This is a genomic window from Streptomyces sp. NPDC059224 (assembly GCF_042754285.1).
Taxonomy (GTDB): Bacteria; Actinomycetota; Actinomycetes; order Streptomycetales; family Streptomycetaceae; genus Streptomyces.
Map to the genome: position 1 here is coordinate 1 of NZ_JBHZAN010000008.1, position 224,949 is coordinate 224,949.

Consider the following 224,949-nt stretch of genomic DNA (forward strand, 5'->3'; position numbering starts at 1 on the left):
CACCGGATGACTCCGGTGCGCCCCGACGGCGTTGCCGACCGGCTGGGGAGAGGTCAGCCGATCGGAATCCCGTTCACCGGCAGGCCGTGCGTGGGCAGGCCCTGGACCGGCAGTCCGCCGAGGAGGCCGGCGACGGGCTTGGCCGGGCCGCCGCCGAGCAGCTGCTCGGCGGCCGGCTGGGCGGCGGCAAGACCGGCGGCGAGGCCGGTCCGCCCCTGCGTCAGGGCCTCACCGGCCCCCGGCAGGGTCTTGGAGACGTTCTCGGCCGGCAGCGTCCTGTTGACGGAGTCCAGGGCCTGCGAGGAGCCCGGGACGGCCGGGGCCGCATGGGCCGCGCCCGCGCCGACGGCGGCGAAGGCGGCACCGAGGGCGGCGACACCGAGGGTCTTGGCAGCAGACTGCTTCATGGTTGATGCGTCCTTGGAATACGGGTACGGGGATTTTTAAAAATGCGCTGAGCGGTCCACGACCGTAAACATGCCGGACCGCCAGCCGCAAACACCGGAATGCGGACGGACCGTGAGAGACCGTCCGCATTCCGTACCCCGCCGCGACCCCTGATCAGCCCTGCGGATCGACAGAACCGCTGGTGGAGGCGGTCTGCCGGAACAGCCACTCGGACTTCAGTTCCGCATAACCCGGCTTCACGACGTCATTGATCATGGCGAGTCGTTCATCGAAAGGAATGAACGCTGATTTCATCGCATTGACGGAGAACCACTGCATGTCGTCGAGCGTGTAACCGAATGCCTCGACAAGGTGCTCGAATTCCCGGGTCATGCTGGTCCCGGACATCAGCCGGTTGTCCGTGTTCACGGTGGCCCGGAAGTGCAGCCGCCGCAGCAGTCCGATCGGGTGCTGGGCGTAGGAGTCGGCGGCCCCGGTCTGGAGGTTGGAGCTCGGGCACAGCTCCAGCGGGATCCGCTTGTCGCGGACGTACGAAGCGAGGCGGCCGAGCTTGACCGTGCCGTCCTCGTGGACCTGGATGTCGTCGATGATCCGCACACCGTGCCCGAGCCGGTCGGCACCGCACCACTGGAGGGCCTGCCAGATCGACGGCAGCCCGAAGGCCTCGCCGGCATGGATGGTGAAGTGGTTGTTCTCGCGCTTGAGGTACTCGAAGGCGTCGAGGTGCCGGGTGGGCGGGAAGCCGGCCTCGGCACCGGCGATGTCGAAGCCGACGACGCCCAGGTCCCGGTAGCGGTTGGCGAGTTCGGCGATCTCCAGGGAGCGGGCCGCGTGCCGCATGGCGGTGAGCAGGGCACCGACCCGGATCCGCCGGCCGTTCTCCCGGGCGAGCGCCTCGCCCTGCCTGAAGCCCTCGTTGACGGCCTCGACGACGCCTTCCAGGGACAGGCCCCCTTCGAGGTGCTGCTCGGGCGCGTACCGCACCTCGGCGTAGACGACACCGTCCTCGGCGAGGTCCTCCGCGCACTCCCGCGCGACCCGCACCAGCGCGTCCCGGGTCTGCATGACCCCGACGGTGTGCGAGAACGTCTCCAGGTACCGCTCCAGCGAGCCGGAGTCGGCGGCCTCCCGGAACCAGACGCCGAGCTTGTCCGGGTCGGACTCGGGGAGTTGGGCGTACCCCGTCTCCCGCGCGAGGTCGGCGACCGTACCGGGGCGCAGGCCGCCGTCGAGATGGTCGTGCAGCAGAACCTTCGGTGCCCGGCGGATCTGCTCCGGCGTCGGGGTGTTCGCGATGCTCTGGCTCGTCATTTCCGCACTGTAACTCCTACGCGCGTAGATCGCCCGGTACTCTGCGCATTCCGTGGTCCGTCGATACGCAACGGTGACCGCACCGACGGGTCGCGTACACCGCTTCTTCTGACACTGTTCTGTCATGGCACAGCAAGCGACGCCGGTCCGAACGGCCAGGCTGGGCAGAGCAGTCGGTCAGGAGCCGACGACGGTGAGCGGAGCGGTCCTGCTGCTCCCGGACGGTGAGGAGGTCTCCGCCCGCAGACCGTCCCCCGTATGGGCGACGCCCTTCGTCCGCGCGCTCGGACGCCGGCTCGCCCGGGACGGCCGCGACGAGGGGCTGGCCGCACACCTCGTGCACTACCGCTACCGCGGCTGGAACGGCACCGAGGCGCATCTCGCGGGCGACGCGAGCTGGGCCGCCGACGAGGTGGTACGGCGGTACGGCGACGTCCCGGTGTGTCTGCTGGGGCTGGGCATGGGCGGCCGGGCCGCGTTGCGGGCGGGCGGCCACGAAGCCGTCAACTGCGTGGTCTCCATAGCCCCTTGGCTGCCGGAGACGGACGTGGCGGCACCCGAGGAACCGGTTCGGCAGCTGGTGGGGCGCCGGGTGCTGCTCGTGCACGGCACGAACGACGAACGGACCGACCCCGAGCTGTCGTTCCAACTGGCGGCGCGGGCGAAGAAGGCGAACCGGGAGGTGTGCCGGTTCGAGGTGCACTCGGACGGGCACGGGCTGCATCAGCACCGTGACGAAGTCCTCGCGCTCGCCTCGGACTTCGTCATGGGGGCGCTGTACGGGCACGCGGTCTCGCGGCCGGTGGAGGACGCGCTGGCGGCGCCGCCGCCGATCGGGTTGCGGATGCCCCTTGCCGCGGGGTTCGGCCGGTCGCTCCGGAAGGGGTGACGGCCGGCCTCGGGGTGCGGGCGGCGGGCGTTTGCTGCGCGGTTCCTAGGTCGGGAGCAGGTTTCCCCTCCTCGACAGCAGGAACTTCTTGAACGCGGCCACCGGCGGCGTGTCCGGGTGGCCCTGGAGCCATGCCACACCGATCTCCCTCGCCGCTCTCGGGGCCGTGACCGTCAGTTCCACGACTCCCGGGCGGGGAAACGCGGGTGGGGGGAGCAGCGCGACCCCCAGCCCCGCCGCCACCAGGCCCCGCAGGGTCTCCGCCTCCTCGCCCTCGAAGGCGATCCGGGGGCGGAAGCCGGCCTCCTGGCACAGGTCGTCGGTGATGCGGCGCAGACCGTAGCCCGGTTCCAGGGTCACGAACGTCTCGTCGGCCGCTTCGGCGAGGCGGATGCGCCTGCGGGCGGCCAGCGGGTGGTCCGCGGGAACCACCAGACGGAGTTTCTGTTCGTCCAGCCGTCTGGCCACCAGGTCCGGGGCGTCCGGCACCGGCGAGGTGAGGCACAGGTCCAGCTCGCCCGCCCGGAGCTTCTCGATCATCGCCTCGCCGTAGTTCTGGACGAGGCTGAAGCGGACCCGGGGATGGTCGACGCGGAAGGCCTGGAGGAGGCCGGGGACGGTCTCCGCTCCCATCGTGTGCAGGAAGCCGAAGGCGACCTTGCCCGTCGCGGGGTCGGCGTCGGCCCGTACCTCGTCGGCGGCGCGCCGGACCTCGGCGAGGGCACGTTCGACCGAGGTGAGGAACGTGCGGCCGGCCGGGGTGAGGGAGACGGTGCGGCCATGGCGGGTGAAGAGGTCGACGCCGAGGTCCTGCTCCAGGCGCGCCATCGCACGCGAGAGCGTGGACTGGGGGACGTCGATCTCCTGCGCGGCCCTGGTGACATGCTCCGTACGGGCCACGCCGGCGAAGTACGCGAGACGCGGAGCCAGCAACATCGTCATGTCTTCCGTGTCACTGTCCGGTGACAGGCGCTTCGCCGACCTGCGTTGATGCTCCATGGGAACGATTATGACGATTCCGTGCATTGGACGGATCAGCGCGGGGGTCCGTACGTTCGTGCCATGTCTCCCGCCAGTACCGGGGCGTCCGCCACCGTGGACGCCGTCCCGTCCCTCCCCGCCGCCGACTCCCGTCTGACCCCGGGCGGTCCCGGCTACCGCCGGATGAGCTTCGCGCTCTTCCTCGCCGGTGTCGCGACCTTCGCCCTCCTCTACTCCACGCAGGCCCTGCTCCCGCTGATCTCGGACGGCTACGGCGTCTCCGCGAGCGACGCGAGCTGGACGGTGGCGGCGGCGACCGGCGGCCTGGCGCTGTTCGTCATCCCGATGAGCGCCCTCTCCGAGCGCTTCGGACGGCGTACGGTCATGACGGCGTCGCTGGCGGTCGCGGTGACCGTAGGACTGCTGGTGCCCTTCGCGCCCTCCCTGGGCGTGCTGATCGTGCTCCGTGGCGTCCAGGGCGCCGCGCTGGCCGGGCTGCCGGCGTCGGCGCAGGCCTACCTGGCCGAGGAGGTCCGGCCGAGGGCCCTGGTCACGGCGATCGGCCTGTTCGTCGCGGGCAACAGCGTCGGCGGGATGAGCGGCCGGGTCATCACCGGCTGGGTGGCTCAGGAGTGGGGCTGGCGGGTCGCGGTGGGCGTCATCGGCGTGATCGCGGTCGGCTGTGCGGTGGCCTTCCGGCTGCTCCTCCCCGCCCCGCGGCACTTCCAGGCGGGCTCGCTGCACCCGCGCCGGCTGCTCGGCACGGTCCGTGACCATCTGGCCAACCCGCTGCTGCGCCGCCTGTACGCGATCGGCGCGCTGTTCATGACCGTCTTCGGCGGCGTGTACACGGTGATCGGCTACCGCCTGACCGAGGAACCGTTCTCACTCCCCCAGGGCATCGTCGGCTCGATCTTCCTCGTCTACCTGGTCGGTACGGTGTCGGCGTCCACGGCGGGCCGTCTGGTGGGCCGGCTCGGCCGCCGGGGCGCCCTCTACCTGGGCGGCGGCACCACGGCCGCCGGCCTGCTGCTCTCCCTGGCCGACTCGCTCCCCCTGGTCCTGCTGGGCCTGGTCCTGATCACCGCGGGATTCTTCGCGGGCCACGCGGTGGCGTCCTCGGCGGTCAGCAAGACGGCCACCCACGGCCGGGCCCAGGCCTCCGCCCTTTACCAGTCCGCCTACTACATCGGCTCCAGCGCGGGCAGCACGGTGGGCGCGCTCGCCTTCCACGCGAGCGGCTGGTCGGGGACGGTGGGGGTGGCCCTGCTGGCGATCGCGGGCGTGGTGACCATCACCCTGCTGGGCACGGTGGCGGCCCGCCGCCACGTCGTGGCAGCCGCTCACTGAAGCGTCCCTGAGGGGCGCGAGGAACTGCGCGATCGACCACGGCGTTGCCGCGCCCGCCGTACGGACCGCACCCTCGCCCCCTGGGCGCCCGCCACTCCTCACCTGCACGTTTCCGCACTCCGAGGGCCATTGTCAGTCCCCTGCGGTAGCTTCCAGGTGCTGGAGCGCAACGGCGCGCGGACAGGAACGGCCACAGGGGTGGGTGGACGGCAATGAGTGACAGCACGGCGACGGCGGAGCTGGACGTCGCACTGGAGAAGCACCGGACCGAACTGACCGGGTACTGCTACCGGATGCTCGGCTCGTCGTTCGAGGCCGAGGACGCCGTGCAGGACACCCTGGTGCGGGCCTGGCGGAGCTACGAGAAGTTCGAGGGCCGTTCCAGTCTGCGGTCGTGGCTGTACCGGATCGCGACGAACGTCTGCCTGGACATGCTCTCCGCCGGGAACAAGCGGGCCCGCCCGATGGACCTCTCCGAGTCGACCCCGCTGGCCCAGGCGGCGCTGGCGCCCCGGCCCGACAACACCTGGCTGGAGCCGGTGCCGGACGCGCGGGTGCTGCCGACCGTGGCCGACCCGGCGGAGGCGGCCGTGGCCAAGGAGTCCGTCCGCCTCGCCTTCATGGCCGCGCTGCAGCAACTGCCGCCCAAGCAGCGGGTGGTGCTGATCCTGCGCGAGGTGCTGGCCTGGAGGGCCAACGAGGTGGCCGAACTGCTCGGCACCAGCGTCGCGTCGGTCAACAGCGCCCTGCAGCGGGCCCGGGCCACCCTCGCCGAGCAGCAGCAGTCGGGCGCCGCCGCCGACGTCTCCGACCCGCTGGACGAGGAGCAGCAAAAGCTCCTTGAGCGCTATGTCGCGGCCTTCGAGGGCTACGACATGACGGCGCTGACGGCGCTCCTCCACGAGGACGCCGTCATGACGATGCCGCCGTTCGACCTGTGGCTCGTCGGCCACGAGGACATCGCCGGCTTCATGACCACCATCGGCTCCGCCTGCGAGGGCTCCCGGCTGTTCCCGGTCCAGGTCAACGGCCTGCCCGGGTTCGCCCAGTACAAGCCCGACCCCGACACCGGCGGCTGGAGCCCCTGGTCGATCCAGGTCCTGGAGATCTCAGACGGCCGGCTGACCGGGTTCCACTTCTTCCTCGACACCAAGCGCTGGTTCCCGCTCTTCGGCCTCCCCCTCCATCTGGAGGCGAAGGCCGACGAAGCGGAGCAGGGCAAGTAGCGCGGGGTCGGGGTCCCGCAGCCGTATCCGCCCGCCGGCCCGCCGGGCGGTCACCTCCAGCCGGGCCAGCAGATCGACGGCCGCCAGTCCGGGCGGCCCGATCCCGGCCACGTCGCAGACGACGGTGCCGGCCGTGCCACCCGCCAGCATCGCCCGCACCTCGGCACACAGCCCGGCCACCGCGTCCTTGGCGACGGGGCCGGGCAGTACGAGTACGGCGGGGGTCTTGGCATCCACGATCAGTAGACCGCGGCGGGCTCGACAACTCATCGGCAGGGTGCCTGTCTCCGCGGGGGCGTCGCGCAGATCACAAGGATCACACCGTTGACCTGCACCTGACCGACCCGGAGGGTTGGGTGTATGCCCCACAGATCAGCACCGCCTCCCTGCCCGCCCGACGCTCTCCTCCGCCGCGAGGGGGTCCCGTGCAGGGGGTGCTGAGCGGCTTCGCGGTCATCGCGATCGTCATCGGGGTGGGGTACGTCCTCGGCCGCGGCGGCCACCTGGGGGTCAACGGCCGCGAGGTGCTGACCAAGCTGGCCTTCCACGTCGCCTCGCCCGCCCTGCTCTTCACCACGCTCGCGAGGGCCGACCTGGCGGTGATCTTCTCCAGCCGGCTCCTGGTGACGGCCCTGTCCACGGCAGCGGCGGCGGGCGCGTTCGTGGCGGCGGGGGCGGTACGGCACTGGGGTGCGGGCCGTACCACGATCGGCGCGCTCTGCTCCAGCTACGTCAACTCGGGCAACCTGGGCATCCCCATCGCCGTGTACGTGCTGGGCGACGCGTCCCTGGTGGCCCCGGTCCTGCTCTTCCAGGTGGTGATCCTCACCCCGGTCGCCCTGACGATCCTGGACCTGTCCGGCATGGGCGAGAAGGGCCCCTGGTGGCGCCGGCTCCTCACCCCGCTCCGCAACCCGATAGCCGTCGGCTCGCTCACCGGAGTCCTGGTCTCGGCGCTCGGCATCACTCTCCCCGGCCCGGTGATGGACCCCCTGACCCTGATCGGGAACATGTCGGTCCCGGCGGTGCTGCTCGCCTTCGGCATCTCCCTGCACGGCAGCACCCCGCCGGGCCGGGGCCGCGACCGCCACCCCGTGTTCCTCTCGGTGGCCCTGAAGTCGGTGGGCCAGCCGCTCATCGCCTGGGCCCTGGCATCGGCGGTCTTCGGCCTGCACGGAGCCCCGCTCCTGGACGTGACGGTGACCTCGGCCCTCCCGGCCGCGCAGAACCTCTACACCTACGCCAGCACCTACCGCGTGGGCGAGGAACTGGCCCGCGACTCGATCCTGCTCTCCACGGTGCTGGCGGTACCGGTACTGGTGCTCGTGGCGGCGCTGCTGGGGTGAGGGGCCGTCAGTCGACGGGGAACTCCGCGGTGTCGATGGTGAGGCCGAACGGCTCCGGCAGCTTGACGGGGTCACCGAACTTGACCGCGCTGGGCACCCGGTAGACATCGCCCTTGGGCTCGCCGTAGAGCGTCGCGGTGGGACCGCCGGGAGCCCACCGGTCGACGAGGAGGTACAGCGGGATGCCGGCGGAGGCGTACGCGGCGGGTTTGCTGACGCGGTCGTGCCGGGCGTTGGACTTGGAGGTGACCTCGACGACGAGTTCGGCCAAGGCGGCCGGGATGTGGGAGTCCGCCTCCGCGCACTCCCGCACGGGTGCCACCACCAGGTCCGGGATGAGCATGCCCAGCCGCGACGGCACGGCGATGGCGAGGGTCTGGAAGATCCCCAAGTCGTCGGGGACCACGCTGTAGAGGCGGCGCTGGATGCGTTCCGCGATCACGTTGTGGCGGGAGCAGGTGACACGGTGATGATCCCCTCGATGATCTCCACCTTGCTGCCCTCGGGCCATTCCATCTCCTCCCAGTACCGGACGAGGTCGTCCCAGTTCTGGTCGGGGTCCTGGCTGACGGTGAGTGCGCTCAGTCGGGTAGCCGGAGGGCGTTGCCGCCCTCCGGCCCCCTCAGAACCGGACGTGCGGCTGTTCACCGCATCCGGCTCAAGCGGGCCCCTGGAGTCACGCGGGTCGGTCATCTTGCTTGGCCCTTCTCTGGTCGCCGGCGTGGTGCTGGCGATGGCAGTCAGCGTGTACGAGGCGAAGATTCGTCCGCTCGTCCGGACCTCCGTCGCGCCGGTAGATGAAGTGGTGCTTGTGCAGCGGCCTCATCGACGCCGAGAACCAAGCGGCCCACTCACGTGGGTTGTCCGGTGTGTACTCGGCATCGGGAATCAGCGGCTGTTCACACAGCGGGCAGATCCCCTTCTGGCGGGATGCGAGGGTGATGGTCCACCTACCGGCGGTCCCGGGCATCCTTTTGCGTCGGCGGTTCGCCCAGTAATCAGCCAGCGATGGATCGTCAGGCGAGTTGCCTTCCTTGACGATCACGTGCCGGACGATTCTGGTCCAGTTGAACTTGTAGAGATAGGTGCCGGTATCCCGGTCACCGAATACCCACTGGTCCTTCCGGGTCGAGTTGAAAACGCCATAGTGCTTGGCCAGGCGCCAGCTCTTCGGCTTGTTCGGGTGGGAGTGCTTGACCCACTTCTGCGTGAGCGTCCACACATAGAAGTCCAGGGACTTGAAGGTCTCCTTGGACACCACCGTCCGGTAGTAGGTCGCCCATCCCTTGATGATCGGGTTGAGCTTTCTCACCACAGCTGCGGCGTTCGCCCCGCGCGGCCAGCCGCCCTCGCGCACTCGGAGTGAGCGCGCGTTCCTGGTCAATCCCGGCCGTCCGACGGCCTGTGCTCTGCTGCGTCACCCGCTTCACGCTCACAAGCGCGTTCGCATGGGACCGCAGCATCAGCTTCTGCAAGTTCCGGACCTTCTTCAGGTCCCCTTCCTGCGCGGCTGTGAAGATGCGCTGCCTCAGTCGCCGTACCGACGCCTCCGCCTTGGCCCAGTCGATGCTGTGCCAGGTCCGGGCGTAGTCCTCCGGTCCGTTCGCCGTCGTGGGAGGCATCGCCGCCGTAGCGGTTCCTGCCACACCTACCTTCGGCATCCAACTTGCCCTTCGGTTCGGGGTCCTTCGCAGTTCTACTTCACGGGCCTACCTGATCCGCGTGGGCTCCCTTTCGGGCCGGGGTATAGCCCCGTATCCGACGAGTTATGTGACGCGGCTGAGGAATCCGCGCCCCTTTCCTCTGGGCTTTCGCCCCACCGGCGTTCGCTTCTCGGATCATCCTGTCCCGCTGGAGGCTTGGGCCTTCGTTACCTCCGGCTTACCGAGATCACTCCCGGACTCCAACGGGGTTTCCACGTTCCGCTCCCACAAGATGCGGCCGGGGTGGGCTCCCTCTTAATCCCGGGCCCGACGGTGTCCTCCCCCCATCGGCGTCGATCGTCAGGGGTCGTCGTGCGCTCTTCCGCGCCAGGGCCTATTGCCACCGCCAGCTCACCATCGACGTGGCACAGGAGTTACGAGACTTCATCAAGGGTTCATTCGCATTAGCCCGTCCGGCCTTCCCCTCGCCTGTTGCGGCCTGATGGCCATGCCGCTCTTGGGCTTGCGCTTCCGGCTTCACACCCCGCCGTTGCCAGCGACGCATGCGGAAGTGGGGACGGGCCTTGGACACTGGTCCGAGATGACCTGCTCATGCCCTTCTTGCCTCCTGCGGGTCATCCACTTGGGTGGAGCGACTTCGTGTCGCACCGGCGGTCTCCTATCGGTGTGTCACCGATCCCAGCATGCCGAACGGGACCGGTGCAGGTCCACCGGTCCCGTTCACCCGATCGAGCAATCCCCTGGTCAGGCGATACGTTCCCGCACTACGGGGGACGCCGTGAACTCCGTGCCGGGCGCCGCGATGTCGTAGGAACCCTCGACCGACTCGAGCGCGTACTCGAAGCGGTCCGGGGTGTCCGTGTGCAGGGTCAGCAGGGGCTGGCCCGCCGTGACCGTGTCGCCGGGCTTGGCGTGCAGTTCGACGCCCGCGCCCGCCTGCACCGGGTCCTCCTTGCGGGCGCGGCCCGCGCCCAGGCGCCAGGCGGCGACACCGATGCCGTAGGCGTCCAGTCGGGTCAGGACGCCGGACGACGGCGCCTTGATCACGTGCTGTTCCTTCGCCACCGGGAGCACCGCGTCCGGGTCGCCGCCCTGGGCCGCGATCATCCGGCGCCAGACGTCCATCGCCGAGCCGTCGGCCAGTGCCTTCGCCGGGTCGGCGTCCTTGAGGCCGGCCGCGTCGAGCATCTCGCGGGCCAGGGCGAGGGTCAGCTCCACGACGTCACAGGGGCCGCCGCCGGCCAGGACCTCGACGGACTCGCGGACCTCCAGGGCGTTGCCCGCGGTGAGGCCGAGGGGCGTGGACATGTCGGTGAGGAGCGCGACCGTCCTCACGCCGTGGTCGGTGCCGAGGCCGACCATGGTCGAGGCCAGCTCGCGGGCGTCCTCGATGGTCTTCATGAAGGCGCCGGTGCCGACCTTCACGTCCAGGACCAGGGAGCCGGTGCCCTCGGCGATCTTCTTGGACATGATCGAGGAGGCGATCAGCGGGATCGCCTCGACCGTGCCGGTCACGTCACGGAGCGCGTAGAGCTTCTTGTCGGCCGGGGCCAGGCCGTCGCCCGCCGCGCAGATCACCGCGCCGGTGGTGTCGAGGACGTTCAGCATCTCCTCGTTGGAGAGCAGGGCGCGCCAGCCGGGGATGGACTCCAGCTTGTCCAGGGTGCCGCCGGTGTGGCCGAGGCCCCGGCCGGACAGCTGCGGGACGGCCGCGCCGCAGGCCGCGACGAGGGGGGCCAGCGGGAGGGTGATCTTGTCGCCGACACCTCCGGTGGAGTGCTTGTCGGCGGTCGGGCGGGACAGGGAGGAGAACTCCATGCGCTCGCCGGAGGCGATCATCGCCGCCGTCCAGCGGGCGATCTCGCGGCGGTTCATGCCGTTGAGGAGGATGGCCATCGCGAGCGACGACATCTGCTCGTCGGCGACCTCGCCGCGTGTGTACGCGTCGATGACCCAGTCGATCTGCTCGTCGCCGAGTTCACCGCGGTCGCGCTTGGTGCGGATGACGGAGATGGCGTCCATGGCCATGACGTTCCCTTCGAAGCATTGCGAAGCCGTACGGCCCCTCCCACGAGGAGGGGCCGTACGGGAGTTACTTGGTGAGATGGTCCGGGCCGAAGGCCTGGGGCAGCATCTCGGAGAGGGGCAGGACGCCCGCCGGGGTGTCCAGCAGGAGGTCCGGGCCGCCGAACTCGTAGAGCAGCTGGCGGCAGCGGCCGCACGGGACGAGCAGCCCGCCCGTGCCGTCCACGCAGGTGAAGTGGGTGAGGCGGCCACCACCGGTGCGCTGGAGCTCGGAGACCAGACCGCACTCGGCGCACAGGCCGAGGCCGTAGGAGGCGTTCTCCACGTTGCAGCCGGAGACCGTACGGCCGTCGTCGACCAGGGCGGCGGCCCCGACCGGGAACCCGGAGTACGGCGCGTAGGCGTGGGACATGGCCGCCCGCGCCCCCTCCCGCAGGGTCTCCCAGTCGAAGCCGGCCGCCGCGGCCGTCACTTGCCCTGTCCCTTCCGGTACGGCAGGCCGTCCGCCTTCGGCATCCGCAGGGACTGCGCGGACAGCGAGAGCACCAGCAGGGTGACGAGGTACGGGGTCGCGGTCACGAGCTGACGCGGGACCTCGTTGGTGGTGGCGTACCAGATGAACATCAGGACCGAGATGACGATCGTGATGACGGCAGGGACGTACTTCTTGCGCCAGGCGAGGTAGACCGCGCCGAACACCAGCAGGATCGCGAGCAGCAGGATCAGCGCGTGCACGTTGACCGTGCCGCCGCGCAGGTTGAGGCTGTCGGTGTAGCCGAACAGGCCCGCGCCGAGGGCCAGGCCGCCCGGCATCCAGTTGCCGAAGATCATCGCCGCGAGGCCGATGTAACCGCGGCCGGCCGTCTGGCCGTCCAGGTAGACGTTCGAGGCGACGATCGACAGGAACGCGCCGCCGAGGCCGGCGAAGCCACCGCTGATGATCACGGCGATGTACTTGTACTTGTAGACGTTGACGCCCAGGGACTCGGCCGCGACCGGGTTCTCGCCGCAGGAGCGCAGACGCAGGCCGAAGGCGGTGCGCCACAGCACCCACCAGGTGATCGGGACGAGGGCCACGGCGACGACCGTCAGCGGGGAGAGGTCGGTGAGCAGACCGCCGGCCAGGCCGCCGATGTCCGAGATCAGGAACCAGTGCTTCTCGTTGAGCGTGTTCAGCCAGTCGGACAGCCCCGGCACGCTGAAGGTGCCCAGTGAGTCGATCGGCGGGGACTGCTTGGAGGAGCCGCCCGGGGCGTCCTCGAAGGTGAACTTCGAGAGGTAGCGGGTGGCTCCCAGGGCGAGGATGTTCAGGGCCACACCGGAGACGATGTGGTTGACGTTGAAGGTGACGGTCGCGACCGCGTGCAGCAGGGCGCCGAGCGCGCCGCCGATGATGCCGAAGACCACACCTGCCCAGGGGCCCCACTGGTAGCCGGCCCAGGCACCGAACCAGGTGCCGAGGATCATCATGCCTTCGAGGCCGATGTTGACGACGCCCGCCCGCTCGGCCCACAGACCGCCGAGACCGGCGAGGCCGATCGGCACGGCCAGGCGCAGCGCGGTGGACATCTGCCCGGTCGAGGTGATGCCGTCGGCGCCGGTGATCAGGCGGACGGCCGAGGTCAGGATCAGGACACCCGCGATGACCAGCAGGAGTACCGGGAGCGACATTCGGCGGCCGCCCTTGCCGGGCTGCTTCGCCTGCGGCTTGGCGATGGTCGCGGTGGACATCAGGCCGCCACCTCCTTCTTGGTGTTCTGGGCGGCGGCCGCGGCGAGCTCCGCGCCGACCTGGCGCTGCTGGCGGCGCAGGCCCCACTGGCGTACGGCTTCGTAGGAGATGACCACGGAGAAGACGATCAGGCCCTGCATGATCGTGGCGATCTCCTTCTCGTACGCCACCGGGGTCGCGTAGTCGAGGGCGGGCGAGGCCTTGTCGAGGAAGGCCCAGAGCAGGGCGGCGAAGGCGATGCCGCCGGGGTTGTTGCGGCCGAGCAGGGCGATGCCGATGGCGGTGAAGCCGAGGCCGGCCGGGAAGCTCAGGCTGTAGGTGTGGGTGTCGCCGAGCAGCAGCGGCAGGCCCGCGAGGCCGGAGACCGCGCCGGAGATCAGCATGGAGATCAGGACCATGCGCTTGGCGTCGACGCCGGAGGCGGCCGCGGCGGAATCGGAGGCACCGGTGGCGCGCAGGTCGAAGCCGAAGCGGGTGCGGTTGAGGACCACCCAGTAGGCGATGCCGAGGGCGATGGCGACGAACACCATGCCGTAGATCTCGCCGACGTCCGAGCCCAGGTTGATGCCGGGGAACCAGCCGGACTTCTTCATGTCGCCGGTCGTCATGTTGTTGCCGACCTGCACGCCCCAGACGTTGGCGAGGGTGACGTAGCCGATGACGCTGGTGGCGATGGCGTTCAGCATGATCGTGGCGACGACCTCGCTGACCCCTCGGGTGACCTTGAGGACGCCCGCGATGCCGGCCCAGAACGCGCCGGTGAACATGGCGACCAGCAGCAGCATCGGGATCTGCAGGAAGGCCGGCAGGCCCACGTTGGCGCCGACCACGGCCGTCATCACGGCGGCGAGGCGGTACTGGCCGTCGACGCCGATGTTGAACAGGTTCATCCGGAAGCCGAGGGCGACCGCGATGGCCGCGATGTAGTACATCGCCGCCTGGTTGACGATCAGCACCTGGATGTCCGAGTACGGCAGCTGCTGGAGCATCAGGGAGTACGGCTCGAACGGGTTGCGGTTCGAGGCGAGCAGCACGATCGACGTCAGTGCGATCGCGAGAACGAGCGCGATGACCGGGCCGGCCAGCGCGAGGAGCACCCGCTCCTTGTCGAACTTCTTCATCGGGCCTCGTCCTCCGGACCAGCGGCGCCTTCGTGTGCTTCTGGGGCGGTGTCTACGTGTTCCAGGTGACCGGACGCGGCGCCGGTCATGGCGGAGCCCAGCTCCTCCGGGGTGATGGTGGCCGGGTCGGCGTCCGCGACCAGCTTTCCGTCGAAGATCACCCGCAGGGTGTCCGACAGGCCGATCAGTTCGTCGAGGTCGGCGGAGATCAGGAGCACGGCCAGGCCCTCCCGCCGGGCCTCCCGGATGCGGTCCCAGATCTGCGCCTGGGCGCCGACGTCCACGCCACGGGTGGGGTGGGCGGCGATCAGGAACTTCGGGCTGTGGCTCATCTCACGGCCGACGATCAGCTTCTGCTGGTTGCCGCCGGACAGCGAGGCGGCGGTGACGTCGATGCCGGGGGTGCGGACGTCGTACTCCTCGACGATCCGGCGGGTGTCGGCCTGGGCGCCCTTGATGTCCAGCCAGAAGCCCTTGGCGTTGGGCTTCTCGGTGACATGGCCGAGGATGCGGTTCTCCCAGAGCGGGGACTCCAGGAGCAGGCCCTGGCGATGCCGGTCCTCGGGGATGTATCCGACGCCCCGTTCCCGGCGCCTGCGGGTCGTCCAGGGGGTGATGTCCTCGCCGAGGAACTCGACGGTGCCGGAGTCGGCGTTGCGGGTGCCGATCAGCGCGTCGATCAGTTCGGTCTGGCCGTTGCCCTCGACACCGGCGATGCCCATGACCTCACCGGCGTGGATGGTGAAGGTGACGTCGTCGAGGACGCGCTTGGCCGCGCCGGGCGTGGTGGCCTCGGTGAGCACGTCGGCGCCCGCCACGGCACCGGCGGAGCCGGGGGTCGCGGTCTCGGGCTGCGCGCCGAGCTCGCCGAGGGAGGCGCCGCCGGCGTAGACGGTGAGGTTGCGGACGGTGATGACCGGCTTGTCGGTGACCGTGGACTCGGCGGTCTCCGGGGTGGGCAGCTCGCTGCCCACCATCAGTTCGGCGAGCTGACGCGGGGTGGTCCGGGAGGGGATCGCGGTCCCGACGGTCGTACCGCGGCGGATGACGGTGATGTCGTCGGCCACCGACAGCACCTCGCCGAGCTTGTGCGAGATGAAGATGACCGACAGGCCCTCGGACTTCAGCTCCCGCAGGTTGTCGAAGAGTGCGTCGACCTCCTGCGGGACGAGGACGGCGGTGGGCTCGTCGAGGATCAGGGTCTTGGCACCGCGGTAGAGGACCTTGAGGATCTCCACGCGCTGCCGGTCGGCGACGCCGAGGTCCTCGACCAGGGCGTCCGGGCGGATGCCGAGGCCGTAGCGGTCGGAGATCTCGCGGATCTTCTTGCGGGCGTTGCCGCCGATGCCGTACAGCTTCTCGCTGCCGAGCACCACGTTCTCGAGGACGGTCAGGTTGTCCGCCAGCATGAAGTGCTGGTGGACCATGCCGATGCCGCGCGCGATGGCGTCGGCGGGGGACGAGAAGGAGACCTGCTCGCCGTCGACCGCGATGGTGCCCTCGTCCGGCTTCTGCATACCGTAGAGGATCTTCATCAGGGTCGACTTGCCGGCGCCGTTCTCACCGACCAGGGCATGGACGGTGCCCTTGCGGACCGACAGGTGGATGTCGTGGTTGGCTACGACACCCGGGAATCGCTTGGTGATCCCCGCCAGCTCGACCGCGGCTGTCGTCTCTGCGGTGAGCGGAGGGCTGCTGGACGCGTCGATGGCGCACTCTCCTCGGGAACGGGGCCATCTACGCGCGTAGCGCCCCTGCTTTAAATAGTGCCCGGATCTGACCGAGCTTTTTGACTCTCGATCCGTTCCGAGCATTCTGCCGCGCGAACGAGGGACTTCCCGCCGTAGTCCGTAGGGATCCGGGTCTACGGCAGGGGCGCGGGAGGAAGATCCTGCCCGCACCCCGTTCCGTGGCCGTAACGCTGCCATTACAGCGTCTTTTTGGCCATGCCTACGGCATGATCATGACCGTCGGGTCAGGAGGTCTTGACCGCGATCGAGCCGTCCTTGATGCCGGCCTCGGCCTTCTTGAGCGCGGCCTGGATGTCGGCGTTGCTCTTGAAGGTCGGGTTGGAGTCGGCGAGGCTCACACCGCCGGTGGCCAGGCTGGCGCGGATCTCACCGGTCTCCGGCTTGCCGTCGTGCACCGACTTGGCCAGGTTGTAGACGGCGCCCGCGACGTCCTTCATGGCCGAGGTGAGGATGTAGTCCTTGTACTTGGCCAGCGCGTCCTGCTTGTACTGGTCCGAGTCGACGCCGATCGCCCACACCTTGTGCTCGGCGGCGGACTGGATGACGCCCTGACCGGAGAGACCGGCGGCGGCGTAGACGACGTCCGCACCGGCGTCGATCTGGCCGTCCGCGGCGGTCTTGCCCTTGTCCGGGCTGGAGAAGCCGCCCTCGGCCGCGGTCTCGGTCAGGTACTGCGACTTGACCTTGACGCCCTTCTTGGTGTCCGCGACGCCCTGCTCGAAGCCGGCCTCGAACTTGTGGATCAGCGGCACGTCCACACCGCCGACGAAGCCCACGGTGTTGGTCTTGGTGGCCTTGGCGGCGGCGACACCGGCCAGGTAGGACGCCTGCTCCTCGTGGAAGACGAGGTCGGCGACGTTGTCGGCCTTGATGGTGTTGTCGTCGATGATGCCGAAGGTGACCTTCGGGAACTTCGCCGCGACCTCCTTGACGGCCGGCGCGTACGAGTAGCCGACGCCGATCACCGGGTTGTAGCCGGCCTTGGCCAGGGTCTCCAGGCGCTGCGCCTTGTCGGCGTCGGACTCGCCGTCCTGCGGCTCGACGGCGGTGGACTTGTAGCTGAACTCCGCGTCGGCCTTGTCCATGCCGGCGGTCGCGGCGTCGTTGAAGGACTGGTCGCCCTTGCCGCCGACGTCGTAGGCGAGAGCCAGACCGAGGTCCTTGCCCTTGCCCGAGGAGGACGAGGTGGAGGAGCTGCCACAGGCGGAGACTGTGACGGCGAGAGCTGCGGTTGCAACGCCTGCAACCGCAATACGGGACACCCGGCGCATGGAACGTGACTCCTTTGTGCAAGCGCCCAAACCAGGCGCTGGTTCCGCGGCAGCGTAACGCGCGTAGACCAGACGGAAAACCCCCAATGTCCGGTCCGTTATCTAGCTGTGGCCACAGTCACGGTTCAACGTTACGTACAGCAGTGCGCCCCTTGCAGGAGGCAAGGGGCGCACGGACTGCAACGACGGCTCCGGCCGGCCGCGCGCCCGTCGCGCGGGGCCGGCTCACCCGGTCCTATATATATGTCGGACCACTCGGCGTTGACGGATCCATATGTCTGATCACTTGGTGTTGACGGTGACCTTGCCGTCGACGATGTCCTGCTTGGCCTTCTCCACGGCCGCGACGACCTTGGTCATGGCCTTGTACTTCGGGTTGGTGTCCGCGAAGCCGACGCCACCGGTCTTGAGGGTGCCGTTGACGACACCGCTCTCCGGCTTGCCCTCGTAGACGGACTTCACCAGGTCGTACACCGCGCCGCCGACGTTCTTCAGCGCGGAGCCGAGGATGTAGTCCTTGTACTTGGCGAGCGCGTCCTGCGCGTACTGGTCGGAGTCGACACCGATCGCCCACACCTTGGCGGTGGCGGCGGCCTCGATCACGCCCTGACCGGACAGGCCTGCCGCGTGGTAGATGACGTCGGCACCGGCGTCGATCTGCCCCTGGGCGGCGGTCTTGCCCTTGTCCGGGCTGGAGAAGCCGCCCTCGGCCGCGGTCTGGGTGAGGTACTGCGACTCGATCTTGATCTTCGGATTGACCGACTTGGCGCCCTGGTCGAACCCGGCCTCGAAGGTGTGGATCAGCGGAATGTCCACGCCGCCGATGAAGCCGACGTGGTCCTTCTTGGTGGCGGAGGCGGCGGCGACACCCGCGAGGTACGACGACTGCTCGGCCGCGAAGACCATGTCGACGACGTTCTTCGCGTTGATCGTCGAGTCGTCGATCATGCCGAAGGTGATGTTCGGGTACTTGGCGGCGACCTCCTTGACGGCGGGCGCGTAGGAGTAACCGACCCCGATGATCGGGTTGTAGCCGGACTTGGCGAGGGTGTCGAGGCGCTGCACCTTGTCGGCGTCGGACTCGCCGTCCTGCGGCTCGATGTCCCGGCCGCCGATGCCGAACTCCTTCTCGGCCTTCTCGAAACCGGCGAAGGCGGCGTCGTTGAAGGACTGGTCGCCCTTGCCGCCGATGTCGTAGGCAAGACCTATGCCCTTGCCGTTGTACTTGCCGGAGGAGTTCGTGGCGGTGTCACCACTGTCCTGGCTGGACTTACCGCATCCCGCGGCGGCGAGGGCGATGACGGCGACGGTCACCGCGGCTTGGGAGACCCTCGTCCTGCGAGAGATTCCCCTAGAGACAAAACGCACAGCAAGCACCCCTTCGTCCCCACGGCACCGTCACCGGCCCGCTTCCCCAATCGGCCACCTGTGGTGGCGATTCCGGCGCACAGTAACGCGCGTAGAAGGCAAGGGGAACGGTGTTTCTCACGGCCGTTATCGAACCGTGCCGACCCCGGGTTACAGGGAGGGACCGCCGGTTACGCCGGGGTGACACAAGGGGACGAAGGAGTACCTGTCGGGTGCCTTCGTCCCCTGCGGCCGGCTGACCGTTCGCGCCGGGTTCCGCCGCACCTACCGGGTCGCGTCGAGGAGGGCGGCGGCCGTGAACAGCTCCACCCCGACCGTGATGGCCCGCTCGTCGGCGTCGAAGTCGCCCTGGTGGAGGTCGCGCACGGTCCGCTCGCCGGGCGTCCGCACCCCGAGCCGCGCCAGCGCGCCCGGCACGTGCTCCAGGTACCAGGAGAAGTCCTCGCCGCCGAGGCTCTGCTCGGTGGTCTCGATGGAGTCGGTGCCGCGCCGGGCGGTCATCGCGTCCCTCAGCAGTTCGGTGACCACCGGGTCGTTGACGACCGGCGGCACCCCGCGCACGTAGTTGATCTCGGACTTGGCCCGGTGCAGGGTCGCGACCTCGTCGATCGCCGCGTGCACCACGTCCGGCGCCTGCCGCCAGGCCTCCAGGTCCAGGCACCGCACGGTCCCGGAGAGCTCGGCGTGCTGGGGGATGACGTTGGGCGCGTGCCCGGACTCGATCCGCCCCCAGGTCACGGCGAGCCCGCTGCGGCTGTCCACGCGCCGCGCGATGAGCGCCGGCACATCGACGGCGACCCGGGCGGCGGCGGTGACCATGTCGGTGGTCAGATGCGGCCGGGCCGTGTGGCCGCCGGGCCCGTCCAGCGCCACCTCGATGCGGTCGCAGGCACTGGTGATGGCGCCGGTCCTGAGTCCGATGCGCCCGGCGTCCACCCGGGGGTCGCAGTGCACGGCGATGATCCGCCCCACGCCGTCCAGCACCCCGGAGGCGATGGCGTCGGCGGCACCGCCGGGCAGCACCTCCTCGGCGGGCTGGAAGAGCAGCCGTACGGGCCGCGGCAGCAGCCCCCGCTCGTGCATCTCGGCGAGGACGAGCCCGGCGCCCAGCACCACGGCCGTGTGCACGTCGTGCCCGCACGCGTGCGCCCGGTCCGGCACGGTGGACCGGTAGGCGCACTCGGTCTTCATGTCCGGGATGGGCAGGGCGTCGATGTCGGCGCGCAGGGCGAGCACGGGCAGCCCGTCCGCCACGGGCCCGATGTCACAGATGAGCCCGGTTCCCATAGAGAGCACCCGCGGCCTCAGACCGGCCTTTTCCAGCCGTTCCTTGATCGCGGCCGTGGTGCGGAACTCCTGGTTGCCTAGCTCGGGGTGCATATGCAGGTCGCGCCGGAAGGCTACGAGTTCGGCGTGCAGCTCCTCGCTGAGCACACCGGGGAGCACATCCCCTGGGAGGTCGGCCTCGGACTCTAGGGACATCAATTGGTTCACCCTCTGAAGGGTAGGACGCCCGGGGGGTCAACTGCCCCGAGATCAACAAAAGTTCAGCCCGTTAGGGGAAGAAAATCTGACCGCGATGGCATGACCTCGGACGTGGCTGGGTAAAACCTATGTTTCCTCTTCCACGGATACCACGCCGGACGGCAATCACGCCGTTTCTGTCCATCTTCCGGAACGGCCCCGGGCCCGGAACGGCTACTTCGTCACCCCCGGCCACGCCTGCCCGGTAGCGTGCGCGACCGTGACGGACCCGGAGACGACCGACTTCATAGAAACCACCCGTACGTCCTACGACACGATCGCCAAGGAGTACTCCGCCGCCTACCCCGGCCGCCCCGAACGGCCGGTGGACATGTCCCTGATCGGAGCGTTCGCCCAACTGGTGAAGGCGAACGGCACCGCCCCCGTGGCCGACCTGGGCAGCGGCCCCGGCCACATCACCGCCCACCTGCACGAACTGGGAGTACCGGCCTTCGGCATCGACCTCTCCCCCGCCATGATCACCCTGGCCCGGGAGGCGTACCCCGCGCTGCGCTTCCACCGGGGCTCGATGACGTCCCTGGACCTGCCCGACGCGACCCTGGGCGGCATCCTCGCCCTCTACTCGATCATCCACATCCCCGACGCCCACCTCCCGGCGACCTTCGCCGGCTTCCACCGCGTCCTGGTTTCCGGCGGCCATGTCCTGCTGGCCTTCCAGAAGGACGAGCGGCCCGGCCTCCACCTCACCGAACGCTTCGGCCACGAGATCGACCTCCGCTACTACTGGCGCCCCGCCTACGCGGTGAGCGACATGCTCGTCAAGGCGGGCCTGGAGGTGGCGGCCACCCTGATCCGTGAGCCGCTCGACGGGGAGAAACGGCCCCGGGCGTTCGTCCTGGCCCGCAAGCCCTGACGGCACCGGGGCGCGGCGGCCGGGGGCATCAGATCTGCGCGATCTGAGTACGGCGCACGGACTCGGTGACGACGTCCCGCAGGCTGTCGGTGTCCGCCAGCAGCCGCCGCTGCTCGTCGGCGCCGTTGCCGTCCCGCAGCAGCCGCTGGACGCCCTCTTCCGCCATCGCCAGGTCGCCGCTGTCCGCGAGGGCGTCCCGGGTGTGCGCCAGCAGGGCGTCCAGTACCTCCTGCGCCGCCCGGGGCCGCAGGGTGACGGGGTCCAGCAGTTCACCGCCGAGGCCCGAGCGGGCGGCCCGCCAGCCGGCCAGGCGGGCCGGCCCCACCCCGTGGTCGACGGGTTCCCGCCCGGCCCGCCACTCCCGCGCGGCGGTCTCCACGAGGGCACGGGCGAAGGTGGCCACGAGCACGGCGGTCCCGGCGCGCAGGCACACGTCGGCGACCCGGATCTCCACGGTCGGATAGCTCCGGGCGAGCCGGGCGTCGAAGTAGACCATGCCCTCGTCCAGGATGACGCCGGTGGCGACCATGTCCGCGACCAGCCGGTGGTACCGGTCCGCGGAGCCGAACAGTTCCGTGGGCCCGGCGGACGGCCAGCGCGCCCACACCCGGCTGCGGTAGCTGGCGTACCCGGAGTCCCGGCCCTGCCAGAAGGGTGAATTGGCGCTGACGGCGACCAGCACCGGCAGCCAGGCCCGCACCCGGTCCAGGACGCCGACCCCCTCCTCGTCCGACTCCACGGACACGTGCACATGGCACCCGCAGACCAGTTGCTCCCGGGTGGCGATCCCGTACTGCTCGGTCATCCACTGGTAGCGCCGGTTGACGCTGACGGAGGGACTGACCGGCAGCGGCGAGCTGGCCAGTGCGGCCACCGCGCACCCGAGCTCCCCGGCGAGCCGGGCGGCCTCCTTGCGGCACCGCACGATCTCCTCGCCGAGCTCCGTCATCCGCGACTGCGGCTGGGTGGCGAACTCCAGCATCTGGCCGTAGAGCTCCTTCTCGAAAACGTCCTGCCCCGGATCCGCCAGCGCGGCCCGGGCCAGCACCGCGGCCGCCGACGCCTTGGGCTCCCCCGAGTCCGGGTCGACGAGCAGAAGCTCCTCCTCCACTCCGACGGTACGCACGCGATCCAGCCCTCCGTCCGCGCCACCACCGAACGCGGCAGCCTCCGCACCCCGACTTCCCACGACGGCCGGGTGGACACCTGCCGGGCCGCTCCGCCGGCGGGTGTCACCGGAAGTACGCCGGCCCCACCGTCTCGCCATCCCCGGCGGAGAGGGGACCTGACGCCGGTCCGGCGGCCCGGCGCGGGCGGTGCCCCCGGTGGACCCGTCCTCGGCGACACGGGCGGACTCCTCTCGTTGCGCGGTGTCGAGGCGCTGCAGGAACGCGGCGACCGCGACGGCCGGGAGCTCGACCGGAAGGGACCGGAAGGGACCGGAAGAGAGAGGAAGCTCTCGATTGGGGCGTCGCGGGGCAGTGGGTCGAGCTCTCCGCCCGGGGCAGCGGCCGGCGGCGAGGACGCCCGGACGGACGAGGAGACCGCGGCCGTGCGCGACCGGCTCCGCGCGGGGCCGGGGCTGTGGGGAGGGCCCCGCGCGTGAGGCGGTCACCGGCCGATCGCTTCCAGGTGCCGTCCACGCACGGCCCGCTCCACGTCCAGGGTCCCGCTGTCCGGCCGAGGGTTATGCCGGGCTCGCCACCGTCGTCAGGCGGTGGACGTCCTTCGCCGTGCCGGTGACCCCGGAGAGGAACCCCTGGGCGCGCGGCGACGCGTTGTCCGTCAGCCACGCCGGGTCGATGTCGCAGACGGCGACCCGGACGCCCGTGCCGGCCAGGGCCAGTGGGAGGGTGTGGACGACCGTCGAGGGGAAGCTCAGGATCGTACGGCCGATCGGGCCGCGGCGGGCGATCAGTTCGAGCGGGAGGTCCGGGCGGACTATCTCCAGCCCCGTCTCGGCCGCGAGGCGGTGCAGCTTGTCCGTGCTCTCCCGGCGGTGGGCGAAGTAGCGGGTCGCGCCGTGGGTCTTCGCCAGGGACCGGACGGCCTCCAGATAGCGGTCGCCGTCCACTACGCCGGTCTCCACCAGCGAGGTGCCGACCATGTCGGCGCCCTTGGTGATGCGCGGCGGGCCGAAGCGGGCGCGGGTCCAGCCGAAGTCGTTCGCGGTGACCGTCACGCCCGCCGGGGTCTCCGTCACCGGCATGGAGGAGAAGACCTCCACGTGGCGGCGGTCGCTGGGCGTGAGGCGGCGGCGCGCGGAGGAGGAGACCGGGGCGAAGAGCAGGTCCCGGGCGCCCGGGCGGCCGCCCTTGCGGTGCCAGCGGACCAGGCGTTCGCCGCGCGCCAGCTGGGCGACGAACTCCATCGTCGCCGTGCCGTCGTCGACGACGACCAGGTCACGGGCGCGGGTGATCGTCAGCAGGAGCTGTACGTAGCGGGAGAAGGGGTCGCCCATCACGATGCGGTCGGCCCGGCGGAGCGAGCCCGCCAGGCCGCCGATCGTCTGGAAGGGGGCGGCGGTGCCGCCCCGTGCTTCCTCCCAGCGGACCCGGTAGCCCTCGTCCCGGGCCAGGTCCGCCATACGGCGCAGCTGGCCCCGGGTCATGGGGTCCGTCGGGGACAGGACGACGATCGTGAGTTCCGCCCCGGGTGCCGCCGCCGATATGGCGACCGATGCGCGGCGGGCCTGCGGGGGCACCGTCGGCAACGGGTCCACCGCCCCGCGCAGGGCGTGGACATGCGCCCACTCCAGCACGTTCAGCAGCTGCACCGGACTCTCGACGAACGCGAGTGTGGGGGGGCCGGGGTTCCCGGCGCGGAGGCTCATCGACGTACGACCGTCCCGTCGTCGTAACACAACAGACGTAACTTCAGGGATTCAGCGGTGTCAGACCTGGACCGGCTCGCCGGCGGCCGCGGCGATCTCCGCCTCGGCGACGACACCGGGGACACGGCGCAGCTTCTTCATCGGGCCGAGCTCGGAGTCGTAGACCTTCTTGACGCCGTCACCGAGGGAGGCCGAGATGGTGCGGATGTCGCGGACCAGGCGGACGAGGCCCTGCGGCTCGACGGAGGCGGCCTGGTCGGAGCCCCACATCGCGCGGTCCAGGGTGATGTGGCGCTCGACGAAGGTGGCGCCGAGGGCGACCGCGGCGAGGGTGGTCTGCAGGCCCGTCTCGTGGCCGGAGTAGCCGATCGGGACGTTCGGGTACTCCTTCTCCAGCGTGTTGATCACGCGGAGGTTGAGCTCCTCGGCCTTCGCCGGGTAGGTGGAGGTGGCGTGGCAGAGCAGGATGTTGTCCGAGCCGAGGACCTCGACCGCGTGGCGGATCTGCTTCGGGGTGGACATGCCGGTGGAGAGGATGACCGAGCGGCCGGTGGCGCGCAGCGCCTTCAGGAGCTCGTCGTCCGTCAGGGAAGCGGAGGCGACCTTGTGGGCCGGGACGTCGAACTTCTCCAGGAAGGCGACGGCCTCGGTGTCCCACGGGGAGGCGAACCAGGCGATGTTCTTGGTCTTGCAGTACTCGTCGATCTGGCGGTACTCGTCCTCACCGAACTCCACGCGGTGGCGGTAGTCGATGTAGGTCATGCGGCCCCAGGGGGTGTCACGCTCGATGTCCCACTGGTCGCGCGGGGTGCAGATCTCCGGGGTGCGCTTCTGGAACTTGACGGCGTCACAGCCGGCCTCGGCGGCGACGTCGATCAGCTTGAAGGCGTTCTCCAGCTCACCGTTGTGGTTGATGCCGATCTCGCCGCAGATGTAGACGGGCTGACCGGGGCCGACCTCACGGGAACCGAACTGGCGCAGACGGGAGTTGCTCATGACTGTGGGGTGTCCTTACTTCGGGAGGGAATCGAGAGAGGGGCCGAGGATCCAGCTGGCGATCTCTCGGATCGCGCCGTCGCCACCCGGGACGGTGGTGACCGCGCGTGCGGCGCCGCGTACGACGTCGTGGGCGCTCGCGACCGCCACGGGCCAGCCCACGAGGGCGAAGCACGGGAGGTCATTGACGTCGTTTCCGACGTAGAGCACGCGCTCGGGAGCGATGCCCTGCTCCTCGCACCACTGCTTGAGGGCGAGGTCCTTGCGGTCGATGCCGTGCAGGACCGGGATCTGCAGCTTCCGGGCCCGGGCGGCGACGACCGGGTTCTGCTCCGTGGAGAGGACCAGCATCCTGAGCCCGCTCTTTCGCAGGGCGGCGATGCCGAGTCCGTCGCCGCGGTGCACGGAGACGAACTCCTTTCCATCGGCGTCGATCAGCACCCGGTCGTCGGTCTGGGTGCCGTCGAAGTCCAGTACGACCGCGTCGATGTCGTCGGCGGTCGGCAGCGAACCGGGGCGGTCCGCGTCGAAGAGGCCGGCCAGCGCGCGGGCGCGGGCCAGGTCGTGCGGGTCGTCGATCTCCAGGACGCGGGCCGGGTCGGTGCGCACCAGCTCGGTCCGGCCGAAGAAGCGGTGCCGGTGCTCGCGGAAACCGTCGGCGCGCATCGCGTAGGCGGCGCCGGTCTCCAGGAAGTCCTGGGGGCGGTCCTGGCGGCGGGGGCGGAACGACTTGTCGTGGTTGACGCCGAAGCCGCCGCCGGCGGCGGCCGCGTCGGCACCGACCGGTACCGGGGCGTCCACCTCGTCACGCCACACGAAGCCGTGGAAGGGCGCCACGGTCAGGGCCGTGTCGGCGCCGTTCTCGACGATCGCGCCGGCCACCCCGTCGACGTCCTCACGGATGATGAACGGGCTGGTGCACTGCACGAGCAGCACCACGTCGACCGGGGCGCCGTGCAGCGCCTCGTGGGCGTCCATGGCGTGCAGGACGGCGGCCTCGGAGGTGGCGGTGTCACCGGCGATGGCGGCGGGGCGCAGCACCACCTCGGCGCCGGCGGACCGGGCGGCCGCGGCGATCGCCTGGTCGTCCGTGGAGACGACGACGTCGGTCACCAGCCGGGAGGCGCGGCACTCGCGCACGGCACGGGCGACCAGCGGGACGCCGCCGACCGGGAGGAGGTTCTTCGCGGGCACGCCCTTGGAGCCGCCGCGCGCGGGGATCACGGCCAGTACCCGGGGTACGACGGCCGTCTCGGGGTGGGGCATCGGCTCTGTTCCTTCAAGTCCGTCAGGCGCCGGTGACGCCTGGTTCGGGATCCGGTCGCTCACAGCTCTCCCATTCGTCGGATCACCGGGGCCACCCGCTGGACGCCGTGGCGGTAGGCGCCGCGTGCGGCCCGGCGCACGATCTGGCGGACGGGACCCGGTGCCTTGTCGGCCGCGGGCGCACCGGGCAGCGGCACGCCGTCCGGGCCGAGGTGGTGGCGGGCCAGGATGCCGGGCAGGTAACCGGGCGCGGTCTCGGGTGTGTAGTACGGGTTCAGGGGCGGCAGGCCGCCGGGCCGGGCGAGCAGCTTGGCGATCCGCTCGCGGCCGGCGTCGAACGCGGTGGCGTAGGAGCCGTCGGCCGCCACGCCCTGCCGTGAGACCCACTCGGCGTCGGGCACCGGGCGGTGTCCGGCGTCGAGCTGGTCCCAGGAGGCGAGGCAGCCGGAGCCGACGAAGTGGTGGTTGCCGAGCGTCTCGCGGACCCCGAGGTCGCTGAGGATCACCGTGGGGATCCGCCGGTGCAGGGCTTCCAGAGCGGCCGTCGAACTGATGGTGACGAGAAGGTCCGTGCGGTCGAGCACCTCGCCCATGTGCCCGTACACCAGGCGGAAGTTGGCGGGCACGTCCTTGCCCTGGACCAGCTTCTGGTACGGCAGTTCCTCGATGTGGGTGGTGTGCTCGCCGGGCTTGGAGCGCAGCTTGAGCAGCACCTCCCGCTCGGGGTGCCGACGGGCGTGCTGGATGAGTCGGTCGAGCAGGTACGTACGGTCCTTGCGGCTCTCCGGGACCGAGGGCTGGGCCGCGAACACCACGGTGCAGGGCTCGTGTTCGCCCTCGTAGGGCTCGCCGCCGAGGAACGGCAGCGCGACCTCGGTCACCGCGGAGGAGTCGGCGCCGACCCCCTCGTACACGGCCCGGAACCGGTCCGCGTCCTGGCGGGAGTTGGCGAGGACCAGGTCCGCGCCGTGCCGCAGCAGCAGGCCGTCGGCGAGCTTCTCGTAGACGACGCCGACGTAGCCGGTGACGACGACGGGCCGCTTCGCGCGGCCGGCGAAGACGCTCCGCAGCCCGTGCAGCATCGCCTGCACCCCGCCGCCGACGAGGGAGAGCACGAGCAGGTCGTACGACTCCGGGCCCTCGGGGCCGGCTTCCGTGCCCGAGGGCCCGGCTTCCATGGCACGCAGGAACTCGACGGCCGTCACTTCGCGGAGCGAGTCCGCGTGGACGCCGACTTCCTGGAGCTGGCGGGCGGTGGGGGTGGCACGGCCCCGCAGGAGGTAACCGTCGAGCCGGACGTCCGGACAGTCGCTTTCGTCGGGGATCAGGCGCTTCGCGGTGAGCGCCCCCCACTTCCACCGAGTATCGGAATCCGCCAGGACGGCCACCCGCAGGGACTTCGTTGCACTTGCTGGCACACCGAAGACGCTAGGAAGCCATTCCGAGGATCTCCCGAACCCGAATCCAACAAAGGGTTAACAACACACCGCCGAATGGCGAATCAGCCCGGGATAAGGATCCAAAAAGCCCTGATTCATAGCTTCGACACATGTCGTTCACCTGATGTCAAGACAGCGGTCAGGACGGATGACGGGCGCCCCTCTAACGTCCACCACGTGGTCAAGCTCTCCGTCATCGTGCCGTTCTACAACGTGCAGCAATACGCGCCCGACACCCTGAGGAGCCTGCGCGCGAACGCGCGTGAGGACTTCGAATTCATTCTCGTCGACGACTGTTCGACCGACGGGACACCAGAGATTCTCGCGCGAGCCGAGCGCGAGCTGCCAGGCGCGGTCCGTGTCAGACACGAGCTGAACGGGGGGCTGGCCACCGCGCGCAACACCGGCATCGACAGAGCGCGCGGCGAGTACGTCACCTTCCTGGACGGCGACGACTGGCTCGCACCGGGCTACTACCCGCAGTTGGTGGATGCCGTCGAGGCCCTGGGCTGCGACTTCGTCCGCACCGACCATGTGCAGTGCACCGCCCGCGCACGCGCCGTGCACAGGGTGCCGGTCGGCCGGCGCGACGTGGTGCTCAACCCGCGGGAGGCGATCCTGCCGACCGACAAGACGACCTCCGTCGACTACGCGTACGCGTGGGCCGGGGTCTACCACCGCCGCCTGGTGGACAAGGGCCTCGTCCACTTCACGGACGGGCTGCGCACGGCCGAGGACCGGCCGTGGATCTGGAAGCTGCACCGGGAGGCCGAGTCCTTCGCGGCGGTGAACCTGCTCGGCGTCTTTTATCGGCGTGGCGTAGCCTCGTCACTCACGCAGATCGGCGACGTCCGTCAGCTCGATTTCATTCGCGCGTTCGACCAGGTGATCGAGGAAACTGCACAGGACGCCGACGCGAAGGAACTCCTGCCGAAGGCCGTCCGGACCTACTGCGCCATCATTTCCCATCACCTGGGATCCATCGAAAGGTTCGAGCCCGCGGTGGCGAAGAAGCTGAAATCCATGAGTGCCGCCGCGCTGCGGCGCATGCCGCAGGACGTACTGGACGAGGCCCTGGACTCCATGGACCTCCAGCGCGCCACCAAGCTGCGCCGGCTGCGCCGCCGTCCCGCTCCCGCGGGGGCCGCCGCGTGACCACCCAGATCTTCCAGGCGTCCACCCTCTACGGCACGGCCACCCTCGCCGCCGCCCTGGACTCCGGCGCCTTCCGCCCGGCCGACCGGCGCATCCTGCTGGTCTGCAACAACGCGGCCACCCCGGAGACCACCCCGGGCCTGGACGAGGCGCCGGGCTTCGAGCGGCTGCGCGACCGCTTCGACGACATGATCTCGTACAACGAGACGATCTTCCCGTTCCACCCGGGCGGCTGGGCCCCGCGCATCGAGGACCTCCCCCTGTGGGAACGCTTCCTGCGCCACGAGTGGCGACTCGGTGACGACGACGTGGAACTCGCCGTCGAGTCCATCCAGGTCAACCCCTCGCTGAGCCTCACCCAGATGTTCACCGGCGCCCCGGTCACGGTCTACGCCGACGGCCTGATGAGCTACGGACCGACCCGCAACAAGATCGATCCGCTGGTCGGCACCCGGGTGGACCGGGTCCTCCACCTCGACCTGGTGCCCGGCCTGAAGCCCATGCTGCTCACCGAGTTCGGTGTCCCGGGCGAGGTCGTACCGACCGCGGCCTTCACCAAGGTGCTGGCCGAACTGGCGCCCAGCGGCGACGAGTTGCCGCAGATCGAGGAACCGGCCATGCTGCTCGGCCAGTACCTCTCCGCCATCGGTGTCCTCTCCCCCGAACAGGAGGAGGACCTGCATGTGCGGATGCTGAAGGGTGCCGTCGAACTCGGCCACACCAAGGTCGTGTTCAAGCCGCACCCCTCCGCCCCGGCCCGCTTCGTGCACACCCTGGAGCAGGAGGCCGAGAAGCTCGAGGTCGACCTCACCGTGCTGGACACCACGGTCCTCGCCGAGGTGCTGTACCAGAGGATGCGCCCCGCGCTGGTCGTCGGCTGCTTCTCCACCGCGCTGCTCACCGCGTCCGCGCTGTACGGCCTGCCGACCGCCCGGATCGGCACCGACACGCTCCTGGACAGGCTCATCCCCTACGAGAACAGCAACCGGGTCCCGGTCACCGTCGTCGACGCGCTGCTGCCCTCGCTCACCGACCGCAAGGCCGTCGAGGAGCAGCGCGCGCTGCTGACCGTCGGGGAACTCACCGAGCTGCTGCGCGCGGTGGGGTTCGCGATGCAGCCGAAGATCCACCCGCAGCTGCGCGGGGAGACCGAGCGCTACCTCACCAAGCACCTCAACGACACGACCATCCGCTACTTCAAGCGCAAGCGCCTGACCTCGCTCGCGCTGCCCGGCGGGCTCCCGGCCCAGCTGGGCTTCCTGCCGCGCAACGCGACGGTGCGGCGGATGGCCCGCAAGGCGCGCAATCTGCGGCGGGTCGTGCGGCGGTAGCTCCGCCGGTGGCGCCGAGTCACTCGTCTGCGGCGCCGTCGTGGCTGGTCGCGGCCGCGCGGCGGCAGCCGCATCTGCAATACAGCCCGCGCCCCCTTGGGGCGCTGCCCTGGGGGCGGGCCCGATACGGGCCCGCCCCTTCGGGCTATCGGCCCAGGATCTTCTTGATCGTGGCCGCGTTCTCCTCGGTGACCTTCCACAGCTGCTGCTGCCGGTCGTGCACGTCGGCGACCGTACGGCTGTGGTTGTCGAGGATGCCGATCGCGCGCTCGGTGAGGATGTCGCCGAGGTCGCGCTCGTGCACCGAGACACCCCACTCGGGCCGCTCGATGTCGTCGAGGAAGTACGCCATCTTCGGGTGCGAGATCAGCGAGACGATGGGCGTGCCGACCCCGAACGGGATCATGCCGGCGTGCCCGCGCATGCCGATGACCAGGCGGGTCTTGGCGTACGTCTCACGGATCTCGTCGTTGGAGAAGTCGTACATCGGGATCACCGGCAGCGAGATGCCGTGCTCGCGGCGCAGGTCGAAGGCGATCTTCTCGTCGTCCAGCGAGTGCGCGACGCACTTGACCTCGGTGTGCGCGCCGATCCTGCGGACGGCCTTGGCCATCTGGGCGAGGAAGTGCCCGTAGTCGTGGCCGAAGCGCAGACCCGCGCGGTCGTAGGCCGCGTTGAGCATCACCGTGTCCTCGCGGTACGACGGGTCGGTCCAGCCGGGCACCAGCTGGCGCATGACCGTGGTGGGGCAGGGCTGGAAGACGACCTTGTCCTGGAGCTCCGGCGGGAGCATGCCGCGGACCTTGGCGATGGAGCCGTGGTTGCGCAGGCCGAAGAAGGACGACTTCTCGACCAGCAGCCGCAGGCTCTCGTTGAACCGGGTGGCCCGGTAGGACTGGCCGTCGAAGGCGTTGAAGCCGACCGCGTAGATCATGATCGGGACGTCGATGGCGCGCAGGTGCTCGTCCGGGACGTTCCACTGCCAGGCGCTGTTGCCGTTGGGCATGGTGTCCGGGATGAACAGGCCGCCGCCGCCGATGACCAGACCCCGGCGGGCGTTGACCCGCTCCAGGGCGGCCTGGTCGAAGTAGCGGTGGGCGTGCACCGAGTGCCAGCGGCGGGAGGTGGTGTCCGGACCGAAGCCGAGCCGGACGGTCTCCGGGAGCAGCTTGTCGCCCGCGTTGCCCTGCCGGTCCATGTAGAACGCGACGTGCGCCAGCTGGTCCTCGGCGCTGCCCTGCTCCTGGGAGGGGACGGCCGCCGCGCGCTGGGCCCACAGGCGGCTGGAGCGGTGCGTGGGGTCGACGGTGAGGCCGGCGGTGGCGTACCGCAGGGCCTCGGTGTTGTCGCCGTGCACCCAGGCCATCTGGGCGAGCCGGGAGAAGGCGGTCGCGGCCCGGTTGGGGGCGGCGGAGGCGAGCAGCAGCTGGGTCTTGGCCTCGTCGTAGCGGGAGACGCTCATCAGGGCGTGCCCGAGCACCTCGTGCGGCCAGGCCTCGTCCAGGGGGATGCGGACGGAGCCGAGGACGTCGACGGCGTCCTGGTAGTCGCCGGCCGCGATGTGCGCGGCGGCCACCTTGCGGGCGATCTCGACGTCACCGGTGCGCTTGACGTGCGGGGCGCCGAAGTGGACGACCAGGTCGTGGTGGAGACCTCCGGAGGAGGCGAAGTACGCCGCGTGGAAGTCGGCGTCGTTCATGTCGAACTCGCGCCAGCGGTCCTCGGCCTGCGCGTAGCCGGACTCACCGCCCTGCCAGGGCTTGTGCCGTCCGGTGAAGTGCAGGATCTTCGTCTCCTCCGGGACCGGGAGGTCGCCGGAGAGCCGCCGCTTGACGAAGTTGTACTTGGCGTCGAGGCGGACGAAGTCGCCGTCCAGGACGGCGTTCAGGATGCCCTGGTCGTGCTTGTCCAGCTCGTACTCGCCGTTGCGGCCGGTCTTGTCGATCTTCGCGCAGAACTCGTCGGAGAGGTACTCCTTCTGGATCACCAGAAGACCGGAGTTCAGCTTGTGCTGCCCGTAGAAGAACTGCGGTACGGCCGCGAGGCCCTCGCGCAGCTCCAGGAGCTCGCCGAGACCGCCGAGGACCACCATGTCGGTGTCCAGGGTGATGATCGTGTCGTACTCGCGCAGCCGGAAGACGTCGAGGATGAAGTACGCCTTGCGGACCAGGTAGTTGTCCTGGTCGCCCTTGACGTACGAGTCGTAGTGCGTGTCGTTGACCCGCTGGAGCACGATGCGCGGGTGCAGGGCGCGGATCTTCGCGACGGAGGCCGGGCGCAGGTCGTCGTAGAGCACGACGAAGTCCTCGCAGACGCCCGGGTTGGACAGCGCGAGGCTGCGCAGCAGCACCAGGAAGCCGGGGAGGTAGTTCTCGTCCACGTAGGACGCGAACGCGATCCGGCGCTTCTTGGTGAGGGCGCTCGCGTTGGTGTTCGGTATCGCCGGGGTGAAGGTCGTCGTCATCGCAGGGAGATCCTCATGTCGCTCACGCCCTGGGCCCGCTGCATGACCCAGTCCTTCTCGCTGGTGTATTCGTGCACGGAGGTGATGGCCAGCTTCATGGCCTCCTGCACGCGGTAGGCGCCGCTCTCGTAGAAGTCGAACCCGATCAGGTCCAGGGTCGGGCTGACGTCGAGGAAGTCCAGCAGCCAGAGCATGTTGAAGCCGGAGGTCGGGATGCCCGACCAGGCGTCGGCGCCGATCTGCCCGATGTTCCGCATCGGCCAGCGCAGCGACTCGTCGCCCAGGTACTTCTGGGCACCGGGCACCAGCTTGTTGCGCAGCGAGTGCTTCCAGTCACCGGAGACGCCGCCGAAGATCAGCCGGGTGGTCACCGGCTTCTCCCAGTTGAAGGCGTGCTTGTGGATGCTGACGTGGATGTCGGTGCGCTCGCCGGTGTGCTTCGGGTCGATCTTGTACGAGTTGAAGCGCACGACCAGGTCGTAGTCGTCGATCTCCCTGCCCATGCCGCTCATGCCCACCCGGCCCGAGTTGGCGATCAGGCAGATCGACTTGCCGGCGATCTGGTTGCGGAACTCCCCGAGGGTGATCCACTGCACACCGTCGAAGGTCGGGTTGCCGACCGGGCCGCGCATCCGGTTGCGGCGCTGCTCGGAGTAGAGCGCGACTGCCTCGGCGAGACCGGGGTCGTTGCCCTCGGCGATCCGCAGGTCCAGGTACTGGCTGAGCAGCTCCTGGCGGTCGTCGACCGGGGCCTCGTCCTCGGCGAGGGCCAGCAGGGCGCCGACCAGGCGGGGCTCGGCGGACTTCCAGTCGCCGGCGGCCTGGAGGGCGAGGCCCTCGGCCCAGACGGCGGTGGCGGGCTCGCGCCGGTACTCGGCGGCGGCCGGCACCTGGCGTCCGAGGAGGGCGAGGAGCTCGTTCTCGCGCTCACCGGCGCGGCGCATGCCGCTGATCCGGTTGGCGACACCAAAGCCGTCGTCCTTGGTGAGTTCGAGGTAGCGCTCGTAGGCCTCCACGGCCTCGCTCTCCTCGCCCAGGCCCTCCAGGATGCGGGCACGCAGCCGCCAGCCGGCCCGGGAGTTCCTGCGCTGGGCGAGCACGGTGTCGCTGATGACCAGGGCCAGGTTCAACTCGTCGCCGTAGCCGCACTCCAGGGCCTTGTTGGCGACGGCGAGCAGGGCGTCCAGCAGGTCGTTGTTGATACCGCCGGACGGGGTCGCGGCGCCCTTGACGGCTCGCTTGAGGAGAGCGGTGGCGCCACCGGCCGGGGCCGGCGCGGGGGTGGTGGTGCCCTCGGTGGCCACCACCACGAGCAGCTTGCGCAGCTGCTCGGCGAGTTCGCCGCGACGACGGTCGAGGCTGCCGACGAGTTTGCCGCTGTGCACGGCGCAGGCGTGCAGGCACTCGTCGAGATCCCCTCCGCGTGCAGGTGCCCGCCTGTTCTGGACCCTCGTCATAGCTCTCCTGATTTTGCCAAGCGAAGCTTGGGTTTAACTGCTGCGTGTGATGGGTTTACCCGCACCTAGGGGGTGGATGGAGAAACTAGGAAGCTAAAACGACCATAGGGTTAACAAGTCGGGACGCCCGAGGGAATCATTGGGCTGTCAACCAAGTCGATCCTGTGATTCGCCCAGGTGCAGGACTTGTACCCCACTCTTACCGGGGTCTTGCGAAACAGATCTGATGATTAACTGCCCAGGTCCGGGTAAGCTCCCCGGACCATGCCCCCCGTGACCTCCACTCTGGCGCCCCCGCCTGCGACAATCCCGGCCGTCACGGCTCCGCCCGCACGGCCCCGCCCCCGACTCCAGGCCCTCGACGGACTGCGGCTCCTGGCCGCCCTGATGGTCTGCCTGTACCACTACACCGGCCGCGGCGGAGTCGTCTCCGCGTCCTGGCACCAGAACCCCGGCCAGATCTTCCCGACCCTCCACAAGGCGGCCGTGTACGGCTGTCTCGGCGTCGAGTTCTTCTTCGTGATCAGCGGCTTCGTGATCTGCATGAGCAGCTGGGGCCGGTCCCTCGGCGACTTCTTCCGCTCCCGTGTCGCCCGCCTCTACCCCGCCTACTGGGTCGCGCTGGCGCTGGTCACCGGCGCGTCCGTGCTGCTGCCCGCCGTCGTGCACCCGGTGCGCGCCGACGAGTTCCTGGTCAACCTCACCATGCTCCAGCAGCCGATGGGCGTGCCGCGCGTGCTGGGCGTCTGCTGGACGCTCTGGGTCGAGGTGCGGTTCTACGCGCTGTTCGCGCTGACCGTCGTCCTGCCGGGCGTCACCTACCGCCGGGTCGTGCTGTTCTGCTCGGTCTGGACCCTGGCGACCGTCCTGTCCACCGCCGCCGGCGGCCCCTGGACCGACCTGGTCGTGATGCCGGAGTACGCCCCGTACTTCATCGGAGGGCTGGCCCTCTACCTGGTCCACCGCTTCGGCAGCCGGCCGCTGTCCTGGTCCATCGTGGCGTGCTCCTGGATCCTCGGGATGCGGCTGACCACCGAGGGCCTGTGGCACCACGGCGCCCCCCGGAACCCGTACGTGGCGATGGCCGTGATCACCTTCGCGTTCGCCGCCGTTGCGGCCGTGGCGGCGGGCTGGACGCGCCGGGCGACCTGGTCCTGGCTGACCACGGCCGGAGCGCTCACGTACCCGTTCTACCTGGTCCACGAGCACCTGGGCTGGTTCGTGATCCGGGTGCTGCACCGGGGCTGGGGGGTGCCGCCGTGGGCCACGCTGGCACTGACGGTCCTCTCCATGCTGGGCCTGGCCTGGCTGATCAACCGGCAGGTCGAGAACCGGTTCGGACCGAGATTGAAAAGGTCCCTGAAAAACTCCTAGTTCCCCTCCCATTCACATCCCGTCAACCATGCGATGTTGGCCCGCCGTTCATTTCTCCTTGGGTTTCGGAGCGGTGCGGCGGGCAGGCACCTTGAGACCTTGCGCCGCACAGGTTTTCCGCAGGTTTCCCACAGACCTCCGTCCCGAGGGAGTGCCTCCTCCGCATGGCCACCACCCAGGAAACGACCCGACCGCCCCGCCGCCTCGACGACGTCCCGGGCTGGTTCCCGGTGCTCGACCAGATGCTGTTCGACTGGTTCCTCGACCGCCAGGAAGACTCCGGCGTCGGCGGCGACCTGCTGGAGGTCGGCGTCTACCTGGGCAAGAGCGCGATCTTCACGGGGCGGCACCGCCGGCCCGGCGAGACCTACACGGTCTGCGACCTGTTCGAGGGCGACGCGCCGGACGCGGCCAACCGGGCCGAGTCGACGAAGTCCTACGCCAAGCTGACCCGGCATCTCTTCGAGGAGAACTACCTCGCCTTCCACGACGAGCTGCCCCGCGTGCTCCAGGGCCCCAGCTCGCTCGTCCGCGGCGAAGTGGAGCCCGGCAGTTGCCGGTTCGTGCACATCGACGCCTCGCACCTGTACGAGCACGTGCACGACGACATAGGGACCGCCCGCGATCTGCTGCTGCCGGACGGGATCGTGGTCCTCGACGACTTCCGCTCCGAGCACACCCCCGGGGTCTCCATAGCGGCGTGGGAGGCGGTACTCAACCGCGGGCTGCGCCCCGTCTGCATCAGCACGCAGAAGCTGTACGGGACGTGGGGCGACCCGCGGCCGGTACGGGAGGAGCTGATCGAGATGGCGCGGGGGCGGAGCGACTGCCGTCTGAGCGTGCAGGAGGCCGCCGGGCACCGGATCATACGGCTGAAGTCGAAGGGGATGCGGGGGCCGGAGTTTCCCGGGTCCCGCTACGCGGACGTGCCGGGGGCGCCGCCGGTGCCCGAGCCGGTTTCCGCGGCGGTGACGGGGGTCCGGCGGCGCAGCCGGGTGCGGCGGGTGGCGGTGGACCTGCTGCCGCCCGTCCTGACGCGGGCGCTCCGCAGGGCGATGCGGTAACCCGCCGGGGCTCGTGCGGGTGCGGGTGAGCGGGGGCCGGTCGCGCAGCCCCTCGCGCCGCTACGGGGGCGCCTGGCGGTACCGTGCCTCCACTCCCCCGATGATGATCTCCAGGCCCGTCTCGAACTGGCTGCCGTAGTCGGTGAAGATCTCCCGGCCCGCGGCCGCCGACAGGGGGAAGTCGGCCAGCAGGCGGGCTCGCTCCTCCACGTCGTAGCCCTCCCGGCGTTCACCCGGGAGCGGCTGGACGCCCTGTTCCTCGGTGACGAAGCCGATGGTGTACGCGTTGACCGTCGCGCCGATCACGGCCGCCTGCGCGAGGGTGAAGCCCGCCTGCGTCATGACACGCAGGTACGCCTCCTGGTCGGGGGCGTGGTCGATGCCCGTGAAGCGTGAGCCGCTGTAGACCTTGGCGCCGTCGCGGTAGCCGAGCAGGGCCGCGCGCAGCCCGCCGCTCATGGTGCGCAGCACGTGCTGCCACGTACCGGCGGGGTCGAGCCGCGCGTCCGCGGCCATCCGGCGGTACATCTCCGTCGCCATCTCGTCGAGCAGCGCCTGTTTGTCCTTGAAGTGCCAGTACAGGGCCGGCGCCTTGACGTCCAGCTCCTTGGCGATGGCCCGCAGGGTCAGCCCGTCCAGACCGACCTCGTTCAGCAGGCGCAGGGCCGTGCCGGCGACCCGGCGGCGGTCGAGGGGTGCGCGTCGTTCCGTACTCACGCTTGACAGCTTAACAGCGTTAAGTGCAGCCTTGCGGGCAACGGAACTTAACGGCGTTAAGGAGAAATGTGATGGACGTTCTGATCGTGGGCGCCGGTCCCACCGGCCTGACCCTCGGTATCGACCTGGCCCGGCGCGGGGTCGACGCGCTGGTGGTGGAGGCGGCCGAGAAGCTGTTCCCCGGCTCGCGCGGCAAGGGGATCCAGCCCCGCACCCAGGAGGTCTTCGACGACCTCGGGGTGCGCGAGGCGCTCCGCGCGGCCGGCGGTCCCTACCCGCCCCAGCTGTTCTGGAAGGACGGCGAGCGGCTCAGGACACAGCCGATGTTCGACACGGTGGCGGCGGACGAGGGCGCGCCGTACACCGACCCGCTGATGGTCGCGCAGTGGCGGACGCAGGAGGTGCTGTACGCACGGCTGCTGGAGCTGGGCGGCCGGGTCGGGTTCGGGCGGGCGCTGACCGGCCTGGAGCAGGACGCGGACGGGGTGAGCGCCCACTTCGCCGACGGCACCACCGCCCGGGCGCGGTACGTGGTGGCGGCGGACGGCGGGCGGTCGGCCGTACGGCGTGCGGTGGGCGTGGGGATGACCGGCGAGTCGGTCGACCCGAGCCCGTTCCTCGTGGCGGACCTGCGGGTGCGGAACCTCGACCGCGACCACTGGCACGTCTTCGTCGGCGCCGACGGCAACGGCGTGGCCCTGTGCCCGCTGGCCGGCACGGACGACTTCCAGCTGGGCGCCAAGCTGCCCGAGGGCACCGAGGCCGACCCGTCCCTGGAGGGCGTACGGCGGCTGGTGTCGGCGTACAGCCACCTGGACGCGGCGGACGTCACCGAGCTGCGCTGGGCCTCCGGCTTCCGCCCGCGTGCCGCCCTGGCCGACCGCTTCCGGGTGGACCGGGTCTTCCTGGCCGGAGACGCCGCCCATGTGCACTCCCCGGCGGGCGGCCAGGGGCTGAACACCAGTGTCCAGGACGCCTACAACCTGGGCTGGAAGCTGGCCGCGGTGCTCGCGGGCGACGCCCCGGACACACTGCTGGACACCTACGAGGAGGAGCGCCGCGCGAACGCCGCCGCCATGCTGGACCTCTCCACGGGCGTGCACCGCGGCGAGGTACGGCGCGGCGCTGCCACGGTCCAGCTGGGGATCGGCTACCGGGAGTCCTCGCTGACGGCGGAGACGCGCGCCGACCCCGGACCGGTGCGGGCGGGCGACCGCGCGCCCGACGGACGGAACGCGGCGGGGGTGCGGATGTTCGACGCCTTCCGGGGGCCGCGCTGGACCCTGCTGGCCCCGGAGCCGGTGGACGGCTTCCGCAGCCTGCCGGCCCCGCAGTCCTACGGCCCCGGCCTCTTCCTCGTCCGCCCGGACGGCTATGTGGGCTGGGCGGGCGAGACGGCCGAGGGGCTGCGGACGTACGCGGCGCGCGCCGGGGCGGGCGCCGCCGCCTAGGTCTCCGGGGCGGGCGGGGCTGGCCCGGCGTACGCAACCGCGCCGCCGCCCCGAGCCGCCGGCAGAGCCGCCTACGCGCTGGCCAGCGTCAGCTTCACCGCGAAGCCCAGGAACAGCGCCCCCGCCGCCGAGGTGGCCGTCGCCGCCAGCCGCTTGCGGCGGCGGAAGGCGGCGGCCAGCCTGGTGCCGCTGAATATCAAGGCGGTCAGGTAGAGGAAGCTGGCCAGCTGGGCGAAGGCGCCGAGGACGACGAAGGACAGCGCGGGGTAGGCGTACCCCGGGTCCACGAACTGCACGAAGAAGGCGACGAAGAACAGGATCGCCTTCGGGTTGAAGAGGCTGATCACCAGGGCACGGCGGTAGGGCCGCTCCTGTGCGACGGCGTCCGGTGCCGGACCGCTCTCCTCGGCCGCGCGCTCCCGCCGGGTCCGCCACATGGACCGGGCCGCCCGCAGCATGCCGATCGCCAGCCAGGTCAGATAGCCGGCGCCCGCGTACTTCACGATCCCGAACAGCACGGCGTTGGCCTGGAGCAGCGACGCCACCCCGGCCGCGGACAGCGTCATCAGCACGGTGTCACCGCACCACACCCCCGCGGCGGCCGTGTAACCGGCCCGTACGCCCTGCCGGGCGGCGACCGAGAGCACGTACAGCGAGTTGGGGCCGGGCAGCAGGACGATCAGGACGAGGCCTGCCAGATAGGTGGGGAGATCGATGACGCCGAACATGCGAAGAAGTCTCGCACGCACGTCCGACAACGGGCCCCTCCGTGCCGGCCGGCAGGCATCCGGCGGCGTCAGGGCGACGCCGGGCGGCGGGGTGCCGGCGTCAGAAGGTGTCCGCCGGGGTGTAGGTGCCCCAGACCAGGCGCAGCGCGTCGCACACCTCGCCGACCGTCGCGCGGGCCCGCAGGGCCGTCCGCATCGGGGGGAGGACGTTGTCCTCGCCCGCGGCGGCCCTCCGCAGGGCGGCCAGCGCCGAACCGACGGCCCGCCGGTCCCGTTCGGCGCGCAGGCGGGCGAGCCGTTCCGCCTGCCGGGCCTCGATGGCCGGGTCCACGCGCAGCGGCTCGTACGGTTCCTCCTCGTCGAGCCGGAAGCGGTTGACGCCGACGACCACCCGCTCCCCCGCGTCCGTCTCCCGTGCGATGCGGTAGGCGTTGCGTTCGATCTCGCCCTTCTGGAAACCGGCCTCGATCGCCGCCACCGCGCCGCCCAGTTCCTCGACCCTGTCCATCAGGCCGACGGCCGCCCCCTCCAGGTCGTCCGTCATCCGCTCCACCGCGTAGGAACCGGCGAACGGGTCCACCGTCGCCGTGACATCGGTCTCGTGGGCCAGCACCTGCTGGGTGCGCAGGGCGAGCCGCGCGCTCCGGTCCGTCGGCAGGGCGATCGCCTCGTCGAAGGAGTTGGTGTGCAGCGACTGGGTGCCACCGAGGACCGCGGCCAGGGCCTGGACGGCCACCCGGACCAGGTTCACCTCCGGCTGCTGGGCGGTCAGCTGGACGCCCGCCGTCTGGGTGTGGAAGCGGAGCATCAGCGACCTGGGATTGCGCGCTCCGAACCGTTCCCGCATCACCCGTGCCCAGATACGGCGCGCCGCCCGGAACTTGGCGACCTCCTCCAGGAGCGTCGTGCGGGCCACGAAGAAGAAGGACAGGCGGGGTGCGAAGTCGTCGACGTCCATGCCGGCCGCGATCGCGGTCCGCACGTACGCGATGCCGTCGGCGAGGGTGAAGGCGATCTCCTGCGCGGGCGAGGCGCCGGCCTCGGCCATGTGGTAGCCGGAGATCGAGATCGTGTTCCACCTCGGGATCTCGGTACGGCAGTACCGGAAGATGTCCGCGGTGAGCCGCAGGGACGGCCCCGGCGGATAGATGTAGGTGCCCCGGGCGATGTACTCCTTGAGGACGTCGTTCTGGATCGTCCCGGTCAGCCGGCCGGCGTCCACCCCCTGTTCCTCGGCGACCAGTTGGTACAGCAGCAACAGCACGGCCGCCGGCGCGTTGATCGTCATCGACGTCGACACCCCGTCCAGGGGGATCCCGCCGAACAGCACCCGCATGTCGTCGACCGAGTCGATCGCCACACCCACCTTGCCGACCTCGCCGTGCGCCGGCGGGGCGTCGGAGTCGTAGCCCATCTGGGTGGGCAGGTCGAAGGCGACGGACAGGCCCGTGGTGCCGTGGGCGATCAGCCGCCGGTAGCGGGCGTTGGACTCGGCCGCCGTACCGAAGCCGGCGTACTGGCGCATGGTCCAGGGCCGGCCGGTGTACATCGTCGGGTGGACGCCCCGGGTGAAGGGGTAGGACCCCGGGTCGCCGAGCCGCTCGGCCGGGTCCCAGCCCGCGAGGGCGGACGGGCCGTAGACCGGCTCGACGGGCAGTCCGGACTCCGACTCACGGACCATGGTGACCGACCTCCGCGGTGCACCGGTTCCGCCGGTGCGTCTCCCCCTCCCACCATGCCCCCTTGTTCGGCGGCGGTCACGCGGGGAAGCATCCTCGGCATGAAGGTCTCGGGGTACTCAGGGATCGTGGGGCGGCGCGGCGGCGCGCCCGCCTCGGCCGCCGTGCTCGCGGCGCTCACCGCGCTCTGCGCCTGCACCGTGCAGCCGCCGGACGGCACGGACGGCAAGGGGAACTCGCCCGTCCATATCGAGCTTCCGCACAGCCGGACGCCCGGCGGTACGGGGGGCTCGGCGCCCGGCGGGGCATCGGGCCGCACGTCCGGCGCGGCCGCCGCCCCGACGCCGTCCGCCGTCGAGACCGTCCCGCCGCACATCGTGTACACCCGCGGCGACACCGGTACCGGCGTGCGCGAACTGCAGGCCCGGCTGCGCCAGGTCGCCTGGCTGTCCGACGGGCCGACGGGGACCTACGACGACCTCACCGCGGCGGCCGTCAAGGGCTTCCAGGGCAAGCGCGGGCTGCCCCGGACGGGCGAGACCGACGCGGTGACCTGGCGGCGGCTGCGGGCCATGACGCACACGCCGGGGAAGTGGGAGCTGTACCTGATGGGCGGTCAGCCGGCCGCCGCGCCCGATCCGCGGTGCCTGACCGGGCGGGTGCTGTGCATCAGCAAGACCAGCCGGACCCTGCGCTGGATGATCGACGGGCGCACGGTGTCGACGATGTCGGTGCGCTTCGGGGCCCAGTACACCCCGACCCGTGAGGGCGTGTTCCACGTCTACTGGAAGTCACGCCACCATGTCTCGACGCTCTACCACTCGCCGATGCCGTACGCGATGTTCTTCAGCGGCGGCCAGGCGGTGCACTACTCGTACGACTTCGCGGCCCGGGGGTACGCGGGCGGCTCGCACGGCTGCGTCAACGTCCGGGACGAGGCGGCGGTCTCGGCGCTCTTCACCGAGGTCCGCAACGGCGACAAGGTCGTCGTCTACTGGTGAGTGCCGGAAGGATTCTGGGGCGCGGGCGGGACCGGGGGAACGTGTCCCGCCCGCGCCGATGCACGAGCCACGGGTACGGGGGGAACCCCGGCTCTGTGCGACGGCCGATGACCAGTCGGCTCACTCTGTACTGCGCCGCCTCCGCCGAAAACGTCACACCCTGCCGGAAAAAAGTTCAGCGGGTTTCAGAAGTGCAGGTCACAGCGGTACGTAAAGGTCAAAGCGCGCTGTACGCGGGGCTCGGCGAGGCGGCCGGGTTCGGCAGCAGGGGTGCGAAGGCCGTCGGGGCGGGCGGGGCCGCGCCGTCCTGGTGATGGTGGTTGCCGCCGCCCCGGCCACCGCCGTGCCGGCCGGGGCGGCCCTCGTCGTCACCGCCCTGACCGTTGCCGCCGCCCGAACCCTGGTTGTGGCCGCCCTGGCCCTCCTGACCGCCGCCGTCGCCCTTGCCGTCGTCGGAGACGCCCCGCTCACCGGCCGCGCCGACGCCGAGGAGGACCTTGCAGAACCTGTCGACCCGTGCGGGGCCGCCCGCCATCCCCTCCAGGGCACGCCTGCGGTCGTTGCCCAGGAACTTGCCGTCCTGGACGTCACGGCAGAACCTCAGGGCACGGTTCCACCTGTTCCCGGGGGTGGCGGACGAACCGGTGCCCCGGTCCTTCGGCCTGCCCGACGAGTCGGGCGAGGGCAGGACCGGGCCGCGGGGCGTGGCGTCGGCGGAGGGCGCGCCGCTCTCGCCGCCGAGCAAGGACTCGGTCGAGGGCGAGTCCTGCGGGTGCACGGGGGTGCCGGCCGCCGTCACGGAGGCTCCCGGCCTGGGACGGACACCGTCGAACGGCGACGGCAGCACCCCGGTGCCGGCGGCCACCGCGACCCCGCCGAGCATGCCGGCGGTCAGAACGGCGGCCAGGGCGAACCGCGCGGGGCGGGCCCAGCCCGGGACCCGGGGCGGCCGGGGACCGGCACCGATACGGATGAGACCCGCGTCGGAGCCCCGGCCCCACCTGCCCGGCTGCCGCGCCACGGAGGTCCACTCGTCCCCGGCGGATTCGCGCGCTTTGCGGAAGGCAGCCAGCGCGGCCTCCTCGCCGGGGAGTTCGGCGGTGGCCGGCACGGTCCGCACGGAGAGCGTGTCCAGCGTCCTGGCAAGGCGTTCTGCCTGGTCACGGGCGGAGTCGTCGACGGCTTCCAGTGACTCACCGCGCAGCAGACGTTCCGCCGTCGCCCGGTTCAGCCACTTGTCCTGCTCGTCGGCCATCACATGTCCTTCTGCGTCCGCGAACGCGTATGCGTCACAGTGGCGGACGTCACCGCACGATCCTTCGGTTCTCTCTGGGGCGGAAGCGCCTCGAGGACGACACCCGCCTGCTCCGGGTCGGCGCCCAGCAGTTCCGCCAGCTTCTTCAGGCCCCGGTGGGCTGCCGTACGGACGGCGCCCGCGCGTTTGCCGAGGGTATCGGCGGCCGTCTTGGCGTCGAGGCCCATCACGACCCTCAGGACGACGGCCTCGGCCTGGTCCTGGGGCAGCCGGGCGATGAGGGAGAGGGTGGAGTCGGTGGTCAGCGCCTCGATGGCCTCGCCGGCGGTGTCCGACTCGGCGGGCCGGCCGGTCAGTTCCGTCTCGTCGCCGCCGATCGCGGGACGGCGGCCGCGCATGCGTATGTGGTCCAGGGCGCGGTTGCGGGCTATCCGGGCGGCCCAGCCGCGGAACCGGTCCGCGTCGCCCTCGAACCGGTCGAGGTCGCGGGCTATCTGCAGCCAGGCCTCGGAGGCGACGTCCTCCGCGTCCGGATCGCCGACCAGTGTGCGGACGTATCCGAGCAGACGCGGCTGCACCGCGCGATAGACGATACGGAAGGCGGTTTCGTCCCCGCCCTGTGCCGCACGTACCGCGGCGGTCAACTCCGCGTCGTCCCCCAGCACCCGTCGTTCCCCAGTAAGTGGTCGGTCGCGGCTACGACGCAGCCGCCGATCGTTGCAGTGATCATGTACTCGCGCTCGACGCGAAAGGCACGTTACGGCCTGAAACCGCTCGCCGTCCACGTCAGTACAAAGTGCAACTAACTCGTGACGCCCCGGGGTGTGACAGAAAACGCACTCATGGCGCTGAACGGAGTACGGACCGCCGCGCGGTCCGTGCCGCGCGACGGCCGGGGCCTCTCCTGTGGGGGGTGGCGGCCTCGGCCGTTGCTTCGGTGCCGACGCCCGGTCAAGGCGGTTGGCCTTCGGTCGCGGGAGCCGGACGCCTGCCGCGCACCCCGCAGCGCGAGGCCCTGCCGGGCTTGGTCCGCACCGCCCGCGGGCACCTGGGGTTTTTCGCCGCCCCATGGGGATCGGGTTACGTCCGGAGATGTCCCGACCACGGAGGCCCTTGTGCGAGAAGCCGTGTAGCGCCCGCTCCATCGTTGTCCCCCGCGCTTGCCGATCAGGCTTCCACGCGTGATCCGGAGCAGCTCGGAGGATGGATTGGCCGCAGTTGCGGGCGGCCGGCCCGGCACCCGCCGGCGACTGCGGCACTCAGGTCCCGCCGCACCGCGCACAGGCGGCTGAATTGCTGGTCAGGGGGCAGAGGTGCTCTGCTCAGGTCGCGGACCCGGCCGGTTCCGGGGTTCTTTCCCCGGTCTCCGGGGCGGTGGGCGCGCGGTCCGCGTTCACGACCACCCCGGCGACGAGCGCGCCCAGCAGCAGCACGGCCATCGCCCACCAGGTGGCCACGTTGAAGCCGTGCACCGCGGCCTTCGCCGCCAGCAGCCCCCGGTCGGGAATCGTGGCCGCGTGGGCGGTGGCGTACCGGGTGGTGACGCTCGCGGCGATGGTGTTGAGCAGTGCCGTGCCGATCGAACCGCCGACCTGCTGGGCGGTGTTGAAGGTGGCCGAGGCCGCGCCCGAGTCGCGCGCGGCGACCCCGCCGGTGGCCAGGGAGACGCAGGTCATCATGGCCGTACCCATGCCGAGGCCGAGCATCAGCATGCCGGGCAGGATGTGCGAGGCGTACGCCGGTTCGATTCCGACCTGGGCTATCAGCGCCAGCGCCCCGGCCGCGACCAGCAGCCCGGGCACCAGGAGCAGGCGGGGCGGCACCCGGTGCAGCAGCCGGGCGGCGATCTGCGTGGAGCCGGTGACCATGCCGACGGTGATGGGGAGGTAGGCGACGCCGGTCTTCACGGGCGAGTAGCCGAGGACGCGCTGCATGTAGTAGGTCAGGAAGAGGAAGACGCCGAACATGCCGATGGTCACCAGCAGCACGGTGACACAGGCGCCGAGGCGCTGCCGGTCGCGCACGACGGTCATCGGGAGCAGCGGGACCGGGGCCCTGGTCTGCCAGAACCCGAAGACGCCGAGCAGGGCGACCCCGCCGAGGAGCAGCGTCAGGACCAGGGAGTCGTGCCAGCCGCGGGACTCCGCCTCGGAGAAGCCGTAGACCAGGGCGAGCATCCCGCCCGAGCCGAGCAGCGCGCCGGGCACGTCGAGGCGGGCGTCGGGGTGGCGGCCGCCGCCGGGCAGCAGTGTCCAGGCTCCGGCGAAGGCGACCAGCGCGATCGGCACGTTGACGTACAGGCACCAGCGCCAGTCCAGGTACTGGGTGAGGAAGCCGCCCGCGAGCAGTCCGACCGCGGCACCGGCGCCGATGATCGCGCCGAAGATGCCGAAGGCCTTGCCGCGGTCCTTCGGGTCGGTGAACGTCGTCGCGATCAGCGACAGCGCGGCCGGGGCGAGCAGCGCGGCGAACACGCCCTGCAGCGCCCGCGCGCCGAACAGCATCCCCTCGTCGACCGCGGCGCCGCCGAGCGCGGAGGCGGCCGCGAAGCCGACGAGCCCGGTCATGAACGCCGGCTTGCGCCCGGCCAGGTCGCCGACCCGGCCGCCGAGCAGCAGCAGCCCGCCGAAGGCGAGGGTGTAGGCGGTGATGACCCACTGCCGGTTGCCGTCGGACATGTGCAGCGCGGCTTGGGCGGAGGGAAGCGCGATGTTGACGATGGTCATGTCGAGTACGACCATCAACTGGGCGAGCGCGATGACGACCAGGGCCCACCAGCGTCGGTTGTCGGCCATGGGCCAATCGTGCTCCCGGCCACGCCACTTGGGAACGCCCGCGTCTCTTATTGCGGGGTTTTTGCCAAGTCCCCCGCCGTCAGCCGCCGTTCCCCGCCGTTTTCGGGGCTTTCTCGCCTACCCCATGGCGTCCCGGCACAGCAGCCGCAGCGAGCCGTGGCCGCCGTAGCACCGCCGGGCCTCCTCGACGGGGTCCCAGAGCCGCCCGTCGGGGGTGCGGATCCAGTGGTCGCCGCCGGACGCCCACCACTCGGCGCCGGTGTGACGGACGATCACCTCACCGGCGTAGCACCCGAGGCCGCGCAGCATCTCCCGTACCGCGTCGTACGGCGCGCCCTCCCGGCGTATCTCCTCGATCATCCGGTCGACCCGCCACAGGCTCTGTGCGGAGTAGTCGAGCCGGACCCGCGCACCCTCGCGCATCATGGCCACCGCGTCCGCGGCCCAGCGGGCCGGTTTGGTGGCGGCGTGCGGCCTGGTCTGCTGCTGTGCTGTCACGTAGTGAACTGTCACATAGGGAAAAGCGAGGTCAGCAAGGGTTTCGTCACACTGTTCCGGGGTGTTCCGGCAACCGGCGCAGGACCCCCGCAAGTCCGCCGCAGCTCCGCCGCACGGCGCTCACAGGAAGCCTCCCGGTCCGGGCCGGTCCGGGACCGGCACGGACCCGCGCGGACGGACCCGGACCGGCCGGGACCGGCCCGCCCGGTTCAGCCGCGCCCGCGGGCCCTTCGCGACACCACCGCGCGCAGCACCCGGCGGCCCTCGGTGGAGACGTCCAGCGCACGGCGCAGCCCGGCCGTGCCGTGCCCGGCGAGCAGTTCGAGGACGGTGACCTGGCGGCGCAGTTCGGCGGCCACCAACGGCGACATGTCCTCGGTGCCGCCCTCGCGGCGGGTGTCGACGGAGGGCGCCGGGTCCTCGGCGGGGTCGAGGAGCCGGTGGATGCGCAACGAGGCGACGGAACAAGCGTCCGCCCACCGCCGCACCTCGTCACAGGCGTGGTCCGCGGGCGCGGCGTCGAGCATGCGACGGGCGAGGAGTTCGGCCTCGGCCTCGCCGGTGTCGAGCGCGTTTCGGGCCTGCTCCAGGCCGGCACTCCATCCCGAGCCGTCGGCGAGGCTCGTCCACAGCGGCCGCAGCACCAGGTCGTCACCGCCGAGCAGCGGCACGCACCGATCCAAACAAGCCAGTCCGCTGGCGGCCAGTCCGCGCTCGTCAGCCTGAGCGATCAGCTCCACCAGGCTCATCCCACGCCTCCCACAACGGTATGTACCAAGGCGCCGACCTGTACGGAGCCCGCACTCCCCCTTACTGCGTGCAAGGACCCAGGAGTGTCACAGCGGTACGGAGCCCAGCAGATCGAGCGGGCAGAGGAAAGGGTTTTCGGCCAACTGCGGTGATCCGCGGCGGTCAGAGCGCGGGCGGGACGGCGCCCGCCAGCGCCTTCTCGTGCTGCATCCGGGTCAGCCGCACCACGACGAGGACCGCGAGGACGGCGGCGGCGATGTCGAGGGCGTCCGAGACCAGCGCCGCCAGCGCGTCGTCACGGGCCTGGGCCGCGCCCCCGGAGTCGCCGGTGGTCACGGCACGGCCCGCGAACAGCGAGGCCAGCCAGAGCGTCCACCAGGCGTTGACCAGCGCATGCGAACGGTTGGTCCCCCACGGGCTGCTGGCGTCCCAGATGTCGAGGGTGATCCGGCGCGGGAACCACAGGTTCACGACCGGCACGAACCACCCGCCGATCGCCCAGCCCGGCGACTTGCGGTGCCCGGCCGGGCTGAAGACCTGGGCGTTGGCCCGCACCCGCTGGAACCAGCACAGGTACACCACCGCACAGCTGACCAGCGACACGGCCTGGGCGCCGGCGGCGAGCCCGGAGAGCGCGTCGGCACGGTCGGCCCGGCGGAACGCGGCGGCGCCGGTCTCCCCGTCGGCCAGGGCGCCCGTGGCGTCGTACTGCAGCAGGTCCGCCCAGACGGCGAACAGGTCGGCGGCGACGACCGCGCCGAGCAGCACGGCGGCGGCCCAGCCGAGGCCGACGGGCGAGCGCAGCCGCAGCCCCGGCGCGCCGACGACCGGGGGGACGGGCTCGGGCGGGGCACCCAGGCACCGGTCGCACAGGGTGGCTCCGGGCGCGGCGGCGAAGTGGTGGCAGCGGGCGCAGATCAAGACGGGTCCCCCGGGGTAGGGCACGCGGCCCTCCCCTGGTCCGCGCGCGGAAGCGGAACATACGGCCCGTCACCGCCGTACGTCCACCTCTGGTCGCGTATCAGCCCAGGTTGGCGGCCAGCGCCTTGAAGTCCGTCCAGGACAGCGCGGGGGTGCCCGGGTCCCAGAGTTTCTGGATCGTGGCCCGCAGCGGCATCCGGATGCCGGCGGCCACCTGGTCCTGCGTCTGCGAGTCGGCGAGGTCGCACCAGACGGCGAAGGATGCGCCGAGGATCTGGGGGTCGTACCGCGTGGCCACGGCGGAGGTGCCGCGCAGCACGCGCGGGGTCCACTGCTGGTAGATCCGCTGCCCGGTCGGATAGACGAAGGTGTTGGGCTCCCCGAGGACGTAGTAGAGGAACTCGTCGTTGTAGTTGAGGACCTGCCGGCCCGCCCTCAGGTACTCCGCCGGCTGCCGGGCGCCGATCTCCTTGCCGGTCCAGTAGGCGACCTGGAGATCCCCGGCGGGCTGCACGGAGGTCCCCCGGAAGAAGCCGTCGTTCCAGACCCGCAGGGTGCGGTCGTGGGCGCGGACGGTGTCGGCGCGGTCGTTGAGCCAGCCGGTGGTGAGGTCGGCGACGGTGCCCGAGTCGCCGTACGCCTGCTGGGCGGCGTCCGCCAGCTGCGGGTAGGAGGCCTGCGGATCGGCCACGGTGAGCGCCTGGTACTCGTCGCCGCCGAGGTTCCAGTAGGAGCCGGGGAACAGGTCGGCGTACTCGTCGAGCAGGTCGTCGACGATCTTCGCGGAGTCGTCCTGGGCGATGTCGACGGCACCCCTGGTGGCGACGCCCTGCGCGTTGCGCAGCTGCAGATCCGGGTGGGCGGCGAGGACGGCGCCGAGGTGTCCGGGCGAGTCGATCTCGGGGACCACCTGGATGTGCCGGCCGGCGGCGAGGGCGACGATCTCCCTGACCTGTGCCTTGGTCAGATGGTCCCGGGAGACGATCTCGGGGTGGGTGTCGGACTCGATCCGGAACCCCTGGTCGTCGGAGAAGTGCAGTCCGAACTGGTTGAACTTCAGGTCGCCCAGTTCCTTTATCCGGCTCTCGATCCAGTCCGCCGTGAACGGCTTGCGCGCGATGTCCAGCATGAACCCGCGCTGCGGCTTGGCCGGCTGGTCCCTGACGACCCCCTCGGGTGCGGCGCCGCCGCCCCGCACCTCCTGCTTGAGCGTCCGGGTGCCGTAGAAGACCCCCGCGTCACCGGGCCCGCTGATCCGCACCGACCCGCCGTGCACGGTCATCGTGTACGACTCCGGGTCGCCCGTCCCGCCGAGGTCGAGCCGCAGATCACCCGGCCTGACGTCCTCGTCCGCCGCCTTCTTCCCGGCGTACGAGAGTCCCAGCTCACTCGCCGTCAGGCGCCCCTCGTCGGCCAGCGCCGCGTCGCTCACCACGACCCGCTCGCCCTTGCGGGGACGCCAGCCGGGTCCGCGGGCGGCGGTGTGGGAGCGCACGGCGGGAATGGTGCGCGGGGCCTGGGACAGGGGGTAGCTGCGGGTCGGCGTGGGAGTGGGGGTGCCGGCCCGGCCGGCGGACGAGCCGGCCGTCCCGGACGGCTGCCGGGCGGCCGATCCGGCCGGGGTCCCGCCGTCGCCCGAGGTGGCGGCCCACACGCCGATGCCGGTGCCGAGCGCGACGGTCGCCACGAAGGCCGCGGCGATCACCGCCCGTCTCCGCGACACCTGGCGTGCCGAGGGCCTGCGCTTGTGCTGGCTCACCGGTCCAACCTACGACGCGTCCACCGCTCAGGCGTCATCCAACCGCTCTGAAACTCTCCCCTTCGGGTGAAACTGAGGCAACCAACCGACACACCGTGAACGTCCTCGATAACGTCTACGACACATCCCTCCCAGCATCCCCTGCCACACCTCACGTGACACGAGGACCCACGCTGCCCGCCCACCGCCTGCCCCACCTCCCCACTCCGCTGGACGCCTTCAACGCCGCCCCGGACGAAGAGGTCGGCGCCCTGCTCCTGCACTGCCTGTGCAGCCCGCGCTGGTCCCGGCGACTCGCCGACCACCGCCCCTACCCGGACGTCGCGTCCCTGCTGGCGGCCGCGGACGAGGCGGCCTACGACCTGGGCCGGGCGGACCTCACCGAGGCCCTGGCGGGCGAGTCGCTCCCCGAGCTGCCCGAGGACACCTACTCGGCGGCGCATACGGCCTTGACCGCGGCCCACGCGGCCTACGAGGCCAAGTTCGGACACGTGTTCGTGATCCACTTGGACGGCACCCCGCCCGAGGAGCGCCTGGACCGCGTACTCGAAGGCATCTACTCACGTTTGAAGAACGATCCGGAGGACGAGCGGGTGATGTCCGCGGAGCAACTGCGGCGCCTTGCGCACGGGCGTCTGAGGGACCTGCTCAGGGGCGCGGGGCCGTGCCCGTCAGCGGCTCCGCCAGGAGGCACGAACAACCCCCACGGCGCCGCACCCGGCAGATGACCGCGCCCCCGCCCCGAACGCCGCCCGGCTAACCCATACGCGTGCCACTTTGATCACACCGGTAGGCCCGGCGTAAGCCCGGCGCCAGCGCATCGCTACGATGCTGGGGGCCGGTGGACCGTACCCGGCCGGGCCCGACCGACACCAAGCCGGCGCGGCCCCAATCCCCGCTCCCGGAGGGACTTCCGTGCCGGCTGGAACGCTGTACCGCGGCCGGGAAGGAATGTGGTCCTGGGTGGCTCACCGAGTCACCGGCGTCCTCATCTTCTTCTTCCTGTTCGTTCACGTGCTGGACACCGCTCTCGTCCGTGTCTCCCCCGAGGACTACGACAAGGTCGTAGCCACGTACAAGACGCCGATCGTCGCGCTGCTGGAGTACGGCCTCGTGGCCGCCATCCTCTTCCACGCGCTCAACGGCCTGCGCGTCATCGCCGTCGACTTCTGGTCGAAGGGCCCGCGCTACCAGAAGCAGATGCTCTGGACGGTCGTCGGTGTCTGGGTCGTCCTGATGGCCGGGGCCGTTTACCCCGTTCTCGGCCACGCCGCTCGTGTCCTGTTCGGGAGCTGACGCAGATGTCGACCACTGAATCCACCGCAGCCGGCGTCGGCCCCGTCGAGGGCGCCCCCCTCTTCAACGTCGACAACCCGGCTCCCCTCATCGAGGCCCCGCGCCTGCGCACCAAGAAGACCCCGCGCTCCACGCGCGGCAACTTCGAGATGGCCGCCTGGCTGTTCATGCGGCTGTCCGGCGTCGTGCTGGTCGTCCTGGTCCTCGGCCACCTGCTGATCCAGCTCGTGCTCGACGGCGGCGTGTCGAAGATCGGCTTCGCGTTCGTGGCCGGCCGCTGGGCGAGCCCCTTCTGGCAGGTCTGGGACCTGCTGATGCTGTGGCTCGCGATGCTGCACGGCGCCAACGGCCTGCGCACGGTCATCAACGACTACGCGGAGCGCGCGAACACCCGGCTGTGGCTGAAGGGCCTGCTCTACACCGCCACGGTGTTCACCATCCTGCTGGGCACGCTGGTGATCTTCACCTTCGACCCGAACATCCGCTAGGCACGGGGCTGCGAGAATCATGAAGATCCACAAGTACGACACCGTCATCGTCGGCGCCGGTGGCGCGGGCATGCGCGCGGCCATCGAGTCGACGAAGCGCAGCCGCACCGCGGTCCTGACCAAGCTCTACCCCACCCGCTCCCACACGGGCGCCGCGCAGGGCGGCATGGCCGCGGCGCTGGCCAACGTGGAGGAGGACAACTGGGAGTGGCACACCTTCGACACGATCAAGGGCGGTGACTACCTGGTCGACCAGGACGCCGCCGAGATCCTGGCGAAGGAGGCCATCGACGCCGTCCTCGACCTGGAGAAGATGGGCCTGCCGTTCAACCGGACGCCCAACGGGACGATCGACCAGCGCCGGTTCGGCGGGCACTCCCGCAACCACGGCGAGGCGCCGGTCCGCCGGTCCTGCTACGCGGCCGACCGCACCGGCCACATGATCCTCCAGACGCTGTACCAGAACTGCGTCAAGGAGGGCGTGGAGTTCTTCAACGAGTTCTACGTGCTGGACCAGCTGATCACCGAGGTCGACGGGGTCAAGAAGTCGGCCGGTGTCGTCGCCTACGAGCTGGCGACCGGCGAGATCCACGTCTTCCAGGCGAAGGCCGTCATCTACGCGTCCGGCGGCACCGGCAAGTTCTTCCGGGTCACCTCCAACGCGCACACGCTCACCGGTGACGGCCAGGCGGCCGTCTACCGCCGCGGCCTGCCGCTGGAGGACATGGAGTTCTTCCAGTTCCACCCGACCGGCATCTGGCGCATGGGCATCCTGCTGACGGAGGGCGCCCGTGGTGAGGGCGGCATCCTCCGCAACAAGGACGGCGAGCGCTTCATGGAGAAGTACGCGCCGGTCATGAAGGACCTGGCCTCCCGTGACGTCGTCTCCCGGTCCATCTACACGGAGATCCGGGAGGGCCGCGGCTGTGGTCCCGAGGGCGACCACGTCTACCTCGACCTCACCCACCTCCCGCCGGAGCAGCTGGACGCCAAGCTGCCGGACATCACCGAGTTCGCGCGCACCTACCTCGGTATCGAGCCCTACACGGACCCGATCCCGATCCAGCCCACCGCGCACTACGCGATGGGCGGCATCCCGACGAACGTCCAGGGCGAGGTCCTGAGCGACAACACGACGGTCGTCCCGGGCCTGTACGCGGCCGGCGAGGTCGCCTGCGTGTCGGTGCACGGTGCCAACCGGCTGGGCACGAACTCCCTGCTGGACATCAACGTGTTCGGCCGCCGGGCGGGCATCGCGGCCGCCGAGTACGCGCACACCGTGGACTTCGTCGACGTCCCGGAGAACCCGGCCGGGTTCGTCGTCTCGCAGATCGAGCAGCTGCGCACCTCGACGGGGAACGAGCGGGTCGCCACGCTCCGCCGGGAGCTGCAGGACACGATGGACGCCAACGTCATGGTGTTCCGCACCGAGCAGACGATCAAGACGGCTGTGGAGAAGATCGCGGAGCTGCGCGAGCGCTACCGGAACGTCTCGATCCAGGACAAGGGCAAGCGGTTCAACACCGACCTGCTGGAGGCCATCGAGCTCGGCAACCTGCTGGACCTGGCCGAGGTCATGGCGGTCTCCGCCCTGGCCCGCAAGGAGTCGCGCGGCGGTCACTACCGCGAGGACTACCCGAACCGCGACGACGTCAACTTCATGCGCCACACCATGGCGTACCGCGAGGTGGGCGACGACGGAGCCGAGTCCATCCGTCTCGATTACAAGCCGGTCGTCCAGACCCGCTACCAGCCGATGGAGCGTAAGTACTGATGGCAACCCCGACCCTGGAGAAGGCGGACGCGGCCGGCCAGCCCGAGCCCGGCTTCGCCGACTCCCCGTACATCACGGTCACCTTCCGGATCCGCCGCTTCAACCCCGAGGTCTCCGCGGACGCCGTCTGGGAGGACTTCCAGCTGGAGATCGACCCGAAGGAGCGCGTCCTCGACGGCCTCCACAAGATCAAGTGGGACGTCGACGGCACGCTGACCTTCCGCCGCTCCTGCGCGCACGGCATCTGCGGCTCGGACGCGATGCGGATCAACGGCAAGAACCGCCTCGCCTGCAAGACGCTGATCAAGGACATCAACCCCGACAAGCCGATCACGGTCGAGCCCATCAAGGGCCTGACGGTCCTGAAGGACCTGGTCGTCGACATGGAGCCGTTCTTCCAGGCGTACCGGGACGTGATGCCGTTCCTCGTCACCAACGACACCAACGAGCCGACACGCGAGCGTCTGCAGTCCGCCGAGGACCGCGAGCGCTTCGACGACACCACGAAGTGCATCCTGTGCGCCGCGTGCACGTCGTCCTGCCCGGTCTTCTGGAACGACGGCCAGTACTTCGGCCCGGCGGCGATCGTCAACGCGCACCGCTTCATCTTCGACTCGCGTGACGAGGCGGGCGAGCAGCGCCTGGAGATCCTGAACGACCGCGACGGCGTGTGGCGCTGCCGCACGACCTTCAACTGCACGGACGCCTGCCCGCGCGGCATCGAGGTCACCAAGGCGATCCAGGAGGTGAAGCGAGCGCTGATCACGCGCCGCTTCTGACCTTCACGACGCCGTCCCAGGGCCCTGTCTCCCCTTCCCGGGGAGCGGGGCCCTGCGGTGTTCAGGCGGGCCTGTGCCACTCCCTGGCGCCGGCGGCGCGCATCAGGGCCAGGGCCTCGTCCGGCGCCCCGGAGACCAGCGGGTGGACGAGTTCGACGTAGCGGATCTGGCCGGTGAGCGATCTGCGCAACTGCCTCAGGCTACGGGCGCCGAAGCAGACGCCGCTCCGGCCGTCCGCGACGCCCGCCGCGCGGGCCAGTCCCGCGATGCCGACCTTGCACACGGTCGACGCGGTCTCCCGGCAGGCGTGGATCTCGATGTCGCCCTGCCACAGGCCGAGCACCACCGTGTAGGTCACTGCGGAGCCGGTGTAGCTGGCCACCGCGAGGTGCCGGTCCGCCTCACCCGCGCCCGGCCCGTCCAGTCCCAGCCGCTGCGCGGCACCGGCGAAGGCGTTCCGCACCTCGCCGTAGAAGGTCTCGGTCCCCGGAGTCATGTCCGCCCCCTCGAGCAGCCGTCGCGCCGACGGCCGCCCAGCGTAGCGAGACGGCGGGCGCGGCCTGAGCCCATTGAGTGACCCCGCGGTCAGCCCGCTCAGCAAGTGACATCGGCGCACCTAATCTGATCGCATGTCAGATGACGAGTCGTACGAACTGCTCGGGTTCGACAACGTGCTGCTCCCCGTCGGGGATCTCACGGATGCCGTCGGCTTCTACGAACGGGCCGGGTTCACGATCGGGTTCCGGTTCGACGAGGGCGGGATCGCCCTGCTGAAGGTCGGGGGCGAGACGCCCGGGATCCTGCTGCGGGCCGAGGCGGGGCTGGGGCAGCGGACGCCGGTGTGGGCCGCGCCGCGGCTGTGGCTGGAGGTGCCGGACGCCCGGGCGGCCGCGCGGCGGCTGGCCGAGGCCGGGATCGCCGTGCTCGACGCGCCGTTCTCCGTCGCCACCGGCTGGACCGTCGAGATCGCCGACCCCTGGGGGAACGTCCTCGGGTTCACCGACTACAGCAAGCGGCCGGAGTTGGCGCGGCGGGCGTGAACGGGGTCACCCCGCAACCGAGTTGAACACGTTCAAAACTGGGTCTACAGTCACCCCTGTCAGCGTTTTGAACGCGTTCAAGAAGGGGTGGGGCATGGACCGCACGGTCATCGCCTACGTCATCTACCTGCTGGTCAGCATCGGTCTGACGGTCTGGGTGGCCCGCACGCTCAGCCGCAACGGACGGATCTTCCTCTCTGACGTGCTGAGCGGCAACGAACAGCTCGCCGACGCCGTCAACCACCTGCTGGTGGTCGGCTTCTACCTGGTCAACCTCGGCTTCGTCGCGCTGTACCTGCACACCAGCGACACCATCGACGACACCCGGGGCGTCTTCGAGGCGCTGTCGGCCAAGCTCGGCGTCGTCCTGCTGGTGCTCGGCGTGATGCACCTCGGCAACGTGTACGTCCTCAACCGGATACGGCGGCGCGGGGCCATGGAGAAGGAACAGCTCCCGCCCGTCCCGCCGCAGGGCTGGACCGCGCCGGCGGCCGGGGCGTGAGCACCGTGCCGGCCGCCGAGGACCGGGGCGCCGCGCGCGTCCCGGTCCGCGGGCTCACCGTTCTCTACGACGCCGAGTGCACCCTCTGCACCCATCTGCGGGACTGGCTCGGGCGTCAGTCGCAGCTGGTGCCGCTCACCCTGGTCCCGGCCGCGTCGGACGAGGCCCGCGCCCGCTTCCCCGGACTCGACCACTCCACCACCCTCGACGAGGTCACCGTCGTCGGCGACTCCGGGCAGGTCTACCGGTCCGCCGCCGCATGGATCGTCGTCCTGTGGGCACTGCGGGAGCACCGGCCGCTGGCCCACAGGCTGAGCACGCCGGCCGGAGCCCGGCTGGCCCGGGGCGCGGTACTCGCCGCCGCCCGGTGGCGGGGCGCCCAGTGGGGCGGCAAGGTCTACCGGCGCGAGGACGGATGGACGTACGACCCCGGGCTCGGGTGGATCTACGACCCTCCGGGCTGTGCGGGCGACACCTGCGCCACTCGTTAGGCTCTGTCCGTGTCCGCGAAGAACGACGGTCCTGCCGAGGCCGATACGCCGAGCAAGTCCGAGCAGACCCGCGCGCTGATCCTGGAGACGGCGATGCGGCTGTTCCGGGAGCGCGGCTACGAGAAGACCACGATGCGGGCCATCGCCACGGAGGCCGGGGTCTCCGTAGGCAACGCGTACTACTACTTCGCCGGCAAGGAACACCTGATCCAGGGCTTCTACGACCAGCTCGCCGCCGAGCACCGGGTGGCGGTCCGCGAGGTCCTGGACCGGGAGACCGACCTGGAGGCGCGGCTCGCGGGCGTCCTGAAGGTGTGGCTGGACATCGCCCTGCCGTACCACGAGTTCGCGGTCCACTTCTTCAAGAACGCCGCCGACCCCGACAGCCCGCTCAGCCCGTTCTCCCCGGAGAGCGAGCACGCCCGCGCGGAGGCGATCAGTGTGCACCGGGAGGTGCTGGCCGGCGCGAAGACCAAGGTCGCACCCGAACTCCGGGACGTCCTGCCCGAGTTGATGTGGCTCTCGCAGATGGGCCTGGTGCTGTACTGGATCTTCGACCGGACCGAGGGCCGGGAACGCAGCTACCGGCTCGCCGAGCGGGGGGCGCGGCTGACCGCGCGGGGCGTCTCCCTCGCGCGGTTCCGGGTGCTGCGGCCGCTCGTGCTGGAGGTGCACGAGCTGTTCACGGACTTCCTGCCGGGGATGACGCGGGTCCTGCCGGACCCGGCGGTCAAGGCGAAGACCGGGTGATCACTTCCGGGTGAAACGGTTCGAAGGGGACAGCGAGGGCCCGGCTGCCCACGATGATTTCCTCGACACCAGCTCCTGGGAGGCACGCGATGTCCGCCGCGGCCATCGAGCACCCCTTCGACGACGGGCCGTTCTCGCTCACGGCCGCCGCCGACGAGACCATGGGGCGCCATCCGGGCTGCCGCGTCGAGATCGTCGGGGCCACCTCCTCGTGACCCATCACCGGATGTGCCGCACGCTCGTGCCCTGACCAGGCTCATGGTCCCTTTCATCGCCGCAGGGCCGGCCGAGGGCGAAACCGACGTCATGCAGGGCGTCGGCCTCCGGCTCCCCGCTGGGGCCGAGGATCACGCCATCTGCGGCCTGTCGGTCGTGGATGCCGACACCGACGACCACCACGTCCGGAACAACGCCTGCGACCGGCCACCGGGGAGAGTACGAGCACCACCGCCCGTACTCTCCCGGCGAGACCGTCACGCTCCCCGGACCGATCGGCGCCGAGGTCACCCTCGGCGTGGATCAGATCCTCAAGGCCGCGCAGAAGAAGGCTAGTTGACCGCGTCCACCTCGTCCCCGGTCAGCTCCACGTCGTACACCAGCGGCCCCTCCGCCACCACCACGTGCCGGGCGCGTGAGCCGTACGACGCCGACGTCACCGCCAGCAGGTAGGAACCCGGCGCCGGGACCGACACGATGTAGGAGCCGTCCGCCAGGGACGTCACACGGTCCAGTTGGCGGCCGCCCTTGGACATCAGGGTCACCGACGCGTCCTCCACCGGGTCGCCGTCCGCCGCACGGACGAAGCCGTGGATCGCCGTGGCCGGGCCGGTCGGCTCCGCGGGTTCCGGGGCGGCCCCCTCCGACGGCTCCACCGCGAGGTGCGGCAGCCGCTTCTCCAGCCAGGCCGGCAGCCACCAGTTGGAGTCGCCGAGCAGGTGCATCGCCGCCGGGACCAGCGCCGTACGCAGGATGAACGCGTCGAGCGCCACCGCCGCCGCCAGACCCACGCCCGCCATCGCCGCGCCCGAGTCGCCGCTCAGGACGAAGGCCAGGAAGACACAGACCATGATCAGGGCCGCGCTGTTGATGACCCGGCTGGTCTCCGCCAGACCGACCCGGACCGCCCGCGCGTTGTCCCTCGTGTGCACCCACTCCTCGTGCATCCGGCTCACCAGGAACACCTGGTAGTCCATCGAGAGGCCGAAGAGGAGGGACAGCATGATGACGGGGAGGAACGCGTTGATCGGGCCCTCCTTGCCGAGGCCCAGCAGGTCCAGCCCCCAGCCCCACTGGAAGACCGCGACCAGGACGCCGAAGGAGGCGGCCGCCGCGATCAGGTTCATCAGCGCCGCCGTCAGCGGTACCACCAGGGAGCGGAAGGCGACCAGGAGAAGCAGGAAGCCCAGGCCGATGATCGTCGCGATGAAGAGCGGCAGACGGTCGCCGGTGACGGAGGCGAAGTCCTTGGATACCGCCGTCACGCCGCCCACGTGGGCCTCGGTGCCCGCCTTCGGGATCACCTGGTCGCGAAGGGTGTCGATGAGGTCGTCGGTCTCCTTGGACTGGGGCGAGGTGGTCGGGACCACCTGGATGACGGTGACGCCCTGCGCGGGCGGCAGCGCGGCGACCCGGGCGACTCCGGAGGTCGCCTCGATGCCCTGGACCAGCTTCGCCGTGTCACCGCCCGCGCTGACCACCTGGAGCGGACCGTTGAAGCCGGGGCCGAAGCCCTCGGCGAGCAGGTCGTAGGCCTTCCTGGTGGTCGTGGACGCGTCGTCGTTGCCCTGGTCGGTGGCGCCGAGGCGCAGGGAGAGGACCGGGACGGCGAGGACCGCCATGACGACCACGGCAAGCGCGGCGACGCGCCGCGGGCGCTTCTCGACGTTCACCGACCAGCGGGCCGCCAGGCCGCTCGCCTTCTCCGGTTCGGGACCCTCGGCGGCCAGCCGGCGGCGCTGCCGGCGGCTGAGGACGCGGGGGCCGAGGAAGCCGAGCAGGGCGGGCAGCAGGGTGGTGGCGGCCAGGACGCTGAGCACCACCGTCAGCGAGGTGCCGATGACCACGCCGTCCAGGAAGCGGAGCCTGGTGACCAGCATGCCGGCCAGCGCGATGCAGACCGTGCCGCCCGCGAACAGGACCGCCCGGCCGGAGGTGTTGAGGGCGGTGACCGCCGACTCCTCCGGGTCCATGCCGCGCAGGATGCCCCGGCGGTGCCGGGTGACGATGAACAGGGCGTAGTCGATGCCGACGCCGAGGCCGATCAGGGAGGCGAGCAGCGGCGCGATGTCCGGGATGTTCGTGGTGTGGCTGAGCAGCTGGGTGGAGAACAGCCCCATGCCCACGCCGAAGACGGCGATCGCGATCGGGAGGGTCATCGCGAAGAACGAACCGAACGCCAGGAAGAGGACGACGGCCGCCGCGACGATGCCGACCATCTCGGAGAGGCCCTGCGGGGGCTCCTGGACACGCTGGATGGCCTGGCCGCCCAACTCGACCTGGAGACCGCCGCGTTCCGCGTCCTGGGCGGTGTCGACGACCTTCTGGACGACGTCCTTGGGGATCTCGTTCGCCCGCTGGACGAAGGTGATCTGCGCATACGCGATCTTGCCGTCCTGGCTGATCTGCGCGGCCCCCCGGGCGCCTTCGTAGGGGCCGGCGACCGCCCCGACGCCCTTCAGTTTCGCGATCGAGTCCAGGGCCGGCTGGACGCGGCTCCGGACGGTCTGGTCCCTGACCGAGCCGTCGGTGACCTTCCAGACCACGGTGTCCGTGTCACCGGAGGTGTTCGGGAAGGCCTTCTGCATCAGGTCGTACGCGGTCTTTGAGTCCGTGTCGGGGAGGGAGAAGACGTTCGCGTAGTCCGTGCCCGCCGTCGAGGCCGAGAAGCCCACGCCGAACAGTGCCCCCACCCACAGCAACAGGACCACCAGCCGGTGCCGATAGCACCACCGTGCCAATGCCGTCACGCTCAACAGCTCCTTGAATCAGGTTCGTCCGGTTCGGTTGGTCCCCCAGGTCCTGGGCAACAGGATTGGCGGCGGGAGGCCCGCCGGGACACGGGGCGCGCATGACTCTCAAGGAACTCCAAAGCTGCGCGCCCCCCGCTGTCGGCCCTCGCGCCGATACTGGGGGCATGACGGCTCCAGGCAGCACCGTGCTGATCGTGGAGGACGAACCGAGCATCGCGGACGTCCTCGCCATCGCCCTGCGCTATCACCGGTTCGAGGTGATGACGGCCGGGACGGTCCGGGACGCCCTCGCGCTGGCCGACCGCACCCGCCCCGACGCGGCTCTGCTGGACGTGATGCTGCCGGACGGGGACGGCCGCGCCCTGGGCCGCGAGCTGCGCGCCCGCCGGCCGGACCTGGCCCTGGTCTTCCTGACCGCGCGGGACGCTCCGGCGGAGATAGTCGGCGCGCTCGGCTACGGCGACGACTACATCACCAAGCCGTTCAACATCGACGAGGTCGTCGCCCGGATCGGGGCGGTGCTGCGCCGCACCCGTCCGGCCGACGTCATCCAGCAGCGCCCGCCGCTGCGCTACGGCGACCTGGAACTGGACGAGACGACGTACTCGGTGCACCGGGCCGGCCACACGGTCGAGCTGACCCCGACCGAGTACGCCTTGCTGCGCTTCCTGGTGCGCAACGGCGGCCGGATCGTCCCCAAGGAGCAACTGCTCCGGCACGTCTGGCAGTACGAGCACGCGCCGTCCGACTCGACCGTCGTGGAGACCTACATCAGCTATCTGCGGCGCAAGCTGGACGCCCTGGGTGCGCCGGTGATCACCACCCGGCGGGGCGTCGGATACGGCCTGGCATGAACGTCGGGAAGCGGCGCCGGCACCGGCACGGCATGCACTCGCTGCGCGGCAAGCTGACCCTCGCCAACGTCGGTCTGCTCGCCGTCGGCATCGTGGCCGCGACCACGGTCAGCATCATGGGCATGCGGCTCTACCTGCTCGACCAGGTCGACTCCTCGCTGCTCAAGATGCGTACCTCGCTGGGGAGTTCGGGTCTCACCCTGCGGCAGGTCGACTCGCTGGGCACGCTCGGCGTCATCCGCGACCGGGTGGTCCCTGCGGAGTCCGACCCGGCACCGGGTTCGATCTTCGCCGTGGTCGACGCCAGGGGCAGCGCGGTCTCGGTCTTCGACATGACGCCGACCGAGGCCCAGCGCGGGCTGGCGGCCGCCGTGAGCGACCCGCGCGCCCTCGCCGCCGCCCCCGACCCGGGCGATGTCACCGTGCACGGCGCGATGTACCGGGTGACGGCGACCCGGCTCGCCGACGGTCCCTACATCCTGCTGGCCAACTCGACCGAGCTGCTGCACGAGGGCATAGCCAAGGCGCTCCGGCTCGACTTCGCCGTCGGCGCGCTGCTGCTGGCACTGCTGGCCTGTCTGACCATGTTCAGCTCGCGGCGCTGTCTGCTGCCGCTGGAGGACATGGTGGAGACGTCGTCGGCGATCGCCGAGGGCGACCTGACCCGGCGGGTGCCCTCCAGCCAGCACCCGACGGAGGAGGTCGAGCAACTGCGCCTCGCCCTCAACTCCATGCTGCACCAGGTGGAGACGGCGTACCGGACGCGCGAGCGCAGCGCGGCCCAGCTGCGCCGGTTCGTCGCCGACGCGTCGCACGAGCTGCGGACACCGCTCGCCGCCATCCGCGGCTATCTCCAGCTGTACGACAAGGGAATGCTGCGCGAGCCCGGGGAGCGGCGGCGGGCCTGGGACCGGATGCACGGCGAGGTGGACCGGATGGGGCGGCTCGTCGACGAACTGCTGCTGCTGGCACGGCTCGACCAGCGGCCCGAGATCCGGCTCCGGAACGTCGACGTGAGCCGGCTGGTGCGGGACGCGGCGGAGGACCTGCGGGCCCAGCAGCCCGCGCGACGGGTCGCGGTGAGCGCCGAGGGGGCGGTGCTGGTGCGGGCCGACGAGTCGGGTCTGCGGCAGGTGCTGGGGAACCTGGTGGCCAACGTCCGTACCCACACACCGGTCGAGGCGGCCGTACGGCTGGAGGTGGAGCGGTCGGACGGGGTGGTGCGGGTGTGCGTCGCCGACGAGGGGCCGGGGCTGACGGAGGAGGACGCGGCACGGATCTTCGACCGGTTCTTCCGGGTGGGGAGCGCGGAGGGCAGCGGGCTCGGGATGGCGATCGTGCAGGGGGTGGTGGACGCGCACGGCGGCGAGGTGGCGGTGAGCACCTCGCCCGGCGAGGGTCTGGCGGTGACGGTGACGCTGAAGTGCGGGTGAGACGCGGGGGCCGGGGCCGGGCCGGCCCAGGAGGGGTCGGCCAGTACCGGCGTCCACACCGTCCTGGCGTGGGTTTCCCTGCTCCGGACGCCCCACGCCGCCGCGACCGTCTCCACCACGCGCCGGCCCCTGCCCGCCTCGTCGTGCGCCGGCGGACGGCTCGTGCCTCCAGCTGCGGTCCGTGTCCTGCCACGTCGGTGGCAGGCCCGGAGACGAGGAGCACGGACGCCGGATGCCGGTGCAGCCGGAAGGAGTTGCGTCTCGGCACCTCCGCCCCTCGCCCCGCGCCCACCTACGTCACACGGCCGCGCCGGGTGTCCGCCCTCGTCAGATCCAGTCCAGACTCCACAGCCGGAACAGGCCCGTGCTGTCCGTGAGGTACTGGGTGCCGCCGACGTCCTCGCTGCTGACGACGTAGTCCGTGCGCTGCCAGAGCGGGATCAGCGGCACGTCGTCCGCCACGTCCGTCTGGATGCTGCGGAAGTCCGCGTCGGCGCGGCCCCGGTCGGCGAACCGCTGGCTGTCCTTGATGAGCCGGTCGACCTCGTGGCTGCTGTAGCCGGTGCTCATCGTCGAGTCGCTGCCGACCAGGGAGGCGCCGAAGGTGTCCGGGTCGGGGTAGTCGGCGACCCAGCCGACCGCCCAGGCGTCCATCTTGCCCGTGGCCCACGACTTCTGGAAGGCGGTCCACTCGTATCCCTTGACGTCGACCTTGAACAGGCCGCTCGCCTCCAGCTGCTTCTTCAGCGCGGCGGCCTCCTCGGCGCCCGCGCCGTGGCCGATGCCGTAGCCGAAGGTGAACTCGACCGGGGTGCTGACGCCGGCCTCCTCCAGCAGCGCCTTCGCCTTGGCGACGCTCTGCGTGGGGTACTGGTCGAAGAAGGACGTGGTGTGACCGGTGAGGCCGGTCGGGATCAGCGAGTACAGCGGCTCCACCGTCCCGTCGTACACGGTGGCGGCCAGCTCCTCGCGGTTGACCAGCCAGGCCAGCGCGCGGCGGACCAGGACGTCGTGCAGGGCGGAGCCCTTGCGCGTGTTGAAGTACAGGTTGCGGGTCTCGGCGCTGTCGGACTCCGAGACGCGCTGGTCGGGGTCGCTCGGCGAGAGCTTGGAGACCATGGCCGGCGGCAGCGTGCGGGTGGCGACGTCGATCTCCTTCGCCTGGTACGCGCTGCTGAGCTTGGCCGAGTCGGGGTAGTAGTCCAGCTTCACGGGACGTCCGGTGCCGTCGAGGCCGCCCTTGTAGCCGCTGTTGGGCTGCAGGTCCGCCTGCTTGCCCTGCGTGTACGACGTCAGGCGGTACGGGCCGGTGCCGTCCAGCGAGTTGCCGGTGCGCAGTCGGTTCGCCGGGTACTTGTCCTTGTCGACGATCGAACCGGCACCGGTCGCCACCTTGAACGGGAACGTCGCGTCCGCGTACGCGAGGTGGAAGGTCACGGTGTCGCCGGAGGCGGTGACCGAGGAGAGCGTCGAGAACAGCGAGGACGGACCGGTGTCGGAGTTGATCTTCTTGACCCGGTCGAAGGAGAACTTCACGTCCTGCGCGGTCATCGCCCGGCCGCTCGGGAAGGTGATCCCGTCGCGGAGGACGCAGCGGTACGTCTGCAGACCGGTGTCCGTGAACCTGCAGCTCTGGGCCGCGTCCGGGACCGGCTGCACACCGCCCGGCTCGAAGGTGAGCAAGGACTGGAAGACGTTGTTGAACAGCGCCCAGGAGCCGGCGTCGTAGGCGCCTGCCGGGTCGAGTGAGGTGACGGCGTCGGTCGTGCCGACGATGATCGTCTTGTTCTTGTTGTCCTGCGACGGCAGCAGTTGCCAGCCGCCTATCCCCACGATCGCCAGGACGAGAAGCGTCACGAGAATCCGCATGCGAACAGATCGCACGGTTGGTGCCCTCCCCAGGACCCGCACGGGCCCGTTCCAGGCCCTGCCCAGGCCCTCCACAAGCGTCACTCCCCTAAGTGACGCGGCTCACCTAACCACAGGTGTTTCATGTGGGGGAAGAGTGATCTGACTAGATGACGAAGAACTTACCGAGCACCTGTTTCCGCCGGATTTCACAGCTCTTCCACAGGCACGCGGCGTTCATGCCTGCTTCGACGCCAGTTCGACGACCGTGATGTCGGAGGGCGCCCGGACGCGCGTGGGCGGCCCCCAGGCACCGGCACCCCGGGAGACGTACAGCTGGGTGTCGCCGTAGCGGTCGAGGCCGGCGACGGTCGGGTTGACCTCGGTCGCGATGAGGTTGCCGGGCCAGAGCTGGCCGCCGTGGGTGTGGCCGGAGAGCTGGAGGTCGACGTGATGCCGCACGGCCTCGTGGATCTGCACGGGCTGGTGGGCGAGGAGCACACAGGCCCGGGCCGGGTCGCGACCGCCGAGGGCCCGGTCGAAGTCCGGCCCCTGACCCGTGCCTTCACCGGCGATGTCGTTCACCCCGGCGAGGTCGAAACGGGCCAGTTCGGTGCGGGCGTTCTCCAGCGGGCGCAGGCCCAGCCGGCGTATCTCCTCGACCCACTGGGCGGCGCCGGAGAAGTACTCGTGGTTGCCGGTGACGAAGTAGGCGCCGTGCCGCGCCGACAGCTGGGTGAGGGGGGCCGCGGCGGGGCCCAGATCCTTCACGCTGCCGTCGACGAGGTCCCCGACGACCGCGATCAGGTCGGGCTGGGTGGCGTTGATCGTGTCCACGACCCGCTGCGCGAAACCGCGGCCGAGGATCGGACCGAGGTGGATGTCGCTCACCACGGCGATGCGGTAACCGTGGGCGGCTCGGGGGAGTTTGGCGAGGGGGACTGTGACGCGTCTCACGCGGGGGCCGCGGAGCACTCCGTAGGTTCCGTAGCCGACGGTCGCGGCGGCGGCGGTCGCCGCCGTGCCGCCCACCATGCGCGAGACGACGAGGCGACGGGTGGGACCAAGGGCCTGCGGAGTGGTTCCGGCAGGTTGTGACGGTTGCCCCTCGGGGCGCTCCGGCTCGGGGCGCCCGAAACCGAACCGGTCCACAAGACGGCTGACCAGAGGCCGGAGCACTTCCCCCGCCACCACCGCCGGCAGCAGGTACAGGGACAGGGCCATCCACAGGAATCCCGGCCAGGCCAGGGTCCGCCGGAGGACGAACGGGGCATGGCCGACCTCGGCGAACAGGGCCGCGAGCATCAGGACCGGGCCGACGACGAAGACGACCGTGGCGATCTCCCGGGGCCGGCCCCAGGACGTCGTCGTGTCCCTCACCAGGCGGCGCCACAGGTACCCGTACAGTGCCGCCACCAGGGCCAGGGCGAGGAGCGCGAAGACGATGACCACCCTGCCGTGCCTCTTTCTATGACGTTCGGCGCAGTGCGCGCACCCCGCGCAACCCGATGCCCCCGATGGCCGTCCCCAATACGAAGGAAACGACGGCCAGCGTCAGATGGACCCAGAAGTACGCGGTAGGACGGCCGTCGTCGAAGGCAAGCCCGCTGCCGTCCTTGACCAAGTTCTTGACGAAAGTGATCCAGATGAACCAAGACCACACTCCGAACGCGAGCAGGAACCAGGACACCGGGCGGCTGAGCTTCATGCGTTCAGTATCGCCGTCGGCTGTCCGGTTCCGTGTCCGGGGTGGGGTCGGTGGCGGGACTTCGCCGTCCGTGCCGGGTACGTTCTCGTCCGTGTCCGCACCGAAGTCCCCCGTCGGCCGCCATCTGCTGGTCGCCTCCGCCGCCCTGCTGTCCCTGCCGCTCACCGCGCCGGCCGCGCTCGCCGCGCCCACGCCCTCGACCAGTCCGTCGGCCACGCCCCCGGCGCACATGTCGTCGGTCGGGGGCGCCCGGCTGGGACAGCCCGGCACCCAGGTCGATCTGGCCGCCGGGGTGCCGGTGCTGCCGAAGGACGTCACGGCCCGTTCCTGGATCGTCTCGGACGCCGAGTCGGGCGAGGTGCTCGCCGCGCACAACGCGCACTGGCGGCTGCCCCCGGCCAGCACCCTGAAGATGCTGTTCGCGGACACCGTGCTGCCGCGGTTCCCGAGGTCGACCCCGCACAAGGTGGTGCCGGCCGACCTCGCGGGCATGGGCGCCGGTTCCAGCCTGGTGGGGATAAAGGAGGGCCAGACCTACACGGTCCACGACCTCTGGCTGGGCGTCTTCCTGCGCTCCGGCAACGACGCCGTGCACGTGCTGTCCGCCATGAACGGCGGTGTCGAGCAGACCGTCAGGGACATGCAGTCGCACGCCGACGACCTGCAGGCCCTGGACACCCACGTGGTCAGCCCGGACGGGTACGACGCGGCCGGGCAGGTGTCGTCGGCGTACGACCTGTCGCTGTTCGCCCGCTCCGGGCTGCAGAAGAAGGACTTCCGGGAGTACTGCTCGACCGTGCGGGCCGCGTTCCCGGGCGAGACGACGAAGAACGCCAAGGGCAGGTCGACACGTGAGTCCTTCGAGATCCAGAACACCAACCGGCTGCTGAGCGGCGACACGGACGTGCCGGTCTACCAGGGCATCGCGGGTGTGAAGAACGGCAACACCACCAACGCGGGCGCCACCTTCACCGGGGTCGCGGAGCGGGGCGGCAGGGTGCTGCTGGTGACCGTCATGAACCCGGAGAAGAAGGAACACAACGAGGTCTACAAGGAGACCGCCCAGCTGTTCGACTGGGGCTTCCAGGCGGCCGGCAAGGTGACTCCGGTGGGCGAGCTCGTCCCGCCGAAGGGAGCGGTGGACGCCGGTACGCGGCCGGGGGCGGGCGTTTCGTCCTCCCCGTCCGGATCCGCGGCCGGTTCCGGGAAGGACTCCGGGGCGAAGCCGGTGGCCGCCGCCTCCGCCGACGGCTCGGGCGGGATCGGGGTGGCGCTGGGCATCGCGGGTGGCGCGCTGGTGCTGCTCGTGGGCGCCGCGTACCTGGTCAACCGCCGTTGGCCGCTGCCGGATCTGGTGCGTCGGCGGCCTCGTCCGTGACCTCGGTCTCGCTCTGGGTCGCCGTCCAGGCGGCACAGAACAGGACGAGTTTCGAGGTGAAGTTGATCCACAGCAGCAGGGCGACCGGCACGCCGAACGCGCCGTACATGCTCTTCGTGGCGACGCCCTGGATGTAGCCGCTGAGCAGCAACTTGAGGAGTTCGAAACCGACCGCGCCGGTCAGCGCCGCGACCAGCAGGCGGCGGCGCGGCGGTTCGACCCCGGGCAGCAGGGTGAGAACGTAGAGCAGCACCAAAAAGTCGGCGACCACCGCGACGACGAACGCGATGATCCGCAGCAGCAGACTGCCCCAGCTGTGCCGGTCGATGCCGAGCTGCCCCGCCGTCCAGCCGACGGCCGCCGAGGCGATCGTGGACACCGCGAAGGTGACCAGCAGCGCGCCGCCGAGACCGATCAGGATGCCGGCGTCCTTGGCCTTGGCGACGATCGGGTTCTGGTCCTTGTCGGGCAGTTCCCACACCGTGCGCAGGCAGTCCCGCATCTGGCCGACCCAGCCGATGCCCGTGAACAGCAGAAGGGCACCGGCGATGAGGCCGACGGTGCCGGCGTTCTGCACCAGCGAGTTGATGTCCAGCTGGTCGGAGATCCCCGGGATCTGGTCGGTGATCTTGTCCTCGAGCGTGTGCTGCCGCGACTGGCTCAGGGTGGCGGCGGCGACCGCGGCGGCCACGGTCAGCAGCGGGAAGAGCGAGATGAAGCTGATGAAGGTCATGGCGGCGGCCAGCCGGGCCCACTTCACCCGGTCGAGCCGCTCGTACGACCGCCACGCGTGCGTGTGCGTCAGCCACCCGACGAGCGGGCCGACGACGGGAAGCCTTCTCAGCCAGTCCATGATCCGACTCTGCCCTCCGCCCGGAACACCCATGTACGGGTACCCCAGAAGCGCAGAACTGTGGCGAGCCCCATACCGACCACCGCGCCGGAGACGGTGTCGGCACGCTGCGAGGTGAGCCCGAGGCCGTAGTGGCTGACGGTGAGGCAGAGCAGCTGGACCAGGGCGCCGGCGAGGTTGACGGCGACGAAGACGAGGTAGGGGCGCAGCCCCGGCAGGCGCGCGTTGCGGTAGGTGCCGCGGGCGTTGCCGAGGTAGGCGACCGTGCAGCCCGCCAGGAAGGACAGGGACTTGGCGGTGAGCGGGTCGAGGGCGGCCGGGCCGCGCAGCCAGCTGAAGAGGGTGAGGTCGGCGGTGTAGGCGAGCAGGCCGACCGCGGCGAAGCCGATCAGCTCCCGCTGGTGCGCGGTCACCAGTGGGCCACCGCGAGGCCGTACATCGCGAGCCAGGCCAGGCCGATCAGGGCGAGGGCGCGGTCGCGCAGGACGACGTCCTCGGGTTCGCCGGCGGTGCCCCGGTCGGCGAAGACGGCGTAGCGCAGGATCGCCAGGATGAAGGCGACCATGGACAGCTGGCGCCAGGGCAGCAGGCCCGCGGCGGCGGTGCGGTGGCCCTCCAGGGCCCACAGGCAGTAGGCGAGGACGGCGACCCCGGCGGCGAGCTGCCAGACGAAGCGGAGGTAGCCGGTGGTGTACTCGGTGAGCAGTGCGCGCGTGGCGCCCGCCTTGCCGCCCAGGTGCACGGCCTCCGAGTAGCGCTTGGCCGACACCATGAAGAGCGCGCCGAAGCCGGTGGTGATCAGGAACCAGCGGGACAGCGGGATGCCGAGCGCGACCCCGCCGATCACCGCCCGCATCAGGAACCCGGTGGTGACGACGACCAGGTCGACCACCAGGACGTGCTTGAGGGCGACGCAGTAGGCGAGCTGCATGCCCAGGTAGGCGATCAGCAGCACCGGCACCAGGGGTGGGGTCAGCCGGACCGCGAGCAGAGGCCCCAGGAGGGCCAGGACACCGCCCGCCGCGTAGGCGACGGGGACCGGGACCCGGCCCGCGGCGACCGGGCGGCGGCACTTGGTGGGGTGGGCGCGGTCGGCTTCCGCGTCCCGGGCGTCGTTGATCAGGTAGACGGCGGCGGCGCAGGCGGTGAAGAGGACGAAGGTGAGGGCGAGGGTGAGAAGCGCGGACACGGAGAAGAGCCGGCCGGCGGCAGCCGGGGCGGCGATGACGAGGGTGTTCTTGACCCACTGCTTGGGACGGGTGGTCTTCAGCAGGCCGGTGAGCAGGCCACCGGGGGTGACACGCGCGCGTGCCGGTCCGTGCGCCCTGGCCGGGTGGCCGCGCTGCTCATGCAGATTCGTGTCCGCAACGCCGTCGGCGGTCGCTCTGCCGGCGCCGGGCGTCGTTTCGGTGGCGGCGTGCGCGGTCTCGGTCATCCGCGCCTCCCCGCGTACGAGGCACCCGGCACTCCCCCGCGCATCCATCCCGCCCCGGCGCGCGCCGTGAGCGCCCCGAGGGCCGCGCCGGCTGCGACGTCCGAGGGGTAGTGCACCCCGGCCACGAGCCGGGACAGGCACATCGCGGCCGCCAGCGGCGCGATGGCGGGCACGCCGAGCGCCCCGAAGGCGACGGCGGCCGCCACCGCGGAGGTGGCGTGCGAGCTGGGGAAGGAGTGCCGGCCCGCGGTGCGTACCCGGGGCCGGACATGAGCGGGGCGCGCACGGCGCACGAGCCGTTTGACGCCGATGCTGCCGAGGTGCGCGCCCGCGACCAGCGCCGTGCCGCGCAACCAGGCCTCGCGGCGCGCGCCGTCCACGGCGGCCCCGGCGAGGCCCGCCGCGAGCCAGAGCGCGCCGTGCTCACCGGCCAGGGAGAGACCGCGCGCGGCCGACGCGACGCGTGGATCGGCACCGCAGGCGTGCAGTGCGGAGAGGATCCGGTGGTCCATGTCGTCCATTGGACTCACTGTTCACCTTGACCCCGCAAAAGCTACGACCGTATTGAGCGACATTCGGATAATCACCCGTTTCGGGGAGTCAGGTGATCTTCCGTGACCAACCGCCAATAGCATCCATAACACCCATACGGCAGCGATACGGTCATTCCCATGCCTGGAATGCCTGGAGGGGCCGCAGGTCCCGCCGAGTCCGCTCCTTCCACACCCCCCGGAACCGCCGTCCCCGTCACCGGCTGGGGCCGCACCGCCCCCACCGTCGCCCGCCTGATCCGTCCCCGGACCTACCAGGAGGCGGCGGACGCGATCCGGGACTGCGGGGTTCGCGGCGGCATCGCGCGGGGTCTGGGGCGCGCGTACGGGGACGCGGCGCAGAACGCCGGCGGCGCCGTGCTCGACATGACCGGCCTCGACCGCATCCACGCCATCGACGCCGACGGAGGCACCCTCCTGTGCGACGCGGGGGTCTCCCTGCACCGCCTGACGGAGGTCCTGCTGCCGCTCGGCTGGTTCGTCCCGGTGACCCCCGGGACCCGCCAGGTGACGGTGGGCGGCGCGATCGGCGCCGACATCCACGGCAAGAACCACCATGTCTCGGGATCCTTCTCCCGTCACGTGCTGTCCTTCGAACTCCTCACCGCGGACGGCCAGGTCCGCACGGTGAGCCGCGGCACCCCGCTGTTCGACGCGACGGCCGGCGGCATGGGTCTGACCGGAGTGATCCTCACGGCGACCGTCCGCCTCCTCCCGGTCGAGACGTCGTACCTGACGGTCGACACCGAACGCGCCACCGACCTCGACGACCTGATGCACCGCCTGACCACCACGGACCACCGCTACCGCTACTCGGTCGCCTGGATCGACCTGCTGGCGCGCGGGGCGGCCACCGGGCGCGCGGTGCTCACGCGGGGCGACCACGCACCCCTGGAGGCGCTCGGTGAGGGCACACGCGCCGGGCGTGCACCACTCGCCTTCCGCCCCCGTCAGCTTCCGGCCGCCCCCGCCTTCGTCCCCGACGGCCTCCTGGGCCGGACCACCGTCGGTCTCTTCAACGAACTCTGGTACCGCAAGGCGCCACGCGCGCGTACCGGCCAGCTCCAGCGCATCCCGGCGTTCTTCCACCCCCTGGACGGCGTCCCGCACTGGAACCGCGTCTACGGCCGCCGCGGCTTCGTGCAGTACCAGTTCGTCGTCGGATACGGCCAGGAGGACGCCCTGCGCCGGATCGTGGCCCGTATCTCCGAGCGCCGCTGCCCGTCCTTCCTGGCCGTCCTGAAGCGCTTCGGCGACGCCGACCCCGGCTGGCTCTCCTTCCCCGTGCCCGGCTGGACTCTCGCGCTCGACATCCCGGCCGCCCTGACCGGCCTCGGGGCGTTCCTCGACGAACTGGACGAGGAGGTCGCGGCCGCCGGCGGCCGCGTCTACCTCGCCAAGGACGCACGGCTGCGCCCCGACCTGCTCGCCGCGATGTATCCGCGGCTCGACGACTTCCGCGCGCTGCGCGCGGAGTTGGACCCGCGCGGGGTGTTCGTCTCCGACCTGTCCCGCCGTCTCGGCCTCTAGGAGCTGATCGCTGTCATGAAGGACGCCTTCGGAATGCCCCAGTCCCTGCTCGTGCTCGGCGGAACGTCCGAGATCGCGCTGGCCACCGCGCGCCGGATGATCGCCCGGCGCACCCGTACCGTCTGGCTGGCCGGCCGCCCCTCCCCCGCCCTCGACCAGGCCGCTGAGCAGCTGCGCACCCTCGGCGCCGACGTCCGCACCGTCCCCTTCGACGCGCTCGACCCCGAGTCCCACGACGCCGCCCTCGGCAAGGTCTTCGCCGAGGGCGACATCGACATGGTGCTGCTCGCCTTCGGCGTCCTGGGCGACCAGGCGACCGACGAGCGGGAACCGGTGCAGGCCGTGCGGGTCGCGCAGACCAACTACACGGGCGCCGTCTCGGCCGGCCTGGTCTGTGCGCGGGAGCTGCAGACGCAGGGTCACGGCTCCCTGGTGGTGCTGTCGTCGGTCGCCGGGGAGCGGGCGAGGCGCTCCAACTTCATCTACGGCTCCAGCAAGGCGGGCCTGGACGCGTTCGCCCAGGGCCTGGGCGACGCGCTGCACGGGACCGGCGTCCACGTGATGGTGGTACGGCCGGGGTTCGTGCGGTCGCGGATGACGGCGGGGCTGGCGGAAGCGCCCCTGGCCACGACCCCGGAGGCGGTGGCGACGGCGATCGAGACGGGGCTGCGCAGGCGCTCGGAGGTGGTGTGGGTGCCGGGGGCGCTGCGGGTGGTGATGTCGGCGCTGCGGCACGCGCCGCGGTCGGTGTTCCGGCGCCTGCCGATCTGAGCCGGGGCTACCGGCTGGCGATGGTGCCCCGCTCCGCGTGTCCGGCCTGGGGCGGCACCACGGAGCCGCCGAAGGCGTACTCGTGCAGCTTGCGCCACACACCGTCGCGGCCCTGCTCGTACAGGGCGAACCCGGTGCACGGCCACGCGGCCTCGTACTCCGCGAGCTCGGCGAAGGCCCGGTCCATCGCGGCCTCGTCGATCCCGTGCGCGACGGTCACGTGCGGGTGGTAGGGGAACTGCAGCTCGCGGTCGAGCGGGCCGGACGCGTCCCGGACCCGTTGCTGGAGCCATGCGCACTCGTCCGCGCCCTGCACGACCCGGACGTACACCACCGGCGACAGCGGCCGGAAGGTGCCCGTGCCGCACAGCCGCATCGGGAAGGGCCGGCCGGCCGCGGCGACCTCGCTCAGGTGGGCCTGCACGGCGGCCAGTGACCCGTCGGGGATCTCCGTGGGCGGCAGCAGCGTGACGTGCGTGGGGATGCCGTGCGCCGCGGCGTCGCCGAAGCCCGCGCGCCGCTCCTGGAGCAGGCTGCCATGAGGCTCCGGGACCGCGATCGACACGCCGATCGTTACGGTCCCCACGTCATCTCCTGTCGGTCGTGGTGGCCGGGCATGTGTCGGGTTCGTACCCGGCCGCCCGGCTATCGACTGTACGACCACGGCCGCCTTCCGGGCAGCCGTGGCCGAAGTGATGTGCAGCGCTCCCGTGCGCTCCCCGGAGCGCCCCGAGCGCCCCGAGCGCCCCCGGCGCCCCGTTCGGCACCGGCGGCGCCCCGCTCGGTACCGGCCGCGGACCGGGTCAGTGCTTGGCGGGCAGGAAGCCCACCCGCTCGTACGCCTGGGCCAGGGTCTCCGCGGCCACCGCGCGGGCCTTCTCCGCGCCCTTGGCGAGGATCGAGTCGAGCGTCTCGGAGTCGTCCAGGTACTGCTGGGTGCGCTCCCGGAACGGGGTCACGAAGTCGACCATGACGCCGGCGAGGTCCGTCTTGAGCGCGCCGTACATCTTGCCCTCGTACTCCCGTTCCAGCTCGGCGATCGGCTTGCCGGTGAGGGTGGAGTAGATGGTGAGCAGGTTGGAGACGCCCGGCTTGTGCTCGGCGTCGTAGCGGATCACGGTGTCCGTGTCGGTGACCGCGCTCTTGACCTTCTTCGCCGTCGCCTTCGGCTCGTCGAGGAGGTTGATGAGGCCCTTCGGCGTGGACGCCGACTTGCTCATCTTGATCGCCGGGTCCTGGAGGTCGTAGATCTTCGCCGTCTCCCTGAGGATGTACGGCTTCGGGATGGTGAAGGTCTCGCCGAAGCGGCCGTTGAACCGCTCGGCGAGGTCACGGGTGAGCTCGACGTGCTGGCGCTGGTCCTCGCCGACGGGCACCTCGTTGGCCTGGTAGAGCAGGATGTCGGCGACCTGGAGGATCGGGTACGTGAAGAGACCGACGCTGGCGCGGTCCGCGCCCTGCCTGGCCGCCTTGTCCTTGAACTGGGTCATCCGGCTGGCCTCGCCGAAGCCGGTCAGGCAGTTCATCACCCACGCGAGCTGGGCGTGTTCCGGGACGTGGCTCTGCACGAAGAGGGTGCAGCGGTCCGGGTCCAGGCCGGCCGCGAGCAGCTGGGCCGCGGCGAGCCGGGTGTTGGCGCGCAGGTCGGCGGGGTCCTGCGGGACCGTGATCGCGTGCAGGTCGACCACCATGTAGAAGGCGTCGTGAGACTCCTGGAGCGCCACCCACTGGCGGACGGCGCCCAGGTAGTTGCCGAGGTGGAACGAGCCGGCGGTGGGCTGGATGCCGGAGAGCACGCGGGGTCGGTCAGAAGCCATGCTCACCATTCTCGCAGAGGGCGAGGGCGGGAATGGCCCGGCGGTGGGGGGCGGTTCCGGAGCGCGGGGACTGCGGGTCGCATGTCGTTGCTCGCGCAGTTCCCCGCACCCCTGCGGGGCGCTTCAGCCCAGGTCGATCTCCGGGTACAGCGGGAAGCCCGCGACCAGGTCCGTCGCCCGCTGGGCGATCTCCGTCGAGACCTTCTCGTCGAGGACGTGCGAGGCCTTGGACGGGGCGCCGGACTTCGTCGTGCCCGGCTCCGTCGCCGTCAGGACGCGGTCGATCAGGGCGGCGACCTCGTCCATCTCGGCCGTGCCGAGGCCACGCGTGGTCAGCGCCGGGGTGCCGATCCGGATGCCGGAGGTGTACCAGGCGCCGTTCGGGTCGGCCGGGATCGCGTTGCGGTTGGTGACGATGCCGGAGTCCAGCAGGGCCGACTCGGCCTGGCGGCCGGTGAGGCCGTACGACGACTCGACGTCGATCAGGTTGAGGTGGTTGTCCGTGCCGCCGGTCACCAGCGTGGCGCCCCGGCGCATCAGGCCGTCGGCCAGCGCGCGGGAGTTGTCGACGATCCGCCGGGCGTAGTCCTGGAAGGAGGGCTGCCGGGCCTCGGCCAGGGCTACGGCCTTGGCGGCCATGACGTGCGGGAGCGGGCCGCCGAGGACCATCGGGCAGCCGCGGTCGACCTGGTCCTTCAGGGAGTCGTCGCACAGGACCATGCCGCCGCGCGGGCCGCGCAGCGACTTGTGGGTGGTGGTGGTGACGATCTGGGCGTGCGGGACCGGGTCGAAGTCGCCGGTCAGGACCTTGCCGGCGACCAGGCCCGCGAAGTGCGCCATGTCGACCATCAGGGTCGCGCCGACCTCGTCGGCGATCTCCCGCATGATCCGGAAGTTCACCAGCCGGGGGTACGCGGAGTAGCCGGCCACCAGGATCAGCGGCTTGAAGTCCCGGGCCTGGGCGCGCAGCGCGTCGTAGTCGATCAGGCCGGTCGCCGGGTCGGTGCCGTAGGAGCGCTGGTCGAACATCTTGCCGGAGATGTTCGGGCGGAAGCCGTGGGTGAGGTGGCCGCCGGCGTCCAGGGACATGCCGAGCATCCGCTGGTTGCCGCAGGCCTGCCGCAGCTCGGCCCAGTCGGCCTCGGAGAGGTCGTTGACCTGGCGGGCGCCGGTCTTCGCCAGGAAGGGGACCTCGACGCGGTCGGCGAGGACCGCCCAGAAGGCGACCAGGTTGGCGTCGATGCCGGAGTGCGGCTGGACGTAGGCGTGCCGGGCGCCGAACAGCTCACGGGCGTGCTCGGCGGCGAGCGCCTCGACGGTGTCGACGTTGCGGCAGCCGGCGTAGAAGCGGCGGCCGACGGTGCCCTCGGCGTACTTGTCGCTGAACCAGTTGCCCATCGCGAGCAGGGTCGCCGGGGAGGCGTAGTTCTCGGAGGCGATCAGCTTGAGCATCTCGCGCTGGTCGTGGACCTCCTGGCCGATGGCGTCGGCTACCCGCGGTTCGACCGCGCGGATCACGTCGAGGGCCGCGCGGAACGCGGTGGACTCGGTGGAGAGGGGCTCGGACATTCGGGACCTCCGGACATGGCGTTCGGCGTTCACGGTTCGGCCCAGGCGCACGGCACTCGATCGGTCGCGGGCCGCTCCCCGATGGTCCGTCCCATCCCAGCGCGCCAGTCACGGCCCGCTGGTCACACTACCGGGCACACCGGGGCCCGGGGGCCGTGGCGTCCACCAGTCGGGCAGGGGCAGAGGCAGCGGGGGGACAACCTCCCCGCGTTCTCCGCAGTCGCCGTGACCACTGCGGAAGTCCTCGTCGCCGGCGGCGTTCCACGGCCGTGCGACCACCTTGATCAGTCTCTCGACCGATCACGGGGCACGGGCGGACTTCGGGTCGTACCCGCCCGGTTTCGAGATCGTGCCGTACGGCGGCCCGACGGCCATGCGGCTGCGGGCGGGCGTGGACGCGTGACCGGCCCCCGCGAATCAGGGATCCCGGGACCCGCCGCATCCTCCCCCGCCGCCCTCGTGCCTGGCGCCGCCGCGCCGCCCGTCCGCCTCCCCTACAGTCCCTCTGTGCTCTTTGGAATGGTGTGCGCTCTCGCCGCCGCGCTCTGCTTCGGCACCGCGACGGTCCTGCAGGCGATGGCCGCGCGGGCGGCCGGTGACGGCGCGGGCGGGGAGGCCGCGCTGCTGCTGCGGGCCGTCCGGCAGTGGCGGTACGTCGCCGGACTCGGGCTGGACGGGCTGGGGTTCGTCTTCCAGATCCTGGCCCTGCGCTCGCTCCCCATCTACGCGGTGAGCGCGGCACTGGCGTCCAGCCTCGCGGTGACCGCGGTGGTCGCGGCCCGGCTGCTGCGGGTGCGGCTGAGCGGGCTGGAGTGGGGCGCGGTGGGGGTCGTGTGCGCGGGGCTCGCGATGCTCGGGCTGGCGTCGGGGCCGGAGGGCGACCGGGCCGGATCGGACGCGCTGGCGTACGCGATGCTCGCGACCGCGGTGGGGGTGCTGCTGCTCGGGCTCGCCGGCGGGCGGCTGTCGGGGCGGTGGCGGGCGCTGCTGCTGGGCCTCGGGGCGGGGTTCGGGTTCGGGGTGGTGGAGGTGTCGGTGCGGCTCATCGACACCCTGTGGCCGCCTGGGCTGCTCACCGACCCGGCCGCCTACGCGCTGCTCGTCGGCGGGGGCGGCGCCTTCCTGCTGCTGACCTCGGCTCTGCAGCGCGGCTCGGTGACCACGGCGACGGCGGGGATGGTGATCGGGGAGACGATCGGCCCGGCGGCCATCGGCGTGGTGTGGCTCGGGGACCGCACCCGCGAGGGGCTGGCCTGGCTCGGGGTGCTCGGCTTCACCGTGGCCGTCGCGGGGGCACTGGCGCTGGCCCGGTTCGGGGAGGCGCCGAAGACGCCGGGGACGGCGGAGACGACGGAGACGACGGAGACGGCCGAGGAGGACTGAGACCCCCGGCTCGTCGCTCCGCACCCTGCCCACCCCTTGCCCCACCTATCGAAAATCGATAGATTCTCATCGTAACTCGATGAGAGGACGGGTCGTGGGGAAGCTGACAGTGCGTGCGTTGCGCGCCGTGCTCGCGGTGGTGCTCGCGGGCACCGTGTTCGTCCAGGCGGGAATGGTGTGGGTGCTCGTCAGCGGGAGCGACCCGGAGGACGGCTCGCTCCCGCTGACCACGTTCCGCGTGATCACGGTCCTGGGCATGGCGTCGGTCCAGGTGGCCCTGGTCAGCGTGTGGCGGCTGGTGACGATGGTGCGACGCGGAACCGTGTTCTCCCACGCCGCCTTCCGCTACGTGGACAGGGTGATCGGCGCGATCGTGGCGGTCGCCCTGCTGTGGTTCACGGTCACGGCCGTCAACGCGCCCGGCCAGCGGGACGACCCCGGCGTCAGCGTCGTCATGGGCGGGATCGGCCTGGCCGTCCTGGGGGTCGCGCTCATCGTGCTCGTGCTGCGCATGCTGCTCGCCCAGGCCGTCGCGCGCGATGTCGAAGCGACGCAGATGCAGGCCGAGTTGGACGAGGTGATCTGATGCCGATCGCCGTCGACATCGACGTGATGCTGGCCCGGCGGAAGATGTCCGTGGGCGAACTCGCGGACCGGGTCGGGATCACGCCCGCCAACCTGGCGGTCCTCAAGAACGGCCGTGCCAAGGCGGTACGGTTCACGACACTCGCCGCACTCTGCGAGGTGCTCGAATGCCAGCCGGGCGACCTGCTGCGCTGGGAGGCGGAGGCAGCCGAGGAGGCCGAGGAGGCCGCCGCCGGATGAGGTCGGTCCGGGGAGGGGATTCACTCGGCGCCGGTGACGGCGGGGTCCGACAGCACCGTGCACAGGATGTCCAGCGCTCCCGACCAGGCGTGGTCGGCGGGGGTGCCGTAGCCGAGGACGAGGGCGTCCAGGGGCGCGGTGACCGCGTCGGGATGGCGGTGGCGCGGGGCGAGGCCGTCGAGGGCGAGTCCGTGCGCGGCGGCGGCCCGGATCACCCGGTGCCGGGTGCCCTGCGGGAGCCGCAGCAACATGTGCAGACCGGCCGCGATGCCGGTGACCCGGATCTCGGGGGCGCGTTCCGCGAGGGCCGCGACCAGGGCGTCCCGGCGCCGCCGGTAGCGGGAGCGGGACGCACGGACGTGCCGGTCATAGGCACCTGAGGTGATGAACTCGGCGAGGGTCAGCTGGTCCGGCGCCCCCAAGGTGTCCACGCCGCCCTTGACCGCCGTCACCTCCTGGGCGACGCCCGGCGGCAGCACCATCCAGGCCAGCCGCAGTCCGGGCGCCAGGGACTTGCTGGCCGTGCCCAGGTAGACGACCTGGTCGGGGGCGAGGCCCTGGAGGGCGCCGACGGGACGGCGGTCGTAACGGAACTCGCCGTCGTAGTCGTCCTCCAGGACCAGGCCGCCGCTGCGCCGGGCCCAGTCCACGACGGCCGCCCGCCGGTCGTGGTGCAGCGGCACGCCCATCGGGAACTGGTGGGCGGGGGTCAGCAGCACCGCGGCCGAGCCCCGGGGCAGTTGCCCGGTGTCCGTGCCGAGTCCGTCGAAGGGCAGCGGGCGGGTGCGCAGTCCGGCCGCCGTCAGCAGCCGCCAGTGCTCGTCGAGGCCGTACGACTCCACGGCGACCGTGTCGGCGCCACGGGCCCGCAGCAGCCGGCCGAGCAGGCTCAGGCCGTGCGCGAACCCGGCGCAGATCACGATGCGTTCCGGGTCGGAGCGCACCCCCCGGGCACGGGCGAGGTAGGCGGCGAGCGCGGTGCGCAGTTCGACGCGGCCACGCGGATCGCCGTAGCCGAAGGCCTCGTGGGGAGCGGCGGTGAGGGCGCGGCGGGCCGCCTTGAGCCATTCGGCGCGCGGGAAGGCGGAGACGTCGGGGTGGCCGGCGCGCAGGTCGTAGGCGGGGCGGTGCGCGGTCGTCCCGGGGACGGGCGTCGCTCCGTGCCGACCGGCCGGCGACGCCGTCGGCTCCCTGGTCGCGACCCGGGTGCCGGAGCCCTGGCGGGCGGTGAGCCAGCCTTCGGCGACCAGGTCGGCGTAGGCGTCGGCGACGGTGTTGCGGGCGATGCCCAGGTCGGCCGCGAGGGACCGGGAGGAGGGGAGCCGGGTGTCGGGGAGCAGTCGGCCACCGCGGACCGCTTCACGCAGGGCGTCGGTCAGGCCTCGGCGCAGGCTCGGACCGGCTGGTTCCAGATGGAGGTCGATCCCCAAAGTGGCCCATGTTCTCCCCATGGAAATGGACCATACTCCTGGGCTGCCTGACTCCTAGGGTCGAGATATGACCACAGAACACCCAACTGAGTACGCACCTGAACACACCCCCCGTCTGCCCTGGTCGGAGCTGGTGCCCGAGGTCTTCAGGGCGATGGTCCGGCTGGACACCGCCGCCCGGAAGGGCCTCGATCCGAAGCTTCTGGAACTGGTGAAGATCCGGGCCTCGCAGCTCAACCGCTGCGCGCTCTGCGTGGACATGCACAGCAAGGACGCTCTGGCGCAGGGTGAGAGCGTCGAGCGGATCATTCAGCTCAGCGCCTGGGACGAGTCCGAGCACTTCTACACCGAGAAGGAGCTGGCGGCGCTGGGGCTGACGGAGGCGGTGACCGTCCTCACGGACGGTTTCGTGCCGGACGCCGTGTACGAGCGCGCCGCCAAGCACTTCGAGGAGGCGGAGCTGGCGCAGCTGATCGCCGCGATCACGGTGATCAACGCATGGAACCGGTTCGGGGTGACCTGCCGTCTGGTGCCGGGACACTACACGCCTGGGCAGCACGCGTAGGCAGGTCGGGCGACCCTCCGGACCGGCGCCTCGGCGGCGGTCCGGGAGATCGCCGCCGGGCTCCGCCGCGCGGGGCGGCCGGAATCACCGCACGTGATGCACCGTTCCCGGGCGGAAGCGCCGGTACAGCAGCACTCCGGCGGCCAGCGACGCCAGGCTCGCCGCGGCCGGCGCCCACGGGTTGCCCGTTCCGGTGTGCGCGAGCGTGCCGGCCGTCTGGTGGTGGACGACGGGGGCGGGCGGCTCGGGTGCCGGGTGCGCCTTGACCGGGGACGACGGCTGGTGGCGCACGGGAGGCGTGGACGGCGTCGGCGTACCCGGCACGTTCGGCGTGCCCGGCACATTCGGCGTACCCGGCACATTCGGCGTACCCGGCACATTCGGCGTGCCCGGCACATTCGGCGTACCCGGCACATTCGGCGTGCCCGGCACATTCGGCGTACCCGGCACATTCGGCGTGCCCGGCACATTCGGCGTGCCGCCGGTCTGGTTGCCGAACACGGGATTGCCGACACCCACCGCGTTCACGCTGTTGCCGACGACGTTCACGGGGGCGTCGACCGGAAGCTGGATGGTGTTGCCGGAGAGAACGCCCGGCGAGTCGTGGGCGGTGCCGACAGCCGTCGCTCCGTCCGTATCCGTGGACTTGCCGCCCTCGTTGGCGCAGCGGTTGCCCATCGCGGGGTTGAGGATCCCGACCACGTCGACGGTGTTGCCGCACAGGTTGACCGGGATGTTCACCGGCAACTGGATGTCGTTGCCGGACAACACGCCGGGCGAGCCCGCCGCGGATCCGTCCGCGGCGGAGTCGGCCCACGCGGGGCCCGCGACCGCCATCGCACCAGACGCGACGGCGAAGGCGATCACACTGTTCCGGGTAGCCCGTTTCATGGGTCCCTGTCCTTCCAGACACGTCGCGGGCGTTCACCCGCGATCGGTGAAATACAAAAAACGAGAGAAGTACTGGCTTTCGTACCGGCATCGGGACGGTACGAGGTGCCGGGCCGACGCTCCGCCGGCGTCCGGCGCCACGGTTCGCTTCGCGAAGCGGTTGCGCGCACGGCGGCGGAGCACATGCCCGGCGGTTCGTCAGAGCGCCTGGTTGTTGCAGCCCATGTCCGAACCGAGGTGGTTCTGCTGCGCGCCCGGGTCGCCCTCGCCGTTCAGCACGTTGCACGCCACACCGGTGAGCGCGTCGACACTGCCGGGCATGGCGCCCACGAGGACTGCCTTCTGGAACGTGCGCACGGGTTCTCCATTGGTCGACGCAGGCCACCGGCCGCCGCCATGAGCACGACCTTCTGAAGCTTGCGCATGAAAACCTCGGTTCTTTTCGTGCACATCGAGCACATCAAGACCAATCGCCTAGCGTGACCACGCAAACACTAGCAGTAGCCGACCGCGAGTTTTTGCTCTCCGTATTCCGTCGCCGATACCAATACGGTCGTATCAGAGGGAAGTTGGGTCAGCGGAATTCCGGCTGCGCGGCCACCAGGTGGTCGCTCGCCGGGACGGAGGCGATCAAGTCCCGTAGTCTTTCGGCATATCGCCGCACGTTCTTGTAGGCGATTTCGGTGTCCGGGTAACGGCAGGCGAACCACAGCCCCTCGTGCAGTCGGCTCACCCAGGCACACACCTGGTCGCCGTACGACACCCGGATCAGCGCGTACGTCTTCTGCTCGGCCCAGCCGGACGAGCCGGGGGTGAGGCGGGCGTCCGTGTACGAGACGATCGAGTACATGTCGGGCGAGGTGGGCCGGAAGTCCTTGCCGAGCAGCCGCAGTACGCGGGCCAGCGGAATGCGCGCCAGCGACCGGTTGGCCCGCAGCTCGGCGCGGACCGTGGCGAGCGCGCCGTCGAAGTCCCGTGCCGCCGGGACCTCGATGGGTGCGCCGCCGACGTACCAGCCCACGGAGTCCGACCACTCGGACTTCAGCCGGGTGTGGAACGGCACGACCGTACGGTAGACCGGCTGTCCGCCGAGCTCCTGGACGATCAGGCTGGTCGCGGCCAGGATGCCTACCAGGCTGCCGCCGTAGGCGCGGCAGTGCGCCTCGAACGCGGCGGCGGTGTCCGCGTCGACGAGCGGCTCGCACATCAGCTTCTGGGCGGGCAGCCCGCCGTCGGGTTCCAGGCCGAGGTCGACGGGGAACTCCGGAAGCCGCCCGTCGCAGCGGCCGATGAACTCCCGCCAGCGCCCGACGATCGCGTGCGTGTCGTCGATCCCGTCCGCGTTCGCCCGCTCGTGCCGGCAGAAGTCGATGTAACTTCCCACCGGCGCACCGGCGACGGACCGCCCCGTGACGCCCGACGTGTACAGCCCCTGGATCTCGTTCGAGGTGAGCTGGAGGGAGTAGGCGTCGACGTTGGTGTGGTCGAAGGCCATGTACACGCTGGTGGAGTCGTCACGGACGACCGCAGCGTAGATGAGGTTCGGCCAGTCGAGCGCGTCCGCCGCGACGTCGAAACGGTCCTGCAGGTACCGGGTCAGCACCGCCGCGTCGGCGAAGTCGCCGACCACCTCGCGGTGCAGCGTCACGTCGCTCGCGTCCAGCGTGAAGCGGCGCATGTCGTCGCCTTCCCACCGGAAGCCGCTGCGCAGCGTCTCGTGACGCAACGTCCAGTCGCGCAGGGCCTCTTCCAGCGCGTCGAGGTCGGCCCGGCCCGGCAGGTCGAACGCCGTGCCGAGCCAGGTCGGTACGAACAGCCCGTCCTCGCGCACCGCTCGCGCCGTTCTGATGTGCGACTCCTGGATGTACGCAGGCGGCCGCGGATCCGGTGGGAGCGCTGTCGCGGCCGCGACGGTCGCCGGGCTGAACGTCCACTCGACTAGCCGTCCGGGCCGGACCTCGCAGCGCTGAATGTCAGAAATTCGCACGATGGCGTCTCCTTCACAGAAGACACCAGCTTGATCAAGTCACGGCCGTGCGCGGGCGATGGCCGCTGTGTCCCCCGCTTTTCAGTGGGACGTGTGACACCTCGAACGGCGAAGCGATCAAGAGCTGTTGCTCAGGACAGCCACTTCTTCCACACCAAGGGGTGAGCGTCCACCCACTTCCTGGCGGCTTCCTGAGGGCTCAGCTTCTGGTCGGCGATCATCAGCGAGACCTCGTTCTGGTCCTCGGTCGTCCACGTGAACTTCTTCAGGAACGCCGCCGCCCTGCCGCCGCTCCTCGCGAAGTCCGCGTTGAGGTACTTCTGCAGCGGGGTGTGCGGATAGGCGCAGGCGACCTTGGCCGCGTCGGCGTCGCAACCCTCCCGGTACGGCGGCAGCTTCACCTCGGTCATCGGCACCTTCTCGAACAGCCACTGGGGCGAGTACCAGTAGGTCAGGAAGGGCTTCTTCTCCTTGGCGAACTGCTTCATCTGGGTGATCTGGGCGGCCTCGGACCCGGCGAAGACGACCTGGTAGTCCAGCTTCAGGTTGTTCACCAGCGCCTTGTCGTTGGTGACGTACGACGGTGAGCCGTCCAGGAGTTGGCCTTTGCCGCCGCTCTCCGCGGTGCGGAAGAGGGAGGCGTACTTGTTGAGGTTCTTCCAGTCGGTGATGTCGGGGTGCTGCTTGACCAGGTAGGTCGGCACGAACCACCCGATGTGCCCGGTGACGCCGAGGTCCCCGCCACGGCCGATGGTCTTCTTGTCCTTCACATACCGCTTCTCCTGGTCCGGGTGTCCCCAGTCCTCCAGGATCGCGTCGACGCGTCCCTGACTGAGCGCGTCCCAGGCCGGCATCTCGTCCACCTGCACGGTGTCGACGCGGTAGCCCAGTTCGTGTTCGAGGAGGTACTGGACGACGGCGACGTTGGACTGCGCGCCGACCCAGGACTGCACGGACAGGGTCACGGTCCTCGATCCCCGCGCGTTGGCGAAGGGCGAGGCCTGCTTGGTCATGTCGGCGGCACCGCAGCCGGTCGCGAGGACCAGCACGCAGGCGGCGGCCACCAGGGGCGTACGGCGCATGGTCAGGCTCCCTTCCTGGTACGGCGCTCCGTGGGCTGGGTGACCCGGTCGAGCATCAGGCCCAGGCAGACGATGGCCGCACCGGCCACCAGGCCGGTCGCCAGATCGCCCTGGGCGAGACCGAAGGCGACGTCGTAGCCGAGCGCGCCGCCGCCGACCAGGCCACCGATGATGACGACGGCGAGAACCAGCACCACGCCCTGGTTGACGGCGAGCAGCAACGCGGGCCGGGCGAGCGGCAGCTGGACCTGCCACAGCTGCTGCCGGCCCGTCGCGCCGAGCGACCGCGCGGACTCCAGGGCGGCTGGGTCGACCTGCCGCAGCCCCTGGGCGGTGATCCGTACGACGGCGGGCAGCGCGTAGACGACGGCGGCCGCCACGGCCGGCGCACGGCCGACGCCGAACAGGGCGACGACCGGGATCAGGTACACGAACTGCGGCATGGTCTGGAACACGTCCAAGGCCGGGCGCAGGGCACGTTCGACGCGGTCACTGCGGGCGGCGGCGATACCGGTCGTGAAGCCGATGACGAGCGTGACGGCGACCGCCGCGAGGACCTGGGACAGGGTGTCCAGCGACGGCTCCCACACACCCAGTACGCCGATCGCGGCCATCGCGAGGACGGCGGTGAGCGCGGTGCGCCAGGTGCCGATCAGCCAGGCGAGGGCGGCGACCACGAGCAGCACCGACCACCAGGGCAGCCCCTGCAGGCCGGCGCGGACGGGGTCCAGGATCCAGGTGGTGAAGTGGGCCGCCCAGTCGGCGGTGCCGCCCACGACCGGGACGCCCGAGTACAGGTGGGCGGTCATCCAGTCGACGGCTCGGTTGACCGGCTCGGCGAAGTCCAGGGTCCAGGCGGCGGGCCAGTCGAGGCCGCCGAGGAGACGGGCGGCGACGGCGACGGCCACGGTGACGGCGAGGGCGCGGAGGAGGCCGGCCTTGCCGGGGCGGGTGTCGCCCCGGTCGGCCGCCGCGGCGGTGATCCGGTCCAGGACGACCGCGAGGAGCACGATCGGGATGCCTGCGGCGAGGGCCGCGCCGACGTCGACGGAGGCCAGCGCCTGGTAGACGCGGTCACCGAGGCCGCCTGCGCCGATGACGGAGGCGATGACGGCCATCGACAGCGCCATCATGATCGTCTGGTTGAGGCCGAGCAGGAGCTCCTTGCGGGCCAGCGGGATACGGGCGGTCAGCAGCCGCTGCACGCGGGTGGCGCCCAGGGACTCCACGGCCTCCAGGACCTCCGGGTCGGCGCCGCGCAGGCCGAGGGCGGTGAGCCGGGCCATGGGCGGGGCGGCGTAGACGACGGTGGCGAGGACGGCCGCGGGGACGCCGATGCCGAACACCAGGACCACCGGGAGCAGGTAGGCGAAGGCGGGGAGCACCTGCATGGTGTCCAGGACCGGGCGCAGGCCGCGGTTCAGCCGGTCGGAGAGGCCCGCGGCGAGGCCGAGGACCAGGCCGACGGCGACGGACGCGAGGACGGCCACGACCATCAGCGCGAGGGTCTGCATCGTCGGCACCCACATGCCGAGGGCACCGCAGACGAGGAACGCGGCGGCCGTACCGGCGGCGAGGCGCGGGCCGGCGACGCGGTGCGCGACGGCGGCGGCGAGCACGGTGACGCCGGGCCAGCCCGCGGCGAGGAGGGCGAGGTAGACGACGCGGACGGTGAGGACCACGGCGTTGCTGATGTAGCCGAGGAAGTAGAGGAAGAGGGGGTGGGTGTCGCGGTTGTCGATGACCCAGTTGCTGGCGGAGGTCAGCGGTGCGGACAGGTCGACGGTGAGGTCGTGCGGCCACGCGGCCGACGCCCAGTGGGAGTTGGCGAGCGGGACGAGGACGGCGGCGACCACGGCCAGGGCGATCAGCTTGCGGGCGGCCGGGCTCCCGGGGAGCGCCGCTCGACGGGGGCTCGGGACAGTGATCGACGCCATCACACGCCCTCCGGACTGGTGCGCGGGGCGGGGGGTTTCACTTGCCCGCGCTCGCCGGGTGCCGCCGCGCCCGCCCGTGCCGTCCCGGCGGCACGACCGCCCGCGGCCGGGCCCGCCTCGAAACCTTCCGACGGACGGTCCGCGTGCTCGACCGGGGTCGCGGGGAACTGCGCACCCGGCCCCCGCTCGGCCGCGGACGGAGTGCTGCCCGCAGCACCCTTCGCCACAACTTCCAGCAACGTCTCCGCGTCGACGACACCGACGCACCGGTCCCCGTCCACGACTCGCGCCGGGGCGCCGGCCCCCGCCACCACGTCGATCGCCTCGGCGACCGTCGCGGCCGGGCCGACCGCGGGTCCCGCCGCGGCCTCGCCGTCCTGTGCGGGCCGCATCGCGGAGCGCACGGTCAGGACCTGCTCGCGCGGTACGTCCCGCACGAACTCCCGGACGTAGTCGTCGGCCGGGGAACCCACGATCTCCTCCGGCGTACCGAGCTGCACCACCCGCCCGTCCCGCATCAGCGCGATACGGTCGCCGAGCTTGAGGGCCTCGCTCAGGTCGTGCGTGATGAAGACCATCGTGCGGCCCTCCTCCTGGTGCAGGCGGACCACCTCCTCCTGCATGTCCCGCCGGATCAGCGGGTCGAGCGCGCTGAACGGCTCGTCGAAGAGGAGCACCTCGGGGTCGACGGCGAGCGCCCGCGCCAGCCCGACCCGCTGGCGCTGGCCTCCGGACAGCTGGCCCGGGCGGCGCTGTTCCATGCCTTCGAGTCCGACCTTGGCGACGACCTCCTGCGCTCGCCTGCGCCGCTCGGACCTGGCGACGCCCTGGATCTCCAGGCCGTACGCCACGTTGTCGAGGACGGACCGGTGCGGAAGGAGCCCGAAGTGCTGGAAGACCATCGCGGCGCGGTGCCGGCGCAGTGCGCGCAGCCGGCCCTTGTCCATCGCACGGACGTCCTCGCCGTCGATGGCGATCGTGCCGGCGGTCGGCTCGATGAGCCGGGTCAGACAGCGCACCAGGGTCGACTTGCCGGAGCCGGACAGCCCCATCACCACGAAGACCTCGCCCTTGCGCACGTCGAAGGAGACGTCACGGACGGCGGCCGTACAGCCGGTGCGGGCGCGCAGGTCGGCGGGCGCGAGCCCGGTCAGCTCGGGGTCCCCGGGAACGCGTTCGGCCTTCGGGCCGAAGACCTTCCACAGACCGTCGACGGAGAAGACAGGGGTCGTAGCACTCATCACGCACCGCCCTTCATCAGGTCCACGGCCCTCTCGCCGACCATCAGCACTCCGATCATCGGGTTCACGGCCGGCATGGCCGGAAAGACCGAGGCGTCGGCGATCCGGATGCCGTCCAGCCCGCGGATCCTCAACTCCGGGTCCACCACGGCCTGGTCGTCGTCCGCCGAACCCATCCGGCAGGTGCCCGCCGGGTGGTACACCGTGTGCGCGACCTTGCGGGCGTACTCGCCGAGCTCGGCGTCGCCGAGGATCTCCGGCCCCGGGCACACCTCGCGCTTGAGCCAGCCGGCCAGCGGCTCGGTCTTCGCGATCTCGCGGGCGATGCGGATGCCGTCGACGAGGGTGCGGCCGTCGTAGTCGTCCTCGTCGGTGAAGTAGCGGAAGTCCAGCGCCGGCTTCACGGACGGGTCGGCGCTGGTGAGGTACAGCCGGCCGCGGCTGCGCGGCTTGGGGATGTTCGGGGTCATCGAGACGCCGAACTCGGGCCGCCGGTAGCCGAGTCGCTCCGGGTTGTCCGTGAACGGGATCTGGTAGAAGTGGAACATCAGGTCCGGGCCCGCGTGTTCGGGGTCGCGGCGCACGAACAGACCCGCGTCGGAGTCCATCGCGGAGTTCTCGGGGATCGGGCCGTTCGTCTCCCAGACGATCACCGACTCGGGGTGGTCGAGGAGGTTCTCGCCGACGCCCGGGAGGTCGAGCACCGCAGGGATGCCGAGCGCTTCGAGGTCCTTGGCCGGGCCGATGCCCGAGTGCAGGAGCAGCCGCGGGGAGTCGACGGCGCCCGCGCACAGCACGACCTCGTCGCGGGCCCTTATCAGCAGGTCCTCGCCGTCCTTGGTGCGGACGTGGACGCCCTCGGCGCGGGTGCCGTCCAGCTCCAGCCGGTACGCCCAGGTCTCCAGCAGGATCGTCAGGTTGGGCCGCTCGTCCATCACCGGGTGGAGGTAGGCCACCGAGGCGCTGGAGCGCTTGTTGTCCTCGGGGTGGTAGGCGAGGTCGAAGAAGCCGGCGCCCTCGGTGAACGGCTTCTGGTTGAAGCCCTCCACGCGCGGGACGCCCAGCGCCTTCTGGGCCGCGTCGACGAAGTCGCGGGCGATGGCGTTCCGGTCCTTCTCGTCGACCGGGACGATGTTGTTGAGGAGGCGGGCGTAGTAGGCCTCCATCGGGACCGCGCCCCAGCCCTTGGCACCGGCCTCCTCCCACTCGTCCCAGTCGGAGGGCAGCGGCTTGAAGGCGATGAGCGTGTTGTGCGACGAGCAGCCGCCGAGGACGCGGGCCCGGCTGTGCCGGATGTGGGAGTTGCCGCGCGGCTGCTCGGTGGTCGGGTAGTCGTAGTCCAGCTCGCCGCCGAGCAGGCCCATCCAGCGGCGCAGGGTGAGGACGTCGTCGCGGCCGACGTCGCTGGGACCGCCCTCGATCACGGCGACCGTGACGTCGGGGTTCTCGGTGAGACGGGAGGCTATGACGGAACCGGCGGTTCCGCCGCCGATCACGACGTAGTCGTAGGTGTGGGACTGGGACATGGCGGGGTACTCCAAAGGCTTCCGAAGACCTCGGTGAGGCTTCTCGCGTACGGCGTCCGGGTGGGCTCAGCCGGCGAACCAGCGCACCGGACGTGGCGCGAGGTTCTGGTAGACGTGCTTGGTCTCGCGGTACTCGGCAAGTCCGGCGGGGCCCAGCTCGCGGCCGGTGCCGCTCTTTCCGAAGCCGCCCCACTCCGCCTGCGGGAGGTAGGGGTGGAAGTCGTTGATCCAGACGGTGCCGTGCCGCAGCCGCCCCGCGACCCGGCGGGCGCGTCCGGCGTCGGCGGTCCAGACGGCACCGGCCAGGCCGTACTCGGTGTCGTTGGCGAGGGCCACGGCCTCGTCCTCGGTGCGGAAGGTCTCGACGGTGAGGACCGGCCCGAAGACCTCCTCGCGGACGACCCGCATCTCCCGGTGGCACTGGTCGAGGACCGTCGGCTCGTAGAAGTAGCCGCCGGCGGGGCGGTCGGCGGACGGCTCGGGGCGCTTGCCGCCGGAGCGCAGCACCGCGCCCTCGGCCAGCGCCGACGCCACGTACGCCTCGGTCTTGGCGCGCTGCTGCTCGGAGACGAGCGGGCCGCACTCGACGCCGTCCGCCGTGCCGCGTCCGAGCCGGATCCGGGCGGCCCGGCGGGCGAGTTCGGCGACGAACCGTTCCCTGAGCGGCTCCTCGACGATCAGCCGGGCGCCGGCCGAACAGACCTGGCCGCTGTGGATGAAGGCGGCGTTGAGGGCCTGGTCGACGGCGGTGTCGAAACCCTCGTCGGTGGCGCAGGCGTCGGCGAAGACGACGTTGGGGTTCTTGCCGCCGAGTTCGAGGGCGACCTTCTTGACCGAGACGGCGGCCGCCTGGGCCACCTTGACCCCGCTGACCAGTCCGCCGGTGAAGGAGACCAGGTCGACGTCGGGGTGCTCGGCGAGGCGGGCGCCCACGCTGTGACCGGGGCCGGTGACCAGGTTGGCGACGCCGGCGGGCAGCCCGGCCTCCGTCAGCAGTTCGATCAGCGCGACGGTCGTCAGCGGGGTGATCTCACTCGGCTTGATCACGAAGGTGTTGCCCGCCGCCAGCGCCGGAGCGATCTTCCAGCTCGCCTGCAGCAGCGGGTAGTTCCAGGGCGTGATCAGGGCGCAGACACCGACGGGCTCGTGGACCACGACGCTGTGGATGCCGGGCGAGCCCGCGTCCACCACCCGGCCCGCGCCCTCCGCCGCCACCAGGTCGGCGAAGTAGCAAAAGGCGTCGGCGACGCAGTCGATGTCGACGCGGCCCTCCTCGACGGTCTTGCCCGCGTCCCGGCTCTCCAGGAGGCCCAGCTGCTCGCGGTCGCGTACGAGCAGGGCGGCCACCCGGCGCAGCAGCGCGGCCCGCTCGGCGACCGGCGTGCGGGGCCAGTCGCCGGTGTCGAAGGCGCGCCGGGCGGCGGCCACCGCCGCCTCCGCGTCCTTCTCGTCACCCTCGGCGACCACGGCGAAGGGCAGGCCGTCCGCGGGGTCGATGATCTCGCGCGTCGCGCCGGAGACGGCTTCCAGCCACTCGCCTCCGGCCTGGATGGTCGCTCGTGCCGTTCGGTCCGCCATGATCGGTATTGCCTTCCGTTCCTGTTCAGTGCCCCTGCGTGACAGAGGAGTCACACTCGGGGACCGTCACCGCATGCCCTCGGTTCCGGATTGCATGCGCAATCGACGGCCGAAAGTGCGCTGCATCACTGAACAGTCGGACGAAAGGGGCAAAAAGGAGTTCTCAGGGTGCGGAACCCGCCGGTTCGCCGTGCATGGCGTGCCGGGGCTTGCTCCTGACCGAGATCTGGCCGACGAGTTCCCAGAAGCACACCAGGGCAGTCACCGGCGGAATCCCGAAAATCACTAACGACAACAGCGCATGCGAGGAGTGGCTGACGCACAGCACCACGGCCACGGCGGAAGCCGTCAGCACCACGCACCAGGACCGGCGGGCACTGCGGCGCTGCGCGGTGGCCCGCAGGACGGACAGCGCCGCCACGAACCACGGGCCGTACACCGTCAGCGGCCAGTACTGGGCCAGCCCCGCGGGCAGCATCGAGGAGGCGATCCCGCGCAGCTGCCCGTACGAGTAGCAGAGGGACCAGGTCAGCATGCACACCGCGCACAGCGAGACCGTCGCGATCAGGAACGTGATGTGGGTGACGCTCCGGCCGCCGTCGAGCAGGTGCGAGTCCTGGCGGCGGACCCGCCGGCGGCTGCTCCTGCGCTGCCTGGGTACGTCCAGCAGGGTGGGAGCCGTACTCGCGCTCACACCGGTCGGCGTGGACAGCATCTGCGCCAGCTCTTCGACCGGATCCCAGTCGCTCGGCGCGGCACCGCCCGGCTCCTGGGCGCCCCAGGCCGGGTCGTAGAGACCCGGGTGGTCGTAGAGCCCAGGGTGCTCATAGCGACCGGGGTGGTCGTGAAGACCGGGATGCTCATAGCGACCGGGATGGTCGTAGAGACCCGCATCGCGCTGAATCCCGTCCATCGATAAAACCTCCGCACCCTGCCTCAGAACGCCGCATACAGATCGGTCAACGTCCGCCGATAATCATTTTCCAGCACATTGATTCTCGTCAGGAAATCATCGAGCAGGTCCGAACATGATGTGATATCCATACTGCTCGGCCATCGGAGCGCGGTGGTCGGGTGGTCTTCGGCAGTGATCCAGTCCAATCGCGTCACAGTCACCTAACGACCACCGCACGGAGCAGGGTTTGAGGCGTTCGGGGGAATTGAGTCACCCGGAAGAGAGTCTATTAAATACAGGCAGGCAATTACATTCCACGAATACTGGAATGAGATGAACGCCGGTGCGGACCTCGTGGGGCGGCCGGTCAGTCCACCGCGGGGTCCGCGTCACAGAGCGTGTCCGGCGGGCAGAACCAGTCCACCGCCGTTGTCAGAGCGGCCAGCTCGTCGTCGCGGCCGTCGGCGTCGGGGCCGTAGGAGGCGACCGCGTAGATGGTGCCGTCCGGCGCGACGAACCGCTCGTCGACCACATGCCAGGTGCCGACGTCCGGCTCGCCGTGGATCGTGCCGGCCAGGTACTCCAGCCGGGAGCCGGTGAAATCGGCGTCGTCGAGCCTGGTCAGACCGAGCTCCTGGAAGCCGTCCGGCTTGGGCGTCTGCTCGGAGAGGTAGAGCTCGAAGGAGGCGTCCGGGGAGTCCTCGGCGACCTGGTAGACCTGCAGCCGGTGCTCGCGGTCGGGACTGCGGTAGCTGACGACGGCGATGCCGAACGAGGAGTCGACGGTGGACCGCGACCAGCCCTCGGGGACGGCGGTCGTGAAGCCCTCGGCGTCGTGCCGCAGCTCGTATCCGGCGGGCGGCGCGGAGACCGACGGGGACGGGGACCCGGTGTCCGTGGGTGATTCGGTCGCCTCCGTGGGCGGTGCGGAGGAGGTCGGGGTGCCCGGGACGGCGGCCGTGGCGGGCCGGTGGCCGTCGTCCTTGCCGACCACCAGGGTCAGGACCAGGGCGGCGGCCACGCCGACGACGACGGCCCCCACGACGACGGTCCGGACGAGCCTGCGATCGTGCCGGGCGGGCACGGGTGCCGGTGACAGCTCGGCGGTCGACCAGCCGGGCGCGGGCGGCCGGCCGCTTCCCCCGTCCGACCACCACTCCGCCGCGGGGGCCGATGCCGGGCGCTCCGGGGCCGACCCACCCGGTGCGGTCGCCGGGGAGACCCGCGGCTGAGCCGGGGGGCGGGCGACGGCGGGCCGGATGTCGTCCTCCCACCGCTGCGTGTCGTCGTTCCAGTACCGCGCTCCCCCGCCCCCGTCGGCCATGGCTCGCTCACCTCCCCAGCAGGCCGGCCAGTGTGCCTGCCGAGGCCAGTACGTTGATCAGGGTCTGGGAGTCGGTGAGGAGTTCACGCAGGCGCTCGCGGCGGGTGGGGGCCGCCCGGCCGGTGCGGGTGATCTCGTCCTCGGTCTCGGCAAGCGCCGTGCCCAGCGCCGCCGTCTGTTCGGTGCTCCGCACCCGTGCCAGATCGGCGCGCAAGTCCCTGACGGCGGCCAGGAGTTCCTCGTCGACCGGGGAGCCGGCGGTGCCGTGGTGGTGGCTCTCGGCGTGCGCGTGGCTGCCGATGGCGAACGTGCTCCCGGAGATGTTCCCGAGGTTGACCTGCGGTTCGTCACTTGCCATTGCTGTCGGGCCCCTTCTGCGTCGTGTGGCTCACGGCGGTGGCGTGGCTGCCGAAGGCGAGGGTGGAGCCCTCGACCCGGTCGATGCTCACGTTGGTGCTGTTGTTGACGGTCTTCTGAACGAACTCACCGGTCTCGTAACCGGCTTCCGCCAGCGCGGCCCGTACTCCGTTCGTCACCCGGTCCTGGATGCTGCGCAGGTAGCGGACGACGTCCATCTCCTGGAAGTGGGAGCCGACGTCCACCGCGCCCAGTTCGCGCACGGACAGCGCGGGCCCCTCCGGCAGCGCACCCGCGTGGCCGCCGGTCAGCAGCCGCCAGAGGTACACCGCGCCCCGGCCGAGCTGCCCGAGCGAGCGGCCGACCGAGCCCGGGACCAGGGCGATCGCGGCGGCCGCCTTGCCGGCCCAGTTGTTGTTCCGGAACCGGTGGGCGGCGCGGTCGGCGCCCTTGAAGTCCGCGCGGACCGGGGTCAGTACGTGCGGGGCGATCTCCAGCACGAGCATCCGGCCCTGGGTGTGGATGCGCACGAACACCGTGACGACCACTTCCTCCTCCCAGCCGCCGACGCGGATCCGCAGGAAGTGCCGGCGCTTCTCGGCGCCCTCCTCGACGGCCCGCGCCCGGTGCTCCTCGAAGGCCTGCGGATGGTACGGCGCCTGGTCCCGGGTGAGCAGTCCCTCGGCGGGCAGGAACACGCACTCGTCGATCTCCAGCCGGCGCAGCCGGTCACGGTTTCCGGGTCCGGCGTACTCGGCGGGGACGCGGAGCTGTTCGAGCAGCGGGCGGATCTTCTCCAGGATCGCCCGGTTGCTGAGCGGCTGCCGCTCCTTCTTGAGCTCGTCGGGCCTGAGTTCCACGGCCAGCACCCACGTGTCGTAGGCGGCGCCCGCCCCGCAGAACGGGTCGGCCTCGTTGTACATGATCAGCGGCGCGTGCTGTTCGATCCGGATGCGCTGCTTGAGCCGCTGGAAGCGGGGGTTCTCGGCCTTCTCGGCGGGGTCGCCGGCCGCGTCCGGGAAGCGCTGCGGGGAGAGTTCACCGGCCAGCGCCCGGCTGAACTGGGTGCGCTGGGCGTGCGCGCACAGGGCGATGCCGGCGAACACGGCGAGGGTGAGCCAGGCGTGCCAGGCCTCCGCCAGACCGCCGAGTTCGCCGACGTCCGGGGTCAACAGGTCGCCGACACCGGCCGAGTCGGAGTAGCCGGAGCCTGAGTAGCCGTCGGAGCCGTAGGGGTCGTAGGAGGAACCGTCGTCCGAGCCGCCGCCGAACGCGACGACGAGGGTCATGATCAGGGCCACCGCGTAGAAGGCCCGGCCCCACCAGCGGACCAGGAATGCGGCGCCCACCCGGTACAGCGGCGGCTGGGCGTCGCGGCCCCTGATCCAGGGCGCGACGGCCAGCGCGACGCCCGGCACCAGGAAGAACACGAGCAGCCCGCCGCTGAGCGGCAGCCCCACCACCCACAGCCCGAGGATCGCCGCGCCCCACAGCAGCTCCTGGCGTCGGGCGCGCAGGGCGTGGGCCAGCACCCGGGCGGCGTCGAAGCCGAGTGAGGGCGCCGCGATCCGCTGCTCGTTGAGGTGGAGTTCCTCGATGACCCGGTCCCGGTACGCGGAATCCAGGTAGCTGCCCGCGCACAGCAGCCGGGTGGCCTCACTGGCGTACGGCGGTGTGGGCGGCAGGGCGGGCGGTGCCCCGGCGGGCGAGCCCGGCTGCGGTTGTTGCGGCACGTGGGCAGTGCTCACGACGATCCCCCGATGCGTGTGACGTGCGGTGCTGGAAGTGCGCTGTTGGAAGCCGAGTTGACAGAGCATCAGCATAGGGGGGCGGCCGTGACCGGTGAAACGGATTGCCCGAAGTCACCGCAGGTCAGCACTCGGCCGACGGATCCCGCCCCGTGGGCTCGTCGATCATCAGCTCCCGTACACAGCGCCGGAGCCAGGCATGCGCGGGGTCGGCGTCGTGGCGCGGGTGCCAGGCGAGCCCGATGGCGATCGGCGGGAGGTCCAGCGGCACCTCGAAGGTGACCAGGCCGAGCGCGGCGGCCAGCGGCGCGTTCCAGGAGGTGATCAGACCGATCAGGTCGGAGTCGCAGAGCACGAACAGGGAGGCCGGGAAGGTGCCGACGGTGCCCACCACCCGCCGCTGCAGGCCGAGTTCGGCCAGCTCGGTGTCGACGGGCCCGTGCAGCTTGCCGCGCCGGGAGACGTTCAGATGACCGGCCGCGGTCGCGTACCGCTCAGGCGTCAGCTCGCCCTCCAGAAGCGGGTGTCCGGCCCGTACGACACCGAGCATGCGGTCCTCGTGCAGGTACTCCACGCGCACCTCGGGCAGGGAGGTGTCGACCACCCCGACTTCCAGGTCGGCGGTGCCGTGCCGCAGAAACGGCGCGTCGACGTGGCTCTCGGAGAGGAAGCGGATGCGGATGCCGGGTGCTTCCTCGGCGGCCCGGGCGAACAGGGTCGCGCCATGGGTGCCGGCGATCGCGTCGTGGCCGATGATCGTGAACGTCCGGGAGACGGTCCGCAGATCGGTGTCCCGGCCCGGCGCGAACAGCGCCCGCGCCCGCTCCACCACCGCGCTCACCTCGGCGCGCACGGCCAGCGCGTGCGGGGTCGGCACCATCGAGCGCCCGGCCCGCACCAGCACCGGATCGCCGAGCGCCTTGCGGATCCGGCCGAGGGTGCGGCTCATCGCCGGTTCGGACAGGTGCAGCCGCCGGGCGGCCCCCTGCACGCTCTGCTCCTCGAGCAGGACGTCCAGAGCGAGCAGCAGGTTCAGGTCGAGGCTGCCGGACGCCCCGGTGGATTGCGTCATACGCAGTCGTCCCTTGCAAAGGTTGCACTGGAAGGCAGGTCAGAACCGAGCCTACGGTGACAGGGCAACCCACACCAGCCACCGAGCTCCCGGGAGGAGCCGTGCCCTCGCACGCCCCGAAACGCCTGACCCTGCTGACGCTGTGCGCCTGCGTGCTGGTCGCCCAGAGCATGGTCGCCGCCATCAACCTGCTCATCCCGCAGCTGGTTTCGTCGTCCCTGCACCCCTCGCACAGCGCGATCCTCTGGACGGTCGACGCCTACGTCATCGCCTTCGCGGGCCTGCTCATACCGGCCGGCGCGCTCGGCGACCGGTACGGCCGCAAGGGCGCCCTGCTCGCCGGCCTCGCCCTGTTCACGGCGGGCGCCGCCACCAGCGCGCTCGCGCCGGATCCCGCCGTGCTGATCGCGGGCCGCGGCCTGTCCGGGGCCGGGGCCGCACTCATCACACCGGCCACCCTGTCGATCCTGATCCACCTCTGTGCCCCCGAGCGCCGCGCCCGCGCGCTGGCCTCCTGGACCCTGGCGATCGGCCTGGGCGGCGCCGCCGGCAACATCGGCGGCGGCCTGGTGGGCCAGTTCCTGTCCTGGCGGGCCCTGTTCATCGCCATGGTCCCGCTGGCGGCCCTGCTCGCCCTGGCCGTCGCCGCCACCGTTCCGGCAACCGACCGCTCCGCGCACGGCCATCTCGACCCGCTGGGCACCCTGTTCCTCACGGCGGGCCTGGTGGCGGTGCTGTTCGGCATCATCGAGGGCCCGACGTACGGCTGGACGTCCGCGCCCATCCTCGGTTCCTTCGCGGCGGGCGCGACCCTGACCGCCCTCTTCGGCCGGCACGCCCTGCGCTCGGCCGAGCCCCTCTTCGACCCGCGCGTCTTCGCCTCCTCCCGGCTGCGCGCGGCGTCCCTCGGCACGGCGACCGGCTTCTTCGGCCTGTTCTCCCTCTTCTTCCTCAACTCGCAGTACCTGCAGGGCGTCAAGGGCTACGACGCCGCCGTCACCGGTGTCGCGATCATGCCGCCGGCCCTCGGCATGGCCCTGGTCCCGAAGCTCGCCGCCCGCTGGGCCGGCCGGCCGCGCCCGGTGGTCGGCACCGGACTCGGGCTGATCGGCCTCGGCCTGCTCGGCGCCTCCACCGTCGACGCGTCCACCCCGTACTGGGCCTACGCCTGCTGGCTGCTGGTCATCTCGGCCGGCACCGGCCTGTCCATGCCGGCCCTGGCCCTGGGCGTCGTCACCTCGCTCCCGCCCCATCAGGCGGGCCTGGGCTCGGGCCTCGGCACCACGGCCCGCGAGACCGGTGCGGCCCTGGGCGTCGCGGTCACCGGCACGATCCTGTCCGCCCACACCGACCTGGCCTCGGGCATGGGCCCGGCGCTGCGCACCGTCGCGCTCCTGGTCCTCGCGGCGACGGTGGTCGTGGTGGCCGGTTACCGCGACCGCGCCCCGACACGTACTATCGCGTCCGACCAGGAACGCGTACTGTCGCGTTCCATCGGTTCCTGAGCAACTCCCCTCACCACTCGGCCTGTTGTGGAGCCCCCGATGCCCGCTCTGCTGAATCCCGTCCTCGACCTGCTGACCCTGCGCGGCACCGTCACCGAGGCCGAACAGATCACCGCGCACATCCGCCGGCTGCGCGTCGACGGCGACCAGCTCGCCGGCCTCGACGTCATGCCCGGTCAGCAGGTCCGCGTCCTGGTCACCGGCCTGACCCTGCGCACGTACTCCGTGTGGCGCTACGACCCGTCCGGCGTCCTCGAGTTGTGTGTGCTGGACCATCCCGAGGGCGGCCCGGGGGCCCACTGGGGGCGCACGGCCGCCGCCGGCGAGCAGGTGCGGCTGCGCAAGCCCGAGGGCACGTTCACGCTGCGCCCGGAGGCCGCCCACCACGTCTTCGTCGGGGACGAGACGGCCTCGGTCGCGTTCGGTGCGATGCTCGCCGCACTGCCCGAGGAGGCCGTCGTCTCCGGCTGCGTGGAGACGGCGAGCGCGGCGGACCGGCTGCCCGTCGCGTACGCGGAGCGCCTCGACTGGGTGCTCCGCGGCGAGACGTCACTGCCGGAGGCGGTCCGCCGGCTCGCCCCCGAGCCCGGCGGTATCGCGTACGTCGCCGGGGAGGCGCGGGCCGTGCAGGCGGTGCGCAAGGTGCTCGTCCAGGAGGCCGGGTGGGACCGGCGGGCGGTGCTCACCAAGCCGTTCTGGACGCCCGGCAAGAAGGGCATGGAGTGACGCCGGCGCTCAGGAACACCGGGCGCCGGCCGGGCAGAAGGAGTCGAGCGCGGTGGTGAGCGGCCCCCGCACCAGGTCGGCGGCAAGGCTCCCGGGGCCACTGGCACGGATCGCGTACAGCGTGCCGTCGGCGGCCTGGAAGCGGTGGTCGACGACCTGGCGAGGACCCTTGTCCTGATCGTCGTAGCGGTAGGACAGCTCCGCCCAGGTGTCGCCCGAGGTGCGGGCGCCTGGCTGGTAGCCCGGCTGCTTCGCGTATCCGTACCCGGGGTCGTTCTCGGCGAGGTCGAGGGACTCGGCCGGGGTGGCCTCGGAGACCGCGAAGATCTGCAACTGGCGCCCGTCGGACGGGGAGTCGTAGTACACCACCGGCGCCTTCTCCCCCTGCCGCTGCCGCCGGACCCACCCCTGGGGAACGTCGAGGGTGTAACCGACGGGGTCGTCCACGACGCGGTATCCGGCGGCGACGGAGGGGGTGGGGCGGGGGCTGGGGCTGGCCGTCGGCTCGCGAGACCCGGGTGCCGACGACTCGGCACTGACCCTCGCGCTCACGGACGGGTCCGCCCCGGTGCCGGAGCCGCCACCGCCGTCCCGCCCGAAGTACCAGACGCCCAGCCCGGAGAGACCTGCGACCAGGACCAGACCGACGACCGCGGCGAGCGCACGGCCGGACCGCCGCCGCGGGGTGTACCCGGCCGGCGGGGGCGTCGCCGCGAGCCGCTGCCCCGACGAGGTCGTGTCGGCGGACCAGGGCGGCGGCGTGTAGCTCCGCGGCGCCCCGCCCGGGGACGGCACCGGACGGCGGGCGCCGGGAGGCGTCGGCGCGGCGGGCAGCGTCGGGGACGAGGACGGCGACGAGAACCCGGCCGGCAGCGACGGCAGTCCCGGGGGCGGGGTCGGGGGCCGGGCCGGGCGGCCCTGCTCCGCGCTCGGTTCGCGCCCGGGAGCGTACGGCGCCTCGTGACCGGCCTGCCGCCCGAGAGGCGCGCCCGGCGCGGCGGGGTCCGCGCGCTCCGGCTTGCGCAGGGACACCGGCCGCTCGGGCTGCCGGGAACTCCCCCGCGTCGGCGGCCAGTCGGACTGCCCGGGGCTCCGCGGCGGCTCCGGCCGGTCCGGCTGCCACGGGTTCTCCGGGACGCCTGTGTGCAGCGGGGTCACCGTCGGCCATCTCTGCGTGCTCGGCTCCTCCTGATCCGGCGGCGTCTCCGCCGGCCCCTGCCCCGGCGGCAGTTCGCCCTCCGTGCCGTTACCGGACCATCCGTTCCCGTCGCTCATCGCGAACCCCCCGATTCACTGGACCACTTGCCTCTTCCGACGGTAGCGGCCAAAACGGGAACGGGCCCCGTTCCGGACGAAACCGGAGCGGGGCCCGTGGGCGCGGGAGGCTCAGATGAGGCCGAGGGCGCGGACCGCGTCGCGCTCCTCCGCCAGCTCCTGCACCGAGGCGTCGATGCGGGCGCGGGAGAACTCGCTGATCTCCAGGCCCTGCACGATCTCGTACACGCCGTCCTTGGTGGTGACCGGGAAGGAGGAGATGAGGCCCTCCGGGACGCCGTAGGAGCCGTCCGACGGGATGCCCATGGACGTCCAGTCGCCGTCGGCGGTGCCGTTGACCCAGGTGTGGACGTGGTCGATGGCGGCGTTCGCGGCGGAGGCGGCGGAGGACGCGCCACGGGCCTCGATGATGGCCGCGCCGCGCTTGGCGACGGTCGGGATGAACTCCTCGGCCAGCCACTTCTCGTCGTTGACGACCTCGGCCGCGTTCTTGCCGGCGACCGTGGCGTGGAAGATGTCGGGGTACTGGGTGGCGGAGTGGTTGCCCCAGATGGTCAGGCGCTTGATGTCCGCGACCGTCGAGCCCGTCTTCTTCGCGAGCTGGGTCAGCGCGCGGTTGTGGTCGAGGCGCGTCATCGCGGTGAACCGCTCGGCCGGTACGTCCGGGGCGGCGGCCTGCGCGATCAGCGCGTTGGTGTTGGCGGGGTTGCCGACGACCAGGACCTTGATGTCGTCCGCGGCGTGGTCGTTGATGGCCTTGCCCTGCGGCTTGAAGATCCCGCCGTTGGCCTCCAGGAGGTCACCGCGCTCCATGCCCTTGGTACGCGGGCGGGCGCCCACCAGGAGGGCGACGTTGGCACCGTCGAAGGCGACGTTCGGGTCGTCGCTGATGTCGATGCCCGCCAGGAGCGGGAAGGCGCAGTCGTCGAGCTCCATGGCGGTGCCCTCGGCGGCCTTGAGCGCGGGGGTGATCTCCAGGAGGCGGAGCCGGACCGGCACGTCCGCGCCGAGCAGCTGGCCGGAGGCGATGCGGAAGAGCAGGGCGTAACCGATCTGGCCGGCCGCGCCGGTGACGGTGACGTTCACGGGAGTGCGGGTCATGGCGTTCTCCGTATGACAGCTGGCGGTGGGCGTCCTTGCCCTGGGGTGCGGACGTACAAATGATCGATCTCTCGGTATCAAGAGATCCACCGGTCAGGCTATCGCGCATTCCGGATGCCGGACGTGGAGGGGTGGGTGTGGCCCGCCCCACAGCGGTGACCCTGCCGACGCCCCCGCGGACCGCGTACGAAAAAGGCGGCCGCCCGTCCGGGAGAGGTGGGACGAGGCGGCCGCCACCGGGGGTACCGGAATCCGGACTCCCGTGGGGGGTACGGTTCGCGTGCCCAGGAATCGCCACGGCATTCCCGGACACGCGGAGTTTCTGCGGTTCTGCGGTTCTGCGTATCCGCGGTCCTGCGCTCCTGTGTCGCCGCGGGTCCGCGGGTCCGCGTTTCTACGAGGTGCACCCCGTCCGCCCCGACGCCAGTGTCGCGCACGCCCTGGCCTGCGCCGCGTCCCGTACCGCGACCATCGGCGTGTAGGCGATCGTGTCGCCGGCGGCGGTGATGCCGCCCGTCCTGGTGGTGGCGCCGACCGTGACCCGCACCGAGTCGCCCTGGGCGGCGCCGGTGATCCGGCCCCAGGCGGCGCCGCAGGTGCCGCTGTAGCGGACCTCCAGCGTGATCGCGCCGACCGTGGCGGTCTTGGCGGTGGTCACGAGGTCACCGCTGCACCCCATGGCCTCCGCGTCCTTGCCGGTGCAGCCGGCGCCCGCGCACTTCACGCCGGCCGGCAGGTCGGTGCCGGCGCTGGTGGACGGGACGGACGAGGTGGCACCGCTCCGGTTCTTCGCACCGTCGCCGTGGCCGCCGCCGTCGCCGCCCGTCAGGAGGAAGACGGCGGCGACGGCCACGGCGACACCCCCGGCCCCCGCGAGGAACATCGTCAGCCGCCGCCGGCCGCCGCCACCGGACGCCGGTCCCTCGGGCGCGGCCGGCCGGCGCGGGCCGGTCCCCTCCCGGCTGTTCGCGTCCGGTGCCGTGGGCTGGGGCGGGACGGTGGGCGAGACGCCCGCCGGTCCGGCGATCCCCGGCGTCGCGACGGCACCGCCCGTGCGGCGCGGTGCCTTGCTCCTGTCGGTGCCGGCGGACACGGCCGGCGGGCCCCCGAACTCCCCCAGCGCGGCGCGCGCCTGGGAGATCCGGATCGCCTCCATCGTCATGTCGTGGCGCTGCTCCGAACGGCTCCAGGCCCGTTCGGCCAGCTCCCACATGGTCGTCAGGTGGACGGGATCGGTGCCCGTGACCTCGGCGAGCGCGACGATCGCACCCTTGGGCGCCAGCAGGCGCCCGCCCAGGTACCGCTCCCAGGACGTCCTGCTGTAGCCGGTGCGGTCCGACAGTGCCGCGACGCCCAGCCCGCTGCGGTCCACCAGCCGCCGCAACTGGGTCGCGAACTCCTTCACCTGCGGATCGAGTTCCTCCGGCAGCGCCTTCCAGCGAGGCATTGCTCCCCCCTCTTCCCCGGTCCTCCCGCCCCCGGTCCGGTGGCGTGTCTTCCCCCGCGTCCCCCTGCGCGTGGTGCCCGCGCGCGGTCCCCGTTCTGGTTACCCAGCGGACCGCGGCGCCCCCGGAAACCCAGTCCCCCGGCAGGGGCGCACAGGAGCACCGCCCCGCCCGCGCGCACCGTCGCACGCCGACCGCGAAGCGGTCCGACAGGCCTACGCCTTGCCCCGACCGGACACGTTAGCCCGCTTGTGAGTCGGCTTCGTGACCCGTCCCCGAACTTGTCGGCACATCGGCACGCCGGTCACCCGGCCGTGACCTCGCAGGTCACGGCAGCCCCGGCTCACCCGAGAGCCACCACGCCGACGACCGCCACGAGCAGCAGCACGAGCAGCAGCAGGACCGCCGCCGGCAGCAGCCCGCCGTGCGGGCGGGGCGTCCGCTCCGGCTCCGGGCTGTCCCACCAGGGGAGGGTGGGGTCGTCCTCGTACTCCCCGGTGCCGGGCGGCGGTTCCGGCTCGTTCGCCGGCCGCGGCCAGGCCTGGACGGCCAGCTCCCAGCGCACGGTGTGCCGTTCGGCGTCGGCACCGGTGAGGCCCGCGACCCGGCACAGCGCGGCGACGGCCTGTCGCGGCGGCGGCTGCACGGCGTTGAGGTAGCGCTGCCAGGAGGACTTGCTGTAGGCGGTGCGGGCGCCCAGCGCCACCAGGCTGAGCCCGGTGTCGTCCTTGAGGAGCCGCAACTGCTCCACGAAGTGCCGCACTTCCGCCGGAAGCCCCTCCGGCAGCGGCTGCCAGCCGCCCATCACGCACCTCCACGGCTTCCGCGTTGCCAGTTCGTTGCCAGTTCAGAGCGGGTGACGACGACGGGCGGTCCGACGGTTCCCGCAGGCTGTGGCAGTGCGGACGCTCCATAGCGGAACTGTCACCTCTGTGCCACAGCCCGCGGACAGCCGTTGAACAGCCGCCACCCGACGGGAAGGCTGAGACCCGACGGCGGTCCGTCCTGCTCGGGGGAGGGGACGGGCCGCCATTGGGCCTCTTTCAGCCGCCGAGGTGGTCTCCGGCCGCACCCGGCCCGCCCGGCGTCACCAGTCCCGTCTCGTACGCCACCACCACCGCCTGGGCCCGGCTGCCCAGGTCGAGCTTGGTCATCGTGCGGTTGAGATGCGTCTTCACGGTGGCCTCGCTGATGTAGAGGAGGTCGGCGATCTCCAGGTTGGACAGCCCGCGCGCGGTGAGCTTGAGGACCTCGACCTCACGGGAGGTCAGCACGTCGAGGTCGGGCGGCGGGCCGGTCTGCGGGGCGGGGCCGTGCTGCCGGGCGAAGGCCTCGACCAGGCGCCGGGTGACACTGGGCGCGAACAGGGCGTCCCCGCCGTCCACCGCGGTGACGGCGGCCAGCAGCCGCTCCGGACCGGAGTCCTTGAGGAGAAAGCCCGAGGCGCCCGCGCGCAGCGCGCCGTACACGTACTCGTCGAGGTCGAAGGTGGTGAGCACGAGGACGCGGGGCGCGGGCCCCGCCGCCTGCGCCAGGATGCGCTCGGTGGCCTCGATGCCGTTCAGACCCGGCATCCGGATGTCCATGAGGATGACGTCGGGGCAGGTCTCGGCGGCCAGCCGCACCGCCTCCGCGCCGTCCCCGGCCTCTCCGGCCACCTCGAAGCCGGGCGCGGCTTCCAGCAGCCCCACCAGACCCGCGCGGATGAGGAACTGGTCGTCGACCACGAGCACTCTGGTCATCCGGTACGGTCGTCCCCCCGCCGTGCGAGTGCGGCCGAGGTCGGCAGGGCCAGCTCGACCGCGAAGCCTCCCCCGGAGCGTGGGCCGACGCTGATCGTCCCGCCATAGAGCTTGGCCCGCTCCCGCATGCCGATCAAGCCATGTCCGGCACTCGTTCGCACTCTGTCCGGATTCACCCCCTCCCCGTCGTCGCGGACGGACACGGCCAGCTCGTGCGGCCGGTACCGCAGCAGCACCCGCGCCTGGGCGTGGCCGGCGTGCTTGAGAACGTTGGTGAGCGCCTCCTGGACCACGCGGTAGGCACACAGTTCGACACCCGGCGGCAGCGGCCTCGGCTCGCCCTCGATCACGAACTCGACGGGCAGCCCGCCGCTGCGCACCCGCTCCAGGAGATCGGCGAGCCGGTCCAGGGTGGGCATCGGCGCCCGCTCGGCGGCCCGCGGGTCCTGCTCCCGCAGCACGTGGAGCATGCGCCGCAGTTCCTCCAGGGCCTCCCCGCTGGTGTCCGCGATCGTCCCGAGCGCCCCGCGCGCCTTGCCGGGATCCGACTCGAAGACGAACCGGGCGAGCCCCGCCTGCACGGAGATCACCGACATGTGGTGGGCGACGACGTCGTGCAACTCCCTTGCTATCCGCCCACGCTCCTCAGCCACGGCCCGGCGTGCCCGTTCGGCCTGCTCGGCCTTCAGATGCCGGGAGAGCGCGGCGGAGCGCTGCGCGAGATGCCCGAACCAGACGAACACCGAGCAGTACAGCAGCGCCTGTACGACGACGGAGGCCATCGAGGAACCGCGGGTGACGAGCCCGGCGTACACCCACATGCCGGTCATGCAGACCGCGCAGCCGACGGCCACCCGGACCGGCCGCGCCGACGCGACCGTGTAGAGGCCCAGCAGGGAGCCGAAGGTGCACACCACGGGCCAGAAGCCGAGGCTGACATAGACGATCGAGGCGCCCTGCATGACGGCGAAGGCCGCGACCGGCCACCGTCCGCGCAGCGCCACGGGGAGCTGCGCCAGCACGATCAGCGCACACGCCCACGCGTCGAGCCCCGGCCAGCCCTGGGCGGGCGACTCCCGCCCCAGCAACAGGGCCATCACCACCGTCCCGCACGCGATCAGCGTGTCGACGGCGAAGGGAGGCGGGTTCCGCAGTCGCATCGCCGCAGCGTAACGCGGGGGTCCAGGGCCTGGAGTCAATCACCGGGCGTACCGCGGAAGTTGTAGGGGTTTCCATCGGAGGTGGGATTCGCCGGGCAGGCCGGATCCCTACCGTGGGCCAGGGGGAAGGCCCGCACCCACCGGGGGAGGTGCGGGCCACTCCTCGGGCGGCCCGGATCGGATCCCCTAGCTCCTCATCGTGAAGTGCAGCGTGTCCTTCAGGAAGGGGATCACCAGCCAGGGCTTCGGCTGCGCCATCAGCGCCAGCAGCACGATCGCCAGGCCCAGCACACCGTAGGTCGCGATGTCCGTGAACCGGGACCGCACCGCCAGCATCCCGACGCTCGGCAGCACCCACCGCATCACCGCGCCCGCGAGCAGCGCCGCGCCGATCAGCAGAGCGCCCACCCTGAACTGGTCCAGCGAGGTCAGCAGCAGCCCCACCGCGGCGGCCGCCAGCACCACCAGCAGCGGCCACTGCCGAGCCGGCGCCGGCAGGTCTCCCGACGCGGCCCTGCCGCCCCCCTCGGGGCGCGCCGTGTCCCGCGTGAACAGCGGGAAGCGCCGGGTCGCCCGGCGGCCCGCATTCTGTCCGTGACCGCCGTCAGCCGACACTGCGCTCCGCCGCCTCGACCACGTTGACGAGCAGCTGGGCCCGGGTCATCGGTCCGACACCGCCGGGGTTCGGGGAGAGCCACCCGGCGACCTCGGCGACACCGGGGTCCACATCGCCGACGATCTTGCCGTCCGCGTTGCGGGAGACGCCGATGTCGAGGACGGCCGCGCCCGGCTTGACGTCCTCGGCACGGATCAGGTGCGGGGAGCCGGCCGCCGCGACGATGATGTCGGCGCGCCTGAGGTGGGCGGAGAGGTCACGCGTGCCGGTGTGACACTGGGTGACCGTCGCGTTCTCGCTGCGCCGGGTGAGCAGCAGCGGCATCGGGCGCCCGATGGTCACGCCACGGCCGACGACCACCACCTCGGCGCCCTTGATCTCGACGCCGTGGCGGCGCAGCAGGGTCAGCACGCCGTTGGGGGTGCAGGGCAGCGGGGCGGGCTCGCCGAGCACCAGGCGGCCCAGGTTCATCGGGTGCAGGCCGTCCGCGTCCTTGTGCGGGTCCATCAGCTCCAGGATGCGGTTCTCGTCGATGCCCTTGGGCAGCGGGAGCTGGACGATGTAGCCGGTGCAGGCGGGGTCGTCGTTGAGCTCGCGGACGACGGCCTCGATCTCCTCCTGGGTCGCGGTGGCGGGCAGCTCCCGCTGGATGGAGGCGATGCCGACCTGCGCACAGTCACGGTGCTTGCCGGCGACGTACTTCTGGCTGCCGGGGTCGTCCCCGACCAGGATCGTGCCGAGGCCGGGCGTGACGCCCTTCTCCTTCAGCGCCGCCACGCGGGCGGTCAGATCGGACTTGATCGCGGCTGCGGTGGCCTTGCCATCGAGAATCTGGGCGGTCATGGGTCCATCCTCGCGGATGCCGGTCTCCCGGTTCCAATCGGGTGTGCGGTCATGATCAATGATGTTGCACTTGCACAACACCTCGCGAATCGGACTGGACAACAACTCGCCCTTACTAAACGATGAGCGGCGCAGTATCGCGGTCCGGTTGGGGGGGCAAACCGCTCAGAACATGACGTACCTCCGTGCCTTTCCGCGTCGTCCCCGCAGGTCCAACGGAGGAAGACGGCCATGAGTTTCGGCTCGCCCAACAACCCTTACGGTCAGCAGCCGCAGAACCCGCAGCAGGGTCAGCCCGGCTACGGCTACCCGCAGCAGCCCGGCTACCAGCAGGCCCCGCAGGGCGTGCCGCAGCAGCAGGGTTACGGCTACCCGCAGCAGCAGCCCGGTTACCCGCAGCAGGGCGGCTACGGCTACCCGCAGCAGGGCTACGGCGCGACGCCGCCGTACGCGAACTGGGGCCAGCGCTTCCTCGGCACCCTCGTCGACGGCCTGGTCTTCCTGGTGCCGTACATCCTGGTGCTGGTCGGCGCCAAGGTGAAGGCGCTCCTGTTCATCGGCTTCCTGGCCATCATCGCCGTCGCCATCTGGCAGCTGATCCAGGAGGGCCGCACCGGCCAGACGGTCGGCAAGAAGGCGCTGGGCATCCGCCTGGTGAAGGAGGAGACCGGCCAGCCGATCGGCGTCGGCATGGCCTTCGTCCGCCGTATCGCGCACATCGTGGACGGTCTCCCCTGCTACCTGGGCTGGCTGTGGCCGGCGTGGGACGCCAAGCGCCAGACCTTCGCCGACAAGATCTGCGGCACGATCGTGATCCGCACCAACTGAGCGGCCGCCGCCGCGTACTCCAAGGGCCGTGTCCCCCGTACCGAGGGGGACACGGCCCTGGTGTGTGCGCTCCGCGTGCCGCGGCTCAGTGGAAGAAGTGCCGCGTCCCGGTGAAGTACATCGTCACGCCCGCCTTCTTCGCGGCCTCGACGACGAGTTCGTCACGCACCGAACCGCCCGGCTGGACCACGGCCCGCACGCCGGCCGCGGTGAGGATCTCCAGCCCGTCGGGGAACGGGAAGAAGGCGTCGGAGGCGGCGTAGGAGCCGCGTGCCCGCTCCTCCCCGGCCCGCTCGACGGCCAGCTTCGCGGAGTCGACGCGGTTGACCTGGCCCATGCCGACGCCGACCGAGGCGCCGTCCTTGGCGAGCAGGATGGCGTTGGACTTCACGGCCCGGCAGGCCTTCCAGGCGAAGGCGAGATCCCGCAGCTCCCCGGGGCTCAGCGCCTCACCGGTGGCCAGGGTCCAGTTGGCCGGGTCGTCGCCGTCGGCCTGCAGCCGGTCGGTGACCTGGAGCAGCACACCGCCGTCGACGGGCTTGACCTCCACCGGGTTGGCGGGCGCGCCCGGCGCCTTCAGCACCCGGATGTTCTTCTTCCTGGCGAGGGCCTCCAGGGCTCCCTCCTCGTAGCCGGGCGCCACGATGACCTCGGTGAAGATCTCCGCGACCTGCTCGGCCAGCTCCTTGCTGACCGGCCGGTTCACGGCGATGACCCCGCCGAACGCCGACAGCGGGTCGCAGGCGTGCGCCTTGCGGTGCGCCTCGGCGACGTCCGAACCGATCGCGATGCCACAGGGGTTGGCGTGCTTGATGATCGCGACGCACGGCTCGTCGTGGTCGTACGCGGCACGGCGCGCGGCGTCCGTGTCCGTGTAGTTGTTGTACGACATCTCCTTGCCGTGCAGCTGCTCGGCCCGGGCGAGGCCGCCACCGCTCGCGTCGACGTAGAGGGCGGCGGGCTGGTGCGGGTTCTCGCCGTAGCGCAGGGTGTTCTCGCGCTGCCAGGTGGCGCCCAGGAAGTCCGGGAACCGCGACTCGTCGACCGGGGCGTACTCCGAGGCGAACCAGGAGGCGACCGCCACGTCGTAGGACGCCGTGTGCTGGAAGGCCTCGGCGGCCAGCCGCTTGCGGGTGGCCAGGTCGAAGCCGCCGGCGGTGACGGCGGCGAGCACGTCGGCGTACCGATCGGGGCTGGTGACCACGGCGACCGAGGGGTGGTTCTTGGCGGCGGCGCGGACCATCGAGGGGCCGCCGATGTCGATCTGCTCGACGCACTCGTCCGGCGAGGCGCCCGAGGCGACGGTCTCGCGGAACGGGTAGAGGTTGACGACGACGAGGTCGAACGGCTCGACACCGAGCTCTTCGAGCTGCTTGCGGTGGCTCTCCAGGCGCAGGTCGGCCAGGATGCCGGCGTGGACCCTGGGGTGCAGGGTCTTGACCCGGCCGTCCAGGCACTCCGGGAAGCCGGTCAGCTCCTCCACCTTGGTCACGGGGACCCCGGCGGCGGCGATGCGGGAGGCGGTGGAGCCGGTGGAGACGAGTTCGACGCCCGCCTCGTGCAGCCCGCGCGCGAGGTCTTCGAGACCCGTCTTGTCGTAGACGCTGACGAGCGCCCGTCGGATGGGCCGCTTGTTGCTCTCGGCGGTCACTGGATAAATACCTTTCGTCCCTCGGTGCGATAGCCGTTGCGGGCGATCCGCCCCACGACCTCGACGAGCAGGCTTCGCTCGACTTCCTTGATTCGCTCGTGCAGCGCGCTCTCGTCGTCCTCGTCCCGGACCTCCACCACGCCCTGAGCGATGATCGGCCCGGTGTCGACGCCGTCGTCGACGAAGTGGACGGTGCAGCCGGTGACCTTGGCGCCGTACGCGAGCGCGTCCCGTACGCCGTGGGCCCCGGGGAAACTGGGCAGCAGGGCGGGGTGCGTGTTCACGGTCCGCCCGCCGAACCGCGCCAGGAACTCCTTCCCGAGGATCTTCATGAACCCGGCGGAGACGACGAGGTCGGGCTCGTGGGCGGCGACGGCGCCGGTCAGCGCCCGGTCCCACTCCTGCCGCGTCGCGAAGTCCTTCACCCGGGTCACGAAGGTCGCGATCCCGGCGCGCTCGGCGCGCGCGAGCCCCTCGATGCCGTCGCGGTCGGCCCCGACGGCGACGACCTCGGCGCCGTAGGCCTCGACGCCGGTCCCGGCGATCGCGTCGAGGAGCGCCTGGAGGTTGGTGCCGGATCCGGAGACCAGCACGACGAGGCGCTTGGCCACGGGCTTGGCGGCCACGGTGGGGCCCTTTCTCGGGGGAGCGTCGGTACGGCGGCCGGACCGCACCCGCTTTGTACCTTCATACGAGTGCTTCGCGCCCCGGGATACGGGGAAGTCTACGAAGCGGCCGGCCGTCAGCAACGATACCGGCACACCGGACGGCCCCCACGGGACGGGGGCGTGGCCGGAAGGTAGCGTCTGGGAGGTACCGGGGCGGGAACGCGTGCGGGACACGACGCGTTCACCAGGTAACCAGCCGTTTCGTTGTCCATCTTGATCTAGGGGAAGACGCTCACTTGATGCCGGACCGCAGCCTGGGACTTCGTATGCTCCCCCCGCAGTCGGTGCAGGGAGGGCCGCGTTTCGCCGTGCTGTTGCGGGAACGGCCGGCCTCGCCGCCCGAGGCGCCCTCGGACCGGCCGAAGGGCGACCAGCAGGACGACAACCCCTTCGCCCCGCCGCCGGAGGGCGCCCCGGACAAGCCGTGGCAGCCCCGCCGCCCGGCCGGTGACGACGACCAGCAGTCGCCCTGGGGCAGCCAGTGGAGCGACCGCCAGCCCGGCCGGCAGTCCGGCGGCTTCGGCCGACGTCCCGACGAGAGCGGCCCGGGCGGCGGCGGTCAGGGCGGCCCCGGCGGCCCGGGGATGCGCTGGGACCCGACGGACCCGGCCCAGCGCCGGGCGCGGTACGCGCTGCTGAGCGGTATGTGGGCGTTCCTCTTCGCCCTCTTCGGCTGGCCGTACGTGGCACTGCTGCTGGGCGCCCTGGGCATCTACTGGGGTGTCAGCGCGATCCGCGCCAGGCCGCGCAGCCCCGAGGAGGCCGCGGCCAACGCCAACGCCGGCCGCCCGCAGACCACGGCGGCGATCAGCGGCCTGGTCACGGCGTCGCTGGCGCTGGCCCTGGTGGCGGCGACCTTCACGGCCCAGATGGTCTACCGCGACTACTACACCTGCGTCTCGGACTCCCTCACCAACGAGGCCAAGCAGTCCTGCGACCACCTGCTCCCGAAGGAGCTGCGCACCATCCTGGGCACCACGAACAGCTGAGGACGGGGCTGTCCGTCAGGTCCCGCAGGTCCCGTCAGGGCCGTCCGACGGTTCGGACGCCTCCCGCAGTGCCGCCCACCGGGCCTTGCGGTCCGTCTCCTCCTGCCAGGTGCCGGACGGCGGCGTTGGGGCCGGCGGCATCTCGTACGGCTCGACGGGCAGCGCCTCGTACGGCTCGACGGGCAGCGCCTCGTACGGCTCGAACGTGTCGCCGTCGCCCTGATCGGGCAGGAGGACGATCACCGGGGCGGCGGCCGCCGGAGTGGCGGCCGCGGGGATGGCGCTCTTCTTCTCCGCCGCCGGCTGCCGGCCCGGCTGCTGTTTGCCGAACCCCAGCCATGCCGCGAGCGAGGCCGGGCCAAACCCCCGCCAGGCCCGCAGCAGCAGGGCCGCCGGTACGCCCACCCCGAGGAGCCAGCCGCCGGTCGCCGCGCCCGTCTGCCACCAGACCGGACCGAAACGGGTGAGCGCGGCGACGCCCAGGGGGCCGCCGGCCAGCTCGGCCAGGGCCGCGAGCAACAGCGCACACAGCAGCCCCGCCAGCACCATCACCCCGGCCGTCCGCCCGGCCCGCCAGCGCCGTCGGGCCGCCCGGCCCACCACGAACCAGGCCATCGTCACCCCGGCCGCCACCGGCACCGCGCCCGCCAGCCAGTTCAACGGCGTGCCGGGCCCGTCCGCCGGCACGGCCGCGAGCAGCGGAAAGGGCGGCAGCAGCGGGGCCGGGTCGGCCGCCAGGGGGTTGACGAGATGACCGGCGCCGAGCGCGAAGCCGGGGCCGACCGCGTACGACGCCGACCACACCGCCGCGTTCGGGACCAGCGAGACGCAGAGCAGCAGGACCGCGAACCGTCCCGTCCATCCTTCCGTCAGCTGCAGGAACGACGTCCGGGCCGGACCTCCGTGCAGGACCAGCGACACCGCGAGCAGCAGTGTCCCGCCTGCGAAGAACACCGCCGCCCCGGCCAGGGAGGCGCGGACGGCCGTACCCCAGCGCACCCGGGTGTCGCGGCCCAGCAGCAGTCGCCGTACCGGCCCCGGGAGCAGCCGCACCAGGTCCAGCAGCGGCTCGCGCGGACGGCCGTACGCCGTCCACACCCCGGCGCCCGCCGCGACCGTCGCGAGCAGCGGCAGACACACCGCCACCCACCCCCACACGGGCCGCAGTTCACCACCGGACGCGTACAACGCGGCGCAGCCGCCCACGCCGAGGTAACCGGCCACCACCCCGGTCCACGCCGTACGGGCCCGGACCGGCGGCGGCGCGTGAAGGGTGTCGGCTCCGTCGCCGTCGCCGTCCGGGGCGTCCACCGCGTCCCGTGCCCCCCGGTACACCAGCAGTACCGGCAGCACCAGGAGCAGCAACGGCGTCACGCCGACCGGGGCCGGCACCCCGGAGAGGGTGTCGGTGCGGACCAGTTCGACCCCGTGGGCGAGAAGCCACAGCGCCGCCGCGAGATGCAGCGCGGCGGCGGGCCCGCTGTCGGGGTACGGCGAACTGACCCACAGCGCCATCACCAGCGCCGAGACACAGGCGAGTCCGAGCCCGGCAGCCATCGCGCCGCCCAGGAGGCTCGCGCCCAGGCCGGGGGAACGGTCCCGCAACCGGGTGAGCAGAAGGGACATGAGTTGCGGGCGCGACGGGCGCGACGGGGGTGCCGACGGCGGTCGGTGGGCGGGCATCCGAATCACGACGGCCATGCTCCCAACGACACGCGCTTTCCCGGCGTAACGGGCGAACCACCGAAGTGTCGCCCAATATATGTTTATGTGTTTTTCCGAAGGAAGGTGCGCCCGGTGACGCAGAGCCCTGTCCCCGCCGACGAGGCCGTACCGTCCGCTGCCCTGACGCCCACTCAGGCCTTCGACGCGCTCTACGCGTTCTGCGCCCCCGCCCTGGTACGGCAGACCTATCTGCTCACCGGGCGCCGGGAGCTGGCGCGGGAAGCCGTCGAACGGGCCTTCCAACTCGCCTGGCAGAACTGGCCGCAGGTGGCCCGCGACCGGGACCCGGCCGGCTGGGTACGCGCGGTGGCGCACGAGTGCGCGCTCTCCCCCTGGCACCAGTTCCGGCTGCGCTACCGCCAGCCCGAGGCCCCGCCGGCCGACGCGGCGGACCGCGCCCTGCTGGAGGCGCTCCTCCGGCTCCCGCCGTCGTACCGCCGCACGCTCCTCCTGTACGACGGTGTCGGCCTCGACCTGCCGGAGACGGCGGCGGAGACGGAGGCGAGCACTCCGGCGGCGGCGCGTCGGCTGACCCACGCGCGGCAGGCGGTCGCCGAGCAGGTCCCCGAGCTGGCGGACGCCGCGGCGCTGAACCGCCGGATGGCCGAACTGGCCTCGGCGGAGTCCCTGCGGGCGGCCCAGCCGCCCGCCGTACGGACCTACGCCGAACGGCAGACCCGCTTCTGGACCCGGTCCGCACTCGCCTTCACGGCGACGATCATCGCGGCGACGACGCTCACGCTACGGACGGCGCCGACGCACTACGAGGCCCCGATCGGCCCCGCGCAGGCGATCAGCGGGGTACCGGCGGAGGTGGGGATGGGGCCGCTGTCGGCGGGTGAGCGGGCGCTCCGGCTGAAACTGCAGAGGGCCGCGGACAACGGCCCGGAGAGACTGGCACCGCTGGCGGGCTGAGTGGCCGGCAGGCGAAACGCCGGCAGGCCCGCCCCACTGCGGGGACGGGCCTACCGGCGTACGGTCACGCAGCCCTTCAGCCGGCGAGCAGCTCGCGGGCGAGCTTCGCCGTCTCGGTCGGGGTCTTGCCGACCTTGACGCCCGCGGCCTCCAGGGCCTCCTTCTTCGCCTGGGCGGTGCCCGACGAACCGGAGACGATGGCGCCGGCGTGGCCCATGGTCTTGCCCTCGGGCGCGGTGAAGCCCGCGACGTAACCGACGACCGGCTTGGTCACGTTCTCCTTGATGAACGCGGCCGCACGCTCCTCGGCGTCGCCACCGATCTCACCGATCATCACGATCAGGTCGGTGTCGGGGTCGTCCTGGAACGCGGCGAGCGCGTCGATGTGCGTGGTACCGATGATCGGGTCGCCACCGATGCCGACGGCGGTCGAGAAACCGATGTCACGGAGCTCGTACATCATCTGGTACGTCAGCGTGCCGGACTTCGAGACCAGGCCGATGCGGCCCGGCTTGGTGATGTCGCCCGGGATGATGCCGACGTTCGACTGGCCCGGCGTGATGATGCCGGGGCAGTTCGGGCCGATGATCCGGGTCTTGTTGCCCTTCTTGCCGGCGTACGCCCAGAAGGCCGCCGAGTCGTGCACGGCGATGCCCTCGGTGATCACGACGGCCAGCGGGATCTCGGCGTCGATGGCCTCGTCGACCGCGGCCTTGGTGAACTTCTCCGGCACGAAGATGACGGAGACGTCGGCGCCGGTGGCCTCGATGGCCTCCTTGACGGTGCCGAAGACCGGTACCTCGGTGCCGTCGAAGTCGACCTTCTGACCGGCCTTGCGCGGGTTGACGCCGCCCACGACGTTGGTGCCGTCGCCCAGCATGAGCTTGGTGTGCTTCATGCCCGTGGCGCCGGTCATGCCCTGGACGATGACCTTGCTGTCCTTGTTGAGCCAGATAGCCATGGTGTGTTCTGTCCTCGTCCTGAGTGCTTACTTGGCGGCGTGGGCCAGCTCGGCGGCCTTGTCGGCCGCGCCGTCCATGGTGTCGACGCGCTGCACCAGCGGGTGGTTGGCGTCGGTGAGGATCTTGCGACCCAGTTCGGCGTTGTTGCCGTCGAGACGGACGACCAGCGGCTTGGAGACGTTCTCGCCGCGGTCCTCCAGGAGCTTCAGGGCCTGCACGATGCCGTTGGCGACCTCGTCGCAGGCGGTGATGCCACCGAAGACGTTCACGAACACGGAGCGGACGTCCGGGTCGCCGAGGATGATCTCCAGGCCGTTCGCCATCACCTGGGCGGAGGCGCCGCCACCGATGTCGAGGAAGTTGGCGGGCTTGACACCGCCGTGGTTCTCACCGGCGTACGCGACGACGTCCAGGGTGCTCATCACGAGACCCGCGCCGTTGCCGATGATGCCGACCTCGCCGTCGAGCTTGACGTAGTTGAGGTTCTTCTCCTTGGCGGCGGCCTCCAGCGGGTTGGCCGCGGCCTTGTCGTGCAGCTCGTCCCAGTCGTGCCGGAACTCGGCGTTGTCGTCGAGCGACACCTTGCCGTCCAGGGCCAGGACCTCGCCGGAGACGACCTTCGCGAGCGGGTTGACCTCGACGAGGAGGGCGTCCGACTTGATGAAGGTGTCCCACAGCTTGACCAGGATGTCGGCGACCTGGTCGGCGACGTCGGCCGGGAACTTCGCCGCGGCGACGATCTCCTTGGCCTTGGCCAGGTCCACACCGTCGATCGCGTTGATCGGGGTCTGGGCCACGGCCTCCGGACGGGTGGCCGCCACCTCCTCGATCTCCATGCCGCCCTCGACGGAGGCGATGGAGAGGAAGGTGCGGTTCGCACGGTCGAGGAGGAAGGAGACGTAGTACTCCTCGACGATCTCCGGGGCGGTCTCGGCGATCATCACCTTGTGGACCGTGTGGCCCTTGATGTCCATGCCGAGGATGTCCGTCGCACGGGCGACGGCCTCGTCCGCGGAGGCGGCCAGCTTGACGCCACCGGCCTTGCCACGACCACCGACCTTCACCTGCGCCTTGACGACGGACTTGCCGCCCAGACGCTCGGTGATCTCGCGCGCCGCCTCAGGCGTGTCGATGACTTCACCGGCCAGCACCGGTACATCGTGCTTGGCGAAGAGGTCCCTCGCCTGGTACTCGAACAGGTCCACGCGCTTCCGTCCCTATCAGTGATCTCGCGGTTCGTTGGATGCGTGGGCGTGCCGCGAAGGGCAGCGTGACGTCCGCAATGTGTCACAAGGGGGGCGCACACGGTGTCCGAGCGCGCGGCATGTCCGTCTCGCAGATTATCGCCGCTCGCGGGGGGTCTCTAAATCAGGGGTCACACCTGAGCGGTGATACCTGTCACATGATGCCGGGTATCGGGGGTTCTGGTGGCACGGCGTGCCGTCTTGGGGACGTTGTGCGAGGCCTCACCGGGCTGGGGCCGGCCCGGTGAGGCCTCCGCCCGGAGGCTGCGCGCCTCCGGGGTGGACCGCCGCTCCCCGCCCCACGGGGAGCGCCCGGCCCGGACCGCGGGTCCCGGCGGGGGCGAACCGACGGTGTTCGGCCGCCCACCCCCGGGCCACCCCGCGGAGTCAGGGGGCCAGAGGGAGTCAGAGGGAGTAGGACCTGGTCTGCGGGGTGGTGCCGGTGCCGAGCATGGTGACCGCCCGTCGCTGCAGGGCCTGGGCGTGTGCCCTGGCGGTGGCCTGGGCCTTGGCCGTGGCCCGGGCGGCCCTGGCGGCCCGGGCGCCCTGGATGGCCTGCGCCGCGCGTATCCCGGCCACCCGGCAGGTGTCCGGGCCGCATACGGCGTCGTCGGCCGCCACGGCGATCTCCATGGCTACGGCGAGGGAACTGCTGATGTTCTTGTTCATGCGTGCGTCAGTCCTTCGGGGCTCCGGCGCGTGGGGCACGCGTCCGCGGAGCCGGGAGTGCCTCCGGTGGGCCGGAAGCGCGGCTGGGGGCATCGCCGCCCGGAGCGGTAGGGGGTTCCGGACGGGCAGACCTGTTCCGCCCCGCACGACAGATCCGCGGCGGGGAGTGGGCCGGCCGTCCTCCTAGCCGGGGAAGACGGGGATGTCCCGGTACCTGTCCCGGGTCCCGGCCGCGTCGTCGTGCGCGGCGGCACCGGGCACGAGCCGCAGCGGCGCCCGGTCGGCGAAGGTCACGGCGTACGCGTCACCGTGCCTGGAGGAACCGCCGTCGACCGCGGACTTCCCCAGCGCGCCGTCCGGGTCTCCGGTGGGCGCGGGGTGGCTCGGGCCGGCGAAGGCGCGGGCGGCACGGTGACCGCCGGGGTGCTGGTGTGCTGCCGTCCCGGAGAACGGTGTGGAGGCGGGGGCGCAGGCGGGGCCCCGCGGCCCGTACGGCACCGCCGTCGCCGCCGGCTTCCCCGCGGGGGTGCTCTGCTGCCCGCCGCCCTCCGTCACGGCGGGCCGCGCCTTCGTGGTGCCGGGCGCCGGGGTGACCGGGGCCGGGGTGACCGGCGCCGGGACGGACCCAACGGGCGGTACCGGCACCGGCAGGACGGGGGACCCACCCGGCGGCTCCGGGAGCGTGGGCAGCCACCCGGGCAGCGAGGGCAGCTGCGCCGGCAGTTCCGACACCTGCCGGACCACCTCGCCGAGCCCCTGAGTCACGACCGTGGTCACGGTGGCTGTCACGGTGTCGGTCACCGAGCGAACCGTTTCCCCCACGACCGGGACGACCCGCACGACCGGGGCCGCCGGCGTGGTGGGCGGCGCGGGGGCGGGAGGTGCGGGGCGGGTCACTGGTGCCGTGGCGGCCGAGGACGGCTCGGGAGTCGCGGTGGGCTGGGCAGTCGTGCGGGCGGCGTGCTGGTGGGGCGTCGGCTGGTGATCCGTCGTCCCGGCGGGCGTCGCCTTCTCGTCCGGCGCCGTCTCACCGGCCGGGAGCACCCTGTCCACACCCGGTCGGCTCACCAGGGGCGTCAACGTCGGTGTCGACGGCACCGCAGCCGTTCCCTCGGCCGCCTGTGCCCGTCCTCCGCAGAGGAGGCCGAGCGCGAGCAGTCCACCGGCCAGCAGCGCCAGCTGCAGCGCGCGCCGCCCCGCCGCCGTGCGCGACGGGCGCTCGGCGGGACCGGGCAGAACGGCTGGCGAGGTCAAGGCGGGCAGGATCCTCCGGTACGGCGGAACGCGGACGCGAAACAGCGGTGCGGCGCGCGGGGTTGAGACCACGGACCGCGACGCGGGCGTCGATCCTCGCACGCCCGGCCCGGCGTTGCGCAAGTACCCCCTTACCGACAGGTAAGCATGTCCGGTTCACAAGACCTCTCTGACTTGATGCGGTCTCCTTCACACTGTGTCCGGGACGGGAATCGGCCGCTTCTCGATCGCCGCGGCCATCACCTCCGGGAAGAGATCGGGCGTGCAGGCGAACGCCGGTGCCCCCAGCGCGGCGAGCGCGGCCGCGTGCTCCCGGTCGTAGGCCGGCGCCCCCTCGTCCGACAGGGCGAGGAGTGCCACGAACTGCACCCCCGAGGCCTTCATCGCCGCGACCCGTTTCAGCATCTCGTTGCGTATGCCGCCCTCGTAGAGGTCGCTGATGAGCACGACGACGGTCTCGGTCGGCCGGGTGATCTGCGACTGGCAGTACGCGAGCGCCCGGTTGATGTCCGTACCGCCGCCCAGCTGGGTGCCGAACAGGACGTCCACCGGGTCGTCGAGCTGGTCGGTGAGGTCGACCACGGCCGTGTCGAAGACGACGAGCCGGGTGTCGATGGACCGCATGGACGCCAGCACCGCCCCGAACACCGAGGCGTACACCACCGAGGCCGCCATCGACCCGGACTGGTCGATGCAGAGCACCACTTCCTTCTTCACCGACCGGGACGCCCGTCCGTACCCGACGAGCCGCTCCGGCACGATCGTCCGGTAATCGGGCAGGTAGTGCTTGAGGTTGGCCGCGATCGTGCGGTTCCAGTCGATGTCGTGGTGGCGCGGCCTGCTGATCCGCGCGCTGCGGTCCAGGGCACCGGTGAGGGTGGCCCGGGTGCGGGTGGCCAGCCGCTTCTCCAGGTCCTCGACGACCTTGCGGACGACCGCCCGCGCCGTCTCCCTGGTCGTCTCCGGCATCGCCTTGTTGAGCGAGAGCAGCGTGCCCACCAGGTGCACGTCGGCCTCCACCGCCTCCAGCATCTCGGGCTCCAGCAGCAGCGCGGTAAGCCCCAGCCGGTCGATGGCGTCGCGCTGCATGACCTGGACGACGGAGGACGGGAAGTACGTCCGGATGTCCCCGAGCCACCGCGCCACCGACGGTGCCGACGCCCCCAGACCCGCCGAACGCTCGCGCCCCGACTGCGCTCTGTCCCCCTTCCCGTAGAGCGCGGCCAGCGTGCCGTCCATGGCCGCGTCCCGCCCGGACAGCGCGCATCCGGTCCCCTCGGCGGCCTCGCCCCCGAGCACCAGCCGCCAGCGCCGCAGCCGTTCCCGCGCCGTGTCGTCGAGGCCGGTGCCGGCGCCCGTCACCTCTGCTGTCATCTGCCCGCCCTCACAAGATCGTCGTCCGGTGCTGTTCCGTCGAGTCCGAGCAGCAGCCGCAGCACCGGCAGCACGGCGGCGGCCCGCTCCTCGTCCGGCTCGGCGCCGAAGCCCGGTGTCCCGCCGGCCTGCCCGGGCACGTCCGCCCGCGCTGCCGGCCCGCGGCGCACCAACTCGCCAATCGTCCTGCGCACCCCCGGCTCGTACGCCGAGAACGTCCGCCGCAGCAGGGGCAGTACGTCCGTGAAGGCGTCCGCCGGCACCCCGGTGAGCCAGGTGTCGACGAGGCCGAGCAGCCGTTCGTCGTGGACGAGCAGCATTCCGCCCCCGCCGCCCCCGACGAACCCCTCGACCCAGGCGGCGGCGTCCGCGGGCGGAGTCCCCGGCGAGAGCACCAGCCCCATCAGGCGGGCCGCCTCCGCCGGCTCCAGCTCTCCCTCGTCGAGCAGGATCCGCACCGCCCGCCCCCGCAGCACTCCGGGCACGGTGTCCCGGCCGGCCAGCGCGCGGAGCACCGCCCGCCAGCGGCCCCGCAGATCACGGCGGTCGGGATCGGCCCCCGTGCCGGGCTCCCCGAGCAGTCCCACCGCCGTGTGCACCGCGTCCACATGGCCCCGCATCTCCTCCGCCGCGTCCGGGTCGAGGGCTGCGCAGGCCGGCGGGAGCCCCACGAAGACCCGCTCGGCGAGGCCCGCGGCCACCTCGGCGAGCGCCCGGGTGTCGGTCCCCCGTACGTCGCCGTAGCGCAGGGAGCGGACCAGGGCCGGCAGGGCCTGGGCGAGCTGGCCGACGTCCGTGTCCAGCGCGGCCCGGTCGGCGAGCGCCCGCATCACCACCGGCAGTGCGTCCGGCAGACCGGCGAGCAGGCAGAGTTCGGCGAGCGCGGTGACGCCGGCGAGGGCGGTCGCCTGCGCCGCGTCGGCCTCGGCCCTGGCCGTCGCCGCGCCCTCGACGGTCGTCCCCCACACCCCGGCCTCGGCGACCCGCACCGACAGCTCCGGCTCCCAGCGCAGCCGCCAGGTCTCCCGGAACGTCCCCGTGCTCCCCCGTGACTGCGCCTGCTCGCCCCATCCGATGCCGAGCAGCCGCAGCCGGTGCAGCAGCCGGCTGCGCCCGGAGTCGATCTCCTTGCGCAGGTCGAGCTCCAGCTCCCGTTCCAACGCCTCCGGCCTGAGCCTGAGGTGACGCTGTTCCCGGGCCAGGTCGCGCTGCAACGGCACCGCGGGCGCTGCCTGCGGCACCTCCCCCAGCACGTCCCCGACCACCAGCCGGTCGTGGACCAGCGCCAGCGGAACGTCCGAACCCTCGCAGAGCACCGCGCGCACCGCGTCGGTGGTCTCGCCCAGACCTGGCAGGGGACGGCCGCGCATCACCGCGAGGGTGTGGGCCAGCCGTACCGCCTCGATGACATGGGCCGAGGAGACGATCCGGTCCTCCTCGCGCAGCAGTCCGGCGACCTTGACGAGCCACCGCTCCACCGGCCGGTCCCCGGCGCGGAACAGGTGTCCGTACCAGCCCGGTGAGTCGATGCCCGCGCCGTATCCGCTCGACCGTGCCAGCCGGCGGTTGGTCCACGGCACCCAGGTCATGTCCGTCCTGACCTTGGGCAGCCCCTTCAGCAGCTCCCGGTCGGCCGCGACGGTGCTCCGCGTGCGCAGCGCCGGCACATGCCACGCCCCGCACACCACCGCGACGTCCTCGCCGAACCGCCGTTGGGCCGCTCGCAGTTGGAGCCTCATGTATGCCTCGCGCACCGGGTCCCGGTCCCGGCCACCGGCCCCGTGGGTCTCCCGCAGCACCTCCATCGCCTCCGCCACCGCGGTGAACGGCGCGAGCGCATCCCGTTCCCCCCGCTCGCCGTCCCCGGTCCCGCCCCGGTGCTCGACGACGTCCTCCCACCAGCGCTCGGGGTCGTCGTGACCGGCGGCCTCGGCGAGGGCGGCGAGGGGATCGACCCGCATCCGCCGGCCGGCCTCGGACGCGCCGTCCTCCACGTCGGCCGGCGCCGCCGCTTCCTCGTCCCCCGTTCCCCACGCCAGCGTGTGGGTGGCCGGCAGGTCGATGAAGCGGACCGGGACGTCGTGCTCCAGGGCCCAGCGCATGGCCACCCACTCGGGACTGAAGTCGGCCAGCGGCCAGAAGGCCGAGCGGCCGGGCTCGTCCACGGCGTGTGCCAGGAGGGCCACCGGGGGCCGCATCCGCGGGTCGGCGGCCAGCGGGATCAGCGCGTCGGCCTCGGGCGGCCCCTCGATCAGTACGGTCTTCGGCCGGGCGGCTTCCAGGGCGGCCCGCACCGCCCGGGCGGAACCGGGTCCGTGGTGCCGTACCCCCAGGAGCAGCGGCCCGCCCCGCGGCCGGGGGGAGCCGCTCATACGCTCACCTCCCGGCAGGCACGGTAGAAGTCCTTCCAGCCGTCGCGCTCGCGTACCACCGTCTCCAGGTACTCCTGCCAGATGACGCGGTCGGCGGCCGGGTCGCGGACGACCGCGCCGAGGAGGCCCGCCGCGACGTCGCCGGCCCGCAGCACGCCGTCCCCGAAGTGGGCGGACAGGGCGAGTCCGCTGGTGACGACGGAGATCGCCTCGGCCGTGGAGAGCGTCCCGCTCGGCGACTTCAGCTTGGTCCGGCCGTCGGTGGTGATGCCGTCGCGCAGCTCCCGGAAGACGGTGACGACCCGGCGGATCTCCTCGATGCCGTCGGGCACGGCGGGCAGGTCCAGGGAGCGGCCGATCTGGTCGACACGGCGCGCGACGATGTCGACCTCGGCGTCCGGACTCTCCGGCAGCGGCAGGACGACGGTGTTGAAGCGGCGGCGCAGGGCGCTGGAGAGGTCATTGACACCCCGGTCGCGGTCGTTGGCGGTCGCGATCAGGTTGAAACCGCGGACCGCCTGGACCTCCTGCCCCAGCTCCGGGATCGGCAGGGTCTTCTCGGACAGGATCGTGATCAGCGTGTCCTGCACATCGGCCGGGATCCGGGTCAGCTCCTCGACTCTCGCCGTCATGCCCTCCGCCATGGCCCGCATGACCGGGCTCGGCACCAGCGCGCGCCGGCTCGGGCCGTTGGCCAGCAGCTGGGCGTAGTTCCAGCCGTAGCGGATCGCCTCCTCCGGGGTGCCCGCCGTGCCCTGCACCAGCAGCGTCGAGTCACCGCTGACCGCGGCGGCCAGATGCTCGGAGACCCAGGTCTTGGCGGTGCCGGGCACGCCGAGCAGGAGCAGGGCGCGGTCCGTGGCGAGGGTGGTGACGGCGACCTCGACGATACGCCGGGGGCCGACGTACTTCGGTGTGATCACCGTGCCGTCCGGCAGAGCGCCGCCCAGGAGATAGGTGGCCACCGCCCAGGGCGACATCTTCCAGCGGGCCGGGCGCGGCCGGTCGTCCTGTGCGGCCAGCGCGGCGAGTTCCGCGGCGAAGGCGTGCTCGGCGTGCGGTCGCAGCGCACTCTCGGTGGTCGTCGGGTCGGTCGGTTCCACGGACACAGTCATGGCTGAGGCCCCCTCCAGCTCGGCCGGTTCGGATCTGGTGTCCACCGTGCACCACGCCACTGACAATCGCCCTGACCTGCGCAAACATGGCCGTCGGGTCGATTGTCAGTGGGGGGATCTACCTTCGATGACATGACTCAGCAGGGGGTGCGCTGGAGTGCGGACCAGGTGCTGGCACTGGCTCCTGACGCCGCGTCACGCAAGGCGGGAAGCAAACTCGGAGCGGCGGGACCGTGGTCCGGGGCGGGGAGTTGCGAGGAGGGGACCGTATGGGGACTGTGCAAGGGCAGCGGAAGCAAGCCGTACCAGACGATCGTGGACATGGCGGACCCGGCGGGGCTCGCGTACAAGTGCAGTTGCCCCAGCCGGAAGTTCCCCTGCAAACACGCCCTCGGGCTGCTCCTGCTGTGGGCGGGCGAGGACGACACGGTGCCGACGGTGACGGAGCCGCCGGACTGGGCCGAGCAGTGGATCGCGGGCCGGCGCAAGCGCGCGGAGGACAAACGGGCGACGGGCGAGGGGAGTTCCCCGGCCACCGCTGATCCCGAGGCGGCCCGGCGGCGGGCGGAGCGGCGTGCCGAGCGGGTCACGGCCGGCGCCACGGAGCTGGAGCAGCGCCTGACCGACCTGCTCCGCGGCGGGCTGGCCCCGGCCGAGCAGACGGGGTACGGACTCTGGGAGGAGACCGCGGCCCGCATGGTCGACGCCCAGGCACCCGGGCTGGCCGCGCGGGTGCGGGAGTTGGGTGCCATACCGGCCTCCGGGCCCGGCTGGCCGGTGCGACTGCTGGAGGAGTGCGCGCTGCTGCACCTCCTCGACCAGGGCTGGCTGCGCCGCGACCGGCTCCCGGAGAGCCTCGCCGCCACGGTCCGGGCCCGCGTCGGCCTGCCCGCCTCGGCGGACGGCCCCCCGGTGCGTGACCGCTGGCTGGTCCTCGCCCAGTACGACACGGCGGACGCGAAACTGACGACCCGCCGGATCTGGCTGCACGGCGCCGACTCGGGCCGTACGGCGCTGCTCCTCTCCTACGGGGCGGCCGGCCGTGCCCCGGAGCTGGCGCTGCCGGTCGGTCTCGCCCTGGAGGCCGAGCTGTCCGCCTACCCGGGCGCGGGTGAGCACCGGGCGGCCCTGGGCGAGCGGTTCGCCGCGCCCGCGCCCCTGCCGGTACGGCCGACCGGCCTGACGACGGCCGGGGCGGCGGCCCGGTACGGGGAGGCGCTACGGGCGGACCCGTGGCTGGAGTCGGTGCCGGTGACGCTGGGCCGGGTGGTGCCCGTCCCGGACGGTGATTCCTGGCAACTGGCCGACGTGGAAGGGGAAGGAGCACTCCCCCTCTCTCCCGCCGCCCGCGCCCGGCCCGGTCTGTGGCGGCTGGTCGCGCTCTCCGGCGGGGCCCCGGTCACGGTCTTCGGCGAGTGCGGCCACCGCGGCTTCACCCCCCTGACGGCCTGGCCCGAGCACACCGGAGAGGCGGTACCGCTGTGCTGACCCGACCGGCCCGCACCACCCGACCGACTTCCGGAGAGGAAACGCCGTGACCGCCTGGGAAGACCTCGTCACCACGGCCCTGCTGGGCACCGACCGGCGTCCGCCCGCGACCGGCGGGCTCGGGCGGGAGGCTCCCGTGGCCCTGCTGGACGAGGCGGCCGTGGCGACCGTACGCCGACGGGCCGGACTGCGGCCCGCGCGGGCCGCGGACCGCCCCGAACCCGCTCCCGAGGATCCGCGCCCCGCGCTGCCCGCCGCGGCCGCGCGCAGGCTCGCGATGCTGCTGTCCGACCGCCCCGGCACCGGGACCGGCGGTCGCCGGGGCACCTCGCCCGACCTCGTGGAGCTGCTGCCCCAGTGGCTCGCGGCGGCCAACGCGCGCGGGTTCGCCGCGCCCCCGCAGACGCTGCCCGCACTGCTGGACGCGGCCCGGGGCCGTACCGACCTGCGGCCCGCGGCGCTGGCCTTCGCGGGGCCGCGCGCGATGTGGCTGGCCCGGTTCAACCAGGACTGGCGGTTCACCCTGCGCGCGGCCCCGGGCGGTGGCGCGAGCCTGCCCGGCCCCGAGGACACCGACGGAATAGGGCAGTTGTGGCAGGAGGGGTTGTTCGCCGAGCGGGTCGCTCTGCTGGCCGCGCTGCGGGCCCGTACCCCCGAGGCGGCGCGCGAGCTGCTGGCCGGGACCTGGGCGACGGAGCGGGCGGAGGACCGGCTGATGTTCCTCGACTCGCTGCGCACCGGACTGGCCGCCGGGGACGAGCCGTTCCTGGAACTGGCGCTGTCGGACCGGAGCCGTAACGTGCGGACGACGGCGGCGGAGCTGCTGTCCACGCTGCCGGGCTCGGCGCTGGCGGGGCGCATGGCGGTGCGGGCCGGGGCCTGTGTGGCCGTCGACCGCTCGGGGGACGGCCCGGCGATCGCGGTGGAGGCGCCGCCCGAGTGCGACCCGGGCATGGAGCGGGACGGGGTGGTGGCGAAGCCCCCGGCCGGACGCGGGGAACGGTCCTGGTGGCTGGGCCAGTTGGTGGAGGCGGCCCCGCTCGCCACCTGGCAGGCGCGGCTCGGCGGCCGCACGCCGGAAGAGATCGTGGCGCTCCCGGTCGCGGACGGCTGGCAGGGCGAACTGCACGCGGCCTGGTGCCAGGCCGCCGTACGACAGCGGGACGCCGCGTGGGCGAGAGCGCTGCTCGGGGTTCCCGCGGCGCCGGAGGCGGGCGGTCCGGGCGCGGTCTCCCTGGCCGAACGCGCGAAGCTGCTGGGCATCCTGGAAGCCGCGGAGCGGGCCGGGTGGGTGGCGGGGTTCATCGCGGCGCACGGCCTGTCGGAGGCGTTCCAGTTGCTCGGGGTCTGCGCCGTACCGTGGTCGGCTCCGCTCGGCCGGGCCGTGGTGGACTCCCTGAACATCGCGCGGGACGCGGGGAGTTATCCGTGGAGTTTCAGCGGGGTGATGGGCCTGGCCGAACGCTGCCTGGATCCCGCGGAGGCCGGCCGGCTGGACGCGTTGCTGGCGGTGCCGGACGAGGGGGAGGACGCGTCACCGGGTGCCGGCGGGTACTGGGCGGAGGCGTTCCAGCGGCTCGCCACGACGTTGCGGCTGCGGGCGGTGATGCTGGCGGAACTGGAGCCGGGCGGCAGCTGAGCGTCCGGTGCCGCGACGGCTCCCGGGGCTGCGCCGCCGAACCCGGTCCGAGTCCGCCGGGTCGGCCCGACGTGACGCGAAGGCTGGGCTACGCCTGCGAGGGCTGCCGGACGTTCTCCCGCACCCACTCCACGATCGACGTCGTCGTCGCCCCCGGCGTGAAGATCGCGGCGACGCCCTTGTCCTTGAGGGGGGCGATGTCGTCCTCGGGGATGATGCCGCCGCCGAAGACGAGGATGTCCTCGGCGTCACGCTGCCGCAGGAGGTCGATGACCGCGGCGAACAGGGTGTTGTGGGCGCCGGAGAGAATGGAGAGGCCGATCGCGTCGGCGTCCTCCTGGATGGCCGTGTCGACGATCTGCTCCGGCGTCTGGTGGAGCCCGGTGTAGATGACCTCCATGCCCGCGTCACGCAACGCCCGCGCGATGACCTTGGCCCCGCGGTCGTGGCCGTCGAGCCCCGGTTTGGCCACCACCACACGAATCGGACCGGCTGCCACACCCATCACTGCCTCCATGACCATGAAACGAACACGCCAGCATGCGTGCGTACCGACAAGTACCGCACATTTGACGCGTTCCGCCACCCGTCCCCAGTGAACGAACGTTATCTCCAGCATCCCGCACCCGGCAGTTTCGCGGAGGTTACCGAGGGGGAAATCACACACAGTGGGACACGTCAGGGAGCCGCAGCGTGGTCCGCGGGGGCAACAGGGTCATGCGACGCGGCCCGTCGCCGCACCCTCGCCGCCTTCGCCCGGCCTCCCACAAGGGCACGCGGGGGACAGAGCGGTCCTCCGCGCGCCGACAGGAGGCCGGCCGATGAAGGTCACCGGGATACTCGAGCCCTTTCTCCCGCTCTGCCGTCGTTTTCTTCCCGACCGGCTCGCCGGCCTGTCGCTGGCCCTCCTGAGGTCGACCGCGCTGGAAGCCGCGATCCTGGCCGGGCATCTGCTGCTCTATCCGACCGGCCTCGCCCCGGAGCGCCGCTCTCCCGCGCAGCCGGTACCGCAGGACGGCACGGCGCTGCTGCCGGTCCGGTCGGCGCCTCCGGTCGTGCTGCTGCACGGGTTCATCGACAACCGCTCGGTCTTCGTCCTGCTGCGCCGCACCCTGGCCCAGCACGGCGGCCAGCGCGTCGAGTCGCTCAACTACTCGCCGCTGACCTGCGACATCCGTACCGCTGCCGGTCTGCTGGGCCGGCACATAGAGGAGATCTGCCAGCGCACCGGCAGCCGCCAGGTGGACATCGTCGGGCACAGCCTCGGCGGCCTGATCGCCCGCTACTACGTCCAGCGGCTCGGCGGCGACTACCGCGTCCGCACCGTGGTGACGCTCGGCACCCCGCACTCCGGCACCCGGGTCGTGCCGCTCGCAAACGCGCACCCGATCGTGCGGCAGATGCGCCCCGGCTCGGAGGTCATCGAGGAGCTGACCCAGCCCGCGCCCGGCTGCCGCACCCGGTTCGTCAGCTTCTGGAGCGACCTCGACTCCCTGATGGAGCCGATCGAGACGGCACGGATCGACCACCCTGACCTGATGGCGACGAACGTGCAGGTCACCGGGATCGGCCATCTCGCCCTGCCGGTCCACCCGGCGGTCGCGACCGGCATCCGGCAGGCCCTGGACCAGGCGCACTCGCAGGAACGGGTCGCGGACGGCCTGACGGTCGCCTGACGACGAACCGCAGACGAACCGACGACGGCCACGAAGGCGTCCACGACGACGTCCACAGGGACGATCCGACGATGCCGCCCGAGAACGAACCGGGCGAGCCGGTCGAGGCGGGCGAGTGGAGCGAGTGGAGCGAGTCGGTCATACGGGTCGGTTCGGACGGGCAACCACTGCCCGCCACCCCCGACTTGGCCACTCAAATCTCGAACACTCCTCGAACACAAGGCCAAACCCGCGCCCGTCGTCCCCCGAAACACGGCCGAATGCCCGTTTCCCGAAACCACGAAACCTGTTGAAGATTGTCGCGCCCGTATACCGCCGGGTACAGTCGCCGCACTGCTCTGGCAGCCCCTGTTGTCGAGGCGAAAGAGAAGTTGGTGAACGACCGTCACCCGTCGGGGACCATGACCACCCCGGCCCCGGCTTCCGACGCCGGCCAGGCGCACTACGCGCCGTACGGCACTCAGGAAGCCCAGTACGGCGACTTCACCACGTATGGCGACCACACCACCACCGGCGCCTCGTTCCACAGTGACCCGCTCTTCGGGCATCTCCCCGGCCAGGCCCCGGCCACCGGCGCGTACGACGCCGGCCAGTGGCAGACGACCGGCGACCACACGCTGAACTACGACCCCTACGCGGCCCAGCACCACGCCGCCTACGACTCCGGCGCCTACGACAGCACCACCTGGGCCGTCCCGCCACAGGCGGCGCAGCCGGTCCAGGGGACGACGGTCGGCGACGGCAGCGGCCACTGGGACGCGAACGCCTGGCTCCAGCACGACCAGCCGGCCATGGCGGGAGCGACCCAGCAGTGGGAGTGGGGCACCCAGACCTTCGACACCGGCGCGTACGACGCCACGCAGTGGAACTCCGACGGCGCCCCGGCGCAGCCCGCGGAGCCGGACCACCAGCACGGGCACGAACCGCAACCCGCCGACTCCTTCGACCAGTCGGCGACCCAGATGTTCGAGCCGGTTCCCCACGACGAGTTCGCGGAGTTCGCGGAGTTCACAGAGGACTCGGGGGACGCCGGGGGGCCGGCCGCGACCGGCGAGCTGCCCGCGGTGACGCCCCTCCTGGAGGACCAGGAAGAGATCACTCCGGCAGCTCCGGCCGCGACACGCGCCGGCGCTCGCGCGGGGGCTCGCTCCCGCCGTCGTACGCCCCCCAAGCGCTCCGCACTGCTGACCGTCGCCGTGCCCTCGGCCTGCGTGATGGGGGTCGCCGGCATCGCGGCCGCCTCCGTCGGGCCCCTGACGGGCGGCGACGGACAGGACACCACGGCCTCCGCGTCGGGCGCGCAGTCCGTGAAACCGTCCGCCGCCAACAGCAAGCTGGACGCCCAGCTGAGGACGCTCTCGGCCGGCGCCGACGACTTCGCCGACCGGGCCAGCCGGACCCAGGAACGCATCGACCTCAAGACGCAGCAGGAGGCCGAGAAGAAGAAGGCGGCGGCGGAGGCGGCCCGCAAGGAGCGGCTGCGCCCCAAGTACGCCCTCCCGGTGACTCAGCGGGGGCTCAGCGCCTACTTCGGCCAAGCCGGTGTGAACTGGATGTCCGTCCACACGGGCATCGACTTCCCCGTCTCCTACGGCACGACCGTCATGGCGGCGACCGACGGTGTGGTCTCCACCAAGTGGAACAGCGCCTACGGCAACATGCTGATAGTGACGGCGAAGGACGGCACGGAGACCTGGTACTGCCACCTCTCGTCGTACCGCGTCGCCTCGGGTACGACCGTGAAGGCCGGAGATCCGGTCGCGTACTCGGGGAACTCCGGGAACTCGACCGGCCCGCATCTGCACTTCGAGGTCCGGCCCGCGGGAGGCTCCGCCATAGACCCGCTGCCGTGGCTGCGCAGCCACGGGCTGGATCCCACCTGATCGTCCGGTGGGTCCCCGCCGACGGCGGGGACCCGTCCGTCTACAGCTTCTCGACCGGCGCGTACCGCAGCAGCAGCCGCTTCGGCTTGGTGTCGCCGAAGTCGACCGTCGCCTCCGCGTTGCCGCCCGTGCCCTTCACCCCGACGACCGTGCCGAGGCCGAACTGGTCGTGGGTGACCCGGTCGCCGACGGCCAGTGAGACCACCGGCTTCTCCGAGGTCCGCCGGGTGGCGAAGCCGGAAGCGCCGGACGCCGAGGAGCGCGAGCGGGTCGAGGAGAGCGAGGCCGCCACGCCCGACGCGGGCCCGGAGGACACCGGCGCCATCGCCCCGGTCCGCTTCCACTCCAGGTACCCGGCCGGGATCTCCTCCAGGAAGCGCGAGGGCGGGTTGTACGACGGCTGCCCCCAGGCACTGCGCATCGCCGAGCGCGTGAGGTAGAGGCGCTCCCGCGCGCGCGTGATGCCGACGTACGCCAGGCGCCGCTCCTCCTCCAGCTCCTTGGTCTGGCCGAGGGCGCGCATGTGCGGGAAGACGCCGTCCTCCATGCCGGTCAGGAAGACCACCGGGAACTCCAGGCCCTTGGCGGTGTGCAGGGTCATCAGGGTGATGACGCCGGAGCCCTCCTCGTCCTCGTCGGGGATCTGGTCGGAGTCGGCGACCAGCGCCACCCGCTCCAGGAAGTCCGACAGCCCGACCGACGCCTCCTCCGCCCCGGACTCCTGCTCGAACTCCAGCGCCACGGAGGCCAGTTCCTGGAGGTTCTCGATCCGGGTCTCGTCCTGCGGGTCGGTGGAGGCCTGCAACTCGGCGAGATAGCCGGTGCGTTCCAGGATCGCCTCCAGGACGGTGGCCGGTCCGGCGCCGGACTCCACGACCGTACGGAGGTCCTCCATCAGCGTGTTGAACCGCTTGACCGCGTTGGTCGACCGCGCGGCCATGCCGTACGCCTCGTCGACGCGCCTGAGCGCCTGCGGGAAGCTGATCTTCTCGCGCTGGGCGAGGGCGTCGATCATCGCCTCCGCCCGGTCGCCGATACCGCGCTTGGGGACGTTGAGGATCCGGCGCAGCGGGACGGAGTCCTCCGGGTTGGCCAGCACCCGCAGGTACGCCAGGACGTCCCGGACCTCCTTGCGCTCGTAGAAGCGGACCCCGCCGACGACCTTGTAGGGCAGGCCGACGCGGATGAAGATCTCCTCGAAGACACGGGACTGCGCGTTGGTGCGGTAGAAGACGGCGACATCGCCGGCCTTCGCCTCGCCCGCGTCCGTCAGACGGTCTATCTCGTCGGCGACGAACTGTGCCTCGTCGTGCTCGGTGTCGGCGACGTAACCGGTGATCTGCGCGCCCGCGCCCGCGTTGGTCCACAGGTTCTTCGGGCGGCGGGACTCGTTGCGCTCGATGACCGCGTTGGCGGCGGACAGGATCGTCTGCGTGGAGCGGTAGTTCTGCTCCAGGAGGATCGTCGTCGCGTTCGGGTAGTCCTCCTCGAACTGGAGGATGTTGCGGATCGTCGCGCCCCGGAAGGCGTAGATCGACTGGTCGGCGTCGCCCACCACGCACAGTTCGGCGGGCGGCAGGTCGCTCTCGCCCGGCGGCACGTCGACGGGGTGAGCCGAGGTCCCGACCAGCTCGCGCACCAGCGCGTACTGGGCGTGGTTGGTGTCCTGGTACTCGTCGACCAGGACGTGCCGGAAGCGGCGGCGGTAGTGCTCGGCGACGTCCGGGAAGGCGCGCAGCAGGTTGACCGTCGTCATGATCAGGTCGTCGAAGTCGAGGGCGTTCGCCTCGCGCAGCCGCGACTGGTACATGGCGTAGGCCTGGGCGAGGGTCTTCTCGAAGCCGTCGCTCGCCCGGGCGGCGAAGTCCTCCTCGTCGACCAGCTCGTTCTTGAGGTTGCTGACCTGGGCGCTGAAGGACTTCGGCGGGAAGCGCTTGGGGTCGAGGTCCAGGTCACGGCAGACCAGGGCCATCAGACGCTTGGAGTCGGCGGCGTCGTAGATCGAGAAGGAGGAGGTGAAGCCCAGCTTCTTGCTCTCCCTGCGCAGGATCCGCACACAGGCGCTGTGGAAGGTCATCACCCACATCGCGTTCGCGCGCGGGCCGACGAGGTGTTCGACGCGCTCCTTCATCTCGCCCGCGGCCTTGTTGGTGAAGGTGATCGCGAGGATCTGGCCCGGGTGCACCTGGCGCGCGCCGAGCAGGTGCGCGATGCGGTGGGTGAGCACGCGCGTCTTGCCGGAACCGGCGCCGGCCACGATCAGCAGCGGGGAGCCGGCGTGCACGACGGCGGCGCGCTGGTTCTCGTTCAGCCCTTCCAGGAGCGCGGCCGGGTCCGGGGCCGGGCGGGCGGCGCCGTCGCGGTAGTAGGCGTCCCGGTCCGGGGGCGCGTCGAACTGCCCGCCGAACAGATCGTCCGGAATCGGTTCCGGTACGTGCTCGTCCTCGGGCGGCGGCGGGGGTTCCTCCTCGCGGCCGTGCGGGGGCTGGAGGCTCGCCAGGAAGCTGTCGTCAAAGAGGCTGCTCATCGCTCTCCGAGTCTAGGGCGCCCCACCGACAACCGGTCCCCGCCCCGGAAACTCGCCCCCGTCACCCACCAGAACCAGCCCCTCACGGTCAGCGATCACGCACCGTGAGCAGGCGCGCGTCCGCCCGTCGGGGCGCGGACCATTCCACCGCTCCGGACAAGTCGCCCCATATCCACACCGATGAGCCGATCCCATCGGCCCGCACCACCAAGGTCACGAAAATGTATCGGGCATATCGCACATCAACCTTCACACAGAGCACACGAGTTGGTTAGCGTGCCGGGCAGGCCGTACGACCCCCACCGGCGAACGTCGCCGGGCCGTACGGCCTCCGCCGAGTCCGGGGTGCCGCCGCGCATCCGGAGCCGGGGACCCACACCGACCTCGGGGTGAATCGGGCCCGACCCCCTCGCGGGGAACGGACCGTAGGGCAACCCTTCCGAACCACCCGCCCGAACCCGACAGCTAACTCGGTAGGCGGAGCACGGAAGGAGTCGCCCCCGTTGGCGTCGCACCGCAAGTCGCGTCCGTCCGCAACGCGCGTAGCAGGCATACGCACCCCCGCCCTGGCCACCGCCGCCCTCACCTCCGTGGCGCTGCTCTCCCAGACGGCCAACGCCGCACCTCACGAGGACGGCAAGCCCAGCCTGGAGGAGGTCGAGAAGAAGGTCGACGCCCTGTACCGGCAGGCGGAGTCGGCGACCGAGAAGTACAACGCGGCCAAGGAGAGGACCGGCAAGCAGCGCAAGCAGGTCGACACCCTGCTCGACGACGTGGCCGAACGCACGGACCGGCTCAACAAGGCGCGTGAGGAGCTGGGTTCCTTCGCCGCGGCCCAGTACCGGACCGGGGCAGCCGCTCCCGACACCTCGACCTTCCTGCTCGCGGACAGTCCGCAGGACTACTTCGACCAGACGCAGCTGATGAACCGGCTGACCTCGCGGCAGAAGGGCGCGGTGGACGACTACGCCACCCAGCAGTCCGCGACCATGGCGAAGCGGCAGGAGGCCGCCAGGAGCCTGGAGACGCTCACCGAGACCCAGGACGACCTCAGGACCGCCAAGAGCACCGTCCAGACGAAGCTGGCGTCCGCGCGGGAGCTGCTGTCGCAGCTGACGGCCCAGGAGAAGGCGCGGCTGGCCGAGATCGAGAAGAAGCAGCAGGCCGAGGCGGCCCGCAAGGCGGCGGAACTCGCGAAGCAGCAGGCGCAAGCCGCGCAGCAGCGGGGTTCGTCGTCGACGTCCTCCTCCGGCGGCTCCTCCTCGTCCTCCGGCTCCGCCTCCGATTCCGCCTCCGGCTCCTCCTACGGGACGAAGGCCGCCAAGGCGATCGCCTTCGCCCGCGCGCAGATCGGCAAACCGTACGTCTGGGGTGCCACCGGCCCCGGATCCTACGACTGCTCGGGCCTCTCCCAGGCCGCCTGGAAGGCCGCGGGCGTCTCGCTGCCGCGCACCACGTACGACCAGGTGAACGCCGGCACCACCGTCCCCCTCGCCGACGCCCTCCCCGGCGATTTGGTCTTCTTCTACGACGACGTCAGCCATGTCGGCGTCTACATCGGCAACGGCATGATGATCCACGCCCCCAAGCCCGGCGCCTACGTCCGGGAGGAGTCGATCTACTACGGCGGCGAGTCGATCATCCACAGCGTGGTACGGCCGGCCTGACGGGCGCGGGCCGCGCGCATTTCGCTGGGGATGACGGGCGCGGCGATGCTGGCGGCGGGCACGCCCTGGCCGGAGCGGCCGGGGCGGGTGCTGGTGCGGGCCGCGAGGGCGGCCTGGCCGGCGGCGCGGTGGCGGCCACCCGCGCCGCGCTCAGGGCTTCCTGAGGGTCACGTCCACAGCACGGCGATGAAGATGTTCGCCACGGTCAGCAGACCCACCAGACCGAAGGCGCCCTTCTCCACCTTCTCGTCGTCCCGTTTCACGTAGACGAGCCCGAGGATCACGATCAGCAGCGCCAGCTTCACACCGATCTTGACGGTGTTGACGTGGTGGTCGTCGGCCTCGTTGAGGCCGACCAGGATGACGCCGGTGGCGAGCATGGTGAACGCGCCGTGCAGCATCCCGGGGACGAACCGGGCCGTGCCCTGGCCCATCGCCTTCACCTGGGTGAGGAAACCGCCGAGGAGCGCGGCGATGCCGATGATGTGCAGGCCGACGAAGAGATGGATGAGTACGTCCATGGCCCCGGAGCCTAATCAGGGTCCCCTGGGGCGCGGGGCACCGGCCCCTCCCTCGGCACCCGCCACCGTCCGCCGCGCGCGGTCGCATATATGCGACCCATAGCATCCCGCGCGCCCGCTCGCCCCGGATCCGCCGGTTCGGTCATCCCGCCCTGTTAAGCCGACGGCTCCGGACCGGAATCCCGGTCACATACCGTCGGGTAACGATCCGGTCACACCAATACCGTGCATCACGTCACCCAGCCGACACGCTCCGGCCTAGCGTCCTCCCCCAGGTGACCGACTCCCCACCGCCGCCCGGGCCAGGGGCGGCAGTCGGGCACCACCGCCGAGAAGGTCCGGCGGCGGCCCGCTCCCCCTGTGCGGGCCGCCGCCGGACGCGTGATCCGCACCCGCGGCCGTCAAGCGCTCCCCTGGCGCCTGTACGGGCGACACGGCGGTCGTACGAGAGGACGTGACCAGTCCAGGTGGCAGCGCACCGCAAGCCCCGACAGCGCTCGCTCAGCGGCACTACGGCCCGCACGGCCGTCACCCTCGCCCTGGCGGGCGCGGCCACCGCGACGGGCTTCGAAGGGACCGGACACGCCGAGCCGCAACTGACACCGGCGCAGGTGAAGGCGAAGGTGGACCAGCTGTACCAGGAGGCCGAGGCGGCCACCGAGAAGTACGACGGCGCGAAGGAGAAGGCCGAGACGGCCCAGCGGCGGGTCCGGGCGCTCCAGGACGAGACCGCCCGCAAGCAGGAGAAGCTCAACTCCGCGCGGGACGCGCTCGGCCTGGCCGCGGCGGCCCAGTACCGCGCGGGCGGTATCGACCCGGCCTGGCAGCTGGCGCTCTCCAGCGATCCCGACCGGTACCTGGACGACGCCGCGTTCGCCGAACGGGCCGGTGCCGCGCAGGCCGGCGCGGTGGCGCGGGTGCGGCGACAGCTCCGGGAGATCGAGCAGCTGCGTGGCGCGGCCCATGTCGAGCTGACCTCGCTGCGGTCCCGGCAGGCCGAGCTGAGACGGCAGAAGACCACCGTCACCGCCAAGCTCGACGAGGCCCGGCGGCTGCTGGACCGGCTCTCACCGCGGCAGCGGACGGCGGTCACGGCGGCCGGCGACCCCTCACGCGCCTCCCGCTCGGCCTCCGGCAGCCGCACCACCCTGGCCCCGGGCAGGGCCGTCGCCTCCGGCTCCCGGGCCGCGGCCGCCGTCGCGTACGCCTACGACAAGCTCGGCAGCCCCTATGTCTGGGGCGCCACCGGCCCGAACGCCTTCGACTGCTCGGGACTCGCCCAGGCCGCCTACCGCTCGGCGGGCGTCTCCCTCCCCCGCACCACCTACGCCCAGATCAACGCCGGCCGCCGGGTCTCACGCTCCGAACTCCAGCCGGGCGACCTGGTGTTCTTCTACTCGGGCATCAGCCACGTCGGCATCTACATCGGCAACGGCCAGATGATCCACGCCCCCAATCCGTCGGCCCCGGTACGGATCGCCCCCATCGACGAGATGCCGTTCGCGGGGGCGACACGAGTGGTGTGAACCCAGCTTGCGGGGCCTGTCCGGAGCCGCCTCAGACCAGCCGTCGCGCGGTCGCCCAGCGGGTCAGCTCGTGCCGGTTCGACAGTTGCAGCTTCCGCAGCACCGCCGACACATGGGACTCGACCGTCTTGACGGAGATGAACAGCTGCTTGGCGATCTCCTTGTAGGCGTAGCCGCGCGCGATCAGGCGCAGGACCTCGCGCTCGCGCTGGGTGAGGCGGTCGAGGTCCTCGTCGACCGGCGGGGCGTCGGTGGAGGCGAAGGCGTCCAGGACGAACCCGGCCAGCCGCGGGGAGAAGACGGCGTCGCCCTCCTGCACCCGGAAGATCGAGTCGACCAGGTCGGTGCCGGTGATCGTCTTGGTGACGTAGCCGCGGGCACCGCCGCGGATCACCCCGATCACGTCCTCGGCCGCGTCCGACACGGACAGCGCGAGGAAGCGCACCGGTCGTTCGGCGTCCGCCGCCAACGGGGCGCACCGGCGCAGCACTTCGACCCCGCCCCCGCCCGGCAGATGCACGTCGAGGAGCACCACCTCGGGCCGGGTCGCCGTGATCACCGAAACCGCCTGGTCGACGTCGGCGGCCTCCCCGACCACCTCGACGCCGGTCTGCTCGGTCTGGCCGATCTCGGCCTGGACACCGGTACGGAACATCCGGTGGTCGTCGACGAGGACCACGCGCACCCGACGCCCGGCCTTCTCCGTGCCTTCCGCCGGGCCGTTCGCCTCGGTCGCGTCGCTCATGACGTGTTCTCCGCCCTCTCCATCTCCAGCTCGACCTCCGTGCCGCCGCCCGGCACGGACCGCAGCCGTGCCGTGCCGCCGTGGCGCTCCATGCGGCCGATGATCGATTCTCTGACACCCATGCGGTCGCCGGGTATCGAATCGAGGTCGAAGCCGGGACCTCGGTCGCGGACGGACACGAAGACCGTCCTGCCCTCGGCTTCGGCGTAGACCTGGACGGCGCCGCCCTCGCCACCGTACTTGGCGGCGTTGACCATTGCCTCGCGCGCGGCCTGCATCTGTGCGCCCGTCCGCTCGTCGAGCGGGCAGTCGCCCACCACCACGACCTCGATGGGGACGCCGTGCTTGTCCTCGACCTCCGCGGCGTTGCGCCGGACCGCTTCGGCGAGGGTGGCGGGCTCGTCGGCCTCGTCCTTGCCGGTGCCCTCGGGCTTGTAGAGCCAGGTGCGCAGGTCGCGCTCCTGGGCGCGGGCGAGGCGGCGCACCTCGTTCGCGTTCTCCGCGTTGCGCTGGATCAGGGTGAGGGTGTGCAGCACGGAGTCGTGGACGTGGGCGGCGACCTCGGCGCGCTCCTGGGCGCGGATGCGCATCAGCCGCTCCTCGGAGAGGTCCTGGGTCATCCGCACGAGATACGGCCCGGCGAGCAGCGTGATGCCGACGAGCACGGCGAGCGAGGCCTGGAGCACCGCCCCGATGTGCGCGGCGGAGCCCTGCATGACGAAGACGCCCGAGACTCCCGCCGTCACGAGCAGGACGCCGACGCCCGCGCGCAGCAGCGACAGGGTGCGGCGCCGGCTGCCGACCTCGACCCAGCGGGCCCGGCGGGCGTTGTCCGCCTGACGCCACACGAGCGCCACACCGGCGGCGACCAGGACCGCCGGCAGGAGGTAGGCCTTGGCGCCGTTGGTGAGGTTGACGCTGCCCACGAACACCATGGACACGACGACCATCAGGAGCAGCGCGACGATCTGGCCCCTGTCGGGTCTGCGGGCGACGAGTCTGCGGCGGCCGTCGGCCGAGGTCTCGGTGGTGACCAGGGAGGGTGGCTTCTGGCCGCCGACACCGCCGAGGCCGAGGGGCACGAAGAACCAGAACGCGGCGTACAGCAGCGCGCCGAGGCCGTTGGCCATGAACAGGCCGACGAAGACGAGCCGCACCCACACGACGGGCAGGCCGAGGTGCCCGGCGAGGCCCCGCGCCACCCCACCGAGCCAACGACCGTCGCTGCTGCGGTAGAGCTTGCGCGGCGGCCGCGGGTCGTCGAGGGGCACTGCTGCGGCTTCCGGCATGCCATCGATGTTCACACGCCGCAAGTCCCCGGGCATCAGGGTCGGCCCCGGATACTCCCCTGATCTTCGGATTTCCCCGGGGCAGGTCGCCGGAGTTCCGTGCGGCGAGAGCCCCCAGCCGCGACGGCGACTGCCCGAAACCATGACGGCGACTGCCCGAAGCCGCAGCGGCCGGAGCCCGACCCCGCGGCGGCCGAGGGCCCGAGTCCCCGGCCGCGAGTGCCCGGAGGCCGTCGCCCGGGCTCGGTTCGAACGGTTCCCGGCCCGGCCTCGGGGCCGATTTCAGGGTTCGGCCAGGGTCATCCCGACTGCCGTTGCGGCGGCTCGCCCGTCACCATTGACTCATGACTGATCACGAGCACGCCGCGACGGGTCCGGGACCCGGCCCCGGCCCGCGGCCCGCACCGGGTCCCGGGCCGTCGGATGCCGCGCCCGCCGCGGCGGAGACGCACGGGCCGGGGGCGCCCGGGACGGAGGCCGCCGCCGGCACCGGCGCCGAGGCGCTCCCCCGGTTCCGGCGCGACCGCCGGCACAAGATGATCGCGGGTGTGTGCGCGGGGCTCGGCCGTCACACCGACCTGGACCCGGTGATCTTCCGCATCACGCTGGCCGTGCTGGCCGCGACCGGCGGCATCGGTCTCCTCTTCTACGGCTTCGCCTGGCTCTTCGTTCCGTACGAGGACGACGAGGAGAACGAGGTCCGCAAGCTGCTGACCGGCCGGGTCGACGGACAGGCCCTGGCCGCCGTGCTGTTCGCGCTGGTCGGCTGCGGAGTCCTGCTGACGATGATCAGGAACGGCGGCGTGCTGGCGTTCGCCGTCGTCCTGTCCGTGCTGCTGGCGGGCGCCGGGTACTGGTCGCGGCGGCGGGGTGCCCCGGACCCCGACCCGCTGGCCGCCCAGACGGTTGCCGACGCCCCTCCCGAGGCCCAGGCACCGCCGATCTCGGTCACCTACCCCTCGTGGTGGCGCGACCCGATCGTCAAGGACGGCACGCATGTCGGGGGCACCGGCTATCTGTGGGGTCCCGCCGAGGCCCGTGGCCGGACGGTCCCAGGCCCCGACTTCCGGCTGAGCACCCCGTGGGTCCACGGCCAGGACAGGAGCGCCCGGCGGAGCACGCCCCCGAGGCCGCGCGGACCGCGGTGGATCGGCGGCTGGATCTTTCTGTTCGCGCTGCTGGCGGGCGGCCTGGGCACGGGCCTGACCTGGGACGCGCACCCGCTGGGCGCCAGCCTCCAGACCGGTCTGGCCTGCGCCCTGATCGTGTTCGGGCTGGGCACCGCGGTCAGCTCGTTCCTGGGACGTACGGGGGCCGGCTCGCTGTTCCTGGCGCTCGTCACGGCGGGTCTGCTCGCGGCGTCGACGGCCCTGCCGTCCGACATCAGCACCCACTGGACGCGGCAGTCCTGGACCCCGGCGACCGCGGCCCAGGTGGGGCCGGCGTACGACCTGGGGACCGGCGTCGCCACCCTGGACCTCGGACACATACGCATCGCCGAGGGGCAGACGGTGTCGACGGCCGCCGAAGTGGGGGCGGGCCGGCTGAGGATCGTCGTGCCGGCGGACGTGACCGTGCGGATGAGCATCGACGTGGGGGTGGGCGACATCCAGTTGCCCGGTGACGACGAGAGGGACGTGGACGTGGCACCGGGCAAGCACAAGAACGTGACGCTGCGGCCGACGGCCGGGGCGAAGAGCACGGGCACGCTCGACCTGGATCTCCAGGTCGGCGCGGGACAGGTGGAGGTGAGCCGTGCTGCGGCATGAGTTCCAGCCGGGACGGCTGATCGTGGGCGTCTTCCTGACGGCGACGGGTGTCGCCTACGCCGGTGACGCGGCGGGCCTGTGGACCATCGAGTGGTTCGCGGCCATCCCCCTGATGGTGGCGGGCCTGTTCCTGGCAGGCGTGACCGCGGCGCTGACCCGGGCGATACGCAGGCGCCGCGGCACACCGGAGAGCTAGCGGAGCCGATCCGTCAGCGCAGGCCGCCGGACCGGTGCCGGCGCCTGGCCCGCAGCATCGCGTCCAGGGAGAGGTAGGGGGCGCCGGCCAGGACCAGGGGGAGCCAGGCCATCAGGTAGGCGAGGTCGTTGCCGTAGTAGTAAGGGGAGTTGGCCCAGCTGATGGTCAGCCAGAGGCTGAGCGAGATCAGCGCGCCGCCGAGGGCGGCCACCCGGGCCAGCAGCCCGAAGAGGGTGCCGAGGCCGACCGCGACCTCACCGATGGCGATCGCGGTGCCGAAGCCGACGGGGTTCTTCAGGGCCAGGTCGACCAGAGCCGGGATCGCGGCGGAGTCACGGACCGCGCGCATGGTGTCGCCGATCGAGCCGGAGCCGCCGGACTTCAGGAACTCACTGCTGGTCAGTTTGTCCAGGCCGGCGTAGATGAACGTGACGCCAAGGAAGATCCGCAGAGGAAGGAGGGCGTATCGGGTGGCGGTGTCCCGCAGACCACGATCGCCGTCGAGATACGGGGGGTGCGTGTCCGTACGAATGCCGTGAGTCATCGCCATTAGCCGCCTCTCGCCGCTGTACCCAGGGCTCTCAACAGACCATACGTACGGCAACTCCGACCGGCTCAATCCTCCTGCGGATGTTTTTCCGAATTTCGGCCGGTCTTCGTCACCCGCCCGGCCACCTGTCGGAGGGTCACCCGGCCGTTCCCGCTACTCGGTCACCTCGACCACGCACCGGTTGGTGGCCGCCCCGGCCGCCGTCACCACCTGGATCTCCACCGAGCCGGGCTCCACCTCGGCGGGCACCGGGACGGTGAGAAGGCTGTCCGTCGGGTTGCTGAAGCCGCCGGCGACGGGGACCAGGGGGACGTGGACGTTGACCGCGCCGACGCGCACGACCATCCGGGCGAGCCGGTCGGCGGTCTGGGCGCCGGGAGGGACGAAGCCGGTGCCGCGGATCTCGATGTCGTCGCCCGTGCGGATGGGCGCGTCCAGGTCACCGGCCTCACGGGCGCGGACGACGGAGAGGATGACCGGCCGGCCGCCCTCGGCGTACTTGCCGGCGAGGTAGGTCGCGGCGGAGATCAGGACCACCGTCGCCAGGCCCCAGGGCAGGTCGGGGAGCTGGTCGGGGCGGCGGGCGAGGCGTACGGCGGCGAAGACCAGGGCGACGGCGCTGATCACGACGTACTGGATGTCGGCGAAGGTGCCCCGGCCGGCGTCGTCGGTGAGCAGGTCGGCCGCGCGGGGGCGGTGTGCGCGCACCTTCTGCAGACGCTGGCCGACGATGCGCAGGCCGACCACCCGGCGTACCAGGACGGCAATGCCGCTGACCACGGCGAGGACGGTCACCACGCCGACGCCGCGGGCGAGGTCGAGGCCGGAGATCAGGGCGTCCCGGTCGGCGGGAGAGGAGGCGACGGCCAGACGGCCGGCCAGGACGAGCACGGCGTAGGCGACGAAGACGACCCAGGAGGCGGCCACGGTGCGGGAGGTGGACATGCGGTTGTCCTCGCCGATCACGGGCGCGAGGACTCCGCCGCGCGAGCGGTGGAACCAGGAGCCGGCGGTCAGGGCGAGGGCCACGACGACGGCGGCGACCAGTCCGGCGGTGCGGGCGCTGGTCCAGCCGGCGCCGATCGCGGTGAGGGACTGGGCGAGCAGCATGATCACTACGGTTGCCCAGACGGTGACCACGGTGCGCACCCACAGCCGGGCCAGCCAGGCCTCGCCCTCGGCGCGGCCGCGTTCGGCGACCACCTCGGCGGACTGCGAGAGTTCCTCGGAGACCCACTGGCGGGAGGCGGAGGCGGAGTGGGCCACCGCCGCGGGCAGCCCCTGGCCGGCCGCGAACTCCTCGCGTTTGAGGAGGAATGCGGCGACCGCCCGCCGGTGCCCCTCGCGCGCCCCGTGCGGACAGTCCCCGCACGCGCACCCGCCCCCGTGGACACCCGAACCGGCGCCCTGTCTCGCCTCCTGCACCGCCACGCCCGACGCCTGCCTTCCCCACGCCCGGGGCACGGCGCGCAGGGCCCTCCCCGGGGCCGGACAACGCCGTGCAACTCCCTTGTGTCGAGAGCGAATTGTGCCCTACGCCACGCTGTTCGCGGTCAGCGGGCCGGTCACATGGGGTGAAGGTACGGCCGACAGGTTGACCTGGCTGCGAGAATTCCCCCATGGCCGAGATCATCCAGCGGGACGGGACCTGGGCCTTCGACGGCAGCACGATCCGGATCACGCCGGGACGGCACCGCTCCGTTCCGCTGTTCCGGCAGACGTACGGGGAGATCGCCGTGCCGCTGGAGGCGGTGTCGGGGGTGGTGTACGAGCCGGAGCGCAAGCACGGGCGGCTGCGGATGCGGCTGCGCGAGGGCGCGGATCCGCTGCTGCAGGCGACCGGCGGCCGGCTGCCGGAGCCTGCGGATCCGTATCGGCTGACGGTGGACGGGGACCGGTCCGGGGTGGCGGAGTACGTCGTGGCGGAGATCCGGCAGTCGCTGCTGCTGGACCAGATCCCGACGGAGCCGACGAAGGCGTATCTGCTGCCGGGACCGCCGGTGCCGGTCTCGGTGCGGTCCTCGGACGGCACGGTGTCGTTCGACGGTACACAGGTGCGGATCGACTGGGCCGACACCTCCGACCGGGTCAAGCGGGCGACCGGGCCGCGGATCATCGGCGTCGGCGACCTGGTGCAGGTGGAGTGGCTGCCCAACTCGGGCTACGAGGACGGGTTCCTGCGGTTCGTGACCCGGGAGGCGGTGTTCTCGAAGCTCCCGGCGGAACGCGACCCCTACGCCCTGGACCTGTGGGGCAGTGTGCGTCGCGATCTGCTGACGGCGCTGGTCGCGGCGGCGGTCACGGCCCGGCTGCCGCACCCCTCGGCCCGAGCGGGCGCGGAGTACGCCGACCGGGACCGGCCGCCGCCCGCCGTGCCGCGCCGGTCGGCCGACCATCACGACGTACTGCTGGGCAGGCTGCGGGAGTTGGGCGAGCTGCACCGGGACGGGGTGCTCACGGACGAGGAGTTCGCGCTGACGAAGGCGGCCGTGCTCAGGGGTTTCTGAGACCGTCAGCTCAGCAGGTCCGGTTCGGCGCGGCTGATGTCCTGCCACAGGGGCTGGTAGTTGATCCAGGCCACCAGGTCGCCGCCGAGCTGTTCGCGGGTGGCGACGGCGAGTTTGTGGTCGATGAGCAGCGGGCGGCCGGCCGCCTTCGCGGTCAGCTGGACCTGCGCGGACTTCTCCATCGACATGAACCACCAGGCGGCCGCGTCCACCGAGTCGCCGACGGTCAGCAGCCCGTGGTTGCGCAGCACCAGTGCCTTGCCGGAGCCGAGGGCGCCGGCGATCCGGCGTCCCTCCTCGGCGTCGACGGCGACCCCGGTGTAGGTGTCATAAAGGGCGTGGTCCTCGTAGAAGGCGCAGCTCTCCTGGCTGATCGGATCGAGGAGGTCGCCGAGGGCGGACAGGGCGCGGCCGTTCACGGAGTGGCAGTGGGCGACGGCCACGACGTCCGGGCGGGCCGCGTGCACCTGGGCGTGCACGGTGAAGGCGGCCTGGTTGACGTGGTAGCGGCCCTCGATCACCTGGCCGTCCTGGTTGGCCAGGACGAGGTCGCTGACGGTGACGTGCTTGAACGGCATGCCGAACGGGTTGACCCAGAAGCAGTTGGAGTACTCGGGGTCGCGGGCGGTGATGTGCCCGGACACTCCGTCCTCGAATCCGGCCCGTCCGAAGATCCGCAGCGCGCCCGCGAGCCGTTCCTTGCGATGCCGGCGCTCGTCGTCGAGCGACTCGTGCATCGGCGGCATCGCGAACCGGAGCTGATCGGTGGGCAGCGGCAGGGGCGGAGTCGGCCCGTGCATAGGTCCTCCAGCACTGGGTTTGTGTTACGGCCGGAAGTTACCGTCGGTCAGCGCAGGAAAACAGAGCTGTTCTGTAAAGATGACGCCCGCGCTCACAACACGACAGAAGATGTCGGGTATCGGCAGCAGACTGACTCGTATGACACGCACAACCCCCGCAACCGGAATCCCCGCCGCCCGCTGGGCGGACTTCGCCACGGCCGCGCCCGACCTGGCCCGGACCGCCGAGGCCCGCTTCCTCACCCACCCCCATCACGTCCTGGCCACGCTCCGCAAGGACGGCTCCCCCCGTACCTCGGGCCTGGAGGTCCGGTTCCTCGACGGCGAGCTCTGGCTCGGCATGATGCCGGACTCGGTGAAGGCCCTGGACCTGCTGCGCGACCCGAGGTTCGCGCTCCAGGCGAACCCGGGGGACGGCACCGGCATGGGCGGCGGAGACGTCCGGATCGGCGGACGGGCGTACGAGGTGACGGACGCGGCGGTCAAGGGGAGGTTCACGGAAGAGGTGGTGGTGCCCGAGGGACCGTTCCACCTCTTCCGTACCGAGCTGACGGAGGTCGTACGGACCCACGTCGAGGACGACAGGTACCTGGTCGTCGAGGCCTGGCTGCCCGGCGAGCCCGTGCGCACGGTCAGGCGCACATAGGGCCCGCTACTCCCACTCGATGGTGCCCGGCGGCTTCGAGGTGACGTCGAGGACGACCCGGTTGACGTCCCGGACCTCGTTGGTGATCCGGGTGGAGATCTTCGCGAGGACGTCGTACGGCAGACGCGACCAGTCGGCCGTCATGGCGTCCTCGGAGGAGACCGGGCGCAGCACGATCGGGTGACCGTAGGTGCGGCCGTCGCCCTGGACGCCGACCGAGCGGACGTCCGCGAGCAGGACCACCGGGCACTGCCAGATGTCGCGGTCCAGGCCGGCCGCGGTCAGCTCCTCGCGGGCGATGGCGTCGGCGTCGCGGAGCAGGTCGAGCCGCTCCTTGGTGACCTCGCCGACGATCCGGATGCCGAGGCCGGGGCCGGGGAACGGCTGGCGCTGGACGATCTCCTCCGGCAGGCCGAGCTCCTGGCCGACCATGCGGACCTCGTCCTTGAAGAGCTTGCGGAGCGGCTCGACGAGCTTGAACTCCAGGTCTTCGGGCAGACCGCCTACGTTGTGGTGGGACTTGATGTTGGCGGTGCCGGTACCGCCGCCGGACTCGACGACGTCCGGGTAGAGCGTGCCCTGCACCAGGAACGCGACCTCGGGGCCCTCGTCCGCGATGATCTCGGCCTGCGCCTGCTCGAAGACCCGGATGAACTCACGGCCGATGATCTTGCGCTTCTCCTCCGGGTCGGAGACGCCCTTGAGGGCGGTCAGGAAGCGCTCCTCGGCGTCCACGACGACCAGCTTCACGCCGGTCGCGGCCACGAAGTCCTTCTCGACCTGCTCGGTCTCGCCCTTGCGCATCAGCCCGTGGTCGACGTACACGCAGGTCAGCTGGGAACCGATGGCACGCGCGACGAGCGCGGCGGCGACGGCGGAGTCCACGCCGCCGGACAGACCGCAGATGGCGCGCTTGTCGCCGACCTGCTCGCGGATGAGGGCGACCTGCTCCTCGATCACGTTGCCGGTGGTCCAGGACGGGGTGAGGCCCGCGCCGCGGTACAGGAAGTGCTCCAGGACCTGCTGGCCGTGCGTGGAGTGCATGACCTCGGGGTGGTACTGGACGCCGTAGAGCTTCTTCTCGTCGTTCTCGAAGGCGGCGACCGGGACGACGTCCGTGGACGCGGTGACGGAGAAGCCCTCGGGGGCGGCGGAGCAGGCGTCGCCGTGCGACATCCACACGTGCTGCTCGCCCGGGGTGCCCTCGAAGAGGGTGGACGACGTCCGGGAGACGTGCAGGTCGGTACGGCCGTACTCGCGGGCTCCGGTGTTGTCGACGGTGCCGCCGAGGACCTGGGCCATCAGCTGGAAGCCGTAACACATGCCGAAGACGGGGACGCCGGCCTCGAAGAGCGCGCGGTCCAGGCGGGGTGCGCCCTCCTCGTACACGGACGAGGGGCCGCCCGAGAGGATGATCGCCGCCGGGTTCCTGGCGAGCATCTCGGCGACCGGCATGGTGCTGGGCACGATCTCGCTGTAGACCCGGGCCTCGCGGACGCGGCGGGCGATGAGCTGGGCGTACTGCGCGCCGAAGTCGACGACCAGGACGGTGTCGGGGGTGGCGGCAGCGGGAGTCGCTGATGACACGGGGTGCCTTCCGGCGGTGGGGCGGGGGTCTGTGGTTACCGATTCTAACGGGGCGGGCGGGCGACACCCTGACGAGGTGCTGTGGCATACTCGCCTCCATGCTCACGCAGACGACCTTCTCCTTTACCTATGGCAACCGGTCCGCCGGCTGCCATGGTCGTGCCGCTTGAGCAACTGACAGGCGACTTCCCCAGGCGCCCCGGGCCGACAAGGTCCGGGGCGCCTGGTGTTTCTCCGGATCGTGCCGGTCCGGGGCTCCCTCCGAGCCCCCTCCGAGAACCTTCCGAGAACGAGGAGCCCCGACATGACGACCGTCAGCCCCGCCGAGAGGACCGGTGCCCGTACCGCCGAGGCCGCCGATGTGATCACCGGCGCGCGGGAGCGCGTGGACACGCTCGACGACCGCATCATCGGCCTGATCCAGGAACGGATGGCGGTCTCCGCCGTCATCCAGGAGGCCCGGATCACCTCCGGCGGCCGCCGGGTGAACCTGTCCCGGGAGATGGAGGTCCTCGGCCACTACAGCGAGGCGCTCGGCAGGCCGGGCACCGCCCTGGCCATGACACTCCTCGAACTGTGCCGCGGGCGGATCTGAGTTCGGACGGATCTGAGTTCGGGGCCTTCTCACCCGTACGGCGCGTGACCGGCACGCGACCCGCTTCGTTGGTGGGGTGTCCGCGCCAGCCAGGGGCGGGCCCGAAGAGAACCACGCGTGGCTCACTGGAGCGATGAGGCGTACGGATCATGCCGTGCGCCGTGGGACCTCGCTCCAGTCACGTGACCGGACGGCAGGGGACAGCAGCCCGGTCACACCTGAGACGGCCGGCTCCGGGGACGCCCGGGGCCGACCGGCGGAAAATTGCAAAAATGCACAAGGGCTGGGTCAAACGGTTGCGGAGGCCCCGTGCATCCAGCACGATGCCCAGAGGGCCCCCACAGCCCTCACAAGCTCCCAAGTCCCAGTTCAGGCAACGGAATTACCCGTGTGCCGATCGCCCGTCCAAGGTCGAGACCTGCCGTACGCGCCGAGTGCGCCGGGGCACGGACGGTGGCACAGGGCACGGAGACCAGCGGCGCAACCCCCCGGCGCCGCTCCCAGGCACCGACGCTGCCCTGACGTCGGTGCTGACGGAAGAAGGGCCCCGCGGCTCCGTCCTGCGGGGCCCTTCGCCCATCCCGCGGCCGGGATCGCAGGACGCGGCAGGTCGTACGACTAGGTACGGCTCACCGTGCCGCACCCCTTCGGACCCTCCCCGATCTTCCGGCTGCGGTCGTACGGGTCGACCGACGGACCGCTCGGCGACGCGCTGCCGGTCGGCGCGTGGGACGGGAACTGCGGGTGCAGAAAACCGTCGTCGATGCCGCAGGCCGAGTTGCCGGCGTCCTCGTCGTAGCTCACCAGGGTCAGGCGGCCGGGGGTGACCCGGTAGCGCGTCGGGTCGGGGAGTTCGGTGTCGACGACCCGGCGCACGATCGTGCGGGTGACCTCGCCCGAGCCGTCGACGGGGACCACCGGGTAGACGAAGGTGAAGTCCGCGTGCACGGCCACGCCCGCGAACTTGCCCTTGGCGAAGGTGATCCGGCCGCGGGTCTTGACGACCTTGCCGGCCGGCATCACGTCCTCGGGGTCGAAGCGGCTGAAGAGGGACAGCGGGTCGTGGGCCTTGCTGGGGTGGCGCAGCGCGGTGTCGAGCTCGTCGAGGAGGCGGGGCTGCCTGGGGTCGAGCACTGCGAGAGCGGCGTCGGGGTGCGCGCCGGCCACGACCTCGGGGTTGAGGTTCGCGTCGACCAGCAGCTTCCTGGTCTGCCGGAGGGCCAGTTCGACGCGGTCCTTGGGAATCGAGCCGAGCGCGGTGGCCTTCGGCAGCACGATGCCGGCCTCGCCGTCGGCCCAGCGCAGCGCCGGGGAACCGGCGAACGGGTGGGCCAGGGTGGGGGTTTCGGGGGCGACCGCGGACGGTGCCGCGGTCGGGGCGGCGGTCTCGGCGGGAAGCTGCGTGACGGCGGTGTCCGCGCCGGAGGCCGAGCCGAAGGGATCGCCGGGGATCAGCGACGGCCGCATCGCCACCACGGCGACGGCGATCGCCACCGGCAGGCCGATCACCGCCCACACCTTGCGGCGCCGCGTGGTCCGCCCGTTCATCTCCTGCCAGGCGGGCCCGGTCCGCCAGCCCTCGGGCTCCTGCTGCCCCCTGAGCCGCTCGGTCACCTGACGGGCACGGGCGGAGGGCTCCTTCGGAGCGGACCTGCGGATGTCGCGCTCGGAATCGCGAATGAACCGCTCCCACACCTCATCGGGTATGGAGGAGGACGACGACGGCTCGTCCCCCGGCGACTGCTCGGACCGTCTGTCAGACATGGCACTCTCTCGCTCGGCCGTTCGACGGGGGCGAGAATAACCTCGGAATCCGCTGTGGACATGCCCACCCCGTCGCGGACCCGGAAGTGATGACCGTCACATAAGAATTCGGTGAATGTGGAGGCAACCATTCACCGGATTCACCGGTCACATCAGCGGAACCAGCGGTTACATCCGCCTGCCGTACCTGATTCACGGGGGTCCTCATGAAGCTTCGCCGCGCCATGGCCGCAGCAGCCGCCACGGCTGCCATCGCACCCATGGCCCTGCTGTCCGCGCCGGCCGCCTTCGCGGACGACCTGCCGTCCGCGTCCGAGAGCGCGCCGAGCGAGATCCCGAGCGACTCCGCCTCGGCCTCCCCGTCGGACTCCGTCTCGCCGAGCGAGAGCGCGCCGGCGTCCGAGTCCGCGTCGGCGTCCGCCTCGCCCAGCGACAGCGCGAGCGCCAGTGCCAGTGCCAGCACGTCCGCCTCGGCCGAGCCGTCCGAGTCGGCGGAACCCAGCGAGGACCCGTCCGACCCGGACGTCCCGTACTGCGAGGACCTCGACGAGGACTTCGGCAACGCCAAGGTGTCCGCCGACATCAAGGGCCTGCCCGGCAAGATCGTCGCGGGTGACGGCTTCCACGGCTTCAAGCTGGTGGTGACCAACGAGTCCAAGACCGATGTCGACGGTGTCGCCTTCTACGCCGAGATCGAGAACTACGAGCTCAGCGAGTCGAAGTTCCTCAGCCCGTACGTCGACCTGGAGTTCAAGAACCCCGACACCGGCTCCTGGGACCGGATCGGCAGCGACGACTGGGCCGGCGACTACTTCTTCTACGTGGAGAAGCTCAAGTCCGGCGCGAGCAAGTCGGTCGACCTGCGGGTCTCCATCGACGCCAAGGCGCCCGCGGGTGACGCCTACTCCTTCGGCTCCGGCGCCTACCTCGACAAGGTCGACGGCCAGGACTGCATCGCCGAGGGCTGGGCCCAGTACGACTTCACGGTCCTCAAGGCCGGCTCGTCCAACCCGGACCCGGGTACGGCCACGCCGAGCGACGACGGCGGCAAGGACTCCGTGAAGCGGCCGCAGGGCGAGGTCTCCGACCTGCCGACCGGCAACCTGGCCGAGACCGGCTCCAGTTCGGCCCTCCCGGTCATCGGCCTCGTCGGCGGAGTCGCCGTCGTGGCCGGCGCCGGCGCGGTGTTCGTGGTGCGGCGCCGCAAGGCCGGGGTGAGCGCGTAGCCATGTGAACGAGGTCGCGCGGACCGTCGTCGCACGGCGGCCGCGCGCACCGGACGAGGAGGGACCTGGGCTCGGAGGGGGGCACAGGTCCCTCTTCGGCGTCCGGAGGCGTGACGCCCGGGCCTACTTCTTCGGGGGGACGGCCGGGACGTCGAGGAACGGCAGGCGCAGCGCTCCGAAAGCCTCCGCCGGGACCGCGGGGCGGTGCGGCTCCACCGCCCGCAGCCGCTGGTACGCCTCGCCCTGCCGGGGCCGCGGGTCCGCCTCACCCTTGTTGGGCCAGTACGACATCGCGCGCTCGGCCTGCGCGGTGATGGTGAGGGACGGGTTCACGCCCAGGTTGGCCGAGACGGCCGCGCCGTCCACGACCGAGATGCCCGGGTGGCCGTAGAGCCGGTGGTACGGGTCGATGACCCCGCTCTCGCGCGAGTCGCCGATCGGGCAGCCGCCGAGGAAGTGCGCGGTGAGCGGGGTGCCCATCAGTTCGCCGACGTTGCTGCCGGCGAAGCCGTTGATCTCGGCGGCGAGCACGGTGGCGGCCTCGGAAGCGGCCTTGATCTGCTTGGGGTTGGGGGCACCGTGCCCCTGCCGGGCGGTGAGCAGGCCCTTGCCGACGCCGTCCGGTTTCAGGTACGTCGTCAGGGAGTTGTCCAGCGACTGCATCACCAGGCCGATGATGGTCCGCTCGGACCAGCGCCGGTTGGAGAGCGAGCGCAGCACGAGCAGCGGGTGGCGGGCCGCGTTCGCCAGCCAGCCGAGGACGCGGGAGGAGCCCTCCGCGTACGGCACCTGGAGGATGGACATGCCGCCCATCGCGTTGGAGCCCTTGCCGTAGCGGACCGGCTCGATGTGCGTGTTCTCGTCCGGGTGGATCGACGAGGTGATCGCGACGCCCCTGGTGAAGTCGGCCTTCGGGGTGCCGTGCGCCCTGCGGTAGCGGCGGTCGTCGGTCTGGGCGCCCACCAGGGCCTCGGAGTTGGTACGGGTGAGGTCGCCCAGCCGGTCGGAGAGATAGGGCAGTTGGCCGCCGGCCTTCATCCGGTGCAGCAGCGTCTGGGTGCCGTAGGTGCCGGCCGCGACGACGACCCGGCGCGCGGTGAGGATCCGGCCCTGCGCCTTCTTGTCGTCGGTGGGCAGGGTCGCGATCGCGTAGCCGCCCCGGGAGTCGTCGGTGACGGAGACGACGGTGGTCATGGGGTGGACGACGGCGCCCGCCCGCTCGGCGAGATGGAGGTAGTTCTCGTTGAGGGTGTTCTTCGCGCCGTGCCGGCAGCCGGTCATGCACTCGCCGCACTCGGTGCAGGCGTTGCGGGCGGGGCCGGCACCGCCGAAGTAGGGGTCGGCCACCTGGTCGCCGGGTGCGGCCTTCGCCTCGCCGGAGGCGTCCTTGCCGTCGCCGAAGAAGACACCGACGGGGGCGAGGTGGAAGGTGTCGCCGACGCCGAGCTTCTCCGCCGCCGCCTTCAGGTGGACGTCGGAGGGGGTCATCGTCGGGTTGAGCCGTACGCCGAGCATGCGCTGCGCCTGGTCGTAGTAGGGACTCAACTCCTCCTGCCAGTCGGTGATGTCACGCCACTGGGGGTCGTCGAAGAAGGCCTTCGGCGGGACGTAGAGGGTGTTGGCGTAGTTGAGCGAGCCGCCGCCGACACCCGCGCCGGCCAGCACCATGACGTTGCCGAGCAGATGGATGCGCTGGATGCCGAAGCAGCCGAGCCTGGGCGCCCAGAGGTAGTTCTTGATGTCCCAGGAGTTCTTGGGGAGGGTTTCGCGGGTGAAGCGGCGGCCGGCCTCCAGGACGCCCACGGTGTAGCCCTTTTCCGTCAGGCGCAGGGCGGCGACGGAACCGCCGAAGCCGGAGCCGACGACGATGACGTCGTAGTCGTAGGTGTCCTGGGGCACGGGTGCTCCTCGTTGAGTTTCGCGTGCGGGCCGTCAGTGGTCGATCGCGCAGTTCTCCGCGCCCCTCATGGGGCGCTCAGCGCAGCCTCAGTGCCTTCATCACCTTCAGGCTGGTGCTCATGAAGGCGGCGTACCTCTCGTCGTCCATGCCGAGGGAGGGGGCCATGGGGAGCAGGCGCTGCTGCGCGACGGTCTGCGCCTCCGTGTACTTGAGGATGCCCTCCGAACCGTGCCGACGGCCGAGGCCCGAGTCCTTCATGCCGCCCATCGGGGACTGGACGCTGCCGTAGGCGGGGGCGTAGCCCTCGTTGACGTTGACCGTGCCGGTGCGCAGACGGGCGGCGACCTCGCGGCCGCGGCCGCCGTTCTTCGTCCAGACCGAGGAGTTCAGGCCGTACGGCGTCGCGTTGGCGTGCTCGATGGCCTCCTCCTCCGTCTTGAAGCGGTAGAGGGAGACGACCGGGCCGAAGGTCTCCTCCGCGCAGACGGCCATCGCGTCCTCGACGCCGTCGAGAATGGTCGGCTCGTAGAAGTAGGGGCCGATGTCGGGGCGGGCCGTGCCGCCGGCGACGACGGTCGCGCCCTTCTCCACGGCCTCCGCCACATGCCGGGAGACGGTCTCCAGCTGTCGCTCACCCACCAGGGATCCCATGTCCGCGCCGTAGGCGAGGGACCTGCCCAGGCGCATGGCCCTGGTGCGGGCCGCGAACCGCTCGACGAAGGCGTCCGCGACCGACTCGTGGACGTACAGCCGCTCGATGGAGATGCAGAGCTGGCCGGCCGAGGAGAAACAGGCGCGGACCGCGCCGGCCGCCGCCTTCTCGATGTCGGCGTCCTCGAGGACCAGCATGGCGTTCTTGCCGCCGAGTTCCAGGGAGACGCCGACGAGCCGGGCCGCCGCACCCTGCGCGACCTGGCGCCCGGTGCGGGTGGAGCCGGTGAAGGAGACGTAGTCCGCGTGCCGGACGACCTCGGGGCCGACGACCGGGCCCTCGCCGAGGACCACCTGGAAGACGCCGGCGGGCAGTCCGGCCTCGATGAGGATGTCACGGGCCCACAGGGCGGTCAGGCAGGTCTCGGTGTCCGGCTTCATGACGACCGCGTTGCCCGCGGCGAAGGCGGGCAGCGCGTCGCCGACGGAGAGTTCCAGGGGGTAGTTCCAGGGGGCGATCTGGCCGACCACGCCCCGCGGATGGCGCAGTTCGGTGACCTTGGTGAGGGTGGGCATGGCGCCCGCGTGCCGCTTCGGCCTCAGATAGGAGGGGGCTTTGCGGCCGTAGTGGCGGGCGGCGACGGCGACGGCCTGCACCTCCTCGTGCGCGTGCAGGCGGGCCTTGCCGGTCTCCAGCTGGATGAGGTCGAGGACCTCCGCCTGCCGGGCCAGCACCAGGTCGTGGAAGCGGAGCAGGACGGCCGCGCGCTGCCGTACCGGCACCTGCGCCCACACGGCCTGCGCGGCGCGCGCCGCGTCGAAGGCCTTCGCCACGTCCTCGGGCGTGGACTCGGGCAGGTCGGCCAGCTTCTCGCCGGTGAAGGGCGTGTGGTTGGCCGTACGGCCGGAGCCGACGACGCCCTTGGTGAGCTGGGCGACCAGCTCGGGCGTGACCACGTCGGCCGCGGTTCGGGCCCCTGCGGGGGCGGGGGCGAGCGGGTTCGTGCCGGTGGTGGCCGGTGCGGGGGCCGGGGCCTGCGAGTCCGTCATGAGCCGCAGGGTATGCGCGGAGCGGGCCTTTGGGTACCCGTGGGTAACCCGGATTCACCGACTGCACACATACTGCCAGCGATCACTGGCAGGGAATGCGCTGATCAGGCGGTTGGACGGGGACGATCAGCGTCGGTCAGCCGCGTTCGGGTTTTTTGGCGAGAAGGAGGCCGAGGGCGGCGAAGGGGGTCAGGCGTCGCGGTTCGGGGGCCGTCGGGGGCGGTGCGGCCGGGTGCGACGACGGTGCGGGCGCCGGGGGTTCCGTGACCCACTCCGGCACGGCCGCCCCGGCGACCTTGGCCAGGGCCTCGGCCGTCTCCGGAGCGGCCGGCCGGGCCTCCGGCTCGGCGGCCAGGAGCCGCTCCAGGAGCGGGCCGAGGGGGCCGGCGTCCGCGGCGGTCGCCGCCCGCAGCAGCGCGCCCAGCGACCACAGGTCGGAGGCGGGACCGGCGCCGCGCCCAGCGGCGCACTCGGGCGCCAGGAATCCGTCGGAGGCGGCGCGGTCCCCGCGGTCGCCCTGCCCCTGGCGCCCGTCTTGCCTCTGCTGCTCCTCGTGCCCCTGCTGCCCCTGCTGTCCCGCGCCGATGCCGAAGTCGGTCAGCACGACCCGCTCGCCTGCGGCCTCCAGGAGAACATTGGACGGTTTGAGGTCACGGTGCACGATGCCGACGCTGTGGGCGGCGTGCAGCGCGCCGAGCACCGCGAGCCCGATCCGGGCGGCCTCGGCGGGGGCCAGCGGGCCGTGCGCGGCGAGAGCTTCCCGGAGGGACGGCCCTTCCACCAACTCCATGACCACCCAGGGAAGTTCGTCCTCCAGCAGGACGTCGAGAATGGCGACGGCGGCCGGATGGTCGACGCGAGCGGCGGCCCGGGCCTCGTGCAGCAGACGGTGTGCGGCGCGCTGCCGCTCCTCGGCGTCCGGCTCGCCGGTCAGGCGCGGCTCCTTGACGGCGACCTGCCGTCCGTCCTGCTCGTCGCGGGCGCGCCACACGGTGCCGGTCGGCCCGGAGCCGATGCGCCCGGCGAGCCGGTAGCGCCCGCCGATCAGACGTTCCCCGACCGGCCGTTCGCCGTCTTCACTCATGCCACATGAGTACCTTGCGCACCATGCCCTTGTCGAAGCGGCACGGTCAGCGGACCGCGGAGTCCGGGCCCCGTCCTGCGGAAGGGGCCCGGAGAGGTCCCGGAGGGGGCTCGCGGAGAGCCCACGGCCGTCACATGTCGATGCCACCGATGGCGAGTTGGGCGATCTGGGTCCGGGTCAGGACGCCCGCGTAGGTGTGCACCTCGTCGATCGCGCCGGCCAGGTAGTCGGTACCGCCGTCAGGTGTACGCGTGCGGCCGACCTGGAGTGAACCGGCCGGCGTCCAGACGTTCTCACCGGCGACGTCGGCCGTGGCGGCGGGCTGGTCGTAGGTGACGTAGAGGCGGAGCTGGTCGGCCTTCTCGTCGTACACCACCACGAGGTACTCGTCGCTCGACGCGGCCCAGTCGGCGGGCGCGCTGACCGTCGTGGTGGGCGCGCCGGCCCTGTCCTCGTGGGCCACCACCGCCTCCCAGCTCTGCGAGGCGGCGACATAGCGCAGGGTGAACAGGTCGGTGTGGGCGCCGGGCTGGGACAGCACCGTCATGTCGTGGCCGGCGGCGCCGGTGTCGATGCGGGCGTGCGCGGTGACGGAGAACCCGGCGTCGGTCGGGATGACCGCGGTCGGGGTGCTCGCGTAGTCGCCGTCACCGTCGAGGAGGAGGTCCCCGGTGCCCCACAGGGGGTAGTCGGCCGGCACGCAGTCGGGGTCGACGGCGCAGTCGTCGCTCCCGGTGTTGACGGTGGCGTCCCCGGCGAGGGTGAGCGGCGCGCCGCCGGCCCGGGCCGGGCTGCTGCCGCCAGTGGCGCTGTCCAGGTCCCAGTAACCGATCCGTTGTGCCGAGCGCGCGGCCGCGCCGTCGGCCTCCGCCGCCACGAGCACGCGGTCCCAGACGTTCACGTCGGTGAGCAGCCCGTGCCAGTGACCGCCGGTACCGTCGGCGCCGAGCCGCAGTGCCGCCGCCGCGCCGCCGGCCGCCGTGACGCCTCTGGCCGCCGTGCCGGCCGGGCTCCCGTCGACGTACAGCCGCGCGGTCCCCGCCTCGGCGTCGTACACGGCGGCGAGGTGGGCCCACTCGCCCCGCTCGGGAGCGCCGCCGGTGACGCGCGCGGTGCCGCCGTCCCGGGTGGGGAGGGTGAAGGACCAGACGGGCAGGCCGGTCGCCGGGTCGGTCGCGGTGCCCAGGGTGAAGCCGGAGCCGCGGCTGACCGCGGTCGCGGGACCGTCGAGGGTGTCGGGCCGCACCCAGGCGTCGACGGCGAAGGTGCCCGGCGGGTTCGCGGCCGGATCGAGGCTCAGGTATCCCTCGTCCGTGCCGTCCAGCGCGGCGGCGGAGGCCACGCTCGTCCCGGACGGGCCGGAGGCGTCGAGGGTGACGCCGGTGCCGGGCGTGGCGCCCGAGGGGTGCTGCGGGTCCCAGTGGGTGACGGCCGGGCGGCCCCGCGTGACCCGCACGTAGTAGGTGGTCTGCGCGCTGACCCTGCCGGTGGCGTCGACGGCCTGCGCCTGGAGGTAGGTGGCCGTGTCGCGCTCCGGCAGCCAGCGGAACGCGACCGGTCCGCCGGGCACGGCCGGCGTGAGGGTGTGCGTGGTGTCGCCGAGCCAGCTGTACCGGTACGAGACGACGTCGTCGGAGGCCGAGTCGATGGTGAACGTGCCGTACGTGCCGACACCGTCGTGCCAGGCACCGTCGTCCGGGTACTCGGCCGACGAGACGACGGGTGCCGCCGGCACCGCCCCGCTCTCGGCCGGCGCGGCCGCCGCGACCGGCACCGCAGCGGCCACCGCCAGTACGGCGAACGCGCACGACACCGCCGTACCCCGCCCCACCCTCGTCATCCTCAAGACCTCTCCCCATGTCCGTGACAAGCCCGGGTCAACACCGGGCCAAGAGGAGGATGGCCACGACTCCCGTCCCACGCAACGCATTTGGCGTCCGCACCCGGCGCCAGGCGCTCACCCCGCCACGAACGTGTCCACCGCCACGTCGAAGTACTCCCGCGCCTCCCGCACCTTCCCGACCGGTGCGGACACCCACACGTCGTACATCCGGCCGCCCTCCTCCCAGCACAGGTCGTAGGTGTGCCGGGGGCCCTCCGCCGCGCTGAACCCCTTCCAGGTGAACTCCCAGAAGGCGGCGGGGTGTCCGGAGTGGGTGGTGTCGGTGACCCGGCCGTCGTGGTAGCCGGGGTTCGTGCTCGGTCCTTCGGCGGCCGCCCGCCGCATCGCCGTCCCCGGTCCGCCGGTCTGCGGCTCCGAGACCCTGATGCCGAGCCGGAAGGCCTGCCCGGGCGACAGGTAGAAGACGCGCCGGCCCTGCGGGTCGCGGGTGAAGTCCTCCGGTACGGCCAGGGAGAAGCCGCCAGGGTCCCGCGCGAGACGGTAACCGGAGGGCGCGGGAGAGGAGTTGGCGGCCGAGGGCGACGGTGAAGGGGACGACGCGGCCGACGGGGACCCCGGGGACGGGGTGGTGGCCGTCGGGCGTGCCGTGGCGGCGGTCGCCGTGGTCCCGGGGGCCGGGGTGCCGCCACCCCCTGCGCCGCCGTTGAACAGCAGTACGGCCGCCGACACTCCGGCCCCGGCCATCGCCGCGACCAGCAGCGCGGCGACCAGCACCCCGCGGGGCGAGGGCCGGGGCGGCCGAGCCGGTGCCGGGGCCGGTGGCCAGGGCACGTCCCGCTGGGTCGGCGTGTAGGCGGGGACACCGACGCCCTCCGCCGCCCGGGCGGGCGTCACGGTCCCCGTCTCCAGGAACCCGCGCAGCATCCGCTCGGCCTCCGCCGCGCCCAGCCGCCGCTCGGGGTCCCGCTCCAGCAGCCCGCGGACCACCGGCAGCAGCGGCTCCGACTGAGCGGGTGGCCGGATCTCGTCGGAGACCACGGCGTGCAGGATCCCGCCGAGCGAGTCGCGCCGGAACGGTGACTCGCCGCTGAGAGCCGCGCACAGCAGCACACCCAGCGACCACAGGTCGGAGGCGGGACCGGACCGGGCGCCGGACATCCGCTCGGGTGCGGTGTACTCGGGCGATCCGACGAAGGAGCCGGTCTCGGTGAGCGTGGTGGCGCCCGCGACCTGGGCGATCCCGAAGTCGGTGAGGACGACACGCCCGGTGGCCGTCTCGACGAGCACGTTCGCCGGTTTGATGTCCCGGTGCAGCACCCCGGCCGTGTGCGCCGTCCGCAACGCGCTCAGCAGGGCGATCCCGATCCGCGCGGCCTCCCCGACGTCCACCGGGCCGTTCCGCGAGATCAGGTCGGCGAGCGAACCCCCGACGACCAGCTCCATGACGATGTAGGGCCGTTCGCCCTCCTCGACCACGTCGTGCACCACGATGATGTGCGGGTGGTGCAGCTGCGCGACGGCCTGCGCCTCACGCAGGGTGCGGTCGCGGCGCAGCCGGGCGTCGTCGTCCGGGAGCGAGTCGTCGACGGTGAGTTCCTTCACGGCGACCTGCCGGCCGAGCAACTGGTCGGTGGCGCGCCACACGACACCCATTCCGCCGCGCCCGAGCCGCGTCTGAAGGCGATAACGCCCCGCGATCAGCCGGACGGCTTCCCCGTCGGTCCCCATGGCCACCATGATGCCCCGCCGGACGGATCTCTTCCGGACGGTGACCGGCCAAGTGTGCCGCCGCGGCAACCATCAGAGGTGATCATTTTCGGCCACATCGGGTTTTGAAATGGATACGGGACATGGCAAGCCGCCCGGGCATAAGCCCCGAGCAAGGCGAAGCGGGCGACCGGAAAAGCGCTACCAAGTGAATCATGGAAACCTTATTTTGCCTTTATGGAGAACACATGGAAGCGCCTTCCGTCACGAGTGTCGCGGCGGCGGCCATATTCGCCACGGCCACGGTGACCGATGCCAGCGCGGCGAGTGGCGGCGCGTCGTGCTCCACGTCCGGCGCCTCGGGGAGCCTCACGTTCACCAACTGGTCGGACAATTACGTGGACATCAGCGGCTGGGTGAAGGACACCCCCGCCGACGGTCACCACGTCGCCATTGAACTCATCTCCTCCGACGGCGGCGAGAACCTGAAGGATTGGACCTGGCACCACGAATACGACGGAAACGGATCGACTCTCACCTTCAGCACTCACGCGTCGAGCACCGGCCATTGGCTCCGCTATGCCGGTGTGAGCGTGGCGGTCTGGGAAGGGGACGAGATAGTCGGCGGGCACACCTGCGCGGACTGGGCCTGAGCGCCGCTCGACGCCCTCACGGCGCGACTTCGCCCTCCCGCCAGCCCTGGAGGACGGAGGTGAACTGCTTGCTGGTGGTGGCCCAGTCGTCGGTCGGTGAGGCCGTGTAGATCGCGTACTCGACGCCGTCGCCGGTGAAGTAGCCGACGTCGACGGCCCGGTACGGCCCAGGCACCTTCGCGTCCTTCGGCAGCGCGGTCCACGTGTACTCCCAGCGGGAGCTCGGCAGATCGCGGTACGTGTCCTTCGTCAGGCTCACCGTCTTGAAGTCCACCAGCTTCCGGGCGAGTTGCCCCTCAAGGTTGCGCAAGTGGTCGTACGCGTTGCTGAAGTCGGATGAAGTGTCGACAGCGACGCGTACGAGGTGCGTGCCCCCGTCGGGCGAGTAGTCGATCTGCTCCAGACCGTCCGTCTTCTTGATGGACACCGAGCGCTTCCAACCCGCGGGCAGGTACAGCGTGAAGCCCACAGGGTCTTCGTACCGCTTCCAGCCCGCGGGAATCGTGCCGCCCGGTGCCCCCGTCGCGCCGCCCGAAGAGGTGGAACCGGACGTGGCCGGCGTGATCACACTGCCGGTGTCGTCCTGCTGCTGTCCGGAGTCCCACTTCTTCATGGCGACGGCCGTGCCACCGCCGAGCAGCGCGGCCACGGCGACGACGAGCGCGAGCGTGCGCAGCCGGCGCCGCTTGGGCTGGACGGCGACGGGGGCGGACGGCGCGCCGACGGCCGCCGGCGAGGTCGTGGAGCCCCCCGGGGAGCGCTGCCCGCCGTACGAACTCCCGTACGCCCCGCCCTGCGAGCCGCCGTACGGGCGCTCCTGCGAGCCCCCGGAGTCCAGCCAGGTCCCACCGACGTGCGACTGCGTCGGCACGTACTTTTGCGCCCCGCTCGGCCGTCGTCCCTCCGCCGCCTCGGCGAGCATCTGCTCGGTCTCCTCGGGCCCGGGCCGCTGGTCGGGTTCCTTGCGCAGCAGCGCGGTGATGACCGGTTCCAGCGGGCCCGCGTTGCGCGGTTCGGTGGCCTCGTCCTCGACGACGGCCTGCATGGTGGTCAGCGGTGAGGTGCGGCGGAACGGCGAACGCCCCTCCACGGCGGTGTACAGTGTCGCGCCCAGCGCCCACAGGTCGGAGGACGGCCCGGGGTCGTGCCCGCGCACGCGCTCCGGCGCGAGATAGTCGACGGATCCGACGACTTCCCCGGTACGGGTGATCGTGGTGTCGCCCTCGATCTGCGCGATGCCGAAGTCGGTGAGGAGGACCCGGCCGTCCCGGCCGAGCAGGACGTTGCCGGGCTTGATGTCCCGGTGCAGCACGCCGGCGCTGTGCGCGGCGCGCAGCGCGCGCAGCACCCACAGTCCGATCCGCGCGGCCTCCCGCGGCTCCACGCGCCCGCGTTCCTTGACCTCGTCGGCCAGCGAGTGGCCCTCGACCAGCTCCATGACGATCCACGGCCGGCCGTCGTGTTCGAGGACGTCGTGGACGGTGACAACGGCGGAGTGGTTGATGCGCGCCGCGGCCCGGGCCTCCGCCCGGGTGCGGGCCAGCAGGACGGCCTGGTCGCTCTCGGAGACGTAGAGCGCGGCCGTCAACTCCTTGATGGCGACGGCTCGGTGCAGCACTTCGTCGTGGGCGCGCCACACCCGGCCCATGCCGCCGCTGCCGATGATGTCGGCCAGCCGGTAGCGGCCCGCGATGAGCAGGCCCTGCATCTGATTCACGTTGCCCCGCAATGGTCTTGTCAGGGTCAGACTAAGGACCCCCCTGCGGTCATGGAACGGGTGGGGTCCCACGGAGACAGCACTGTGACGGTTTTCGCTTTCGGCACGGAAAGTGAACAGAATCCGCCCTTCGGAACGGGAACCATTCGACCCGCACCGGCGTTGACGCTCAGCCCGTGTACTTGTACGTCGACGAGGCCTGCTCGTACAGCCGTGTGACCTCGTCCCGTTCCGACTCCGGGCCGCGGACCTGCACGACGTGGTACCGCCCGTGGATCAGGAACACCATGTTCCGTACGAACAGGTCGCCCTGCCCGCTGTCCGTCCAGGTGAACTGCCCCTCGGCCGACACCTGCTGACCCACCGTGATGGTCCGCAGCCCGCCCGCCGTGGCCCAGCTGGAGTCCCGGTACGGCTGCAACTCCCGCTCCTTGTCCCGCTGGTACGTCATCGGGTCGTTGCCGTAGGCCGCCGCGCCGTCCCGCCCGGGGACGACGATCAGCTCGAACTTCCCGTGCGAGTAGATCACCTGGCCGCTGCCGTTGCGCGGTGCGCGGCTCCAGCCCTGGGCGACGGCGACCTGGAAGCCGTCCGGGTCGTCGCGCAGGGTGAAGCCGTCGGCGGCCGTGGCGCCGCCCGTCGAACCGGCGGTGGTCTGCGTCTCGGTGGACGGCGTCGTCGTCTGCGTCGGTGTCCGCCCGGGGGTGGGGCTCGGACTCGGCGCGGCACTGGCCTCGCCGGCCGTGCCCGTCCGGTCGCCCCGCGCCGCGCCGCCGTTGTCCGCGCTGTCCTTCTTCGGCAGGAACAGCATGGCGTACGCGACCGCGGCGGCCAGCAGGAGCAGCACCAGCAGAAGCAGCGTACGGCCCAGCCTGCGCGGGGACTTGGCCTCCTGACGGGCCCGCTTGTGGCGGCCGTGCGGACCGGTCGCCGGAAGTCCGGCCCGCCGCCAGCGCACCAGCTGCCCGCGCCGCCGGACGATCGGCAGCCGGGCCGGGTCGGCGGCGGGCGGAGCGGAGACGACATGCGTGCCGGCGTCCGGCTCGGGCGCGGACCGCACCAGCGAACGCAGCCAGCCGCGCAGTTCCTCGAAGTCCAGCCGCTCGGTGGGGTCCTGGCGCAGCAGCGACTCCACGACCGGCCGGAGCGATCCGCACTCCTCCGCGAAGGCGGGCGGCTCCGAGCACACCAGCTGCACCAGCTCGGCCGTCGACTCCTCCGGATACGGCGCGTGTCCCTGCACGGCCCTGAAGAGCAGCGCGCCGAGCGCCCACAGGTCGGTGGCCGGCCCGATGGGCGCCGCCAGCTGCCAGTTCTCGTGCACGGGCCCGGCCTGTTCCGGCGCCCAGCGCTCGGTCACCGGCCCGACCACGGTCATCCGCACCTGCCGGGCCCGCTCGGCGGCCAGCGCGGTGGCGGGCCCGCGCCGCCCGGTCACGACGGCGCCCGGTTCGCCCCAGCGGGGGGGCTGCGCGGACACGACCGGTCGCGGGAGGTCGGCGCCGGGGCCGAGCGCCGCAAGCGCGGTGCGCTCCGCGGCCGGCGTGCCGGGGCGGGGTACCGCCCCGTGCCAGGGCGAGGGCGCACCGGCCACCCCGTACGGATCGGCGATCTGCCCGGGCGGCACACTGCCCGAGGCCCGCTGCTCGCCGCCCGGCGCCTCCACCTCCAGGTGCGCCTGCCCGTTCGCGTACGGCGGCTGAGCCGCCCCGCCCTCGTGTCCCGGGGCGTAGGGCGGTTGAACGGCCCCGCCCGCGTACGGCGACCGTGCGGCGCCGTTGGCCTGGTCCGGACCGTAGGACGGGCGCGGTACGGGCGTACCGGTTCCGGTGTCCGTGTCGGCCGGCGGCCGGGCGCCGGGAAGCGCGGCCCGCCCGTTCTGCTGGGACTCCTGGACCCGGGCCGCGGCCCTGGCCCCCGCCCGGTACGCGGCGATCGCCCCGGCCCGTGCGGCCCGGACGTCCCCACCGCTCTCCAGCGCGCGCCGCTCCACCGCGCCCGTACCGGGGCCGCCCGAACCCTCCTCCGGTCCGGCTCCCGGCAACCCGCCGGCCGCCCGGGCCTGGATGGCGGCGCGCCGCGCGGCCTCGGGATCCGTCTCCGGCGCGCCGGGCGCCCGCCGCGCGCCGGCCGTACCACCCGACGCACCACCCGTGCTTCCGATGCCCCCGACGGCGAGGCCGCCAGGACCTCCGGGACCGGCCGAACCGCCGGGTGTGGCGGAACCTTCCGCCTCCGCGCCGCCGTCCCCATCCGGCACCGGGTCGTACCCGCACAGTGCCTCTTCCGCCGCTCCGACCGCGAGGCCGGTCAGCATCACCCGGCCGTCGTCGCAGACCAGGACCGTGCGGGCGGTGATGTTGCGGTGCACCCAGCCGTGCGCGTGCAGCACCCGGAGCGCCATCAGCACGTCCGAGGCGACCTCGGCCGCCCGGTACGGCGACAGTGTCCGCTCGGCGAGCATGCTCGCCAACGACCGCGCGGCCACGAACTCGCTGACGATCCAGAGCGAACCGCCCTCGGCGAACACGTCGAAGACCTGGTCGAGCCGGGGATGGTCGGGTATCCGGGCGGCGGCCTGCGCGGCCTCCACGGCGCGGCGCACCGCCGGATCGCTCGGCCGGCGTGTCGCGGTGCGGGCGGCCGGTGGCCGACGCGCGCCACGGTCACGGGCCGTGAACCCGTCGGGCAGCCCCTCGGCGTCGAGCACCTCCGCCTCGACGACCTCCGGCAACGGCACCTGCCGGACGTACACTTCCTGCCCGCTGTAGGTGTCGAAGGCCCGGGTCTCGGTGTGTTCGTACTCGTCGGAGGGGGGCAGGGGCAGGCGGTAGCGGTCGGCGAGTACCCGACCCGCGTAGTCGTCCACGTTGCCTCCCCCGGCCGGCCGGTGGTCAAATCCGCTCGTTTCGCGGGCCGTTCCGCATACCTACCTGGATGCGTACGGTCCGCAACCACTCACGATACGTGCCGGAGGCAAATCGCAATGAGGGGATGCGAATTTGTCACTTGGGCTCGAAGCTCGCCGTCAACGTCTTCCAGGTGTTCTCGCGCAGCTCACCGCTCCAGTCGGCGGCCTTCGCGGTGTACATCAGCGCGTACCCCTGCTTCGGGCTGACGACGAACCCCCGGTCGACGGTCCGGTACCGGGTGCCGCCGTCGACGTAGGTGAACTCCCAGTCGGCCGTGTTCCAGCCGCGGTAGCTCACCTGCGCTATGCGGATCTTCTGGTACTGGGAGCGCACCATGTAGCGCTCCTGGTTCTTCCAGTCCGCCACCGGGTCGTCCTTGGGCGTGCTCGTCCACGCGACCAGCAGCTTCTGCCCGTCGGGCCCGGTGAACCGGTCTCCGGCGGAGCTGCCGGTCTGGAACTTCCAGCCCTTGGGCAGCCCGATCGAGTACCCCTGGCCCCCGTCGTACTTCTGCGCCACCGAGGTGCTGCCGTCGTCACTGCCACTGGAGTTCGACGTCGAGGAACCGTTGTCGTCCGACGTGCCGGTGTCCCCCGAGTTCCCGGAGGTCGAGGCCGCCGCGGAGTCACCGTCCGTCTCCGTGCCGCCGCTCGTGTCCTCCTTGGTGGAGGCCCCCCCGCCGGACCCCGAACCGGAGCCCGAACCGGAACCGGAACCCGCACCCGTGCTCGCGCCCGAGGTGGCCACCGCCTTGGAACCGCCGCTCTTGCCGCTTCCCTTGCCGTCCCCGTCGCCGCCGCCCAGTGTGAGGGCGAGCACGGTGCCGAGCACCGCGAGGGCCACCACCACGGCGATGATCACCAGGGTCCGCTTCGGTACCACGTCCGTGATCGGGGCCCGGGGCACGGACCGGGGTGCCAGGTCCAGGTCCGGCGGCGGCATCACGGGCCACCCGGAATCCGCCTTGCCGGCGGCGGGCCCGGTCCCCGCCGGTCCGCTGCCCGCGCCGGCGGCGGCACCGGAGAGAGGACCGCCGGTGGGACGCGCACCGCCGGTGGAACCGGCAACCGGGGCCGAACCGGAACCGGTCGGGCCCTTGGAGGCGGCCGCCTCGGCGGCGGTGCTCTTCGACCGGGCCACGGACGAGGCACCCGCCGCTCCCGCGGCACCGGCGGCCTTGCGCACGGACCGCAGCGCTCCGCGCAGCTTCTCCCCGGCCTCCTCGCCCCGCCTGGCCGCGGTGCCCTTCTCCTCCTTCGGCGCGTCCGGCTGCGGAGGCAGCGGGACGACCCGCGTGGCGTCGACGGGCGGCTCCTCCGGCGCGCTGATCACCGCGTTGAGCATCGCCCGCGCGCCGGCGTCGTCCAGCCGCTTGGCCGGGTCCTTGGTGAGCAGGCCGTAGATGACGTCCCTGAGCGGTCCCGCGTTCTTCGGCTCCTCCAGCTGCTCGGTCATCACCGCGGTCAGCGTGGCGATCGCCGACCCCTTGTCGTACGGCGGGGCACCCTCGACCGCCGCGTACAGCAGGCCGCCGAGCGACCAGAGGTCGGCCGCCGGGCCTGGCTTGTGACCGCGGGCCCGCTCCGGGGAGATGTAGGAGGGGGCACCGACGAGCATGCCGGTGGAGGTGATCGACGGGTCGCCCTCGACCTGGGCGATACCGAAGTCGGTGAGCACGACCCGGCCGTCGCCCTCGGCGATCAGCACGTTGGACGGCTTCACGTCCCGGTGCAGGATGCCCTCGCGGTGCGCCGACCGCAGCACGTCCAGGATCGCGAGCCCGACCTCGGCCGCGCGCCTGGGCTTGAGCAGGCCGTCCTCCCGGATGACCTCGGCCAGCGACTTGCCCTCGACCAGCTCCATCACGATCCAGGGCCGGTCGTCCTCCTCGACCACGTCGAAGACCGTCACCGCGCTGTTGTTGCGGATCCGGGCGATCGCCTTGGCCTCGCGCAGCGTGCGCGTGATCAGGCGCCGCTTCTCCTCCTCGTCGATGTTCGACGGGAACCGAAGCTCCTTGACGGCCACCGTCCGGCCGAGGGTCTCGTCCTCGGCACGCCACACCGTGCCCATGCCGCCACGGCCGAGCACTCGTCCCAGCCGGTACCGCCCGGCGAGAAGACGGTCACTGTTGTCCTGACGAGTCTCCTGACGGGAATTACCCGCCCGCTCCGCCTCCGACATGCGTCCCCTCATGCAACCCGCCCTGACAGAGCCTTCATTGTCCCTCACCCGACAAGTGCCCGACGCCCAGGGGCCCCCTGATCGCGCATCGGGGCCGGCCGGACGGAACCCCCGGTGACGAGGGCGTCACGCTCGCCGGGATGATGGGCCGCGACAAGGGAGGAATCGGGATGCCTTCGCTTCGGACACTGGTGGCCATACCGGTCTCTCTCGCCCTGCTTGCCTCGGTGGCGGCCGGGTCCGCGTCCTCGGCGGAGGCCACGGACCCGCTCCTGTCACAGTTCGTCTCCAAAGGCCGGGTGCCCGCCGCCGCCCTTCTGGAACACGACGGCGACGACGTCCGCTACGCGTCCGCCGGCCGGGGCATCTCCCGCGCCGACCACTTCCGCGCCGGCAGCATCACCAAGACCTTCATCGCCACCGTCGTCCTGCAACTGGCGGCGGAACACCGGCTGTCCCTGTCCGATCCCGTGGAGCGCTACCTGCCGGGGCTGCTGCGCGGACAGGGCGCCGACGGGCGGCGGATCACCCTGCGCGCCCTGCTGTCCCACACCAGCGGACTCGCCGACTTCACCGGGATCACCCGCGGGGCCGTCCCGCTGACCCCGCTTCAGGCCGTACGCGTCTCGCTCGCCCTCCCCTCGACCGGTCCCGGCCGCTACGCGTACTCCAGCACCGGTTATGTCGTCCTCGGCATGGTCGTCCGCCGGGTCACCGGGCACTCCTACGCCGCCGAGGCGCGACGCCGCGTCATCACACCGCTCCGGCTGACGGGCACCTCCTTCCCGGGCGCGAGGAGAACTCTGCCCGCGCCGCACGGCCGCGCCTACGCGGCCGACGGTTCCGACATCACCCGACTCGACCCGCGGGTGGCCGGCGCCGCGGGCGAGCTGGTGACCACGCTCGACGACCTGGACCGCTTCTACGCGGCGCTGCTGGGCGGCCGGCTGCTGCCCCCGCACTGGCTGCGCGAGATGCTCGGCACCCGTGCCGCGCGCGGCGTGTACGGCCTGGGGATCTTTCCGGTGAAGCTGCCGTGCGGGACCACCGTGTGGGGACACAACGGCCGGATCGCGGGCAGCTACGTGCGCAGCGCCGCCTCGGCCGACGGCCGTCATGTCGTCACGTTCCGCGTGAACACGACGGCGGTCGCGGACCCGGCCCTCGAACCCGCCCTCCTCACGGCGGAGTTCTGCCCCCGCGGCCGGTAGGACCGGGCTGCCGCCCGCCGTCGGCGGCCTACCGCGGCACGATGTCCGGGGCGCCCAGGCGGGCCGCGTCCGCCGTCAGGTCGTCCGGCTGGAGCTGGGACTCCCGTTCCGCCTCCACCCGCTTCTCGTAGTGCTCGACCTCCCGCTCGATCTGGTCCTTGTCCCAGCCGAGGACGGGTGCCATCAGTTCGGCGGCCTCGCGGGCGCTGCGGGTGCCCCGGTCGAAGGTCTCGATGGAGATACGGGTACGGCGGGTGAGGACGTCGTCGAGATGGCGGGCACCCTCGTGGGAGGCGGCGTAGACGACCTCGGCACGCAGGTAGTCGTCGGCCGCCGTGAGCGGCTCGCCGAGAGCGGGGTCGGCGGCGATGAGGTCGAGGAGTTCGTCCGCCATCGAGCCGTACCGGTTCAGGAGGTGCTCGACCCGGGCGACATGGACGCCGGTACGGGCGGCGATCCGGGCCCGCGCGTTCCACATCGCCCGGTAGCCCTCCGCGCCGAGCAGCGGGATGTCCTCGGTGACGCACTCCGCGACCCGCATGTCGAGCCCGTGCACCGCCTCGTCGACCGCGTCCTTGGCCATCACCCGGTACGTCGTGTACTTGCCGCCCGCGACCACCACGAGCCCCGGTGCCGGATGCGCGACCGTGTGTTCGCGCGACAGCTTGCTGGTGGCGTCGGACTCGCCGGCCAGCAGCGGGCGCAGCCCCGCGTACACGCCCTGGACATCGTCGCGGGAGAGCGGCACCGCGAGCACCGAGTTGACGTGGTTGAGCAGGTAGTCGATGTCGGCGCTGGAGGCGGCCGGGTGGGCCTTGTCGAGGTCCCAGTCGGTGTCGGTGGTCCCGACGATCCAGTGCCGGCCCCAGGGGATGACGAACAGGACCGACTTCTCGGTGCGCAGGATCAGGCCGGTCGTGGAGTGGATGCGGTCCTTGGGGACGACCAGGTGGATGCCCTTGGAGGCACGGACGTGGAACTGACCGCGCTCGCCGACCATCGCCTGGGTGTCGTCGGTCCACACGCCGGTCGCGTTGACGACCTGCTGGGCGTGGATCTCGTACTCCCCGCCGCCCTCCACGTCCAGCACCCGGGCCCCGACGACCCGCTCGCCCTCGCGCAGGAACCCGGTCACGCGCGCACGGTTGGCCGCCTTCGCGCCGTAGGACACCGCCGTGCGCACCAGGGTGGCCACATAGCGGGCGTCGTCCATCTGGGCGTCGTAGTACTGGATGGCGCCGACCAGGGCGTCCTTGCGCAGGGCGGGCGCCACGCGCAGGGCGTGACGGCGGCTCAGGTGGCGGTGGCGGGGCAGGCCCCGGCCGTGCCCGCGGGCCATCGACATCGCGTCGTAGAGCGCGACGCCCGAGCCCGCGTACAGGCGCTCCCAGCCCTGGTGCTGGAGGGGGTAGAGGAACGGCACCGGCTTGACCAGGTGCGGGGCGAGCCGTTCCAGGAGCAGGCCGCGCTCCTTGAGGGCCTCGCGGACCAGGGCGAAGTCGAGCATCTCCAGATAGCGCAGGCCGCCGTGGACCAGCTTGCTGGACCTGCTGGACGTGCCCGAGGCCCAGTCACGGGCCTCGACTATGGCGGTGTTCAGGCCGCGGGTGACCGCGTCCAGCGCGGTCCCCGCGCCGACCACTCCACCGCCCACCACCAGCACGTCCAACTCGCGCTCGGCCATGGCCGCCAAGGACTCCGCCCGCTGCTCGGGCCCCAGTGTCGCTGTCCTCACCGCTGCCTCCCGCTCTGCCGCCATGGGTCATGGCTCGTCGTCGGTCGTCGGTCGCATCGGCCACACCCGGCAGGCGGGGCCCATGCCGAAAGTCTGACCGCGATGGCCGACTTCAGCCACCACGCGCCCGCAGCCTGTGGACAACGCTCACCGAACCCCCGGAAGACACACGTACACAATCCCACATAACGTTCATATTTACTCCTAGTCTGACATTGCGCTTCGCTCATCCTGTCCACAGGGCTTGCGCACCTGTCCCGCTTCGGTTACTGGGAAGGACGGCCCACGCCATGCCCGCAGACCTCGCCGTCATGGGACTCGGTCCCTACGGCCTGCCCCTCGCCCAGGCCGCCGTGGCCGCCGGCATCCCCACGATCGGATACGCCACCGGTCCGGAGGCGGGCTCGCTCAGCCCCGCCGAGCTGCGCCGGATGCTCTCGGGAGGCTTCCGTGCGGCCAAGGACCCGGCCGAGCTGGGGCGGGTACGCACGGCCGTGATCTGCGCGCCGACCCCGCGCGGCGCCGACGGCGGACTCGACCTGAGCCGCGTGGAGGCCGCGGCCCGCACCCTGGCCGAGCGGCTGCGCCCGCACACCACGGTGATCCTGGAGTCACCGGTCCATCCGGGGACGACCGAGGACTTCCTGCGGCCCCTGCTGGAGAAGGGCTCGGGCCTGCGCGCGGGGCGCGACTTCCATCTCGCCTACTCGCCCAGTCGGGTGGATCCCGGCAGCCGCGACTTCACCCCGGCCAACACCCCCAAGGTCATCGGAGGTCTCACGCCGGCGTGCACGGAGTCGGCGGCCGCGTTCTACGGCCGGCTCACCGACAAGGTGGTACGCGCGCGTGGCCCGCGCGAGGCCGAGACCGTGCAGCTCCTGGAGACCAACTTCCGGCACGTCAACATCGCCCTCGTCAACGAGATGGCCGTCCTCTGCCATGACCTGGGCGTCGACCTGTGGGACGTCATCCGCTGCGCGGAGACCAAGCCGTTCGGCTTCCACGCCTTCCGCCCCGGCCCCGGCATCGGAGGCCACGGGGTCGCCCAGGACCTGTCCGGGGTCACCGGCCGCGGCCTGCGCATGGTGGAACTGGCCCAGCAGGTCAACACCCGGATGCCGGGCTACGTCGTCCAGCGCGCCGCCGCCCTGCTCAACGAGCACGGCAAGTCGGCCCGCGGCGCGCGCGTGCTGCTGCTCGGCGTCACCTACAAGGCCGACCTCGCCGACCAGCAGGCCACGCCCGCCCGCGAGATCGCGATCCGGCTGATGGAACTGGGCGCCTCGGTCAGCTACCACGACCCGCACATCGCGTCCTGGAACGTCCTGGACCGCCCGGTCCCGCGCGCGGACTCCCTCTACGAGGCGGCCGCCGACGCCGATCTGACGATCCTGGTCCAGCAGCACCGGACATACGACCTCCAGGGCCTGTCGGTGAAGGCACAGTTGCTCCTCGACACCCGCGGGGCGACGCCGACGGGGGCGGCGCACCGGCTCTGAGCCCCGCTCCGCGGCCGCGGAGAAATCGCCAGGAGCGTTGTCACCGGCTCCTGTTAATCTCCCCTCACTCGCGTCGCACAGGTGTGCGCACGCCTCTTCATCTCGCTGTTCGCACAGTGATCCACCAGGGGGGATTTCCTGTCATGAGCCAGTCAGCTCCGCCACCGCCGCAGCCGCAGTCTCCGTCGCAGCCGCAGCCCGCCGACGGCAACCCGTTCGCGCAGCAGCAGGCGTCCGCGCCGTACGCCGCCCAGCCCGGCGCCGTACCCCCGCCCCCGGCGCCGCCCGCGCCGCCCCGGGGCAATGTCGCCCTCGGCCTGGTGGGTGCCGTCGTCGCGGCCGTGGCCGCCGCCGCCCTCTACGGCATGGTCATCGGCCTCACCAAGCACGAGATCGGCTGGGCGGCCGTCGGCGTCGGCTTCGTCATAGGCCTCGCGGCCGGCCGGCTCGGCGGCGGCCGCAAGCCGCTGCTCCCCATCGCCGCCACGCTCCTCGCGCTCGGCTCCGTCTACCTCGGCCAGCTCGTGGGCGAGGCGATGATCGGCGCCGACCAGCTCGACCTGGGCTTCTCCGAGGTGTTCTTCCAGCACTTCGGTGTCGTCCAGGACGCGTGGAAGGAGACGGCCGACCCGCTGACCTTCCTGTTCTTCGCGATCGCTGGGTGGGCGGCGTTCTCGGGCGCCCAGAAGGCGGCCGCCTGACCGGCCCGCGGCGCGCGAAGGGGCCGGTCTCCCGTTTCGGATGACCGGCCCCTTGTCCGTCGTGCGGGACCTACCGCTTGTGCTGGCTGTCCGCCACGGTCACCTCGACGCGCTGGAACTCCTTGAGCTCGCTGTAACCGGTCGTGGCCATCGCCCGCCGCAGTGCGCCGAAGAGGTTCATCGAGCCGTCGGGGGTGTGGGACGGGCCGGTGAGGATCTCCTCGATGGTGCCGACCGTTCCGAGGTCGACCTTCTTGCCGCGCGGCAGCTCCTCGTTGACCGCCTCCATGCCCCAGTGGTGGCCCTTGCCGGGCGCGTCCGTGGCACGGGCGAGCGGGGAGCCCATCATCACCGCGTCCGCACCGCAGGCGATCGCCTTGGGGATGTCCCCGGACCAGCCGACACCACCGTCGGCGATCACGTGGACGTACCGGCCGCCGGACTCGTCCATGTAGTCACGGCGGGCCGCCGCCACGTCCGCGACCGCGGTGGCCATCGGGACCTGGATGCCGAGCACGTTGCGCGTGGTGTGGGCGGCGCCGCCGCCGAACCCGACGAGGACGCCCGCGGCGCCCGTGCGCATCAGGTGCAGGGCCGCCGTGTAGGTGGCGCAGCCGCCGACGATCACCGGGACGTCCAGCTCGTAGATGAACTGCTTCAGGTTGAGCGGCTCGTGCGAGGACGAGACGTGCTCCGCCGAGACCGTCGTACCGCGGATGACGAAGATGTCCACACCCGCGTCCACCACCGCCTTGGAGAACTGGGCGGTGCGCTGCGGGGAGAGCGCGGCGGCCGTCACCACGCCGGAGTCGCGCACCTCCTTGATGCGCGCGCCGATCAGCTCCTCCTTGATGGGGGCCGCGTAGATCTCCTGGAGCCGGCGGGTGGCCTCCTCGGCGGGCAGCCCGGTGATCTCGTCGAGCAGCGGCTGCGGGTCCTCGTGGCGCGTCCACAGGCCTTCGAGGTTGAGCACACCGAGGCCGCCGAGTTCGCCGATGCGAATGGCGGTGGCCGGGGAGACGACCGAGTCCATGGGGGCGGCCAGGAACGGCAGCTCGAAGCGGTAGGCGTCGATCTGCCAGGTGATCGAGACCTCCTTCGGATCCCGCGTGCGGCGGCTGGGGACGACGGCGATGTCGTCGAAGGCGTACGCCCGGCGGCCGCGCTTGCCGCGCCCGATCTCGATCTCAGTCACGTCTGTGGCCTTTCCCTCTTCGTTTCAGCGTCTTCCAGTATCGCCGACAGGCACGGCGAGGGCGGCCCCGGTGTGTCCGGGACCGCCCTGGAAAGGCCGTGCAGACTACTTGCGGCTGTAGTTCGGCGCCTCGACCGTCATCTGGATGTCGTGCGGGTGGCTCTCCTTGAGACCCGCGGAGGTGATGCGGACGAACCGGCCCTTGGACTCCATCTCGTCGATGGTGGCGGCGCCCACGTAGCCCATGGTCTGGCGCAGGCCGCCGACGAGCTGGTGCAGCACGTTGGAGAGCGGACCGCGGTAGGGCACCTGACCCTCGACGCCCTCGGGCACGAGCTTGTCGTCCGAGGCGACCTCGGCCTGGAAGTACCGGTCCTTGGAGTACGACCGGCCCTGGCCGCGGGACTGCATCGCGCCCAGCGAGCCCATGCCCCGGTACGACTTGAACTGCTTGCCGTTGATGAAGAGGAGCTCGCCGGGCGACTCCTCGCAGCCGGCCAGCAGGCTGCCCAGCATCACGGTGTCGGCGCCGGCGGCGAGGGCCTTGCCGATGTCGCCGGAGTACTGCAGGCCGCCGTCGCCGATCAGCGGGATGCCGGCCGGACGGGCCGCGAGGGAGGCCTCGTAGATGGCGGTGACCTGCGGGACGCCGATGCCGGCGACCACGCGCGTGGTGCAGATGGAGCCGGGGCCGACCCCCACCTTGATGCCGTCGACGCCGGCGTCGACGAGCGCCTGGGCGCCGTCGCGGGTGGCGACGTTGCCGCCGATCACGTCGATGTCGACGCTCGACTTGATCTTCGACATCCAGCTGAGGGCGTTGCTGTTGTGGCCGTGCGAGGTGTCGACGACCAGGAAGTCCGCGCCGGCCTCGGCGAGCGCCTGGGCCCGATCCAGGGCCTCCGGGCTGGCCCCGACGGCAGCGCCGACGAGCAGGCGGCCCTCGGCGTCCTTGGCGGCGTTCGGGTACTTCTCGGCCTTGACGAAGTCCTTGACCGTGATGAGGCCCTTGAGAACGCCCTGGTCGTCGACCAGCGGCAGCTTCTCGATCTTGTGCTTGCGCAGCAGCTGGATGGCCTCGCTGCCGGAGATGCCGACCTTGCCGGTCACCAGCGGCATCGGGGTCATGACCTCGTGCACGCGGCGGGAGCGGTCGCTCTCGAAGGCCATGTCCCGGTTGGTGACGATGCCGAGCAGCTTGCCGGCCGGGTCGGTGACGGGCACACCGCTGATCCGGAACTTCGCGCACAGGGCGTCGGCCTCGGCGAGGGTCGCCTCCGGACGCACCGTGATGGGGTCGGTGACCATGCCGGACTCGGACCGCTTGACCAGGTCGACCTGGTTGACCTGGTCCTCGACGGACAGGTTGCGGTGCAGCACGCCGACGCCGCCGAGACGGGCCATCGCGATCGCCATGCGGGACTCGGTCACCTTGTCCATCGCCGCGGACAGCAGCGGGATGTTGACCCGGACGTTGCGCGAGATGCGGGACGAGGTGTCGACCGCGTTCGGGAGCACCTCGGATGCGCCCGGCAGCAGCAGCACGTCGTCGTAGGTAAGCCCGAGTGTCGCGAATTTTCCGGGCACTCCGTCGACGTTGGCAGTCATGACACCTTCCCCAAATGGCCTTGAACGGTGCGGATGTCCATGCTAACGGGAAGCACAGGCCCCAAATTCCACGGTACGACTCAGCTTCAGGCTTCGTATGTTCGTACGGAAATGAGCGCACGCCTGTTCATCGGGTGCGGCGAACCGTGCGGTTACTGCTCCGCCAGTGCGCGCAGCCGGCTCAGGGCACGGTGCTGGGCGACCCGGACGGCGCCCGGTGACATTCCCAACATCTGGCCCGTCTCTTCGGCGGTCAGGCCCACCGCGATGCGCAGGAGCAGCAGCTCGCGCTGGTTCTCGGGGAGGTTGGCGAGGAGTTTCTTGGCCCATTCGGCGTCGCTGCTGAGCAGCGCCCGCTCCTCGGGGCCGAGGGAGTCGTCGGGCCGTTCCGGCATCTCGTCGGAGGGAACGGCCGTGGAGCCCGGGTGGCGCATCGCGGCCCGCTGCAGGTCGGCGACCTTGTGGGAGGCGATGGCGAAGACGAAGGCCTCGAAGGGGCGGCCGGTGTCGCGGTAGCGGGGCAGTGCGAGGAGGACCGCCACACAGACCTCCTGGGCCAGGTCCTCCACGAAGTGCCGGGCGTCGCCCGGCAGGCGCGACAGCCGCGTACGGCAGTAACGCAGCGCGAGCGGGTGGACATGGGCGAGCAGGTCGTGCGTGGCCTGCTCGTCCCCGTCGACGGCGCGGTGGACGAGGGCGCCGATCGTCCCAATGGCGGTGACCGCCTCGTCGTCGCGCATCGGTCCATCGTGCCCTGCTGCCGTCGGCGGTGTGGCACCACGTCCGTCGTTGTGCACCGAAGCGTTATGAGCAGGTGCGCCGGAACTCATCCCTTGCGCCCTCCCCTTCCGCTCGAACGACTCGTCCCCGAGAGACTCCACACCTCAAGGATGCGGCATCAGCGCCGAAACGAGCAGCGGGCCCGAGGCGATCCGCCTTGCGGACCCCGCCCACCGTACGGTGGGCGGGGGCGTCCGGTCGGTCCGCGATCCCGCTGCGGCGCAGCTCATCGCCCCGCTATCGGACCAGTCCCCAGCGGAAGCCGAGGGCCACCGCGTGGGCGCGGTCGGAGGCGCCGAGCTTCTTGAACAGCCGCCGGGCGTGGGTCTTCACGGTGTCCTCGGAAAGGAACAGCTCGCGCCCGATCTCGGCGTTGGAGCGGCCGTGACTCATGCCTTCGAGGACCTGGATCTCGCGCGCGGTGAGAGTGGGCGCGGCGCCCATCTCGGCCGAGCGCAGCCGCCGGGGCGCCAGCCGCCAGGTGGGGTCCGCGAGTGCCTGGGTGACGGTCGCGCGGAGTTCCGCGCGCGAGGCGTCCTTGTGCAGGTAGCCGCGGGCACCGGCGGCGACGGCCAGGGCCACGCCGTCCAGGTCCTCGGCGACCGTGAGCATGATGATGCGCGCGCCGGGGTCGGCCGACAGCAGCCGGCGCACGGTCTCGACACCGCCCAGACCGGGCATGCGCACGTCCATCAGGATCAGGTCGGAGCGGTCGGCGCCCCAGCGGCGGAGGACTTCCTCGCCGTTGGCCGCCGTCGTCACGCGCTCGACGCCGGGCACGGTCGCCACCGCGCGGCGGAGCGCCTCTCGGGCAAGCGGGGAGTCGTCGCAGACGAGGACGGATGTCATGACCGCCCTCCGCAGCTGATGCGCGTCACCTTGAGCCTCCAGGCTGGTACGGAATCGTCACCTGTGCGGTCGACCGTCTCGGACGCCTGCCCGAGCGCTTGTTGTTTCAACCGCCTCCGCACTCTCAACGACGGTCACTCGAAAGAGTTACGGGGCTGCGTGGCCTCTTCGGCACTCTACGTGAGGGGGCGGACACGGTGCAGACATGGACGTCAGACTCTCAACTTTTCATCACATCCAATGCCCCATTTAGACCTTTTTCTTCCCGTTTCACGGTGTCTGGGGCTAGATTCGCAATGAGTCATATTTTCATCTCTCTAGACCGGAGATATACGGTCATTGGCACCGTATCCGCCCAGAACGGCTACAAGGGGTCACGTAATGGCAGATTTCTCCCGCCTTCCCGGACCGAACGCGGACCTGTGGGACTGGCAGCTGCTGGCTGCCTGCCGTGGGGTCGACAGCTCGCTCTTCTTCCATCCCGAGGGCGAGCGCGGGGCGGCTCGGAGTGCCCGTGAGAACTCGGCCAAGGAGGTCTGCATGAGGTGCCCCGTCCGCGCGGAGTGCGCGGCGCACGCGCTGGCGGTCCGCGAACCGTACGGCGTCTGGGGCGGCCTGACCGAGGACGAGCGCGAAGAGCTCATGGGGCGGGCGCGGAACAGGCTGGTGTCGGCCTCGACGACCAGCGGCGACTCCCTCCCTCGCACCTGAAAGCACCGACTCCCCCTACCTACCTGAAAGAACGTTTCTTCAGATCACTGGCACGCTGCCGATCGGGCCGCCCGTCGCCTCAGGCCCGCCGGGCCGCCCGCCCCAGCTCCCGCAGCGTCGCCGCCACGGCCGGCACCTGTGCCAGGTCGGGCAGCGTGAGGGCGACGATCTCCCGCACCACCGCGGGTTCCAGCGCCACCGTGCGCGCGCCCCTCGGGCGTACCGACTCGACCGCCAGCTGGGGCAGCACCGCGACGCCCAGACCGGCGCCGACCAGGCCGACCACGGCCGGGTAGTCGTCGGTGGCGAAGTCGATACGGGGCGTGAATCCCGCGCTCTCGCACGCCTGGACGAGCTGTCCCCGGCAGCGCGGGCAGCCCGCGATCCAGGGCTCGTCGGCGAGTTCCCCCAGGGCGACCGACTCCGCGCGTGCGAGCCGGTGCCGTTCCGGCAGCAGGCCGACCAGCCGGTCCGTCAGCAGCGGCCGTACCACCAGGTCGTCCCACTCCTCGGCGCCCGCCGCACCCTCGTAGCGGAAGGCCAGCGCGATGTCGCAGTCACCCGCGCGCAGCAGCTCCACGGATGCGGGCGGCTCGGCCTCCTCCAGGGAGACCCGGGTGCCGGGATGCGCCGCGCGCAGGGCGGCCAGCGCCGTCGGGACAAGAGTGGAGCTGCCGCTCGGGAACGAGACCAGACGGACCCGGCCGGCGCGCAGACCGGCGATCGCGGCGACCTCCTCCTCGGCGGCGGTGAGTCCGGCGAGGATCCCGGAGGCGTGCCGCACGAGTGCCTCGCCGGCCTGGGTCAGGCGCATCTCCCGGCCGTTGCGCACCAGCAGCGGGGTGCCCACGGAGGTCTCCAGCGCCTTCATCTGCTGGCTGACGGCGGGCTGGGTGCAGCCCAGTTCGCGCCCCGCCGCCGAGAAGGAACCGGTGGTGGCGACTGCGCGCAGAACACGGAGATGACGGGCCTCTATCACCCTCCGATCATAAGCCGGGCTTGGACAGTGCACCCGATAGTGCGTCGACGCTTTGAGCACGGTCCCGTACCGTCGGACCATGCAGCTTCTCTCGGTGAACCTCGGCATCCCGACGCCGTCGCCCCACACGGACCAGAAGGACGGCGTGACCGGCATCGACAAGCGGCCGGCGGACGGTCCCGTGCGGGTGCAGGCACCCGGGCCGAAGGGGGTCGCGGGCAGCGGTCTGGCCGGGGACGCGGTGTGCGAGCTGCGCCACCACGGCGGCGACGACCAGGCGGTCTACGCCTTCGCGCGCGAGGACCTCGACGACTGGTCGAAGGAGCTCGGCCGGCCGCTGCCGAACGGCTGCTTCGGTGAGAACCTCACGACAAACGGGCTGAACGTGTCGGACGCGCTGATCGGCGAGCGCTGGCGGATCGGTTCCGAGGTCGTACTGGAGGTGACGTCCGGGCGCATCCCGTGCCGTACTTTTCAGGGCCATCTGGGCGAGCGGGGATGGGTGAAGAGGTTCACGCGGAAGGGTGCGACCGGTGCCTACCTCCGGGTGATCGAACCGGGTGAGATCCGGGCCGGCGACCCGATCGAGATCGTGCACCGGCCGGCGCACGGCGTGACGGCGGCGATGGAGTTCCGCGCCACCACCACCGAGCGGGAGCTGCTGCCCCGGCTCCTCGTGGCCGGCCACGCGCTGCACCCGGAGGCGCTGGCGCAGGCCCGGAAGTACGTGGCCGCGCAGCAGGACTGAACGGCCGTCACCCCCGGGCCGTCCACCGGCGCTTCACCCTTCGGAAGAGCTGGTGCGCGCAACGGACGCCGACAGTCCGGGTAACTACCCTTGGGCCATGACAACGGCTCTGATTACGGGATCGACCGCGGGGATCGGTGCCGCGTTCGCGCGGCGGCTGGCGGCGGACGGGCACAACCTCGTCCTGGTGGCACGGGACACCAAACGGCTGCGCGAGCAGGCCACCGAGCTGCACGACCGGCACGGCATCGAGGCCGAGGTGCTCACCGCCGACCTCGCCGAGGACACCGGCATCGAGTCGGTCGCAGGCCGCCTCGGCGACCGCAGGAGCCCGGTCGACCTGCTGATCAACAACGCGGGCTTCGGCAACAAGGGCCACTACCTGGACGTCTCGATGGCCGACGAGCTGAAGATGCTCAAGGTGCACTGCGAGGCGGTGCTGCGGCTGACCTCGGCCGCGGCCGAGGCGATGCGGGAGCGCGGGCGCGGCGGTGTGGTCAACGTGGCTTCGGTGGCGGCCTTCGTGCCCCGGGGCACCTACGGCGCGTCGAAGGCGTGGGTCGTGCAGTTCACCCAGGGCGCGGCGCGCGATCTGGCGGGGACCGGGGTCCGTCTGATGGCGCTGGCGCCCGGTTTCGTGCGCACCGAGTTCCACCAGCGGGCCGGGATGGGCACGGACAACATCCCGGACTGGATGTGGCTGGACGCCGACAAGCTGGTCGAGGCGGCGCTCGCCGACCTCGCGCGCGGCAAGACGCTGTCGATCCCGGACCCGCGGTACAAGGTGCTGACCGGACTGGCGAAGGTGACCCCGCACGGGCTGCTGGGCGGGATCACCTCGAAGACGGGGCGCAAGTACGGACCGCAGTGACGGCTGAGGTGGTGCCGCCTCCCCCGGTGGGAAAATGGGCGTGACGGTACCGGACCCAGGGGGGCCGGAGGCGGCGGCATGACGTTCGTACAGCTCATCGAGTGCAGGACCAACCGGCCGGCCGAGATGGACCGGCTGATGGACAGGTGGGTCACGCAGACCAAGGGGAAGCGCACGGCGACGCACGCGGTGGTCGGCAAGGACCGCTCCGACGCGTCGCACGTCGTCGAGATCGTGGAGTTCGCCTCGTACGAGGAGGCGATGCGGAACTCGAACCGGCCGGAGGCCGACCAGGTCCTCAACGAGATTTTGGCGCTCTGCGAGGGGATGCCGACGTTCACGGATCTGGACGTGGTGCGCGACGAGCGGCCGCACACCGGCACCGCGGCCACCGCACGGCGGTTCTTCGACACGATCGCCGCGCCCGGCCCGCTGGTTGCGCTGGACGGCCTGATCACCGAGGACTACCACGACCACGATCCGGTCGAGGGCCGGGACACCATCGGCATGGACGCGATGCGGCGCAAGCTGGAGATGTGGCGGGGCGCCTTCGACTTCTCGTTCCTCATCGAGGACCAGATCTCCCAGGACGACCGGGTGTGCACCAGGTGGCTCTGGACGGGTGTGCAGAAGGCGGCGTTCATGGGGGTGCCGAACACCGGCAGGCAGGTCACCATGACCGGGACGACGATCCACCGCTTCGACGCCGACGGGAAGATGGCGGAGAGCTGGTTGCAGTACGACCGGATAGGACTGCTGGCACAGCTGGACGCGCTGGACGCGCTGGCGAACTAGGCAGACGATCGAAGTACCCGCGAGGGGCGAAGCCCCCGTTCCCGGCGGACGACCGGGAACGGGGGCTTCATCCGTGCAGGCGCGTCGCCTCAGTGGGCGTGGCCGTGGGAGTGACCGGCGGCCGCCGGCTCCTCCTCTTCCTTCTTCTCGACGACCAGGGTCTCGGTCGTCAGGAGCAGGGAGGCGATGGAGGCCGCGTTCTCCAGGGCGGAGCGGGTGACCTTGACCGGGTCGATGACGCCGGCCTTGACCAGGTCGCCGTACTCGCCGGTGGCGGCGTTGAAGCCCTGGCCCTTCTCCAGCTCGGCGACCTTGGAGGTGATGACGTAGCCCTCCAGGCCGGCGTTCTCGGCGATCCAGCGCAGCGGCTCGACGACCGCGCGGCGGACCACGGCGACACCGGTGGCCTCGTCGCCGGACTTGCCCAGGCCGCCCTCCAGCACCTTGGCGGCGTGGACGAGCGCGGAGCCACCACCGGAGACGATGCCCTCCTCGACCGCGGCGCGGGTCGCGGAGATGGCGTCCTCCAGACGGTGCTTCTTCTCCTTCAGCTCCACCTCGGTGGCGGCGCCGACCTTGATCACGCACACGCCGCCGGCCAGCTTCGCGAGGCGCTCCTGGAGCTTCTCGCGGTCCCAGTCGGAGTCGGTGTTCTCGATCTCGGCCTTGATCTGGGCGACGCGGCCGGTGACGGCACCGGAGTCACCGGCACCGTCGACGACCGTGGTGTCGTCCTTGGTGACCGTGACACGGCGGGCGGAACCCAGCACGTCCAGGCCGACCTGGTCGAGCTTGAGGCCGACCTCCTCGGAGATGACCGTGGCGCCGGTGAGGATCGCCAGGTCCTCCAGCATCGCCTTGCGACGGTCGCCGAAGCCGGGGGCCTTGACCGCGACCGCGTTGAAGGTGCCGCGGATCTTGTTGACGACGAGGGTGGAGAGCGCCTCGCCCTCGACGTCCTCGGCGATGATCAGCAGCGGGCGGGAGGCGTTGCTCTGGATGATCTTCTCGAGCAGCGGGAGCAGGTCCGCGATGGAGGAGACCTTGCCCTGGTTGATGAGGATGTAGGGGTCCTCCAGGACGGCCTCCATGCGCTCCTGGTCCGTCACGAAGTACGGCGACAGGTAGCCCTTGTCGAAGGCCATGCCCTCGGTGAAGTCCAGCTCCAGACCGAAGGTGTTGGACTCCTCGACGGTGATGACACCGTCCTTGCCGACCTTGTCCATCGCCTCGGCGATGAGCTCGCCGACCTGCTGGTCCTGGGCGGACAGCGCGGCGACGGCGGCGATGTCGGACTTCTCCTCGATCGGCCGGGCGGTCGCGAGCAGGTCCTCGGAGATGGCGGCGACGGCGGCGTCGATGCCCTTCTTCAGGGCGGCCGGGGAGGCACCCGCGGCGACGTTCTTGAGGCCCTCGCGGACGAGCGCCTGGGCCAGCACGGTGGCGGTGGTCGTACCGTCACCCGCGATGTCGTTGGTCTTGGTCGCCACCTCCTTCACCAGCTGGGCGCCGAGGTTCTCGTACGGGTCCTCGATCTCGACCTCGCGGGCGATGGTGACACCGTCGTTGGTGATGGTGGGGGCGCCGAACTTCTTGTCGATGACGACGTTGCGGCCCTTGGGACCGATCGTCACCTTGACGGTGTCGGCAAGCTTGTTGACGCCGCGCTCAAGGGCGCGACGGGCGTCCTCGTCGAACTTCAGGATCTTCGCCATGGGAGCGGTTCAGCCCTCTCGGAAAACGTGGGTGAAACGAGCCGCGCCCCCGACGCCCGGCTTCATAAGGTCGCGGGGGCCAGGGGCGCAGCTCAAAGCAGAATGTGCTTGGGGTGAACTACTTCTCGATGATCGCGAGCACGTCGCGAGCCGAGAGGACGAGGTACTCGTCGCCGTTGTACTTCACCTCGGTGCCGCCGTACTTGCTGTAGAGCACGACGTCGCCGACCTTGACATCGAGCGGCAGGCGCTCGCCGTTCTCGAAACGGCCCGGGCCCACGGCGAGGACGGCGCCCTCCTGGGGCTTCTCCTTCGCGGTGTCCGGGATGACCAGGCCGGAGGCCGTGGTCTGCTCGGCGTCGAGCGGCTGGACCACGATGCGGTCCTCAAGCGGCTTGATGGCAACCTTGGAGCTGGTGGTCGTCACGATCCGACCTCCCCCTTCGGAGATCTCACGGGGTTAACTGTCTGAGGTGGCGACCAGGTGGATCCGTCGTCGCGGGTGCCGGACCTGCCCGTCGCGTTGTTGGCACTCTCATCTGCCGAGTGCCAGAGCCGAGACTATGACCGGGATTAGCACTCGGTCAAGCGGAGTGCCAATTGGCCGCGGCGCGGCGCCGGAAATCGGTGACTCGGGCGGGCCCCGGACGGACGGGACCCAGGGTCTGTCCGACCATTCCCGTCGTCGCCCGGAGGGCGGCCTCGCGGCGTCAGGTGCGTGCTCCCGGCGTGCCGGCGTGGGCCCCGGTACTGGACCGTACCCGGGTCTGCGCCCGGGGCGGCGAGAGTGCGCGCACGGCGTCGCGAGGCAGACGGGAATGGTCGGACAGGCCCTAGAGGTAGTCCTCCAGCCGCCCCACCGTCAGGCCGTTCTCCTGGACCTGCCGGAGCAGCCGGGTCGTGCGTTCGCGCAGGGTCAGGCCCGTGGCCTCGTCCGGGCCCACCAGGACGATGTCGCCGGGGCGCAGCCGTTTCTCGCCGTGGCGGTAGGCGATGCCGTCGGCCGTCATGGCCGCGCGCCACAGGACGACCGCCGTCACCCCGCAGGCGGCCGCCGCGCGCAGGGTGGTGGTGTCGTAGGTGCCGTAGGGCGGGCGGAAGAGGCGGGGCCGGATGCCGAAACGGGACTTCAGCTTCTCCTGCTGGCCGCAGATCTCGGCGCGCTGGCCGGCGTAGGGCAGGCCGGGCATGGCCGGGTGGTCGAGGGTGTGGTTCTGGACGCTCGCGCCGACCTCCTGGAGGCGGGCGAAGTGGCCGTAGCCGGGGCCGACCACGCTGTCGGTGAGGAACATGCTCACCGGGAGCCGCAGTTCACGGACCATGTCGACGAACCGGGGGTCCTTCTCGGCGCCGTCGTCGTAGGTGAGGAAGACGACCTTGTCGCCGGTGCGGACGTGGTCGACTACCGGCGGACGGGCCGAGTGGCGGGCGAGCGGGTGCAGCGGGGGGTGCGGTGCCGGCAGGAGGGGCGCGGTCAGGCCCCAGCGGCGGTAGGGCTGTTCGCCGGCCGGGCCGTGCGGCCGTACCCGGTCCGCCGCCTTCTTGCCCAGCCGTTCGATCGGGTCGACGGACTGGGCGCAGCCCGCCAGGAGGAGGGCGGCGGTCAGCAGCGCGGCCGTCGCCCTCGGCCTGCTCACAGGTAGTCCTCCAGGCGCGCCACCGCATAACCCTCGCGGGTGACCTTGTTCAGGAAGCGGCGCATGTCGTCGACCATCGTGCCGTCCCAGTCGTCCGTGCCCCGGAAGTGCGTGAGCACGATGTCACCGGGGTGCAGGTCGCGGTCCCACTCGCGGTACTCCCAGTGGTCGACGAACACCTCCTCGTCCCAGATCGGCGCGTACTTGATGCCGCAGGACTTGGCGGCGCGCAGGGTGTCGCCGTTGTAGTTGCCGTAGGGCGGCCGGAAGACCGTCGGCGCCCTGCCGAACTGCTTCTTCATGATCGCCTGCATGCCGCAGATCTCGTCCCTCTGCTCCTCGTAGGAGAGTCCCGGCAGATAGGGGTGGGTCAGGGTGTGGTTGTTGAGGGTGTGACCCTCGGACTGCATCGTGCGGAAGAAGCCGTAGTCGTCCTTGACGAGGTAGTTGCTCAGGAAGGCGGTGTAGGGGATCCGCAGGTCGTTCATCATGCGCAGGAACCGCGGGTCCTTGTTCGAGCCGTCGTCGATGGTGAGGAAGACGACCTTCTGCCGGGTCGGGATCGTGGTGAAGACCGGGGGCAGGTCGTCCTCCTCCTGTCCGTCCACCTCGAAGCCGTCCCGTGCGGTGATCCGCGGCTTCACCTTCGGCGGGGCCGGGGCCCGCAGCGGGACCGCGTCCAGGCCCCAGCGCCTGGCGGCGGCGGCCAGGGCGGCGTGGGAGTCGGGGGCGGCGGCGGGCCTGTGCGGCGGCTGCTGGCCGGCGGCGGGACGGGCGATGGAGCCGGTGTCCGGCCCCGCGCAGCCGGACACCAGGGCTGCCACGGCCAGCAGGCCCGCCACACCCACCGTCAACCCTTTTTTGTCATTTTGTACGACTACTCGCATGGTGTCGGATCCTTCCAGGACCTCCCCCGGAACCGGGTCCGACACCGCCGCCGGAGGCGAACCATCCACCGACTGGCCGACAATGGCCCGGTGAACGACCTCCTCGCCCCCCTCCTGACCCCCGAGGGCCGTGCCCTCCTCGCCGAGGTGCGCGGCACCGCGGCCGCCGACGAACTCGCCGTGGCCACCCGCCTGCGCCGCGCGCACCCCGCCGAGCTGGTGTCGGCGGCGCTCGCCCAGGCCCGGCTGCGGCAGCGGGCGGCGGCGAAGTTCGGGGACGCGGACGCGGACCGCATGTTCTTCACACCGAACGGGGTCGAGCAGTCGACGCGGGCGAGTGTCGCCTCGTACCGGGCCGGGCGGCTGCGGGCGCTGGGGGTGACCTCGGTCGCCGACCTGTGCTGCGGGATCGGGGGCGACGCGATCGCGCTCGCGCGGGCCGGGATCCGGGTGCTGGCCGTGGACCGGGACCCGCTGACAGCGGCCGCGGCGCGCGCGAACGCCGACGCACTGGGGCTCGCCGGCCTGATCGAGGTCCGGGAGGCGGACGTGACGGAGGTGGACACGGCCGGCTACGACGCCGTGTTCGTCGACCCGGCCCGGCGCGGCGGCCGCGGCCGCATCTTCGACCCGGAGGCCTACTCACCGCCGCTGTCCTGGGCCGTCGAGGCGGCCCGCCGGGCCGCGCGCACCGCCGCGCTGAAGATCGCCCCCGGCGTCCCGCACGAGGCGGTCCCGGCGGACGCCGAGGCGGAGTGGATCTCGGACGCGGGGGACGTGAAGGAGGCGGTGCTCTGGTTCGGGACGGCGCCCGGGACGGTCCGCGCCACCCTGCTGCCCGGCCCGCGCACACTTCCCGGCCGGGGCCTGCCCGATCCCCGGGTCCGTCCCGTGGGGCGGTACCTGTACGAACCCGACGGCGCCGTCATCCGGGCCCACCTGGTCGCCGAGGTGGCCGAGGAACTGGACGGCGGGCTCGTCGACCCGACGATCGCGTACATCACCGCCGACACACTGCGCGCCACCGCCTGGGCGACGCCGTACGAGATCACCGACCGGCTCCCCTTCAACGTCAAGAAGCTGAAGGCGCTGCTGCGCGAGCGCGGGGTCGGCACGCTCACCGTGAAGAAGCGCGGCTCGGCCGTGGAGCCGGAGGAACTGCGCAGGAAGGTCAAGCCGCAGGGACCGAACGCGGCGACGGTGTTCCTGACCCGGGTGGCGGGGGCGCCGACCATGCTCGTCGGCGCCCCCGCGCGGCCGGCTACCGGTGCTGGGCCGTCCTGAGCGACGACGGGTTCCGGTCGGTCGCCCGGCCGGACCTGGTGGCCGCCGGGACCGGGTCACCGGCGTCCGTACGCAGCGACAAGGCGCGCGCGGCCGGGGCGACGCCGTTGTAGTACGGCCGGTACACGAAGTCGTTCCCGCCGGCGCTGATCGACGAGCCGGCCGTGTTGAGCGCGCCCAGCGTGACCGAGCCGGTGTCGCCGAAGGCGATCACGGCCTGGGTGCCGGCGGACTCGCGCAGCAGGTAGCTCTTGACCCCGTCGGAGAGCGCGGGCCGGGAGGTCCACAGCACGGGCCCGTAGACGTTCATCGCCGAGCCCGCGGAGACGCCGTCCCGCCAGGAGCCGGCGTAGGCGACGGCGACCTGGCCCGGCGTGGTCCACCAGAACTTGGCGACGGCCACCGACAGCGCCTCGCTGTCGGCGCCCGTGACCGGGTAGTAGTAGTACGTCGACGGCCACTTGGTCATCGACGCGTGGGTCAGCGCGTACTTGGCGTCCGCCCCGACCGTGATGACCATGGTCTTGGCCGGATTGAGGCTGTTGAGGTACGACTTCACCGCCGAGGTCAGCGACTTGCCGCTGGTCAGAACCACGCCGCCGGTGCTGCCCGCACCGTCGGCGCCGGCCGCGGCGGCCGCCGGGAGCGCCGCCTGGTAGTCGGTGCCGCTGGCCAGGAAGACGTACGTCGGGCTGGTCGTGACCGTCTTCGCGGCCTTGGCCGAGGTGTCGTAGCGGTCGGTGCCGGAGATCCGCTTGGGGACGTAGCCGAGGGACTTCAGCTGCGTGGAGACGTTGGTGGTGAGGACCGAGGTCCCGCCGACCATCCACACGTTCGCGCCCTTCTTCAGGGTGCGCTGCAGCTCGTTCTTCACCGCCGTGGACAGCCCGGTCTTCACGGTCGTCAGCACCGGCCCCTGCCGCTTGCCGGCGAGTGCGGTGGCGGTGGGCGCGTCCGCCGAGTCGTCCTGGCCGAGCAGGACGGCGGACTTGGCGTCCAGCAGGCCCGGCTCGCTCTGGCCGACGGTGTTCCAGCTCCAGCGCGAGGAGGCGACGACCGTTCCGTTGGCGTCGGCGCCCCAGACCCGGGCGGTGGTGTTCTTGCGGACCGGCTGCCAGCTGGGGTTGCTGCCCTCCCAGGTGGTCGGGACCGGGGTGAACGCGCCGCTGGTCAGGTCGAGGTACTCGGTGCTGTGCGCGTCGCTGTCGTTCGGGTTGGTGTGGACGTCGTAGAGGATCCGGGTGCCGGTGGGCGACCAGGAGGGGTTGGAGTACGAGCGCGTGTCGTCGGTGAGCTGCTTGACGCCGGTGCCGTCCGCGTTCGCCGTGAAGAGCTGGGAGTCCCGGACGAAGGCCAGCTTGCCGCCGTCGGGCGAGAAGGCGGGCTGCCCGGCGTGGCCGAGTACGAGCTTGACCGTGTCCGCGACCGAGTCGTAGACGTAGACGCCCGGGTCGGCGGAGCAGGCGCCGTTGCGGCGCTCGAAGGCGACCCGGCCGGTGGAGTCGTCCACGGTCGGATCGGAGTCGCAGGCGGTCGACGGCTCCTGGGCGGTCGACAGCAGCGGGCCGGGGGCCCAGGCGCCGTCGGAGGGACCGTAGGCGAGCTGGCCGCCGTCGGAGAACACGACGTAGCGGCCGTTCCAGCCGTAGGTCAGGTCCGTGTAGCCGACGTTGTCGTTCCGCATGCCCTTGGCCAGGGGCAGGGTGAGCTTGGTGGCGCCGCTGGTGCGCACGCTGCTGATCGTCCGGTACGAGGCGGTGACGAACCGGCTGCCGTCCGGCGCCCAGGCGCCGTAGAGGCCCGAGGCGACGGAGGAGACGGCGGTGGCCGTGCCGGTGGCCGGGTCGATCAGCCGCGGTCCGTCGGTGAGGATCCTGCCCTCGGTTCCCGGCCAGGGCCCGGCGTCGTCGGCGACGGCACCCGGCGCGAGCGCCAGGGTGCCCGTCGCGGCCAGTACGGCCGCGGTCGCGAGCGCCGCCGCACGGCGGCGCGTGAACATTCTCAAGTTGTCGACCCCCCATGGTCTGAACAGCCCCCGCACGGGGGCCGGGTCACTGTATGTGCCAACTAGTTGCCATGGGAACGGAGTTGTGGGTGAACAGCTGTGTGCCAGAAGGTTACGGAGCGCACTCACGCGCCCTGGCGAGCAGCAGCTCCCGCTCCCGCTCGTTGCGGGCCAGCCCCGCGGCCCGTTCGAACTCCGCGCGGGCCTGGGCCGTACGCCCGAGGCGGGCCAGCAGGTCACCGCGCACGCTGGGCAGCAAGTGGTAGTCGCGCAGGGCGGGTTCGGCCGTCAGCGGATCCACGATCGCCAGGGCCGCCGCCGGCCCGTCCGCCATCGACACGGCCACCGCCCGGTTCAGCTCGACGACCGGGGACGGGGACCGGACCGCCAGCAGGCCGTACAGGGTGGCGATGGACCGCCAGTCGGTCTCCTCGTAGGTGTACGCGTGCGCGTGGCAGGCCGCGATGGCCGCCTGCAGGGCGTACGGTCCCGGGGCGCCCGTCGCCGTGGCGTCCGCGCGGGCCAGGGCCCGGATGCCGCGGGCGATGAGCATGCGGTTCCAGCGGCGGCGGTTCTGGTCCCGGAGCAGGACCGGCTCGCCGTCCGGGCCGGTGCGGGCGGCCGTGCGGGAGGACTGGAACTCCAGGAGCGAGGTGAGGGCGTGCACCTCCGGCTCCTTCGGCATCAGCGAGGACAGCACGCGCGCCAGCCGCAGCGCGTCCTCGCACAGCGAGGGGCGCAGCCAGTCGTCGCCGGCCGTGGCCGCGTACCCCTCGTTGTGGATCAGGTAGATGACGTCGAGCACGGAGCCGAGCCGGGCCTCGCGGTCCGGGCCGTAGGGCACCTCGAAGGCGATGTTCCTGGTGGCCAGGGTGCGCTTGGCGCGGACGATGCGCTGGGCCACGGTCGGCTCGGGGACGAGGAAGGCGCGGGCGATCTCGGCCGTGCTCAGGCCGCCGAGGAGCCGGAGGGTGAGCGCGGTGCGGGCCTCCGGCGACAGCACCGGGTGGCAGGTGGTGAAGACCAGGCGGAGCAGGTCGTCGTCGATGTCGTCCGGGTCGGCGGGTTCCTCCGGCGGGGCGGCCGTCTCCGTCGCGCGGCCGATCTCCGCGAGCTTGCGGGCGTAGTTCTCCCGGCGCCGGACCAGGTCGACGGCGCGGTGGCGGGCGGTGGCCGTGAGCCAGGCGCCCGGGTTGTCGGGCACCCCGTCCCGGGGCCACTGCTCCAGGGCGGCGACGAGGGCGTCCTGGGCCAGTTCCTCCGCGATGCCGACGTCCCGGACGGTCCGGGCGACGACCGCGATCACGCGGGGCGACTCCAGGCGGAAGACGGTCTCGATGGCGTGCCGGGCCTCGGCGTCGACGGAGGGCTGTGTGCTCACAGCCCTCCATTCGACACCCCCGGGCGGCGGTACGCCAGGAGGATCAGCCCTCCGCGATCTCCCGCACCTCGCAGGTCACCGTCCAGAACTCCTCGTGCACCTTCAGGAACCGCTTGGTCCACTCCAGGGCCTCGGCCATGTCCTTGCACTGCATGATCGCGTAGCCGCCGACGACCTCCTTGGACTCCGTGAACGGCCCGTCGGTGACGGAGAGCTTCCCGCCCTCCCAGTGCACCCGGGTGCCCTGGGCGGTCGGCGTGAGCCCCGCGGTGTCCAGCATCACGCCGGCCTTGGTGATCTCCTCGATCAGCTCGCCCATCCGCTGCATCAGCTCCTGGCTGGGGCCTTCGGCGGGGGCGGTGTTCTCGTCGATCTTCACGAGCGACAGGTAACGGGGCACGGTGACTCCTGGGATTCCGGTGCGGTGCGGGGCCTCTCCCCGCATCTCACCCTCGCGTCGAACGCGCCGGACCCGGATCGACACGCGCGCCGGAATCTCCCGAAGTTTTTTTCCGCGCCCCTGCGCGGGGGCCGCGGGGGCCTACCGCAGCGACTTCCAGAGGTCGCCGGCCTCGGGTTCGTCGGCGATCACCCGGTTGGGGTCGGACGGGGCCGTCACCACGGGCATCATCACCGTCCTGACGTGGTCCGAGGCCAGGCCCTTCAGGCTCTGGCCGAGACGCATCAGTTCGCTGAGCGAGTCCAGGCCCGTGTCGGTGGTGAGGCTTGCGGTGACCGCGTCGGCGACCTCGTAGAGCTTGGCCGGGTTGGTCAGCAGGCTGATCGAGGCCATCTGGTCCAGCAGGGCCTTGACCAGTTTCTGCTGGAGGCCGATCCGGCCGAGGTCGCTGCCGTCGCCTATGCCGTGCCGGGTGCGGGCGAGGGCCAGCGCCGTGGTGCCGTCGAGGTGATGGGTGCCCTTCTTCAGGTGCAGGTGACTGTCGTCGTCGTCGATGTCCTGGTCGGTGGTCACGGTGACCCCGCCGAGCGCGTCGACCAGTTTCGCGAAGCCCGAGAAGTCGATCTCCAGGTAGTGGTCCATGCGGACGCCGGTGATCGACTCGACCGTCTTCACCGCGCACACCGCGCCGCCCACCGAGTAGGCGCTGTTGAACATCGCGCCGTGGGCGACGGACGTCGAACCGCCCGAGGAGAGCGGGCAGGAGGGGCGGGTGACCAGGGTGTCGCGCGGGATGCTGACGACCGTGGCCCCGGTGCGGCCCGCGTCGACGTGGACGACCATCGCCGTGTCGGAGCGGGCGCCCGAACTGTCGCCGCCGCCGAGCTTCTGGTTCTCCTTGCCGCTGCGCGAGTCCGAGCCCAGCACCAGGATGTTGACCGAACCGGTGGGCAGCGGCGAGGCGGAGACGGACGCGGCGGCCGTCGGCGTGGACACCGCCCTGGCCGGGCGGTCGTCGCCGAGCGCGCTGTCGATGTCGACGCTCTTGATGTTGTCGTCGAGGTGCCAGTAGACCCACCCCGCGCCGGCGACGCCCAGCGTCATGACCCCCGCCAGGGTGAGGCCGACGATCCTCAGCCTTCTGGACCGCCGGCCCGCCCGTCTGCCCGCGCCGCCTTGCTCCTCGTGTCCCGTCACGGGACAGGAACATAAGTCCGAATTATTAGGGGACTGTTAGCACGAGTACCGCAAGGACGTTTTCTTCGGAAAATCTCACCCTTCTCAGGCGTGGTTCAGCCCGGGGTCACGGTCGGCACCGGATTGCCGCCGCTCCAGGGCGCGTTGAACCCGAAGGTCGCCCAACCCCCGTCCGGCCCGGTCCCGTCACCGGAGGCGTTCGCGCAGGAGACGGCCACCCGACCCTGGAGACGCCCGCACCACCCGTCGATGCGTCACCTTCCGGCCAGGCCCGTCTCACCCGCTCGCGGGCGCCGCCGTGCTCGACCGCACCACCAGGCTGGTCGCCAGCTCCACCCGGGTCGCCGTGGTGGCCTCCGCCGCGCGCCCCATCTCCAGCACCAGCCGCGCCGCCGCCTCGGCCATCTCGGTGAGCGGCTGCCGTACGGTCGTCAGCGGCGGCCCCACCCAGCGGGCCACCGGAAGATCGTCGAAGCCGACGATGCTCACGTCCTCGGGGATCCGCAGCCCCAGCTCGCGCGCGGCCTCGTACAGCCCGAGAGCCTGGAGGTCGTTGCCGGTGAAGACGGCGGTGGGCCGGTCGGGCATGCGCAGCAGCTCCAGACCCAGCCGGTAGCCGGCGTCGTGATGGAAGTCCCCGGCCTTGACCAGGCGCTGGTCGACGGGGAGCCCGGCGGTCTCCAGCGCGGCCCGGTATCCGTCCACCCGGGCCCGGCTGCACATCATCCGGGAGGGGCCACTGATCGCCCCGATACGCCGGTGACCCAGCTCGACCAGGTGCCGGGTGGCGGCGAGCCCGCCCTGCCAGTTGGTGGCCCCGATGGACGGCACGTCCGGCCCCGGGTCCCCCGCCGGGTCCATCACCACGAACGGGATCGACCGGCTCAGCAGCAGCGCGCGCTGCGACTCGTCCAGCTCCGACAGCACCAGCACCACCCCGTGCGGCCGCCGCGCCGCCACCTGGTCGGCCCAGGTCCGCCCGGGGGTGAGCCGCCCGGCGCTCTCGCTGAGCACCACGCTCAGCCCGGCGTCCCGGGCGACGTTCTCCACCCCCCGGATGACCTCCATCGCCCAGGCGCTCTCCAGTTCGTGGAAGACCAGGTCGATGAGCGGCGACCGGGAGGCCTCGGCGCGCCGCCGCCGGTATCCGTAGGCACGCAGCAGCTCCTCGACCCGGGTACGGGTCGCCGGAGCGACGTCCGCGCGCCCGTTCAGGACCTTCGAAACAGTCGGAGCGGAGACACCGGCCTCACGGGCGATGTCAGCAAGCGTCGCCGTCTGCGTTTCTGCGGGCTTCGGAGGCGTCATGCCCGCGATCGTAACCCTGCACTCCCCCCATGACGAAGACCTGCGCAGGCCAGGGATTCCCGGAACATTCGGCGCGATTTCCGAAACATTCGACTAGGGCGATTCCACTCCGGCCGACTCGAACCGCCAGCGGTGCACCGGCCGCTCCACCAGGTCGCCCGGCGGGTCGGGGAGTTCGGGCAGCCCCTGGTCGTCGTACGACGCCTGCCACCACGTGACGACCAGGACCCGGTCCTGCGGTGCCCGGAAGCTCTCCCGGCGCAACGGGGCCTTCGCGAGGTCCCGTTGCCGTGCCCAGGCCAGCAGTTCCGGGCCCCGCCCCGCCACCGCCCGCGCCTCCCACATCAACGCGACCGTCACGTGTACAGGTTCTCCCTGCTGACCTCGTGCACGTGGTCGTGGTGGTGACGGCCCGGCACGTGCGGGTCCGTCACCGGCAGGGAGCTGTCCGCCGAGAGGTCCCAGCTCGACGCGGCCCGGTTGCGCGCCACCATCTCGGCGCCGAGCGCCGCCACCATCGCGCCGTTGTCCGTGCACAGCTTCGGGCGGGGCACGCGCAGCCGGATACCGGCCGCCTCGCAGCGCTCCTGCGCGAGCGCGCGCAGCCGGGAGTTGGCGGCGACCCCGCCGCCGATCATCAGGTGGTCGACGCCCTCGTCGCGGCAGGCCCGGACGGCCTTGCGGGTCAGGACGTCCACGACCGCCTCCTGGAAGGAGGCGGACACGTCGCGGACCGGCACGTCCTCGCCGGCCGCCCGCCTGGCCTCGATCCAGCGGGCCACCGCCGTCTTGAGACCGGAGAAGGAGAAGTCGTACGCCGGGTCGCGCGGACCGGTGAGACCGCGCGGGAAGGCGATGGCCGCCGGGTCCCCCTCCTTCGCGTACCGGTCGATGACCGGACCGCCGGGGAAGCCCAGGTTCAGCACCCGGGCGATCTTGTCGAAGGCCTCGCCGGCAGCGTCGTCGATGGTGGCGCCGAGCGGCCGCACGTCGGAGGTGATGTCCGAGGAGAGGAGGAGCGAGGAGTGCCCGCCGGAGACCAGCAGGGCCATCGTCGGCTCCGGCAGCGGACCGTGCTCCAGCTGGTCGACGCAGATGTGGGAGGCGAGGTGGTTCACGCCGTACAGCGGCTTGCCCAGCGCGTACGCGTAGGCCTTCGCCGCGGAGACGCCGACGAGCAGCGCCCCGGCCAGGCCGGGGCCGGCCGTGACCGCGATGCCGTCCAGGTCCCGCGCGCTCACGCCCGCGTCCTTCAGCGCGCGCTCGATGGTCGGGACCATCGCCTCCAGGTGCGCCCGGGACGCCACCTCGGGCACCACGCCGCCGAAGCGGGCGTGCTCGTCGACGGACGAGGCGACGGCGTCGGCGAGCAGGGTGGTCCCCCGGACGATGCCGACGCCGGTCTCGTCGCAGGAGGTCTCGATCCCCAGAACCAGGGGTTCGTCAGCCATTGATCTCGGTTCCTTGTCCGGAAGTGGGTCCGTCGGCGGGGCCGCTGCCCGGTTTCGTCGTCAGGCGCATCACCAGGGCGTCCACGTTGCCCGGCTGGTAGTAGCCGCGTCTGAACCCGATGGCCTCGAAGCCGTACCGCTCGTAGAGCTTCTGCGCGCGGGTGTTGTCGACCCGGCACTCCAGCATGACCTCGGCGCACTCGAAGGCGGTCGCGGCCCGCAGCAGCTCGGTGAGGAGCTGTCCGCCCAGGCCGGTGCCCCAGTGGTCGCGGGCGACCGCGATGGTCTGGACGTCGCCGAGTTCGCCCTGGGCCGCCAGCCCGGCGTACCCGACGACCTGGTCGTCCGTCAGGGCGACCACATAGCGCCGGGTCGCCGCCGGGCCTCTCGCGTGCGCCAGTTCGGACCAGAACATTCCCCGCGACCAGGCGTCCTCGGGGAACAGGCCCTTCTCCAGCTCCAGGACCCGGTCGATGTCCCACCAGCGCATCTCGCGCAACTGTGCGGTCACTTCGGGGTGACCACCTTGTAGTTCCTGGGCACCTGGGCGTCCGGCCGGCGCAGGTACAGCGGCCGGGGCGCGGGCAGTTCCTCGCCCGCGGCCAGCCGTTCGACCGCGAGCGAGGCGAGGGCGGCGGCGGAGACGTGCTCGGGTTCGTGCACGACCGGGAAGGTGTCGGGGTAGAGCATCGCCCCCGCACCCACCGCGGGCAGTCCCGCGACCCGCTCGGCGATGTCGGCGGGCCGGTCGACGGCCGGGTCCGTGAGCCGGGTGCGCGAGTCGGCGTACGTCGCCCAGTAGACCTCTTTGCGGCGGGCGTCGGTGGCCACGACGAACGGGCCCTTCTCGATGTCGGCCGCGTAGGCGAGCGCGTCGAGCGTGCACAGGCCGTGCACGGGCACGCCCAGCGCGAGTCCGAAGGTGTCCGCGGTCATCAGACCGACCCGCAGACCGGTGTAGGGACCGGGACCGATGCCTGTGACGATCCCGGTGACGGCGTCCAGCTTGACCCCTGCCTCGGCGAGGACGCGGTCGACGGCCGGCAGCAGCAGCTCGCCGTGCCGGCGCGCGTCCACCTGGCTCGACGAGGCGATGACGGCCGCACCGTCGTGCAGCGCGACGGTGACGGCGGGGGTGGCGGTATCCAGAGCGAGCAAGAGCACGCGAACAGCCTACGGCTCCGGCGCCGCGAGCACGGCCGTCAGGGGCGGACCGTCACTGGCTGCTACGGTCTGTACGAAGTACGACATATACGGCGAGTCAGAGGTGGCGCACGTGGCAGGGACCAGCTCGGCAATCGTGGCCGGCCTCACCGCGGCGGCCGTCGGGGCGGTCGGACTCCTCGCCTACCAGGCCTCGGCCGCCGTTCCGCCCGGCCTCGGCGACAGGTCCACGTCGAGCCCCGCCCCCGGGGCACCGGCCGCGAAAGCGCCCCGGGACCACCGCCATCCCACCGCCCTGCCGAACAACTCCGGCACGGGTGAACGGGTGGTGTACTCGGTGGACGACGACCGGGTCTGGCTCGTCAGCGAGCGCAACCGGGTCGAGCGCACCTTCACGGTGAAGCCCGGCACGATCGACCCGCCCGTGGGCGCCTACTGGGTGACGTCCCGCTCCAAGGCGGTCACGGGCACGGACGGACTCCCCATCGAACACGTGGTCCGCTTCGCCACCACGAAGGACGGTTCGGCGATCGGTTTCAGCGCGGCCACCGGCACCGGCCCGACGGAGCCCCCGGACCCCACGGTCAGGACGGGCGGCATCCGCGAGACCCGCCGGGACGGCGACGCGATGTGGATCTTCGCGACGATCGGCGTCAAGGTCATGGTGATCCGCTAGCTCTCACCGGGGCCGCGAGGAGCGGCCCCGCAGGGGGGGCGCCGGGGGCACCCCGGCCATGAGGCTCGGGGAGGAACCGCGCGCCCGGCCCCCGCGCAGCCGCACCGACCCGCCGGCAGTCGCCCCCCGCCTACGCGGCCCGGGTGCGCCACTCGGCCGGCCGCGTGGGCAGCTCCGGCACTCTCGGCGGCCTGGACACCGCGTCAGCGGCCGCACAGGACGCCAGAAGCTCGCGCATGGAGACTCCGGCGGCCGCGGACGGCTGCCGTTCCGGGGACTGGGACGCGGGCATGGACGCCTCCTGAGCTGCGGGGGCGGATGAAGTTAGGTACACCTAACCACGGGCTGGGTTCCATGTGACCACGCCCGCGTCACGAAGCGCAATATCTTGCCGACGCCTCGTCGGAACGTTCACCCGTCGCTCAGACGGACAGTGTCCCCAGGTCCGCCGAGGCCCACCGCTCCCCGAGCCCCGTCAGGGTCACGTGCCGTACCTCGTCCGTGGTGTCCCCGACGGCCCGGTGGATCTGCACGACGAGCCGGTCCTCGGTCAGCTCCTCGACCTTGCCCTCGCCCCACTCCACGACGATCACCGACTCGGGCAGCGAGACGTCGAGGTCCAGGTCCTCCATCTCGTCGAGCCCGCCGCCCAGGCGGTACGCGTCGACGTGGACGAGCGGCGGCCCGTCCCCGAGGGACGGATGGACGCGGGCGATCACGAAGGTCGGGGAGGTGACGGCCCCGCGCACACCGAGCCCCTCGCCCAGTCCGCGGGTCAGCGTGGTCTTGCCCGCGCCGAGTTCCCCACTGAGCATCACGAGGTCACCGGCGCGCAGCAATGCGGCCAGCCGGCGCCCCAGCTCCCCCATCCGCCCGGGAGAGTCGACGATCAACTCCGTGCCGTTGCCGGCCGCGGCCCCGGCCGGGGCCTCAGCCTGGCCGTGCCGTGCTGCTGGTGCTTCCATAGCCACTTACCGTAGCCCCTGCCGGCACGGCACCCGCGCGGGTGAGCAGGTCGGCGAGGCGGTCGGTGACCACTTCCGGGTGTTCCAGCATGACCAGGTGCCCGGCGTCCGGGACCAGCACCAGCTCGGCGTCGGGCAGCAGATCGGCGATGACCTCGCTGTGCTCGCTGGGGGTGACGAGGTCCTGCACCCCGGCCAGCACCAGCACCGGCAGATCCTGGAAGTAGGCGAGCGCCGCGGTCTTGTCGTGGTCGGTGAACGCCGGATAGAACTCGGCGACCACGTCGATCGGGGTCGACTCGATCATGCGCTCGGCGAACCGCTCGATGGCCGGGTCGACCTCCCGGGAGGCGAACGAGTACCGCTTGATGATCCCGGCGAACAGCTCGGCGGTGGCCCGCCGCCCCTTCTCCACCAGGGCCGCCTGGGTACCCAGCGCCTTCAGCACTCCGGGGAGCACCCGGCGCACCGCGTTGACGCCGGCGACCGGCAGCCCGAAGTTGACCTCGCCGAGCCGCCCGGACGAGGTACCGACGAACGCGGTGGCGACGACCCGGTCGCGGACCAGTTCGGGGCAGTGCGCGGCGAGTGCCATCACCGTCATGCCGCCCATCGAGTGCCCGACCAGCACGATCGGCCCCTCGGGGACGGCCGCGTCGAGGACGGCCTTCAGGTCCCGGCCGAGCTGGTCGATGGTGAGCGCGGTACCGCTCTCGTGCTGGGCGACGCCCCGCCCGGAGCGGCCGTGGCTGCGCTGGTCCCAGTGCACGGTGCGGACGACTCCGCGCAGAGCCGCCCGCTGGAAGTGCCAGGAGTCCTGGTTGAGGCAGTAGCCGTGGCTGAAGACGACGGTGACGGGGGCGGGGGCCTTGCGGCCGAAGAGCCTGCGGCGGCGCGGGGAGACGGCCGGGCCGAGGTCGGGCTCCACCTCGTCCACCTCGTAGTACAGCTCGGTGCCGTCGTCGGAGGTCGCCTTGCCGGGCGTGCCGCGCAGGGTGCCGTACGGTCCCGCGGAGTCCAGCGCCAGCCGGGCCCTGCGCCGCATCCCGCGGCCGACGGTCATCCGCTCCACCGCGACCCCCGCCGCCGCACCGGCGGCGAGCACCCCTATGGCGGCCCCGGCGATACCGGTGACCTTGAGCCAGGTCCCGTCCGCCCCCGTGGCGGAAGCGACGGCCGCCGCGGCGTCGGCTACGGCCTCCGCACTGCTCTCGCTCACGTACTGCTCCTCTTCGCCGTACTGCAGTTCGCTCGTTAGGTGAAACGGGTGACACCGACGAGATGACTGCTGCGTCCGTTGCTGCTGGTAAAGGTGTAACCGGGTTCCGGTGCCGCCGAACCCCTGAGGTCAGTTCCCGTCCCCTGGTTCCTGCCCACTCGGTTCCCCGTTCACATAGACGCGGGGAACCCGGGTTCCGATGCGGGTGACGATTTCGTAGGCGATCGTGCCCGCGGCCTGGGCCCAGTCCTCGGCGGTGGGCTCGCCCCGGTCGCCCGGACCGAACAGCACGGCCTCGGAGCCGACCGGGGGCTCGTCGCCGCCGAGGTCGACGACGAACTGGTCCATGGCGACGCGCCCGGCGACCGTGCGCCACTTGCCGCCGACCAGCACCGGTCCGGTGCCGGAGGCGTGGCGCGGGATGCCGTCCGCGTAGCCGACGGGGACCAGCCCGAGGGTGGTCTCCCCGGGGGTGAGGTAGCGGTGGCCGTAGCTCACGCCGTGGCCGCCCGGGACGTGCTTCACCAGGGCGAGCGAGGCGGAGAGGGTCATCACCGGACGCAGCCCGAAGTCGGCCGCGCTGCCCATCTCGGGGCTCGGTGAGATGCCGTAGACGGCGATGCCCGTGCGGACCAGGTCGAAGTGGGAGTCGGGGAGGGTGAGGGTGGCCGGCGAGTTGGCGATGTGCCGCACCTCGGGGCGCGCGCCCCGCTCCTCGGCGTGGGCGAGCATCTCGCGGAACAGGGCGAGCTGCGCGGCGACGGAGGGGTGGCCGGGCTCGTCGGCGCAGGCGAAGTGCGACCAGAGCCCCGTGATCCGGACCAGCCCGGCCGTCTCCGCGCGCAGCGCCTCGCCGACCAGCCCGGGCCAGTCCCGGGGCTGGCAGCCGTTGCGCCCGAGCCCGGTGTCGGCCTTGAGCTGCACGCGCGCGGGGCGGCCGGCGGCCCGGGCGGCCGCGACGACCTCGCGCAGCGCCCACATCCCGCTCACCGACACGTCGAGGCCGGCCTCGATGGCCTCCCGCCACGGCCCGCCGGGGGTCCACAGCCAGCACATGATCCGCACGTCCGCGGGCAGCCCGGGGTCCGCGCGCAGCGCCAGGGCCTCCTCGGGGGTGGCCGTGCCGAGCCAGCCGGCGCCGGCCCGGACGGCCTCGCGGGCACACCGGACGGCTCCGTGGCCGTACGCGTCGGACTTCATCACGGCCATCAGGGCCGCGCCCGGCGCGAGGGCGCGCAGGGTCCGCACGTTGGCCCGCAGGGCGGCCAGATCGATCTCGGCGCGGGCGCGCAGGGGCGCGGTCGGTGCAGTAGCTGTCTCACTCATCGCGCCCCCAGTGTCTCAGAGGCCTCTGTCAGCCCTCCGGCACAGGCCCTGGTACGGGCCCCGGTCCTCCTCGGGTACCCGGCGGGCACCGGGTCAGGTGCCCGTCCGGTGCCCCCACACGTACACCTTGTCGCCCTTCTTCAGCACGCCCCACAGCTTCTTGGCGTCGCCGAGCTTGAGGTTCACGCAGCCCCACGAGCCGACGGTGGTGTAGAGGGAACCGTAGACGGCGTGGAATGCCTGGCCGCCGTCGAAGAACTGGGCGTACGGCATGGGCGAGTTGTACAGGGTCGACCAGTGGTTCTTGTGCCGCCAGTAGACGGTGTGCGACCCGGCGCGGGTCGCGTGCCCCTTCCGCCCGCTCCTCATCTGCACCGGCCCGAAGACCACCTTGCCGGCCTTCTGCACCCAGGTGACCTGCCGATTGAGATCGACGCAGGCGACCCGGTACGACTTCACGGGGCAGTTCTTCCTGGCGTTCGGGTTCTTCTTCGCCGAGAGGAAGTTCATCTGGTACCAGGTCACGGGTCCCGCGAACCCGGTGGCCGGCTTGATCTTGTGCGACTTCTGGAACTTCTGGATCTCCTTGCAGTCGGAGGCGGACTGCTTGCCGTCCACCTTCAGCTTCAGCCACTGCTCGATCTGCCGCTGGTACGGCCCGGTCAGCTTGGAGCAGCTCACCTTGGCGACGGCGTCGCTGAGCGGCACGTACTCCACGAGGTCGTAGATCCCGGGTGGCGCCGCCTTGGGCTCGACGGCGTCCTCCTCGGCGCTGGGCCGGTACACCTTCGGCGCCAGCATCTGGTCGGGGGTGTCGACCTGCCAGGGCTGCCCGGGGCCGGGCGGGACCCCGGGCACCAGGTCCGACTCGGCCACGGCGGTGGGCGGTTGGTGCGCGGTGTCCGCGGCCACGCTCCCGGCCCCGAGGCAGATCACCACCGCGGCGGCGACCAGGACCCCCGCGACCCCACTTGCATGACGGACCCGACATCGCGCGATTCGTCCATTAATCATGTGATCAGACAACCCTGCACGCCCGTGAATCCGGGGGAGCCGCGCGGCCGGGTCACCCGAGGGAGGGAGCGGGACGCGCACCGTCAGGGGCGCGGGGAACTGCGCGAACGGCCCCCACCGGGCCGCACCCGAAACACGACGCCGCGGCCTACCGCACTACCGGCCCACCGGCCTACCGCCCCCGGACGGGAACACGCCCCTCCACGCCGCTCCCAGCTCGTCCGCCACCGCGTGCGCGACCGTCGGCGCCCCCTCCGCCGCGAACCGCCCCGCGAGCCCGTGCAGATACGCCGCCACGCTCCCCGCGTCCCGCCCGTCGAGACCGGACGCCAGCAACGACCCCGCCAGTCCCGACAGCACGTCCCCGCTCCCCGCGGTGGCCAGCCACGGCGTCCCCGTCGCGTTCACCCGGACGGCCGCGACCCCGTCGCCCGGCGCCGCCACCAGCGTCGTCGCCCCCTTCAGCAGCACCGTCGCCCGGTAGGCCGCCGCCAGTTCCCGTACCGCCGCGAGCCTGCCGGCCTCGACCTCCTCCCGCCCCACCCCCAGCAGCGCCGCCGCCTCCCCGGCGTGCGGAGTCATCAGCGTGGGCGCCCTGCGAGCGCGCACCGTGTCCCGGTCGGCGAGCCGCAGCCCGTCCGCGTCGACCAGCACCGGAACGTCCGCCTCCAGCACCTCGGCGACGGCGTCGGCGTCGTCGCCCACCCCCGGTCCCGCCACCCACGCCTGCACCCGCCCGGCCTTGCGCGGCCCCCCGTCCGACACCAGCGTCTCGGGAAAGCGCGCCAGCACCTCGTCGCCGGCGGGCCCGACGTACCGGACGGCCCCGGCCCCGCCCCGCAGCGCCCCCGCGACGGCGAGCACCGCGGCCCCGGGATAGCGGGCCGACCCGGCCACGATTCCCACCACGCCCCGCCGGTACTTGTCGCTCTCCGCTCCCGGCGTCGGCAGCAGCCGCGCCACGTCCACGTCCTGCAACGCCTCCAGCTCGGCCTCGGCGGGCAGTTCGAGCCCGATGTCGACCAGCCGCACCGAACCCGCGTACTGCCGGGCCGGATCGACCAGCAGCCCCGGCTTGTGCGTCCCGAAGGTGACGGTCAGGTCCGCCCGTACCGCCGTTCCCCGTACCTCTCCGCTGTCCGCCTCCACCCCGCTGGGCAGGTCCACGGCGACCACGGCGGCCCGCGACCGTTCCACCACGGCGGCCAGCGCGGCCGCCTCGGGCCGCAGCCCGCCCGTCCCGCCGATCCCCACGATCCCGTCCACGACGAGATCGCACCGCAGGATCAACTCCTCGGCGTCTGCCGCCAGTACGGTCCTGCCGCCGGCCCGGCGCAGCGCCGCGAGACCACCCGCGTGGGTGCGCTCCGGCGCGAGCAGCACGGCCGCGACCCCCGCCCCTCTCCCGGCCAGCCGCGCGCCGGCGTACAGCGCGTCGCCGCCGTTGTCACCGCTGCCGACCAGCAGGACCACCCGGCTGCCGTACACCCGTCCGAGCAGGTCGGCGCAGGCGGCGGCCAGCCCGGCGGCGGCCCGCTGCATCAGCGCCCCTTCCGGCAGCCGCGCCATCAACTCCCGCTCGGCCGCCCGTACCGTCTCCACGCTGTAAGCAGTGCGCATGCCCCGAGTCTCCCCCGGAACCGCCGGGGCGCGCATCCGCCCGCCCCGTCCGGGTCACCCCTCCGCGATCACCACCGCCGACGCCACCCCGGCGTCATGGCTGAGCGACACGTGCCAGGACCGCACCCCGAGTTCCGCCGCGCACGCGGCCACGCTCCCCTTGACCTGCAACCGCGGCCGCCCGTTGTCCTCCACGTACACCTCCGCGTCCGTCCAGAGCAGTCCCGGCGGCGCGCCCAGCGCCTTGGCCAGCGCCTCCTTGGCCGCGAACCGGGCCGCGAGCGAGGCGATACCGCGCCGTTCCCCGCTCGGCAGCAGCAACTCCCCCTCCACGAAGAGCCGGGCGGCCAGCCCGGGAGTCCGCTCCAGCGACTCCCGGAACCGGTCGATCTCGGCGACGTCGATCCCTACCCCGATGATGCTCACCCGGGCACCCTACGATCCGCCCGCCCACCGCAGGCCGGTCCGGCCGTCCCGCTCACTCCACCGTCACCGACTTCGCCAGGTTGCGGGGCTGGTCGACCTCGTTGCCGCGGGCCGTGGCGAGTTCGCAGGCGAAGACCTGGAGCGGGACCGTGGCGACGAGGGGCTGGAGCAGGGTGGGGGTGGCCGGGATGCGGATCAGGTGGTCGGCGTAGGGGACCACCGCCTCGTCCCCCTCCTCCGCGATCACGATCGTGCGCGCGCCCCGGGCCCGGATCTCCTGGATGTTGGAGACGATCTTGTCGTAGAGGACGGACCGGCCGCGCGGCGACGGTACGACCACCACCACCGGCAGGTCCTCCTCGATCAGCGCGATCGGACCGTGCTTCAGCTCGCCCGCCGCGAAGCCCTCGGCGTGCATGTACGCCAGTTCCTTGAGCTTCAGGGCGCCTTCGAGGGCGACCGGGTAGCCGACGTGCCGCCCGAGGAACAGCACCGTCTTCTTGTCGGCGAGGGAGCGCGCGAGCGCCCGTACCGGCTCCATGGTCTCCAGGACCCGCTCGACCTCGCCGGAGATGTGCGAGAGGTCCCGGATCACGGCGCTCACCTCGTCGCCCCACTTGGTGCCCCGCACCTGGCCCAGGTAGAGGGCGACCAGGTAGCAGGCCACCAGCTGGGTGAGGAACGCCTTGGTCGAGGCGACCGCGACCTCGGGACCGGCGTGGGTGTAGAGCACCGCGTCGGACTCGCGCGGGATCGTCGAGCCGTTGGTGTTGCAGATGGCGAGGACCTTCGAGCCCTGTTCCCGCGCGTGCCGCAGCGCCATCAGGGTGTCCATGGTCTCGCCGGACTGCGAGATGGCGATGACCAGGCTCCGGGAGTCCAGGATCGGGTCCCGGTACCGGAACTCGCTGGCCAGTTCCACCTCGCACGGGATGCGCGTCCAGTGCTCGATGGCGTACTTGGCGATCAGGCCGGCGTGGAAGGCCGTACCGCAGGCGACGATCACGACCTTGTCCACCTCGCGCAGCTCGGCGGCGCCGATCCGGACCTCGTCCAGGGTCAGCGACCCCATCGCGTCGATGCGGCCCAGGAGGGTGTCGGCGACCGCCTTGGGCTGCTCGGCGATCTCCTTGAGCATGAAGTAGTCGTAACCGCCCTTCTCCGCCGCCGACGCGTCCCAGTCGACGTGGTACGAACGGACGTCCGCCGGGGCGCCGTCGAAGCCGGTCACCGTCACGCCGTCCCGGCGCAGCTCCACCACCTGGTCCTGGCCCAGCTCGATCGCCGACCGGGTGTGGGCGATGAACGCTGCGACGTCCGAGGCGAGGAAGGCCTCGCCCTCTCCGACGCCCACCACCAGGGGGGAGTTCCGGCGCGCGCCCACCACCACGTCCGGGTCGTCGGCGTGCACCGCGACCAGCGTGAACGCGCCCTCCAGGCGCCGGCACACCAGCCGCATCGCCTCCGCGAGATCGGTCGTGCCGGAGAACTCCTCCGCCAGCAGGTGCGCGACCACCTCGGTGTCCGTCTCGGAGGCCAGGTCGTGCCCGCGCTCCGCCAACTCGCCGCGCAGCGCGGCGAAGTTCTCGATGATCCCGTTGTGGACGACGGCGACCCGGCCCGCGTTGTCGAGGTGCGGATGCGCGTTGGCGTCCGTCGGTCCGCCGTGCGTGGCCCAGCGGGTGTGCCCGATCCCGGTCGCCCCGCTCGGCAGCGGTCGCTCCGTCAGTTCCTTCTCCAGGTTGACCAGCTTCCCGGCCTTCTTCGCCGAGGCCAGTCCGCCGTCGGCGAGCACGGCGACGCCCGCGGAGTCGTACCCGCGGTACTCCAGCCGCTTCAGCCCGGCGACCACCACATCGAGCGCCGACTGCGCCCCCACGTATCCCACGATTCCGCACATGAGCGGCAGCCTAAGCGCCGCCCCCCGCTCGAACACGGCTCAGCATGCCCGAAATCGGAAATCATCCCGCCGTTCCCCGCGGCGCATCGGCTGCCCGGCACGGTCGCCCGGCGCCTGCCACGGCCCGTGTCCGACCGGTTCGCGACCGCCCGGGAGGAAGCGATGACGAAGCCCGTGCCGCTCCCGGCCGGCGGGCCGGGAGCGGCTCACAACTGGTTCGCCGCGTCCGCCCTCTGCGACGAGGCGGCCGACTTCGGGCTCCGTCATGTGACGGACGGGCGGAGCGTGATCTCGCGGCCGACGCCGCGTCGGGCCACCTGTTCCTCGCAGAGCTGCCCGAGCCCGACCGGACGAATGACCTGACCGCGCTGCGTGACGTGTCCCCCGCTCACGTCGACGCCGAGATCGGTCCATCGCGGGTGACCGCCAGGATGGACGACCCGCAGATCTCCGCCGCGCGGGCCGGGTCGCGCTGCGCACCCGGCAGGCACGTGACCGACCCCACCCCCCACCCCGTTCAAACTCCGTTAACAATGGAACGTGATCTCTCCGGTCTCCCCGATGCCCCGGAGCGCCCACCGGCACAGGCCGGAGGCGACTCCCTACGTCGACCTCACCCGTTCCGAGTGGAGCGCGCTGCGGGACAAGACTCCGCTGCCGCTCACCGCCGAGGAGGTCGAGAAGCTGCGTGGCCTCGGCGACGTCATCGACCTCGACGAGGTGCGGGACATCTACCTCCCGCTGTCCCGCCTGCTCAACCTGTACGTCGGCGCCACCGACGGGCTCAGAGGCGCCCTGAACACCTTTCTCGGTGAGCAGGGGTCCCAGTCCGGCACCCCGTTCGTCATAGGCGTGGCCGGCTCGGTCGCCGTCGGGAAGTCGACCGTGGCCCGGCTCCTGCAGGCCCTGCTCTCGCGCTGGCCCGAGCATCCGCGCGTCGAGCTGGTGACGACGGACGGTTTCCTGCTCCCCACCCACGAGCTCGAGGCCCGCGGCCTGATGGCCCGCAAGGGTTTCCCCGAGTCGTACGACCGCCGGGCCCTGACCCGCTTCGTCGCCGACATCAAGGCCGGCAAGGACGAGGTCACCGCCCCCGTCTACTCGCACCTCATCTACGACATCGTCCCCGACCGCAAGCTCACCGTCCGCCGCCCGGACATCCTGATCGTCGAAGGGCTCAACGTCCTCCAGCCCGCCCTCCCCGGCAAGGACGGCCGCACCCGGGTCGGCCTCGCCGACTACTTCGACTTCAGCGTGTACGTCGACGCGAGCGTCGAGGACATCGAGACCTGGTACCTCAATCGCTTCCGCAAGCTGCGCGCGACCGCCTTCCAGAACCCGGACTCGTACTTCAGGAAGTACACCCAGGTCTCCGAGGAGGAGGCGGTCGACTACGCCCGCGGCCTGTGGCGCACCATCAACAAGCCCAACCTGGTGGAGAACATCGCCCCCACCCGCGGCCGCGCCACCCTGGTCGTCCGCAAGGGCCCGGACCACAAGGTGCAGCGGCTGAGGCTCCGCAAGCTCTGACGGGATCCGGCCTGTTAGAAAGGCTTCATGCTGCATCTGCGCCTGATCACCCCCGCGGACCGCACGGACGACGTGGTCCGGCTGATCGAGAAAACGGTCGGCACCGCCCACCTCGTGGTCCTGCCGGGTGCCGCCCGCGACCCCGCCGGGGACGTCGTGATGTGCGACGTCGCCCGTGAGGCGGGCGACGAACTGATCCGCGCGCTCAAGGTGTTGGACCTCGACCGTACGGGCTCGATATCCGTCGAGGGCATCGACCTGAGCCTGTCGGACCGGGCGGACGAGGCCGAGGCGGAGGCGCCGGGCGAGGGTGCGGACGCCGTGCTGTGGGAGGGACTGACGGAGGCGACCCACGAGGAGTCGACCCTGTCGGTCACCTACATCGCCTTCATCACCCTGGCGACGATGATCGCGGCCTGCGGTGTCGTCCTGGACAACGCGATCCTGATCGTGGGCGCGATGGCGGTGGGCCCCGAGTTCGGCCCGCTGGCCGGCATCTGCACGGCGCTGGTCCGGCGCCGCCCCCGCCTGGCGGTGCGCTCCCTCACCGCGCTGCTCGCCGGCTTCGCGGTGGCGATACTGGTGACGGTCGGCTTCACCTACCTCATGGACGGCCTCGGCCTGTTCACGAAGGTGCAGCTGGAGGCGGAGCGCCCGAACACCAACTTCATCTACCGCCCCGACGCGTTCTCCTTCGTCGTGGCGGTACTGGCCGGCATCGCCGGGATACTCTCCCTGACCTCGGCGAAGTCGGGCGCTCTGGTGGGCGTGGCGATCTCGGTGACGACGGTCCCGGCGGCCGCGAACGCGGCGGTGGCCTTCGCCTTCACCGAGTACCGCCAGGCCTGGGGTTCGACGGAGCAACTGCTGCTGAACCTGCTGGGCATCGCGCTGGCCGGAACGTCGACGCTGGTCGCCCAGAAGCTGCTCTGGAAACGCGAACGCCCACCGGCTTAGGGGCGCCGCGCCGTGACAGGTGCGGCTTCGCGGCCTGCGCGCGACCGGCGACGGCGAACCCGCGGTCCGCGACGGGCGTCCCCCGCCGCCCGGACCCGGTGGAAGAACCTAACCCAGCGCGGACTTCACGGCGTCGGCCAACCGTCCCGCCACCGACCGCGCCTGCTCGATGTCCGCGGCCTCCACCATCACCCGTACCAGCGGCTCGGTCCCCGAGGGGCGAAGCAGCACGCGCCCGGTCTCCCCCAGCTCCCGCTCCGCCTCCGCGACCGCCGCGGCCAGGTCCCCGGAGGTCTTCACCCGGGACTTGTCGACGTCGGGCACGTTGATCAGCACCTGCGGCAGCCGCTCCATCACGCCTGCCAGCTCCCGCAGCGACCGCCCGGTCTGCGCGACCCGGGCCGCCAGCAGCAGTCCGGTCAGCGTGCCGTCGCCGGTCGTCGCGTGGTCGAGGATGATGACGTGCCCGGACTGCTCGCCGCCGAGGGCGTACCCGTGCTCCTTCATCTCCTCCAGGACGTACCGGTCGCCGACCGCGGTCTGCACGAGGTGCACCCCCTCCCGCTCAAGCGCCAGCTTGAAGCCGAGGTTGGACATGACGGTGGCGACGACGGTGTCGGCGCGCAGCGCGCCCCGCTCCCGCATGGCCAGCGCCAGCACCGCCAGGATCTGGTCGCCGTCGACCTCCTCGCCGGTGTGGTCGACGGCCAGGCACCGGTCCGCGTCGCCGTCGTGGGCGACACCGAACGCCGCCCCGTGTTCGAGCACCGCGGCCTTCAGCTTGCCGAGGTGGGTGGAGCCGCAACCGTCGTTGATGTTGAGCCCGTCCGGCTCCGCGCCGATCGTGACGATCTCCGCGCCGGCCCGGCGGAACGCCTCCGGCGAGACCCCCGCGGCCGCGCCGTGCGCCTCGTCCAGGACGATCCTGAGCCCGTCGAGCCGGTTCGGCAGGACCGACAGCAGATGGGCGACGTACTGCTCGGAGCCCTCGTCGTAGGACCGCACCCGGCCGACGCCCGAGCCGGTGGGCCGCTCCCAGGGCTCGCCGTGCCGGTGGGACTCGTAGACCGCCTCGATCCGGTCCTCCAGCTCGTCGGCGAGCTTGTGGCCGCCCCGGGCGAAGAACTTGATGCCGTTGTCGGGCATGGCGTTGTGGCTGGCGGAGAGCATGACACCGAGGTCCGCGCCGAGTGCGCCGGTCAGGTGGGCCACGGCGGGCGTCGGGAGGACACCCACCTTCAGCACGTCCACACCGGCGCTGGCCAGGCCCGCGACCACGGCGGCCTCCAGGAACTCCCCGGACGCGCGCGGGTCCCGTCCGACGACCGCCTTCGGCCGGTGGCCCTCGAAGGTGCCCGCCTCGGCCAGCACGTGCGCCGCCGCGACCGACAGCCCGAGCGCCATCTCGGCGGTCAGGTCCGCGTTGGCGACGCCGCGCACGCCGTCCGTGCCGAAGAGTCGTCCCACTTGTCCTCCTGAAGAAGCGTCCTTGCTGCCAGGAAATGATGGCAGGCGCTTAGTCATGCGATCACACCAGCCTTTGAGCGTCTTGTGTCGTTATACGCCCTTGACCGGGATAAACGAACGCCCCGGTGGCACATGTGGCGTGCCGCCGGGGCGTTCGGAGTACGCGTCGAGCCAGAACCCGGATCCCCAGGGTCCGGCTCGGACGTGCGTACGGGCAGGCAGCGAGCGATTAACGCTTGCTGTACTGCGGAGCCTTGCGGGCCTTCTTGAGACCGGCCTTCTTGCGCTCGACCGCACGGTCGTCGCGCTTGAGGAAGCCGGCCTTCTTGAGCGGGCCGCGGTTGTTGTCGACGTCGGCCTCGTTCAGCGCGCGGGCGACACCGAGACGGAGCGCACCGGCCTGACCGGAGACACCGCCACCGGCGATGCGGGCGACGACGTCGTAGCGGCCCTCGAGCTCCAGCACCTTGAAGGGCTCGTTGACTTCCTGCTGGTGCACCTTGTTGGGGAAGTAGTCCTCAAGGGTGCGACCGTTGATCTTCCACTTGCCGGTGCCCGGGACGATCCGGACGCGGGCGATGGCGTTCTTGCGACGGCCCAGGCCGGCGGCCGGCTGCGGGTCGCCGAAGCGGGAGGCGAGGGACTCGGAGGTGTACTCGCCCTCGACGGGGACGTCCGTCTCCGTGGTGTAGCTGTCGATGTCGATCTCTTCGAGCGGCTGCTCGGCAGTGGTCTCGGCCACGATGCTCCTCAGATTCTCTTCAGTCTTAGGGGGTGGCCGGACTTACTGCGCGACCTGGGTGATCTCGAACGGAACCGGCTGCTGCGCAGCGTGCGGGTGGTTCTCGCCTCGGTAGACCTTCAGCTTGGAGAGCATCTGACGGCCCAGGGTGTTCTTGGGGAGCATGCCCTTGACGGCCTTCTCGATGGCCTTCTCGGGGTTCTTGTCCAGCAGCTCGTCGTAGCGGACGGAGCGCAGACCACCCGGGTAGCCGGAGTGGCGGTACGCCATCTTCTGGGTCCGCTTGTTGCCGGACAGGTGCACCTTGTCGGCGTTGACGATGATGACGAAGTCACCGGTGTCGACGTGAGGAGCGTAGATCGGCTTGTGCTTGCCCCGCAGAAGGGACGCGGCGGTGGTGGCGAGACGACCCAGGACGATGTCCTGAGCGTCGATGACGTGCCACTGGCGCGTCACATCGCCGGGCTTGGGGCTGTACGTACGCACGGTTCGTAGCCTTCGCTTCGAGTGAATGGTCCTGAACAGGTCACCGAAACGATCACGACAGCCTGAGCCACTGCGGCGACGCATACCGCGTACGTGGGATTGCTGGTCATCGGCCCGGTGGACCGGTGTAAGGGCCCGTCCCGTGAGAATGAGCAAGCCAATACACAACGAAGAGTCAGCGTACCGGGGCGCCCCCGGACGGGTCAAAACGAGCTCGCGCACACATCGGCGCCGCGTGGCGGCACCGGGATGCTCCACCGTGCACCAAAGGTCCACTATCACCCTTCGTACTGTCGCACCGGCACCCCTCGACCCCCGTCTAAGATGCGCCCCATGAGCTATGGGCAGGGGGGACCCCAGTCCCAGTGGGATCCCTGGAAACCGCAGTCACAGCAGCCCTGGAGCGGCGGCGCCGACCAGACTCCGGACTGGGCCGCGCTCGCCGAGGCCTCGGAGACGCGCAACAAACGGCGCAGAGTGCTGTTCATCGGCGGCGGCGTGGTCGCCACGCTGGCGATCGGCACCGCCGTCGCCATGGCCGTGGTGTCCGCCAACGGCGACAACAAGGCCTCCGGCACGCCCAGCAACCTGCCCGCGACCGCCTCGCTGCCGAGCGAGTCGGCGGCCTCCGCGCCGTCCTTCGCGCCGACCAGTGCGCCGCCGCCGCTGGATCCCGAGGACTTCATATCCAGTGCGAAGAAGGACACGGCGCCGCTCAGCGCCGAGACCCTCTTCCCGGGCACCCAGCTGACCATGGGCGAGACGGTCTACAAGAAGGGAGCCACGGCCGAGACCAAGAAGTGCGGCACGGCCGCCAAGGGCACCCTCCCGAACGTCCTCACCAAGAACGACTGCACTCAGCTGCTGCGCGTCACCTACTTCAAGGACGGCGTCGCGGTCACGGTCGGCGTGGCGGTCTTCGACACCGAGGCGCAGGCGGCCAAGGCCAAGACCGAGGCCGACAAGAAGGGCTTCGTCACCGCGCTGGCCGGCTCCGGCGCCAAGACCTTCTGCGCCTCGGGCGTCTGCCGTACGACGACGAACTCCTACGGCCGGTACGCCTACTTCACCACCGCCGGATTCCTCAGCGGCAAGGACGTCACCACCAAGGACACCAAGGTCTTCCAGACCGGCGACGACCTGGCCGAGTTCACCTTCCGGCAGATCCGCAGGCGCGGCGAGGCCCAGGCCTCCGCCGCGGCCGACGCCGGCCAGTGATCTCGGACACGCCGTCCGGTCAGGTCCGCTCCCAGGTGGCCTGGAGCACGGACTCCTGGGGCCCGCCGCGCGCTACCGTGCGCGGCGGGGTGGCCTCGGCGGTCCTGAAGACCCAGGTGCGGTAGGACCAGAAACGGAACAGTGTGGCGATGCCGATGCCGAGGAACTTGCTGACGTTGTAGGAGAGCGTGCTCTGCCAGCCGAGCCCGTAGGTGGTCGCGTAGAGCACCCCGTTCTCGATGACCAGGCCGACCGCGCTGAAGAAGAGGAACAGGCCCAGCTCCTTCCGGCCGCCGCCGTCGTCCCGGTCCTGGTCCCGGTAGGCGAAGTAGCGCAGGCCCACGTAGTTGCCCAGTACGGCACAGGCTGTCGCGATCACGCTCGCGCGCACCGGCTGCCAGTGGACGGCGGCCCTGATCAGGTTGAAGACCGCCAGGTTCACCACGAATCCGGTGAGCCCCACCAGACCGAACTTCGCCACCTCGCGGTACAGGCTCCCCCACCGCGAGGGGACCGCGTGCCGCCCGCTCACCGTCCCGTTCGGCTCTGCCGGTGGCGCAGCCGCAGCCGCAGCGGCATCACCGCGGACTCGATCTGGGTGGCGAGGTTCATCTTGGACTCGCCCTCGGTGCGCTCCTCGAAGCGGATCGGGATCTCCACGGCGCGGTGCCCGGACCGGACCGCCTTGAACTTCAGCTCGACCTGGAAGCTGTAGCCCGCGCTGTCCAGCGTCCGCAGGTCCACGTCGCGCAGGGTGTCCGCCGACCACAGGTTGAACCCGGCCGTGATGTCCCGGATCTCGGTGCCGAGCACGGTACGGGCGTACCGGTTGGCGAACCGGGAGAGCAGTACCCGGTGTCTGCCCCACTCCTCGTCCAGCGAGCCGCCGGCCACGTACCGGCTGCCCACGACCAGGCCCGCCCCCTCGGTCACGGCCGCGTCGATCATCCGCACGATGGCCTCGGCGGGGTGGCTGCCGTCGGCGTCCATCTGGACGACGTAGGCGGCGCCCTCCGCCAGCGCCGCGGTCATGCCCGCGACGTAGGCGCGGCCGAGGCCGTCCTTCTCGGTCCGGTGCAGCACGCTCATGCGCGGCCGCCCGGCGGGCCGGTCGGCGTTGTACTTCTCGGCGAGCTCCTCGGCGATCCGCCCGGTGCCGTCCGGGCTGGAGTCGTCGACGATCTTCAGATGCAGCCCGTCGACCGGCAGGCCGAGGACCAGCTCCGCCATCCGGGGCAGGTTCGCCGCCTCGTTGTAGGTCGGCATCACCACGGTGACCGGTGTGCCGTGGTGTCTGTCGAGCTCCGTCATGGTGTTCTCTTTCCCTCCCCCGGGAGGCCCGCGGTGGGCCTCTCCGCAGCCGGCGCGGGTCTGCCCAGCGCCCGGAAATGCCAGCCCGCCGCGGTCCAGCGGTCCGCGTCGAGCACCCCCCGCCCGTCCACGACCAGTGGCCGGGCGACCAGCGTGGCGGCGTGCTCCGGGTCGATCTCCCGGAACTGCGGCCACTCCGTCAGATGCAGCACGAGGCCGGCGCCGCGCAGCGCCTCCTCGGCCGACAGTGCGTAGCCGAGGAGCGGGAACGCCTTGCGGGCGTTGTCCAGCGCCTCGGGGTCGTAGACCGTGACGTCCGCGCCCTCCAGGCGCAGCCGGGCCGCCACGTTGAGCGCGGGCGAGTCCCGGATGTCGTCCGAGTCCGGCTTGAAGGCCGCGCCCAGCACCGCGATGCGGGCCCCGAGCACCGTGCCCCCGCACAGCTCCCGGGCCAGTCCGACAACCTTGTCACGGCGGCGCATGTTGATCGCGTCCACCTCGCGCAGGAAGGCGAGCGAGACGCCGAGTTCGTCGGCGCGGTGCGCGAAGGCGCGGATGTCCTTGGGCAGGCAGCCGCCGCCGAAACCGACGCCCGCGCGCAGGAACTTCCGGCCGATCCGCTCGTCGTGCCCGATCGCCTCGGCGAGGACCCCGACGTCGCCGCCGGCCGCCTCACAGACCTCGGCCATCGCGTTGATGAAAGAGATCTTGGTGGCGAGGAAGGCGTTGGCGGCCGTCTTGACCAGCTCGGCGGTCGGGAAGTCGGCGACGACCAGCGGGGTGCCGAGAGCCAGGACGGGCTCGTACACCGCCCGCAGAATCGATTCAGCACGCTCCGACCGGACCCCGAACACCAGCCGGTCGGGCCGCAGGGTGTCCTCGACGGCGAACCCCTCCCGCAGGAACTCCGGGTTCCAGGCGATCTCGGCGTCGAAGGACGCGGCCAGCCGCCCGGCCGTCCCGACCGGCACGGTCGACTTGCCGGCGATCAGCGCCCCGGGCGCCGCGTGCCCGGCGATCGCCGCGAAGGCCGCGTCGACATGGGTCAGGTCGGCGCCCTCGGAGCCGGGCCGCTGCGGGGTGCCGACGCACACGAAGTGCACCTCGCCGAAGGCCCCGGCCGCCGCGTGGTCGGTGGTGAACCGCAGCCGCCCGCTCGCGGTGTGCCTGGCGATCAGCCCGGACAGCCCCGGCTCGTGGAACGGCACCCGGCCCGCCCGCAGTGCGGCGACCTTGTCCGGGTCCACGTCGACACCGAGAACCTCGTGCCCGAGCTCCGCCATGCAGGCGGCGTGGGTGGCACCCAGGTAGCCGGTGCCTATGACGGTGAGCCGCATCCGGCGGCCTCCTTCCTTCCTCCGGGCGAGCGGCTACTTGCGTTCCAGGACCTGGACGACGACATGGTTCAGCCGGACCGTGCGCGTGGCCTTGAACTCCTTGCCGAGCACCGCGGCCGTCTTCGCGTCCTTGCCGGTGAGCGGGGGACGTCCGTCCGCGACGGTGGAGACCAGCCACAACCGGTCGACGCCCTTCAGGCAGCGGGCCGGGCGGTCGCACTCGGTCGCGCCGTACGAGCCGTTCTGCTGCGGAGTCCACTCCATGAGCACGTCCTTCGGGGCCTGGCGGTCCCGCAGCTCGTACGCCATGGCCCTGCGCTCCGACAGCACCCCGTTGAAGACCATGCCGTCGCCGGACCGCTCGCCGGCCACGATCGTGTTCGCCGCGCCCCGGTAGTCCGGCTCGGCGGCCAGGTCCTTCTTGGCGTCGCCGATGGCGGGCCACGCCGCGAGCACGTACCCGGCCGCCGCGGCCGTGACCAGCACCCCGCTCAGCACCTTGATCCCGGTGCCCCGGCGGGCCTGCGGGTCGAGCCGCCCGGTGAGACGGGTGAGCGCGGCGGCGGCCAGCAGCGTCCAGGCCGGGATGGTGAACAGCAGATACCGCGGCAGGAAGAGGTGCAGCTGGTTGGCGGTGACGAAGGTGAGGACCGGTGGCAGCACGGCCCAGGCGGCGAGCAGCACCGAGTACCGCCCGGCCGCCAGCAGACCGAGCACGCCGAGGGCCATCACCGTCCCGCCGGTGACCCACGACCCGAACAGGGTGCCGGGGAACTGGATCAGATCGTCGGCCGTGGTGACGTTCCAGGCGATCTGGCCGCTCTGCCCGGTGCCCTGCGCCACCATCGGGAACGTGATGGACAGACCCAGCAGGGCGGCGGCCGTGAAGGCGTAGTGCGCGATGCGGTCGCCCCGCCGCCGGGCCAGCCAGACCAGCCACAGGTGCCCGGCGAGCACCGACATCGCCACCAGGTGGCTGAAACCGGTGCCCGCGATCGCGAGGCCGTACAGCGTCCAGCCCAGCAGGCTCGGCTTGTCCAGCGCGCGCAGCAGCAGCAGCGTGGCCAGCAGCGCGAACATGGTCGCGAACGCGTAGGGCCGGGCCTCCTGCCCGTACCGGGTGATCGCCGGGACCACCGCGAACAGCAGCCCCGCCAGCAGCCCGGTGCGCACCGCGAACATCCGGCGCCCCAGCAGCCCGACCAGCCCGGCCGAGACCGCCATGGCGAGGGCCCCCGGCAGCCGCAGCATCGCCGGTGAGTCCCCGGCGACGGCGATCCACAGGTGCATGGCCGCGTAGTACGGCGTGAAGACCACGTCGATGTGGTCGATCAGCCGCCCGAGGTCGTGCCAGGACAGCGTGGACGCCCACCAGGTGGCGTGCTCGTCCCGCCACAGCTGGCGCCCCCCGAGGCCCGGGAGCACACAGGCGGCGGCGACCAGCGAGGGCAGCAGGAGGACCAGCCACGCGGAGCCCCGCCCGGCGGCGTCGGCGGACCGGCGGCGCCCGGTCCGGGTGCCCTCCGCGGATTCCGGGACGGCCCTCTCGTCAACCGGTGGTGTGTACGCCGTCATCGCTTCACCCAGATCCGGTAGGGCTGCTGCCCGTGGTCCCCGCCGGCGGACGGAACCACTGCCACGAGCCGGTAGTCGTCGTTGCCGCGCAGCACGGCGGGCACGGAGGCGGTCCGCAGCGCGATGGCGTCGTAGCCCTTCTTCACCTCGGCGGCCAGGGCGGTCCCCCGCCCCGCCTGGTGCCACTGCCCCGGGTCGGTGCGGGCGTGCAGGTAGTACGCGGAGATCTCCGGATCGTCGGACAGATAGCTGCCCTTGTCGTTCACGACCCCGCGCAGGGCGCCGATCATGGCCGCCGAGTCCGGCGGCCGGTACAGGTCGCGGGTCTGCGCCATGCCGATGACCAGCGCGGCGACGTAGACCATGATGCCGATCTGCGGATACCGGAAGTGGGCCCCCATCATCCGGGAGATGCCCAGGCCCGCCATCGGCACCGCGAAGAGCAGACCGAAGCCGATGTGGATGTGCAGCGAACTGCCGTTGCCCAGCCAGGCCTGGTAGAGCGGGGCGAGCAGGGCGGTGGCACACATCGTCAGGCCCAGTGCGGAACGCCGGACCGCGCCGGGCGCGGAGCCCTCCGCCCAGGGCATCTCACCCATCCGGGCACGGCGGGCGAAGCCCACGGCCCCGATGACCGCGACGAACAGCACCACCCCGCCCCACTTGGCGCTCTCCTCCAGCAGGTGCCGCCCGCTTTCGGTGGCGTGGGCGTTCCAGCCGCTCGGCATGCCGGCCACCTGGACGCCCAGGAAGCACAGGGCACCGGTGGCCGCCGCGAAGAGCCCGCCCCGGGCGAAGGCGCCGGCCCCCCGGAAGCGGTAGGCGGTCAGCACGGCGAGCAGGGTCAGCGTCGGCAGGTACAGCGCCGCCGAGTACGCGGCGAACGGGGCCAGCGCCGCGAAGGGCACCGCCACCAGCACCGCTGCGGGGTTCGACTGGCGGGTCCTGGCCAGCAGCCACAGGGCCGCGGCGAGCAGGAACAGCGACAGGGAGTGCAGGGAGGCGTACCGGCCGGTGAAGGCGGTCGACTCCAGGACGGAGTACACGGCGGCGGCCGCGAGCCCGGCCCGCACGTTGAACAGCAGCCGGGTCGCGCCGAACAGCAACGCCGTCGCGCCGAGCGCCCAGGCCAGGCTCAGCGTCCGGGCCCCGGCGAGGCCCAGCCCGGCGATCGGACCCGACAGCCGGCCGTCGGCCGTGAGGAACTTCGCCTCCTGGGCGAAGGCGCTGCCGTCCAGCCGGTACGACAGCCCCACCTGCACCAGCAGGATCAGTACCAGGACACCCCGGCTGATCCAGGCCGACCGGCTGTTGTCGACCGACCACGCCGACACCGGGACCTCGGGCAGCACATATCCCGGATCGGGCTCGGGGCCGGGTTCCGGCTCGGACTCGAGGACCGTGTAGTGCGGGACGTAGTACTCGGCGTACTCGGCCCCGGAGTCCTCCTCCGGGTAGGGCGGCCGCGCGTACGGCTGCCGCCCGCCGTGCACGTCCTGCTGCTGACCCCCGTAACCGGGACCACCGTAGGCCTGGCTTCCGGGGTTCTGACCGCCGTAGGCCTGCTGCGGCACCTGTCCTTGATGCTGTTCGCCGTAGTACGGCGGATACTGCTGCTGCCAGTCCTGTCCGCCCGGACCCGCCCGGCCGGCGCCGGAGGGATCCTGTTGCCGCGTGGTCATGACCGGGGAACCTCGAATCCGAACGCGTCGTCAGCGATCAGCCGCTTGAACTCGGCGAGGGCCAGCGGGCTGCTCTGGATGCGCCAGTCGGCCCGTTTGGGGATGTTGAACCACAGGAAGCCGATGACGTCGTCGTCCGCCTCGACGCCCCCGAGCAGCGCACGTACGTCGGCCCGCCGCCGCTCCCCGGGCTCCGAGGAGGTCTCACTGATCAGCACGGGCTTGTCGGTGAACTCGGAGACCTGGCGCCGGGTCGGGCCGTACAGCGTGTCGAAGGTGTGGGCGCCGGTCGCCGTCCAGTAGCCGACGATGCCGACCCAGTCGACGTAGGCGTCGCCGGGCCAGTACGGCTTCAGCTTCACCGACGGCACCGGGTTGACCACGTTCGGACTCCACACCCAGATCACGTTGGTGGCGCCCACGTCCTGGAAGACGTCGTGGACGTGCCGCCACGCCTTCACGAAGGTCTCGGGCGTGGTGTCCTTGGTGCCCCACGGGTACCAGTGGCCGTTCATCTCGTGGCCGAAACTGATCGCGACGGGCACGTTCGTCTCGCGGACACTGGCCGCGTACTTCTTGATGTACGCGTCCTGCGAACCGTCGGCGATCTTGTCGAGGCCGGGCTTGTACGGCTCCCACGACACGTACAGCAGAGCGCCGTCGCCGAAGACGTTCTGGGCACCCTTCGCGTTGAAGCCGTCGCCCCACGACGAATAGGAGCCGACCAGGTTCGGTTTCTTGCCGACGGTCTTCGCGAAGGCGTCGACCGGCTCGACGGAGCTGGGCGCGCCGTTCAGGGCGACCCCGAAGTACTCCTTCCGCGGGTGCAGCAGGGGTGTCACGTCATAGCGCGGGCGGGCGCCGGCGGCCCCCGCGGAGGAGCTGCCGGCGGGTTCGCGGGCGGCCTGGGCGGCGGGGTCGTCGCTGCCGCCGAGCACACCGCAGCCGGCGGCACCCGCCAGGGACATCAACGCCACACACAGCGGGAGGAGGGTCTTGCGGATCACGCGGGCTCACCGGCCATATGGTGCTCCTTCGGCTGGATCAGCGCACGCGCGACGACGAGCGCGTAGAACAGCCCGGAAGACAGGACGAGGGCGAAGTCCGGCGGGTAGCCGGTGAACAGCCGGTACACGGCGGCGCCGACCCAGACCACGGCGGTGCCGCCGCTCCAGATCCACAGGCCCAGCCAGAACCGGCGGGTCTTGTTCTTCTTCGCGTTCTTGGAACCGGTCGGCTGCCAGCCCATCCGCTGCTTGCGCAGGATGTCCCAGATCGCGAAGACATGTGCCCAGCCGTACATCATGCGGGCCGACCAGGCCTCCAGCCGGTACGGCGACCGGTGCCACATCGGGAAGATCAGAGTCGTGTAGACGATGCTGGGCAGCACCCAGACCAGATGCCGGACCTGAAGCATCTCGGGGCTGGCCACCAGCAGCATGATGGGCACGAGGGGCGCGATGAAGGTGAACAGCGCCGTGTGGATGTAGTAGAAGAAGCCGGACAGATAGCAGAGACGGCTGGAGAAACGTATCTTCGCGTCCCAGAACTTCTTGCTCGCAAGCAGTGACATGGAGCCCGAGCACCAGCGGTACTGCTGGTTGAAGAAGGCGCCGGCCGCGTCCGGGCACACGCCCGTGGAGAGCGCGACCGGCACGTACTTGAGGTCCCAGCCGAGCCCGCGCAGGTCGAACCCGGTGTGCACGTCCTCGGAGTGCTCGATCAGCGTCGTACCGCCGTTGGTGTCCAGCGCCGCCCGCCGGTAGATCGCGCACGAGCCGACGCAGATGGCCCCGTCGCTGTTCTGCCGTGACACCTGCACGGACCGGTAGAACAGCTCCTGCACCGCCCCGGCCCCGCGCTCGATCCAGTTCTGCGAGTCGAGGACCCGGAAGTACTGCGGGGACTGCACGATCCCGATGCGGTCGTCCGCCTCCAGGTACGGCAGCAGCTCCTCCAGGAGGTCGGAGCGCGGGGTGAAGTCGGCGTCCAGGATGAGGACGTACTTGCCGTCCGACTGCCCGAACCCGAAGTGCAGGTTGCCCGCCTTCTTGAACCAGCCACGGTTCTCCCGGGTGCCGTAGCGGAAGCCGAAGTCCCGGGCCATGGCCGCCAGTTCGGGGCTCGCGCCGTCGTCGAGGACGAAGGGTACGCACACCCCGGGGTACCGGTCGGCCAGCTGCCGCACATGGGTCCAGGTGTTGTGCAGCACCTCGATCGGCTCCCCGCACACCGGCAGGAAGACGTCGACGCTGGGGTAGTCCGCGGGCCGCCACTCGCGCACCAGTTTCTGGTGGTACACGAAGTCGAAGCCCCGGGTGAAGCCGTTCACCCGCAGCGAGATCAGGTAGTAGACGACCGTGAAGAACAGCGGTGGCGCGAAGATCCACATCAGCGGACTGGCCTTCGCCAGCGACACCTGACTGACCGTCAGGCATCCGAAGCTGACGATCGAGGCGATCGTCAGCACCCACAGCCGCCGTTTGACGTACGCATACTTCTCCGCATGCGAGGGCGGCGCGGGCAACAGCCCCATCGACGCCTGGTCGGCGCCGCGCCTTCCTCCGTGCCGAGCGGACCGGCGCCCCCCGGCACCGACCGCTTCGGACATGCGGGCAGAGTCAATGGATGACATTCCCACCCTCCGGGCCTCCGGCCCGATACATCCCCACCCCAAAAAACCCCTTCGAACAAAGGGGTCAGATTCGTGAATATATCTAAGGAGTGTGAACGACGTAAGGGGTTTGTGGAGCCTTACGTCCGAAAGGTCTGCTTGTCATCCAATATTTCCTTGAAGGACGCACGCATTTAACATGTTTCACAACCGGCGGTTCCGGGCAGGAATCGCCGGTTCCGCGCTTCCTTGTTCCGCGCCGCCAGCAGTTCGTCCGCCGGATAGCCGACCTCCTCCAGGGTCAGCCCGTGCGGTCGTACGACGTGGACGGCCGAGTCCCTGACCCCCGCGGCCAGTACCTTCCCCGGCCACTCCGGCCCGCGGTGGCCGTCCCCCACGAAGAGCAGCGCTCCGATCAGCGACCGCACCATGTTGTGGCAGAAGGCGTCGGCCCGCACGGTGGCCGTGATGATCCCCTCGCTGTCCCGCCGAAGGCTCAGCTCCTGGAGCGTCCGGATGGTGGTGGCCCCCTCCCTGCGCTTGCAGTAGGCGGCGAAGTCGTGCTCCCCCAGCAGCCGGCCGGCCGCCTCGTTCATGGCGTCGACGTCCAGCGGCCAGTCGTGCCACAGGACGTGGTTGCGCAGCAGCGGGTCCACTCCGCCCGGGTGGTCGGTGACCCGGTACGCGTACCGGCGCCAGACCGCGGAGAACCGGGCGTTGAAACCGCTGGGCGCCTCCGTGAGCGACCACACCCGTACGTCCTTGGACAGACGTCCGGCCAGCCGCTTGAGCAGCTTCTCCCGCTGCTCCGCCCACAGTTCTCCGGGCAGATCGACGTGCGCCACCTGGCCGCGGGCGTGCACCCCGGCATCGGTGCGCCCGGCGACGGTCAGCTCGTAGGTCGTCTCCCCCGAACGAGTCACGGTCCGCAGCGCGTCCTCGATCTCCCCCTGCACGGTCCGCTTCCCGCCGGCCTGCTTGGCCCACCCGTGGAACTGGGTCCCGTCGTAGGACAGGTCGAGGCGGACACGGACATGGCCGGGCTGAACTTCGTCACTCACGGAAGAATCCTCTCAGGAACACAGCAGCGGGCCCGCCCCCCGAAAGGAACGGGCCCACCAGTGCGCCCCAGAGGGGCGCGGGGAACTGCGCGACCAGCCGCAACGGACCGGCAGCCGAAGGACGGCCTTACGCCTCCTTCGACTCCTCGGTCTCGTCGGACTTGGCGTCCTCGACGACCTCGGTCTCCTCGACCTTGGTCTCCTCGGCCTTGACCTCGGCGTCCTTGGCGGAACGCTTGGTGGCGGCCTCGGCCTCGCCCGTCGCCTGCTGCGCGACCGTCAGCGCCTCGACCAGCTCGATGACAGCCATGGGCGCGTTGTCGCCACGACGGTTACCGATCTTGGTGATACGGGTGTAGCCACCCGGACGGTTCTCGTACCGCGGGCCGATCTCGGTGAAGAGCGTGTGCACGATGCTCTTGTCCGTGATGACCTGGAGCACCTGGCGGCGGTTGTGAAGGTCGCCCTTCTTCGCCTTGGTGACCAGACGCTCGGCGTACGGCCGCAGACGGCGGGCCTTCGCCTCGGTGGTGGTGATACGGCCGTGCTCGAACAGCGACTTCGCGAGGTTCGCGAGGAGCAGCTTCTCGTGCGCGGCACTGCCGCCCAGACGGGCACCCTTGGTGGGCTTCGGCATGGTTCTTCTCCTGTGTGTCTGCCCCGGCCGTGTCAGGTACCGGGGTCAGGAACCCGGTGAGCGGATGCCCACCGGCATACGACCGATCAGTACTGCTCGGTCTCCACGAAACCCGCGTCCGCGTCGTCGTCGGCGCCGAAGGCGTCGGCAGCGGCCGTGGGGTCGAATCCGGGCGGGCTGTCCTTGAGGGCCAGGCCCATGCCGGCCAGCTTCGCCTTGACCTCGTCGATGGACTTCGCACCGAAGTTGCGGATGTCCAGGAGGTCGGCCTCGGAGCGGGCGACGAGCTCACCCACGGAGTGGATGCCCTCACGCTTGAGGCAGTTGTAGGAGCGGACCGTGAGCTCCAGCTCCTCGATCGGCAGCGCCAGGTCGGCGGCGAGGGCGGCGTCCGTGGGCGAGGGGCCCATGTCGATGCCCTCGGCGTCGATGTTCAGCTCGCGGGCGAGACCGAACAGCTCGACCAGGGTCTTGCCGGCCGACGCCATCGCGTCACGCGGCCGCATGGCCTGCTTCGTCTCGACGTCGACGATCAGCTTGTCGAAGTCGGTGCGCTGCTCGACACGGGTCGCCTCGACCTTGTAGGTGACCTTGAGCACCGGCGAGTAGATGGAGTCGACCGGGATACGGCCGATCTCCTGGCCCACCTGCTTGTTCTGCACGGCCGAGACGTAACCGCGGCCACGCTCGACCGTCAGCTCCATCTCCAGCTTGCCCTTGCCGTTGAGCGTGGCGAGGACCAGGTCGGGGTTGTGCACCTCGACACCGGCCGGGGGCGCGATGTCGGCGGCGGTGACCAGACCCGGGCCCTGCTTGCGCAGGTACATCACGACCGGCTCGTCGTGCTCCGAGGAGACGACCAGCTGCTTGATGTTGAGGATCAGGTCGGTGACGTCCTCCTTGACGCCCGGCACGGTGGTGAACTCGTGCAGGACACCGTCGATACGGATGCTGGTGACGGCAGCGCCGGGGATCGACGACAGGAGGGTGCGGCGCAGGGAGTTGCCGAGGGTGTAGCCGAAGCCCGGCTCCAGCGGCTCGATCACGAACCGGGAGCGGAACTCGTCGACGACCTCTTCGGTCAACGAGGGTCGCTGAGCGATCAGCATGGTGTGGATCCTTCAGTCGCGGGCGCCCGCTATTTGACGCCCTGCTGGTACTGCAAGGGTACGGGCGGTACGGCCCTTTCACGGAGCCGTACCGCCCGGAGACCTCAGGCCCGAAGGCGTCGCGTCAGACGCGGCGGCGCTTCGGCGGACGGCAGCCGTTGTGCGGGGTCGGGGTGACGTCCTGGATGGAGCCGACCTCGAGACCCGTGGCCTGCAGGGAGCGGATCGCGGTCTCACGACCGGAACCCGGGCCCTTCACGAACACGTCGACCTTGCGCATGCCGTGCTCCTGGGCGCGGCGGGCAGCCGACTCGGCGGCCATCTGCGCGGCGAACGGCGTGGACTTCCGGGAGCCCTTGAAGCCGACGTGGCCGGCGGAGGCCCAGGAGATCACGTTGCCGGACGGGTCCGTGATGGAGACGATCGTGTTGTTGAACGTGCTCTTGATGTGCGCGTGGCCGTGAGCGACGTTCTTCTTTTCCTTGCGGCGCACCTTCTTGGCAGCGCCCTGACGACCCTTGGGGGGCATCTAGTAACTCCTACGGGGAGGTGGTCGGTCCTACAGCGAAGACCGCTGATGAAGCGTTGTCCGCTGAGGACTACTTCTTGCCCGGCTTCTTCTTGCCGGCGATGGCGCGACGCGGGCCCTTGCGGGTGCGGGCGTTGGTGCTGGTGCGCTGACCGCGGACGGGCAGGCCGCGGCGGTGACGCAGACCCTGGTAGCAGCCGATCTCGACCTTGCGGCGGATGTCGGCCTGGATCTCGCGACGGAGGTCACCCTCGGTCTTGATGTTGTTGTCGACGTACTCACGAATCGCGACCAGCTGCTCTTCGGTCAGGTCACGGACGCGGGTGTTCGGGTCGATGCCGGTCTCGGCCAGCGTCAGCTGGGAGAGCGTGCGGCCGATGCCGAACACGTAGGTGAGGGCGACTTCCACGCGCTTTTCGCGCGGGATGTCAACACCGGAAACGCGTGCCACTTCAATGGCTCCTGGTGATCATCGGAGGTCTTCCGCAGGACCGGATCCCGGCCGCCGGCCTCTTCTGTGTCGAAGAGTAGGTACGGCCTGGGTCCCCGGCCTCCGAGCCGGGGGTGTCGAGCCGTGTCGGCTCGGGCCCTGCGTATGAACAAATTCAGCTTGCGTCGCGCGAAACTCTGCGATGAATGCAGAGGGATCGGTCGTGCGTCAGCCCTGGCGCTGCTTGTGGCGCGGGTTCTCGCAAATGACCATGACCCGACCGTGACGGCGGATCACCCTGCACTTGTCGCAGATCTTCTTGACGCTCGGCTTGACCTTCATGGGATTGAGGTTCTCCGGGTCAGTTGCCGGCAGCCCCGCTCACACGGGACCTGGGCAAGATCTACTTGTATCGGTAGACGATCCGGCCACGCGTCAGGTCGTACGGAGACAGCTCCACCACGACCCGGTCGTCAGGGAGGATGCGGATGTAGTGCATACGCATCTTGCCGCTGATGTGTGCCAGGACCTGGTGGCCGTTCTGGAGCTCGACCTTGAACATCGCGTTCGGAAGAGACTCGACGACAGTGCCCTCGATCTCGATGGCACCTTGCTTCTTGGCCACGCTTCGCCCTTCGAATCGACTACCTTGATCGACCCTCGCACTTTCCCTTTCGGGCGCATGCGGGCATGCGGGTGCACGAGAGCCGACGAGTCAGTCTACGTCAGTGCACCCGGAAAGACGAATCGAGAGAGACTGCCCCGCGGAGCAGATCATTAAGCACGCTCATGTGGAGCACCCCGTCAGGGGTGCGGGGAACCGCGCGAGCGACCCTGACGGCCCCCGGTGCCGAGGAAATGCTCAGCCCAGCGGATCCGGCGCGGCCGCGATCCCGTGCTCGGCGAGCTTCGCCCTGCCCCCGTCGGGAGACGTCAGCACCAGCGGACCCTCCTCGGTCAGTGCCACGCTGTGCTCCCAGTGCGAGGACCACGTCCCGTCGGTCGTGATGACCGTCCAGTCGTCCTCCAGCACCTCGGTCCGCGGCGTGCCCAGCGACACCATCGGCTCGATGGCCAGGCAGAACCCGGGGACCAGCTTCGGACCCTTGCCCCGGCGCCGGTCGACGTAGTTCAGCAGGTGCGGGTCCATGTGCATCTCGGTGCCGATGCCGTGGCCGCCGTAGTCCTCGATGATCCCGTACCGGCCGCCGCCCGGCTTCGGCTGGCGGCGGATGTACGTCTCGACGGCCCGGGACACGTCCACCAGCCGGTTGCCCTGCTTCATCGCCGCGATGCCGGCCCACATCGACTCCTCGGTCACCCGGGAGAGCTCGATCAGCTCCGGAGCGTGGCCGGAGCCCACGAAGGCCGTGTAGGCCGCGTCACCGTGCCAGCCGTCGACGATCGCACCGCAGTCGATGGAGATGATGTCGCCGTCCTTGAGAACGACGTCCTCCGCGGGGATGCCGTGGACGACCACGTCGTTGACGGACGTGCAGATGGTGGCCGGGAAGCCGCCGTACCCGAGGAAGTTCGACTTGGCGCCGTGCTCGGCGAGCACCTTGCGGGCGACCTCGTCCAGGTCCTTGGTGCTGGAACCGGGGACCGCCGCCTCGCGGGTGGCCGCGTGGATGGCCGCTACGACCAGGCCCGCCGCCCGCATCTTGGCGATCTGCTCGGGGGTCTTGATCTGCACCATGGGTGGCCTGCGCTCTCCGTCACTCACGTCAACGTCAACCGGATATCTGTACAACAGTACGGCCGCGGCACCCGAGGGGGCACCGCGGCCGGAACCGCCGCAGAACTACTTCTTGTCGTCCTCGTCCCGTCCGAGCGCTTCCAGCGCCCGCTGCGTGATCTCCTCCACGGGGCCCAGCGAGGAGATCGTACGGACCAGGCCCTGCGACTTGTAGTAGTCGATGATGGGCTCGGTCTGCGTGTGGTAGACCTCCAGCCGCGTACGGACGGTGTCCTCGGAGTCGTCGTCACGCTGGTAGAGCTCGCCGCCGCAGATGTCGCAGACACCTTCGGTCTTCGGCGGGCTGTACGTCACGTGGAAGACGTGGCCGTTGTCCTTGCGGCAGATGCGGCGACCCGCGATCCGCTTGACGACCTCGTCCTCCGGGACCTCCAGGTCCAGTACCGCGTCGAGCTTGATGCTCTCGTTCTTCAGCAGCTCGTCGAGAGACTGGGCCTGCGAGACGTTCCGCGGGAACCCGTCCAGCAGGAAACCGCCGGTCGCGTCCGGCTGCTCCATGCGGTCCTTGGCCATGGCGATGGTGACCTCGTCCGGGACGAGGTTACCGGCGTCCATGTAGGACTTCGCGAGCTTCCCGAGGTCCGTCTGCTGGCTGATGTTGGCCCGGAACAGGTCGCCCGTGGAGACGTGCGGGATCTTCAGCTTCTCGGCGAGGCGAACGGCTTGCGTTCCCTTACCGGCACCGGGCGGCCCGACGAGGACGATTCGCATCAGCGGAGGAACCCTTCGTAATTGCGCTGCTGAAGCTGGCTCTCGATCTGCTTCACCGTTTCGAGGCCCACACCCACGATGATGAGGATGCTGGTGCCACCGAACGGGAAGTTCTGGCTTGCCCCAAAGCCAACCAACGCCATCGTCGGTACGAGAGCGATCAGCCCCAGATACAGCGAACCCGGCCAGGTGATCCGGTTGAGCACGTACGACAGGTACTCAGCGGTCGGTCGGCCAGCCCGGATACCCGGGATGAAGCCACCATACTTCTTCATGTTGTCGGCTACTTCCTCGGGGTTGAAGGAGATAGCGACGTAGAAGAACGCGAAGAAGACGATCAGCAGGAAGTACAGGGTGATGTAGATCGGGTGGTCACCCTTGGTGAGGTTCGTGCTGATCCACTGTTTCCAGCCCGAGTTGCCGCCGGCGAACTGCGCCACGAGTGCCGGGATGTACAGCAGCGACGAGGCGAAGATGACCGGGATCACACCGGCCTGGTTCACCTTGAGCGGGATGTACGTCGACGTACCGCCGTAGGACCGGCGGCCGATCATGCGCTTCGCGTACTGGACCGGGACCCGGCGCTGGGCCTGCTCGACGAAGACCACCAGGGCGACCATGACCAGGCCGACCGCGATGACGGTGCCGAACTCGATCCAGCCGCCGGCCAGCGTGCCCTGCTTCTTGATGGCCCACAGCGCGGACGGGAAGGTCGCGGCGATCGAGATGAACATCAGGATCGACATGCCGTTGCCGATGCCGCGGTCGGTGATCAGTTCACCGAGCCACATGACGACGGCCGTACCGGAGGTCATGCAGATCACCATCGTGATGGTGGTGAAGATCGCCTGGTCCGGAACGATGCTGGAGGCGACGGTGCAGCCGGAGAAGAGCGCGCCGCTGCGGGCGGTGGCCACCAGGCCGGTGCCCTGCAGGATGGCGAGCGCCACCGTCAGGTAGCGGGTGTACTGGGTGATCTTCGTCGTGCCCGCCTGGCCCTCCTTCTTCAGGGCTTCCAGACGCGGGATGACCACGGTCAGCAGCTGAAGGATGATGCTGGCGGTGATGTACGGCATGATGCCGAGCGCGAAGATCGTGATCTGGAGCAGCGCGCCACCGCTGAACATGTTGACGAGACCGAACAGGCCCTGGTTGCCGGAGGCCTCGTTCACACACGTCTGAACGGCTTTGTAGTTGACGCCGGGGATCGGGATGTGGGTACCGACCCGGTAGACCACGATGATGGCCAGCGTGAAGAGCAGTTTCTTGCGCAGGTCGGGCGTCCTGAACGCCCGGGCGAACGCGGTGAGCACGGTGCCTCCTGCGACCCCCGCGTGTGCGCGCGTGAGGTGGATGACTAAGGGTTTGATGGCCTGTGGAACGAGATTACGGCACGCCAAGACGGCGCTGGATACCAGCGGCCCAGCCTACCCATATCGAGGTCCTTACGGGACACCGATCCGCATGGCTCTTCCAGGGCAATGTCTCGAACACGTGCGTATAAAAACCGCTTACCGCTCGCACGGGCATGCCACAACCGTCCGGGTCGAACGGCTGATCGACAACCCGTGGCATGAGAACGGCCGGGGACGCCCTCTTGCGAGGGCCGTCCCCGGCCGTCTCCGCTGACCTGGGTCAGACGGTCACCGGGCTCAGACGAGCTCGGTGACGGTGCCGCCGGCGGCGGTGATCTTCTCCTTGGCGGAGCCGGAGACGGCGTCGACCGTCACCTGGAGCGCCACGGAGACCTCACCCTGGCCGAGCACCTTGACGAGGCTGTTCTTGCGAACGGCACCCTTGGCGACGAGCCCCTCGACGGTGACCTCGCCACCCTCCGGGTACAGCGCCGCCAGCTTGTCGAGGTTCACGACCTGGAACTCGGTCTTGAACGGGTTCTTGAAGCCCTTCAGCTTCGGAAGACGCATGTGGAGGGGCATCTGGCCACCCTCGAAGCGCTCCGGCACCTGGTAACGGGCCTTCGTACCCTTGGTACCACGACCAGCCGTCTTGCCCTTCGACGCCTCACCACGACCCACACGGGTCTTGGCGGTCTTGGCGCCCGGGGCGGGACGGAGGTTGTGGATCTTGAGCGGGTTGTTCTCCGCCATGATCAGTCGACCTCCTCGACCGTCACGAGGTGGCGGACGGTGTGCACCATGCCGCGGAACTCGGGGCGGTCCTCCTTGACGACCTGCGTGTTGATGCCCTTGAGACCAAGGGAACGCAGGGTGTCACGGTGGTTCTGCTTGCTGCCGATGTAGGACTTGACCTGCGTAATCTTGAGCTGCGCCATGATTACGCACCCGCCCCGGCACGCGCACGCAGCAGAGCCGCGGGAGCGACGTCCTCGAGGGGCAGACCGCGGCGGGCCGCGATCTCCTCGGGACGCTGCAGGCCCTTGAGGGCCGCCACGGTCGCGTGCACGATGTTGATCGCGTTGTCGGAGCCCAGGGACTTCGACAGGATGTCGTGAACGCCGGCGCACTCGAGCACGGCACGCACCGGGCCACCGGCGATAACACCGGTACCGGGGGACGCGGGCTTGAGCAGGACGACGCCGGCAGCCTTCTCACCCTGGATGGGGTGCGGGATGGTGCCCTGGATAC

General features: G+C 71.6%; 205 protein-coding genes, 2 pseudogenes and 2 riboswitches (1 of these 209 only partly in view). Of the genes and pseudogenes, 62 read left to right on the top strand and 145 right to left on the bottom strand.

Annotated elements, in window-relative coordinates; all coding sequences use genetic code 11:
* Nucleotides 1–53: 53 nt before the first annotated feature.
* Both ACFXI4_RS10135 and ACFXI4_RS10140 read right to left on the bottom strand, forming a co-directional pair.
* On the bottom strand, nt 54–407 hold the full coding sequence (locus ACFXI4_RS10135) for an ATP-binding protein (protein ID WP_384989246.1): 354 nt from the start codon (nt 405–407) through the stop codon (nt 54–56).
* Nucleotides 408–561: 154 nt separating this feature from the next.
* A complete protein-coding gene (locus tag ACFXI4_RS10140) occupies nt 562–1,719 on the bottom strand; it encodes an adenosine deaminase (RefSeq protein ID WP_384989248.1) in 1,158 nt (385 codons plus the stop codon).
* A 124-nt stretch (nt 1,720–1,843) separates the two neighbouring features.
* On the opposite strand from ACFXI4_RS10140, the gene ACFXI4_RS10145 reads away from it, so the two are divergent.
* Complete coding sequence (locus ACFXI4_RS10145) at nt 1,844–2,608, top strand: prolyl oligopeptidase family serine peptidase (RefSeq protein ID WP_384989250.1); 765 nt, start codon at nt 1,844–1,846, stop codon at nt 2,606–2,608.
* A gap of 45 nt (nt 2,609–2,653) precedes the next feature.
* Here the strand turns inward: ACFXI4_RS10145 and ACFXI4_RS10150 are convergent, their stop codons facing one another.
* Nucleotides 2,654–3,607 (bottom strand): LysR family transcriptional regulator, encoded by a 954-nt coding sequence (locus ACFXI4_RS10150; RefSeq protein WP_384989251.1) that lies wholly within the window; start codon nt 3,605–3,607, stop codon nt 2,654–2,656.
* Nucleotides 3,608–3,670: 63 nt separating this feature from the next.
* On the opposite strand from ACFXI4_RS10150, the gene ACFXI4_RS10155 reads away from it, so the two are divergent.
* Nucleotides 3,671–4,939, top strand: coding sequence for an MFS transporter (locus tag ACFXI4_RS10155; protein WP_362715250.1), 1,269 nt, complete (start codon nt 3,671–3,673; stop codon nt 4,937–4,939).
* A 212-nt stretch (nt 4,940–5,151) separates the two neighbouring features.
* Complete coding sequence (locus ACFXI4_RS10160; protein ID WP_384989254.1) at nt 5,152–6,165, top strand: sigma-70 family RNA polymerase sigma factor; 1,014 nt, start codon at nt 5,152–5,154, stop codon at nt 6,163–6,165.
* Here ACFXI4_RS10160 and ACFXI4_RS10165 read toward each other — a convergent pair.
* Nucleotides 6,049–6,435, bottom strand: coding sequence for an STAS domain-containing protein (locus ACFXI4_RS10165; protein ID WP_384989256.1), 387 nt, complete (start codon nt 6,433–6,435; stop codon nt 6,049–6,051). The two genes, ACFXI4_RS10160 and ACFXI4_RS10165, sit on opposite strands and share 117 nt — an antisense overlap.
* Nucleotides 6,436–6,590: 155 nt before the next feature.
* Here ACFXI4_RS10165 and ACFXI4_RS10170 point away from each other — a divergent pair, with 155 nt between their 5' ends.
* Complete coding sequence (locus ACFXI4_RS10170; RefSeq protein ID WP_384989258.1) at nt 6,591–7,511, top strand: AEC family transporter; 921 nt, start codon at nt 6,591–6,593, stop codon at nt 7,509–7,511.
* Nucleotides 7,512–7,518: 7 nt separating this feature from the next.
* On the opposite strand, the pseudogene ACFXI4_RS10175 reads toward ACFXI4_RS10170, so the two are convergent.
* The 11 genes and pseudogenes from ACFXI4_RS10175 to ACFXI4_RS10225 form a co-directional block, all read right to left on the bottom strand.
* Nucleotides 7,519–8,096, bottom strand: a pseudogene (locus ACFXI4_RS10175) (Uma2 family endonuclease).
* Nucleotides 8,097–8,187: 91 nt separating this feature from the next.
* Complete coding sequence (locus ACFXI4_RS10180) at nt 8,188–8,868, bottom strand: group II intron maturase-specific domain-containing protein (RefSeq protein WP_384989260.1); 681 nt, start codon at nt 8,866–8,868, stop codon at nt 8,188–8,190.
* Between the two features lie 40 nt (nt 8,869–8,908).
* Nucleotides 8,909–9,172, bottom strand: a pseudogene (locus tag ACFXI4_RS10185) (reverse transcriptase N-terminal domain-containing protein); the annotation flags it as partial.
* Between the two features lie 747 nt (nt 9,173–9,919).
* On the bottom strand, nt 9,920–11,197 hold the full coding sequence (locus ACFXI4_RS10190) for a thymidine phosphorylase (RefSeq protein ID WP_384989261.1): 1,278 nt from the start codon (nt 11,195–11,197) through the stop codon (nt 9,920–9,922).
* A 70-nt stretch (nt 11,198–11,267) separates the two neighbouring features.
* Nucleotides 11,268–11,672, bottom strand: a complete 405-nt coding sequence (locus ACFXI4_RS10195) for a cytidine deaminase (protein ID WP_384989263.1) — start codon at nt 11,670–11,672, stop codon at nt 11,268–11,270.
* Nucleotides 11,669–12,931, bottom strand: coding sequence for an ABC transporter permease (locus tag ACFXI4_RS10200; protein WP_384989265.1), 1,263 nt, complete (start codon nt 12,929–12,931; stop codon nt 11,669–11,671). Before ACFXI4_RS10200 ends, ACFXI4_RS10195 begins: the two co-directional genes overlap by 4 nt.
* Nucleotides 12,931–14,052 (bottom strand): ABC transporter permease, encoded by a 1,122-nt coding sequence (locus tag ACFXI4_RS10205; RefSeq protein ID WP_384989266.1) that lies wholly within the window; start codon nt 14,050–14,052, stop codon nt 12,931–12,933. Before ACFXI4_RS10205 ends, ACFXI4_RS10200 begins: the two co-directional genes overlap by 1 nt.
* Nucleotides 14,049–15,866, bottom strand: a complete 1,818-nt coding sequence (locus ACFXI4_RS10210) for an ABC transporter ATP-binding protein (protein ID WP_384989268.1) — start codon at nt 15,864–15,866, stop codon at nt 14,049–14,051. The genes ACFXI4_RS10205 and ACFXI4_RS10210 overlap by 4 nt, the downstream gene beginning before the upstream one ends.
* A gap of 161 nt (nt 15,867–16,027) precedes the next feature.
* On the bottom strand, nt 16,028–17,074 hold the full coding sequence (locus tag ACFXI4_RS10215; RefSeq protein ID WP_384989270.1) for a BMP family protein: 1,047 nt from the start codon (nt 17,072–17,074) through the stop codon (nt 16,028–16,030).
* A gap of 282 nt (nt 17,075–17,356) precedes the next feature.
* The gene (locus ACFXI4_RS10220; protein ID WP_362715223.1) at nt 17,357–18,388 is read right to left on the bottom strand and encodes a BMP family ABC transporter substrate-binding protein; all 1,032 of its coding nucleotides are present in this window, start codon (nt 18,386–18,388) and stop codon (nt 17,357–17,359) included.
* Between the two features lie 318 nt (nt 18,389–18,706).
* Entirely contained in the window at nt 18,707–19,924 is a 1,218-nt protein-coding gene (locus ACFXI4_RS10225; RefSeq protein ID WP_384989271.1) for an amidohydrolase, read from the bottom strand.
* Between the two features lie 262 nt (nt 19,925–20,186).
* On the opposite strand from ACFXI4_RS10225, the gene ACFXI4_RS10230 reads away from it, so the two are divergent.
* Nucleotides 20,187–20,840, top strand: coding sequence for a class I SAM-dependent DNA methyltransferase (locus ACFXI4_RS10230; protein ID WP_384989273.1), 654 nt, complete (start codon nt 20,187–20,189; stop codon nt 20,838–20,840).
* Nucleotides 20,841–20,868: 28 nt separating this feature from the next.
* On the opposite strand, the gene ACFXI4_RS10235 is transcribed toward ACFXI4_RS10230, so the two are convergent.
* The 5 genes from ACFXI4_RS10235 to ACFXI4_RS10255 form a co-directional block, all read right to left on the bottom strand.
* Nucleotides 20,869–21,966 carry a glutamate--cysteine ligase gene (locus tag ACFXI4_RS10235; protein ID WP_384989275.1) on the bottom strand — a complete coding sequence of 366 codons (1,098 nt, stop codon included), beginning with the start codon at nt 21,964–21,966 and terminating at the stop codon, nt 20,869–20,871.
* A 561-nt stretch (nt 21,967–22,527) separates the two neighbouring features.
* Nucleotides 22,528–23,673: a hypothetical protein gene (locus tag ACFXI4_RS10240; RefSeq protein ID WP_384989276.1), complete on the bottom strand. Its 1,146-nt coding sequence runs from the start codon at nt 23,671–23,673 to the stop codon at nt 22,528–22,530.
* 60 nt (nt 23,674–23,733) lie between these two features.
* Nucleotides 23,734–24,669, bottom strand: coding sequence for an N-acetylneuraminate synthase family protein (locus ACFXI4_RS10245; protein WP_362730934.1), 936 nt, complete (start codon nt 24,667–24,669; stop codon nt 23,734–23,736).
* A gap of 15 nt (nt 24,670–24,684) precedes the next feature.
* A complete protein-coding gene (locus ACFXI4_RS10250) occupies nt 24,685–25,935 on the bottom strand; it encodes a cytidylyltransferase domain-containing protein (protein WP_384989278.1) in 1,251 nt (416 codons plus the stop codon).
* A 59-nt stretch (nt 25,936–25,994) separates the two neighbouring features.
* Nucleotides 25,995–27,353: a DUF6716 putative glycosyltransferase gene (locus ACFXI4_RS10255; RefSeq protein ID WP_384989280.1), complete on the bottom strand. Its 1,359-nt coding sequence runs from the start codon at nt 27,351–27,353 to the stop codon at nt 25,995–25,997.
* 198 nt (nt 27,354–27,551) lie between these two features.
* Here ACFXI4_RS10255 and ACFXI4_RS10260 point away from each other — a divergent pair, with 198 nt between their 5' ends.
* Nucleotides 27,552–28,529 carry a glycosyltransferase family 2 protein gene (locus tag ACFXI4_RS10260; RefSeq protein WP_362728728.1) on the top strand — a complete coding sequence of 326 codons (978 nt, stop codon included), beginning with the start codon at nt 27,552–27,554 and terminating at the stop codon, nt 28,527–28,529.
* A complete protein-coding gene (locus ACFXI4_RS10265; RefSeq protein ID WP_362728726.1) occupies nt 28,526–29,860 on the top strand; it encodes a polysialyltransferase family glycosyltransferase in 1,335 nt (444 codons plus the stop codon). The genes ACFXI4_RS10260 and ACFXI4_RS10265 overlap by 4 nt, the downstream gene beginning before the upstream one ends.
* A gap of 145 nt (nt 29,861–30,005) precedes the next feature.
* On the opposite strand, the gene ACFXI4_RS10270 is transcribed toward ACFXI4_RS10265, so the two are convergent.
* Nucleotides 30,006–32,324 (bottom strand): glycosyltransferase, encoded by a 2,319-nt coding sequence (locus ACFXI4_RS10270; protein WP_384989282.1) that lies wholly within the window; start codon nt 32,322–32,324, stop codon nt 30,006–30,008.
* Nucleotides 32,321–33,781 (bottom strand): glycosyltransferase family 29 protein, encoded by a 1,461-nt coding sequence (locus ACFXI4_RS10275; protein WP_384989283.1) that lies wholly within the window; start codon nt 33,779–33,781, stop codon nt 32,321–32,323. The genes ACFXI4_RS10270 and ACFXI4_RS10275 overlap by 4 nt, the downstream gene beginning before the upstream one ends.
* Before the next feature lie 264 nt (nt 33,782–34,045).
* Here ACFXI4_RS10275 and ACFXI4_RS10280 point away from each other — a divergent pair, with 264 nt between their 5' ends.
* Together ACFXI4_RS10280 and ACFXI4_RS10285 are read left to right on the top strand one after the other, a co-directional pair.
* A complete protein-coding gene (locus ACFXI4_RS10280) occupies nt 34,046–35,155 on the top strand; it encodes an acyltransferase family protein (protein ID WP_384989285.1) in 1,110 nt (369 codons plus the stop codon).
* Between the two features lie 164 nt (nt 35,156–35,319).
* Nucleotides 35,320–36,219, top strand: a complete 900-nt coding sequence (locus tag ACFXI4_RS10285) for a class I SAM-dependent methyltransferase (RefSeq protein WP_384989286.1) — start codon at nt 35,320–35,322, stop codon at nt 36,217–36,219.
* A gap of 60 nt (nt 36,220–36,279) precedes the next feature.
* Here the strand turns inward: ACFXI4_RS10285 and ACFXI4_RS10290 are convergent, their stop codons facing one another.
* Nucleotides 36,280–36,936 carry a TetR/AcrR family transcriptional regulator C-terminal domain-containing protein gene (locus ACFXI4_RS10290; RefSeq protein WP_384989288.1) on the bottom strand — a complete coding sequence of 219 codons (657 nt, stop codon included), beginning with the start codon at nt 36,934–36,936 and terminating at the stop codon, nt 36,280–36,282.
* Nucleotides 36,937–37,007: 71 nt separating this feature from the next.
* Between ACFXI4_RS10290 and ACFXI4_RS10295 the strand changes: the two genes are divergently transcribed.
* Complete coding sequence (locus ACFXI4_RS10295; RefSeq protein ID WP_384989290.1) at nt 37,008–38,387, top strand: FAD-dependent monooxygenase; 1,380 nt, start codon at nt 37,008–37,010, stop codon at nt 38,385–38,387.
* Between the two features lie 71 nt (nt 38,388–38,458).
* Here ACFXI4_RS10295 and leuE read toward each other — a convergent pair whose 3' ends face one another.
* Nucleotides 38,459–39,115, bottom strand: a complete 657-nt coding sequence (gene leuE / locus ACFXI4_RS10300; RefSeq protein WP_362727310.1) for a leucine efflux protein LeuE — start codon at nt 39,113–39,115, stop codon at nt 38,459–38,461.
* A gap of 100 nt (nt 39,116–39,215) precedes the next feature.
* Entirely contained in the window at nt 39,216–40,796 is a 1,581-nt protein-coding gene (locus ACFXI4_RS10305; RefSeq protein WP_384989292.1) for a methylmalonyl-CoA mutase, read from the bottom strand.
* A 99-nt stretch (nt 40,797–40,895) separates the two neighbouring features.
* Here ACFXI4_RS10305 and ACFXI4_RS10310 point away from each other — a divergent pair, with 99 nt between their 5' ends.
* Complete coding sequence (locus ACFXI4_RS10310; protein ID WP_384989294.1) at nt 40,896–41,795, top strand: L,D-transpeptidase family protein; 900 nt, start codon at nt 40,896–40,898, stop codon at nt 41,793–41,795.
* 217 nt (nt 41,796–42,012) lie between these two features.
* Here the strand turns inward: ACFXI4_RS10310 and ACFXI4_RS10315 are convergent, their stop codons facing one another.
* From ACFXI4_RS10315 to ACFXI4_RS10345, 7 genes are all read right to left on the bottom strand, one after another.
* Complete coding sequence (locus ACFXI4_RS10315) at nt 42,013–43,050, bottom strand: hypothetical protein (RefSeq protein ID WP_384989296.1); 1,038 nt, start codon at nt 43,048–43,050, stop codon at nt 42,013–42,015.
* Nucleotides 43,050–43,715, bottom strand: coding sequence for an RNA polymerase sigma factor (locus ACFXI4_RS10320; protein WP_384989298.1), 666 nt, complete (start codon nt 43,713–43,715; stop codon nt 43,050–43,052). Before ACFXI4_RS10320 ends, ACFXI4_RS10315 begins: the two co-directional genes overlap by 1 nt.
* A 657-nt stretch (nt 43,716–44,372) precedes the next feature.
* The gene (locus ACFXI4_RS10325; RefSeq protein ID WP_384989299.1) at nt 44,373–45,845 is read right to left on the bottom strand and encodes an MFS transporter; all 1,473 of its coding nucleotides are present in this window, start codon (nt 45,843–45,845) and stop codon (nt 44,373–44,375) included.
* Nucleotides 45,846–45,962: 117 nt separating this feature from the next.
* Nucleotides 45,963–46,343 (bottom strand): hypothetical protein, encoded by a 381-nt coding sequence (locus ACFXI4_RS10330; protein WP_362727946.1) that lies wholly within the window; start codon nt 46,341–46,343, stop codon nt 45,963–45,965.
* A gap of 209 nt (nt 46,344–46,552) precedes the next feature.
* Nucleotides 46,553–47,092, bottom strand: a complete 540-nt coding sequence (locus tag ACFXI4_RS10335; RefSeq protein ID WP_384989301.1) for a hypothetical protein — start codon at nt 47,090–47,092, stop codon at nt 46,553–46,555.
* A 163-nt stretch (nt 47,093–47,255) separates the two neighbouring features.
* On the bottom strand, nt 47,256–48,038 hold the full coding sequence (locus tag ACFXI4_RS10340) for a DUF4328 domain-containing protein (protein ID WP_384989302.1): 783 nt from the start codon (nt 48,036–48,038) through the stop codon (nt 47,256–47,258).
* Nucleotides 48,039–48,114: 76 nt separating this feature from the next.
* Nucleotides 48,115–49,737: a glycoside hydrolase family 20 protein gene (locus tag ACFXI4_RS10345; RefSeq protein ID WP_384989501.1), complete on the bottom strand. Its 1,623-nt coding sequence runs from the start codon at nt 49,735–49,737 to the stop codon at nt 48,115–48,117.
* A 191-nt stretch (nt 49,738–49,928) separates the two neighbouring features.
* Between ACFXI4_RS10345 and ACFXI4_RS10350 the strand changes: the two genes are divergently transcribed.
* The 5 genes from ACFXI4_RS10350 to ACFXI4_RS10370 all read left to right on the top strand — a co-directional run bounded on the left by ACFXI4_RS10350 (nt 49,929) and on the right by ACFXI4_RS10370 (nt 54,110).
* Complete coding sequence (locus ACFXI4_RS10350; protein WP_384989304.1) at nt 49,929–50,501, top strand: 2-oxo-4-hydroxy-4-carboxy-5-ureidoimidazoline decarboxylase; 573 nt, start codon at nt 49,929–49,931, stop codon at nt 50,499–50,501.
* A 187-nt stretch (nt 50,502–50,688) separates the two neighbouring features.
* A complete protein-coding gene (gene sdhC, locus ACFXI4_RS10355) occupies nt 50,689–51,069 on the top strand; it encodes a succinate dehydrogenase, cytochrome b556 subunit (RefSeq protein WP_071659649.1) in 381 nt (126 codons plus the stop codon).
* Between the two features lie 5 nt (nt 51,070–51,074).
* The gene (locus ACFXI4_RS10360; protein ID WP_362714425.1) at nt 51,075–51,557 is read left to right on the top strand and encodes a succinate dehydrogenase hydrophobic membrane anchor subunit; all 483 of its coding nucleotides are present in this window, start codon (nt 51,075–51,077) and stop codon (nt 51,555–51,557) included.
* A gap of 19 nt (nt 51,558–51,576) precedes the next feature.
* Nucleotides 51,577–53,331 carry a succinate dehydrogenase flavoprotein subunit gene (sdhA, locus tag ACFXI4_RS10365; protein WP_362714426.1) on the top strand — a complete coding sequence of 585 codons (1,755 nt, stop codon included), beginning with the start codon at nt 51,577–51,579 and terminating at the stop codon, nt 53,329–53,331.
* Complete coding sequence (locus ACFXI4_RS10370) at nt 53,331–54,110, top strand: succinate dehydrogenase iron-sulfur subunit (RefSeq protein ID WP_362714428.1); 780 nt, start codon at nt 53,331–53,333, stop codon at nt 54,108–54,110. Before sdhA ends, ACFXI4_RS10370 begins: the two co-directional genes overlap by 1 nt.
* A gap of 61 nt (nt 54,111–54,171) precedes the next feature.
* Here the strand turns inward: ACFXI4_RS10370 and ACFXI4_RS10375 are convergent, their stop codons facing one another.
* Complete coding sequence (locus tag ACFXI4_RS10375; RefSeq protein ID WP_384989306.1) at nt 54,172–54,606, bottom strand: hypothetical protein; 435 nt, start codon at nt 54,604–54,606, stop codon at nt 54,172–54,174.
* Nucleotides 54,607–54,739: 133 nt separating this feature from the next.
* Between ACFXI4_RS10375 and ACFXI4_RS10380 the strand changes: the two genes are divergently transcribed.
* The 6 genes from ACFXI4_RS10380 to ACFXI4_RS10405 all read left to right on the top strand — a co-directional run bounded on the left by ACFXI4_RS10380 (nt 54,740) and on the right by ACFXI4_RS10405 (nt 57,449).
* On the top strand, nt 54,740–55,150 hold the full coding sequence (locus tag ACFXI4_RS10380; RefSeq protein ID WP_384989307.1) for a VOC family protein: 411 nt from the start codon (nt 54,740–54,742) through the stop codon (nt 55,148–55,150).
* Nucleotides 55,151–55,244: 94 nt separating this feature from the next.
* The gene (locus ACFXI4_RS10385; protein WP_384989309.1) at nt 55,245–55,652 is read left to right on the top strand and encodes a hypothetical protein; all 408 of its coding nucleotides are present in this window, start codon (nt 55,245–55,247) and stop codon (nt 55,650–55,652) included.
* Nucleotides 55,649–56,143 (top strand): thiol-disulfide oxidoreductase DCC family protein, encoded by a 495-nt coding sequence (locus ACFXI4_RS10390; RefSeq protein WP_384989310.1) that lies wholly within the window; start codon nt 55,649–55,651, stop codon nt 56,141–56,143. Before ACFXI4_RS10385 ends, ACFXI4_RS10390 begins: the two co-directional genes overlap by 4 nt.
* Before the next feature lie 9 nt (nt 56,144–56,152).
* Nucleotides 56,153–56,893: a TetR family transcriptional regulator gene (locus tag ACFXI4_RS10395; protein WP_384989312.1), complete on the top strand. Its 741-nt coding sequence runs from the start codon at nt 56,153–56,155 to the stop codon at nt 56,891–56,893.
* An 89-nt stretch (nt 56,894–56,982) separates the two neighbouring features.
* A complete protein-coding gene (locus ACFXI4_RS10400) occupies nt 56,983–57,108 on the top strand; it encodes a hypothetical protein (RefSeq protein WP_384989314.1) in 126 nt (41 codons plus the stop codon).
* A 161-nt stretch (nt 57,109–57,269) separates the two neighbouring features.
* A complete protein-coding gene (locus ACFXI4_RS10405; protein WP_384989316.1) occupies nt 57,270–57,449 on the top strand; it encodes a hypothetical protein in 180 nt (59 codons plus the stop codon).
* On the opposite strand, the gene ACFXI4_RS10410 is transcribed toward ACFXI4_RS10405, so the two are convergent.
* Complete coding sequence (locus ACFXI4_RS10410) at nt 57,442–59,850, bottom strand: MMPL family transporter (protein WP_384989502.1); 2,409 nt, start codon at nt 59,848–59,850, stop codon at nt 57,442–57,444. The genes ACFXI4_RS10405 and ACFXI4_RS10410 overlap by 8 nt on opposite strands.
* 176 nt (nt 59,851–60,026) lie before the next feature.
* Here ACFXI4_RS10410 and ACFXI4_RS10415 point away from each other — a divergent pair, with 176 nt between their 5' ends.
* Nucleotides 60,027–60,716, top strand: a complete 690-nt coding sequence (locus tag ACFXI4_RS10415; RefSeq protein ID WP_362714439.1) for a response regulator transcription factor — start codon at nt 60,027–60,029, stop codon at nt 60,714–60,716.
* Entirely contained in the window at nt 60,713–62,149 is a 1,437-nt protein-coding gene (locus tag ACFXI4_RS10420; RefSeq protein ID WP_362714441.1) for a HAMP domain-containing sensor histidine kinase, read from the top strand. The genes ACFXI4_RS10415 and ACFXI4_RS10420 overlap by 4 nt, the downstream gene beginning before the upstream one ends.
* Nucleotides 62,150–62,476: 327 nt before the next feature.
* Here ACFXI4_RS10420 and ACFXI4_RS10425 read toward each other — a convergent pair whose 3' ends face one another.
* The 3 genes from ACFXI4_RS10425 to ACFXI4_RS10435 all read right to left on the bottom strand — a co-directional run bounded on the left by ACFXI4_RS10425 (nt 62,477) and on the right by ACFXI4_RS10435 (nt 65,705).
* On the bottom strand, nt 62,477–64,018 hold the full coding sequence (locus ACFXI4_RS10425) for an ABC transporter substrate-binding protein (protein WP_384989318.1): 1,542 nt from the start codon (nt 64,016–64,018) through the stop codon (nt 62,477–62,479).
* Nucleotides 64,019–64,234: 216 nt separating this feature from the next.
* A complete protein-coding gene (locus tag ACFXI4_RS10430) occupies nt 64,235–65,449 on the bottom strand; it encodes a metallophosphoesterase (protein WP_384989320.1) in 1,215 nt (404 codons plus the stop codon).
* A 16-nt stretch (nt 65,450–65,465) separates the two neighbouring features.
* A complete protein-coding gene (locus tag ACFXI4_RS10435) occupies nt 65,466–65,705 on the bottom strand; it encodes an SCO4848 family membrane protein (protein ID WP_362714450.1) in 240 nt (79 codons plus the stop codon).
* A 91-nt stretch (nt 65,706–65,796) separates the two neighbouring features.
* Between ACFXI4_RS10435 and ACFXI4_RS10440 the strand changes: the two genes are divergently transcribed.
* Entirely contained in the window at nt 65,797–67,083 is a 1,287-nt protein-coding gene (locus tag ACFXI4_RS10440) for a D-alanyl-D-alanine carboxypeptidase family protein (RefSeq protein WP_384989322.1), read from the top strand.
* Here the strand turns inward: ACFXI4_RS10440 and ACFXI4_RS10445 are convergent.
* The 4 genes from ACFXI4_RS10445 to ACFXI4_RS10460 are packed head-to-tail and all read right to left on the bottom strand — an operon-like array spanning nt 67,031 to nt 69,892.
* Entirely contained in the window at nt 67,031–67,936 is a 906-nt protein-coding gene (locus tag ACFXI4_RS10445) for a YihY/virulence factor BrkB family protein (RefSeq protein WP_384989324.1), read from the bottom strand. The genes ACFXI4_RS10440 and ACFXI4_RS10445 overlap by 53 nt on opposite strands.
* Nucleotides 67,924–68,349 carry a GtrA family protein gene (locus tag ACFXI4_RS10450; RefSeq protein ID WP_384989326.1) on the bottom strand — a complete coding sequence of 142 codons (426 nt, stop codon included), beginning with the start codon at nt 68,347–68,349 and terminating at the stop codon, nt 67,924–67,926. The genes ACFXI4_RS10445 and ACFXI4_RS10450 overlap by 13 nt, the downstream gene beginning before the upstream one ends.
* Nucleotides 68,346–69,371: a decaprenyl-phosphate phosphoribosyltransferase gene (locus ACFXI4_RS10455; RefSeq protein ID WP_384989327.1), complete on the bottom strand. Its 1,026-nt coding sequence runs from the start codon at nt 69,369–69,371 to the stop codon at nt 68,346–68,348. Before ACFXI4_RS10455 ends, ACFXI4_RS10450 begins: the two co-directional genes overlap by 4 nt.
* On the bottom strand, nt 69,368–69,892 hold the full coding sequence (locus ACFXI4_RS10460) for a phosphatase PAP2 family protein (RefSeq protein WP_384989329.1): 525 nt from the start codon (nt 69,890–69,892) through the stop codon (nt 69,368–69,370). Before ACFXI4_RS10460 ends, ACFXI4_RS10455 begins: the two co-directional genes overlap by 4 nt.
* Nucleotides 69,893–70,051: 159 nt before the next feature.
* Here ACFXI4_RS10460 and ACFXI4_RS10465 point away from each other — a divergent pair, with 159 nt between their 5' ends.
* Entirely contained in the window at nt 70,052–71,452 is a 1,401-nt protein-coding gene (locus tag ACFXI4_RS10465; RefSeq protein ID WP_384989504.1) for an FAD-binding protein, read from the top strand.
* Between the two features lie 15 nt (nt 71,453–71,467).
* Nucleotides 71,468–72,223 carry a decaprenylphospho-beta-D-erythro-pentofuranosid-2-ulose 2-reductase gene (locus ACFXI4_RS10470; protein ID WP_384989330.1) on the top strand — a complete coding sequence of 252 codons (756 nt, stop codon included), beginning with the start codon at nt 71,468–71,470 and terminating at the stop codon, nt 72,221–72,223.
* A gap of 7 nt (nt 72,224–72,230) precedes the next feature.
* On the opposite strand, the gene ACFXI4_RS10475 is transcribed toward ACFXI4_RS10470, so the two are convergent.
* The 3 genes from ACFXI4_RS10475 to ACFXI4_RS10485 all read right to left on the bottom strand — a co-directional run bounded on the left by ACFXI4_RS10475 (nt 72,231) and on the right by ACFXI4_RS10485 (nt 75,660).
* On the bottom strand, nt 72,231–72,809 hold the full coding sequence (locus ACFXI4_RS10475; RefSeq protein ID WP_362721000.1) for a 2'-5' RNA ligase family protein: 579 nt from the start codon (nt 72,807–72,809) through the stop codon (nt 72,231–72,233).
* 217 nt (nt 72,810–73,026) lie between these two features.
* Nucleotides 73,027–74,040 (bottom strand): tryptophan--tRNA ligase, encoded by a 1,014-nt coding sequence (trpS, locus tag ACFXI4_RS10480; protein WP_384989332.1) that lies wholly within the window; start codon nt 74,038–74,040, stop codon nt 73,027–73,029.
* A gap of 123 nt (nt 74,041–74,163) precedes the next feature.
* The gene (locus ACFXI4_RS10485) at nt 74,164–75,660 is read right to left on the bottom strand and encodes a glycine hydroxymethyltransferase (RefSeq protein WP_384989334.1); all 1,497 of its coding nucleotides are present in this window, start codon (nt 75,658–75,660) and stop codon (nt 74,164–74,166) included.
* Nucleotides 75,642–75,731, bottom strand: a riboswitch (ZMP/ZTP riboswitch). (Overlaps the previous gene by 19 nt.)
* A 158-nt stretch (nt 75,732–75,889) precedes the next feature.
* Here ACFXI4_RS10485 and ACFXI4_RS10490 point away from each other — a divergent pair.
* From ACFXI4_RS10490 to ACFXI4_RS10505, 4 genes are all read left to right on the top strand, one after another.
* The gene (locus ACFXI4_RS10490; protein WP_384989335.1) at nt 75,890–76,012 is read left to right on the top strand and encodes a hypothetical protein; all 123 of its coding nucleotides are present in this window, start codon (nt 75,890–75,892) and stop codon (nt 76,010–76,012) included.
* A 116-nt stretch (nt 76,013–76,128) separates the two neighbouring features.
* Complete coding sequence (locus tag ACFXI4_RS10495) at nt 76,129–76,992, top strand: hypothetical protein (RefSeq protein ID WP_384989506.1); 864 nt, start codon at nt 76,129–76,131, stop codon at nt 76,990–76,992.
* A 94-nt stretch (nt 76,993–77,086) separates the two neighbouring features.
* A complete protein-coding gene (locus ACFXI4_RS10500; protein ID WP_384989337.1) occupies nt 77,087–77,578 on the top strand; it encodes a DUF2975 domain-containing protein in 492 nt (163 codons plus the stop codon).
* Nucleotides 77,578–77,817, top strand: a complete 240-nt coding sequence (locus ACFXI4_RS10505; RefSeq protein WP_384989339.1) for a helix-turn-helix domain-containing protein — start codon at nt 77,578–77,580, stop codon at nt 77,815–77,817. Before ACFXI4_RS10500 ends, ACFXI4_RS10505 begins: the two co-directional genes overlap by 1 nt.
* Nucleotides 77,818–77,837: 20 nt before the next feature.
* Here ACFXI4_RS10505 and ACFXI4_RS10510 read toward each other — a convergent pair whose 3' ends face one another.
* Nucleotides 77,838–79,268, bottom strand: coding sequence for a PLP-dependent aminotransferase family protein (locus tag ACFXI4_RS10510; protein WP_384989340.1), 1,431 nt, complete (start codon nt 79,266–79,268; stop codon nt 77,838–77,840).
* A gap of 46 nt (nt 79,269–79,314) precedes the next feature.
* Here ACFXI4_RS10510 and ACFXI4_RS10515 point away from each other — a divergent pair, with 46 nt between their 5' ends.
* Nucleotides 79,315–79,812 (top strand): carboxymuconolactone decarboxylase family protein, encoded by a 498-nt coding sequence (locus tag ACFXI4_RS10515; RefSeq protein WP_384989342.1) that lies wholly within the window; start codon nt 79,315–79,317, stop codon nt 79,810–79,812.
* A gap of 84 nt (nt 79,813–79,896) precedes the next feature.
* Here the strand turns inward: ACFXI4_RS10515 and ACFXI4_RS10520 are convergent, their stop codons facing one another.
* The 14 genes from ACFXI4_RS10520 to ACFXI4_RS10585 all read right to left on the bottom strand — a co-directional run bounded on the left by ACFXI4_RS10520 (nt 79,897) and on the right by ACFXI4_RS10585 (nt 95,450).
* Nucleotides 79,897–80,679 carry a chaplin family protein gene (locus ACFXI4_RS10520; protein WP_384989343.1) on the bottom strand — a complete coding sequence of 261 codons (783 nt, stop codon included), beginning with the start codon at nt 80,677–80,679 and terminating at the stop codon, nt 79,897–79,899.
* Nucleotides 80,680–80,901: 222 nt separating this feature from the next.
* Complete coding sequence (locus ACFXI4_RS10525; protein WP_384989345.1) at nt 80,902–81,060, bottom strand: hypothetical protein; 159 nt, start codon at nt 81,058–81,060, stop codon at nt 80,902–80,904.
* A 217-nt stretch (nt 81,061–81,277) separates the two neighbouring features.
* Nucleotides 81,278–82,690, bottom strand: a complete 1,413-nt coding sequence (locus ACFXI4_RS10530) for a condensation domain-containing protein (RefSeq protein WP_384989346.1) — start codon at nt 82,688–82,690, stop codon at nt 81,278–81,280.
* A gap of 131 nt (nt 82,691–82,821) precedes the next feature.
* On the bottom strand, nt 82,822–83,772 hold the full coding sequence (locus ACFXI4_RS10535) for an ABC transporter substrate-binding protein (protein ID WP_384989348.1): 951 nt from the start codon (nt 83,770–83,772) through the stop codon (nt 82,822–82,824).
* Nucleotides 83,773–83,774: 2 nt separating this feature from the next.
* Nucleotides 83,775–85,709 carry an ABC transporter permease gene (locus tag ACFXI4_RS10540; RefSeq protein WP_384989350.1) on the bottom strand — a complete coding sequence of 645 codons (1,935 nt, stop codon included), beginning with the start codon at nt 85,707–85,709 and terminating at the stop codon, nt 83,775–83,777.
* Nucleotides 85,709–86,950 carry a glycine betaine/L-proline ABC transporter ATP-binding protein gene (locus ACFXI4_RS10545; RefSeq protein WP_384989351.1) on the bottom strand — a complete coding sequence of 414 codons (1,242 nt, stop codon included), beginning with the start codon at nt 86,948–86,950 and terminating at the stop codon, nt 85,709–85,711. Before ACFXI4_RS10545 ends, ACFXI4_RS10540 begins: the two co-directional genes overlap by 1 nt.
* Complete coding sequence (locus ACFXI4_RS10550; RefSeq protein WP_384989352.1) at nt 86,950–88,476, bottom strand: GMC family oxidoreductase; 1,527 nt, start codon at nt 88,474–88,476, stop codon at nt 86,950–86,952. The genes ACFXI4_RS10545 and ACFXI4_RS10550 overlap by 1 nt, the downstream gene beginning before the upstream one ends.
* Before the next feature lie 66 nt (nt 88,477–88,542).
* Nucleotides 88,543–90,054, bottom strand: coding sequence for an aldehyde dehydrogenase family protein (locus ACFXI4_RS10555; protein ID WP_384989353.1), 1,512 nt, complete (start codon nt 90,052–90,054; stop codon nt 88,543–88,545).
* Nucleotides 90,055–90,217: 163 nt separating this feature from the next.
* Nucleotides 90,218–90,967, bottom strand: coding sequence for a DUF2637 domain-containing protein (locus tag ACFXI4_RS10560; RefSeq protein WP_384989355.1), 750 nt, complete (start codon nt 90,965–90,967; stop codon nt 90,218–90,220).
* Between the two features lie 23 nt (nt 90,968–90,990).
* On the bottom strand, nt 90,991–91,155 hold the full coding sequence (locus tag ACFXI4_RS10565) for a hypothetical protein (RefSeq protein WP_384989356.1): 165 nt from the start codon (nt 91,153–91,155) through the stop codon (nt 90,991–90,993).
* 161 nt (nt 91,156–91,316) lie between these two features.
* The gene (locus ACFXI4_RS10570; protein WP_384989358.1) at nt 91,317–92,273 is read right to left on the bottom strand and encodes a hypothetical protein; all 957 of its coding nucleotides are present in this window, start codon (nt 92,271–92,273) and stop codon (nt 91,317–91,319) included.
* Nucleotides 92,274–92,280: 7 nt separating this feature from the next.
* Complete coding sequence (locus tag ACFXI4_RS10575; protein ID WP_384989359.1) at nt 92,281–92,631, bottom strand: hypothetical protein; 351 nt, start codon at nt 92,629–92,631, stop codon at nt 92,281–92,283.
* Nucleotides 92,621–94,378, bottom strand: a complete 1,758-nt coding sequence (locus ACFXI4_RS10580; protein ID WP_384989361.1) for a hypothetical protein — start codon at nt 94,376–94,378, stop codon at nt 92,621–92,623. Before ACFXI4_RS10580 ends, ACFXI4_RS10575 begins: the two co-directional genes overlap by 11 nt.
* Before the next feature lie 124 nt (nt 94,379–94,502).
* Nucleotides 94,503–95,450, bottom strand: coding sequence for a LysR family transcriptional regulator (locus ACFXI4_RS10585; RefSeq protein WP_384989362.1), 948 nt, complete (start codon nt 95,448–95,450; stop codon nt 94,503–94,505).
* A 101-nt stretch (nt 95,451–95,551) separates the two neighbouring features.
* Here ACFXI4_RS10585 and ACFXI4_RS10590 point away from each other — a divergent pair, with 101 nt between their 5' ends.
* Together ACFXI4_RS10590 and ACFXI4_RS10595 are read left to right on the top strand one after the other, a co-directional pair.
* Entirely contained in the window at nt 95,552–96,955 is a 1,404-nt protein-coding gene (locus ACFXI4_RS10590) for an MFS transporter (protein ID WP_384989364.1), read from the top strand.
* A gap of 39 nt (nt 96,956–96,994) precedes the next feature.
* Nucleotides 96,995–97,681 carry a siderophore-interacting protein gene (locus tag ACFXI4_RS10595; protein ID WP_384989366.1) on the top strand — a complete coding sequence of 229 codons (687 nt, stop codon included), beginning with the start codon at nt 96,995–96,997 and terminating at the stop codon, nt 97,679–97,681.
* A gap of 9 nt (nt 97,682–97,690) precedes the next feature.
* On the opposite strand, the gene ACFXI4_RS10600 is transcribed toward ACFXI4_RS10595, so the two are convergent.
* The 8 genes from ACFXI4_RS10600 to ACFXI4_RS10635 form a co-directional block, all read right to left on the bottom strand.
* Nucleotides 97,691–98,956 carry a hypothetical protein gene (locus tag ACFXI4_RS10600; protein ID WP_384989368.1) on the bottom strand — a complete coding sequence of 422 codons (1,266 nt, stop codon included), beginning with the start codon at nt 98,954–98,956 and terminating at the stop codon, nt 97,691–97,693.
* A 111-nt stretch (nt 98,957–99,067) separates the two neighbouring features.
* Nucleotides 99,068–100,057, bottom strand: a complete 990-nt coding sequence (locus ACFXI4_RS10605) for a malate dehydrogenase (RefSeq protein ID WP_362731749.1) — start codon at nt 100,055–100,057, stop codon at nt 99,068–99,070.
* A 394-nt stretch (nt 100,058–100,451) separates the two neighbouring features.
* Nucleotides 100,452–101,504: a DUF2690 domain-containing protein gene (locus ACFXI4_RS10610; protein WP_384989369.1), complete on the bottom strand. Its 1,053-nt coding sequence runs from the start codon at nt 101,502–101,504 to the stop codon at nt 100,452–100,454.
* Between the two features lie 341 nt (nt 101,505–101,845).
* On the bottom strand, nt 101,846–102,307 hold the full coding sequence (locus ACFXI4_RS10615) for a helix-turn-helix domain-containing protein (RefSeq protein WP_384989371.1): 462 nt from the start codon (nt 102,305–102,307) through the stop codon (nt 101,846–101,848).
* A gap of 238 nt (nt 102,308–102,545) precedes the next feature.
* Nucleotides 102,546–103,244 (bottom strand): response regulator, encoded by a 699-nt coding sequence (locus ACFXI4_RS10620; RefSeq protein ID WP_384989372.1) that lies wholly within the window; start codon nt 103,242–103,244, stop codon nt 102,546–102,548.
* Nucleotides 103,241–104,404, bottom strand: a complete 1,164-nt coding sequence (locus ACFXI4_RS10625) for a sensor histidine kinase (RefSeq protein ID WP_384989374.1) — start codon at nt 104,402–104,404, stop codon at nt 103,241–103,243. Before ACFXI4_RS10625 ends, ACFXI4_RS10620 begins: the two co-directional genes overlap by 4 nt.
* Nucleotides 104,405–104,590: 186 nt before the next feature.
* Complete coding sequence (locus tag ACFXI4_RS10630; protein ID WP_384989376.1) at nt 104,591–105,019, bottom strand: DUF3017 domain-containing protein; 429 nt, start codon at nt 105,017–105,019, stop codon at nt 104,591–104,593.
* Nucleotides 105,009–105,863, bottom strand: coding sequence for a bifunctional methylenetetrahydrofolate dehydrogenase/methenyltetrahydrofolate cyclohydrolase (locus tag ACFXI4_RS10635; RefSeq protein WP_362726532.1), 855 nt, complete (start codon nt 105,861–105,863; stop codon nt 105,009–105,011). Before ACFXI4_RS10635 ends, ACFXI4_RS10630 begins: the two co-directional genes overlap by 11 nt.
* A 231-nt stretch (nt 105,864–106,094) precedes the next feature.
* Between ACFXI4_RS10635 and ACFXI4_RS10640 the strand changes: the two genes are divergently transcribed.
* Entirely contained in the window at nt 106,095–106,691 is a 597-nt protein-coding gene (locus ACFXI4_RS10640; RefSeq protein ID WP_384989378.1) for an RDD family protein, read from the top strand.
* 85 nt (nt 106,692–106,776) lie between these two features.
* Here the strand turns inward: ACFXI4_RS10640 and purH are convergent, their stop codons facing one another.
* On the bottom strand, nt 106,777–108,342 hold the full coding sequence (purH, locus tag ACFXI4_RS10645) for a bifunctional phosphoribosylaminoimidazolecarboxamide formyltransferase/IMP cyclohydrolase (protein WP_384989380.1): 1,566 nt from the start codon (nt 108,340–108,342) through the stop codon (nt 106,777–106,779).
* Nucleotides 108,339–108,968, bottom strand: a complete 630-nt coding sequence (gene purN, locus ACFXI4_RS10650; protein ID WP_384989382.1) for a phosphoribosylglycinamide formyltransferase — start codon at nt 108,966–108,968, stop codon at nt 108,339–108,341. The genes purH and purN overlap by 4 nt, the downstream gene beginning before the upstream one ends.
* 281 nt (nt 108,969–109,249) lie before the next feature.
* Here purN and ACFXI4_RS10655 point away from each other — a divergent pair, with 281 nt between their 5' ends.
* Nucleotides 109,250–109,999 (top strand): hypothetical protein, encoded by a 750-nt coding sequence (locus tag ACFXI4_RS10655; RefSeq protein ID WP_384989384.1) that lies wholly within the window; start codon nt 109,250–109,252, stop codon nt 109,997–109,999.
* A gap of 15 nt (nt 110,000–110,014) precedes the next feature.
* On the opposite strand, the gene ACFXI4_RS10660 is transcribed toward ACFXI4_RS10655, so the two are convergent.
* Complete coding sequence (locus tag ACFXI4_RS10660) at nt 110,015–111,700, bottom strand: DUF6350 family protein (protein WP_384989385.1); 1,686 nt, start codon at nt 111,698–111,700, stop codon at nt 110,015–110,017.
* An 87-nt stretch (nt 111,701–111,787) separates the two neighbouring features.
* Here ACFXI4_RS10660 and ACFXI4_RS10665 point away from each other — a divergent pair, with 87 nt between their 5' ends.
* Complete coding sequence (locus tag ACFXI4_RS10665) at nt 111,788–112,639, top strand: RNA polymerase sigma factor (RefSeq protein ID WP_384989508.1); 852 nt, start codon at nt 111,788–111,790, stop codon at nt 112,637–112,639.
* Between the two features lie 76 nt (nt 112,640–112,715).
* Here ACFXI4_RS10665 and sucD read toward each other — a convergent pair whose 3' ends face one another.
* The 7 genes from sucD to ACFXI4_RS10700 all read right to left on the bottom strand — a co-directional run bounded on the left by sucD (nt 112,716) and on the right by ACFXI4_RS10700 (nt 121,629).
* Nucleotides 112,716–113,600 carry a succinate--CoA ligase subunit alpha gene (sucD, locus tag ACFXI4_RS10670; RefSeq protein WP_384989387.1) on the bottom strand — a complete coding sequence of 295 codons (885 nt, stop codon included), beginning with the start codon at nt 113,598–113,600 and terminating at the stop codon, nt 112,716–112,718.
* Nucleotides 113,601–113,627: 27 nt separating this feature from the next.
* Nucleotides 113,628–114,806, bottom strand: coding sequence for an ADP-forming succinate--CoA ligase subunit beta (gene sucC / locus ACFXI4_RS10675; RefSeq protein ID WP_351742053.1), 1,179 nt, complete (start codon nt 114,804–114,806; stop codon nt 113,628–113,630).
* 444 nt (nt 114,807–115,250) lie between these two features.
* On the bottom strand, nt 115,251–115,514 hold the full coding sequence (locus ACFXI4_RS10680; protein ID WP_384989389.1) for a hypothetical protein: 264 nt from the start codon (nt 115,512–115,514) through the stop codon (nt 115,251–115,253).
* Nucleotides 115,515–115,697: 183 nt separating this feature from the next.
* The gene (locus ACFXI4_RS10685; protein ID WP_384989391.1) at nt 115,698–116,768 is read right to left on the bottom strand and encodes a hypothetical protein; all 1,071 of its coding nucleotides are present in this window, start codon (nt 116,766–116,768) and stop codon (nt 115,698–115,700) included.
* Nucleotides 116,769–116,957: 189 nt separating this feature from the next.
* Nucleotides 116,958–118,142 (bottom strand): VWA domain-containing protein, encoded by a 1,185-nt coding sequence (locus ACFXI4_RS10690; protein WP_384989393.1) that lies wholly within the window; start codon nt 118,140–118,142, stop codon nt 116,958–116,960.
* The gene (locus ACFXI4_RS10695; RefSeq protein ID WP_384989395.1) at nt 118,139–120,514 is read right to left on the bottom strand and encodes a DUF5682 family protein; all 2,376 of its coding nucleotides are present in this window, start codon (nt 120,512–120,514) and stop codon (nt 118,139–118,141) included. The genes ACFXI4_RS10690 and ACFXI4_RS10695 overlap by 4 nt, the downstream gene beginning before the upstream one ends.
* Nucleotides 120,511–121,629 (bottom strand): AAA family ATPase, encoded by a 1,119-nt coding sequence (locus ACFXI4_RS10700; protein WP_384989397.1) that lies wholly within the window; start codon nt 121,627–121,629, stop codon nt 120,511–120,513. Before ACFXI4_RS10700 ends, ACFXI4_RS10695 begins: the two co-directional genes overlap by 4 nt.
* A gap of 132 nt (nt 121,630–121,761) precedes the next feature.
* On the opposite strand from ACFXI4_RS10700, the gene ACFXI4_RS10705 reads away from it, so the two are divergent.
* Both ACFXI4_RS10705 and ACFXI4_RS10710 read left to right on the top strand, forming a co-directional pair.
* A complete protein-coding gene (locus ACFXI4_RS10705) occupies nt 121,762–123,117 on the top strand; it encodes an SWIM zinc finger family protein (RefSeq protein ID WP_384989398.1) in 1,356 nt (451 codons plus the stop codon).
* 46 nt (nt 123,118–123,163) lie between these two features.
* Nucleotides 123,164–124,756, top strand: a complete 1,593-nt coding sequence (locus ACFXI4_RS10710) for a DUF5691 domain-containing protein (protein WP_384989399.1) — start codon at nt 123,164–123,166, stop codon at nt 124,754–124,756.
* An 88-nt stretch (nt 124,757–124,844) separates the two neighbouring features.
* Here ACFXI4_RS10710 and ACFXI4_RS10715 read toward each other — a convergent pair whose 3' ends face one another.
* Nucleotides 124,845–125,261, bottom strand: coding sequence for a cobalamin B12-binding domain-containing protein (locus ACFXI4_RS10715; protein ID WP_362722276.1), 417 nt, complete (start codon nt 125,259–125,261; stop codon nt 124,845–124,847).
* Between the two features lie 316 nt (nt 125,262–125,577).
* Between ACFXI4_RS10715 and ACFXI4_RS10720 the strand changes: the two genes are divergently transcribed.
* Both ACFXI4_RS10720 and ACFXI4_RS10725 read left to right on the top strand, forming a co-directional pair.
* Nucleotides 125,578–126,432: an alpha/beta fold hydrolase gene (locus ACFXI4_RS10720; protein WP_362722278.1), complete on the top strand. Its 855-nt coding sequence runs from the start codon at nt 125,578–125,580 to the stop codon at nt 126,430–126,432.
* Nucleotides 126,433–126,806: 374 nt separating this feature from the next.
* On the top strand, nt 126,807–128,315 hold the full coding sequence (locus ACFXI4_RS10725; protein ID WP_384989401.1) for a M23 family metallopeptidase: 1,509 nt from the start codon (nt 126,807–126,809) through the stop codon (nt 128,313–128,315).
* A gap of 40 nt (nt 128,316–128,355) precedes the next feature.
* Here the strand turns inward: ACFXI4_RS10725 and pcrA are convergent, their stop codons facing one another.
* Nucleotides 128,356–130,842, bottom strand: coding sequence for a DNA helicase PcrA (gene pcrA / locus ACFXI4_RS10730; RefSeq protein ID WP_384989403.1), 2,487 nt, complete (start codon nt 130,840–130,842; stop codon nt 128,356–128,358).
* Nucleotides 130,843–131,164: 322 nt separating this feature from the next.
* Nucleotides 131,165–131,337: riboswitch (cyclic di-AMP (ydaO/yuaA leader) on the top strand.
* Between the two features lie 8 nt (nt 131,338–131,345).
* On the opposite strand from pcrA, the gene ACFXI4_RS10735 reads away from it, so the two are divergent.
* Nucleotides 131,346–132,509 (top strand): NlpC/P60 family protein, encoded by a 1,164-nt coding sequence (locus ACFXI4_RS10735; protein WP_384989405.1) that lies wholly within the window; start codon nt 131,346–131,348, stop codon nt 132,507–132,509.
* 167 nt (nt 132,510–132,676) lie between these two features.
* Here the strand turns inward: ACFXI4_RS10735 and ACFXI4_RS10740 are convergent, their stop codons facing one another.
* Nucleotides 132,677–133,030, bottom strand: a complete 354-nt coding sequence (locus tag ACFXI4_RS10740; RefSeq protein ID WP_384989406.1) for a hypothetical protein — start codon at nt 133,028–133,030, stop codon at nt 132,677–132,679.
* 467 nt (nt 133,031–133,497) lie between these two features.
* On the opposite strand from ACFXI4_RS10740, the gene ACFXI4_RS10745 reads away from it, so the two are divergent.
* Nucleotides 133,498–134,556, top strand: coding sequence for an NlpC/P60 family protein (locus tag ACFXI4_RS10745; RefSeq protein ID WP_384989408.1), 1,059 nt, complete (start codon nt 133,498–133,500; stop codon nt 134,554–134,556).
* 31 nt (nt 134,557–134,587) lie between these two features.
* Here the strand turns inward: ACFXI4_RS10745 and ACFXI4_RS10750 are convergent, their stop codons facing one another.
* Nucleotides 134,588–135,301, bottom strand: coding sequence for a response regulator transcription factor (locus tag ACFXI4_RS10750; protein ID WP_351318292.1), 714 nt, complete (start codon nt 135,299–135,301; stop codon nt 134,588–134,590).
* On the bottom strand, nt 135,298–136,590 hold the full coding sequence (locus tag ACFXI4_RS10755; RefSeq protein ID WP_362729479.1) for a PspC domain-containing protein: 1,293 nt from the start codon (nt 136,588–136,590) through the stop codon (nt 135,298–135,300). Before ACFXI4_RS10755 ends, ACFXI4_RS10750 begins: the two co-directional genes overlap by 4 nt.
* Before the next feature lie 344 nt (nt 136,591–136,934).
* Between ACFXI4_RS10755 and ACFXI4_RS10760 the strand changes: the two genes are divergently transcribed.
* Together ACFXI4_RS10760 and ACFXI4_RS10765 are read left to right on the top strand one after the other, a co-directional pair.
* Nucleotides 136,935–138,359: a PspC domain-containing protein gene (locus ACFXI4_RS10760; RefSeq protein WP_384989409.1), complete on the top strand. Its 1,425-nt coding sequence runs from the start codon at nt 136,935–136,937 to the stop codon at nt 138,357–138,359.
* Nucleotides 138,346–138,555, top strand: coding sequence for a hypothetical protein (locus tag ACFXI4_RS10765; RefSeq protein WP_384989410.1), 210 nt, complete (start codon nt 138,346–138,348; stop codon nt 138,553–138,555). Before ACFXI4_RS10760 ends, ACFXI4_RS10765 begins: the two co-directional genes overlap by 14 nt.
* Before the next feature lie 13 nt (nt 138,556–138,568).
* Here ACFXI4_RS10765 and ACFXI4_RS10770 read toward each other — a convergent pair whose 3' ends face one another.
* Both ACFXI4_RS10770 and ACFXI4_RS10775 read right to left on the bottom strand, forming a co-directional pair.
* A complete protein-coding gene (locus ACFXI4_RS10770) occupies nt 138,569–139,099 on the bottom strand; it encodes a DoxX family protein (RefSeq protein WP_362722523.1) in 531 nt (176 codons plus the stop codon).
* A gap of 159 nt (nt 139,100–139,258) precedes the next feature.
* On the bottom strand, nt 139,259–140,536 hold the full coding sequence (locus tag ACFXI4_RS10775) for a hypothetical protein (RefSeq protein WP_384989411.1): 1,278 nt from the start codon (nt 140,534–140,536) through the stop codon (nt 139,259–139,261).
* Nucleotides 140,537–140,724: 188 nt separating this feature from the next.
* Here ACFXI4_RS10775 and ACFXI4_RS10780 point away from each other — a divergent pair, with 188 nt between their 5' ends.
* The gene (locus ACFXI4_RS10780; protein ID WP_384989413.1) at nt 140,725–141,612 is read left to right on the top strand and encodes a DUF4429 domain-containing protein; all 888 of its coding nucleotides are present in this window, start codon (nt 140,725–140,727) and stop codon (nt 141,610–141,612) included.
* Nucleotides 141,613–141,617: 5 nt separating this feature from the next.
* Here ACFXI4_RS10780 and ACFXI4_RS10785 read toward each other — a convergent pair whose 3' ends face one another.
* Nucleotides 141,618–142,412: a class II aldolase/adducin family protein gene (locus ACFXI4_RS10785; protein ID WP_362722533.1), complete on the bottom strand. Its 795-nt coding sequence runs from the start codon at nt 142,410–142,412 to the stop codon at nt 141,618–141,620.
* Between the two features lie 139 nt (nt 142,413–142,551).
* Between ACFXI4_RS10785 and ACFXI4_RS10790 the strand changes: the two genes are divergently transcribed.
* Nucleotides 142,552–143,058, top strand: coding sequence for a pyridoxamine 5'-phosphate oxidase family protein (locus ACFXI4_RS10790; RefSeq protein WP_362722536.1), 507 nt, complete (start codon nt 142,552–142,554; stop codon nt 143,056–143,058).
* Between the two features lie 6 nt (nt 143,059–143,064).
* Here ACFXI4_RS10790 and guaA read toward each other — a convergent pair whose 3' ends face one another.
* Entirely contained in the window at nt 143,065–144,645 is a 1,581-nt protein-coding gene (gene guaA, locus ACFXI4_RS10795) for a glutamine-hydrolyzing GMP synthase (RefSeq protein WP_362722539.1), read from the bottom strand.
* A gap of 304 nt (nt 144,646–144,949) precedes the next feature.
* Here guaA and ACFXI4_RS10800 point away from each other — a divergent pair, with 304 nt between their 5' ends.
* Complete coding sequence (locus tag ACFXI4_RS10800) at nt 144,950–145,240, top strand: chorismate mutase (RefSeq protein ID WP_384989415.1); 291 nt, start codon at nt 144,950–144,952, stop codon at nt 145,238–145,240.
* A 618-nt stretch (nt 145,241–145,858) separates the two neighbouring features.
* Here the strand turns inward: ACFXI4_RS10800 and ACFXI4_RS10805 are convergent.
* Nucleotides 145,859–147,004 (bottom strand): hypothetical protein, encoded by a 1,146-nt coding sequence (locus tag ACFXI4_RS10805; RefSeq protein ID WP_384989416.1) that lies wholly within the window; start codon nt 147,002–147,004, stop codon nt 145,859–145,861.
* A 206-nt stretch (nt 147,005–147,210) separates the two neighbouring features.
* Between ACFXI4_RS10805 and ACFXI4_RS10810 the strand changes: the two genes are divergently transcribed.
* Nucleotides 147,211–148,230 (top strand): LAETG motif-containing sortase-dependent surface protein, encoded by a 1,020-nt coding sequence (locus tag ACFXI4_RS10810; protein ID WP_384989418.1) that lies wholly within the window; start codon nt 147,211–147,213, stop codon nt 148,228–148,230.
* A 123-nt stretch (nt 148,231–148,353) separates the two neighbouring features.
* Here the strand turns inward: ACFXI4_RS10810 and ACFXI4_RS10815 are convergent, their stop codons facing one another.
* The 5 genes from ACFXI4_RS10815 to ACFXI4_RS10835 form a co-directional block, all read right to left on the bottom strand.
* On the bottom strand, nt 148,354–150,129 hold the full coding sequence (locus ACFXI4_RS10815) for a GMC family oxidoreductase N-terminal domain-containing protein (protein ID WP_384989420.1): 1,776 nt from the start codon (nt 150,127–150,129) through the stop codon (nt 148,354–148,356).
* A 76-nt stretch (nt 150,130–150,205) separates the two neighbouring features.
* On the bottom strand, nt 150,206–151,831 hold the full coding sequence (locus ACFXI4_RS10820) for a succinic semialdehyde dehydrogenase (protein WP_384989422.1): 1,626 nt from the start codon (nt 151,829–151,831) through the stop codon (nt 150,206–150,208).
* Between the two features lie 136 nt (nt 151,832–151,967).
* Nucleotides 151,968–152,915, bottom strand: a complete 948-nt coding sequence (locus tag ACFXI4_RS10825; RefSeq protein ID WP_384989423.1) for a serine/threonine-protein kinase — start codon at nt 152,913–152,915, stop codon at nt 151,968–151,970.
* 130 nt (nt 152,916–153,045) lie between these two features.
* Nucleotides 153,046–154,755 (bottom strand): LamG-like jellyroll fold domain-containing protein, encoded by a 1,710-nt coding sequence (locus tag ACFXI4_RS10830; RefSeq protein ID WP_384989425.1) that lies wholly within the window; start codon nt 154,753–154,755, stop codon nt 153,046–153,048.
* Between the two features lie 117 nt (nt 154,756–154,872).
* A complete protein-coding gene (locus tag ACFXI4_RS10835) occupies nt 154,873–156,486 on the bottom strand; it encodes a serine/threonine-protein kinase (protein ID WP_384989427.1) in 1,614 nt (537 codons plus the stop codon).
* A gap of 194 nt (nt 156,487–156,680) precedes the next feature.
* Here ACFXI4_RS10835 and ACFXI4_RS10840 point away from each other — a divergent pair, with 194 nt between their 5' ends.
* Complete coding sequence (locus ACFXI4_RS10840; protein ID WP_384989428.1) at nt 156,681–157,118, top strand: hypothetical protein; 438 nt, start codon at nt 156,681–156,683, stop codon at nt 157,116–157,118.
* 16 nt (nt 157,119–157,134) lie between these two features.
* On the opposite strand, the gene ACFXI4_RS10845 is transcribed toward ACFXI4_RS10840, so the two are convergent.
* The 3 genes from ACFXI4_RS10845 to ACFXI4_RS10855 form a co-directional block, all read right to left on the bottom strand.
* Nucleotides 157,135–158,826, bottom strand: a complete 1,692-nt coding sequence (locus tag ACFXI4_RS10845; protein ID WP_384989430.1) for a serine/threonine-protein kinase — start codon at nt 158,824–158,826, stop codon at nt 157,135–157,137.
* A 178-nt stretch (nt 158,827–159,004) separates the two neighbouring features.
* On the bottom strand, nt 159,005–161,704 hold the full coding sequence (locus ACFXI4_RS10850) for a protein kinase (protein WP_384989432.1): 2,700 nt from the start codon (nt 161,702–161,704) through the stop codon (nt 159,005–159,007).
* A gap of 136 nt (nt 161,705–161,840) precedes the next feature.
* Nucleotides 161,841–163,931, bottom strand: coding sequence for a protein kinase (locus ACFXI4_RS10855; RefSeq protein WP_384989509.1), 2,091 nt, complete (start codon nt 163,929–163,931; stop codon nt 161,841–161,843).
* A gap of 170 nt (nt 163,932–164,101) precedes the next feature.
* Here ACFXI4_RS10855 and ACFXI4_RS10860 point away from each other — a divergent pair, with 170 nt between their 5' ends.
* The gene (locus tag ACFXI4_RS10860) at nt 164,102–165,142 is read left to right on the top strand and encodes a serine hydrolase domain-containing protein (protein WP_384989434.1); all 1,041 of its coding nucleotides are present in this window, start codon (nt 164,102–164,104) and stop codon (nt 165,140–165,142) included.
* A gap of 28 nt (nt 165,143–165,170) precedes the next feature.
* On the opposite strand, the gene ACFXI4_RS10865 is transcribed toward ACFXI4_RS10860, so the two are convergent.
* Nucleotides 165,171–166,877, bottom strand: coding sequence for a glycerol-3-phosphate dehydrogenase/oxidase (locus tag ACFXI4_RS10865; RefSeq protein WP_384989436.1), 1,707 nt, complete (start codon nt 166,875–166,877; stop codon nt 165,171–165,173).
* 290 nt (nt 166,878–167,167) lie between these two features.
* On the opposite strand from ACFXI4_RS10865, the gene ACFXI4_RS10870 reads away from it, so the two are divergent.
* Both ACFXI4_RS10870 and ACFXI4_RS10875 read left to right on the top strand, forming a co-directional pair.
* The gene (locus ACFXI4_RS10870; protein WP_362728454.1) at nt 167,168–168,376 is read left to right on the top strand and encodes a nucleotide sugar dehydrogenase; all 1,209 of its coding nucleotides are present in this window, start codon (nt 167,168–167,170) and stop codon (nt 168,374–168,376) included.
* Between the two features lie 143 nt (nt 168,377–168,519).
* A complete protein-coding gene (locus tag ACFXI4_RS10875) occupies nt 168,520–169,077 on the top strand; it encodes a hypothetical protein (RefSeq protein ID WP_384989437.1) in 558 nt (185 codons plus the stop codon).
* 70 nt (nt 169,078–169,147) lie between these two features.
* On the opposite strand, the gene ACFXI4_RS10880 is transcribed toward ACFXI4_RS10875, so the two are convergent.
* The 4 genes from ACFXI4_RS10880 to ACFXI4_RS10895 form a co-directional block, all read right to left on the bottom strand.
* A complete protein-coding gene (locus ACFXI4_RS10880; RefSeq protein WP_384989439.1) occupies nt 169,148–170,272 on the bottom strand; it encodes a GuaB3 family IMP dehydrogenase-related protein in 1,125 nt (374 codons plus the stop codon).
* A 105-nt stretch (nt 170,273–170,377) separates the two neighbouring features.
* A complete protein-coding gene (guaB, locus tag ACFXI4_RS10885) occupies nt 170,378–171,880 on the bottom strand; it encodes an IMP dehydrogenase (RefSeq protein ID WP_362728766.1) in 1,503 nt (500 codons plus the stop codon).
* A 152-nt stretch (nt 171,881–172,032) separates the two neighbouring features.
* Nucleotides 172,033–172,620 (bottom strand): sigma-70 family RNA polymerase sigma factor, encoded by a 588-nt coding sequence (locus tag ACFXI4_RS10890; protein WP_351693558.1) that lies wholly within the window; start codon nt 172,618–172,620, stop codon nt 172,033–172,035.
* 277 nt (nt 172,621–172,897) lie between these two features.
* The gene (locus ACFXI4_RS10895; protein ID WP_003948568.1) at nt 172,898–173,509 is read right to left on the bottom strand and encodes a response regulator transcription factor; all 612 of its coding nucleotides are present in this window, start codon (nt 173,507–173,509) and stop codon (nt 172,898–172,900) included.
* Between the two features lie 381 nt (nt 173,510–173,890).
* Between ACFXI4_RS10895 and ACFXI4_RS10900 the strand changes: the two genes are divergently transcribed.
* Complete coding sequence (locus ACFXI4_RS10900; protein ID WP_362732945.1) at nt 173,891–174,220, top strand: WhiB family transcriptional regulator; 330 nt, start codon at nt 173,891–173,893, stop codon at nt 174,218–174,220.
* Nucleotides 174,221–174,299: 79 nt separating this feature from the next.
* On the opposite strand, the gene ACFXI4_RS10905 is transcribed toward ACFXI4_RS10900, so the two are convergent.
* Nucleotides 174,300–175,199, bottom strand: a complete 900-nt coding sequence (locus ACFXI4_RS10905; RefSeq protein WP_384989441.1) for a LysR family transcriptional regulator — start codon at nt 175,197–175,199, stop codon at nt 174,300–174,302.
* A gap of 79 nt (nt 175,200–175,278) precedes the next feature.
* Between ACFXI4_RS10905 and ACFXI4_RS10910 the strand changes: the two genes are divergently transcribed.
* From ACFXI4_RS10910 to ACFXI4_RS10920, 3 genes are all read left to right on the top strand, one after another.
* Nucleotides 175,279–175,947, top strand: a complete 669-nt coding sequence (locus ACFXI4_RS10910) for an MOSC domain-containing protein (RefSeq protein WP_362717627.1) — start codon at nt 175,279–175,281, stop codon at nt 175,945–175,947.
* A gap of 97 nt (nt 175,948–176,044) precedes the next feature.
* Complete coding sequence (locus tag ACFXI4_RS10915; protein ID WP_362717630.1) at nt 176,045–176,818, top strand: SDR family oxidoreductase; 774 nt, start codon at nt 176,045–176,047, stop codon at nt 176,816–176,818.
* A gap of 78 nt (nt 176,819–176,896) precedes the next feature.
* Nucleotides 176,897–177,613, top strand: a complete 717-nt coding sequence (locus ACFXI4_RS10920) for an ester cyclase (protein ID WP_384989442.1) — start codon at nt 176,897–176,899, stop codon at nt 177,611–177,613.
* An 89-nt stretch (nt 177,614–177,702) separates the two neighbouring features.
* On the opposite strand, the gene groL is transcribed toward ACFXI4_RS10920, so the two are convergent.
* From groL to ACFXI4_RS10940, 4 genes are all read right to left on the bottom strand, one after another.
* Nucleotides 177,703–179,328: a chaperonin GroEL gene (groL, locus tag ACFXI4_RS10925; RefSeq protein ID WP_362717636.1), complete on the bottom strand. Its 1,626-nt coding sequence runs from the start codon at nt 179,326–179,328 to the stop codon at nt 177,703–177,705.
* 118 nt (nt 179,329–179,446) lie between these two features.
* Entirely contained in the window at nt 179,447–179,755 is a 309-nt protein-coding gene (groES, locus tag ACFXI4_RS10930) for a co-chaperone GroES (protein WP_066995800.1), read from the bottom strand.
* Nucleotides 179,756–180,161: 406 nt separating this feature from the next.
* Nucleotides 180,162–180,965, bottom strand: a complete 804-nt coding sequence (locus ACFXI4_RS10935; protein ID WP_384989444.1) for a polysaccharide deacetylase family protein — start codon at nt 180,963–180,965, stop codon at nt 180,162–180,164.
* Nucleotides 180,962–181,852, bottom strand: coding sequence for a polysaccharide deacetylase family protein (locus ACFXI4_RS10940; RefSeq protein WP_384989445.1), 891 nt, complete (start codon nt 181,850–181,852; stop codon nt 180,962–180,964). Before ACFXI4_RS10940 ends, ACFXI4_RS10935 begins: the two co-directional genes overlap by 4 nt.
* A gap of 90 nt (nt 181,853–181,942) precedes the next feature.
* On the opposite strand from ACFXI4_RS10940, the gene ACFXI4_RS10945 reads away from it, so the two are divergent.
* A complete protein-coding gene (locus tag ACFXI4_RS10945; RefSeq protein WP_384989447.1) occupies nt 181,943–183,136 on the top strand; it encodes a methyltransferase domain-containing protein in 1,194 nt (397 codons plus the stop codon).
* Here the strand turns inward: ACFXI4_RS10945 and ACFXI4_RS10950 are convergent.
* From ACFXI4_RS10950 to tsaB, 9 genes are all read right to left on the bottom strand, one after another.
* Nucleotides 183,114–185,135, bottom strand: a complete 2,022-nt coding sequence (locus ACFXI4_RS10950; RefSeq protein WP_384989448.1) for a cell wall-binding repeat-containing protein — start codon at nt 185,133–185,135, stop codon at nt 183,114–183,116. The genes ACFXI4_RS10945 and ACFXI4_RS10950 overlap by 23 nt on opposite strands.
* A 118-nt stretch (nt 185,136–185,253) precedes the next feature.
* A complete protein-coding gene (locus ACFXI4_RS10955) occupies nt 185,254–186,522 on the bottom strand; it encodes an RNA polymerase sigma factor (protein WP_384989449.1) in 1,269 nt (422 codons plus the stop codon).
* Between the two features lie 43 nt (nt 186,523–186,565).
* Nucleotides 186,566–186,922: a YciI family protein gene (locus ACFXI4_RS10960; protein WP_384989451.1), complete on the bottom strand. Its 357-nt coding sequence runs from the start codon at nt 186,920–186,922 to the stop codon at nt 186,566–186,568.
* A gap of 141 nt (nt 186,923–187,063) precedes the next feature.
* Nucleotides 187,064–188,119, bottom strand: a complete 1,056-nt coding sequence (locus ACFXI4_RS10965) for an LCP family protein (protein WP_384989452.1) — start codon at nt 188,117–188,119, stop codon at nt 187,064–187,066.
* A 276-nt stretch (nt 188,120–188,395) separates the two neighbouring features.
* Nucleotides 188,396–189,427 carry a LacI family DNA-binding transcriptional regulator gene (locus tag ACFXI4_RS10970; RefSeq protein ID WP_384989453.1) on the bottom strand — a complete coding sequence of 344 codons (1,032 nt, stop codon included), beginning with the start codon at nt 189,425–189,427 and terminating at the stop codon, nt 188,396–188,398.
* A 93-nt stretch (nt 189,428–189,520) separates the two neighbouring features.
* Nucleotides 189,521–189,787 carry a hypothetical protein gene (locus ACFXI4_RS10975; RefSeq protein ID WP_384989454.1) on the bottom strand — a complete coding sequence of 89 codons (267 nt, stop codon included), beginning with the start codon at nt 189,785–189,787 and terminating at the stop codon, nt 189,521–189,523.
* On the bottom strand, nt 189,784–190,878 hold the full coding sequence (gene tsaD / locus ACFXI4_RS10980; protein WP_384989455.1) for a tRNA (adenosine(37)-N6)-threonylcarbamoyltransferase complex transferase subunit TsaD: 1,095 nt from the start codon (nt 190,876–190,878) through the stop codon (nt 189,784–189,786). Before tsaD ends, ACFXI4_RS10975 begins: the two co-directional genes overlap by 4 nt.
* Nucleotides 190,871–191,368, bottom strand: a complete 498-nt coding sequence (rimI, locus tag ACFXI4_RS10985) for a ribosomal protein S18-alanine N-acetyltransferase (RefSeq protein ID WP_362717227.1) — start codon at nt 191,366–191,368, stop codon at nt 190,871–190,873. Before rimI ends, tsaD begins: the two co-directional genes overlap by 8 nt.
* Nucleotides 191,369–191,385: 17 nt before the next feature.
* Entirely contained in the window at nt 191,386–192,042 is a 657-nt protein-coding gene (gene tsaB, locus ACFXI4_RS10990; RefSeq protein ID WP_384989457.1) for a tRNA (adenosine(37)-N6)-threonylcarbamoyltransferase complex dimerization subunit type 1 TsaB, read from the bottom strand.
* 112 nt (nt 192,043–192,154) lie between these two features.
* Between tsaB and ACFXI4_RS10995 the strand changes: the two genes are divergently transcribed.
* Nucleotides 192,155–192,718 (top strand): hypothetical protein, encoded by a 564-nt coding sequence (locus ACFXI4_RS10995; protein WP_384989458.1) that lies wholly within the window; start codon nt 192,155–192,157, stop codon nt 192,716–192,718.
* A gap of 130 nt (nt 192,719–192,848) precedes the next feature.
* On the opposite strand, the gene ACFXI4_RS11000 is transcribed toward ACFXI4_RS10995, so the two are convergent.
* The 8 genes from ACFXI4_RS11000 to glmS all read right to left on the bottom strand — a co-directional run bounded on the left by ACFXI4_RS11000 (nt 192,849) and on the right by glmS (nt 201,188).
* Entirely contained in the window at nt 192,849–193,010 is a 162-nt protein-coding gene (locus ACFXI4_RS11000) for a hypothetical protein (protein WP_384989460.1), read from the bottom strand.
* A 130-nt stretch (nt 193,011–193,140) separates the two neighbouring features.
* Nucleotides 193,141–193,683 carry a tRNA (adenosine(37)-N6)-threonylcarbamoyltransferase complex ATPase subunit type 1 TsaE gene (tsaE, locus tag ACFXI4_RS11005; protein ID WP_384989462.1) on the bottom strand — a complete coding sequence of 181 codons (543 nt, stop codon included), beginning with the start codon at nt 193,681–193,683 and terminating at the stop codon, nt 193,141–193,143.
* The gene (locus ACFXI4_RS11010) at nt 193,649–194,902 is read right to left on the bottom strand and encodes an alpha/beta fold hydrolase (protein WP_384989464.1); all 1,254 of its coding nucleotides are present in this window, start codon (nt 194,900–194,902) and stop codon (nt 193,649–193,651) included. The genes tsaE and ACFXI4_RS11010 overlap by 35 nt, the downstream gene beginning before the upstream one ends.
* 129 nt (nt 194,903–195,031) lie before the next feature.
* Complete coding sequence (alr, locus tag ACFXI4_RS11015; RefSeq protein ID WP_384989466.1) at nt 195,032–196,228, bottom strand: alanine racemase; 1,197 nt, start codon at nt 196,226–196,228, stop codon at nt 195,032–195,034.
* Nucleotides 196,229–196,321: 93 nt separating this feature from the next.
* Complete coding sequence (locus ACFXI4_RS11020) at nt 196,322–197,242, bottom strand: L,D-transpeptidase family protein (RefSeq protein WP_384989467.1); 921 nt, start codon at nt 197,240–197,242, stop codon at nt 196,322–196,324.
* 156 nt (nt 197,243–197,398) lie between these two features.
* On the bottom strand, nt 197,399–198,862 hold the full coding sequence (locus tag ACFXI4_RS11025; protein ID WP_384989469.1) for an NAD(P)H-hydrate dehydratase: 1,464 nt from the start codon (nt 198,860–198,862) through the stop codon (nt 197,399–197,401).
* 54 nt (nt 198,863–198,916) lie between these two features.
* The gene (locus tag ACFXI4_RS11030) at nt 198,917–199,288 is read right to left on the bottom strand and encodes a holo-ACP synthase (RefSeq protein WP_362716504.1); all 372 of its coding nucleotides are present in this window, start codon (nt 199,286–199,288) and stop codon (nt 198,917–198,919) included.
* 52 nt (nt 199,289–199,340) lie between these two features.
* A complete protein-coding gene (glmS, locus tag ACFXI4_RS11035) occupies nt 199,341–201,188 on the bottom strand; it encodes a glutamine--fructose-6-phosphate transaminase (isomerizing) (RefSeq protein ID WP_384989470.1) in 1,848 nt (615 codons plus the stop codon).
* 561 nt (nt 201,189–201,749) lie between these two features.
* Between glmS and coaA the strand changes: the two genes are divergently transcribed.
* A complete protein-coding gene (gene coaA / locus ACFXI4_RS11040) occupies nt 201,750–202,718 on the top strand; it encodes a type I pantothenate kinase (protein ID WP_362716535.1) in 969 nt (322 codons plus the stop codon).
* 27 nt (nt 202,719–202,745) lie between these two features.
* A complete protein-coding gene (locus tag ACFXI4_RS11045; RefSeq protein ID WP_384989471.1) occupies nt 202,746–203,675 on the top strand; it encodes a DUF389 domain-containing protein in 930 nt (309 codons plus the stop codon).
* 108 nt (nt 203,676–203,783) lie between these two features.
* Here the strand turns inward: ACFXI4_RS11045 and glmM are convergent, their stop codons facing one another.
* The 3 genes from glmM to rplM all read right to left on the bottom strand — a co-directional run bounded on the left by glmM (nt 203,784) and on the right by rplM (nt 206,370).
* Nucleotides 203,784–205,142, bottom strand: a complete 1,359-nt coding sequence (gene glmM, locus ACFXI4_RS11050; RefSeq protein ID WP_384989473.1) for a phosphoglucosamine mutase — start codon at nt 205,140–205,142, stop codon at nt 203,784–203,786.
* 229 nt (nt 205,143–205,371) lie between these two features.
* The gene (gene rpsI / locus ACFXI4_RS11055) at nt 205,372–205,884 is read right to left on the bottom strand and encodes a 30S ribosomal protein S9 (protein WP_351318187.1); all 513 of its coding nucleotides are present in this window, start codon (nt 205,882–205,884) and stop codon (nt 205,372–205,374) included.
* Between the two features lie 42 nt (nt 205,885–205,926).
* Nucleotides 205,927–206,370 (bottom strand): 50S ribosomal protein L13, encoded by a 444-nt coding sequence (rplM, locus tag ACFXI4_RS11060; RefSeq protein ID WP_352223065.1) that lies wholly within the window; start codon nt 206,368–206,370, stop codon nt 205,927–205,929.
* A gap of 333 nt (nt 206,371–206,703) precedes the next feature.
* Between rplM and ACFXI4_RS11065 the strand changes: the two genes are divergently transcribed.
* Nucleotides 206,704–207,588, top strand: coding sequence for a hypothetical protein (locus ACFXI4_RS11065; protein WP_362716520.1), 885 nt, complete (start codon nt 206,704–206,706; stop codon nt 207,586–207,588).
* A 19-nt stretch (nt 207,589–207,607) separates the two neighbouring features.
* On the opposite strand, the gene ACFXI4_RS11070 is transcribed toward ACFXI4_RS11065, so the two are convergent.
* The 20 genes from ACFXI4_RS11070 to rpsE form a co-directional block, all read right to left on the bottom strand.
* Nucleotides 207,608–208,120, bottom strand: a complete 513-nt coding sequence (locus ACFXI4_RS11070; RefSeq protein WP_384989474.1) for a GtrA family protein — start codon at nt 208,118–208,120, stop codon at nt 207,608–207,610.
* Nucleotides 208,117–208,899 carry a polyprenol monophosphomannose synthase gene (locus tag ACFXI4_RS11075; protein WP_384989476.1) on the bottom strand — a complete coding sequence of 261 codons (783 nt, stop codon included), beginning with the start codon at nt 208,897–208,899 and terminating at the stop codon, nt 208,117–208,119. The genes ACFXI4_RS11070 and ACFXI4_RS11075 overlap by 4 nt, the downstream gene beginning before the upstream one ends.
* Nucleotides 208,896–210,236, bottom strand: coding sequence for a UDP-glucose dehydrogenase family protein (locus ACFXI4_RS11080; RefSeq protein WP_384989478.1), 1,341 nt, complete (start codon nt 210,234–210,236; stop codon nt 208,896–208,898). The genes ACFXI4_RS11075 and ACFXI4_RS11080 overlap by 4 nt, the downstream gene beginning before the upstream one ends.
* A 33-nt stretch (nt 210,237–210,269) precedes the next feature.
* Nucleotides 210,270–211,811, bottom strand: coding sequence for a glycosyltransferase family 39 protein (locus tag ACFXI4_RS11085; RefSeq protein ID WP_384989479.1), 1,542 nt, complete (start codon nt 211,809–211,811; stop codon nt 210,270–210,272).
* Nucleotides 211,808–213,493 (bottom strand): hypothetical protein, encoded by a 1,686-nt coding sequence (locus tag ACFXI4_RS11090; protein WP_384989481.1) that lies wholly within the window; start codon nt 213,491–213,493, stop codon nt 211,808–211,810. The genes ACFXI4_RS11085 and ACFXI4_RS11090 overlap by 4 nt, the downstream gene beginning before the upstream one ends.
* Nucleotides 213,490–214,500: a glycoside hydrolase family 26 protein gene (locus tag ACFXI4_RS11095; RefSeq protein WP_384989483.1), complete on the bottom strand. Its 1,011-nt coding sequence runs from the start codon at nt 214,498–214,500 to the stop codon at nt 213,490–213,492. The genes ACFXI4_RS11090 and ACFXI4_RS11095 overlap by 4 nt, the downstream gene beginning before the upstream one ends.
* Nucleotides 214,497–216,029 carry a glycosyltransferase family 2 protein gene (locus tag ACFXI4_RS11100; RefSeq protein WP_384989485.1) on the bottom strand — a complete coding sequence of 511 codons (1,533 nt, stop codon included), beginning with the start codon at nt 216,027–216,029 and terminating at the stop codon, nt 214,497–214,499. Before ACFXI4_RS11100 ends, ACFXI4_RS11095 begins: the two co-directional genes overlap by 4 nt.
* Before the next feature lie 272 nt (nt 216,030–216,301).
* Nucleotides 216,302–217,168 carry a tRNA pseudouridine(38-40) synthase TruA gene (gene truA / locus ACFXI4_RS11105; RefSeq protein WP_362726681.1) on the bottom strand — a complete coding sequence of 289 codons (867 nt, stop codon included), beginning with the start codon at nt 217,166–217,168 and terminating at the stop codon, nt 216,302–216,304.
* Nucleotides 217,169–217,295: 127 nt separating this feature from the next.
* A complete protein-coding gene (rplQ, locus tag ACFXI4_RS11110) occupies nt 217,296–217,805 on the bottom strand; it encodes a 50S ribosomal protein L17 (protein WP_384989487.1) in 510 nt (169 codons plus the stop codon).
* Between the two features lie 86 nt (nt 217,806–217,891).
* Nucleotides 217,892–218,914 carry a DNA-directed RNA polymerase subunit alpha gene (locus ACFXI4_RS11115; protein WP_003966937.1) on the bottom strand — a complete coding sequence of 341 codons (1,023 nt, stop codon included), beginning with the start codon at nt 218,912–218,914 and terminating at the stop codon, nt 217,892–217,894.
* Between the two features lie 124 nt (nt 218,915–219,038).
* On the bottom strand, nt 219,039–219,443 hold the full coding sequence (gene rpsK, locus ACFXI4_RS11120; protein WP_003956432.1) for a 30S ribosomal protein S11: 405 nt from the start codon (nt 219,441–219,443) through the stop codon (nt 219,039–219,041).
* 70 nt (nt 219,444–219,513) lie between these two features.
* Nucleotides 219,514–219,894: a 30S ribosomal protein S13 gene (gene rpsM, locus ACFXI4_RS11125; RefSeq protein ID WP_020941684.1), complete on the bottom strand. Its 381-nt coding sequence runs from the start codon at nt 219,892–219,894 to the stop codon at nt 219,514–219,516.
* A gap of 207 nt (nt 219,895–220,101) precedes the next feature.
* A complete protein-coding gene (gene rpmJ / locus ACFXI4_RS11130; RefSeq protein ID WP_003998809.1) occupies nt 220,102–220,215 on the bottom strand; it encodes a 50S ribosomal protein L36 in 114 nt (37 codons plus the stop codon).
* A 61-nt stretch (nt 220,216–220,276) separates the two neighbouring features.
* On the bottom strand, nt 220,277–220,498 hold the full coding sequence (infA, locus tag ACFXI4_RS11135) for a translation initiation factor IF-1 (protein ID WP_003948620.1): 222 nt from the start codon (nt 220,496–220,498) through the stop codon (nt 220,277–220,279).
* Nucleotides 220,499–220,735: 237 nt separating this feature from the next.
* Nucleotides 220,736–221,572, bottom strand: coding sequence for a type I methionyl aminopeptidase (gene map, locus ACFXI4_RS11140; protein WP_384989490.1), 837 nt, complete (start codon nt 221,570–221,572; stop codon nt 220,736–220,738).
* Nucleotides 221,573–221,677: 105 nt separating this feature from the next.
* Complete coding sequence (locus tag ACFXI4_RS11145) at nt 221,678–222,343, bottom strand: adenylate kinase (protein WP_384989492.1); 666 nt, start codon at nt 222,341–222,343, stop codon at nt 221,678–221,680.
* Nucleotides 222,343–223,656 carry a preprotein translocase subunit SecY gene (gene secY, locus ACFXI4_RS11150; RefSeq protein ID WP_384989493.1) on the bottom strand — a complete coding sequence of 438 codons (1,314 nt, stop codon included), beginning with the start codon at nt 223,654–223,656 and terminating at the stop codon, nt 222,343–222,345. The genes ACFXI4_RS11145 and secY overlap by 1 nt, the downstream gene beginning before the upstream one ends.
* 339 nt (nt 223,657–223,995) lie before the next feature.
* Complete coding sequence (rplO, locus tag ACFXI4_RS11155) at nt 223,996–224,451, bottom strand: 50S ribosomal protein L15 (protein ID WP_007443991.1); 456 nt, start codon at nt 224,449–224,451, stop codon at nt 223,996–223,998.
* A gap of 2 nt (nt 224,452–224,453) precedes the next feature.
* Nucleotides 224,454–224,636 carry a 50S ribosomal protein L30 gene (rpmD, locus tag ACFXI4_RS11160; protein ID WP_003974250.1) on the bottom strand — a complete coding sequence of 61 codons (183 nt, stop codon included), beginning with the start codon at nt 224,634–224,636 and terminating at the stop codon, nt 224,454–224,456.
* 2 nt (nt 224,637–224,638) lie between these two features.
* Nucleotides 224,639–224,949, bottom strand: the 3' portion of a protein-coding gene (gene rpsE, locus ACFXI4_RS11165; RefSeq protein WP_016645168.1) for a 30S ribosomal protein S5. It continues 295 nt past the right edge of the window; the window shows 311 of its 606 coding nt (coding positions 296–606); its start codon lies off the right edge, out of view — the gene reads right to left on this strand; its stop codon occupies nt 224,639–224,641.

Excerpts from the sequence above, each read along its gene's own strand:
- ACFXI4_RS11065 (WP_362716520.1), top strand. The coding sequence starts at position 206,704 with ATGAGCTATGGGCAGGGGGGACCCCAGTCCCAGTGGGATCCCTGGAAA.
- ACFXI4_RS10625 (WP_384989374.1), bottom strand. The coding sequence starts at position 104,404 with ATGCGACTGCGGAACCCGCCTCCCTTCGCCGTCGACACGCTGATCGCG.
- ACFXI4_RS10270 (WP_384989282.1), bottom strand. The coding sequence starts at position 32,324 with ATGACGACGACCTTCACCCCGGCGATACCGAACACCAACGCGAGCGCC.
- rplQ (WP_384989487.1), bottom strand. The coding sequence starts at position 217,805 with ATGCCGAAGCCCACCAAGGGTGCCCGTCTGGGCGGCAGTGCCGCGCAC.
- ACFXI4_RS10640 (WP_384989378.1), top strand. The coding sequence starts at position 106,095 with ATGAGTTTCGGCTCGCCCAACAACCCTTACGGTCAGCAGCCGCAGAAC.
- guaB (WP_362728766.1), bottom strand. The coding sequence starts at position 171,880 with ATGACTGCCAACGTCGACGGAGTGCCCGGAAAATTCGCGACACTCGGG.
- ACFXI4_RS11090 (WP_384989481.1), bottom strand. The coding sequence starts at position 213,493 with ATGACCACGCGGCAACAGGATCCCTCCGGCGCCGGCCGGGCGGGTCCG.
- ACFXI4_RS10240 (WP_384989276.1), bottom strand. The coding sequence starts at position 23,673 with ATGAGCCTCCGCGCCGGGAACCCCGGCCCCCCCACACTCGCGTTCGTC.
- ACFXI4_RS10760 (WP_384989409.1), top strand. The coding sequence starts at position 136,935 with ATGACTGATCACGAGCACGCCGCGACGGGTCCGGGACCCGGCCCCGGC.
- ACFXI4_RS10585 (WP_384989362.1), bottom strand. The coding sequence starts at position 95,450 with ATGACGCAATCCACCGGGGCGTCCGGCAGCCTCGACCTGAACCTGCTG.
- ACFXI4_RS11025 (WP_384989469.1), bottom strand. The coding sequence starts at position 198,862 with ATGCGCACTGCTTACAGCGTGGAGACGGTACGGGCGGCCGAGCGGGAG.
- ACFXI4_RS10370 (WP_362714428.1), top strand. The coding sequence starts at position 53,331 with ATGGCAACCCCGACCCTGGAGAAGGCGGACGCGGCCGGCCAGCCCGAG.
- ACFXI4_RS10875 (WP_384989437.1), top strand. The coding sequence starts at position 168,520 with ATGAGCCAGTCAGCTCCGCCACCGCCGCAGCCGCAGTCTCCGTCGCAG.
- ACFXI4_RS10835 (WP_384989427.1), bottom strand. The coding sequence starts at position 156,486 with ATGGGGACCGACGGGGAAGCCGTCCGGCTGATCGCGGGGCGTTATCGC.
- glmS (WP_384989470.1), bottom strand. The coding sequence starts at position 201,188 with ATGTGCGGAATCGTGGGATACGTGGGGGCGCAGTCGGCGCTCGATGTG.
- alr (WP_384989466.1), bottom strand. The coding sequence starts at position 196,228 with ATGAGTGAGACAGCTACTGCACCGACCGCGCCCCTGCGCGCCCGCGCC.
- ACFXI4_RS10755 (WP_362729479.1), bottom strand. The coding sequence starts at position 136,590 with ATGCCGGAAGCCGCAGCAGTGCCCCTCGACGACCCGCGGCCGCCGCGC.
- ACFXI4_RS10510 (WP_384989340.1), bottom strand. The coding sequence starts at position 79,268 with ATGGGGAGAACATGGGCCACTTTGGGGATCGACCTCCATCTGGAACCA.
- ACFXI4_RS10870 (WP_362728454.1), top strand. The coding sequence starts at position 167,168 with ATGCCCGCAGACCTCGCCGTCATGGGACTCGGTCCCTACGGCCTGCCC.
- ACFXI4_RS10825 (WP_384989423.1), bottom strand. The coding sequence starts at position 152,915 with ATGAGTGAAGACGGCGAACGGCCGGTCGGGGAACGTCTGATCGGCGGG.
- ACFXI4_RS10860 (WP_384989434.1), top strand. The coding sequence starts at position 164,102 with ATGCCTTCGCTTCGGACACTGGTGGCCATACCGGTCTCTCTCGCCCTG.
- ACFXI4_RS10970 (WP_384989453.1), bottom strand. The coding sequence starts at position 189,427 with ATGACGCCTCCGAAGCCCGCAGAAACGCAGACGGCGACGCTTGCTGAC.
- ACFXI4_RS10245 (WP_362730934.1), bottom strand. The coding sequence starts at position 24,669 with ATGAGCAACTCCCGTCTGCGCCAGTTCGGTTCCCGTGAGGTCGGCCCC.
- ACFXI4_RS10610 (WP_384989369.1), bottom strand. The coding sequence starts at position 101,504 with ATGCCTCGCTGGAAGGCGCTGCCGGAGGAACTCGATCCGCAGGTGAAG.
- ACFXI4_RS10660 (WP_384989385.1), bottom strand. The coding sequence starts at position 111,700 with ATGGCCGTCGTGATTCGGATGCCCGCCCACCGACCGCCGTCGGCACCC.
- ACFXI4_RS10205 (WP_384989266.1), bottom strand. The coding sequence starts at position 14,052 with ATGAAGAAGTTCGACAAGGAGCGGGTGCTCCTCGCGCTGGCCGGCCCG.
- ACFXI4_RS10635 (WP_362726532.1), bottom strand. The coding sequence starts at position 105,863 with ATGACCGCCCAGATTCTCGATGGCAAGGCCACCGCAGCCGCGATCAAG.
- coaA (WP_362716535.1), top strand. The coding sequence starts at position 201,750 with ATGCCCCGGAGCGCCCACCGGCACAGGCCGGAGGCGACTCCCTACGTC.
- ACFXI4_RS10605 (WP_362731749.1), bottom strand. The coding sequence starts at position 100,057 with ATGACCCGCACTCCCGTGAACGTCACCGTCACCGGCGCGGCCGGCCAG.
- ACFXI4_RS10600 (WP_384989368.1), bottom strand. The coding sequence starts at position 98,956 with ATGAGCGACGGGAACGGATGGTCCGGTAACGGCACGGAGGGCGAACTG.
- ACFXI4_RS10305 (WP_384989292.1), bottom strand. The coding sequence starts at position 40,796 with ATGGTCCGTGAGTCGGAGTCCGGACTGCCCGTCGAGCCGGTCTACGGC.
- ACFXI4_RS10695 (WP_384989395.1), bottom strand. The coding sequence starts at position 120,514 with ATGAGCGGCTCCCCCCGGCCGCGGGGCGGGCCGCTGCTCCTGGGGGTA.
- rimI (WP_362717227.1), bottom strand. The coding sequence starts at position 191,368 with ATGCGCTGGTGGGACATCGACCGGGTCCTGGAGCTGGAGAAGGGCCTG.
- ACFXI4_RS10190 (WP_384989261.1), bottom strand. The coding sequence starts at position 11,197 with ATGGACGCCATCTCCGTCATCCGCACCAAGCGCGACCGCGGTGAACTC.
- pcrA (WP_384989403.1), bottom strand. The coding sequence starts at position 130,842 with ATGAGCAGCCTCTTTGACGACAGCTTCCTGGCGAGCCTCCAGCCCCCG.
- ACFXI4_RS10615 (WP_384989371.1), bottom strand. The coding sequence starts at position 102,307 with ATGGGCGGCTGGCAGCCGCTGCCGGAGGGGCTTCCGGCGGAAGTGCGG.
- ACFXI4_RS10285 (WP_384989286.1), top strand. The coding sequence starts at position 35,320 with ATGGCCACCACCCAGGAAACGACCCGACCGCCCCGCCGCCTCGACGAC.
- ACFXI4_RS10415 (WP_362714439.1), top strand. The coding sequence starts at position 60,027 with ATGACGGCTCCAGGCAGCACCGTGCTGATCGTGGAGGACGAACCGAGC.
- ACFXI4_RS10310 (WP_384989294.1), top strand. The coding sequence starts at position 40,896 with ATGAAGGTCTCGGGGTACTCAGGGATCGTGGGGCGGCGCGGCGGCGCG.
- ACFXI4_RS10680 (WP_384989389.1), bottom strand. The coding sequence starts at position 115,514 with ATGAACAAGAACATCAGCAGTTCCCTCGCCGTAGCCATGGAGATCGCC.
- ACFXI4_RS10715 (WP_362722276.1), bottom strand. The coding sequence starts at position 125,261 with ATGGGTGTGGCAGCCGGTCCGATTCGTGTGGTGGTGGCCAAACCGGGG.
- ACFXI4_RS10575 (WP_384989359.1), bottom strand. The coding sequence starts at position 92,631 with ATGGCAAGTGACGAACCGCAGGTCAACCTCGGGAACATCTCCGGGAGC.
- ACFXI4_RS10895 (WP_003948568.1), bottom strand. The coding sequence starts at position 173,509 with ATGACATCCGTCCTCGTCTGCGACGACTCCCCGCTTGCCCGAGAGGCG.
- ACFXI4_RS10495 (WP_384989506.1), top strand. The coding sequence starts at position 76,129 with ATGGTGTGCGCTCTCGCCGCCGCGCTCTGCTTCGGCACCGCGACGGTC.
- ACFXI4_RS10145 (WP_384989250.1), top strand. The coding sequence starts at position 1,844 with ATGGCACAGCAAGCGACGCCGGTCCGAACGGCCAGGCTGGGCAGAGCA.
- ACFXI4_RS10570 (WP_384989358.1), bottom strand. The coding sequence starts at position 92,273 with ATGGCCGACGGGGGCGGGGGAGCGCGGTACTGGAACGACGACACGCAG.
- ACFXI4_RS10705 (WP_384989398.1), top strand. The coding sequence starts at position 121,762 with ATGACTCAGCAGGGGGTGCGCTGGAGTGCGGACCAGGTGCTGGCACTG.
- ACFXI4_RS10515 (WP_384989342.1), top strand. The coding sequence starts at position 79,315 with ATGACCACAGAACACCCAACTGAGTACGCACCTGAACACACCCCCCGT.
- ACFXI4_RS10425 (WP_384989318.1), bottom strand. The coding sequence starts at position 64,018 with ATGCGGATTCTCGTGACGCTTCTCGTCCTGGCGATCGTGGGGATAGGC.
- rpmJ (WP_003998809.1), bottom strand. The coding sequence starts at position 220,215 with ATGAAGGTCAAGCCGAGCGTCAAGAAGATCTGCGACAAGTGCAGGGTG.
- leuE (WP_362727310.1), bottom strand. The coding sequence starts at position 39,115 with ATGTTCGGCGTCATCGATCTCCCCACCTATCTGGCAGGCCTCGTCCTG.
- map (WP_384989490.1), bottom strand. The coding sequence starts at position 221,572 with ATGGTGCAGATCAAGACCCCCGAGCAGATCGCCAAGATGCGGGCGGCG.
- ACFXI4_RS10225 (WP_384989271.1), bottom strand. The coding sequence starts at position 19,924 with ATGTCCCTAGAGTCCGAGGCCGACCTCCCAGGGGATGTGCTCCCCGGT.
- ACFXI4_RS10620 (WP_384989372.1), bottom strand. The coding sequence starts at position 103,244 with ATGACCAGAGTGCTCGTGGTCGACGACCAGTTCCTCATCCGCGCGGGT.
- ACFXI4_RS10950 (WP_384989448.1), bottom strand. The coding sequence starts at position 185,135 with ATGTTCACGCGCCGCCGTGCGGCGGCGCTCGCGACCGCGGCCGTACTG.
- ACFXI4_RS11100 (WP_384989485.1), bottom strand. The coding sequence starts at position 216,029 with ATGGGGCTGTTGCCCGCGCCGCCCTCGCATGCGGAGAAGTATGCGTAC.
- ACFXI4_RS10250 (WP_384989278.1), bottom strand. The coding sequence starts at position 25,935 with ATGCCCCACCCCGAGACGGCCGTCGTACCCCGGGTACTGGCCGTGATC.
- ACFXI4_RS10845 (WP_384989430.1), bottom strand. The coding sequence starts at position 158,826 with ATGCAGGGCCTGCTCATCGCGGGCCGCTACCGGCTGGCCGACATCATC.
- ACFXI4_RS10400 (WP_384989314.1), top strand. The coding sequence starts at position 56,983 with ATGTCCGCCGCGGCCATCGAGCACCCCTTCGACGACGGGCCGTTCTCG.
- ACFXI4_RS10135 (WP_384989246.1), bottom strand. The coding sequence starts at position 407 with ATGAAGCAGTCTGCTGCCAAGACCCTCGGTGTCGCCGCCCTCGGTGCC.
- tsaE (WP_384989462.1), bottom strand. The coding sequence starts at position 193,683 with ATGGAAGCACCAGCAGCACGGCACGGCCAGGCTGAGGCCCCGGCCGGG.
- ACFXI4_RS10535 (WP_384989348.1), bottom strand. The coding sequence starts at position 83,772 with ATGCGCCGTACGCCCCTGGTGGCCGCCGCCTGCGTGCTGGTCCTCGCG.
- ACFXI4_RS10940 (WP_384989445.1), bottom strand. The coding sequence starts at position 181,852 with ATGCGAGTAGTCGTACAAAATGACAAAAAAGGGTTGACGGTGGGTGTG.
- ACFXI4_RS10690 (WP_384989393.1), bottom strand. The coding sequence starts at position 118,142 with ATGACAGCAGAGGTGACGGGCGCCGGCACCGGCCTCGACGACACGGCG.
- ACFXI4_RS10560 (WP_384989355.1), bottom strand. The coding sequence starts at position 90,967 with ATGGACGGGATTCAGCGCGATGCGGGTCTCTACGACCATCCCGGTCGC.
- ACFXI4_RS10920 (WP_384989442.1), top strand. The coding sequence starts at position 176,897 with ATGACGTTCGTACAGCTCATCGAGTGCAGGACCAACCGGCCGGCCGAG.
- ACFXI4_RS10855 (WP_384989509.1), bottom strand. The coding sequence starts at position 163,931 with ATGTCGGAGGCGGAGCGGGCGGGTAATTCCCGTCAGGAGACTCGTCAG.
- ACFXI4_RS10465 (WP_384989504.1), top strand. The coding sequence starts at position 70,052 with ATGCCTGGAGGGGCCGCAGGTCCCGCCGAGTCCGCTCCTTCCACACCC.
- rpsK (WP_003956432.1), bottom strand. The coding sequence starts at position 219,443 with ATGCCCCCCAAGGGTCGTCAGGGCGCTGCCAAGAAGGTGCGCCGCAAG.
- ACFXI4_RS10165 (WP_384989256.1), bottom strand. The coding sequence starts at position 6,435 with ATGAGTTGTCGAGCCCGCCGCGGTCTACTGATCGTGGATGCCAAGACC.
- ACFXI4_RS10785 (WP_362722533.1), bottom strand. The coding sequence starts at position 142,412 with ATGCACGGGCCGACTCCGCCCCTGCCGCTGCCCACCGATCAGCTCCGG.
- ACFXI4_RS10470 (WP_384989330.1), top strand. The coding sequence starts at position 71,468 with ATGAAGGACGCCTTCGGAATGCCCCAGTCCCTGCTCGTGCTCGGCGGA.
- ACFXI4_RS10160 (WP_384989254.1), top strand. The coding sequence starts at position 5,152 with ATGAGTGACAGCACGGCGACGGCGGAGCTGGACGTCGCACTGGAGAAG.
- ACFXI4_RS11045 (WP_384989471.1), top strand. The coding sequence starts at position 202,746 with ATGCTGCATCTGCGCCTGATCACCCCCGCGGACCGCACGGACGACGTG.
- ACFXI4_RS10325 (WP_384989299.1), bottom strand. The coding sequence starts at position 45,845 with ATGGCCGACAACCGACGCTGGTGGGCCCTGGTCGTCATCGCGCTCGCC.
- ACFXI4_RS10900 (WP_362732945.1), top strand. The coding sequence starts at position 173,891 with ATGGCAGATTTCTCCCGCCTTCCCGGACCGAACGCGGACCTGTGGGAC.
- ACFXI4_RS10800 (WP_384989415.1), top strand. The coding sequence starts at position 144,950 with ATGACGACCGTCAGCCCCGCCGAGAGGACCGGTGCCCGTACCGCCGAG.
- ACFXI4_RS10445 (WP_384989324.1), bottom strand. The coding sequence starts at position 67,936 with ATGGACTGGCTGAGAAGGCTTCCCGTCGTCGGCCCGCTCGTCGGGTGG.
- ACFXI4_RS11020 (WP_384989467.1), bottom strand. The coding sequence starts at position 197,242 with ATGATTAATGGACGAATCGCGCGATGTCGGGTCCGTCATGCAAGTGGG.
- rpmD (WP_003974250.1), bottom strand. The coding sequence starts at position 224,636 with ATGGCGCAGCTCAAGATTACGCAGGTCAAGTCCTACATCGGCAGCAAG.
- ACFXI4_RS10420 (WP_362714441.1), top strand. The coding sequence starts at position 60,713 with ATGAACGTCGGGAAGCGGCGCCGGCACCGGCACGGCATGCACTCGCTG.
- ACFXI4_RS10280 (WP_384989285.1), top strand. The coding sequence starts at position 34,046 with ATGCCCCCCGTGACCTCCACTCTGGCGCCCCCGCCTGCGACAATCCCG.
- ACFXI4_RS10155 (WP_362715250.1), top strand. The coding sequence starts at position 3,671 with ATGTCTCCCGCCAGTACCGGGGCGTCCGCCACCGTGGACGCCGTCCCG.
- ACFXI4_RS10780 (WP_384989413.1), top strand. The coding sequence starts at position 140,725 with ATGGCCGAGATCATCCAGCGGGACGGGACCTGGGCCTTCGACGGCAGC.
- ACFXI4_RS10820 (WP_384989422.1), bottom strand. The coding sequence starts at position 151,831 with ATGACGGACTCGCAGGCCCCGGCCCCCGCACCGGCCACCACCGGCACG.
- ACFXI4_RS10595 (WP_384989366.1), top strand. The coding sequence starts at position 96,995 with ATGCCCGCTCTGCTGAATCCCGTCCTCGACCTGCTGACCCTGCGCGGC.
- ACFXI4_RS10315 (WP_384989296.1), bottom strand. The coding sequence starts at position 43,050 with ATGGCCGACGAGCAGGACAAGTGGCTGAACCGGGCGACGGCGGAACGT.
- ACFXI4_RS10910 (WP_362717627.1), top strand. The coding sequence starts at position 175,279 with ATGCAGCTTCTCTCGGTGAACCTCGGCATCCCGACGCCGTCGCCCCAC.
- ACFXI4_RS10460 (WP_384989329.1), bottom strand. The coding sequence starts at position 69,892 with ATGGACGACATGGACCACCGGATCCTCTCCGCACTGCACGCCTGCGGT.
- ACFXI4_RS10830 (WP_384989425.1), bottom strand. The coding sequence starts at position 154,755 with ATGACGAGGGTGGGGCGGGGTACGGCGGTGTCGTGCGCGTTCGCCGTA.
- ACFXI4_RS10750 (WP_351318292.1), bottom strand. The coding sequence starts at position 135,301 with ATGAGCGACGCGACCGAGGCGAACGGCCCGGCGGAAGGCACGGAGAAG.
- ACFXI4_RS10335 (WP_384989301.1), bottom strand. The coding sequence starts at position 47,092 with ATGAGCCTGGTGGAGCTGATCGCTCAGGCTGACGAGCGCGGACTGGCC.
- ACFXI4_RS10555 (WP_384989353.1), bottom strand. The coding sequence starts at position 90,054 with ATGGCGGACCGAACGGCACGAGCGACCATCCAGGCCGGAGGCGAGTGG.
- ACFXI4_RS11075 (WP_384989476.1), bottom strand. The coding sequence starts at position 208,899 with ATGACGGAGCTCGACAGACACCACGGCACACCGGTCACCGTGGTGATG.
- ACFXI4_RS10805 (WP_384989416.1), bottom strand. The coding sequence starts at position 147,004 with ATGTCTGACAGACGGTCCGAGCAGTCGCCGGGGGACGAGCCGTCGTCG.
- rplO (WP_007443991.1), bottom strand. The coding sequence starts at position 224,451 with ATGGCGGAGAACAACCCGCTCAAGATCCACAACCTCCGTCCCGCCCCG.
- ACFXI4_RS11000 (WP_384989460.1), bottom strand. The coding sequence starts at position 193,010 with ATGCCCGCGTCCCAGTCCCCGGAACGGCAGCCGTCCGCGGCCGCCGGA.
- ACFXI4_RS11085 (WP_384989479.1), bottom strand. The coding sequence starts at position 211,811 with ATGACGGCGTACACACCACCGGTTGACGAGAGGGCCGTCCCGGAATCC.
- ACFXI4_RS10200 (WP_384989265.1), bottom strand. The coding sequence starts at position 12,931 with ATGTCCACCGCGACCATCGCCAAGCCGCAGGCGAAGCAGCCCGGCAAG.
- ACFXI4_RS10140 (WP_384989248.1), bottom strand. The coding sequence starts at position 1,719 with ATGACGAGCCAGAGCATCGCGAACACCCCGACGCCGGAGCAGATCCGC.
- ACFXI4_RS10505 (WP_384989339.1), top strand. The coding sequence starts at position 77,578 with ATGCCGATCGCCGTCGACATCGACGTGATGCTGGCCCGGCGGAAGATG.
- ACFXI4_RS10655 (WP_384989384.1), top strand. The coding sequence starts at position 109,250 with ATGCCGGACCGCAGCCTGGGACTTCGTATGCTCCCCCCGCAGTCGGTG.
- ACFXI4_RS11080 (WP_384989478.1), bottom strand. The coding sequence starts at position 210,236 with ATGCGGCTCACCGTCATAGGCACCGGCTACCTGGGTGCCACCCACGCC.
- ACFXI4_RS10545 (WP_384989351.1), bottom strand. The coding sequence starts at position 86,950 with ATGAGTGCTACGACCCCTGTCTTCTCCGTCGACGGTCTGTGGAAGGTC.
- ACFXI4_RS10740 (WP_384989406.1), bottom strand. The coding sequence starts at position 133,030 with ATGGACGTACTCATCCATCTCTTCGTCGGCCTGCACATCATCGGCATC.
- sdhA (WP_362714426.1), top strand. The coding sequence starts at position 51,577 with ATGAAGATCCACAAGTACGACACCGTCATCGTCGGCGCCGGTGGCGCG.
- trpS (WP_384989332.1), bottom strand. The coding sequence starts at position 74,040 with ATGGCTTCTGACCGACCCCGCGTGCTCTCCGGCATCCAGCCCACCGCC.
- ACFXI4_RS10810 (WP_384989418.1), top strand. The coding sequence starts at position 147,211 with ATGAAGCTTCGCCGCGCCATGGCCGCAGCAGCCGCCACGGCTGCCATC.
- ACFXI4_RS11145 (WP_384989492.1), bottom strand. The coding sequence starts at position 222,343 with ATGCGAATCGTCCTCGTCGGGCCGCCCGGTGCCGGTAAGGGAACGCAA.
- ACFXI4_RS10455 (WP_384989327.1), bottom strand. The coding sequence starts at position 69,371 with ATGACCGAGACCGCGCACGCCGCCACCGAAACGACGCCCGGCGCCGGC.
- ACFXI4_RS10540 (WP_384989350.1), bottom strand. The coding sequence starts at position 85,709 with ATGGCGTCGATCACTGTCCCGAGCCCCCGTCGAGCGGCGCTCCCCGGG.
- ACFXI4_RS10385 (WP_384989309.1), top strand. The coding sequence starts at position 55,245 with ATGGACCGCACGGTCATCGCCTACGTCATCTACCTGCTGGTCAGCATC.
- ACFXI4_RS10150 (WP_384989251.1), bottom strand. The coding sequence starts at position 3,607 with ATGGAGCATCAACGCAGGTCGGCGAAGCGCCTGTCACCGGACAGTGAC.
- ACFXI4_RS10375 (WP_384989306.1), bottom strand. The coding sequence starts at position 54,606 with ATGACTCCGGGGACCGAGACCTTCTACGGCGAGGTGCGGAACGCCTTC.
- ACFXI4_RS10405 (WP_384989316.1), top strand. The coding sequence starts at position 57,270 with ATGCCGACACCGACGACCACCACGTCCGGAACAACGCCTGCGACCGGC.
- ACFXI4_RS10210 (WP_384989268.1), bottom strand. The coding sequence starts at position 15,866 with ATGCTCGGAACGGATCGAGAGTCAAAAAGCTCGGTCAGATCCGGGCAC.
- ACFXI4_RS10770 (WP_362722523.1), bottom strand. The coding sequence starts at position 139,099 with ATGACTCACGGCATTCGTACGGACACGCACCCCCCGTATCTCGACGGC.
- ACFXI4_RS10840 (WP_384989428.1), top strand. The coding sequence starts at position 156,681 with ATGGAAACCTTATTTTGCCTTTATGGAGAACACATGGAAGCGCCTTCC.
- sucD (WP_384989387.1), bottom strand. The coding sequence starts at position 113,600 with ATGGCTATCTGGCTCAACAAGGACAGCAAGGTCATCGTCCAGGGCATG.
- ACFXI4_RS10720 (WP_362722278.1), top strand. The coding sequence starts at position 125,578 with ATGAAGGTCACCGGGATACTCGAGCCCTTTCTCCCGCTCTGCCGTCGT.
- tsaD (WP_384989455.1), bottom strand. The coding sequence starts at position 190,878 with ATGGCTGACGAACCCCTGGTTCTGGGGATCGAGACCTCCTGCGACGAG.
- ACFXI4_RS10790 (WP_362722536.1), top strand. The coding sequence starts at position 142,552 with ATGACACGCACAACCCCCGCAACCGGAATCCCCGCCGCCCGCTGGGCG.
- ACFXI4_RS10380 (WP_384989307.1), top strand. The coding sequence starts at position 54,740 with ATGTCAGATGACGAGTCGTACGAACTGCTCGGGTTCGACAACGTGCTG.
- ACFXI4_RS10890 (WP_351693558.1), bottom strand. The coding sequence starts at position 172,620 with ATGCGCGACGACGAGGCGGTCACCGCCATTGGGACGATCGGCGCCCTC.
- groL (WP_362717636.1), bottom strand. The coding sequence starts at position 179,328 with ATGGCGAAGATCCTGAAGTTCGACGAGGACGCCCGTCGCGCCCTTGAG.
- ACFXI4_RS10700 (WP_384989397.1), bottom strand. The coding sequence starts at position 121,629 with ATGACTGTGTCCGTGGAACCGACCGACCCGACGACCACCGAGAGTGCG.
- ACFXI4_RS10295 (WP_384989290.1), top strand. The coding sequence starts at position 37,008 with ATGGACGTTCTGATCGTGGGCGCCGGTCCCACCGGCCTGACCCTCGGT.
- ACFXI4_RS10360 (WP_362714425.1), top strand. The coding sequence starts at position 51,075 with ATGTCGACCACTGAATCCACCGCAGCCGGCGTCGGCCCCGTCGAGGGC.
- ACFXI4_RS10915 (WP_362717630.1), top strand. The coding sequence starts at position 176,045 with ATGACAACGGCTCTGATTACGGGATCGACCGCGGGGATCGGTGCCGCG.
- ACFXI4_RS10550 (WP_384989352.1), bottom strand. The coding sequence starts at position 88,476 with ATGTCCCAGTCCCACACCTACGACTACGTCGTGATCGGCGGCGGAACC.
- ACFXI4_RS10435 (WP_362714450.1), bottom strand. The coding sequence starts at position 65,705 with ATGAAGCTCAGCCGCCCGGTGTCCTGGTTCCTGCTCGCGTTCGGAGTG.
- ACFXI4_RS11115 (WP_003966937.1), bottom strand. The coding sequence starts at position 218,914 with ATGCTGATCGCTCAGCGACCCTCGTTGACCGAAGAGGTCGTCGACGAG.
- ACFXI4_RS10275 (WP_384989283.1), bottom strand. The coding sequence starts at position 33,781 with ATGACGAGGGTCCAGAACAGGCGGGCACCTGCACGCGGAGGGGATCTC.
- ACFXI4_RS10215 (WP_384989270.1), bottom strand. The coding sequence starts at position 17,074 with ATGCGCCGGGTGTCCCGTATTGCGGTTGCAGGCGTTGCAACCGCAGCT.